The 230,686-nt window shown below is 43.0% G+C and carries 212 protein-coding genes and 1 riboswitch (2 of these 213 running past the window's edge); of the genes, 104 read left to right on the top strand and 108 right to left on the bottom strand.

What is annotated here, in order from left to right; genetic code table 11:
- From KXQ82_RS11680 to KXQ82_RS11665, 4 genes are all read right to left on the bottom strand, one after another.
- Positions 1 to 833, bottom strand: partial view of a tetratricopeptide repeat protein gene (locus tag KXQ82_RS11680; protein WP_219488557.1) — the 5' portion only. 655 nt of this gene lie to the left of the window's left edge; only the first 833 of its 1,488 coding nucleotides appear in the window; its start codon is at positions 831 to 833; the stop codon falls past the left edge of the window.
- 61 nt (positions 834 to 894) lie between these two features.
- On the bottom strand, positions 895 to 1,638 hold the full coding sequence (locus KXQ82_RS11675) for a zinc ribbon domain-containing protein (protein WP_219488556.1): 744 nt from the start codon (positions 1,636 to 1,638) through the stop codon (positions 895 to 897).
- Entirely contained in the window at positions 1,638 to 2,735 is a 1,098-nt protein-coding gene (locus KXQ82_RS11670; RefSeq protein WP_219488555.1) for a Nif3-like dinuclear metal center hexameric protein, read from the bottom strand. The genes KXQ82_RS11675 and KXQ82_RS11670 overlap by 1 nt, the downstream gene beginning before the upstream one ends.
- Positions 2,736 to 2,792: 57 nt before the next feature.
- Positions 2,793 to 4,082: a DUF2268 domain-containing putative Zn-dependent protease gene (locus KXQ82_RS11665; RefSeq protein ID WP_219488554.1), complete on the bottom strand. Its 1,290-nt coding sequence runs from the start codon at positions 4,080 to 4,082 to the stop codon at positions 2,793 to 2,795.
- A gap of 426 nt (positions 4,083 to 4,508) precedes the next feature.
- On the opposite strand from KXQ82_RS11665, the gene KXQ82_RS11660 reads away from it, so the two are divergent.
- Positions 4,509 to 4,943, top strand: coding sequence for a MarR family winged helix-turn-helix transcriptional regulator (locus KXQ82_RS11660; protein WP_219488553.1), 435 nt, complete (start codon positions 4,509 to 4,511; stop codon positions 4,941 to 4,943).
- A gap of 37 nt (positions 4,944 to 4,980) precedes the next feature.
- Positions 4,981 to 6,246: an MFS transporter gene (locus KXQ82_RS11655; RefSeq protein ID WP_219488552.1), complete on the top strand. Its 1,266-nt coding sequence runs from the start codon at positions 4,981 to 4,983 to the stop codon at positions 6,244 to 6,246.
- A gap of 42 nt (positions 6,247 to 6,288) precedes the next feature.
- On the opposite strand, the gene KXQ82_RS11650 is transcribed toward KXQ82_RS11655, so the two are convergent.
- Together KXQ82_RS11650 and KXQ82_RS11645 are read right to left on the bottom strand one after the other, a co-directional pair.
- A complete protein-coding gene (locus KXQ82_RS11650; RefSeq protein ID WP_219488551.1) occupies positions 6,289 to 7,182 on the bottom strand; it encodes a DUF4349 domain-containing protein in 894 nt (297 codons plus the stop codon).
- Between the two features lie 62 nt (positions 7,183 to 7,244).
- Positions 7,245 to 8,150, bottom strand: a complete 906-nt coding sequence (locus tag KXQ82_RS11645; protein WP_219488550.1) for a hypothetical protein — start codon at positions 8,148 to 8,150, stop codon at positions 7,245 to 7,247.
- 126 nt (positions 8,151 to 8,276) lie between these two features.
- On the opposite strand from KXQ82_RS11645, the gene KXQ82_RS11640 reads away from it, so the two are divergent.
- Together KXQ82_RS11640 and KXQ82_RS11635 are read left to right on the top strand one after the other, a co-directional pair.
- Positions 8,277 to 9,050 (top strand): ABC transporter ATP-binding protein, encoded by a 774-nt coding sequence (locus KXQ82_RS11640; protein ID WP_219488549.1) that lies wholly within the window; start codon positions 8,277 to 8,279, stop codon positions 9,048 to 9,050.
- Positions 9,051 to 9,058: 8 nt separating this feature from the next.
- Positions 9,059 to 10,750, top strand: a complete 1,692-nt coding sequence (locus tag KXQ82_RS11635) for a hypothetical protein (RefSeq protein WP_219488548.1) — start codon at positions 9,059 to 9,061, stop codon at positions 10,748 to 10,750.
- Positions 10,751 to 10,806: 56 nt separating this feature from the next.
- On the opposite strand, the gene KXQ82_RS11630 is transcribed toward KXQ82_RS11635, so the two are convergent.
- Complete coding sequence (locus KXQ82_RS11630; RefSeq protein ID WP_219488547.1) at positions 10,807 to 11,436, bottom strand: nitroreductase family protein; 630 nt, start codon at positions 11,434 to 11,436, stop codon at positions 10,807 to 10,809.
- Positions 11,437 to 11,500: 64 nt separating this feature from the next.
- Complete coding sequence (locus tag KXQ82_RS11625) at positions 11,501 to 13,666, bottom strand: transglycosylase domain-containing protein (protein WP_219488546.1); 2,166 nt, start codon at positions 13,664 to 13,666, stop codon at positions 11,501 to 11,503.
- A gap of 112 nt (positions 13,667 to 13,778) precedes the next feature.
- On the opposite strand from KXQ82_RS11625, the gene KXQ82_RS11620 reads away from it, so the two are divergent.
- The 3 genes from KXQ82_RS11620 (at position 13,779) to KXQ82_RS11610 (ending at position 15,947) form a co-directional block, all read left to right on the top strand.
- The gene (locus tag KXQ82_RS11620; protein ID WP_219488545.1) at positions 13,779 to 14,861 is read left to right on the top strand and encodes an Mrp/NBP35 family ATP-binding protein; all 1,083 of its coding nucleotides are present in this window, start codon (positions 13,779 to 13,781) and stop codon (positions 14,859 to 14,861) included.
- A gap of 30 nt (positions 14,862 to 14,891) precedes the next feature.
- Positions 14,892 to 15,170 (top strand): NifU family protein, encoded by a 279-nt coding sequence (locus tag KXQ82_RS11615; protein ID WP_219488544.1) that lies wholly within the window; start codon positions 14,892 to 14,894, stop codon positions 15,168 to 15,170.
- Positions 15,171 to 15,305: 135 nt separating this feature from the next.
- Complete coding sequence (locus KXQ82_RS11610; RefSeq protein ID WP_219488543.1) at positions 15,306 to 15,947, top strand: peptidase associated/transthyretin-like domain-containing protein; 642 nt, start codon at positions 15,306 to 15,308, stop codon at positions 15,945 to 15,947.
- Here KXQ82_RS11610 and def read toward each other — a convergent pair.
- Both def and KXQ82_RS11600 read right to left on the bottom strand, forming a co-directional pair.
- Positions 15,944 to 16,516: a peptide deformylase gene (gene def / locus KXQ82_RS11605; RefSeq protein ID WP_219488542.1), complete on the bottom strand. Its 573-nt coding sequence runs from the start codon at positions 16,514 to 16,516 to the stop codon at positions 15,944 to 15,946. The genes KXQ82_RS11610 and def overlap by 4 nt on opposite strands.
- 18 nt (positions 16,517 to 16,534) lie before the next feature.
- Positions 16,535 to 17,764 carry a M16 family metallopeptidase gene (locus tag KXQ82_RS11600; RefSeq protein WP_219488541.1) on the bottom strand — a complete coding sequence of 410 codons (1,230 nt, stop codon included), beginning with the start codon at positions 17,762 to 17,764 and terminating at the stop codon, positions 16,535 to 16,537.
- A gap of 203 nt (positions 17,765 to 17,967) precedes the next feature.
- On the opposite strand from KXQ82_RS11600, the gene hpt reads away from it, so the two are divergent.
- The 3 genes from hpt to KXQ82_RS11585 all read left to right on the top strand — a co-directional run bounded on the left by hpt (position 17,968) and on the right by KXQ82_RS11585 (position 20,808).
- Positions 17,968 to 18,507, top strand: a complete 540-nt coding sequence (hpt, locus tag KXQ82_RS11595) for a hypoxanthine phosphoribosyltransferase (RefSeq protein ID WP_219488540.1) — start codon at positions 17,968 to 17,970, stop codon at positions 18,505 to 18,507.
- The gene (locus tag KXQ82_RS11590) at positions 18,507 to 19,499 is read left to right on the top strand and encodes an arabinan endo-1,5-alpha-L-arabinosidase (RefSeq protein WP_219488539.1); all 993 of its coding nucleotides are present in this window, start codon (positions 18,507 to 18,509) and stop codon (positions 19,497 to 19,499) included. Before hpt ends, KXQ82_RS11590 begins: the two co-directional genes overlap by 1 nt.
- Before the next feature lie 70 nt (positions 19,500 to 19,569).
- Positions 19,570 to 20,808, top strand: coding sequence for a glycoside hydrolase family 88/105 protein (locus KXQ82_RS11585; RefSeq protein ID WP_219488538.1), 1,239 nt, complete (start codon positions 19,570 to 19,572; stop codon positions 20,806 to 20,808).
- A gap of 7 nt (positions 20,809 to 20,815) precedes the next feature.
- Here the strand turns inward: KXQ82_RS11585 and KXQ82_RS11580 are convergent, their stop codons facing one another.
- Both KXQ82_RS11580 and mfd read right to left on the bottom strand, forming a co-directional pair.
- Entirely contained in the window at positions 20,816 to 21,154 is a 339-nt protein-coding gene (locus KXQ82_RS11580; RefSeq protein WP_219488537.1) for a hypothetical protein, read from the bottom strand.
- Positions 21,155 to 21,253: 99 nt separating this feature from the next.
- On the bottom strand, positions 21,254 to 24,607 hold the full coding sequence (mfd, locus tag KXQ82_RS11575; RefSeq protein WP_219488536.1) for a transcription-repair coupling factor: 3,354 nt from the start codon (positions 24,605 to 24,607) through the stop codon (positions 21,254 to 21,256).
- 171 nt (positions 24,608 to 24,778) lie between these two features.
- Here mfd and KXQ82_RS11570 point away from each other — a divergent pair, with 171 nt between their 5' ends.
- The 5 genes from KXQ82_RS11570 to KXQ82_RS11550 are packed head-to-tail and all read left to right on the top strand — an operon-like array spanning position 24,779 to position 26,695.
- Entirely contained in the window at positions 24,779 to 25,183 is a 405-nt protein-coding gene (locus KXQ82_RS11570) for a DUF4199 domain-containing protein (RefSeq protein WP_219488535.1), read from the top strand.
- Positions 25,180 to 25,473, top strand: a complete 294-nt coding sequence (locus KXQ82_RS11565) for a DUF2752 domain-containing protein (RefSeq protein ID WP_255563630.1) — start codon at positions 25,180 to 25,182, stop codon at positions 25,471 to 25,473. Before KXQ82_RS11570 ends, KXQ82_RS11565 begins: the two co-directional genes overlap by 4 nt.
- 13 nt (positions 25,474 to 25,486) lie before the next feature.
- On the top strand, positions 25,487 to 25,843 hold the full coding sequence (locus tag KXQ82_RS11560) for a TM2 domain-containing protein (protein WP_219488534.1): 357 nt from the start codon (positions 25,487 to 25,489) through the stop codon (positions 25,841 to 25,843).
- Between the two features lie 6 nt (positions 25,844 to 25,849).
- Positions 25,850 to 26,176, top strand: coding sequence for a nucleotide pyrophosphohydrolase (locus KXQ82_RS11555; protein WP_219488533.1), 327 nt, complete (start codon positions 25,850 to 25,852; stop codon positions 26,174 to 26,176).
- Positions 26,177 to 26,206: 30 nt separating this feature from the next.
- Complete coding sequence (locus tag KXQ82_RS11550; protein WP_219488532.1) at positions 26,207 to 26,695, top strand: hypothetical protein; 489 nt, start codon at positions 26,207 to 26,209, stop codon at positions 26,693 to 26,695.
- A 1-nt stretch (position 26,696) separates the two neighbouring features.
- On the opposite strand, the gene KXQ82_RS11545 is transcribed toward KXQ82_RS11550, so the two are convergent.
- The 6 genes from KXQ82_RS11545 to KXQ82_RS11520 form a co-directional block, all read right to left on the bottom strand.
- Positions 26,697 to 27,413: a 2-phosphosulfolactate phosphatase gene (locus KXQ82_RS11545; RefSeq protein WP_219488531.1), complete on the bottom strand. Its 717-nt coding sequence runs from the start codon at positions 27,411 to 27,413 to the stop codon at positions 26,697 to 26,699.
- Between the two features lie 47 nt (positions 27,414 to 27,460).
- Positions 27,461 to 28,540: a glycine cleavage system aminomethyltransferase GcvT gene (gcvT, locus tag KXQ82_RS11540; RefSeq protein WP_219488530.1), complete on the bottom strand. Its 1,080-nt coding sequence runs from the start codon at positions 28,538 to 28,540 to the stop codon at positions 27,461 to 27,463.
- 46 nt (positions 28,541 to 28,586) lie between these two features.
- On the bottom strand, positions 28,587 to 29,789 hold the full coding sequence (locus KXQ82_RS19970; protein ID WP_219488529.1) for a glycosyltransferase family 4 protein: 1,203 nt from the start codon (positions 29,787 to 29,789) through the stop codon (positions 28,587 to 28,589).
- Between the two features lie 59 nt (positions 29,790 to 29,848).
- Complete coding sequence (gene rnhB / locus KXQ82_RS11530; RefSeq protein ID WP_219488528.1) at positions 29,849 to 30,445, bottom strand: ribonuclease HII; 597 nt, start codon at positions 30,443 to 30,445, stop codon at positions 29,849 to 29,851.
- A gap of 26 nt (positions 30,446 to 30,471) precedes the next feature.
- The gene (locus tag KXQ82_RS11525) at positions 30,472 to 31,710 is read right to left on the bottom strand and encodes a PP2C family protein-serine/threonine phosphatase (RefSeq protein ID WP_219488527.1); all 1,239 of its coding nucleotides are present in this window, start codon (positions 31,708 to 31,710) and stop codon (positions 30,472 to 30,474) included.
- 330 nt (positions 31,711 to 32,040) lie between these two features.
- On the bottom strand, positions 32,041 to 32,721 hold the full coding sequence (locus KXQ82_RS11520; RefSeq protein WP_219488526.1) for a YiaD family glycine zipper/OmpA-like lipoprotein: 681 nt from the start codon (positions 32,719 to 32,721) through the stop codon (positions 32,041 to 32,043).
- A 91-nt stretch (positions 32,722 to 32,812) separates the two neighbouring features.
- Between KXQ82_RS11520 and KXQ82_RS11515 the strand changes: the two genes are divergently transcribed.
- Positions 32,813 to 33,631 carry an SDR family oxidoreductase gene (locus KXQ82_RS11515; RefSeq protein WP_219488525.1) on the top strand — a complete coding sequence of 273 codons (819 nt, stop codon included), beginning with the start codon at positions 32,813 to 32,815 and terminating at the stop codon, positions 33,629 to 33,631.
- Here KXQ82_RS11515 and pfkA read toward each other — a convergent pair.
- From pfkA to KXQ82_RS11495, 4 genes are read right to left on the bottom strand one after another with little or no spacing between them, the layout of a single operon-like run.
- Complete coding sequence (gene pfkA, locus KXQ82_RS11510) at positions 33,620 to 34,597, bottom strand: 6-phosphofructokinase (RefSeq protein ID WP_219488743.1); 978 nt, start codon at positions 34,595 to 34,597, stop codon at positions 33,620 to 33,622. The genes KXQ82_RS11515 and pfkA overlap by 12 nt on opposite strands.
- Positions 34,584 to 36,284 (bottom strand): protein-disulfide reductase DsbD family protein, encoded by a 1,701-nt coding sequence (locus KXQ82_RS11505; RefSeq protein ID WP_219488524.1) that lies wholly within the window; start codon positions 36,282 to 36,284, stop codon positions 34,584 to 34,586. The genes pfkA and KXQ82_RS11505 overlap by 14 nt, the downstream gene beginning before the upstream one ends.
- Before the next feature lie 35 nt (positions 36,285 to 36,319).
- Complete coding sequence (locus KXQ82_RS11500) at positions 36,320 to 36,766, bottom strand: protein-disulfide reductase DsbD N-terminal domain-containing protein (RefSeq protein ID WP_219488523.1); 447 nt, start codon at positions 36,764 to 36,766, stop codon at positions 36,320 to 36,322.
- On the bottom strand, positions 36,763 to 37,539 hold the full coding sequence (locus KXQ82_RS11495) for a biotin--[acetyl-CoA-carboxylase] ligase (RefSeq protein WP_219488522.1): 777 nt from the start codon (positions 37,537 to 37,539) through the stop codon (positions 36,763 to 36,765). The genes KXQ82_RS11500 and KXQ82_RS11495 overlap by 4 nt, the downstream gene beginning before the upstream one ends.
- Before the next feature lie 48 nt (positions 37,540 to 37,587).
- On the opposite strand from KXQ82_RS11495, the gene rsfS reads away from it, so the two are divergent.
- The 3 genes from rsfS to KXQ82_RS11480 all read left to right on the top strand — a co-directional run bounded on the left by rsfS (position 37,588) and on the right by KXQ82_RS11480 (position 40,880).
- Positions 37,588 to 37,962, top strand: a complete 375-nt coding sequence (gene rsfS / locus KXQ82_RS11490; protein WP_219488521.1) for a ribosome silencing factor — start codon at positions 37,588 to 37,590, stop codon at positions 37,960 to 37,962.
- Between the two features lie 50 nt (positions 37,963 to 38,012).
- Positions 38,013 to 40,106: an ATP-dependent zinc metalloprotease FtsH gene (gene ftsH / locus KXQ82_RS11485; RefSeq protein ID WP_219488520.1), complete on the top strand. Its 2,094-nt coding sequence runs from the start codon at positions 38,013 to 38,015 to the stop codon at positions 40,104 to 40,106.
- Between the two features lie 135 nt (positions 40,107 to 40,241).
- The gene (locus KXQ82_RS11480) at positions 40,242 to 40,880 is read left to right on the top strand and encodes a LutC/YkgG family protein (protein ID WP_219488519.1); all 639 of its coding nucleotides are present in this window, start codon (positions 40,242 to 40,244) and stop codon (positions 40,878 to 40,880) included.
- Here the strand turns inward: KXQ82_RS11480 and KXQ82_RS11475 are convergent, their stop codons facing one another.
- On the bottom strand, positions 40,881 to 41,048 hold the full coding sequence (locus tag KXQ82_RS11475; RefSeq protein WP_219488518.1) for a hypothetical protein: 168 nt from the start codon (positions 41,046 to 41,048) through the stop codon (positions 40,881 to 40,883). It abuts the gene before it with no gap.
- A gap of 631 nt (positions 41,049 to 41,679) precedes the next feature.
- Positions 41,680 to 41,790, top strand: a riboswitch (SAM riboswitch).
- 127 nt (positions 41,791 to 41,917) lie between these two features.
- Between KXQ82_RS11475 and metH the strand changes: the two genes are divergently transcribed.
- The 3 genes from metH to KXQ82_RS11460 are packed head-to-tail and all read left to right on the top strand — an operon-like array spanning position 41,918 to position 47,034.
- A complete protein-coding gene (gene metH, locus KXQ82_RS11470; RefSeq protein WP_219488517.1) occupies positions 41,918 to 45,637 on the top strand; it encodes a methionine synthase in 3,720 nt (1,239 codons plus the stop codon).
- Between the two features lie 50 nt (positions 45,638 to 45,687).
- Positions 45,688 to 46,038, top strand: coding sequence for a four helix bundle protein (locus KXQ82_RS11465; protein WP_219488516.1), 351 nt, complete (start codon positions 45,688 to 45,690; stop codon positions 46,036 to 46,038).
- A 39-nt stretch (positions 46,039 to 46,077) separates the two neighbouring features.
- Positions 46,078 to 47,034: a methylenetetrahydrofolate reductase gene (locus tag KXQ82_RS11460; RefSeq protein WP_219488515.1), complete on the top strand. Its 957-nt coding sequence runs from the start codon at positions 46,078 to 46,080 to the stop codon at positions 47,032 to 47,034.
- 128 nt (positions 47,035 to 47,162) lie between these two features.
- Here KXQ82_RS11460 and KXQ82_RS11455 read toward each other — a convergent pair whose 3' ends face one another.
- From KXQ82_RS11455 to KXQ82_RS11430, 6 genes are all read right to left on the bottom strand, one after another.
- A complete protein-coding gene (locus KXQ82_RS11455; RefSeq protein ID WP_219488514.1) occupies positions 47,163 to 47,765 on the bottom strand; it encodes an HAD family hydrolase in 603 nt (200 codons plus the stop codon).
- Positions 47,766 to 47,901: 136 nt separating this feature from the next.
- On the bottom strand, positions 47,902 to 49,212 hold the full coding sequence (gene thrC / locus KXQ82_RS11450; protein ID WP_219488513.1) for a threonine synthase: 1,311 nt from the start codon (positions 49,210 to 49,212) through the stop codon (positions 47,902 to 47,904).
- Positions 49,212 to 50,144: a homoserine kinase gene (locus KXQ82_RS11445; protein WP_219488512.1), complete on the bottom strand. Its 933-nt coding sequence runs from the start codon at positions 50,142 to 50,144 to the stop codon at positions 49,212 to 49,214. The genes thrC and KXQ82_RS11445 overlap by 1 nt, the downstream gene beginning before the upstream one ends.
- 166 nt (positions 50,145 to 50,310) lie before the next feature.
- The gene (gene thrA, locus KXQ82_RS11440; RefSeq protein ID WP_219488511.1) at positions 50,311 to 52,758 is read right to left on the bottom strand and encodes a bifunctional aspartate kinase/homoserine dehydrogenase I; all 2,448 of its coding nucleotides are present in this window, start codon (positions 52,756 to 52,758) and stop codon (positions 50,311 to 50,313) included.
- 485 nt (positions 52,759 to 53,243) lie between these two features.
- On the bottom strand, positions 53,244 to 53,552 hold the full coding sequence (locus KXQ82_RS11435) for an OmpA family protein (RefSeq protein WP_369412444.1): 309 nt from the start codon (positions 53,550 to 53,552) through the stop codon (positions 53,244 to 53,246).
- A gap of 269 nt (positions 53,553 to 53,821) precedes the next feature.
- Complete coding sequence (locus KXQ82_RS11430) at positions 53,822 to 54,499, bottom strand: hypothetical protein (protein ID WP_219488510.1); 678 nt, start codon at positions 54,497 to 54,499, stop codon at positions 53,822 to 53,824.
- A 362-nt stretch (positions 54,500 to 54,861) separates the two neighbouring features.
- Here KXQ82_RS11430 and KXQ82_RS11425 point away from each other — a divergent pair, with 362 nt between their 5' ends.
- From KXQ82_RS11425 to KXQ82_RS11415, 3 genes are all read left to right on the top strand, one after another.
- Entirely contained in the window at positions 54,862 to 55,518 is a 657-nt protein-coding gene (locus KXQ82_RS11425) for a hypothetical protein (protein WP_219488509.1), read from the top strand.
- 361 nt (positions 55,519 to 55,879) lie between these two features.
- Positions 55,880 to 56,935 (top strand): sensor histidine kinase, encoded by a 1,056-nt coding sequence (locus tag KXQ82_RS11420; RefSeq protein WP_219488508.1) that lies wholly within the window; start codon positions 55,880 to 55,882, stop codon positions 56,933 to 56,935.
- A 52-nt stretch (positions 56,936 to 56,987) separates the two neighbouring features.
- The gene (locus KXQ82_RS11415) at positions 56,988 to 57,638 is read left to right on the top strand and encodes a DUF47 domain-containing protein (RefSeq protein ID WP_219488507.1); all 651 of its coding nucleotides are present in this window, start codon (positions 56,988 to 56,990) and stop codon (positions 57,636 to 57,638) included.
- Between the two features lie 9 nt (positions 57,639 to 57,647).
- Here the strand turns inward: KXQ82_RS11415 and KXQ82_RS11410 are convergent, their stop codons facing one another.
- The 3 genes from KXQ82_RS11410 to KXQ82_RS11400 are packed head-to-tail and all read right to left on the bottom strand — an operon-like array spanning position 57,648 to position 59,989.
- Entirely contained in the window at positions 57,648 to 58,301 is a 654-nt protein-coding gene (locus KXQ82_RS11410) for an HD domain-containing protein (protein WP_219488506.1), read from the bottom strand.
- Positions 58,302 to 58,313: 12 nt separating this feature from the next.
- Positions 58,314 to 58,814 carry a hypothetical protein gene (locus KXQ82_RS11405; protein ID WP_219488505.1) on the bottom strand — a complete coding sequence of 167 codons (501 nt, stop codon included), beginning with the start codon at positions 58,812 to 58,814 and terminating at the stop codon, positions 58,314 to 58,316.
- A 2-nt stretch (positions 58,815 to 58,816) separates the two neighbouring features.
- Entirely contained in the window at positions 58,817 to 59,989 is a 1,173-nt protein-coding gene (locus KXQ82_RS11400; RefSeq protein ID WP_219488504.1) for a THUMP domain-containing class I SAM-dependent RNA methyltransferase, read from the bottom strand.
- Between the two features lie 80 nt (positions 59,990 to 60,069).
- Between KXQ82_RS11400 and KXQ82_RS11395 the strand changes: the two genes are divergently transcribed.
- Positions 60,070 to 60,435 (top strand): DUF3127 domain-containing protein, encoded by a 366-nt coding sequence (locus KXQ82_RS11395; RefSeq protein ID WP_219488503.1) that lies wholly within the window; start codon positions 60,070 to 60,072, stop codon positions 60,433 to 60,435.
- Between the two features lie 195 nt (positions 60,436 to 60,630).
- Here KXQ82_RS11395 and KXQ82_RS11390 read toward each other — a convergent pair whose 3' ends face one another.
- Complete coding sequence (locus KXQ82_RS11390) at positions 60,631 to 61,887, bottom strand: pyridoxal phosphate-dependent aminotransferase (RefSeq protein WP_219488502.1); 1,257 nt, start codon at positions 61,885 to 61,887, stop codon at positions 60,631 to 60,633.
- A gap of 255 nt (positions 61,888 to 62,142) precedes the next feature.
- Here KXQ82_RS11390 and KXQ82_RS11385 point away from each other — a divergent pair, with 255 nt between their 5' ends.
- Positions 62,143 to 63,084 carry a GLPGLI family protein gene (locus KXQ82_RS11385; protein ID WP_219488501.1) on the top strand — a complete coding sequence of 314 codons (942 nt, stop codon included), beginning with the start codon at positions 62,143 to 62,145 and terminating at the stop codon, positions 63,082 to 63,084.
- On the top strand, positions 63,081 to 65,747 hold the full coding sequence (locus KXQ82_RS11380) for a TonB-dependent receptor (RefSeq protein ID WP_219488500.1): 2,667 nt from the start codon (positions 63,081 to 63,083) through the stop codon (positions 65,745 to 65,747). The genes KXQ82_RS11385 and KXQ82_RS11380 overlap by 4 nt, the downstream gene beginning before the upstream one ends.
- A gap of 88 nt (positions 65,748 to 65,835) precedes the next feature.
- Here the strand turns inward: KXQ82_RS11380 and KXQ82_RS11375 are convergent, their stop codons facing one another.
- Together KXQ82_RS11375 and KXQ82_RS11370 are read right to left on the bottom strand one after the other, a co-directional pair.
- Positions 65,836 to 67,161: an eCIS core domain-containing protein gene (locus KXQ82_RS11375; protein ID WP_219488499.1), complete on the bottom strand. Its 1,326-nt coding sequence runs from the start codon at positions 67,159 to 67,161 to the stop codon at positions 65,836 to 65,838.
- A 146-nt stretch (positions 67,162 to 67,307) separates the two neighbouring features.
- The gene (locus tag KXQ82_RS11370; RefSeq protein WP_255563628.1) at positions 67,308 to 68,096 is read right to left on the bottom strand and encodes a sialate O-acetylesterase; all 789 of its coding nucleotides are present in this window, start codon (positions 68,094 to 68,096) and stop codon (positions 67,308 to 67,310) included.
- Between the two features lie 156 nt (positions 68,097 to 68,252).
- Here KXQ82_RS11370 and ettA point away from each other — a divergent pair, with 156 nt between their 5' ends.
- Positions 68,253 to 69,935, top strand: a complete 1,683-nt coding sequence (ettA, locus tag KXQ82_RS11365) for an energy-dependent translational throttle protein EttA (RefSeq protein WP_219488497.1) — start codon at positions 68,253 to 68,255, stop codon at positions 69,933 to 69,935.
- Between the two features lie 69 nt (positions 69,936 to 70,004).
- On the opposite strand, the gene KXQ82_RS11360 is transcribed toward ettA, so the two are convergent.
- Positions 70,005 to 70,859 carry a ferritin-like domain-containing protein gene (locus KXQ82_RS11360; protein ID WP_219488496.1) on the bottom strand — a complete coding sequence of 285 codons (855 nt, stop codon included), beginning with the start codon at positions 70,857 to 70,859 and terminating at the stop codon, positions 70,005 to 70,007.
- 11 nt (positions 70,860 to 70,870) lie between these two features.
- Entirely contained in the window at positions 70,871 to 71,572 is a 702-nt protein-coding gene (locus KXQ82_RS11355; RefSeq protein ID WP_219488495.1) for a ferritin-like domain-containing protein, read from the bottom strand.
- A gap of 249 nt (positions 71,573 to 71,821) precedes the next feature.
- Between KXQ82_RS11355 and KXQ82_RS11350 the strand changes: the two genes are divergently transcribed.
- The 3 genes from KXQ82_RS11350 to KXQ82_RS11340 all read left to right on the top strand — a co-directional run bounded on the left by KXQ82_RS11350 (position 71,822) and on the right by KXQ82_RS11340 (position 73,672).
- Entirely contained in the window at positions 71,822 to 72,373 is a 552-nt protein-coding gene (locus KXQ82_RS11350) for an RNA polymerase sigma factor (protein WP_219488494.1), read from the top strand.
- A gap of 24 nt (positions 72,374 to 72,397) precedes the next feature.
- Positions 72,398 to 72,736, top strand: a complete 339-nt coding sequence (locus KXQ82_RS11345) for a hypothetical protein (protein WP_219488493.1) — start codon at positions 72,398 to 72,400, stop codon at positions 72,734 to 72,736.
- Positions 72,737 to 73,231: 495 nt separating this feature from the next.
- Positions 73,232 to 73,672 (top strand): Hsp20/alpha crystallin family protein, encoded by a 441-nt coding sequence (locus tag KXQ82_RS11340; protein ID WP_219488492.1) that lies wholly within the window; start codon positions 73,232 to 73,234, stop codon positions 73,670 to 73,672.
- Positions 73,673 to 73,729: 57 nt separating this feature from the next.
- On the opposite strand, the gene KXQ82_RS11335 is transcribed toward KXQ82_RS11340, so the two are convergent.
- A complete protein-coding gene (locus KXQ82_RS11335) occupies positions 73,730 to 74,614 on the bottom strand; it encodes a PIN domain-containing protein (RefSeq protein WP_219488491.1) in 885 nt (294 codons plus the stop codon).
- 195 nt (positions 74,615 to 74,809) lie between these two features.
- Here KXQ82_RS11335 and rplM point away from each other — a divergent pair, with 195 nt between their 5' ends.
- The 9 genes from rplM (at position 74,810) to KXQ82_RS11290 (ending at position 81,648) form a co-directional block, all read left to right on the top strand.
- Positions 74,810 to 75,253, top strand: coding sequence for a 50S ribosomal protein L13 (rplM, locus tag KXQ82_RS11330; protein ID WP_219488490.1), 444 nt, complete (start codon positions 74,810 to 74,812; stop codon positions 75,251 to 75,253).
- 12 nt (positions 75,254 to 75,265) lie between these two features.
- On the top strand, positions 75,266 to 75,652 hold the full coding sequence (rpsI, locus tag KXQ82_RS11325; RefSeq protein ID WP_219488489.1) for a 30S ribosomal protein S9: 387 nt from the start codon (positions 75,266 to 75,268) through the stop codon (positions 75,650 to 75,652).
- 18 nt (positions 75,653 to 75,670) lie between these two features.
- Positions 75,671 to 76,510, top strand: a complete 840-nt coding sequence (gene rpsB, locus KXQ82_RS11320) for a 30S ribosomal protein S2 (protein ID WP_219488488.1) — start codon at positions 75,671 to 75,673, stop codon at positions 76,508 to 76,510.
- A 97-nt stretch (positions 76,511 to 76,607) separates the two neighbouring features.
- Positions 76,608 to 77,447 carry a translation elongation factor Ts gene (tsf, locus tag KXQ82_RS11315; RefSeq protein ID WP_219488487.1) on the top strand — a complete coding sequence of 280 codons (840 nt, stop codon included), beginning with the start codon at positions 76,608 to 76,610 and terminating at the stop codon, positions 77,445 to 77,447.
- 121 nt (positions 77,448 to 77,568) lie between these two features.
- Positions 77,569 to 78,273, top strand: a complete 705-nt coding sequence (gene pyrH / locus KXQ82_RS11310) for a UMP kinase (RefSeq protein ID WP_219488486.1) — start codon at positions 77,569 to 77,571, stop codon at positions 78,271 to 78,273.
- Between the two features lie 59 nt (positions 78,274 to 78,332).
- Positions 78,333 to 78,860 carry a lipocalin family protein gene (locus KXQ82_RS11305; RefSeq protein ID WP_219488485.1) on the top strand — a complete coding sequence of 176 codons (528 nt, stop codon included), beginning with the start codon at positions 78,333 to 78,335 and terminating at the stop codon, positions 78,858 to 78,860.
- A gap of 89 nt (positions 78,861 to 78,949) precedes the next feature.
- Entirely contained in the window at positions 78,950 to 79,513 is a 564-nt protein-coding gene (frr, locus tag KXQ82_RS11300) for a ribosome recycling factor (RefSeq protein WP_219488484.1), read from the top strand.
- A gap of 74 nt (positions 79,514 to 79,587) precedes the next feature.
- On the top strand, positions 79,588 to 81,369 hold the full coding sequence (locus KXQ82_RS11295) for an ABC transporter ATP-binding protein (RefSeq protein WP_219488483.1): 1,782 nt from the start codon (positions 79,588 to 79,590) through the stop codon (positions 81,367 to 81,369).
- 66 nt (positions 81,370 to 81,435) lie between these two features.
- Positions 81,436 to 81,648, top strand: a complete 213-nt coding sequence (locus tag KXQ82_RS11290) for a PLDc N-terminal domain-containing protein (protein WP_219488482.1) — start codon at positions 81,436 to 81,438, stop codon at positions 81,646 to 81,648.
- A gap of 264 nt (positions 81,649 to 81,912) precedes the next feature.
- Here the strand turns inward: KXQ82_RS11290 and KXQ82_RS11285 are convergent, their stop codons facing one another.
- The 5 genes from KXQ82_RS11285 to KXQ82_RS19965 all read right to left on the bottom strand — a co-directional run bounded on the left by KXQ82_RS11285 (position 81,913) and on the right by KXQ82_RS19965 (position 87,649).
- A complete protein-coding gene (locus KXQ82_RS11285) occupies positions 81,913 to 83,220 on the bottom strand; it encodes an MFS transporter (RefSeq protein WP_219488481.1) in 1,308 nt (435 codons plus the stop codon).
- 31 nt (positions 83,221 to 83,251) lie between these two features.
- Entirely contained in the window at positions 83,252 to 84,637 is a 1,386-nt protein-coding gene (locus KXQ82_RS11280; RefSeq protein WP_219488480.1) for a M20/M25/M40 family metallo-hydrolase, read from the bottom strand.
- A gap of 321 nt (positions 84,638 to 84,958) precedes the next feature.
- Positions 84,959 to 87,067 (bottom strand): ATP-dependent DNA helicase RecG, encoded by a 2,109-nt coding sequence (gene recG, locus KXQ82_RS11275; RefSeq protein WP_219488479.1) that lies wholly within the window; start codon positions 87,065 to 87,067, stop codon positions 84,959 to 84,961.
- A gap of 118 nt (positions 87,068 to 87,185) precedes the next feature.
- Positions 87,186 to 87,566: a RidA family protein gene (locus tag KXQ82_RS11270; RefSeq protein WP_219488478.1), complete on the bottom strand. Its 381-nt coding sequence runs from the start codon at positions 87,564 to 87,566 to the stop codon at positions 87,186 to 87,188.
- On the bottom strand, positions 87,563 to 87,649 hold the full coding sequence (locus KXQ82_RS19965) for a hypothetical protein (RefSeq protein ID WP_369412443.1): 87 nt from the start codon (positions 87,647 to 87,649) through the stop codon (positions 87,563 to 87,565). The genes KXQ82_RS11270 and KXQ82_RS19965 overlap by 4 nt, the downstream gene beginning before the upstream one ends.
- A gap of 159 nt (positions 87,650 to 87,808) precedes the next feature.
- Here KXQ82_RS19965 and KXQ82_RS11260 point away from each other — a divergent pair, with 159 nt between their 5' ends.
- The 3 genes from KXQ82_RS11260 to KXQ82_RS11250 all read left to right on the top strand — a co-directional run bounded on the left by KXQ82_RS11260 (position 87,809) and on the right by KXQ82_RS11250 (position 90,077).
- Positions 87,809 to 88,267: a DUF1569 domain-containing protein gene (locus KXQ82_RS11260; RefSeq protein WP_255563627.1), complete on the top strand. Its 459-nt coding sequence runs from the start codon at positions 87,809 to 87,811 to the stop codon at positions 88,265 to 88,267.
- Between the two features lie 5 nt (positions 88,268 to 88,272).
- Positions 88,273 to 88,728: an NUDIX hydrolase gene (locus tag KXQ82_RS11255; protein WP_219488476.1), complete on the top strand. Its 456-nt coding sequence runs from the start codon at positions 88,273 to 88,275 to the stop codon at positions 88,726 to 88,728.
- An 872-nt stretch (positions 88,729 to 89,600) separates the two neighbouring features.
- Entirely contained in the window at positions 89,601 to 90,077 is a 477-nt protein-coding gene (locus KXQ82_RS11250) for an Lrp/AsnC ligand binding domain-containing protein (RefSeq protein WP_219488475.1), read from the top strand.
- A gap of 4 nt (positions 90,078 to 90,081) precedes the next feature.
- Here the strand turns inward: KXQ82_RS11250 and KXQ82_RS11245 are convergent, their stop codons facing one another.
- On the bottom strand, positions 90,082 to 92,337 hold the full coding sequence (locus tag KXQ82_RS11245; RefSeq protein WP_219488474.1) for a Tex family protein: 2,256 nt from the start codon (positions 92,335 to 92,337) through the stop codon (positions 90,082 to 90,084).
- Between the two features lie 154 nt (positions 92,338 to 92,491).
- Here KXQ82_RS11245 and KXQ82_RS11240 point away from each other — a divergent pair, with 154 nt between their 5' ends.
- Positions 92,492 to 93,226: a hypothetical protein gene (locus tag KXQ82_RS11240; protein WP_219488473.1), complete on the top strand. Its 735-nt coding sequence runs from the start codon at positions 92,492 to 92,494 to the stop codon at positions 93,224 to 93,226.
- A gap of 3 nt (positions 93,227 to 93,229) precedes the next feature.
- Here KXQ82_RS11240 and KXQ82_RS11235 read toward each other — a convergent pair whose 3' ends face one another.
- From KXQ82_RS11235 to KXQ82_RS11215, 5 genes are all read right to left on the bottom strand, one after another.
- Positions 93,230 to 94,963 (bottom strand): OmpA family protein, encoded by a 1,734-nt coding sequence (locus KXQ82_RS11235; protein WP_255563626.1) that lies wholly within the window; start codon positions 94,961 to 94,963, stop codon positions 93,230 to 93,232.
- Between the two features lie 12 nt (positions 94,964 to 94,975).
- On the bottom strand, positions 94,976 to 95,959 hold the full coding sequence (locus tag KXQ82_RS11230) for a PorP/SprF family type IX secretion system membrane protein (RefSeq protein ID WP_219488471.1): 984 nt from the start codon (positions 95,957 to 95,959) through the stop codon (positions 94,976 to 94,978).
- Positions 95,956 to 98,430 (bottom strand): T9SS type B sorting domain-containing protein, encoded by a 2,475-nt coding sequence (locus KXQ82_RS11225; RefSeq protein ID WP_219488470.1) that lies wholly within the window; start codon positions 98,428 to 98,430, stop codon positions 95,956 to 95,958. The genes KXQ82_RS11230 and KXQ82_RS11225 overlap by 4 nt, the downstream gene beginning before the upstream one ends.
- A gap of 151 nt (positions 98,431 to 98,581) precedes the next feature.
- On the bottom strand, positions 98,582 to 98,980 hold the full coding sequence (locus KXQ82_RS11220; RefSeq protein WP_219488469.1) for a nuclear transport factor 2 family protein: 399 nt from the start codon (positions 98,978 to 98,980) through the stop codon (positions 98,582 to 98,584).
- Positions 98,981 to 99,462: 482 nt separating this feature from the next.
- Positions 99,463 to 100,446, bottom strand: coding sequence for a pyruvate dehydrogenase complex E1 component subunit beta (locus KXQ82_RS11215; RefSeq protein WP_219488468.1), 984 nt, complete (start codon positions 100,444 to 100,446; stop codon positions 99,463 to 99,465).
- Positions 100,447 to 100,684: 238 nt separating this feature from the next.
- Here KXQ82_RS11215 and KXQ82_RS11210 point away from each other — a divergent pair, with 238 nt between their 5' ends.
- The 21 genes from KXQ82_RS11210 (at position 100,685) to KXQ82_RS11110 (ending at position 121,444) form a co-directional block, all read left to right on the top strand.
- Entirely contained in the window at positions 100,685 to 101,665 is a 981-nt protein-coding gene (locus tag KXQ82_RS11210; RefSeq protein WP_219488467.1) for a deoxyhypusine synthase family protein, read from the top strand.
- Positions 101,666 to 101,918: 253 nt separating this feature from the next.
- A complete protein-coding gene (locus tag KXQ82_RS11205) occupies positions 101,919 to 103,199 on the top strand; it encodes a cytochrome c3 family protein (RefSeq protein ID WP_219488466.1) in 1,281 nt (426 codons plus the stop codon).
- A 40-nt stretch (positions 103,200 to 103,239) separates the two neighbouring features.
- Positions 103,240 to 106,338, top strand: a complete 3,099-nt coding sequence (locus KXQ82_RS11200; protein ID WP_219488465.1) for a TAT-variant-translocated molybdopterin oxidoreductase — start codon at positions 103,240 to 103,242, stop codon at positions 106,336 to 106,338.
- Between the two features lie 32 nt (positions 106,339 to 106,370).
- Positions 106,371 to 107,843 carry an NrfD/PsrC family molybdoenzyme membrane anchor subunit gene (gene nrfD, locus KXQ82_RS11195; RefSeq protein WP_219488464.1) on the top strand — a complete coding sequence of 491 codons (1,473 nt, stop codon included), beginning with the start codon at positions 106,371 to 106,373 and terminating at the stop codon, positions 107,841 to 107,843.
- 2 nt (positions 107,844 to 107,845) lie between these two features.
- A complete protein-coding gene (locus tag KXQ82_RS11190) occupies positions 107,846 to 108,382 on the top strand; it encodes a DUF3341 domain-containing protein (RefSeq protein WP_219488463.1) in 537 nt (178 codons plus the stop codon).
- Positions 108,366 to 108,950, top strand: a complete 585-nt coding sequence (locus tag KXQ82_RS11185; RefSeq protein ID WP_219488462.1) for a c-type cytochrome — start codon at positions 108,366 to 108,368, stop codon at positions 108,948 to 108,950. The genes KXQ82_RS11190 and KXQ82_RS11185 overlap by 17 nt, the downstream gene beginning before the upstream one ends.
- A gap of 14 nt (positions 108,951 to 108,964) precedes the next feature.
- Positions 108,965 to 110,230 (top strand): quinol:cytochrome C oxidoreductase, encoded by a 1,266-nt coding sequence (locus KXQ82_RS11180; RefSeq protein WP_219488461.1) that lies wholly within the window; start codon positions 108,965 to 108,967, stop codon positions 110,228 to 110,230.
- Positions 110,231 to 110,274: 44 nt separating this feature from the next.
- A complete protein-coding gene (locus KXQ82_RS11175) occupies positions 110,275 to 111,459 on the top strand; it encodes a cytochrome c oxidase subunit II (protein ID WP_219488460.1) in 1,185 nt (394 codons plus the stop codon).
- A gap of 16 nt (positions 111,460 to 111,475) precedes the next feature.
- Positions 111,476 to 113,359 carry a cytochrome c oxidase subunit I gene (locus tag KXQ82_RS11170; RefSeq protein WP_219488459.1) on the top strand — a complete coding sequence of 628 codons (1,884 nt, stop codon included), beginning with the start codon at positions 111,476 to 111,478 and terminating at the stop codon, positions 113,357 to 113,359.
- Positions 113,360 to 113,443: 84 nt separating this feature from the next.
- Positions 113,444 to 114,508, top strand: coding sequence for a COX15/CtaA family protein (locus KXQ82_RS11165; protein ID WP_219488458.1), 1,065 nt, complete (start codon positions 113,444 to 113,446; stop codon positions 114,506 to 114,508).
- Complete coding sequence (cyoE, locus tag KXQ82_RS11160; protein ID WP_219488457.1) at positions 114,505 to 115,368, top strand: heme o synthase; 864 nt, start codon at positions 114,505 to 114,507, stop codon at positions 115,366 to 115,368. The genes KXQ82_RS11165 and cyoE overlap by 4 nt, the downstream gene beginning before the upstream one ends.
- The gene (locus tag KXQ82_RS11155) at positions 115,368 to 115,949 is read left to right on the top strand and encodes a cytochrome c oxidase subunit 3 (protein ID WP_255563624.1); all 582 of its coding nucleotides are present in this window, start codon (positions 115,368 to 115,370) and stop codon (positions 115,947 to 115,949) included. The genes cyoE and KXQ82_RS11155 overlap by 1 nt, the downstream gene beginning before the upstream one ends.
- A 19-nt stretch (positions 115,950 to 115,968) precedes the next feature.
- Complete coding sequence (locus KXQ82_RS11150; RefSeq protein WP_219488456.1) at positions 115,969 to 116,688, top strand: cytochrome c oxidase subunit 3; 720 nt, start codon at positions 115,969 to 115,971, stop codon at positions 116,686 to 116,688.
- Between the two features lie 19 nt (positions 116,689 to 116,707).
- Positions 116,708 to 117,058: a cytochrome C oxidase subunit IV family protein gene (locus KXQ82_RS11145; RefSeq protein WP_219488455.1), complete on the top strand. Its 351-nt coding sequence runs from the start codon at positions 116,708 to 116,710 to the stop codon at positions 117,056 to 117,058.
- A 35-nt stretch (positions 117,059 to 117,093) separates the two neighbouring features.
- On the top strand, positions 117,094 to 117,774 hold the full coding sequence (locus KXQ82_RS11140) for an SCO family protein (RefSeq protein ID WP_219488454.1): 681 nt from the start codon (positions 117,094 to 117,096) through the stop codon (positions 117,772 to 117,774).
- Positions 117,775 to 117,797: 23 nt separating this feature from the next.
- Positions 117,798 to 118,370 (top strand): DUF420 domain-containing protein, encoded by a 573-nt coding sequence (locus KXQ82_RS11135; protein ID WP_219488453.1) that lies wholly within the window; start codon positions 117,798 to 117,800, stop codon positions 118,368 to 118,370.
- Positions 118,371 to 118,384: 14 nt separating this feature from the next.
- The gene (locus KXQ82_RS11130; protein ID WP_219488452.1) at positions 118,385 to 118,660 is read left to right on the top strand and encodes a hypothetical protein; all 276 of its coding nucleotides are present in this window, start codon (positions 118,385 to 118,387) and stop codon (positions 118,658 to 118,660) included.
- 36 nt (positions 118,661 to 118,696) lie between these two features.
- Positions 118,697 to 119,104 carry a DUF983 domain-containing protein gene (locus KXQ82_RS11125; RefSeq protein ID WP_219488451.1) on the top strand — a complete coding sequence of 136 codons (408 nt, stop codon included), beginning with the start codon at positions 118,697 to 118,699 and terminating at the stop codon, positions 119,102 to 119,104.
- Positions 119,082 to 119,744: a DUF2461 domain-containing protein gene (locus tag KXQ82_RS11120; protein ID WP_219488450.1), complete on the top strand. Its 663-nt coding sequence runs from the start codon at positions 119,082 to 119,084 to the stop codon at positions 119,742 to 119,744. Before KXQ82_RS11125 ends, KXQ82_RS11120 begins: the two co-directional genes overlap by 23 nt.
- Before the next feature lie 29 nt (positions 119,745 to 119,773).
- Positions 119,774 to 120,622: an OmpA family protein gene (locus tag KXQ82_RS11115; protein ID WP_219488449.1), complete on the top strand. Its 849-nt coding sequence runs from the start codon at positions 119,774 to 119,776 to the stop codon at positions 120,620 to 120,622.
- Between the two features lie 60 nt (positions 120,623 to 120,682).
- Positions 120,683 to 121,444: a metallophosphoesterase family protein gene (locus KXQ82_RS11110; protein ID WP_219488448.1), complete on the top strand. Its 762-nt coding sequence runs from the start codon at positions 120,683 to 120,685 to the stop codon at positions 121,442 to 121,444.
- Here the strand turns inward: KXQ82_RS11110 and rfbC are convergent.
- From rfbC to KXQ82_RS11095, 3 genes are read right to left on the bottom strand one after another with little or no spacing between them, the layout of a single operon-like run.
- Positions 121,441 to 121,989 (bottom strand): dTDP-4-dehydrorhamnose 3,5-epimerase, encoded by a 549-nt coding sequence (gene rfbC, locus KXQ82_RS11105; RefSeq protein ID WP_219488447.1) that lies wholly within the window; start codon positions 121,987 to 121,989, stop codon positions 121,441 to 121,443. The two genes, KXQ82_RS11110 and rfbC, sit on opposite strands and share 4 nt — an antisense overlap.
- 1 nt (position 121,990) lies before the next feature.
- The gene (locus KXQ82_RS11100; protein WP_219488446.1) at positions 121,991 to 122,293 is read right to left on the bottom strand and encodes a DUF4286 family protein; all 303 of its coding nucleotides are present in this window, start codon (positions 122,291 to 122,293) and stop codon (positions 121,991 to 121,993) included.
- 19 nt (positions 122,294 to 122,312) lie between these two features.
- Positions 122,313 to 124,118, bottom strand: coding sequence for a tetratricopeptide repeat protein (locus tag KXQ82_RS11095; RefSeq protein WP_219488445.1), 1,806 nt, complete (start codon positions 124,116 to 124,118; stop codon positions 122,313 to 122,315).
- A 335-nt stretch (positions 124,119 to 124,453) separates the two neighbouring features.
- Here KXQ82_RS11095 and KXQ82_RS11090 point away from each other — a divergent pair, with 335 nt between their 5' ends.
- Genes KXQ82_RS11090 through KXQ82_RS11080 form a run of 3 tightly spaced genes read left to right on the top strand, consistent with a single transcriptional unit; the run spans position 124,454 to position 128,537 of the window.
- Positions 124,454 to 126,175, top strand: coding sequence for an alpha/beta hydrolase family protein (locus KXQ82_RS11090; protein ID WP_219488444.1), 1,722 nt, complete (start codon positions 124,454 to 124,456; stop codon positions 126,173 to 126,175).
- 13 nt (positions 126,176 to 126,188) lie between these two features.
- Entirely contained in the window at positions 126,189 to 127,835 is a 1,647-nt protein-coding gene (locus tag KXQ82_RS11085; RefSeq protein WP_219488443.1) for a sensor histidine kinase, read from the top strand.
- Between the two features lie 12 nt (positions 127,836 to 127,847).
- Positions 127,848 to 128,537, top strand: coding sequence for a response regulator transcription factor (locus KXQ82_RS11080; protein ID WP_219488442.1), 690 nt, complete (start codon positions 127,848 to 127,850; stop codon positions 128,535 to 128,537).
- 18 nt (positions 128,538 to 128,555) lie between these two features.
- Here KXQ82_RS11080 and KXQ82_RS11075 read toward each other — a convergent pair whose 3' ends face one another.
- The 6 genes from KXQ82_RS11075 to KXQ82_RS11050 form a co-directional block, all read right to left on the bottom strand.
- Positions 128,556 to 129,176, bottom strand: coding sequence for a class I SAM-dependent methyltransferase (locus KXQ82_RS11075; protein WP_219488441.1), 621 nt, complete (start codon positions 129,174 to 129,176; stop codon positions 128,556 to 128,558).
- Positions 129,177 to 129,181: 5 nt separating this feature from the next.
- Entirely contained in the window at positions 129,182 to 130,057 is an 876-nt protein-coding gene (locus KXQ82_RS11070; RefSeq protein WP_255563623.1) for a UbiA prenyltransferase family protein, read from the bottom strand.
- A 22-nt stretch (positions 130,058 to 130,079) separates the two neighbouring features.
- On the bottom strand, positions 130,080 to 131,360 hold the full coding sequence (locus KXQ82_RS11065) for a metallophosphoesterase (protein WP_219488440.1): 1,281 nt from the start codon (positions 131,358 to 131,360) through the stop codon (positions 130,080 to 130,082).
- A 14-nt stretch (positions 131,361 to 131,374) separates the two neighbouring features.
- The gene (locus KXQ82_RS11060) at positions 131,375 to 132,868 is read right to left on the bottom strand and encodes an AAA family ATPase (protein WP_219488439.1); all 1,494 of its coding nucleotides are present in this window, start codon (positions 132,866 to 132,868) and stop codon (positions 131,375 to 131,377) included.
- 156 nt (positions 132,869 to 133,024) lie between these two features.
- Positions 133,025 to 134,122, bottom strand: a complete 1,098-nt coding sequence (locus KXQ82_RS11055; RefSeq protein ID WP_219488438.1) for a vWA domain-containing protein — start codon at positions 134,120 to 134,122, stop codon at positions 133,025 to 133,027.
- Positions 134,123 to 134,418: 296 nt separating this feature from the next.
- Positions 134,419 to 135,309: a carbohydrate kinase family protein gene (locus KXQ82_RS11050; RefSeq protein WP_219488437.1), complete on the bottom strand. Its 891-nt coding sequence runs from the start codon at positions 135,307 to 135,309 to the stop codon at positions 134,419 to 134,421.
- 179 nt (positions 135,310 to 135,488) lie between these two features.
- On the opposite strand from KXQ82_RS11050, the gene KXQ82_RS11045 reads away from it, so the two are divergent.
- A complete protein-coding gene (locus KXQ82_RS11045; protein ID WP_219488436.1) occupies positions 135,489 to 135,908 on the top strand; it encodes a YybH family protein in 420 nt (139 codons plus the stop codon).
- On the opposite strand, the gene KXQ82_RS11040 is transcribed toward KXQ82_RS11045, so the two are convergent.
- The 3 genes from KXQ82_RS11040 to hemW form a co-directional block, all read right to left on the bottom strand.
- On the bottom strand, positions 135,905 to 136,786 hold the full coding sequence (locus KXQ82_RS11040; RefSeq protein ID WP_219488435.1) for a cupin-like domain-containing protein: 882 nt from the start codon (positions 136,784 to 136,786) through the stop codon (positions 135,905 to 135,907). The genes KXQ82_RS11045 and KXQ82_RS11040 overlap by 4 nt on opposite strands.
- Positions 136,787 to 136,888: 102 nt before the next feature.
- Positions 136,889 to 137,437, bottom strand: a complete 549-nt coding sequence (locus KXQ82_RS11035) for a fasciclin domain-containing protein (protein ID WP_219488434.1) — start codon at positions 137,435 to 137,437, stop codon at positions 136,889 to 136,891.
- Between the two features lie 215 nt (positions 137,438 to 137,652).
- Positions 137,653 to 138,774 (bottom strand): radical SAM family heme chaperone HemW, encoded by a 1,122-nt coding sequence (gene hemW, locus KXQ82_RS11030; protein WP_219488433.1) that lies wholly within the window; start codon positions 138,772 to 138,774, stop codon positions 137,653 to 137,655.
- A gap of 232 nt (positions 138,775 to 139,006) precedes the next feature.
- On the opposite strand from hemW, the gene KXQ82_RS11025 reads away from it, so the two are divergent.
- The 11 genes from KXQ82_RS11025 (at position 139,007) to porN (ending at position 152,640) form a co-directional block, all read left to right on the top strand.
- The gene (locus KXQ82_RS11025) at positions 139,007 to 139,972 is read left to right on the top strand and encodes an alpha/beta hydrolase (RefSeq protein WP_255563622.1); all 966 of its coding nucleotides are present in this window, start codon (positions 139,007 to 139,009) and stop codon (positions 139,970 to 139,972) included.
- Between the two features lie 4 nt (positions 139,973 to 139,976).
- Positions 139,977 to 141,233 carry a glycoside hydrolase family 28 protein gene (locus tag KXQ82_RS11020; RefSeq protein WP_219488432.1) on the top strand — a complete coding sequence of 419 codons (1,257 nt, stop codon included), beginning with the start codon at positions 139,977 to 139,979 and terminating at the stop codon, positions 141,231 to 141,233.
- Positions 141,234 to 141,238: 5 nt separating this feature from the next.
- Entirely contained in the window at positions 141,239 to 142,033 is a 795-nt protein-coding gene (locus tag KXQ82_RS11015) for a rhamnogalacturonan acetylesterase (RefSeq protein ID WP_219488431.1), read from the top strand.
- A gap of 56 nt (positions 142,034 to 142,089) precedes the next feature.
- Positions 142,090 to 144,366 carry a DUF5703 domain-containing protein gene (locus tag KXQ82_RS11010; RefSeq protein WP_219488430.1) on the top strand — a complete coding sequence of 759 codons (2,277 nt, stop codon included), beginning with the start codon at positions 142,090 to 142,092 and terminating at the stop codon, positions 144,364 to 144,366.
- Positions 144,367 to 144,504: 138 nt separating this feature from the next.
- Positions 144,505 to 145,731 carry a glycoside hydrolase gene (locus KXQ82_RS11005; protein WP_219488429.1) on the top strand — a complete coding sequence of 409 codons (1,227 nt, stop codon included), beginning with the start codon at positions 144,505 to 144,507 and terminating at the stop codon, positions 145,729 to 145,731.
- A gap of 105 nt (positions 145,732 to 145,836) precedes the next feature.
- The gene (locus KXQ82_RS11000) at positions 145,837 to 146,790 is read left to right on the top strand and encodes a DUF4271 domain-containing protein (RefSeq protein ID WP_219488428.1); all 954 of its coding nucleotides are present in this window, start codon (positions 145,837 to 145,839) and stop codon (positions 146,788 to 146,790) included.
- A gap of 28 nt (positions 146,791 to 146,818) precedes the next feature.
- Positions 146,819 to 147,577, top strand: a complete 759-nt coding sequence (locus tag KXQ82_RS10995; protein WP_219488427.1) for a uroporphyrinogen-III synthase — start codon at positions 146,819 to 146,821, stop codon at positions 147,575 to 147,577.
- 254 nt (positions 147,578 to 147,831) lie between these two features.
- Entirely contained in the window at positions 147,832 to 149,148 is a 1,317-nt protein-coding gene (gene porK, locus KXQ82_RS10990; protein ID WP_219488426.1) for a T9SS ring complex lipoprotein PorK/GldK, read from the top strand.
- A 70-nt stretch (positions 149,149 to 149,218) separates the two neighbouring features.
- A complete protein-coding gene (gene porL / locus KXQ82_RS10985; RefSeq protein ID WP_219488425.1) occupies positions 149,219 to 150,013 on the top strand; it encodes a type IX secretion system motor protein PorL/GldL in 795 nt (264 codons plus the stop codon).
- A 51-nt stretch (positions 150,014 to 150,064) separates the two neighbouring features.
- Positions 150,065 to 151,600, top strand: coding sequence for a type IX secretion system motor protein PorM/GldM (gene porM, locus KXQ82_RS10980; RefSeq protein ID WP_219488424.1), 1,536 nt, complete (start codon positions 150,065 to 150,067; stop codon positions 151,598 to 151,600).
- Positions 151,601 to 151,626: 26 nt separating this feature from the next.
- Positions 151,627 to 152,640, top strand: a complete 1,014-nt coding sequence (gene porN, locus KXQ82_RS10975) for a type IX secretion system ring subunit PorN/GldN (RefSeq protein ID WP_219488423.1) — start codon at positions 151,627 to 151,629, stop codon at positions 152,638 to 152,640.
- Positions 152,641 to 152,696: 56 nt separating this feature from the next.
- On the opposite strand, the gene uvrC is transcribed toward porN, so the two are convergent.
- Positions 152,697 to 154,502: an excinuclease ABC subunit UvrC gene (gene uvrC / locus KXQ82_RS10970; protein ID WP_219488737.1), complete on the bottom strand. Its 1,806-nt coding sequence runs from the start codon at positions 154,500 to 154,502 to the stop codon at positions 152,697 to 152,699.
- A gap of 136 nt (positions 154,503 to 154,638) precedes the next feature.
- On the opposite strand from uvrC, the gene KXQ82_RS10965 reads away from it, so the two are divergent.
- Both KXQ82_RS10965 and KXQ82_RS10960 read left to right on the top strand, forming a co-directional pair.
- On the top strand, positions 154,639 to 155,769 hold the full coding sequence (locus KXQ82_RS10965; protein ID WP_219488422.1) for an AI-2E family transporter: 1,131 nt from the start codon (positions 154,639 to 154,641) through the stop codon (positions 155,767 to 155,769).
- Positions 155,756 to 156,784 (top strand): aldo/keto reductase, encoded by a 1,029-nt coding sequence (locus tag KXQ82_RS10960; protein WP_219488421.1) that lies wholly within the window; start codon positions 155,756 to 155,758, stop codon positions 156,782 to 156,784. The genes KXQ82_RS10965 and KXQ82_RS10960 overlap by 14 nt, the downstream gene beginning before the upstream one ends.
- Before the next feature lie 62 nt (positions 156,785 to 156,846).
- Here the strand turns inward: KXQ82_RS10960 and KXQ82_RS10955 are convergent, their stop codons facing one another.
- Complete coding sequence (locus tag KXQ82_RS10955; protein ID WP_219488419.1) at positions 156,847 to 158,481, bottom strand: SUMF1/EgtB/PvdO family nonheme iron enzyme; 1,635 nt, start codon at positions 158,479 to 158,481, stop codon at positions 156,847 to 156,849.
- 251 nt (positions 158,482 to 158,732) lie between these two features.
- On the opposite strand from KXQ82_RS10955, the gene porV reads away from it, so the two are divergent.
- Together porV and ispF are read left to right on the top strand one after the other, a co-directional pair.
- The gene (gene porV, locus KXQ82_RS10950; RefSeq protein ID WP_219488417.1) at positions 158,733 to 159,908 is read left to right on the top strand and encodes a type IX secretion system outer membrane channel protein PorV; all 1,176 of its coding nucleotides are present in this window, start codon (positions 158,733 to 158,735) and stop codon (positions 159,906 to 159,908) included.
- 5 nt (positions 159,909 to 159,913) lie between these two features.
- Positions 159,914 to 160,393 (top strand): 2-C-methyl-D-erythritol 2,4-cyclodiphosphate synthase, encoded by a 480-nt coding sequence (ispF, locus tag KXQ82_RS10945; RefSeq protein ID WP_219488415.1) that lies wholly within the window; start codon positions 159,914 to 159,916, stop codon positions 160,391 to 160,393.
- 18 nt (positions 160,394 to 160,411) lie between these two features.
- Here the strand turns inward: ispF and KXQ82_RS10940 are convergent, their stop codons facing one another.
- From KXQ82_RS10940 to KXQ82_RS10915, 6 genes are all read right to left on the bottom strand, one after another.
- On the bottom strand, positions 160,412 to 160,867 hold the full coding sequence (locus tag KXQ82_RS10940) for an FKBP-type peptidyl-prolyl cis-trans isomerase (RefSeq protein ID WP_219488413.1): 456 nt from the start codon (positions 160,865 to 160,867) through the stop codon (positions 160,412 to 160,414).
- Positions 160,868 to 160,888: 21 nt separating this feature from the next.
- Positions 160,889 to 161,350, bottom strand: coding sequence for an FKBP-type peptidyl-prolyl cis-trans isomerase (locus KXQ82_RS10935; RefSeq protein ID WP_219488411.1), 462 nt, complete (start codon positions 161,348 to 161,350; stop codon positions 160,889 to 160,891).
- 3 nt (positions 161,351 to 161,353) lie between these two features.
- Complete coding sequence (gene aspS, locus KXQ82_RS10930) at positions 161,354 to 163,099, bottom strand: aspartate--tRNA ligase (RefSeq protein ID WP_219488409.1); 1,746 nt, start codon at positions 163,097 to 163,099, stop codon at positions 161,354 to 161,356.
- A 243-nt stretch (positions 163,100 to 163,342) separates the two neighbouring features.
- Positions 163,343 to 165,289, bottom strand: a complete 1,947-nt coding sequence (locus KXQ82_RS10925) for an OmpA family protein (RefSeq protein WP_219488408.1) — start codon at positions 165,287 to 165,289, stop codon at positions 163,343 to 163,345.
- Positions 165,290 to 165,312: 23 nt separating this feature from the next.
- Positions 165,313 to 166,278: a PorP/SprF family type IX secretion system membrane protein gene (locus tag KXQ82_RS10920; RefSeq protein ID WP_219488406.1), complete on the bottom strand. Its 966-nt coding sequence runs from the start codon at positions 166,276 to 166,278 to the stop codon at positions 165,313 to 165,315.
- Between the two features lie 36 nt (positions 166,279 to 166,314).
- On the bottom strand, positions 166,315 to 167,295 hold the full coding sequence (locus tag KXQ82_RS10915; RefSeq protein WP_219488404.1) for a T9SS type B sorting domain-containing protein: 981 nt from the start codon (positions 167,293 to 167,295) through the stop codon (positions 166,315 to 166,317).
- 555 nt (positions 167,296 to 167,850) lie between these two features.
- Between KXQ82_RS10915 and KXQ82_RS10910 the strand changes: the two genes are divergently transcribed.
- From KXQ82_RS10910 to pafA, 4 genes are all read left to right on the top strand, one after another.
- Positions 167,851 to 170,280: a TonB-dependent receptor gene (locus KXQ82_RS10910; protein ID WP_219488402.1), complete on the top strand. Its 2,430-nt coding sequence runs from the start codon at positions 167,851 to 167,853 to the stop codon at positions 170,278 to 170,280.
- Positions 170,281 to 170,322: 42 nt separating this feature from the next.
- The gene (gene pnuC, locus KXQ82_RS10905) at positions 170,323 to 170,940 is read left to right on the top strand and encodes a nicotinamide riboside transporter PnuC (RefSeq protein WP_255563619.1); all 618 of its coding nucleotides are present in this window, start codon (positions 170,323 to 170,325) and stop codon (positions 170,938 to 170,940) included.
- Positions 170,940 to 172,028 carry an acyl-CoA dehydrogenase family protein gene (locus tag KXQ82_RS10900; protein WP_219488398.1) on the top strand — a complete coding sequence of 363 codons (1,089 nt, stop codon included), beginning with the start codon at positions 170,940 to 170,942 and terminating at the stop codon, positions 172,026 to 172,028. The genes pnuC and KXQ82_RS10900 overlap by 1 nt, the downstream gene beginning before the upstream one ends.
- A 74-nt stretch (positions 172,029 to 172,102) precedes the next feature.
- On the top strand, positions 172,103 to 173,755 hold the full coding sequence (gene pafA, locus KXQ82_RS10895; protein ID WP_219488396.1) for an alkaline phosphatase PafA: 1,653 nt from the start codon (positions 172,103 to 172,105) through the stop codon (positions 173,753 to 173,755).
- Positions 173,756 to 173,817: 62 nt separating this feature from the next.
- Here pafA and KXQ82_RS10890 read toward each other — a convergent pair whose 3' ends face one another.
- Together KXQ82_RS10890 and KXQ82_RS10885 are read right to left on the bottom strand one after the other, a co-directional pair.
- Complete coding sequence (locus KXQ82_RS10890; RefSeq protein WP_219488394.1) at positions 173,818 to 174,192, bottom strand: VOC family protein; 375 nt, start codon at positions 174,190 to 174,192, stop codon at positions 173,818 to 173,820.
- Between the two features lie 9 nt (positions 174,193 to 174,201).
- A complete protein-coding gene (locus tag KXQ82_RS10885; RefSeq protein WP_219488736.1) occupies positions 174,202 to 175,080 on the bottom strand; it encodes a transglutaminase-like domain-containing protein in 879 nt (292 codons plus the stop codon).
- A gap of 69 nt (positions 175,081 to 175,149) precedes the next feature.
- Between KXQ82_RS10885 and KXQ82_RS10880 the strand changes: the two genes are divergently transcribed.
- Positions 175,150 to 175,719 carry a hypothetical protein gene (locus KXQ82_RS10880; RefSeq protein ID WP_219488392.1) on the top strand — a complete coding sequence of 190 codons (570 nt, stop codon included), beginning with the start codon at positions 175,150 to 175,152 and terminating at the stop codon, positions 175,717 to 175,719.
- 302 nt (positions 175,720 to 176,021) lie between these two features.
- Here the strand turns inward: KXQ82_RS10880 and KXQ82_RS10875 are convergent, their stop codons facing one another.
- The 10 genes from KXQ82_RS10875 to KXQ82_RS10835 form a co-directional block, all read right to left on the bottom strand.
- Positions 176,022 to 177,023: a hypothetical protein gene (locus KXQ82_RS10875; protein WP_219488391.1), complete on the bottom strand. Its 1,002-nt coding sequence runs from the start codon at positions 177,021 to 177,023 to the stop codon at positions 176,022 to 176,024.
- Between the two features lie 481 nt (positions 177,024 to 177,504).
- Entirely contained in the window at positions 177,505 to 179,289 is a 1,785-nt protein-coding gene (locus KXQ82_RS10870; protein WP_219488389.1) for a DUF2326 domain-containing protein, read from the bottom strand.
- A 5-nt stretch (positions 179,290 to 179,294) separates the two neighbouring features.
- Positions 179,295 to 179,528 carry an ABC-three component system middle component 6 gene (locus KXQ82_RS19960; protein ID WP_369412438.1) on the bottom strand — a complete coding sequence of 78 codons (234 nt, stop codon included), beginning with the start codon at positions 179,526 to 179,528 and terminating at the stop codon, positions 179,295 to 179,297.
- A complete protein-coding gene (locus KXQ82_RS10865; protein ID WP_219488388.1) occupies positions 179,529 to 180,080 on the bottom strand; it encodes a hypothetical protein in 552 nt (183 codons plus the stop codon).
- Positions 180,073 to 180,270: a hypothetical protein gene (locus KXQ82_RS10860; protein WP_219488386.1), complete on the bottom strand. Its 198-nt coding sequence runs from the start codon at positions 180,268 to 180,270 to the stop codon at positions 180,073 to 180,075. Before KXQ82_RS10860 ends, KXQ82_RS10865 begins: the two co-directional genes overlap by 8 nt.
- A 192-nt stretch (positions 180,271 to 180,462) precedes the next feature.
- Positions 180,463 to 181,602: a BamA/TamA family outer membrane protein gene (locus tag KXQ82_RS10855; RefSeq protein WP_219488384.1), complete on the bottom strand. Its 1,140-nt coding sequence runs from the start codon at positions 181,600 to 181,602 to the stop codon at positions 180,463 to 180,465.
- A 511-nt stretch (positions 181,603 to 182,113) separates the two neighbouring features.
- Positions 182,114 to 185,476, bottom strand: a complete 3,363-nt coding sequence (locus KXQ82_RS10850) for a trifunctional glycoside hydrolase family 18/polysaccharide deacetylase/glycosyltransferase family 2 protein (RefSeq protein WP_219488382.1) — start codon at positions 185,474 to 185,476, stop codon at positions 182,114 to 182,116.
- A 43-nt stretch (positions 185,477 to 185,519) separates the two neighbouring features.
- A complete protein-coding gene (locus KXQ82_RS20025; RefSeq protein WP_219488380.1) occupies positions 185,520 to 185,675 on the bottom strand; it encodes a FeoB-associated Cys-rich membrane protein in 156 nt (51 codons plus the stop codon).
- Positions 185,676 to 185,753: 78 nt separating this feature from the next.
- Positions 185,754 to 186,560 (bottom strand): glutamine amidotransferase-related protein, encoded by an 807-nt coding sequence (locus KXQ82_RS10840; protein WP_255563618.1) that lies wholly within the window; start codon positions 186,558 to 186,560, stop codon positions 185,754 to 185,756.
- A 33-nt stretch (positions 186,561 to 186,593) separates the two neighbouring features.
- Complete coding sequence (locus KXQ82_RS10835) at positions 186,594 to 187,913, bottom strand: carbohydrate porin (RefSeq protein WP_219488377.1); 1,320 nt, start codon at positions 187,911 to 187,913, stop codon at positions 186,594 to 186,596.
- A 169-nt stretch (positions 187,914 to 188,082) separates the two neighbouring features.
- On the opposite strand from KXQ82_RS10835, the gene KXQ82_RS10830 reads away from it, so the two are divergent.
- Positions 188,083 to 188,271 (top strand): hypothetical protein, encoded by a 189-nt coding sequence (locus KXQ82_RS10830; protein WP_219488375.1) that lies wholly within the window; start codon positions 188,083 to 188,085, stop codon positions 188,269 to 188,271.
- A gap of 319 nt (positions 188,272 to 188,590) precedes the next feature.
- On the opposite strand, the gene KXQ82_RS10825 is transcribed toward KXQ82_RS10830, so the two are convergent.
- A complete protein-coding gene (locus KXQ82_RS10825; RefSeq protein WP_219488374.1) occupies positions 188,591 to 189,091 on the bottom strand; it encodes a hypothetical protein in 501 nt (166 codons plus the stop codon).
- Positions 189,088 to 189,669: an RNA polymerase sigma factor gene (locus KXQ82_RS10820; RefSeq protein WP_219488372.1), complete on the bottom strand. Its 582-nt coding sequence runs from the start codon at positions 189,667 to 189,669 to the stop codon at positions 189,088 to 189,090. Before KXQ82_RS10820 ends, KXQ82_RS10825 begins: the two co-directional genes overlap by 4 nt.
- A gap of 202 nt (positions 189,670 to 189,871) precedes the next feature.
- Between KXQ82_RS10820 and KXQ82_RS10815 the strand changes: the two genes are divergently transcribed.
- Positions 189,872 to 190,258, top strand: a complete 387-nt coding sequence (locus KXQ82_RS10815; protein WP_255563616.1) for a DUF6249 domain-containing protein — start codon at positions 189,872 to 189,874, stop codon at positions 190,256 to 190,258.
- Between the two features lie 81 nt (positions 190,259 to 190,339).
- Here KXQ82_RS10815 and KXQ82_RS10810 read toward each other — a convergent pair whose 3' ends face one another.
- From KXQ82_RS10810 to KXQ82_RS10800, 3 genes are read right to left on the bottom strand one after another with little or no spacing between them, the layout of a single operon-like run.
- Positions 190,340 to 190,768: a hotdog fold thioesterase gene (locus KXQ82_RS10810; RefSeq protein ID WP_219488371.1), complete on the bottom strand. Its 429-nt coding sequence runs from the start codon at positions 190,766 to 190,768 to the stop codon at positions 190,340 to 190,342.
- Positions 190,765 to 191,274 carry a DinB family protein gene (locus KXQ82_RS10805; protein WP_219488369.1) on the bottom strand — a complete coding sequence of 170 codons (510 nt, stop codon included), beginning with the start codon at positions 191,272 to 191,274 and terminating at the stop codon, positions 190,765 to 190,767. Before KXQ82_RS10805 ends, KXQ82_RS10810 begins: the two co-directional genes overlap by 4 nt.
- Positions 191,267 to 192,487 carry a sensor histidine kinase gene (locus KXQ82_RS10800; RefSeq protein ID WP_219488367.1) on the bottom strand — a complete coding sequence of 407 codons (1,221 nt, stop codon included), beginning with the start codon at positions 192,485 to 192,487 and terminating at the stop codon, positions 191,267 to 191,269. Before KXQ82_RS10800 ends, KXQ82_RS10805 begins: the two co-directional genes overlap by 8 nt.
- Positions 192,488 to 192,654: 167 nt before the next feature.
- Between KXQ82_RS10800 and gltX the strand changes: the two genes are divergently transcribed.
- Complete coding sequence (gene gltX, locus KXQ82_RS10795) at positions 192,655 to 194,175, top strand: glutamate--tRNA ligase (RefSeq protein WP_219488365.1); 1,521 nt, start codon at positions 192,655 to 192,657, stop codon at positions 194,173 to 194,175.
- A 52-nt stretch (positions 194,176 to 194,227) separates the two neighbouring features.
- Positions 194,228 to 195,082, top strand: a complete 855-nt coding sequence (gene ypfJ / locus KXQ82_RS10790) for a KPN_02809 family neutral zinc metallopeptidase (protein WP_219488363.1) — start codon at positions 194,228 to 194,230, stop codon at positions 195,080 to 195,082.
- Here the strand turns inward: ypfJ and KXQ82_RS10785 are convergent.
- The 5 genes from KXQ82_RS10785 to KXQ82_RS10765 all read right to left on the bottom strand — a co-directional run bounded on the left by KXQ82_RS10785 (position 195,079) and on the right by KXQ82_RS10765 (position 198,836).
- Positions 195,079 to 195,801: a DUF2490 domain-containing protein gene (locus tag KXQ82_RS10785; protein ID WP_219488361.1), complete on the bottom strand. Its 723-nt coding sequence runs from the start codon at positions 195,799 to 195,801 to the stop codon at positions 195,079 to 195,081. The two genes, ypfJ and KXQ82_RS10785, sit on opposite strands and share 4 nt — an antisense overlap.
- Before the next feature lie 107 nt (positions 195,802 to 195,908).
- The gene (locus KXQ82_RS10780; RefSeq protein WP_219488359.1) at positions 195,909 to 197,606 is read right to left on the bottom strand and encodes a carboxypeptidase-like regulatory domain-containing protein; all 1,698 of its coding nucleotides are present in this window, start codon (positions 197,604 to 197,606) and stop codon (positions 195,909 to 195,911) included.
- Positions 197,606 to 197,932: a type II toxin-antitoxin system RelE/ParE family toxin gene (locus tag KXQ82_RS10775; protein WP_219488358.1), complete on the bottom strand. Its 327-nt coding sequence runs from the start codon at positions 197,930 to 197,932 to the stop codon at positions 197,606 to 197,608. Before KXQ82_RS10775 ends, KXQ82_RS10780 begins: the two co-directional genes overlap by 1 nt.
- A complete protein-coding gene (locus KXQ82_RS10770; protein WP_219488357.1) occupies positions 197,922 to 198,128 on the bottom strand; it encodes a hypothetical protein in 207 nt (68 codons plus the stop codon). Before KXQ82_RS10770 ends, KXQ82_RS10775 begins: the two co-directional genes overlap by 11 nt.
- Before the next feature lie 84 nt (positions 198,129 to 198,212).
- On the bottom strand, positions 198,213 to 198,836 hold the full coding sequence (locus KXQ82_RS10765; RefSeq protein ID WP_219488355.1) for a class I SAM-dependent methyltransferase: 624 nt from the start codon (positions 198,834 to 198,836) through the stop codon (positions 198,213 to 198,215).
- A gap of 107 nt (positions 198,837 to 198,943) precedes the next feature.
- Between KXQ82_RS10765 and KXQ82_RS10760 the strand changes: the two genes are divergently transcribed.
- The gene (locus KXQ82_RS10760; protein ID WP_219488354.1) at positions 198,944 to 201,721 is read left to right on the top strand and encodes a glycosyl hydrolase; all 2,778 of its coding nucleotides are present in this window, start codon (positions 198,944 to 198,946) and stop codon (positions 201,719 to 201,721) included.
- Between the two features lie 55 nt (positions 201,722 to 201,776).
- Here the strand turns inward: KXQ82_RS10760 and rbp are convergent, their stop codons facing one another.
- The 3 genes from rbp to KXQ82_RS10745 form a co-directional block, all read right to left on the bottom strand.
- On the bottom strand, positions 201,777 to 202,067 hold the full coding sequence (gene rbp, locus KXQ82_RS10755; RefSeq protein ID WP_219488352.1) for an RNA-binding regulator: 291 nt from the start codon (positions 202,065 to 202,067) through the stop codon (positions 201,777 to 201,779).
- Positions 202,068 to 202,137: 70 nt separating this feature from the next.
- On the bottom strand, positions 202,138 to 204,954 hold the full coding sequence (locus KXQ82_RS10750; RefSeq protein WP_219488350.1) for a DNA gyrase/topoisomerase IV subunit A: 2,817 nt from the start codon (positions 204,952 to 204,954) through the stop codon (positions 202,138 to 202,140).
- A 117-nt stretch (positions 204,955 to 205,071) separates the two neighbouring features.
- A complete protein-coding gene (locus tag KXQ82_RS10745; RefSeq protein WP_219488348.1) occupies positions 205,072 to 205,668 on the bottom strand; it encodes a TMEM175 family protein in 597 nt (198 codons plus the stop codon).
- A 159-nt stretch (positions 205,669 to 205,827) separates the two neighbouring features.
- On the opposite strand from KXQ82_RS10745, the gene KXQ82_RS10740 reads away from it, so the two are divergent.
- Positions 205,828 to 207,405: a DUF3943 domain-containing protein gene (locus tag KXQ82_RS10740; protein ID WP_219488347.1), complete on the top strand. Its 1,578-nt coding sequence runs from the start codon at positions 205,828 to 205,830 to the stop codon at positions 207,403 to 207,405.
- A 20-nt stretch (positions 207,406 to 207,425) separates the two neighbouring features.
- Here KXQ82_RS10740 and prfB read toward each other — a convergent pair.
- A protein-coding gene (gene prfB, locus KXQ82_RS10735; protein ID WP_219488346.1) for a peptide chain release factor 2 occupies positions 207,426 to 208,518 on the bottom strand; the annotation gives its coding sequence in 2 pieces (ribosomal slippage) (positions 207,426 to 208,457 and positions 208,459 to 208,518; 1,092 coding nt in all).
- Between the two features lie 190 nt (positions 208,519 to 208,708).
- Positions 208,709 to 209,140 carry a hypothetical protein gene (locus KXQ82_RS10730; RefSeq protein WP_219488344.1) on the bottom strand — a complete coding sequence of 144 codons (432 nt, stop codon included), beginning with the start codon at positions 209,138 to 209,140 and terminating at the stop codon, positions 208,709 to 208,711.
- A gap of 261 nt (positions 209,141 to 209,401) precedes the next feature.
- Between KXQ82_RS10730 and pgi the strand changes: the two genes are divergently transcribed.
- Complete coding sequence (gene pgi / locus KXQ82_RS10725; RefSeq protein ID WP_219488343.1) at positions 209,402 to 211,051, top strand: glucose-6-phosphate isomerase; 1,650 nt, start codon at positions 209,402 to 209,404, stop codon at positions 211,049 to 211,051.
- A gap of 57 nt (positions 211,052 to 211,108) precedes the next feature.
- Here pgi and KXQ82_RS10720 read toward each other — a convergent pair whose 3' ends face one another.
- The 4 genes from KXQ82_RS10720 to KXQ82_RS10705 all read right to left on the bottom strand — a co-directional run bounded on the left by KXQ82_RS10720 (position 211,109) and on the right by KXQ82_RS10705 (position 216,686).
- A complete protein-coding gene (locus KXQ82_RS10720) occupies positions 211,109 to 212,764 on the bottom strand; it encodes a glutamine--tRNA ligase/YqeY domain fusion protein (RefSeq protein WP_219488341.1) in 1,656 nt (551 codons plus the stop codon).
- Positions 212,765 to 213,459: 695 nt separating this feature from the next.
- Entirely contained in the window at positions 213,460 to 214,581 is a 1,122-nt protein-coding gene (locus KXQ82_RS10715; protein WP_219488340.1) for an RES domain-containing protein, read from the bottom strand.
- A gap of 77 nt (positions 214,582 to 214,658) precedes the next feature.
- Positions 214,659 to 216,401, bottom strand: coding sequence for a S41 family peptidase (locus KXQ82_RS10710; protein ID WP_219488338.1), 1,743 nt, complete (start codon positions 216,399 to 216,401; stop codon positions 214,659 to 214,661).
- A gap of 69 nt (positions 216,402 to 216,470) precedes the next feature.
- A complete protein-coding gene (locus KXQ82_RS10705; RefSeq protein ID WP_219488337.1) occupies positions 216,471 to 216,686 on the bottom strand; it encodes a hypothetical protein in 216 nt (71 codons plus the stop codon).
- A gap of 118 nt (positions 216,687 to 216,804) precedes the next feature.
- Here KXQ82_RS10705 and KXQ82_RS10700 point away from each other — a divergent pair, with 118 nt between their 5' ends.
- Positions 216,805 to 217,392, top strand: coding sequence for a porin family protein (locus KXQ82_RS10700; RefSeq protein ID WP_219488336.1), 588 nt, complete (start codon positions 216,805 to 216,807; stop codon positions 217,390 to 217,392).
- Between the two features lie 135 nt (positions 217,393 to 217,527).
- Here KXQ82_RS10700 and KXQ82_RS10695 read toward each other — a convergent pair whose 3' ends face one another.
- Positions 217,528 to 218,058, bottom strand: a complete 531-nt coding sequence (locus KXQ82_RS10695) for an ExbD/TolR family protein (RefSeq protein ID WP_219488334.1) — start codon at positions 218,056 to 218,058, stop codon at positions 217,528 to 217,530.
- A gap of 180 nt (positions 218,059 to 218,238) precedes the next feature.
- Here KXQ82_RS10695 and KXQ82_RS10690 point away from each other — a divergent pair, with 180 nt between their 5' ends.
- From KXQ82_RS10690 to KXQ82_RS10675, 4 genes are all read left to right on the top strand, one after another.
- Positions 218,239 to 218,448 carry a DUF2683 family protein gene (locus tag KXQ82_RS10690; RefSeq protein ID WP_219488333.1) on the top strand — a complete coding sequence of 70 codons (210 nt, stop codon included), beginning with the start codon at positions 218,239 to 218,241 and terminating at the stop codon, positions 218,446 to 218,448.
- Positions 218,449 to 218,869: 421 nt separating this feature from the next.
- Positions 218,870 to 221,158 carry a glycoside hydrolase family 65 protein gene (locus KXQ82_RS10685; RefSeq protein WP_219488329.1) on the top strand — a complete coding sequence of 763 codons (2,289 nt, stop codon included), beginning with the start codon at positions 218,870 to 218,872 and terminating at the stop codon, positions 221,156 to 221,158.
- A gap of 1 nt (position 221,159) precedes the next feature.
- Positions 221,160 to 221,717 (top strand): DUF1543 domain-containing protein, encoded by a 558-nt coding sequence (locus KXQ82_RS10680; protein WP_219488328.1) that lies wholly within the window; start codon positions 221,160 to 221,162, stop codon positions 221,715 to 221,717.
- 55 nt (positions 221,718 to 221,772) lie between these two features.
- A complete protein-coding gene (locus tag KXQ82_RS10675) occupies positions 221,773 to 222,498 on the top strand; it encodes a hypothetical protein (protein WP_219488326.1) in 726 nt (241 codons plus the stop codon).
- A 32-nt stretch (positions 222,499 to 222,530) separates the two neighbouring features.
- On the opposite strand, the gene KXQ82_RS10670 is transcribed toward KXQ82_RS10675, so the two are convergent.
- The 7 genes from KXQ82_RS10670 to fucP form a co-directional block, all read right to left on the bottom strand.
- The gene (locus tag KXQ82_RS10670; RefSeq protein WP_219488324.1) at positions 222,531 to 223,544 is read right to left on the bottom strand and encodes a zinc-binding alcohol dehydrogenase family protein; all 1,014 of its coding nucleotides are present in this window, start codon (positions 223,542 to 223,544) and stop codon (positions 222,531 to 222,533) included.
- Between the two features lie 271 nt (positions 223,545 to 223,815).
- Positions 223,816 to 224,604 (bottom strand): SDR family oxidoreductase, encoded by a 789-nt coding sequence (locus KXQ82_RS10665; protein ID WP_219488321.1) that lies wholly within the window; start codon positions 224,602 to 224,604, stop codon positions 223,816 to 223,818.
- 12 nt (positions 224,605 to 224,616) lie between these two features.
- The gene (locus KXQ82_RS10660; RefSeq protein WP_219488320.1) at positions 224,617 to 225,447 is read right to left on the bottom strand and encodes an amidohydrolase family protein; all 831 of its coding nucleotides are present in this window, start codon (positions 225,445 to 225,447) and stop codon (positions 224,617 to 224,619) included.
- Positions 225,434 to 226,294, bottom strand: coding sequence for a fumarylacetoacetate hydrolase family protein (locus KXQ82_RS10655; protein WP_219488318.1), 861 nt, complete (start codon positions 226,292 to 226,294; stop codon positions 225,434 to 225,436). The genes KXQ82_RS10660 and KXQ82_RS10655 overlap by 14 nt, the downstream gene beginning before the upstream one ends.
- A 29-nt stretch (positions 226,295 to 226,323) precedes the next feature.
- On the bottom strand, positions 226,324 to 227,088 hold the full coding sequence (locus KXQ82_RS10650) for an SDR family NAD(P)-dependent oxidoreductase (protein ID WP_219488316.1): 765 nt from the start codon (positions 227,086 to 227,088) through the stop codon (positions 226,324 to 226,326).
- Positions 227,089 to 227,091: 3 nt separating this feature from the next.
- A complete protein-coding gene (locus KXQ82_RS10645; RefSeq protein WP_219488314.1) occupies positions 227,092 to 227,427 on the bottom strand; it encodes an L-rhamnose mutarotase in 336 nt (111 codons plus the stop codon).
- A gap of 6 nt (positions 227,428 to 227,433) precedes the next feature.
- Entirely contained in the window at positions 227,434 to 228,747 is a 1,314-nt protein-coding gene (gene fucP / locus KXQ82_RS10640) for an L-fucose:H+ symporter permease (RefSeq protein WP_219488312.1), read from the bottom strand.
- Positions 228,748 to 228,884: 137 nt separating this feature from the next.
- Between fucP and KXQ82_RS10635 the strand changes: the two genes are divergently transcribed.
- Both KXQ82_RS10635 and uvrB read left to right on the top strand, forming a co-directional pair.
- Positions 228,885 to 229,754, top strand: a complete 870-nt coding sequence (locus KXQ82_RS10635; RefSeq protein ID WP_219488310.1) for an AraC family transcriptional regulator — start codon at positions 228,885 to 228,887, stop codon at positions 229,752 to 229,754.
- 126 nt (positions 229,755 to 229,880) lie between these two features.
- On the top strand, positions 229,881 to 230,686 hold the 5' end (the start) of the coding sequence (gene uvrB, locus KXQ82_RS10630) for an excinuclease ABC subunit UvrB (protein WP_219488309.1). It continues 1,225 nt past the right edge of the window; the window shows 806 of its 2,031 coding nt (coding positions 1-806); the start codon lies at positions 229,881 to 229,883; the stop codon falls past the right edge of the window.

Raw genomic sequence — 230,686 nt, 5'->3', positions numbered from 1 at the left:
TGGGAGTCGGTATCCTGAACACGTTTATCCAACAAACTGATCACTTCGTTACTGTGCCCGGTTTTCATGCCAACATAGGCTATAATGTAAGCTTTAAACTCGCTTTGATTGTCTTGTGCAGCAGTTAGGTTTACGGTTTTAGAAAAAGCATTCGGATCGTTGGTTACGTTGGTGAGGATATAGGTATAATAGAAAACCAGCTCATCATAATGATAACTATAGGGTGTATCTTTTATGGTGTTCGATAGTGACTCGAGCATGGAAATGCCTGTTTGTGTATTGCCTTTTATCCCAAAAAATCCCAATACGCTTTTTAAGGCACCGCCCGGCAGCGAACCTAACAATACATTAATAACGCCAAGCGGAATGTTGTTAGGAGTAAAGGAGGGAAACTTTTTAGCATTTTCCTGCAGTAAACGGTATGCTTTATTTATGCCAAAGCCTGCCGAAGTGAACTCGCCGTAGCGGCTTTGCATAAAGGCCCACTGCAGGTATACCTGTGCCATAGCAAAGTTATGATATGGCGAACGCTCGTCGTCTTTATCCAGCAGGTCTATCCGTGCTGATTTATTTTGGATCAGTTTATCAAATTCGACCTTGTTTTCGGTAGTTAGCAGGTAATAGAAATCGTAATAGTTATCTAAGAGCGCGGTGATTGAATTTTGCGGGTGGATGGCCTTTTCGCGATTGATAATCCGGCGGGCCTCGGTTAAACGCAAGCTAACAATGGCTTTATAAGCCTGCACGCAGTTCGGGTTAAAATCAAAGTTGGCATAGGTATCAACCTTTAAGCAACAGATCAGAACGGTTAGAAAAATAAGTTTACGAAACATCAGTCAAAAAAAAAGCGCCTCAATTACTTTGAGGCGCCAATATACATTAATAAACTAAACCTTATGCAGGTTCAGCTTCAAGTGCCATCTGTTCATCAACCAAGATACGGCCACAATGTTCGCACACGATGATCTTTTTTCTTTGGCGGATGTCCGACTGGCGCTGAGGAGGGATCTGGTTAAAGCATCCTGAGCAAGAATCACGTTGGATAGTTACTACAGCTAAACCGTTTTTTGCATTACCGCGAAGACGGGTGTAAGCGGTTAACAAACGCTCTTCGATGTTTGCTTTTGCTTTTTCTGCTTCAGCAGTTAACTCTTGCTCATCTTTTTCAGTTTCGCCGGTAATGGTATCCAGTTCAGCTTTCTTTGCGTCAAGATCATGCTGGCGGCCTTCAAGGTCGGCAACAGCTTTTTCATATATCTGGGTTTTGGTGGTGATCTCAAAACCAAATTCTTTGATCTTTTTCTCGCTTACTTGTATATCAAGGCCCTGTATCTCAACTTCTTTCGAAATCGCATCGTATTCCCTGTTATTTTTTACTTCGTTAAGCTGGCCTTCGTATTTTTTAATATTGGCTTGCGCATCGCGGATTACGTTTTTGCGGGTTACTATCGCATCTTCCAAATCATCTAATTCGCTTTTTATTTTTTGTATACGGGTTTCCAATCCTTCAACTTCATCTTCAAGGTCAGCAACCTCCATCGGAAGTTCGCCACGAACCTGACGTATTCTGTCGATCTTGGTATGGATGGTTTGCAGGTCGTATAAGGCTTTTAGCTTTTGTTCTACGGTTTGTTCCATTAAATCAAATATTTGATGGGGTTTGTATTTACTTCTGTTAAACGGACGGCAAAGTTAACAAATTTTTTCTTAATAATTTCAACTATTAAATTCTGTGTAAATTGCTCACTTTCAAAATGTCCGATGTCGGCAATAACCAACTTTTCTTCGGCATCAAAAAACTCATGATACTTAAAGTCGGCGGTCACAAAAACATCGGCGCCGGCGCCAATGGCGTTCTTTAATAAAAAGCTGCCCGAGCCGCCGCAAACCGCCACACGCTTAACGCTTTTGTTGCGTAATTTAGTGTAGCGTATGGCCCCCGCGTTCATTTTATATTTTACCATTTGCAAAAAATCAAGTTCGCTCATTGGCTCAGCCAACTCCCCTATCATACCCGAACCTACAGTTGGGTATTGATTGGTAAGAGGGTAAAGGTCATAAGCCACCTCTTCGTATGGGTGCTCCATAAACAGGGCCACTAATATTTTGCTTTCCAGGCTGGCCGGGTAAACAGTTTCAATTTTTACTTCGGGCTCGTTTTGGGTAATGCCTTTTTGGCCAATGAATGGGTCAGTATTTTCTCCGGCTTTAAAAGTTCCGATTCCTTCGGTATTAAAACTGCACTCACTGTAATTACCTATTTGCCCGGCCCCGGCAGCAAATAAAGCGGCGCGCACTTTATCGGCATAGTTTACCGGCACATAGGTAACCAGCTTTTTAAGTATGCCATGTTTGGGGGCAAGGATACGGCAATCTGTTATACCCAAAGTTTCGCAAATGCGGGCGTTTACTCCATGCGCTACCGCATCAAGATTAGTATGGATGGCATAAATAGCGATATTGTTTTTGATGGCTTTTTCTATCACCCGCTCCACATAGGTTTTTCCATTCAGTTTTTTAAGGCCTTTAAATACGATAGGGTGATGGGATATGATCACCTGGCAGTCTTTGGCAATGGCATCATCAACCACTGCTTCTGTACAATCCAGTGAAACGAGTGCCTGGTTAATTTCCTTATCGGGGTGCCCAACGATGAGGCCGGAGTTATCGTAATCTTCCTGGTAAGCTAAGGGTGCGAGGCTTTCGAGGTAGTTGGTAAGTTCGTGGAGTTTCATGGTATTAATAATCCTTGGTTAAAGATAGGGTTTCCATTTAAAATGACCACAGGAACGCTATTGCACTGCTGTTGTAAAATCCATCAGGTAGGGTTTTAAAGAAATGCCATTTATGCTCCTGAAGTTTTCGCCTAAGAGTAATTGATAATGGAAGCCGGGCTTTAAGGGCATAATTTCAAATGTCGCAAACTTACCGTCGTCCGAAAAGCCAATAAAACGCTTAAGGGTCATTAAGTTGTTTTTACCAAGCGGGCCCATGTCAAAATTACGATAATGTTTATCCATCGGTTCTGAAAACTCAACCGTTATCTGTGCTGTTGCCGGATCAACAGCGGTTGTGTTATTTTTAAACTGTTTAATTGAGAGGATAGTTGGCCGGCTTTCTTCAAACTTGTTTTTAAGTAATTGAAGTGATGCGTTAAAGTAGCCCGACTGTTCCACAAAGGCATTTAATGCAACCGGGTTGTTATAATCCAGTGCTATCATTTCTTTTATTGCTTGTTTTTTGTTGATTGCTTTTGCGTAATATTTTTCGCAGATCACATAACCTACGTAATAGCCAAGATCTCGGGCTTTAAATTCATTTTCATCATCATTATACAACCAAAAACCAGTGAAAGGGTTAAACATTTGCGTGGCAAACTTTTGCTTAATGCGTTCGTCGTTAGCCCTGGCATAACCCATAGCCGCCAGTGCAGATGGCTGCCCGGTGGCCTTTACAGCCATAAATTCGGCAACACCTTCTAAAACGCTTTGGCCAAGTAGCGAGTTAGCATCAGTTGTTTTTTCCTGTGTGTGCACATATTCGTGGATGTTTGTAAAAACAATGGTACTACCACTCGCATTGCTATCAAAATAGGGCCTTAAATATGCAAAACTTTTAGGAAACTCGGATGTGACGGTGCTTTTATCACCCAAGGCTATTTCGGTGCCTATTAAAACCATATTGTTAAGGGTAGTGCCGCCGGTTCGTAACGCGCCAATGGTAAAATAAACGTTTGCTGGTTTTAATTCGGGGTAGAGCGCTTTTAGTTTGAGCACATTGGCTTCGATATCCTTTGCATAGCTTTTTGCTTTCAAAGTATTTGGCCTGATGGATGCCCAATATAGCGGGTAGTTGTTTATGGCGTTGATATACGATTTAGCAGTATAGTTGCGCACTTCCATAATTGCCTTTAAGCCGGGCGTGCCTTTTTCAAGGAAGAGTTTGTTAAGGTAATTGTATTGAAGGGAGCTGTCTTTGGTCGAGGTGATTTGATCATAAGCTTGCCAGAAATTGTCGATATCTGTAGTGACAACGCTGTAGCTTTTGTTTTGAGCCGTAGTTGTGTTAAAAGTTAAAGTCACTAAAAATACAAGGATAATTATTTTACGCATAGTATGGTAGCCACTTGACAGTCTTTTGCTAAGATAAGCGTTTGGTTTAAAATGTGTGGTAAAAACCAAAAGGTGTAAATAATATTCCCCAAATCGGCTATAATTTCCCCGACTGTTTTTTAAGTTAAATTATAAAATGTTGCCCCATTGGATAAAATGGGCCTTTTTATATTTTGGTACCTTAATTGAATAACACTTATCACGTTTATAAAAATCTCTTTCCCCTAATAGATTTTAAAGAAATAAGTTGTTAAGTTGGTTTAATGGTCGGTAGTGCTTAAAGCACTATCGGCCATTTTTTATTTGGTCCCATTTCTTATCTCTCAAAAATGACTTTCTCCTGATCTTACCAAACCCGATATTTGTAAGGTAAACTTACAAGTTTACTTTCGTAAAATGGAACAAAGTAACCTACAGTTAGCATCAGATCTGCGTAGTGCAGTGACCCTGCTGTTTAAAAAGCTGCGAAAGAAGTCGGCGACAGGGCAAGGCCTTTCGCTCACCGAGCGATCAACCCTGGGTTTATTATCTGTACATAAACAATTGCTACCCAACGAGCTTGCCGCCATGGAGCATATCACCACGCAAAGCATGAGCCAGGTGTTAAATTATCTTTTGGAATTAGGTTATATCACCCGCACCATGTCGCAGGAAGATAAAAGAAAGGCCATCATTGCCTTGTCGCCGGAAGGAGAAGCCATGATAGAAAAAATGCGCAGCGAACGTGATGAATGGCTCAACAAGGCCATCAGGGAAAGCTGCACCCCCGAAGAGCAGGAGGCATTAATTAAATTAATAAAACCCTTAACAAAACTGATCGATTTTGATTGAGGCATGATAACACAATAAAAGGGAAGGATAGAGAGAAATGACAACAGCAACCACATTCAGTGCATTTAAGAGCCGCAATTTCAGGTTATATTTCAGCGGACAGTCAGTATCATTATTGGGTACATGGATGCAACGCACGGCGGCGAGCTGGATCATTTACACGCTTACCCATTCCACCTTTATATTGGGCTTGGCGGCCTTCGCTTTTTTGTTTCCGTCGTTTGTATTGTCGGTAGCGGGTGGTGTGGTGTCTGATAGGTATAACCGTTATAAGGTGTTGTTGTGGACACAGGTAGCATCAATGGTGCAGGCCATTGTACTTGCCGCTATGATACTGCTCAACTATTATTCTGTTTGGGGTATCATTGTGCTCGGTATCATTTTGGGCATCATTAACGCTTTTGATGTACCGGCCCGGCAATCGCTGGTTTACGAAATGGTTGACGATAAGAACGATCTGGCAAACGCGCTGGCGTTAAACTCATCTATGGTTACGTTAACACGCATTATTGGTCCGGCAATAGCTGGATTTGTACTGGTTAAATTTGGCGATGGAATTTGCTTTGCGCTGAATGCGTTAAGTTTTGTGGCCGTTATCATATCGCTGCTGCAAATGCGTATGCCCGATTATCTTTCTAAACCCCACCCTAAAAAAGCTTCCGAAGAATTGAAGGAGGGTTTGGCCTATTTAAAGCAAACACCATCCATCCGGTACGTGTTGCTCATGCTTACGCTCATCAGCTTGTTTTCGCTGCCATTTGCCAACCTGATACCCATATATGCCGACCAGGTATTTCATGGCAATGCCAAAACCTTCGGCGTGATAGAGGGTGTTATCGGTTTGGGATCTTTTGGGGCGGCTATTTTTTTAGCATCGCAAAAGCCGGGTACTAATCTTAAAAAAATACTGGCTATCAACACACTGGTATTGGGTGCGGGGCTGATATTGCTATCGCACGAGGCGAATTACCTGTTGTTTTTGGTGTTTTGTACAATGGCCGGTTACGGCTGGATGTCGCAAATTACTATCAGTAATACCATTGTGCAAACTACGGTAATACCATCCATGCGCGGGCGGGTGGTAAGTTTTTATGCCATGGCGGTTTTTGGTATGATGCCTTTAGGTGGCTTACTCATAGGCACGGTATCGCATCTTATTGGTACACAAAATACTATTTTAGCTGAAGGTATTGTGGCGCTCATCATCGGTTTGTTCCATGTTCGATTTTTGAGGTTGAACAAAAAGAAAATGCAATCGTTAAGGCAACAGGTAGAAATGGCGCATGCGATGGAAATAGCATAGCCCTTAACCCTCTAAAGGGGGAACCAAAACCAATTGCTATTATTAAGCCAAGCGTTTTTTGCGCCTTACCACAAACCAATAAAAAGCAAAGCATAAAATTAACACAGGCCAAATATCTATCAGGAAAAAGAAAGTGGTTTGCACAATGCTCCAACCCTCGCCGAGTGCGGTTTTTAGTTCGTAGGTAAAACCTGTTCCGGAATCAGCTATTGTACTTTTGCTGTAAAATGTAATATCGAGCGAGCTGTAGGCAACCTGTTTCGTCATATAATTCAATCGGCCCTGTGTTGATTCAATATCGCCCTGTATTTCGCTGATCTTATCTTCTATCTGCAATACATCAGCCATTTTACCAGCTTTGCCAAGCAGCCCAATATAAGTTTGCTCCAGCTTTTTTTTGTTTTCTATCTGGGTTTTGGTGTCAATGTATTCGGTAGTTATGTCTTTCACCCTGATGTTCCGTGAATCTATTTTATCCGCGTTAGTGGCAACGGTATCTATCAAAAAATCAAAGTTTTTACTCGGAATCCGCACCTTTAGAACATAGGTTTTATCGCCTGATCCTTCTTCTTTCGATTGCGTATCTTCGGCAATATAGCCACCCGCGTTTTGTACTGAATGCAGTATGTTTTTCCTGGTTTTCACAACATCAGGTGTTTCAAAACGAAGTTCGCCTTCTTTGGTAATTTTCTTTGATGTGTCTGCAGTAAAGTTTTTGTCTGGGGGTGCTTGTAAAGCAACGTCCATTATTTTAACCTTCTCGTTGGCATTGCCGGGCATGATTATGTGCTGTTCGCTCGGCGCGGCTATTTGCACTTCGGCATCCGCGCTTACTGTTGGCAATGGAGAATTAGCTATTGCATCTCCTTTAAAATGATTGTGACCGCAAGAAATAAGAGTTGAAGCGAACAGGAGGACATAAGTTATCTTTTTCATAGCTATCTGGTTTAGCTGATAGTATGATGCAGAGATAATTAAAAATCCATAACTGCTACGGGCTATTTTTTCCCCGTCATATTCAGCAAGATCATACTGGCGTGTGGCATACCGAGTGTTTTGCCGGGTGTAATATCAAGATAATGTTTAAGATAGCCAGCTATAATAGCGCGGATGGTTTTTTTGGTCCGCTCGGCAAACTCGGGCATTAAAACCGTGGTGGAGCGGTAAAATTGCATTTCGCCTTTGGCATCAATAATCACCGAAAAGGAATAGTAAAAATCATCGTAAGCTTTACTGATGCTAATATTGTATTCGGGTAACATGTAAGTTGGCAACGGTTCTTCCATACTCCCCGGGTCAACATCGGGTTTAACCTGCTCTAAGATAAGCGTAGCACTTTTACTTTTCAATATGGCCTGTTCTGTTGCAGAAAAAGCACTGTCGGTAATATTGGTTACTTCGGCAATGCGTTTTTTTATGTAAAGGGTATCCTTGCGGGATGGGTGCTGCAATTGCTGTGCTGTAGTATGCAGCTTGTTTTTGATATAATCATCCGCATAAAGCGTCATAAACATGTTCGATTTGGTGTCTGATATTACCTGGTTCTCTACATGTAATACCTGGAAAACCATGCTGTCTTTACTTAACTTACGGAGTTTTATCCATGCCCAGGCAACGTTAAAAACAGAATCATGATCAAACGCTACGGGGCAGTTTAAAAATATCTTTTTCCCCGGGCTGTAAATATTCACCGAATCAGTTGATACGAAGGTGAGCTGCCAGTCGGGCCTCATCTGGTAGCCATTTTGCGCGAATGATAGGCCATTATCAAATACCCGTTTTACCTCGGTAAACTTGATGCCAAAAACACTTTTAAAAGAGGGATGTTCAGGGGCGGCTTTCTGTTTGCACGATAAGCTGATGAACGGGATAAGAATAACGAATAAATAATACTTGTTGCGCATTAGGGGCTAAAATACATTTTAAGCCCGAAATACAGGAATGGCAATCAAATATTTTACAGAAGTAGCCACAATCAGTAACAAACTAATAAAAAGTGTATCTTATCGGCATAATTAAACCTTAAAAAAATGAGTACCGCCCCATTAATACAAATCAAAAACCTTACAAAATCGTACGGTTCAAAACAGGTTTTAAAAGGCCTTACACTGGATATTCTACCCGGCCAGGTAATTGGCTACATCGGGCCTAACGGGGCGGGAAAATCAACCACAGTAAAAATACTCACCGGCTTGATACCCGATTTTGAGGGAGAACTGATTGTTGATGGATACAACATGAATACTAATCCGCTCGAGATAAAGCGCCTGATAGGCTATGTGCCCGAGAATGCCGAAATATACGAAGTACTTACCCCTATGGAATACCTGGATTTTGTGGGTAAGCTGTATGAGCTGGAAGAAGACGTTTTAACCGAACGCTCACAGAAATTACTTACTGCCTTTGGCCTTGGCGCTAACCTGAACGACAGGATGGACACCTTTAGCAAAGGGATGAAACAAAAGGTATTGCTGATATCGGGCATTATACATAACCCACGCATTATTGTTCTGGATGAGCCACTATCTGGATTGGATGCCAACGCGGTTATTATGGTGAAGGAATTGATCATACGCTTATCTGCCGAAGGCAAGACCATATTTTACTGCTCACACATGATGGATGTGGTGGAAAAGGTATCTGACAGGATATTGCTTATTAACAAAGGTGAGATTGTAGCTGATGGTACTTTCGAGTCGCTGAAGCAAAATCATAGCGATACGCTGGAACAGATATTTGCCAAGCTAACCGGGCGCGATGAATCGAACCACGAGACAGACGATATTATGAACGCCTTTGACTAACCACGCAGATGGATAACCTACTTTTAAAAATAATAACCTGGTTTTACCCTTTTCTGGAACGTACAGGTGTTGATACCTATCAGCTTAACCATATTTTGCGTGTAAAACTGATGATAGATAACCGCAGGCCCAAGGCTATGTTGGGTAATAAAAAGGGTGCGGCAACCGCCAGTACAAAAACCGGCGGAACATCATGGGCTGTAATATTTGTTACGTTGTTAATGGGCTCGTTTTACGGTATTGTGCTGTTTATTTTTGATAGCCCAATGGTTGGCCAGGCCGTTTACTTTATGCTGTTTATGTTGCTGATGTCGCTGGTGCTTATCACAGATTTTACCAGCGTATTGATAGATGTACGCGACCAATATATTATTTTGCCCCGACCCGTGAGCGATCGCACTGCATCTATGGCACGGATACTACACATTACCATTTACGTAATGAAACTGGCATTTATGCAAGGCCTGCCCGCCATGGTGATGATCGGGTTTATTGATGGCATTGCCGCTGTACCTTTGTTTTTCTTCCAGATCATTGAAGCAACGCTGTTTAGTATATTTTTAGTGAATATAGTTTACCTGCTACTGATGCGTTCTGTTAGCCCGCAACGTGTAAAAGACATCATCAGCTATTTCCAGATAGGCTTTTCTATTATCATCTTTTCTATCTTCAGGATGCCGAGGTTGTTTGATTTTGTAACAAATATGCATTTTGACCTGCTAAGCCATAAATGGACTTACCTGGTACCTTCCGTATGGATTGCCTGTTTGAATGAAACACTCATACATGCATCACGGGCAAGCTACCTTACCGCAATTTTAGCTTTTGCAGGTATTATGCTGCCTGTTGTAAGCACCTGGTTTGTAGTTACGGTATTGGCACCAGGCTTTAACCGCAGCCTGGCCATTATTGCCATGAGCGACGGCGCATCATTGCCATCATCAAAAGCTAAAGAGGTTAAAAAGCCCGGTATATTAAGCCGAATAGCCAATATTGTAGCCCGCGACCCGGTAGAGAACGCCGGTTTTCGTATTACCTGGAAACTGGCCGCCCGCACCCGCGAGTTTAAAATGAAAGTATATCCTTCATTTGCTTACTGGCCTGTGTATGTAGTTTACATGGCTTTTACAACCAAGGGCGATAACTTTTTTGAGGGTTTGCAGAATAGCAGAATGTATATTTTTTTGTTGTACATCAGCGTGTTTATTATCTCTACAGTTTTACAACATGTAACTTACAGCGAAAAGTATAAAGCATCGTGGATATATTATACCACGCCGGTAAATGAGCCTGGAAAAATATTAAGCGGGATGTTTAAGGCCGCCATTACGTTCTATTTTGTACCCTATTTTATTATTATTAGCATACTACTGTTGACGGTTTGGGGGCCGGGTGTTATTAACGATATGATTTTGGCCTTCTTTTTAAACCAGATATTCGGGATGCTGCAAGCCTTGTTTATGATAAAAGGCCTGCCTTTTTCAAAACCATTGCTTACTAAAAAAGCCGGAGGCAAGGGCTTACTTTCGCTGTTTATTTTAGGACTGGCAGGTGGCGTTGGCTACGCCCACTATGTATTGGCCCGTTGGGAAATTGTAATATGGGTGCTTGCAGCAATGGCATTCGCCTTAAACTGGGTTATGTACCGTTATTACCGGAGGCAGGGTTGGGATAGTATGGACTCTGCCGAGATAGATTAAATAAAAAGCCCTCTGATAATTCAGAGGGCTTTTTGCTTCGGGGAAAACAACAGTTATTAAATGTGGATGAAAAGCTCAGATTTTGGTTTGCGCACCTTAACTAATTTGCTGTAAGCATCATCTTCGGCACGGTAACCTATGGTTGCGATAACAGATGCGGTCAAGCCTTTTTCTCTGAGCCCTAATATCTCGTCAAACTTTTCAGGAGCAAAGCCTTCCATCGGGCAGGCATCTATACCCATATCGGCGGCAGCAGAAACTAAAACACCCAAGGCTATATAGGCTTGTTTTTGTGCCCAGATAACGCGGTCATCAGGATTGCGTGAATTGATGGTGCCTAAAACAGCTTGTTCAAATTGTGCCAGGTTGGCACGGTCAATACCACGGGTTTCTGCAATGCGGTCAATATATTTTTTACCGTAAGCGTCGTCGATATTCGTTTCAGCAGCGAAAACAATGAGTTGCGAAGCCTGTGTGATCTGCTGTTGGTTGTAAGCGGCTCCACGTAGCTTTTCGCGGGTGGCCTGATCTTCAATAACCAATATTCGGTATTGCTGTAAGCCCAGGCAGGATGGGGATAGCTGTACTGCAGTAAGCAGGTCATCCAGTTGTTGAGCACTTAATTTTTTTGTGTCGTCAAATTTTTTGACGGCGTATCTTTTGTTTAGTTTTTCTATGAAGGACATGTTATTAACAATTAATGTTCAAACATACATGTCTAAACATTAATAATCGTCACAAACCTGCCATCTAAAAAAGACCCTTGTCTGACAATGCTTTTTTAGCCTCTTTTTCTTTGCGTTTTTGTTCTCTGCGTTCTTGTCTGAGCTGTTTTGGAGTTTTTATGGTATCGGGGCGCTTGGTCACAATGGTGTCTTTTTTGCCGCCACCAAATAAACGCTGAATGAAATTCGCTTTTTTATCGGGTACGATAACGGTAACCGGTAGGGCATCGGCGTTTTCATCTCCGCCTTCATCCTGTTTCAAAAGTTGGTTAATAGTGGCAGAATCTGTTTGCGCAACTTTTTGGCGCAGGCTTTCTTTTAACCGTACACTGTAAAAACCATAGCCGCTGCTATCCCTTTCGGTATAACCCTTGCCGGCCATTAATCCCCCTATCAGGTTAAAATAATTGGTGATGTAAGGCTTAAGCGAGCCATCGGGCTGAAACGAGTATAGCCCCGATTTTGGTTTAGGTACAATGCTGGCTAAATAAATGCTTTCGCCAAGCGTAAGTTCGGATGGTTTTTTATCGAAGTAATAACGAGATGCCTCACCTATGCCATATACATTATGCCCCCATTCAATGATATTGAAATATACCTCAAGCATGCGGCTTTTGGCCATAATGTGGGTATTCTCTATCATCCATACAATAAGTGTTTCCTCAATTTTGCGGGCAAGGGTTTTATGCCGGTTTAAAAAGGCGTTCTTAACCAACTGCATAGATATGGTGCTGCCGCCGCGTTTAAATTTCTTTTCCTTGAAATTAATAGCGATCGATTTTTTGATAGACTGTATCACAAAGCCATGGTGCACATAAAATGACGGGTCTTCGGCCGTCATCACGGCGTGCTGCAGGTATGGCGAAATATCAGACAGTGGCGTATAATATGGATTTGCCGGACCTACTGTGCGTGGCGGCATGGGTTTATCTTTCTCGTAAGGGGTGTACACAAACTCGTCGTTCAGTTTGGTGAGTTTGGTACGGCCGTATTTTAAAACCTTAAAATTATCCTGCTGCAGATCGGAAATAAAAGTAAGCGAATCGGGTTTGGTGCTATCCAGGTGAAAATTGAGGTTGTACGCCAGTTTACCCGAAACCTGTATGCCTTCTAACGCGTCAAACATACCTTGCGGAAAGGAGTTGAAGAGTTGTTGGGCATCGGTAAAAGGCATGGCTACCTTCATCTCGTAAATTTTGGCTGGCTTTAACGTGTATTTGATGTAAGGGTTTGCGGTAATGTTTTTGATGTGGATAACCGACGAACTATCAACCGATACGTATTGTGGGCCGATAAAGAGGTTGGCATCCATTGAACCCGATGGTACAATAATATCGTTTGATGCCAGTTTAGGATGATTGATGAGCAAGTTGTTTACAGACAGGGAACTGTATATGCGGGTTTCGCCATCACTGCGGTCAACTTTGTTCAAGGCCGTTCGGAGTGTATCAAAACTTAACTTAAGCCCGAATTTTTTTTGGATAAAGGGTAATTCAACCTTTTTATTATCCGCGTAAAGCAACACATCGATATACTTGTCTGATGGGCGCATTTTACCCGTAAAATGCAAGGTTGATTCGCCATTATTAATAATGATGGCCGAACTGAGATCGCTGTTTTTTATTAACGCATATTTGGTGAGCATGTTAACACTTGTACTGTCATCGCGGTAACGCACATTAAACCCTTTAATATCCAGGTCGTCCGGAATTTTGTAAAGTACCTGTTTGATAAGGCTGTTGGCCACAACCGAAAGATCGGTTTGCACGTTCTGTGTGGTATCTTTTTTCTTTTTGAAAAGGAAATCGAAGTTTTTTACACCATGGGTGTTGGTAAGGTTGAGCAACCCATTTTCCAGTTTAACTGATGAGAGTTTGATATCGCCAAAAATGAGCGGCAGTATCTTTACCCCTACTTCAAAATTGTTAATATGCAGCAAGCTGTCGCGATTTTCGGGCACAATGGTGATTTCTGAAAAAGAAACCGTACTAAGGCCCGTAAAGTGCGCCAAACCTATTTTTACATCTAAATTATAATCTCTTTTGGCTTTTGCAGTAGCTTTGTTGATGGCATTGTGCAGCAATTGCTCGCGCTTAAACCAGGCAATAGCGCCGCCTGTTAGTACCAATACAAATAACACAAGAAAAACTATTCCGGCTATGCGGATATATTTATTTTGAATACGCTGCATCTTAGAATTTTGACCAAAACTAATAATCTTATCTTTACAACACAGAATCGCAAAGATTATTACCCTAACAAACTCCCATACAGGGTGTTTTATATTTTTGATTATTTAAATAATGTTAATTACAAAAGAACAAGTACTTGCCGCCCTGAGCAATGTTGAAGAACCTGATCTGAAAAAGGACCTGGTTACCCTCAACATGATAGAAGATATAAAAATTGATGGCCTGAATATCAGCTTCTCGGTGATACTGACTACACCGGCATGCCCGTTAAAAGCCATGATAGAGAACGCCTGCCGCAATGCTATTTCGCACTTTATCAGTAAAGACGCTGTATCAATTATTAATATGACATCGCGTGTTACAACGCAAGCAAACCACAGCCTGCCGGGGATAAAAAACATTATAGTTGTTGCATCGGGCAAAGGTGGAGTGGGTAAATCAACGGTGTCGGCCAACCTGGCTTTAGGTTTGGCTAAAACCGGCGCTAAAGTTGGTTTGATAGATGCCGATGTTTATGGCCCATCGGTACCCATTATGTTTGGTTTGGAAGGTGCCAGGCCACGCTCTGCCCAGGTTGATGGCAAAACCCGTATTGAGCCTATAGAGAAATACGGTATAAAACTGTTATCGATAGGTTTTTTTACCGACCCTAATCAACCTGTGCCATGGCGGGGGCCAATGGTATCAACAGCGGTAAAGCAGCTGTTTAACGATGGCGATTGGGGCGAACTGGATTACCTGGTTGTTGACCTGCCGCCAGGTACAGGCGATATCCACATCACCATTACGCAGGGCTTCCCTATTGCGGGAGCATTAATTGTTACTACCCCGCAAAATGTAGCTTTGGCCGATGCCCGCAAAGGTGTTGGCATGTTTTTAATGCCTGCCATTAATGTACCTGTACTGGGTGTGGTTGAAAACATGAGTTACTTTACCCCTGCCGAGTTGCCGGATAACAAATACTATATTTTTGGCGAGGGCGGCGGTAAAAAGCTGGCTGATGAAACAGGCGTTCCGTTTTTGGGGCAGATACCTTTGGTGAAAAGCATTGCCGACTCGGGCGATGCCGGAACACCACTAATTTTGGATGAGAACAACCCAATGGCGCATGCTTTTGTTGATTTTGCAAAGCGCGTTGCCCAGCAGGTAGCTATAGTAAATGCAAAAGCGGCCCAAACCGCGGTTGTACAATAATTTGTATATTTGTACTAAATATAATTGGATATGAGTTTGTTAGAAAGGGTTGAAGCAGCGTTAGATACCATCAGGCCGTACCTGGAAACAGATGGCGGTAATGTATCGATAGCAGAAATTACGCCCGATAATGTAGTGAAACTGCAATTGTTAGGTGCGTGCGGATCGTGCCCGATGAGCATTATGACCTTGAAAGCCGGTATTGAACAGGCCATTAAAAAGGCTGTGCCGGAAATTACTGCTGTTGAGGCGTTGAATTTAACAGATATTGACGACCCTAACGCCGTGTTGCCTGAAAACCTGCGTTAACGTTAAAGAGTGTTAAATTGCTGTTACGTATAAAATTTTTGATATAAAATTCGTTTGTTTTGTAATATCATCCCCTGTCAGCTTAGGCTTTTGGTACAATGTTTGGGATGATAGAAATAGATAAAAGCTTTTAAAATGAGACGCCTGCTTTTCATATTGATGATGTTGACCACAGCCTCGGTTTTTGCACAACAAAAGGCCGAAAGGCCATTGGTGCAGTTTTCGGGTGTGGTTATCAATGCAGATAGCAGCGGTGTTGTGCCTTATGTTACCATTACTAATTTGTCATACGGTAAACAGATCAACCTGGCTAATTACAAAGGCTATTTCTCTTTTGTAGCGCATGAGCAGGATACCATACGTTTTACCTCTATTGGCTATGCATCGGCAACGGTTGTTATCCCTGCCAGGCTCACTGAAAAAAGCTATACCGTACAAATAAAACTAAGCGCCGCAATTACCCACCTGCCGCAGGTTAGGATATTCCCGTGGGCAACTACAGATGAGTTCCACAAAGACCTGCTATCTATGAAAATTGCCGATGATGATCTGGAGATTGCCCGTAAAAATCTGAGTGGCGCGTCAATAGCGGCATTGAACAAAACACTGCCTTATGACGGACAAGATAAGCAAGGCTTGAATTTCCAGGATCAGCATAACAATGTGCTCAATTCGCACTCTATTACCAATCCATTGCTAAATCCGTTTGCATGGGGCGCATTGATAAAGGAAATCATGGCCGGGGATAAGAGCCGCGGCGTATCATCAAATTACTAACGGCCTTTTTTAGCCGCCGGGAACTTCATCCGGTAATCAACAGAAATATTTCCTTTCGATATATCGTTCAGCTTTTTCTCTATCAATCGTCTGCGGAGCGGGCTCAGTTTATCGGTAAATAACTTGCCTTCAATATGATCGTACTCATGCTGAATGATGCGGGCTGCTAAACCGTTAAAATCTGCCTGGTGATGTTTCCAATCTTCATCATAATATGATATGGTAAGATCCGACTTGCGGTAAACGTCCTCACGTATTTCAGGAATGCTCAGGCAGCCTTCGTTAAATGGCCACTCTTCGCCGGTTTCGCTTAATATACGGGCATTAATAAAAACCTTTTTAAAGCCTTCTAATTGAGGCTCGTCATCGCTGAAAGGCGTTGCATCAATAACAAATAAACGCATTGACATGCCAACCTGCGGAGCTGCAAGGCCAACACCTTTAGCGCCATACATGGTCTCGAACATATCTGCAACCAAATGTTTAATGTTTGGATATTCATCGGGCGCAATATCTGTAGCCACTTTTTTTAAAACCGGGTCGCCGTATGCTATGATAGGTAGTTTCATTGCTGCAAAAATACAGGTTTAATCGTTAGGCTCAAACAGCAATGTTATTAAGCGGTTATTATCGAATATTTCGTTGCTGATGTCTGACAATTCATCCGCCGTTACGGCTTCTATTTTAGCGAACACTTCTTCTAAACTATCTACCCGGTTATAGTCGAGCAGGCTTTTTGCCATGGCGATAATAAGACCAATCCGGTTCTCTTCGCCCAGGGCAATTTGCCCTATAAACTTCTGCTTGGCCTGGCTTAGCTGTAATGTGCCCAGTTTTTGCTCACGTAGCTTTTTAAGCTCTTTGTGAATGAGTTTGATAGCGCGTTCGGCTTTTTCGGTATCGGTACCAAAATAGATGGAGAAGATGCCTGTATCAGAAAACGCTGAATAGTTCGATTCGATACTGTATGCGATGCCGTATTTCTCACGGATCTGCAGGTTAAGGCGAGATGTCATACCCATCCCGCCAAGGATATTATTGAGTAACAGTAAACCGTTCTTTCTGGCATGCGAAAAAGCATAGGCTTGTGTGCCAATAACGCCGTGCGTTTGCGATATGGGCTTAGCGAAACGTAAAGTTTCGGCCAAAGTAATATCCGGTTTAACGCGATTTTTATCCGAAGCGTTGGCGGGTATCGCACCAAAGTATTTCTCGGCCAGCTTTATCAATCTTTTAAAATCGTATTCGCCCAAAACGGCAAAAACCATTTGGTGTGTATTGTAGTTTTGGCTGATGAACTGCGCGATATCTGCTTTGCCCAATTTGGTCACACTATCTGTGGTGCCTAATATATTGCGGCCAAGGGCATGATCTTTAAACAGCAGATCTTCAAAATCGTCCTGGATGGCTTCGTCGGGCTGGTCCAGGTATGATGCTATTTCATCCAGTATGACGCTCTTCTCTTTTACCAATTCCTCCTCGGGAAAAGTGGAATGAAATACGATGTCTTCGGTAAGGTCGATAGCCCGCTCTAAATGCTGCTTTAAAAACGAAGCGTGGATACAGGTATATTCTTTAGTGGTATAAGCGTTCAGATCGGCACCCACAATTTCCAGGTGGTTGAGTATCTGTTCGGTGTTGCGGCGTTTGGTAGCTTTGAACAGCAGATGTTCAATAAAATGCGCAAGGCCGTCTTTGCCATTCGCTTCATCCCTTGCGCCCGCGTTTACTAAAAAACAGCAATGCGCTATTGATGATACTGCCGGCTTATGCAGGAGTCTGATGCCGTTTTGTAATGTGTGTACCTGGTAATCCATTGGGCGGCAAAGATATGCAATTACTGTTAACTCACCCGATATAGCTTCGCTTCTCAACACTCACTTTACCATTGCCGAAAGAGTAAAGTTCCATTTATTTTTTCACCCTCTTTACCGCTTGCGGTAGAGAGGGTCAGCGCACGAAGTGCCGCTGGGGTGAGTCTTTTTGGATATTGCTGACTGAATTTAACTATTTTAGCCTGATGAAAGTTAAAGTTGACGACCTGGAGTTCGAAAAGATGATCAGCTTCGAAGCCATTGAAAAGCGTACTGCGGAATTAGGAGCAATACTCACTGAGCAATATCAAGACAGTCTCCCTGTATTTTTGGGCGTACTGAATGGTTGTTTTGTATTTATGGCCGACCTGGTAAAGCAGGTGCCCGTCCCCTGCCAGATCGCTTTCATGAAACTGTCATCGTACCGTGGTGGCCTGGAAAGTACACGCGAAATTATTGAAGAACTTGATCTGAAGATCGATATAGCCGGGCGTGATGTGATATTGGTAGAAGATATTGTTGATACCGGCAATACCCTGCGCTACCTGGTAGATAAGCTGAGGGCATTAAAACCCAAATCGATAAAGGTATGCGCACTGCTTTATAAGCCTGATGCTATGGAGCATGAGATACCCGAAATGCAATACATTGGATTTGAAATTGAGAATAAATTTGTAGTAGGGTACGGCCTGGATTATAAAGAACAAGGACGTAACTTGAAGGATATTTACCAGTTGGTGAAGTAATGAAACAAACACTATTCCTGTTGCTTTTGATGATCGGTTTATCCGTAAGTGCGCAGGATATTAAGCCCCGAATATCCGTACATGATCCGGTGATGATCAAACAGGATAGCATGTACTACATCTTTTGTACAGGGCGGGGAATTGCGGTTTGGTCATCTAAAAACAGGGTGGATTGGGTACGTGAAAAACCGGTATTTACCCAAACACCTGCATGGGCATCGCAAGCCATACCCAAAGCAAAACCTAATGATTTTTGGGCGCCGGATATATCATACTATAAAGGCACTTATTACCTGTTTTATGCCGTTTCTGTTTTTGGTAAGAACACGTCTGTTATTGGTTTGGCTACTAACAAAACTTTGAATATCAACTCTCCGGATTTTAAGTGGGAAGACCAGGGTATGGTGATACAATCCTTTCCCGGGCAAGACAGGTTCAACGCTATCGATGCAAATTTGATCCGCGATGAAAAGGGTACGCCATGGTTGTCATTCGGTTCCTTTTGGGATGGGATAAAACTGGTAAAGCTCAGCGCTGATCTGAAAACTACGGCAGAGCCGCGCCCATGGCCAACTATTGCAGGCAGGCCGCGTAATAAAACCCTTCCCGATAGCGTAGCCGGGAACGGAGCTATTGAGGCCCCGTTCATTTTTAAAAAGGATGAATATTACTACCTGTTTACCAGTTGGGATTATTGCTGCCGCGGGCCAAAAAGTACCTATAAAATGATGGTAGGGCGATCAAAAAACATCAAAGGCCCTTACCTTGACCGTATCGGAAGCGACCTTGCCAAAGGCGGCGGGACCTTGGTTTTAGCAGGTGATAAAGAATGGTACGGCGTAGGGCATAATGCCGTATGTACTTTTGATGGTATAGATTATATCATTTTCCATGCCTATGATGCGGCGGATAACGGGCGGTCGAAATTGCGGGTGGAGCAATTGGGTTGGGATAGTGATGGCTGGCCGGTGGTGGAGTTAAAACACAACTGATATATTTCTTCCTGAAAAACCATTAAAATTGGTAGATTGCCAAACCAATTGTAAACCTAATCTAACCAAAGTGAAACTAAGGCTTGTTGTTTTATTGTGCTTGTGCTATGTACAGGCTAATGCCCAGGTAGACTATGCCAAAAGCATGGCGAAAACCATTATGCTGCAATACCCCGATTCGATGGTGGTAAAGAAATATGCCAGCCATTTGGAGCAGGATAACCTGGTAAAACCCGGGCAAACGGTTGAACAGGCGCAGGCAAGCCGCCCGGCAAACTGGAACTATGAGATAGGCGTGGTTTTAGCGGGCTTTGAAAGCCTGTGGAAAGCAACCGGCGATAAAACGTATGTGGATTATAGTAAACATATTATCGACCATTTTATAGCACCTGATGGTACGATACGCACCTATGTACAGGATGAGTACAATAGTGATAACATTCCCAGCGGCCGTGTGCTGCTTTTTTTGAATGACCTGCATAAAGAGCAACGCTACAAAACAGCCATTAAAACACTGCGCGACCAGATAGCCTGGCAGCCACGGAACCAGGCGGGAGGGTTTTGGCATAAGCTCAAATATCCATCACAAATGTGGCTGGATGGTTTGTATATGGTAGAACCATTTTACGCGGGCTACGCTAAACGCAATAACGAGCCACAGGATTACAATGATATTATTAACCAATTCGTAACCATGGAAAAATACAGCCGCGATGCAAAGACCGGCTTACTTTACCATGGATGGGATGAAAGCCGTCTGCAAAAATGGGCCAACCCAAAAACAGGCCTTTCGCCCGAGTTTTGGAGCCGCTCAATGGGTTGGTATATTATGGCACTGGTTGATGTGCTGGATGACCTGCCTGCCAATCATCCGCGCAGGCATGAGCTGATCAGCATATTGAACCGCCTGAGCGCGGCTATTATAAAATTCCAGGATAAACCATCAGGCGTATGGTGGCAAGTGACAAATAAAGCCGGGCAGCCGGGTAACTACCTCGAATCATCAGCTACGGCCATGTTTGTTTATGGTTTGGCTAAAGCCGAAAATAAGGGTTACATTAATGCAGGCTATGTACCCGTCATCAGGAAAGCCTACAAGGGTATGATAAAAGAGTTTGTTGAACAGGATAAACAAGGTAATTACCATTACATGCGTGCCGTTGCGGGTGCAGGTTTAGGCGGTACGCCTTACCGGGATGGAACGTACGATTATTATGTGAAAGAACCTAAGCGCGATGATGATTTGAAAGCCATTGGTCCGTTTATACAGGCTTGTATTGAGGTGGACAAGTTGAATATGAGGAAGTAAGCTCTTATTAAAAGAATGGTTCGTAGCGTTCTGTTCCCCAATCAGTGTGACCGTATCCTTCCTGGAACTTTATACTGTACCTTATCTCCAATACTTTCCATAAATGGTTTTGGTTTATTGCAGTCATCAATATTTTTTCACCGGCTAATTCATCGTCATCGTGAACATCCCTGGCAGCTTCTATTTTATAGATATTGTTATTTTGTGTGGCCGTGATTTCGCCGCGTTCGGCTAAAATTGAATCGTATGCTGCTATCAAGTCTCTGGGAGTTTCAATATGCTTAGCAAACCTGATTGTTTTATTGAGTTTAGCAGGGTCAACATTTCTATATGACTTTCCGGTCAATAAAATATCAGCTACGAAAATCAATAAAATCAACAGAAGGGAATATAGTATTATCTTTTTTCGCATGATACGTAATATCTAAAGATAACACATTAAGATTTACACCCCAACCGGCTCCAAAATATCCGTCAACAACTCTACCGCCTCATCAATACTTTGTACATTTTCTATGCTTAAACGCAAGGTACTCTTCACTTCCTTTAAATTACAACGTCTCGGGTTGGCTTGTAAAAAGACAAGCACTTTTTTAAACTGGTCCGTTTCAAAATAGGCCGATTGCTGGTTGGTGATAAAGTACCCGCGCAGTACATTCTTTTTAAGGGATATCTTTTCAAAGCCTATGGCTTTACCCAACCATTGCAGGCGCATGGTGTTAAGCAGGTCGTTTACCTGTGGAGGCACTGGGCCAAACCTGTCGTGCATTTGGTGCGCGAAGGCATCTAATTGTGTTTCGTTCTCTATTTTGCTGACTTCAGTGTACAGGTTATAGCGCTCGGATATATTGGTTACATACTCATCAGGTATCAAAATCTCCAGATCGGTATCTACCTGCGTGAAGGAGATGAACGGACGTGGTTTTTCGTCTTTGAACAAACCTTTAAACTCATCGTCTTTCAGTTCCTGGATGGCTTCGTCCAGTATTTTATGGTACATCTCAAAACCTATTTCGGCAATAAAACCGCTTTGCTCGGCACCCAGCAGGTTTCCGCTTCCGCGGATATCTAAGTCGCGCATGGCTACGTTAAAACCGCTGCCCAGGTCGCTAAACTCTTCTATCGCGCTCAGGCGCTTGCGCGCTTCGGATGTCAGGGTAGATAGCGGCGGGCTCAGCAAATAACAAAATGCCTTTTTATTGCTACGCCCTACACGGCCACGCATCTGGTGCAGATCGCTCAGGCCGAACATGTGTGCGTGATTGATGATGATGGTATTGGCGTTGGGTATATCCAAACCGGCCTCAATGATGGTGGTAGCTACCAGCACATCGTACTCGCCGCTTACAAATTTTAGCATTACATCTTCCAAATCATCACCCTCTAATTGCCCGTGGGCTATGCCTATGCGTGCTTTAGGTACCAACTTATTTATCATCCCACCTAATTGCATCAGGTCGGCAACGCGGTTATGGATAAAGAAGATCTGGCCGCCACGTTCAATTTCGTACTCAACAGCCTCCTTTATCAGCTTATCGTTAAACACGTGTAATTCGGTAACTACCGGCTGGCGGTTTGGTGGTGGTGTTGATATGATGGATAAGTCGCGCGCACCCATAAGCGAGAAGTGGAGTGTGCGTGGTATCGGTGTTGCGGTAAGTGTGAGCGTATCCACATTCACGCGCATGGCCTTTAGTTTCTCTTTGGTGCTTACGCCGAATTTCTGCTCTTCGTCGATGATCATCAGGCCAAGGTCCTTAAACTTCACATCTTTACTCACCAGGCGGTGAGTCCCGATAATGATATCTACTTTGCCCGCTGCAAGTTTCTCCAAAGTTTCTTTGATCTGCTTTGTCGATTTGAAACGGTTTACGTAATCGATATTGCAGGGGAAACCTTTTAACCTGTCGCTAAACGTTTTGTAATGTTGGGCAGCAAGGATAGTAGTAGGTACCAATATGGCCACCTGCTTGCTATCGGCAACAGCCTTAAATGCAGCCCGTACAGCAATTTCCGTTTTACCAAAACCCACGTCGCCGCATATCAGGCGGTCCATAGGGTGTGGCGATTCCATATCTTTTTTAAAGTCGATGGTAGCTTTTTCCTGGTCAGGGGTATCTTCATAAATAAAAGAAGCCTCAAGCTCTGTCTGCAGGTAGCTATCTGGAGAGAAGGCATTGCCATCCTGCGCCTTGCGTACAGCGTAAAGCTGTATCAGGTCGCGGGCTATGTCTTTAACTTTTTTTTTAGTGTTTTTTTTTAGCTTGTCCCAGGCATCTGTTCCCAATTTATTCATTTTGGGTACGGTGCCCTCTTTCCCGCTATATTTTGAGATGCGGTTAAGCGAGTTGATGTTTACATACAGCAGGTCGTTATCCGCATAAAGCAAACGGATCATCTCCTGCATTTTGCCACCAACTTCAACCTTTTCCAAGCCGGCATATTTGCCTATGCCGTGGTCTATGTGGGTAATGTAATCGCCGGGTTTTAGTTCGCGGAGCTCCTTTAACGTAATAGCCTGCGACCGCTGGTAACCTTTCTTCAGCTTATATTTATAGTAGCGGTCAAATATCTGGTGATCGGTGTAGCAGGCCAATTTTTGCTGTAAGTCAACAAAGCCTTCGCGCATGGATACGTTTACCGGGGTAAATTTGATGGTTTTATCCAGGTCATCAAAAATGGCATAGAGGCGCTCCATTTGGCGGGTGCTGTCAGTAAAAATGCAGTTCTCTATTTTATCAGCCTCGTTATTTTTTATGTTGTGGATAAGCAGGCTAAAATCCTTATTAAATGATGGCTGTGGCCTGATATCAAACTGAATGCTATCTGTTGGGGTATAAAAAAACTGTTTGCCAAACTCTACTATTCCAAAATCATGCAGCTGGTCGGCTATCATTTTTTCGTCCGTAAAAGCAAATTTGGGGTCTATCCAGTCGGGGTTCTGGTTTTTATCCTCAGCAGATAGGGCTTTCCACAAAGCCGTTGCTTTTTTATAGCCGCTTTGAATGATATCCAGTGTAAACTGCACATCTTTTATCCAGATCTGGGTAGATGGGTCTATGTATTCAAGGATGGAGATGTTATTCTCAGTTAAAAATTTCGACTGTACGTTGGGTACAATGGTAATACTTTTTACCTGCTCAACCGATAACTGGCTCTCAATTTCGAAGGTGCGGATGGATTCGATCAGGTCGCCAAAAAACTCAACGCGGTAAGGCAGATCGTGCGAGAAAGAGAAAATATCTACAATACCGCCGCGAATAGAGAACTGCCCCGGCGAGTATACAAAATCAACACGCTCAAAATCATATTCTATTAAAAACTCATTGATGAAATCGAGGCCTAATTTATTGTTGACAGCTATTTCGAGCGTATTCTTTTCAAGCGATGCACGGTCGATCACCTTTTCGGCGATGGCCTCGGGATAGGTTACAATGAGTTTGCCGTATTCTGATGAGTGGTTCAGTTCGTTCAGTACTTCGGCGCGGGCCAAAACATTGCTGCTATCGGGCTGCGTAAACTCAAATGCTTTACGGAATGATGAGGGGAAAACCAATACTTCTTTATCCAGCATGTTCTCCAGGTCGGCCTGGAAATAGCTGGCTTCTTCCCTATCCGGCAATACGAACAGCATGTGGCTGTGCTTCAAAAAATACAAAGCTATCGCCATGGCCGCATCGCTCGATCCGACAAGACCCCTAAGCTGAACCCTTGGGTTTTTGGTGGCATTCAGCGCTTTAGCCAATGCCTGTATACGGCCGTCGGCTTTGTATCGCTCTAATATTTCACGGATATTCAAATCGCTGCAAATATAGTAAAAGCCATATTAACAGACATAGGTATTTAAGGTTTAGCAAAATTGATGCAAACAAAATGGAGGTTTAAATACTTCTAAATAATAAATGTTTAAACAAAAGCATATCACAAGTATATTTATACAACCATTATTTCAAACTAACCTAAAAAGATCATGAAGACTACATTAATTTCCGGAGCATTTATTGGTGTTTTGAGCGCGATATGGATCTTCGCCATGCATGCATCAGGCATTACCACACAACCCGCACACGATTTTACAGCCGTTGAACTTACGGCCGCGTTAATACCGCTTTTGGGCCTGTATTTTGGCGTGCGCGCTTATCGCGATACAGTAAATGGCGGCATAATCAGTTTTTTGGAAGCCCTTATCGAAAGCTTCAAAATATTGCTGGTAGGCGGTATAATTGCCGTAGCGGCTGCTATTGTATATATTGATTATGTATCGGCCGGCAGCATTATTGATTTCTCGGGGCAAATATTTGGCGCTTTATTATTAGGATTGCTATTTTCGCTTGCAGTATCACTTGTTGTGATGAACAAGCATAAGGCTATTTGAAATTAAAAAAGCTTTTTACCGATAATTTTGAACTGATATTCTGGGTATCGGCTATGATAGCCCTTGCCTTTAGCGACCCTGCAAAACCGCATTTTACCCTATGCCCTTTAAAATTGATGGGCATAACGTGGTGCCCCGGCTGTGGACTGGGGCATTCCATTTCTTATCTTTTCAGGGGCGAGTTCCGCTCATCGTTCCATGCGCATTGGCTGGGTGTGCCCGCGCTTATTATAATATTTTACAGGATGTTGGTTTTGTTTTGGCAAACAGCTATATTTAAAAAAACTTAACCTTATTATTATAATGATGGACAACAACAACTTTGCTTTCTCGGGAGTTACTTTTGAGGAAATGACCTTTTTACAGCAGGCGGTTACGGGCTTAACCGAAAACCAAATGAAAATGTTCCAGATGATGTATTCGGGAAAGCGGAAAAAGGAATCGGATGTGCAGCTTTACAGTATTCTCGGTATGTTTTTTTGCCCCGGCTTACAGCGCTTTATTTTAGGGCAGGTGGGCATGGGTATCCTTTACCTGTTTACCGGAGGCTTGTGTATTATAGGTTCGATAATGGATATTGTGAACCACAAAAAACTAACCTTTGAATACAATAAGGAAAAAGCTTTTGAGTGCTATCAAATGGCTAAAATGTCGGCATAATAGCAAATGACCATAGAAGAAGCCCAACAGCTTGTTGACGACTGGATAAACACCACCGGAATACGCTATTTTAACGAACTGACCAATACTGCCATATTAATGGAAGAGGTTGGTGAAGTTGCCCGGATAATGGCGCGCAAATACGGCGAGCAATCATTCAAAAAAAGCGACGAAGAAGTTAACCTGGCCGATGAGATGGCCGATGTGCTTTTTGTGCTGATATGCCTTGCCAACCAAACCGGGATCAACCTTACCGATGCGCTGCTAAAGAATATTGATAAAAAGAACATCCGCGATAAGGACAGGCACCGCAATAACGAAAAACTGAAATAATAAATAACCTACCACTAACCAAACAAAAACATGGACGAAATTATTGAAGAACCTATCCCGGCAGCACTCCCGGCACCGGAAGAAGGCGGAATACATTTATCACACTTTGCTGTTTACGATTTGCAACGGGCCGCCAAATGGGCTAAATTTTTAGCTATAATAGGTTTTATATGCACCGGATTTATAGTGATAGTGGCGCTTTTTTTCGGCACAATTATGTCAACATTATCTGCGCTAAGCCCCAATGCCGGAGTAGCATCGGCAGCTGTGGGAGGTTTTGTTTCTGTTATTTACCTCATTTTAGCAGCCGTATTATTTACAATTAACCTTTTTTTGTACCAATTTGCTACCCGCACACTTAATGGAGTAGCCTTGAAGGATAAAGAAACGATAGAAAAGGGTATTCACAGGTTACAATCGTTTTTTAAAGCCTACGGTATAGTGATGATCGTATACCTGTCTTTTCTCGCCCTGGGGTTAATTTTCGCTATCGGGATGGGCGCTATGTTACATCACTAATTCAGAGTTTAACTAATTTATCACCATCCAGAACAGGTATAGCCTTTGTGGTATCCACATTTAAACAAAAGGCTATATCTGCTTCTATACCTAATTGTTTCAGGCGGTCGCTATGCGATGTTTTTTTAAGGTAGCCGTCAAGGTCATCTTTAGCTAAATTGTACAGGTCGAGTGCGGCGATGGTTGCATCATCGTGCTTGTGTTCTGCTGTTCCCAATTGATGCGCTACCGCACCGGCAAACAGGGTGTCTTCCAGGTTAAAGTTATTTTTCCAGCCTGCACAAACCAGTAAGATATCTTCAGGCTGTTTTTTGAGCCAATTGCACAGCGATGTGATATTTAAAAAAGAACCGATAACAATGCGCTTTGCTTTGATGGATAAATGGAGGGCCTGTGTGCCGTTAGTAGTGGTAAGCACAATGGTTTTGCCATCCACTTTGTCTTTGGTATATGAGAACGGCGAATTGCCAAAATCAAAACCATCAACCACTTTTCCATCGCGTTCGGCGGCAAGCAAATAGTCAAACCCTTTTTCACGGTAGGCGGTGCATTCTTCTACTTTGGCTACGGGGATAATGGCCTCGGCCCCGTTGTCTATCCCATAGCAAATGGATGTTGTAGCGCGGAAAATATCTATTATTACCACAATGCAGCCTTCAATATTAAACAAGGGCAATAAAGCGGGTGTTAAACAAACTTCTAATTTCTTTTTTATCATCTTGGGTTTTTCAGCATCACGCAAGTCAGTTCGTGATGACTATATTATTATTTATAAAACGGAGGTTTAACCACCTGTGCTTTAACTTTTGTGTCGCGAATGCTGATGTAAATTTCTGTTCCTTCTTTTGCAAAAGCAGTATCCACATATCCCATACCAATGGGTTTTTGCAACGATGGCGATTGTGTGCCCGATGTTACTTTGCCTATTACGTTACCATCAATATCCACTATCGGGTAATCATGGCGGGGGATGCCACGGTCTATCATCTCGATACCCACCAGCTTGCGGCTAACGCCCTCTGTTTTTTGTTGCTGCAATGCTGCGGAGTTGGTAAACTCTTTGTTGAATTTGGTTACCCAGCCTAAACCGGCTTCCAATGGCGATGTTGTGTCATCAATATCATTACCATATAGGCAAAAACCCATTTCTAAACGGAGTGTATCGCGGGCGCCTAAGCCAATAGGCTTTATGCCGAATGGTTCGCCGGCTTTAAAAATGGCAGCCCAAATTTCTTCGGCGTATTCGTTATTAAAATAAATTTCAAAACCTCCAGCGCCGGTATAGCCCGTTGCCGATACTAATACATTACCTACCCCGGCAAAAACACCTTTTTGAAAAGTATAATATTCCATCGAACCCAAATCGATATTGGTTAAGCTTTGTAATGCTTCGGCAGCTTTTGGGCCTTGAATAGCAAGTAACGAGGTCTGGTCGGATATGTTTTTCATATCAACACCCAAATCGTTGTATTTAACTATCCAATTCCAATCCTTTTCAATATTGGATGCGTTAACTACCAGCATATAGGTTTTGGCATCAATGCGGTAAACCAGCAGATCGTCAACAATGCCGCCGGTTTCATTTGGCAGGCAGGTATATTGAATTTTGCCATCATATAGTTTAGCGGCATCATTGCTGGTTACTTTCTGGATAAGGGCAAGGGCATTATCGCCTTTTAAAATAAACTCGCCCATGTGGCTCACATCAAATACACCAACGGTTTTGCGTACGGTTTGATGCTCGGCATTAATACCCTCATATTGAACGGGCATATTGTATCCGGCAAAAGGAACCATTTTTGCACCACGGTTTATGTGCGTTTGTGTTAGGGCGGTATTCTTCATTGTATGTGCTGTTAATGTTGCGCAAAAGTAGTAAAAAAGGGCAATATTAAGCTTTTAGCAACTCGTTATAAAAACTGATAAAACGGGCGGTAACCACATTGGTATCATGGTCCTGTTGAATGAGTTGGCGGGCGTTAATGCCGATCTGCCTGCAAAAGCTTTCATCGGATATGCATCGTTTTATGGCATCAAAAAACTCGTTGCGATTATCAGCTATTACTATATTTTTTCCGCTCTCATACCTGATGCCTTCAGCGCCGAGCGATGTGGTAATAATGCATTTTTCCATCGCCATAGCTTCAACAATTTTAACCCGCATACCGCCACCCGAAAGTAAGGGAACTACCATAATGGCCTTACTGTTCACAAACTCGAGTGCATCATCAACCTCGCCCTGGATAAATATTTTTCCCATTACTTCGTAATCATCAAAAGCATCGGGGATGTTATGGCCCGCTACGTAGAATTTTACGCGGAGGTCGCCATCGGTAATATCTGCCGAAAAATTATCCAGGAACCATTCCATGCCTTCGCGGTTGGGCATCCAATCTAAAGCGCCTAAGAAGAACAGGCTCGGAAATTCTGTTTTATGATGATCGGGCTCATAGCGCGTAAGATCTATACCTACAGGCAAAACACGGATAGGTACATCAACCCCAAATTGCAACATTTGCTGCTTATCTTGCAGGGTAAGCGCGGCAATGGCATCAAAGCTGTGCAGGTATTTTAGTTCGAAACCTTTTATACGGCGGGCTAAAAGGCTGAGGTAGGTTTTTTTTATCGGGTCGTTCTTTTGTTCAGAAAGGCGCTTCCATATCAAATGTTCAATGTTGTGGGCCCGGTATATCAGTTTGGCATCGCTGTTTTTACGGATAGCACCGATGTACGATGACATGAACAAACCTTCGAATTGGATAATATCATATTTGGTGCGTTTAAGCTCGGTAATGAGCAGGCGCTCAAAACCAACATCGTAAAAACGATCAATGCTGTATGTTTTTTTGCGGAACAGGTTGATGAAAATATCCCAGATAGAAATACTGATATCCACATCATAACTCTGGTAATAAATACGCTTAATAAGCGAGTCATCATTCTGGATATCGGTGCGTTGTTTTTTGTTGTTAAGTGTAAAAACAGAAACCTCGTGCCCCTCGTTCACCAGGCCAAGTATGGTGTTGCGTACCACAATTGGGTAGCCACCATTTTGGGGAAAGGGAACACGGTTACTAAGTATTAATATCTTCACGTTTAATATCGGGATTCTCCCAAAAATACCAAGACCCTTTGCTTAATCAAAGGGTTCCGTCAAAAAAATGACAATTGTGGGTCGGTAACCCTGAAGGTGCGGCGGTGGTATGGCGAAAAGCCGTGTGCCAGCACGGCGTTGCGGTGTTTTATGGTTGGATAACCTTTGTTGCTGTGCCAATCATACTCGGGATGTTCCAATGCGATCTGCAACATGTAATCATCGCGGTAGGTTTTGGCCAGTATAGATGCTGCAGCGATGCTGAAATACAGCGAATCGCCTTTTACGATGCACTTATGTGGTGTTTGCTGATATTTGTTGAACCTGTTGCCATCAATAATTAAAAAACCGGGTGTTTGCTGCAACTGATCAATGGCGCGGTGCATGGCTAAAAAGGAGGCGTTGAGAATATTGATCTCGTCGATCTCGGCATGGTCAACTGATGCTACTGCCCAGGCAATGGCTTTTTCTTTGATCTCTTCGCGCAGTTCATACCGAACAGTTTCTGAGAGTTGCTTGGAGTCGTTAAGTAAAGCGTGTTGAAAGTTATCCGGCAAAATTACGGCAGCGGCAAATACGGGCCCGGCAAGGCAACCGCGACCGGCTTCATCACATCCGGCCTCTACAAAATCATGCTGAAATCTTTTTGATAACATTGAATTGCAAATATAAAAGCCGTGGCCTATAAAATGCGTAATGTTAATAAAGTAATATCGTCGATAGCTTTTGATTTTACTACCATGCTCGATTCGTTAAGGAGCTTTTGGTTAAATTTATCGGGATGCAGATCGCCGTTCTGGATAATAAAATCCATCAAAATATCTTCGTTCCAAACTTTGGCATCTTCGGGCTCGTAATCCAGTAAGCCATCGGTATAATTGAATATCAGTGTGCCGGGGTCAATATCTATCTGGCCCTGGTTTAAAAACGGCAGTTCATCAAAAACCCCTATCATAGTGGTTCCCAGTTTTAAGGGAACAATTTCGCCGTTAAGGTAAAGTATAGATGGGTTATGGCCGGCATTGATATAATCGAGCTTACGCGTTTCTTCGTTGTATTTGGCTAAAAATAAGGTAATAAACTTTTCGCCCTTGGTTATTTTTAGTACAATCTGGTTCAGGCGCTCTATCAGGGCCGTCAAATCAGCCTCAACCGTTGCCCATGCACGCAGGCTTGCCTGGAAATTGGCCATTAATAAAGCGGCAGATATTCCCTTGCCCGATACATCGGCAATACACCACAGGAACTCTTTTTCATTCAGGCGCATAAAATCAAAGTAATCGCCGCCAATGTTTTGGTGAGGTAAATACCTTGAGCCTATTTCAACCCCGGTTTCCATGTGCAGCCTTTGCGGGATAAGCATGTTTTGCACTTCAACGGCAAGTTCCATTTCGCGTTGGAAACGCTCGGCCTCGATACGTTCACGAAAGAGTTTCTTATTTTCCAGCGCCACCACGATCACGTTCATCAGTGTTTGAATGAACGCGAGATCATTATCCACCATCTCTTCGGTGGTATTAAAATCACCTACCAGGGCAAATGCCAGCAATTTACTTTTATGGTAAATGGGAATAAAGTAATCGTAAGTAGATAATATTGGGTCGGCGTGATCTGCGATCCTTGTGGGTAATTTGAACTTATTGAGCTTTTTGCAGGATTTATAAAGTGGCAGGTTACCCTCAAAACCACCACCGTATTTGGATACGGCGGTGTAGCTACCAAACTTTTCGATCAAAAAGCGGAGGCTACCAACAGCAAGATAGTTTTTTAAAATAACTTCGAGCATCTCAACCAATACCTGCGTGGAAGTATTTTTGTTGATAGCCCTGGTTACTTCAAGCAGTGAGTTTAATTCGGATTGCCGTTTTAGCAGCAACCTGATCAATTCATCCTCGCTATTGTTCGGGTTGAAACTCTCCATTAAAGGTTAAAGATATATGTCCGAAAATATGGAATTTTTTTTTATTCAGGTATTTTTCTGCCTGGATTTATGAGATTATTTAACAATAGCATCATATATAGCCCTGCGGTGTCAATTATACAATTATTAAATTGAACATTGCAGATGCAGGCCATAAAAAAGAAATGAATTTTTTAAAAAAGCACCATCATATTATGATGCTTGTCAGCTTTTACCCGGTTCAGGTATTGCACTCCGGGAATAACAAATACCTTTGCTTAAAGCATGGCACAAAAAAGGCCTCTTTATCCAGGGAGGATGAAGAGGCCTTTTATAATCAACAGTAATATTTTAGTTTGAACTTTGAGCAGCTTGTTGTTTCATCTGATCGTTAGCTACGATAACAATTTCTACACGGCGATTTTGGCTGCGGCCATCAACGGTAGTATTATCAGCAATGGGCTCGGTATCACCCTTGCCTTGTGTAGTTAAACGCGATGCAGCAACGCCAGCGGCGGCAGCATAATTCCGTACTGATTGTGCACGGCGAATAGAGAGATCCATATTGTGTGCAGCCGAGCCGGTATTATCAGTATGCCCAACGATAAGGATATTGGTTTGCGGGTTGTTTTTTAGCGAAGCAGCTAATTGATCGATATTGGTTTTGGCGGCTGCTTTCATATCGGCTTTATCAATATCAAACAGAATACCCGAATCGAACTTTACAATGATACCCTCGCCTTCGCGTTGTACCTGCGCGCCCGGAACGCTGTTTTTAATTTCGGCGGCCTGCCTGTCCATATTACGACCTATAAATGCTCCGGCTGTGCCACCTAATGCACCACCTATAATAGCACCTAATGCCGTGTTGCCGGCCCGTTTGCCTATTAATGCACCAATAGTACCACCCGCGCCTGCGCCAATAGCTGCACCTTTTTGTGTTTTTGTTAACGAGTTACAGCTTGTACCCAGCATTGCCGCGGTGGCCAATGCTATACTGAATGTTGCAAATTTTACTTTTAGAGTCTTCATGTATAAATAATGTGATGGTTGTGTTTAGTAATCAAATGTACAAAGTAAGTGCCAAATACAAATTATGATACCTTTGTAATTTGCTAATAACGTGAATAAAACCATAACTGTGTTAGGATGTGGCTGGTTAGGGCTGCCTATAGCCATTAAACTTGTTGAAGCCGGCTGGAAAGTGAAGGGATCAACCACTACACCCGAAAAACTTGACTTGCTTTCGGCAAAGGGAATTGACCCATATTTAGTACAGCTTAACAAAATAAGCGCAATAAAACCGGGTTTTTTTGACAGCGATACGCTGCTTATTAACATACCACCTGCATTACGTAAGCAAACCGGGGGGGCGTACCTTGCACAAATGAGCCAATTGCAACAGGTGGTAAAAGCCAGCCCGGTAAGGCAGGTTCTGTTTATCAGCTCAACATCGGTTTACCCGGAATTAAATAAGGAAATTGAAGATACAACCGAAGTGGATACAGATAGCCCTCTGTATCAATCGGAACTGCTATTTACAAACCAAGCCGGGTTTAGCACAACAGTTATCCGTTTTGCAGGGTTGATAGGGCCGGGCCGCCACCCATCAAGGTTTTTTGCCGGGAAACAAGATATCCCAAACGGAAAAGCACCGGTTAATTTGATACACCTTTATGATTGTATCGGCTTAATTGAAGCGGTGCTGACACAACAAAAATTTGGTTATACCTACAATGCTGCGGCGGGTACACACCCTAAGAGGAGCGAATTTTATACAGCTGCCGCAAAACAAGCCGGTTTACCGCTCCCTGGTTTTATTGACGAACTGAAAGAATGGAAAATAATAAACGCCAATAAAATCATTGCCGACCTGGCCTATACTTTTGTTTATAATGACCTGACGGGCTGGGTAAATAAGCCCGATGCTTTACAGGGATAGTATTTCAACAATTTTTAAAAAGTTTGGGTTAATATCAACGTGGTGTTTTACAGCGTGCTCAAAGGGGGTGTAGGTTATTTCGTTATGCGTTATCCCTATCATTTCGCCTTTGCGGCCAGCTAATAAGGCCTCAACAGCGGCAACACCAACACGGCTTGCCAATACCCTATCCATACAGCTTGGGCGCCCGCCACGCTGTATGTGGCCCAGTATAGATACGCGGGTATCATAGTTTGGATATTTTTCCTTTACCTGGCGGCCTATTTCAAATGCGCCACCGGCTTCTTCACCTTCGGCAACCATCACTATTTTTGATGCCTTATCTTTACGGCCACGTTCAAGCCTGTCAAACAGGGCGGTAATATTGTTTTTTGTTTCGGGTATTAAAATAGCTTCGGCTCCGGCTGCTATACCTGTGCGGAGTGCTATCAGGCCAGAGTCGCGTCCCATTACTTCAATAATGAACAAACGTTCATGAGATTCTGCCGTGTCGCGTATTTTATCAACCGCGTCAATTACTGTATTTATTGCAGTATCATACCCAATTGTAAAATCGGTTCCCTGTAAATCATTATCAATTGTGCCGGGCAGGCCAATAAACGGGATATTATATTCCTGTCCAAAAATACGGGCGCCGGTAAAAGTACCATCGCCGCCAATGCCTACCAAAGCATCAACACCATTTTTTACCAATTGATTGTAAGCCATTTTACGGCCTCCAACAGTTTTAAACCCATCGCTGCGCGCTGTTTTTAAAATAGTACCACCGCGCTGAATAATGTTTGATACCGATTTACGGTCCATTGGTCCCATTTCGCCATGTATCATACCTTCGTAACCGCGGCGTATGCCTGTTACTTGAATATTATGATATAATGCGGTACGTACAACTGCCCTTATGGCAGCATTCATACCCGGGGCATCACCACCCGATGTAAAAACACCTATATTTTTAATTTGAGCCATCATTTTTTTTGTATGCGGCAATACCCGCGTCTAAAAATTTAATATAGTTATCTACGTCATAATTTGCTCCTTGTGGTTCAACGAGCACTTTTCCAATAGAATTTATAATAACGTAATACGGCTGCGAATTTACTTTAAATTTTGAAGCTTCATAATCGCTCCACTTTGCTCCGAGTGTAGTGATTTTTTTTAGACTGTATGTTGAGGTGTATTGTTCTGATGCATCGAGCGTGGTTTTATCATCAACATATAGTTCTAACATAATGAAATTATTTTTCAAACGTTTCATCACTTCCGGGCTTGGCCAAACATTTGTTTCCATCTTTCGGCAGTTTACGCAATTCCATCCCGTAAAGTCGATTAAAATTGGCTTTCCTGTTATTTTTGATACTTTTAAAGCTTGGTCGTAATCGTACCAGCCTTCTAAGCCTAACACTTTACCACGCTTAAATATCTCTTCATATTTTTTTACAGGAATTTTTTCGTTTGATTGTGATGCCGTTGAGGTTTCCGGAACTGAAGAAAATTGAAGATTATACAAGTTGAAATCCTGAGTCGCAGGTGGTGGTAAAAATGCACTTATCGATTTTAAAGGCGCCCCCCACAAACCTGGTATCATATACATGGTAAACGATAGCACTATCATAGCTATAAACACACGAGGAACCGAAAGATATTTAAGATCGCTGTCATGAGAAAACTTGAGTTTTCCCAATAAGTAAAGTACAAGTAAAATGCCAATGGCTATCCACAACGATAAAAACACTTCTCTGTCGAACCAATTCCAATGGTAGGCAAGATCAACATTAGATAAGAACTTAAGTGCGAACGCAATTTCAATAAAACCAAGGAAAACCTTGATGCTATTTAACCATCCACCAGATTTTGGAAGGCTTTGCAGGGCAGATGGAAATAACGAAAAAATAACAAATGGTAAAGCTAAAGCACTCGAGAAACCGAGCATACTTATTGCCGGACTGAGCTTTTCTCCGTTGGTAAAGGCAGCAGCAAGATCGCTTGCGACAACACCACCTGTGCATGAAAACGAAACTACTACCAATGTTAAGGCCATAAAGAAGATACCGATTAAGCCCCCCTTGTCCGACATGGTATCGACTTTATTTGCAAGCGATGAGGGCAATGATATCTCAAATGCTCCCAAAAACGAAATGCCGAAAATAACCAGCATTAGGAATATCAATAAATTAAATATGCCGTTGGTCGCAATGGCATTAAGCGTATCAGGGCCATAAAATGCACTCAAAACAAGACCTAAAGAAACATAGATGGCGATAATGGATAGGCCATATAACAAAGCCAGGCCAAAAGCTTTTTGCCGCGTTTTACCAAGTTTTGTAAAAAAACTTACAGTTAATGGTAAAAGCGGGTAAATGCAAGGCATTAATACGGCTAAAAGGCCGGAAGCAAATCCTGCCAAAAATATCTGCCACAAGGTTTTTTGAGCTTCATCTTTAACTATGGAAACTGTTGTTGCAGTCTTGTTTGCAGCAATCGTAGTCCCGTTAGCCGCTTTTTCTTTTCGCATAGCTATGCTATCAGCAGCGGTAGGTATGCTGGTAAATTGCAGATCGGTAGTATCAGCAGGCTTGCTTTGTGCCATGCTTATAACAGGGGCAAAGCAAATTAGGGCCATTAAAATTAATAACCGGTTGATATTTTTTTTCATGATGATGATAAGGGCGTTCCTTTTAAAGCCTGTTTTTATTTTACAGCGATGCTGAAATCAAGTTCTTCCGGAGGTAAGCATTTCTGGTCGTTACATGTCATGTATTCCAGTTTGCCCTTAACGGTAGCCTGGTTGGCATTGAGCTTAATTTTTTGCTGAAAGATAACGGCGTTCTCAAAATAAGTAACGTTCATGTTAAATGCTTTTTCGAATTTTTTTACCGGGGTTGGCTCCATAACCTTGCCAACAAGCGTAAACTGTTTTGATGGCGCAAAGGTAAAGCTGGTTTTTATAGGGCCGCCATCGCCAACGTTAAGCGAGTAGATATGCCAGTCGGGCTCTATAGTAGCTTTAAAATATACGGTAGCTTCGTTTTTGCCTGTTTTTTTTGCGGCGTAGCTCCACTTTACCGGTGTAAGTATTTGCGCGTAAAGCGATGACATAAATAGCAATGTTACTATTGATAAGCCTATTTTTTTCATTTGTGTTTATTTAAAAATTCTATTTCTTTAAAATTATATAGTCGTATACCGGTTGCGGTACTTACAATTAATTGTCCGTTTTTTTCAAACCCGGTAATCGTACCTTCAAAAACGCCATCCTTATCTTTAAACTGATGTGCCTCATTATACCAGTACAGCTGATTGATGTATAACGCTTTTAGCTGTTCAAAATTTCCGGCCCTGAGCATTAAATAAGCAGCCTCAATATTGGCACAAAGGTCTGACAATAAAGCTTTCAATTCATAATCTCTTTGTAATATCTGCTTTACTGATACCGGGTTTGGCACCCAGTCCGGAAAAACCTCCTGGTTTACATTCAAACCAATCCCAATAATAGCGTTTTTTATCCGTTCGCCTTGCACCATATTCTCAATTAATACCCCGCCAAGCTTGTTTTCACCAAAATAAATGTCATTTGGCCACTTTATTTTAGCAGACGGGCCTAAAACATTTTGCAAACATTTAATAATACCAACGCTTATCGCTACGTTTATATTAAATTGCTCGCTTAACGCAATAAAAGAGGGTTTAAGAAGGATACTGATGGTTAGGTTTTTTCCGGGTTCGCTGTTCCACTTGTTGTTTTGCTGGCCCCTGCCCGCATATTGGGCTTCTGCCATAATGACTGTACCTTCGGGTAATGGCGTGGAATTTGCCAAGCTTTCTTTAAGGAAGTTATTGGTTGAGTCAAGTTCGGTAATTGTCACCAAATTTTGTCCAACAAATAATCCCGAAAATGTGTTATTTTGCAATGTTTAATATTTAATTTTACGCAATACGCCCAAAACTAAATCTTTTTGATGGTAAAAAATAAAGTAATCAACGAATCAGCCGCTATTTCAGAATTAGCCGTTCACGGCATCCAGGAAAAAAAGGGAAATGATATCATCAGGCTCGACCTAAGAAACATCCACAGTTCAGTAGCTGATTATTTTGTGATATGCCACGCCGACTCGGCAACGCAGGTACGGGCAATAGCAAACAGTGTTGAAGACGAAATATATAAAGCACTCAAGGTAGACCCGCGCCATAAAGAAGGCCTGGAAAGCAGCGAGTGGATCATATTAGATTATTTTGATGTAGTGGTGCATATTTTCAGAACGGATAAACGCGAGTTTTATGGAGTTGAAGACCTGTGGGGGGATGCTGAAATTAAATTTTATAAGAGTGCTTAATAACCAAAAAAGGTTTAAAAATTACATGCACTAAGTTGAGCTTATACGAAATGAAAGACATTAAAACAGATACAAAAAAAACCGTTCGAAGAAACCCCAACAGAAAAATAGCCCCCAAGGCGCCAAAATTTAACTTTATGTGGTTTTATGCCGTAGTAATACTGGCATTATTGGTTGGAACCATTTTTATGAGCCAGCCCACCAGTAAAGAAATTGACCAGCAACGGTTTTTAAGCCAAATGCTGAAAAACCATGATGTTGACCATTTACAAGCTTACAAAAGCGGTGACCTGGTTTACGTAGAAGTGTTTTTGAAAGACGGGAGTAAAAATAAAACCGAATACGCCGACTCGAAAGTTAAAACAGGTTTAAACGTACCGCCGGCAGACGGCAGCCCGCAATATTATTTTTCGGCAGGATCATTCGATAGCTTACAAGCCGCTATCAACCTGGTTACAAAAGATTTCCCGGAAGGTGCCCCACCGCTTAAATTTGTTAACCACGAAAGCATTTGGAGCAACTGGTTGGTACAACTGGTGGTTTGCGGAGCGTTGTTAGCTGTATTCTGGATATTTATTATGCGCCGCATGTCGGGTGGTGCTGGTGGTGGCCCTGGTGGGCAGATCTTTAATATCGGCAAATCAAAAGCCACTTTATTTGATAAAGAGGCACAGGTAACCGTTACCTTTAATGATGTTGCCGGTTTAGAAGAAGCCAAATATGAGGTAATGGAAATTGTTGATTTCCTTAAAAATCCTAAAAAATACACTAACCTGGGTGGTAAAATACCCAAGGGTGCTCTACTGGTAGGTTCGCCGGGTACGGGTAAAACCTTATTAGCTAAAGCCGTTGCAGGCGAGGCCCATGTGCCTTTCTTCTCCTTGTCGGGATCTGATTTTGTGGAGATGTTTGTAGGTGTGGGAGCATCACGTGTTCGTGATCTGTTCCGCCAGGCAAAAGATAAAGCCCCATGTATCATATTTATTGATGAGATTGACGCTATTGGACGTGCCCGTGGTAAAAACAACATGATAGGCGGTAACGATGAGCGCGAAAATACATTGAACCAGTTGCTGGTGGAGATGGACGGTTTCGGTACCGATTCGGGTATCATTATCCTTGCTGCTACCAACCGCCCCGATGTATTGGACTCGGCATTATTGCGCCCGGGACGTTTTGACAGGCAAATATCAATTGATAAACCCGATCTGAACGGCCGCGAGCAAATATTTAAAGTACACTTAGGACCGGTTAAAACCGCCGCCGATGTGGATGCTAAAAAATTATCCGCACAAACACCGGGTTTTGCCGGGGCAGAAATTGCCAACGTTTGTAACGAAGCCGCCTTGATAGCTGCCCGTAAGGATAAGGAAGCTGTTGATATGCAGGATTTCCAGGATGCTATTGACCGTGTAATTGGCGGTTTAGAAAAAAAGAATACCCTGATAACCCCGGAAGAGAAACGTGTAGTTGCTTATCACGAAGCGGGCCACGCTATTGCAGGCTGGTTTTTGGAGCATACCGATCCGTTAGTTAAGGTATCAATAGTGCCACGTGGTGTAGCCGCTTTAGGTTATGCGCAGTATCTGCCTAACGAAAGATTTTTGGTAGCCAAAGAAGAGCTGATGGATGATATGATATTATCTATGGGTGGCCGCGTTGCAGAGGATATTGTATTTGGTAAAATTACTACCGGCGCCTTGAGCGACTTAGAGCGTATTACCCGCCTTGCTTACGGTATGGTGAAAATATACGGTATGAACGACAAGATAGGTAACCTGTCTTTCTATGATCCGCAAGGCGAAAATCAATTCAGCAAACCATACTCAGATACAACCGCCGAACTGATTGATTCGGAAGTGCGTAAATTGGTTGAATTGGTATATGCCAAAACTAAAGACCTGATCAATCTGCACCGCGATGGATTGGAATTGGTTGCTACTAAATTGTTGGAAAAAGAAGTACTGTTCCAAAGCGACCTGGAAGATCTTTTAGGCAAACGCCCGTTTGAAGGCCGTACTGCGTATGATAAATTTGTTAACGGAGAGCCTGTGGTTGTTGCTGAAGTTACCAGCGACACTAACGCGATACCGGATAGCTTACTTGATCCATCTAAAGATAATATGGCAGGTGATATAGTTTAATACTGCCTGGAATAAAGCAAGCCACCATGAAAAAACATGGTGGCTTTTTTATAATCGCATTTTTTAACGCAATTGAACCCGATAAAGCATTTTTTTATTCATATTTGCTTGCACGAGGCTGTACCGATTTTATAGATGAAGGATAATACCACAAGCAAAGAGCGGCTGTTAAAGAAAATACGCAAAGCATTATTAGAAAGGCGGGATAATCCTTACCCGAACCTGGAGGAGATGCCTTTGTACGCCCCTGCCGCCGAATTACCCGAAGTTATCTTTGCCGAGCAATTTACCGCGGTAGCGGGACAATTTGTTTTTTGCGAAGATGAGATACAGTTTATAGAAATACTGCTAAACCTTGCCGAAGAGCGTGAGTGGCGTAAAATATACTGCTGGGAGCCTGCCTTGCAAGAAATATTTAAAAAATACGAATACCCTTTTTTTGAGACCGACCGCGACTTTGAGCAAGCTGAGGTTGGCTTTACTTTATGTGAGGCGCTTATAGCCCGTAATGGCAGCATATTGGTATCAAACGCTAATGCCGCCGGGCGCAGGTTAGGTATTTATCCAAATGTACATGTTGTTGTGGCCTATACATCGCAATTGGTAATGGATTTGAAAGATGGGTTTAAACTGTTGAAAAAAAAATACGGGCATAATACACCTTCTCTTATATCCACCATAACAGGGCCAAGCCGTACAGCTGATATTGAAAAAACTTTGGTATTGGGAGCGCACGGCCCAAAAGAGTTATTTGTTTTTTTATTAGATGGCTAACTAACTGGCCTTGCGTACCTTTTTGTACGATTTGTGCAAGGTGTTTTGGTGCGGCTGCAGTTTAATAACATTTGGTTTTTCTGTTGGTAAAACCCTAACAGCTAATAATACTATGGCAAAACTAACTCCCAGTATTTCAAGTACACCGATAATTGTTGTAGGTATCATAGCTTAATCTCCCCGTCATTTAGTAATTAATAGCATTGCTTAAGGTTTATACGTAAACCGCATTGAACCCTTACATTCAATACGTTTTATACTAAGTATAACGATTTTGAGTTGATTTTGTTATGCAAGCATAGTAAAATAACTAAGATATTTTCTTAATTATTTAATTATGGGCATGAGCACGTTGTTGCCTGTGCCCAAAAACATAATGTTGATGGAGGCAATTGGTACATAGGTAGCGTTTAACGGGTAGCCAAAAAAGAAAGGTTCTAATCAAATAGCCCCTTCTAACCCGCATCTGGTAACCTTTATTGCAATGTTCGCATGTTTCTTTCCTGTATTTTTTATCGGCTTCCATAAAACATATCGTTATTGTACTTATAACGGAATTGGAAAGAAAAAAGTTTCAGGTATTTAATAAAATTTTTCCGTTAATTTTTAAAATTGCCACAAAGGAAAGTTTGTGAGACATTTGGGTTAATAAAATTAACAATTGTGAATAAAGTGCTATCGTGCCGGTTTTTACGAAGAAATGCAAAATTTGTGTATTTGCTGTCTTTTTCAAGCGTATTTCTAAGTGCTGCCTGGTGCTAATATTTGCACTTTACAACTTTATTGCGCAACTTTGCGATGCTTATAGAGAAAGACGGAGGGATTAGACCCTGCGATGTCTTAGCAACCTGTACTTACAAGGTGCTACATTCTACTAAGATCACACTTCGGGATCTTGGAAAGATAAGCGAAGGTCAATCTAACACCCGACTTTTCGAAATAAGCTTTTTTTGTTATCAGTTTCTGTTATATCTTTTCAGTTAGTTTCTGAAACCATATTGAACGGACAACTCGTAACCCGCAACAGACAACTCAATATGAGCATCAGACAAGAACTAAAAAAACGTATTCTCATTATCGACGGCGCGATGGGCACCATGATACAGCGGTATCAGCTCGCCGAAGCCGATTTTCGTGGCGAACGTTTTAAAGACCACCATAGTGACCTGCAGGGTAATAACGACCTGCTGAATATTACGCGCCCGGATGTGATAAAAGCCATCCATGCCGAATATTTGGAAGCAGGTGCAGACATTATCGAAACCAATACTTTCAGTACGCAGGTAATTTCGCTCGCGGATTATCATTTGGAGCCGCTGGCGTATGAATTAAGTTACGAAGGCGCACGCCTTGCCCGTGAGGTTGCGGATGAGTACACAGCTAAAAACCCGGATAAACCGAGGTTTGTAGCAGGTGCCATTGGTCCGACGAACCGTACCGCCTCTTTATCACCCGATGTGAATGACCCGGGCTACCGGGCCGTAACGTTTGATAACCTGGTGGATGCTTATTATGACCAGGTGCGTGGTTTAGTTGATGGTGGTAGTGATGTGTTGTTGATAGAAACCATTTTTGATACGCTGAACTCCAAGGCGGCTATCTTCGCCATTAAAAAATACGAAGAGGAATGTTTGGCGGCCGGTAAAACCTATCCTGCCTTTACTGCCGATGGGGGCATTATGATATCGGGTACCATTACCGATGCTTCGGGACGTACCTTATCAGGACAAACCGTTGAAGCTTTCTGGAACTCTGTGAAACATGCCAACCTGCTTTCTGTGGGTTTGAACTGCGCTTTGGGAGCCAAAGAAATGCGGCCCCACCTGGAAGAACTTTCCAATATTTCAGACGTGTTTATTTCGGCCTACCCAAATGCGGGTTTGCCAAATGAGTTTGGCGCATATGATGAAACCCCGCACGAAACCGCGCACCTGGTAGAAGATTTTATGGAAAGCGGCCTGGTAAATATTGCCGGTGGCTGTTGTGGTACCACTCCCGATCACATCCGATGTATCGCCGAAAAGGCTGCAAAAAATAAACCAAGGCCAATACCCGGTATTGAAGATCACATGCGCTTAAGCGGACTGGAAGCAGTTACCATAACCCCTGCCACCAACTTTGTGAATGTGGGCGAACGTACCAATATTACCGGTTCGCCAAAATTCTCGAAACTGATATTGTCTGAAGATTATGAGGCCGCTTTGGTTGTTGCGCGCCAGCAGGTGGATGGCGGCGCGCAGGTGATAGATGTGAACATGGACGAGGGTATGATAGACTCGGAAGCAGCGATGGTGAAATTCCTGAACCTGATCGCCAGCGAGCCGGATATTGCCAAGTTGCCTATCATGGTTGATTCATCAAAATGGACAGTGATCGAAGCGGGCTTAAAATGCTTGCAGGGGAAAGGTATCGTAAACTCCATCTCGCTAAAAGAAGGCGAAGAAAAGTTTAAGGAATACGCCAATAAAATATTGCAGTACGGTGCCGCCACTGTAGTGATGGCATTTGATGAGAATGGGCAGGCCGATAACTACGAGCGACGCATTGAAATATGTAAACGCAGCTATGATATTTTGGTGAACGAGGTAGGTTTCCCCCCGCAGGATATCATTTTTGACCCGAACATACTTACCGTTGCCACTGGTTTAGAGGAACATAACAACTACGCTGTTGATTTTATAAACGCAACGCGTTGGATAAAACAAAACCTGCCAGGCGCAAAAGTAAGCGGTGGTGTGAGCAATATTTCGTTCTCGTTCCGTGGTAATAACGTGGTGCGCGAGGCTATGCACTCCGCCTTTTTATACCACGCCATACAAGCCGGTATGGATATGGGCATCGTTAACGCCGGTATGCTTGAAGTATACGAAGAGATACCAAAACCGTTACTGGAAATGGTGGAAGACGTATTGCTGAACCGCAGAGCGGATGCTACCGAGCGCCTGGTTGAATTTGCCGATACTGTAAAAAGTAAGGGCAAGGAGATTGTTAAAGACGAAGAATGGCGTAAAGAACCTGTTGAAAAACGTTTATCGCACGCATTGGTAAAAGGTATTATTGAGTACCTGGATGATGATGTGGAAGAAGCACGCCAGAAATATGCCAAACCATTAGAGGTAATTGAAGGCCCGCTGATGGACGGTATGAACATTGTAGGCGACTTGTTTGGCGCCGGCAAGATGTTTTTGCCGCAGGTAGTAAAATCGGCAAGGGTAATGAAAAAGGCCGTGGCTTACCTTTTGCCATTTATTGAGCTTGAAAAACAACGTGTAATTGATGCTGGCGAAACCACCGGGCACGAACGCGCCAATGCAGGCAAGGTATTAATGGCCACTGTAAAAGGCGATGTACACGATATTGGTAAAAACATTGTTGGCGTGGTATTGGCCTGTAACAACTTTGAGGTGATTGACCTTGGTGTGATGGTGCCCGCGCAAAAGATAATAGACGAAGCCAAAGCGCAGAATGTTGACATCATTGGCTTGAGCGGTTTGATCACCCCGTCGTTGGATGAGATGGTGCATTTTGCCAAGGAGATGGAGCGCAATAACTTTACAATACCACTGATAGTTGGCGGAGCTACTACATCACGCATACATGCTGCTGTTAAGATAGCGCCGAACTACTCGGGCGCTGCCATACACGTGCTTGATGCATCGCGCAGTGTGACGGTTTGCAGCAGCCTGATGAATAAAGATAACCGCCATGGTTATATCCAGGGCATTAAAGATGAATACGAAAAAGCACGCGAAGCGCATTTGAATAAAAAGTCGGACAAGCGTTTTGTGAGTATTGAAGATGCCCGTAAACAACGCTGCGAGATCAACATGAACGGTGCTATCCCGCCAAGGCCAACCTTTACAGGCACTAAAGTATTTGAAGCTTTCCCGCTGGAAGAATTGGTGCCTTATATTGACTGGACACCGTTTTTTCATACCTGGGAGCTGCGCGGCAGTTTCCCTAAGATATTTGAAGATAAATACGTTGGCGTTGAAGCCAAAAAACTATATGATGATGCGCAGGCTTTATTAAAAGAAGTAGTTGATAACAAACTGCTGCAGGCAAATGGCGTTATCGGTTTTTGGCCGGCTAACAGTGTTGGCGATGATATTGAATTGTATACTGATGAGAGCCGCACAACTGTGCTCAAGCGCATTCACACGCTTCGCCAGCAGGCCGAAAAAGCAAAGGGTGAGCCATACTATGCCTTATCGGATTTTATAGCGCCTAAAGCCAGCGGAGTGCCCGATTACTGGGGCGGGTTTGCCGTTACGGCAGGTATTGGCTGCGATGAACTGGTAGCCAAATACGAGGCCGATCATGACGATTACAACAGCATTATGGCCAAAGCCATTGCCGACCGCTTAGCCGAAGCCTTCGCCGAAAAAATGCATGAACTGGTACGCCGCGACTATTGGGGCTATGCCAAAGAAGAACATTTGGAAGCCGAAGACCTGATCAAAGAAAAGTACCAGGGCATACGCCCGGCACCGGGTTACCCGGCTTGCCCGGACCATACCGAAAAGACTACGCTTTTTGAATTGCTGAAAGCCGAAGACAATGCCAATATGCACCTGACCGAGAGCTTAGCAATGACACCGGCTGCATCAGTAAGCGGATTTTACTTCGCGCACCCACAGGCCAGGTATTTTGGACTTGGTAAAATCAGTAAGGACCAAGTTGAAGAGTACGCGGTACGGAAAGGAATGGAGTTGGAGGAAGTTGAACGCTGGTTGAGTCCGAATTTGGCGTATTAGATTTGGTATCAAGTAGCAAGTATCAGGTATCAAGACGGAAGAAAAACATAATGCATAATTTTAAAGAGTTAAAGGTTTGGAGAGCAGGTATCGATTTATCGAAGTCGATATTTATCCTGACAAAAAAATTCCCGACAGAGGAGCGTTTTGGTTTAATATCGCAAATGACGCGGGCTGCTGTATCAATACCCTCAAATATTGCCGAAGGCTGTGGAAGAAAATCGAACAAAGAGTTATATCAATTTTTAAATATAGCTTTAGGTTCTGCATTTGAATTGGAGACGCAGTTGATTATAGCCAGGGAATTTGCCTATATCACAGATGAAAGTCTAAATACAAACGTAGGTTTAGTTACGGATATTCAAAAAATGATTATTGGTTTACAAAAAAGCCTTAACTAAATACTTGATACCTGATACTTGCTACTTGATACTACAATAATGAAAATAACAGAACACATTGCCAACGCTTACGGCAAAACTCTTTTCTCTTTCGAATTACTACCTCCTATAAAAGGGCAGAGCATACAGGGTATTTATAACGCTATCGACCCTTTAATGGAACTAAGGCCGCCTTTTATTGATGTAACATCTCTGCGTGAAGATCATATTTATAAGGAGCATGATAATGGCTTACTTGAAAAGGTAATTACCCGTAAACGCCCGGGTACAGTAGCGGTTTGTGCTGCTATTATGAATAAGTATAAGGTTGATGCCGTTCCGCATTTGATTTGTGGTGGCTTTACTAAGGATGAAACGGAGTACGCACTGATAGACTTGCAGTTTTTAGGCATCGATAACGTATTGGTATTGCGTGGTGATGCACGTAAAGCCGAATCGGGCTTTGTGCCTACGCCGGGCGGGCACGCTTTTGCTACAGACTTACTACAACAGGTAGTGAATATGAATAATGGCAAATACCTACATGATGATGTGACAGGTGGCGGCCAGGCTGATTTTTGCATTGGTGTAGCCGGTTACCCCGAGAAGCATTTTGAAGCACCAAATATGCAAACCGACTTTAAATATCTGAAGCAAAAGGTAGATATGGGTGCCAATTTTATTGTGACCCAAATGTTTTTTGATGTGCCTAAATACAAAGAGTTTGTAAACAACTGCCGTGCAAATGGCATTAATGTACCTATCATTCCGGGATTGAAACCAATCACAACTTCGAAACAATTAGTGGCTTTGTCTAAAATATTCCATATCGATATCCCTGTTGAACTGAGTGATGCTATTACATCATGCAGTAATGAGAAGGATGTGAAAGAAGTGGGTATACAATGGATGATACAACAATGTAAAGAGCTGATAGATTTTGGCGTTCCTGTACTACACTTTTATACCATGGGTAACCCCGAGCCTACTAAGCGTATTGCGCAGGCGGTGTTTTAATCTTCTTTAAATGTCATTTCGACCAGAGGGAGAAATCTTTACAAACCTGGCATTCATGCTTTGCATTGGCGCTACACTCGCTTGATAAAGATTTCTCCCTCGTGCCTCGTTTCGAAATGACAGGGTTTTTATTTGAGGGACTTCTCCAACTCTTCCCGTAATTTTTCGGCCGTGGTAAAATGTATCGACTCAATACCCAATGCTTCTGCAGCCAAAACATTACGCAGGTTATCATCAATAAACAAAGCTTCCGCAGGATTGATATTGTACCTATCTAATAACAATTGGTAAAATTCAGGGGCGGGTTTGCGAATACCTTCGTGGCCCGAAACTACGATACCGTCAAACCAATTCAAAAAATCGTATTTCGCTAAAGCTATCGGCCATGTTTCGACGGACCAGTTGGTGAGGGCGTAAAGCTTGTATTTGCCGCTTTGTTTAAGTTGGGTGAATATTTGGAGTGTACCTTCAATTGGTCCGTTAAGCATTTCATACCAACGGCCATAAAAAGCACGAATATTATCCTCGTACTCGGGGAACTGTTTAATTAATGCTTCGGTGCCATCCTTTACAGATCGGCCTGCATCCTGTTCCTCGTTCCAGTGCGGGGTGCAGATGTTGGTGAGAAAGTACTTCATTTCGGCCTCATCGTTGAATATCTTTTTGTAGAGATGTTCGGGGTGCCAGTCGATAAGGACAGCGCCGAGGTCGAAGATGAGAGTAGTGATCATGGTTAAATGTAGTTAGATTTGACAACTTTTTAGTTGTCAAATCTTTACAGGTTGATAAGCATGCCGCAAATTAGCATAACGGCAATATCTTGTTTAGGATTGCTTCGTGCCTCGCAATGACGCGTCGGTTATTGGATTACGCGTTTTTCAATAGCCACCTCTTAAATCCATCAAAATCTTTACTCAAAGGCACTGACAGGCTTTCCTTGCCTTCCATTTCTTTTACAGATTCCGGCACTACAATTTTAGCGCTAACCTCTTCATTAAATACTTCAGGGAATTTGCATGGGTGAGCTGTGGATAAGAAAACACCTGTTGCTTTGGTATCGAGATGTTTTAATTGCCATTCCTGTAAGGCGCGCCATGCGATGGCGGTGTGCGGGCACATCACATAATCATAAGCTACAAATGCCGCATTGATAGATTCGACGGTTTGCTCATCGTTATAGGTATAGCCGGTGATGAGTTGTTTTAGATCATCAAGCTTATCTTCGAACAGGTGCGATATGCGGACCCAGTTGCTTGGCGCACCAACATCCATAGCGTTTGATAACGTAGCTACAGACGGTTTTGGTTGATAAACGCCACTGTTCAAATACTCAGGTACAGTATCGTTAGCGTTGGTTGCAGCTAAAAACTGTTTAACAGGGAGCCCCATTTTCCAGGCTAATAGGCCCGCGCCAATATTGCCAAAGTTACCGCTTGGTACCGAGAATACGATATCGTTTTTACCCTGGCGCAATAGCTGGGCATAGGCGTTAAAGTAGTAGAATGTTTGTGGGATGAGTCGCGCTATGTTGATAGAGTTGGCTGATGTGAGGCGGAACTTCGCGTTCAATTCATCGTCAACAAAGGCGGCTTTAACCAGGGCCTGGCAATCATCAAAGGTGCCGTCCACCTCAATAGCACGTATGTTTTGACCGTTGGTGGTGAGTTGCTGCTCCTGTATGGGGCTAACTTTGCCTTTGGGGTATAATATGGTTACACGGGTATTAGGTACGCCTAAAAAGCCGAGGGCTACCGCGCCGCCCGTATCGCCGGAGGTGGCTACCAATACATCCAGCATTTTTTCGCCATCGCGTAAAAAGTAGCTCATTACCCGGCTCATAAAGCGGGCGCCGAAATCTTTAAAGGCTAATGATGGCCCGTGGAAGAGTTCGAGTACGTATACATCCTCCTCCAGCTTTACTACGGGTGCATCAAAATTGATCGCATCGTCGATAATAGCTTTCAGGTCTGCTTCGGGAATTGATCCCGCAAGGATATTTTTAGCTACTTCGAAAGCTATCTCCGGAAGGGTGTAGCTGCCTAAGTTATTGATAAACTCATCGCTAAGCTTAGGTATGGTAAGCGGCATGTACAAGCCACGATCTTGCGGTAGGCTGTTAAATACGGCCTCTTTAAAAGGCACTTCAACCTGCGGACTGTTGGTACTGTAAAAATTCATTATCCTATAATTTTAGGTCCCTGCTCGTTAACGGCAGATACGTAAGCATTGCTGTTAATATGCAGGCCTGTTAAATGTTGTTGTATTTTGTTGGTGATGTTGTGCGCGGTTTGCTCATCCTTCGCGAAAGCGAAAACCGACGGGCCGGAACCCGATATCCCAAAGCTGATAGCACCCTGCTCATGAGCCATTTCGCGGAGTTTGTAAAAATCGGGTATGAGGATAGAGCGGGTAGGTTCCACCAGAACATCCTGCATGCTGCGGCCTATCAGGTCGAGGTCGTTCATGAACAGGCCGCTTACTAAACCAGCTATGTTACCCCATTGGATAACGGCATCTTTTAACAAAACCTTACTGCGGATCATCTGGCGGGCGTCTCTTGTGGGTACATCCACATCTGGGAATACGATGGCGCAATATAAACCCTTTGGTACGGGTAGTTTGATGATGTCGAGCGGCTCGTAACTTCTTATCAAAACAAAGCCGCCTAATACGGCGGGAGCTACGTTATCGGCATGGCCAAAACCGCAGGCCAGTTCCTCGCCTTTCATAGCGAAGGGAACAAGGTCCATCGGGGTCAAATAATTATCAAGCAGGCTATTGATGGCGAACAATCCTGCCACGGTACTTGCCGAACTTGAACCAAGTCCGCTGCCGATGGGCATTTTTTTGTAGAGTTCTATCTCCACACCAAAATGGTTACAGCCTATATGGTTTAAATAGTGTTGTACACTTGCACTCACGGTGTTTTTTTCGGCAGCCAGGGGCAGTTTACCACCATCGCCTTCAATTTTGGTGATCACAACGCCGGGTTTTTCGGTCAGGCGCATGATCACTTCATCGCCGGGTGCATCTACCGCGAAACCGAGTACATCAAAACCACATACTACGTTAGCTACTGTTGCCGGGGCGAATACTTTTATACTTTTCATTATTTTATACTATCCGTCATTTCGCCCAACGGGAGAAATCTTTACAAACTTTGCATTCCTAAGATGCATTGGCGCTTAAACCGCTTTGTAAAGTTTTCTCACTCGTACCTCGTTTCGAAATGACAAGGTTTTATTTTTTGTCTTGACTCTTGATTATTGCCTCTCTCTAATTCCCTACATTCACAATATCCGCAAACACTCCTGCGGCGGTAACTTCGGCGCCTGCGCCCGGGCCTTTTACTACCAGTGGCCTTTCGATATACCGTTCAGTGGTGAAGGATATGATGTTATCGCTTCCCGAAAGGGTATAAAAAGGATGATCTTCGCCAACCATTTGCAAGGTGATGGATACTTTGCCATCTTCCAGCTTACCAATGTAGCGCAATACTTTGCCCTGGCTTTCGGCTTTGGCGTTCATATCAGCAAAGAATTTAGTTTCGTTATTCAGTTCAGTGTAGAAGTCGGCAACAGTACCCGCATCAAGGCAAGATTGCGGCAACATGCTTTCTATCTCTACGTCGCCCGGTTCTAAAACATAACCTGCATCGCGGGCCAGGATTAGCATTTTGCGCATAAAGTCGGTGCCGCGCAGGTCATCGCGCGGATCGGGTTCGGTGTAGCCTTTGTCCTGCGCGGTTTTTACCACATCATGGAAAGTTACGCCGCCTTTAAAGTTGTTAAAGATATATGATATGGTTCCCGAAAGGATAGCTTCGATGCGGATAACACGGTCGCCGCTCATCATCAGGTCTTTCAAAGTACGTACTATTGGCAAGCCTGCGCCAACGTTGGTTTCGTAATAAAAATCAACACCGTGTTTGCGGGCGGTATCTTTAAAGGTTTTGTATTGGGTATACGATGCTGAGTTGCCTATTTTGTTGCAGGTTACTACCGATATATTGGCCTCAAATACGCTTTGGTAAAAGCTTATTGGCGTAGGGCTGGCGGTATTATCTACAAACACACAGTTAGGCAGGTTCATCTGTTTCATTTGCTCGATAAACGCAGGAAGATCGGCAGCGGTGGCTGATGCCTCTAATTTATCTTTCCAGTTATCCAGGTTGATGCCATCACTGTCAAACATCATTTTACGGGTATTGCTAATGCCCGCTATTTTTATCTGGATGCCATTATGTTGTTTTAAAAACTCGGTATGGTTGTTTAACTGACGGAACAAAGTTGTACCAATATTGCCTGTACCCAAACAAAATACATGCAGGGTTTTGTTAAGCTCAACAAAGAAAGCATCGTGAACGGCATTCAGAGCCTTGGCCAGATCGCCGCGGGAAATGATAACCGAGATATTGTATTCGGATGAGCCTTGTGCTATGGCACGAACGTTGATACCGTTGCGGCCCAGTGCATGGAACAGCTTGCCGGATACGCCGGGTGTATGTTTCATGTTTTCGCCTACGATAGCTAAAACCGAAAGGCCATCCTCAACATCGGGGCTTTCTAATTTTTTAGCCAGTACTTCCAGTTCAAACTCGTGCTCAATGAGTGCTTTAGCTTTAAGCGCATCTGCCGGGTTAACGGCAAAAGTAATGCTATGCTCTGATGATGATTGGGTGATAAGTATCACGCTGATCTGCTCGCGGGCAAGCATGCTGAATAAGCGGCCGCTAAAGCCTGCTTTGCCAACCATACCACTACCCTGAACATTTAGAATGCTGACCTCGTTAATAGACGAGATGCCTTTGATAGGCAGGTTTGATAAACCACAATCATGCTTAATGTATGTGCCGCCAAAAGAGGTATCGAAAGTGTTGAGGATAACAATAGGGATCTTTTTCAGGAAGGCCGGTATCATGGTTGGCGGGTAAATTACCTTCGCACCAAAAAATGAAAGCTCCATGGCCTCAGTGTACGATAGCTCGGGCAGCGAGAACGCTTTTTTTACCATGCGAGGGTCGGCGGTCATCATGCCGTTCACGTCGGTCCAGATCTGTATCTCTTCGGCATTTAATGCCGAGCCAAATATGGCCGCTGTATAATCGCTTCCGCCACGGCCCAGGGTGGTAACACGGCCGGCATCGTTACTTGCTATAAAACCTGTCACGAACAATAACTTGTCTTTATTCTCACCATAAAAATTACGGATGAGCATTTCGGTAAGCTCCATATTCACCTTGGCATAACCAAAAGCACTGTCGGTTTTTATCAGATCGGCAGCGTTAACAAATACCGCGTTGCTAAAATGCTGGGCAGCAATTTTACTGATCATGAAAGCAGAGCAACGCTCGCCGTAGCTTAGTATCAGGTCGCGGGTTTGGGCGGTTAGTTCGCGCAGGCTGTAAACACCCTGCAACAGGTCTTCCAGCTCATTGAAGTAAATTTTAAGGCGGGTAAATACGGGGTTTTGGGCCTGTACTTCCATCAGCTCTTTTATCACATCAAAGTGTTTGCGTTCCAGTTCGGCAAGCTGGGCGGTAAAACTTTCGCCCACGGCAGCGCTTTCGGCCATTTTTACCAGCAGATTAGTTACGCCGCTCATGGCAGAAAGTACCGTTACCGGGTTGCCGCCGTTTGTACCTTGCTGCTTTAAGATGCTGAGTACTGTTTTGATACTACCTGCCGAGCCTACCGATGTGCCCCCGAATTTTAGAACTTTCATTTTTTTAAAGTGAGTGGTTGATTAGGTTGATTTGGTGGGTAGTTGGCAGAACAAGAGTTAGTTTTTTCACCTAACTGCTCACTCAATCAACTATTCACTTAATCAACCTTTTCACCAATGTAATAAATACAAAAAGCCTTTCTCTTGTGGAGGAAGGCTTCTTTATGGTTTTGTCATTTACTATTCCAATAGTTACCCTTCTCCGTGCGTGTTGCCGGTGGTTGTTGTAATTGTTGTTGTAGTAATTGATGTGTTAAATAGCATGTTAATTTGTAACCCTTTGGTTTACGGGTGTAAAGAAAGCAGTATTTTTTTAAAATAGCAAACCGAAAATAATTTTTTTATATAATGTATATGGGATTGGTGGGGAATGGTTTTGTTTCTTTAGTATGGAGTGGCAAAAACAGTGGCAGTTGTTGGCACACGCGTCACGCGTGCGCCAACGATGGAGTCTGTTGAAACCTTGCGAGTGCATGAAAAAGGGTTTACTTCTTAAATTCAACACGACGATTTAGCATGCGACCTTCTTCTGTAGAGTTATCTGCAATGGGGTTGGTTTCTCCATATCCTTTAATTCGTAAGTATTTAGCATCAACTCCTGAATTAACCAGATATGTTTTTACTGAGTTTGCCCTATCTTTCGATAACATTAAATTATGGGCCGCTGTTCCTTCAGACGAGGCATACCCTGCTATGGTTACAGTTTTATTAGAGCCTCGTAAATCAGCTGCGATTGCATCTAACAATGGATACGCGTTGGTATGCAACACCGATGAGTCAAAATCGAATTGAATATTTGAATATGCTGCTGCAGCGAGAGGTGGAATTGGACCTGGGGTGCAATCACAGGCTTTATTTAAAATAACCTCATTTGCCTTTATCTTAAACCTGGGTGTGACAGGCCCATAACAAGGATAATAATCATTGGTGGCGGGGAAATAAACTATTTATTTTCCTGTCCGTCAGCATCCCGCAAATAACGGTATTGTGCATGGGGCGGTTGAGCATACACTTTGGCCAAACAAAACACAAAAATAAATAGCAGTATCTTTTTCATAGTTCATTATTTAGTAATCTTCGCTAATTCAATGGTTTCTTTCTTTACAATATATATAATAGGAACATAATGGGCATAACTCTTTTCAGTAAGACCAGTTTTTGGCAGCAAAACAAAATATTCTTCTTTACTCAAGGCCACCAGTCTTAGATTTTCATTTTCATTTTGCTTTAACATGAAAAATTTGCAGCTGGTAGAGTCAACAGGCCTCGCTTCGTTACTTGTTTTCGAATTGCGGTCATCTTTAAACATGAACTGAATGCTCTTTAAATAATGCGCGGGGTCTATCAGCGCATTCTTGCAATCATGTTGGGCCGCTTTTTGTGATACGTAAAATATTAAAGGAAAGAGCAATATTACGCCCAAAGGGATCAGTTTTTTTATAGTTGTGGAAATATGTTTAAAAAACGATACTGCAGTTACAACAATAAGGAATAGAATCAAATAAACCTTACCTGTATTAAATCCGAAAATAAAAACGTTAGCCGCATATATCAGAATATTATAAATGTCAAGATCAACAGCCTTTAATGGTATCCCAAAGCCACCCAAATAAAAATAGATATAAAGCCACCCGGCGAAATATAAAAATACAGCCATTACAAATGCTATATCACGTGCGTTTTTTAAATAGTCTACAGATGGTTTTTCTTGTGGTTCAGCCTTGTTTTTTATTCCGGTCATGTTGATAATTGAAAAAAACCTTAGTGAAATCGCACTCAGGTTTTTGATATATATAAATGAATTTTATTATAACAAGCACAACTATTTATGCGGACAGAATAACTTCTATGATCAACCGGGGAGAATGATACATAAAAATACATAAATAAAACAAACAATACAATTATTTTTTATACGCGCAAAGGTCCTGATAAATCAGCCTCAGCATATAAGTAGAGTGTGGGTATATGGGATTGGTGGGAAATGTTTCATTAGTGTGGAGAGGCGGGAGCAGTGGCAGTTGTTTTACTCATGCGGCACGCGTGGGCCAGTGGTTGTTAGTGTGTTGTTGTAAATCAGATCAATTATTTACATTCGTAACTATGTTAAAGAACATAAGAACTATCGTTCCAATATTGGCTTCTCAATTTATTGATGTTGACGATGACATTGAACTCGAAACAGATTATAATAAGTTTGTAATTGACAAAAAGGGTCTACTTGGCGGTTTCTACAAATACATAGATAAGCTTCATGATAGTTGGATAATAAATACAAATATTAGTGCCGATACTTATTCTATTACTTTAAACGATTTTACCACACATGTTTTTGCTGATGCTCTGGTTGAAAGTAAAGGGTTACGACTTAATAGTGACAAGCTTGTGTTCCCAATTCGACTTGATTTTCAAACCACAGATATTTCCTATAATACAGTTGACGATGATGGGAATATCAGCCAGATGGAATTAACCCTAATCGATGAATATTTAGCAGAGCAAGTGATAAAAATAACTGATGGGATAATAGAGATTGGATTAGTTGCCTGGAAGAACGGCGCGCCGGGTAAAAGGATTTTAATATTAATTAATGCTAAATCAATTTCGGTAAGAGATGATAGAGACGAAGCGTGGACAAAAATATTTACGTCGAAATATGATCAATATTACAAGTACTTTATATCGCAACTTGAAAAAGGAATATTTTTATCTGACGTTACGAAATGTAAAAAATTGATAGACGAGTTTGATAAAAATTAATAATTGTATTTGGGCATTTCCCCGATGAAGGATTGGGACTGGTAAAAGCGCTTCCGAGGTTTCCACAGCGATCCCTAACGCGGGGTTCGTTTTTAACCTACCCTTTTTGCAAATGCGGGCAATTTTTTGTACCTTGTATAGTTTGCAATAAACAGATTGATGCTAAAGGAACGGGAATGATCAAACTTTTTAAAAATCTTACTTTTACCCCCCCTTGAAGAAGATGCAAGATATTAGAATCAAGAGGCAAGATTAGAGAAGCATATATAAATCCTACTTTATCCCCCCTGCCAACGTTGGGTGTTTTAACAAATTGTTAACTGTGCTCATTTACAAATACTAAACTTATATTTGTTTTATAATGAAACTACGTGTACTTGTATTGATCTGCGCTTTGGCTGTTGCCATTACCATTTCGGTGGTTAATTTTTATTTCAGGCATAGCTGGTATGATGTTGCGGTTACTTTTTCGGCAACCATCGTTACCAGTTTTTTGTTCTTTTATTACGTGATAGAGAAATATATCGTAGCCAAGATCAAGATCATCTACAAACTGATACATAACCTTAAACTGGGTAAGGACCTGAAAGACGCTATTGGCGACCATGTAACGTCCGATCCGATAAACGATGTGGAAAAGGATGTGAAGGATTGGGCCCGCCAAAAGAAAACCGAGATTGAGGACCTGAAAAAGCAGGAGCAGTTTAGGCGCGATTTTTTATCGAATGTATCGCACGAGTTTAAAACACCCTTATTTGCCATACAAGGCTATATTGAGGCTTTGCAGGATGATATGGACGACCCGGTTATGGCGCGCCAGTTTTTAGATAAAGCCGCCCGGAATGTTGACCGCCTGAGTTACCTGGTAAAGGACCTTGATGAGATATCGAAACTGGAATCGGGCGAGATACCGATCAATTACACCAAATTCAAAATAACCGACCTGATCAAAGAGGTGATCGACTCATCGGAAATGAAAGCCAATCAGCATAAAATTAAGCTGGTATTTAAAGATAAGTACGACGATAATACCCAGGTGAATGCCGACAGGCAAAAAATACAGCAGGTATTGGTTAACCTGATAGACAACTCGTTTAAATATGGTAAGGAAGGCGGCACTACGGCCATCAGGCTGTATGACCTGCACGACCAGGTTTTGGTAGAGGTTACCGATGATGGTATTGGTATTGAAGAGAAGAACCTGCCGCGCCTGTTCGAGCGTTTCTTCCGTACCGATTCAAGCCGCTCGCGGCAAATTGGCGGCTCGGGTTTGGGGCTGGCCATTGTAAAGCATATTATTGAGAGCCACCAGCAAACAATAAACGTGCGCAGCACCGAGGGACTGGGTTCAACCTTTGGTTTTACATTACAAAAAGTAAGGCAGCCTTTCCCGGTGTTACCGGTGTTAAAAGGTTAACATTAATTTAACAACGGGGCATTAACTTTGCTTCACACACACATAAAACACTATGTCATTAAACAGCATCTTCCAATATTTTGTCCCGAAAGACAAAAAAGTATTTTTCCCGCTATTTGAGCAGGCTGCTACCAACGTGGTTGCCATGGCAAATAAATTGGTTGAAGCTGTTAACACGGTAAACCCAGAGGCGAGGGAAGAGATGTACGCGCAGATAGATAAGCTGGAGAATATTGGAGATGAGATAACCCACCAGATATACCTTGAGCTTAGCAAGAACTTTATTACTCCGTTTGACAGGGAAGATATTGCGCAACTGGCCAGCGCTATTGATGATGTTGCCGATTATATTAATGGTTCGGCAGGCCGGATGCTGCTTTACAAGGTTGATAATATAACCGATTCGATAAAGAAACTTTCGGATATGGTACTGGATGGCAGTATAGTGATGGAAAAGGCTATTAAAGAGCTGAGCGACATGAATAATGTGCGCAGCATTGCCGATTCATGTGTGCGTATCAACAGTATTGAAAACCAGGCCGACGATGTGTTTGACCGCGCTGTGGCTGACCTGTTCCTTTACGAAAAAGACGCTATTAAACTCATTAAATATAAAGAGGTGCTGGCTAACCTGGAAACCGCTACCGATAAGTGCGAAGATGTTGCCAATGTGTTGGAAACCATTTTGGTAAAAAACGCTTAAACCCGAAACCTATCTTTCGCCGTTCCACTCGCCGTAAAATTGATCGAGGTACTGTAGCATAAAATCATGCCGCTGTTGCGCGATGTGTTTGCCTGTGGCAGTATTCATTTTATCCTTCAGCAATAAAAGCTTTTCGTAAAAGTGATTGATGGTTGGGGCAGTGGTATTTTTGTACTCCTCTTTGCTCATGTTGAGGTTTGGAGGAATATCCGGATTATACAGCTCCCGGTTTTTAAAGCCGCCATAAGTAAAGGCCCGGGCAATACCAATGGCGCCAATAGCATCTAAACGGTCGGCATCCTGCACTACATCCATCTCTGCTGATTGGAATGACTTTGCATCAAACCCGGCCTTGAACGACATGTGGCGAATGATGTTTTGAATGTGTGTGATCACTTCGTCATCAACCGAAAGGGTCTTTAAAAAATCACCCGCGGTGCGCGGCCCTATTTCTTCATCACCATTGTGGAACTTGCTATCGGCAATATCATGCAACAGGGCGGCCAGTTCAACAACCAGCATATCTACCCGTTCGGTTTTGCCTATCAGTTTTGCATTGTTCCACACTCGGTTAATGTGCCACCAGTCATGCCCGGCCTCTGCACCTTGTAATGTGGTGCGGACGTAATTTGCCGTTTGGGATATGAGGTGCGGGTTGTTCAATGTAGGGTAAGTTTAGTAGTTGATAATTACAGTTGGCAACAAAGTAGCGGCATTAAGCGGAACTTGGTCGGCAGCTACAATAGGCTTTTTGCTTTGGGCAAAATCCAACACCGCCTTTAGAGCAGCCGGTTTGGGTGTTGCACCGGGTTTGTAATTGATAGAAAAAGGGATGATGAAATCGTAAAACTTATGGTCTACGGGAATCACCCATTTGCCGCTCGTTCTTTTTAAAGCATCTATCACCGGTTCGGTAAGTACAATGTCATCGGCATAATAAACTACCATTTTGCTCAGGTTGCCTTTGGCATCGGCCGTGAATTTGAATATCACCATACCTGATGCTTTGGCTTTTTGGATGGACGGCGTTACCTGCAGGCTATCCCGAAAGAAAACCTTCATGGCAGCATTGCCACCTTTAAACGGTGCAGGCAACTCGTTAGCCATGGGTATCATTTGAGCCATAGCAGCACCTGAGATGAGTATGGCAGTAAACAGGACGAGTAGTTTTTTCATGCTTATTCTGGTTTAGGCTCGCGCTTGCTGCCGTCGTACAATTCGTACTCGAACAGGCGGCAATCAAGCTTACCGTTATAAAATTCAATTTTGCGCGAAGCCTTCAGCCCTATCTTTTTTGCCAGATCGGGGTTGCCTGTAAATACATAACCTTTATAACCTTTGCAATTGGTTTTCATAAAATCGCCAACACGTTTGTAGGTCATTTCGAGCTTGGTATGAACGCCCAAACGCTCGCCATACTCGGGGTTGAACATTACTACTCCCGGTCCTTCTGGTACTTCGGTCTCCGCAAAATCACAAACAGCAAAGTCGATCAAATGTTCTACACCTGCCGTTTTAGCGTTTTTACGCGATATATCAACAGCATCTTCAGAAAGGTCGGTAGCGATGATACGGAAGCCAAGTTCTTTGATTGATTTGTCTTTGAGGGCACGGCGCTCAGTAAAGAAAATCTGCTCATCGTAACCCATGATATGCATAAAGGCATAGTTCATGCGGAACAGGCCGGGTGTTTTATCCGTCGCGATAAGCGCTGCTTCTATAGCCAATGTTCCCGAACCGCACATGGGGTTAACGAAGGGGCTTTTTTTATCCCATCCGGTAGCTATAATGGTCGATGCCGCGAGCGCCTCCAACATAGGTGCCTTACCGGGGATTTTACGATAGCCGTGTTTGGCCAGAGTTTCGCCCGAGGTGTCGAGGAATATTTCAGCCTCGTCATCCTGCCAGTATAGGTGTACTACGGTTTTGTTTTGGTCGGGGCCAGAGTTTGGGCGGATGCCTTTAACCTGTTTGATACGGTCAACAATGGCGTCCTTTACCTTCACATTTGCGAAAAGCGGGGTGAGGATATGCTCGTTATTCACATTGCTGGTTACGGTAAAGTAGCCTGCAAAATCAATGAGCTTTTCCCATTCTATCTGTACCAGGTTATCATACAGTTCTTTCGGGTCGGCGGCTTTAAAGCTGCCTAAAGAGTACAATATCTGGCTTGCGCAACGCAGGTTAAGGTTTAAGGGGATACAATCGTTTACGGTGCCAAACAGCTCAATGCCGGTTTGGAAGGTTCGTTTGATATCAAAGCCCAGCGCTTCAACTTCATCAGCTAAATAAGATGATAACCTTTTGTTACAGGTTAGGATGATTTTACTTTCGGTGTGGAAAACTTGCATATAATTGTGCGAATTTAAGGATTAAAAACTGCCGATTTTATTTTCTAACTCTTAACTTTACTTTTTAATTTTTTAGACACATGGAGATCAAAGGTAAAATACACGAAATAACACCAACCGCGCAGGTTACAGAATCATTGAAGAAGAGAGAAATGATTTTGGAATATATAGAGAACCCTCAATACCCTGAGTACCTGAAGTTTGAAGCCATACAAGACCGTTGCGCTATTTTAGACAACGTTAAGGTTGGCGATGATGTGGAAGTTTTCTTTAACCTGAGAGGCCGCCCCTGGACAGATAAAACCGGTAAAAAATCATATTTTAACTCGATGGCATTATGGAAAATTAATGTATTGAGTGGTGGCAGCGCAGCTGCGGCACCCGAGTATGCAGCACCAGCAAACCTGAGCGCAGCGCCGGGCGAGGATGATGATTTGCCGTTTTAAGGAGTAATCATTACGACATGAAAAGGGCGATGAGTATTAAATTCATCGCCCTTTTTTTGCCCAAATTGTCATTTCGAAACGAGGCACGAGTGAGAAATCTTCGCTAAGCGAGCGTAGCGCTAATGTATAGTTCGGACTACATAATTCGTGAAGGCCTCTCCCGTTGGTCGAAATGGCATGGTTTGTTATCTGCTCTTACTTCAATTTTTCTAAAGCTAATTTTATCCTTGGCACCATAGCGGCAATTTCTTCCGTTGTACAAGCCCCAACCGAAGCGCGGAACCAGTTCAAACTTTCGGCTGTGCCAAAAGCGGAGAAAGGCACTAAGGCGCAACCTGCTTCTTTTATCAGGTAAAAGTTCACATCGGCAGAGTCTTTTATAAGGTCACCATCAGGTGTGGTTTTTCCGGTGTAATCAATTTTTACGGTGAGGTATATAGCACCCATAGGTTCTATCGCGTCAACGTTAAAGCCTCCGGCTTTAAGTTCAACAAAGCCTTGATATAATGTTTGTAAGCTCGATTGAATACGTTCTTTTAATGAGTCCAGAAAGCGGGATACACTGCTGCTGTCTTTTAAATAAGCGGCCATTGCCACCTGCTCCGCCTTTGGCGACCAGGCACCCATGTGGCCAACAATGGCTTTCATGTTATTGATAATATCGGCCGGGCCAAAACCCCAACCAACGCGCACTCCCGTAGCCGCAAAACATTTCGATCCACCATCAACAAATACAGTGTAGTCTTTCAATTCAGGGCGCAGGTTAACCGGGTCAACATGTTTATGGTTTCCAAAGGTTAATTGCGAATAGATCTGATCGTATAATATATACAGCGGTTTTTCACCTGCTTTTCGGGTTTTGTTTTCGGCTATCACCAGGTCGCATATTTCCTCAAGGTTTTGCTTGGAGAACATAGTTCCTGTAGGGTTTAACGGCGAGCATAAGGCCAGCAACGTAGCTCCTTTTAAATGCGGACGCAGTTCATCTGCTGTAGGCATAAAGTTATTTTCGGGTTGGGTATCTACCATTACTCCATTTGCTTTCAGCAGGTCGCAGTAGTGGTTGTTATTCCATGATGGTGCGGGGAAAACCACGGTATCACCCGGATCAACAAGTGCTAAGTAGATAGAATAGATCAGCGGCCTTGAGCCGCCCGAAATTAATATTTGGTTGGCTTTATAATCCAGATCGCAACGCTCTTTAATAAACGCCGATACACTTTCGCGTAAAGCTAAAACGCCATCAGCTGGTGGGTAATTGGTTTGGTTATGATCGTAAGCATCAATAATACCGGCTTTCAGTTCGGTAGGGATGGGGTAAATATTCGAATCAAAATCGCCTATGGTAAGGTTGGCAATATTTTGTCCCTGGCGTTTAAGCTCGTTTATCTCGCCGGCTATCTTAATAATTTCAGATCCGCGAAGATTTTGAGCCAGTAATGATGCAGTCATGCTTATTGGTATTTTAGATAGGCAAATATAAAGGTTTTAGCCGAACTGCATGATATGCATATAATGGGTTATACTAACGGAGCAAATGCATTCAATTGTTAAACTATGTTAAAATATGGTTAAACAAGCTTGTAAAATGTTAAAAACCAACTATTGATATAGTTTGGCTGTAACACATTGATTAAGTTTACATCAGATTAAAAAAAGAACACTGACCTAACAAAGCTTATCACTAATTAACAAATTGATTTAGACATGAAAAAACAACTACTCACCTTATTAATGCTTGTGCTTACTATACTCACAGTTAGCGCGCAAAAGCCGGATTCGGCGCAAGCAATGGTTCACTATAAGTTTACACACTTGCGTGATACTACCGACAAAACAAAACCCTATACAGAAAACATGATACTGTTTATTGGCCAGAATGCAAGCGCTTATAAAAGTTACGACCTCAAATTACAGAACGACCTGATAAAAAAACAGATACAAGAGCAAATGGCAGCGGCCAGCAGCGGCGGACCAATGAACATTAATATTAAAGGAGGCGGTCCGCGCGGTGGTACCAGAACCGAGTTTTACCAGTTTCCGAACGAGAATAAGTTAGTGAGGAAAGAACAACTGATCACTCCTTATTTAATAGAAGAAGCTTTGCCGGTTATTAAATGGAAGATAAGCAGCGATACCGGCACAATTAATAACCTGCATTGCCAAAAAGCAACCGCGCATTTTAAAGGACGTGATTATACCGCGTGGTTTTGTCCGGATCTGCCTTACCATAGCGGCCCGTGGAAGCTAAACGGTTTACCCGGCTTAATTGTGGAAGCGCACGATACTAAAAACGAAGTGATATTTAAGTTTGACGGTATTGAGCAGGTGGTAAAAAGCAACGCACCTAAAGAAGCACCTGTAGCACAGGCAACGGGCGGTATGCGTATCATGACCTTTGGTATGGATGGGAACGATGACCCAACCCTTATAGCTGTACCTGCGAACGGTGTTAAAACCACCGAGAAAGAATTTGCCAACCTTCAGGATGCTATGCGTAAAGATCCGCAGGCCTTCGCGCAATCGGCAATGGCCGGTTCGGGTATGGTAATGAGGCCCGGAGCAGGTGGCGACGGCATGAAAATGAATATCGTTGCAGGCCCGCCAACTGCTATAAACAATCCTCTGGAACTTCCTGAAAAGAAATGAGAGCGCACATAAAGATAGTGCTATGCTGGCTATTGGTTGTAGTCTCGGCAGGCAGTTTCGCGCAAACCATTAAGGGTACTGTTACCGATAGTTTAGGTAAACCGCTTTCTCTGGTGAATGTTACTTTAAAAGGGAGCGGGAATGTGATCATTGCGTTTACGAGCACCAAACCAACCGGTGTTTATACTTTGGAAATACCCGATGATGCACCAAAAAACGGTTTAACCTTAGAGGTAAGCTGTGTTGGATTCAAAAAAGAAAGCAAGGCGGTTAACGATCCGGCGGCTCCAATTAATTTTAAATTATCCGCGACAAGCAAAAAGCTGAACGAGGTAACCATAAAAAACAGCCGTCCGCATATCAGAACCGCAGGCGATACCACGAGCTATAAGGTAAGTGATTTTTCCACCCCACAGGATCGTGTGATAGGTGATGTGATTAAGAAACTGCCCGGAATTACGGTTGCCGATGATGGTAAGATAAGTTATAACGGCAAAGGGGTATCAACCGTTTATATGGGTGGCGATAATTTGCTGGATGATAAGTATAACGTAGCTACCAACAGCATCCCCAATAAATCGGTTGATCAGGTACAGGTATTGGAGAATAATCAGCCTATAAAAGCCCTGCAAGGCAAAGTGGTAAGCGATGATGTGGCTCTTAACCTTACCTTTAAACCCGATGCTAAAGTAAAAATAGTTGGCCAGGAAATGTTGGGCGGTGGCTTACCCGGAAGGTACGAGGAAGACCTGAATGCTATGGCCTTTAAAGACCGGTACAAAGCCATCAATAACGTAAAAGGTAATAATACCGGTGTTGATCTGGCTAATGATGTGATATCGCATAACCTGGGCGATTATTTGGGCAGGCTGGATAATGATAAGCCAACCACGGTATTATCCTTAGGTACAGCCGGCGACCCTGATTTGCCAAGGAGTCGTTATTTATTCAATCAATCCGGTATGATCAATTTGAATAACCTGGTGAATTTGACCAAAGAGATACAGGTAAAGGCCAATATGTATTACCTGCATGATACCCAGACGCAGAATTATAGTAAATACTCAAAATTAACACTAAACGGTAGCGATATTGTATATACCGAGCAGCAGCAAAACCGCCGCCAACCGGATATTTTGCATGGGCAGTTTACGCTAAATGTTAACAAAGCAAAATACTATTTAAACAATACGCTGCTGGTTGATTATAACCACAATACTAATTATAGCGACCTGTATACCAACGGCGTGTATGCCGGGCAAACGTTTAAAGACAATGCTTTTGATCTTTCGAACGAGTTTAGGCTGATCAATACCACAAAAGGTAATAAAATCTACGAGCTGTACTCGTACATTGATCGCATTGGCGAACCGGAGAACCGGGCTATTACACCTGGAATTAACCAGGCGGATTATAATGGAGGCAACCCTTACGCGCAATTGGTGCAAGGAATAAATATCCCCACATGGTTTACCAATAACTACGTATCATACAAAATACCAATGGATGCAGTTACTCAGAGCTATAAGCTTGGCGCGAGTTTACAATCGCAACAGGTACAGTCGGATTTGAACGTGGTGCAAAATAACGGGGCGATAAATCGCATAAGCAACGATTTTAATAGCCTGAATTGGACTAAAAGCAAATTATATGGAGAGGCTGCTTTCGATTTTCCCGGCAAGGTATTGAAACTAAACATTACACTGCCTTTTGTTTTACAGCAGATAGACTATAAAGACAGCAACTTCGCGTTAGACCAATCGCTTACCCGTTTTTATTTAAACCCTAAACTGAACGGTAGTTACCAGGTAAGCGTAGAGAATAAACTATCATTTGGCTATGGTTATACTAACCGGATAGGTAGCATACAAGATGTTTACCGTGGTTATGTGTTGAAAAACTACCGAAGCCTGTACGCCAACAGCGCCGACCTGACCGAAAGCCAAACGCAAAACGTTAGCATTGGTTTTAATTACCGCAAAGCAATCACCTTATTCTTTTTCGGGATAAACGCAGCTTATATTCATACGGCAGCCAACAATATCTCGTCCAGTGTGGTAACGGCAACGCAAACAAGCCGGGTGGTTGTTCCGTTGGCTAATACTTTTAACGTTTACCAGTTAGGCGCCAGCACCAGTAAATATTTGTTTGATATACGCAGTACAGTTAGCGCGGGTATCAGTTGGCAATCGGTTAACTCAAACCAGTTGCTTAACGCTACGCTGTATCCATTTAATACCATTGCTACTACATATAACGCAGGTATTGATACCAAGGTGAGCAGCAAGATCAATTTTAGTTATAAGGCTTATTATACCGAGACGACCAGTAAATCGTCGGCTATATCTACCACAACATCCATACAACAGTTACAGCAAACCGGCTCCATCAATTATGCTCCCGTTACCGACCTTAACTTCAGGCTTTCGGGAGATAACTATTATACCCACCAGGCCCCGGGTACCGACCTGAAATACACCTTCGCTGATTTTGCAATAAAGTATAAGTTCAACAAAATAAAAACCGATGTGGAGCTGAGCGCGGTAAACCTGTTTGATACCAAAACATATAGTGCATTGTACCTGTCGGCAAATAACTTTACAAGCAATACCTATACTATACCCGGGCGATATATTTTGATGAAGTTGTTTTTTAATATATAATCAGGATCAAAAGTTAAGGACCCGATGTCTGGAAAGTATTAAGCTGCAAAGTCAAAAAAGGCTTTGCAGCTTGTTTATTATATGCGGTTTATGCTGGTCGTTGGGCATGGTAAATAAAATCGATACCACCTTGGCGACGATGGAATCCGATACCACCACTAAAACTTGGCGCTACATTGTATCCACCAGCCCTTGCCAACGCTGTAATTCCGGGCAGTGCTGCAGGTGGAATGTCAATTGCTCCCCTAACATCTCCAGGCGCTGCAGATCCCCACCATGCGCCCCGGTTTCTAAGGGTACCATCCCAGGCTGTGAATTGTGCTTGTATGTTGGCCCAAACCAAGGCTACCGTTGGATTAACAGCGGGTGCTCTAATATCATCGCGCCTGTCTTCCAAACTTTCATAAGCAAGCTGAACTTCCCTAAAAGAAGCCAAAGTAACCGCAAAATCAATTGGATTAGCTTTTATCAGGCCTTTAAAGTTATCGTATGCTGTTTCATATCGTTTAAAACGAGGGAACCACGCTCTGCTCTCTACGGCTGTTGCCGGGGCCATACGCTCTTCGTAAGCTACAAAATATAAATCCATCAGGCGTTCCATCATCTCTGCGCTACCCAAGTAGCGTTTGGCAAGCCTGGTTTGATCGGCGGGACTTTGGCGTGTAATGTATTCTTCATCAAAACCCGCCGGGTCGGCTAATACAAATTGCATTGCCGCCTCGTAAGATGCAGGTTGTAATTGGGTAGTGTTTATGCTTTGTCCGGCACTAATATTTTTTGCTTTTTCCCCCATTACATCGGCCTCGGTTTCAAGTGCCGGGTCATTATTTACAGGTGCCCCTTTCATTTGCATTGTAGGTTTAACCCTCCCCTGGGCCTGTTGCACAACATGCCATGCTTCATGTGGTAAATGCTTTTCCTGGCCCGATGCAACGTGAATATCGCTGCCTTGCGCAAATGCGTGAGCTTGGAGTTGGGTGGGTTTGGCCGAGTTGTAGTGTACCTTAACATGGTCCATATTCATCCCCGAAAGGGACTCGATCTCTGTTTTAAGCTGATCGGGTAAACCTGTTTTGTTTGGTTTTTCTTCTGCCTTTTGTATGGGTGCAGGTTTGCCTTGCGGGGACTTTTCATCTGCTATACGTTGGGCTGTAGCAAATTTACCTTGCACAGGTTCTTCATCTGCATTTTCTTTACGCTGAGTTATCTCACTCGCCATCGGATGACTATCCCTTGGCCTGTCATCTGCCATTTGCTGATAATCTCTTAGCTGTTTAACCTGCGGGCTGTTCATAATAGCCTGCTGTTGCAGTTTGGCCTGCGTGGTTACAGGTCTGCTTTTGGGCGTATACCCTGCCTGCTGCACTACATTTGCATTGTCGCTATTTTTAGGTTTGTTATGATAAGTTTTCATACTGCTTTAGGTTAGCATTAGTACATAACAGGAAATATTGACAATAATAGTGTTTTATACTAAACTTAGTACAAGCATAAGCCGTTATGTGTTTAAATATCAGAAAACTTTCTTTGAATATATAATTATATAAATTATATATATGTTTATTTGATACCCTTTAGTTTTTTTTGCACTGATAGCATCTTCACGGCATATCGTTTACCTAAAATGTCAGCAGACGCGCCATCAAAATGAGTGGTATCACCTTTGTGTACCAGGCCCTCAGAGCTAACAACCGCTGTGTAGGCTACAGAATCGGGTAGTTTTGCCAGTTGTGTATTAATATTGGCATATACAGGCCTATATCTGCCCAACTCGCCGGCAATAAAAGGCAGTGTGGGGTTGCCCACAAGGGTTCGTACACGGGTAATCAGTTCGTTTAGTTTAGCAATGTATTGTTTTGACCTTTGGCCGCCGCTGTTCGATTCGCCCTGATGCCATATTACACCTGCTATTACACCATATTGCATGGCTGCTTTTATCCGCAAAACGGCATCGTCATAAGGGTGTGTGTTGGTAGGTGCATGGAAAGCACCCGGTAACCATTGTTCAATAGATGTGCCACCAACCGCGCAGGGGATCAATCCTATTTTTATCTCCGGGTCCGCTTCAGCCATTGCAACGCCAAAAGCGAGGCCGGGGCCAGCGGCTGCGGCCCGGGGTTTATCAAAATGTACAGGGTGCTTTGCGGGCACAAACTGAAAATCTTTATTGAGCATGAAAACGCGGGAATTACCCTCATTCTCCATTTCGGCCGTTATGGGCCCACGGCCTGCCATGTTAGATTGTCCCATTAAAATGTATAATTGAAATTTAGGGTCGGGCTGCTGAGCAAGTGCGCATGCAGTAAAAAGTGAACATAAAAGAATAGTAGTAAGCGTTTTTTTAGGCATGGCTTATATTTAGGCAGGTAAGTATGGCGAACTTTAAGTCGAAATAAATCGCTCTTTTTTTGAAAGACTAATTATGTGCGTTATGGTTTAAGCCGACAAGTTAAACTTTTTATTTCTCCCACTTTGGAGGTCGGGGGGCTTTTATATATTTGCCTTATGGCAGATGAAAAAATAATCTTCTCGATGGCGGGTGTAAATAAAATTTACCCCCCACAAAAACAGGTTTTAAAAAATATATATCTCAGCTTTTTTTACGGCGCTAAAATTGGCGTTATCGGTTTAAACGGCTCGGGTAAATCATCGGTATTGAAAATCATCGCCGGGCTGGATAAATCCTACCAGGGCGAGGTTGTTTTTTCGCCGGGATATACCGTTGGCTATTTGGCGCAGGAACCGGATCTGGATCCCGACAAAACCGTGCGTGAGGTAGTTGAAGAAGGTGTATCCGAAGTAACCGCCATCCTGAAAGAATACGAAGAGATCAACGAAAAGTTTGGCCTCCCTGAATATTACGAGGATGGCGATGCCATGGATAAGCTAATGGCCCGCCAGGGCGAACTGCAAGATCAGATAGACGCTGTAAATGCATGGGAACTGGATACCAAACTGGAGCGTGCTATGGATGCCTTGCGTTGCCCCGAGCCTGATGCTAAAATATCGGTCCTATCAGGAGGTGAGCGCCGCCGTGTGGCTTTATGCCGTTTGTTATTGAAAGAACCGGATGTATTATTACTGGATGAGCCTACCAACCACTTAGATGCAGAATCTATCGATTGGCTGGAGCAGCACTTAAAACAATATAAAGGAACAGTTATCGCGGTAACGCACGACAGGTATTTCCTGGATAACGTTGCCGGATGGATATTGGAACTTGACCGTGGCGAGGGTATCCCATGGAAAGGTAATTACTCCTCATGGCTTGATCAGAAAGCTAAACGTTTGGCACAGGAAGAGAAAACTGAAAGCAAGCGCCAAAAAACTTTGGAGCGCGAGCTGGAGTGGGTGCGCATGGCGCCAAAGGCCCGCCAGGCAAAAGGCAAGGCACGTTTATCAAACTATGAAAAACTGGCTGCCGAAGATGGTAAGGAAAGAGAAGACAAGTTGGAGCTTTTCATTCCGCCCGGCCCGCGTTTGGGTAATGTGGTAATTGAGGCTACCAATGTATCTAAAGCCTATGGCGAGAAAGTATTATTCGATAACCTGAGCTTCTCATTACCGCCTGCGGGTATAGTAGGTATTATTGGTCCGAATGGTGCAGGTAAAACTACGCTGTTCCGCTTAATAACCGGGCAGGAAACACCGGATGCAGGTACCTTCCGTGTTGGCGAAACAGTAGCTTTAGGTTATGTAGATCAAAACCATAACGACCTTGAACCCGAAAAATCAGTATGGGAAAACATTACAGGTGGTAACGAAAACATTTTGTTAGGTAACCGCCCGTTAAACTCAAGGGCATATGTATCCAAGTTTAACTTTAATGGTGCCGATCAGCAAAAGAAAGTTAGCGTACTTTCGGGTGGTGAGCGTAACCGTGTTCACCTTGCCATCACACTAAAAAAAGGCTCGAACGTTTTATTACTTGATGAGCCTACAAATGATATCGACGTAAATACACTGCGTGCTTTAGAAGAAGCTTTGGAAAATTTTGCAGGCTGCGCCGTAGTTATCAGTCACGACAGGTGGTTTTTGGACAGGATCTGTACACATATTTTAGCCTTTGAGGGCGATTCGCAGGTTTACTTCTTCGAAGGTAATTACTCAGATTACGAAGAGAACCGCAAAAAGCGCCTGGGCGATATCGCACCAAAACGTATCAGGTATAAAAAGCTGGCGGGGTAATTAATAAAAAAGTCATGCCGTCCCAACGATCGTCGTTGGGACGGCATGACATATAGATAAAAACCCCTTTTACTTAACCCCAAAAGGAGTTACCAAAGGCAATATTTGGTTATAAGTTAAAGGCTCATCAAAAGCTTCGGTAACTATGCTACTGCTAAATTTAGCACCGGTTAAGGGGTTTGTTAAAGTAGTCAGATCAATGCCGGCTTGTATCAGGTTGTCTTCTCCTGCAAAGTTTGCATTTATAGCGGTGCTACCTGTATCATTAGCTCCCGTGATCCACGATTTTGGTAATGCGGTGCCATTAATTTTCCTACGGATGGTACGGATATGCGCTGCATGGCGTGCCTCAACCGAGTGTATGTTTAACGCTGCTGTTAGTACTATCTGGTTGCCAATAATATTGGGCGCCTGGCCTTTATAAGCACGAACGCCGGTATCCTCAAATGCGTTGGCCACTACCAAAAATGTGTTATAATCTTTAGTTACAAAATAATTTGGTAATGTGTTGCCGGCTGTCCAATCATACACCCCGGCTGTGCCCTGACTGGTTTGTGCAACAGCGTTAGCTCCTAATACACCTTTTAAAAAGGTAACGTGAGCATTTTCATGTGCTGCAATGGTTTGAAAAGCTGCCAAATCTGCTGCCGGTATTAAGCCGGGAGTGTTCAAAGCGGTATTGTAAAACGCTGCTTCAAGGTATTCTAATTTTAAGGCGAAGTTTAATGTGCCTGTTACATCGCCAACGGTTGTTTGGCCGTAAGCTTTGTTAAATAATGAGCCCAAAGCAAATGGTAAAGCGGCAAGCGCTACTTTCGAACCATAGCTGGTCAAGCTTTTTATGGCATCCCTGCGCGGACTGAACCTGTCATTCAATTCAGGATCAACTTTTTCTAATTCTTCTATTATGCTGAAAATATTCATGATGGTTAGTTTTAAGGTAATTGATTTGCTGAAATTGATGTATTCAGGTATACAGCCACAATTGGCAGCACTTCTGATGGCTTGCGCGACAAGTCGAGCGCGGTAGTATTATTAACCACTGTCGAATCGGCAAAGCTGTTATAGCTGATCAGGTCGCGAATAAAAGCCGCATGTCGGGCCTCAACAGAAACAATTTTACCTGCAAGCGTTAAGTATGTCGGATTGGTTAATAAATAACCGGCGCCATTGTATGCAGATACACCTGTATCTTCAAAAGCTTTGGCAGCCCCGGTTACGCTTGCCCTGTCAGCAAAATTGATGGAACTGAAATTAACTGAAAGTGCGGGAATAGCACTTGTACCTAATGCGGCTTTGAAAAGCTCCCTGTGTAAAATCTCATGATCGCGTATCTCGGTAAAGGCAGTTAGTTCTGCAGATGTAATTCCGGTAAAAGGAGTAGCTACTACTTGCGTATAAAAGGCAGCTTCCAATTGCTCTAAAGCATAAGCGTAATTTAAAACGCCGATGTCGCCGCTGCCAACATCTATTGTAGCAGAAACATCGTCGTTATGTTTTTTACATGATGCCGCAGCAAGCAAGCCAATTCCGGCAGCACCCGCGCCCGCATAACGTAAAAACGACCTCCTTTGCATCCTTACATCTAATGTGCTTTTATCCTCGATGAGCACATCATCGTTTTGTAAATCTTCCATAAGTTTTTAATTTATTTAGCTAGTTTATTTCCAGTACGTACGCTTGTAAATATCATTTAGTTTTCATTTTAGTTAATAAATATTTATTTTTAATTAATAAAACTGTATTCAAGGAAAGTCCGTATGTAATGCTTCTTAATACTGGATTACTCCATCTTCCGCTGTATAAAAATTATTTTTTCCGGATTTAAAGTAATTTTAAACTCCATACGTCATCTTACCTAAAAAGCAGGCGTGTCCGGATATTTAATGGCAGATAAACCCAAACAAAGCATCGTTAAAACAATAACAGACTATAGCAAGGGCCTGTTCAGTTTTATCCGTGGGCGGGTTAGAACCGAAGAAGATGCCGAAGATATTTTGCAGGATGTTTGGTACCAGCTAAGCAACGTGGTTGATATTGATGATATTGAACAAATGAGCGGCTGGCTTTACCGTGTGGCCAGGAACAAGATAATTGATAACTACCGCAAAAAAACGCCCGAAGCTTTAGAGGATATGGGGTATGAAGACGAAGACAGTGAATTTAACTTCAACGATATCCTTCTTGCTGATGACGATGATCCCGAAAGTGTTTACCTGAAGGAACTATTTTGGCAGGAGCTTTTTGTAGCCCTGGATGAACTGCCCGAAGCCCAGCGTAATGTATTTGTTTGGAACGAACTGGAAGACAAAACCCTGCAGCAAATTGCCAATGAAACCGGCGACAACCTAAAAACAATTATATCCCGCAAAGGCTACGCTGTTAAATATTTGCGTTTGCGATTAGAAACCTTTTACAACGATTTTTTAAACTCTTAAATATTCAAAATTATGTTTAACGATATGCGATCTCCCGTAAGGCGAAAAATGGCAGTGCCATTCAAGTTAATATTCATTGTAGCATTTTTTGCACTAAGCGCCATAGTGATGTGGCTGTGGAACGAATTAATGCCGGCCATAACACATGTAACCACTATTAGTTACTGGCAGGCAGCAGGCTTATTAATACTAAGTCGTATTTTGTTTGGTGGGATGCCTTTCGGCAGAGGCGGCCGCGACCGTTTCCGGAATGGCCCGCCGGCACACATCCGCGAAAAGCTGATGAACATGACTGACGAAGAACGCGCTCAATTTAAAGAACAGTGGAAAGAACGTTGCCGGGACATGCGTGGGCGGAGGTAAGTTTATTTATTACCTGTGCTGTTTTTTATCTGTTTTAAATTCTCATTCATTAAATGATCTGCGAACCATGAATTGCTATCCTTTTTGTATAAAAAGTAAAGAGCCATCGCGTTTAACAACAATAGTATTAAGCTTAAAATCCCCACATAGTCTGATATGCCAATGATTGTCCGGAATCCATTCATAATAGTTAACGCCAAAAAAATTGACCGCACCCAAAACCTGCCTTTTGAAAGCAAGTAGATCATATAGAGCCAACCTATAATAGGTATCGCAAAAACCACAGTAAGCGGCGAAGCAAAACCACCGAAATCATTATTAAAAATTAAAGCTCCTATTACAACTGTTAATGCTATCGCGGAAGCATAAAGTAATCTAATACCGTAAATAGTATTCTTCGGTTTCTGCATTTGGTATCATTTGTCGAATAAAAGTACCACTTCTTAAAGTAAAAACCCTGCTCCCCCGTCTTCTTAATTAAATAAGATAAATATTATGTTTGGAAGACACCATAGAGCAAGAGGCGCACAAGGTTGCGGACCCGCTCAGGCAGAATTTACCCGCGGCCGGTTTGGCCATCACATGGGTGGGCAACATTTAAGACGCCCAAAATACAATGTACCCTTAAACATTGAGGATGCTAAAACCGAATTTATACTGCATGTATACGCCACCGGTTTCAGTAAAGAGAATATCAAGCTATCCGTTCAGGATGATGTGCTGTTCATCAGCGGTACCCGTACCCTAAGCGAAGGCTACGACCCGGATTTTAGCCGCCAGGAGTTCCCCATCAAAACATTCGAAAGGGTATTGAATTTGAACGGCCAGGTTGATACCGCCAATATCAGCGCAAAACAGGAAGATGGGGTGTTAATTGTAACGCTGCCAAAAACTGTTGAGGCGAGCAAGCCTGCGCAGGAGATCCCAGTGAACTAAAAACTGTATGTTGTTGATTGTTGTAGCGATGGGTTTCAAACCCATCGCTATTTGTGTTTAAGATGCCGTTTCTTCTAAATCATCAGTATCGACAAAATTCAACATTGCGGTTTGTGCTTTGTTTTGCAAATTCAGGTCTGAAGTTATTAAAACAACCTGATCGGTTGGGTTTCGTACCTGTACATCTAAGGTGCTTGCAATAATTCTATCATCTTGATTTTCGGTATCAAGCCACTGTAGTGTTTTTTCAAAGTTTGGTTCAGTTGCTACCATTTTCACATTAATCGAACCTGCAACAGTTACGCCCTGTAATACATCCCCTTGATTTCGAAACCCTTTCAAGCGTTTTATGACAGATTTTACCTTGTGTCTGAAGTCTTCAGATCTATGTCCTACCTTGAGTTTATCTAACTCAGAAAGCACGGTTGGTAAGATTAGAAAAGTAAAGGTCCGCCCGAATAATTTTTGATACGAAGATGGGTCTGGAAATTGTATTAGCGCGTTTGTATCTGGAACCAAAATAAGTGTTGCACTCTCTGTTTTGAAAAGATTTAAAAAGTTTGTGAAAATTTCAAATTGCTTGCGAAACAAAGATTTTCCTGAATCGGTAGAGGATGGTACACCATGTGAACTTTGACTAATAAAATTTAGTAATTTTTTTTCAACCCCCTTTATTTTTTCTACAGTTTGTGGGTTAGCATGAGTTAGCAATAACTCTACTTGTTCAATAAATTTTTTGAACAACTCACGAGCAATCAGTTGGGAACGTTCATCACGCTTTCTATAATGATTTACTGGGGAACCAAGAACAATAAAGTTACGACGCGCACCATTGCTATCATGGTAATAAATTTCCGAATTATCCATCATTGTATCAATCACCTGATATATATCCGATAAAAGTTGCTCAAGGCGCGTAATAAAAGTATTGTTTGTTGACATTTAGTAAATATACGCAGAACTTGATTAATCAAAATACCGCCTCAAGCTAATGCACCTTTTAACCATTTAAAAATCAATTAAAACCGTCTTTCAACTTTTCCCCAAAAACCATTTGACAGTAACACAATTTGTTCTATCTTTGCAGTCCCGAATTTCGGGGTAAATAAATAGTTTATATCATTTAAAATTAAGCAAGTGAATACGTTAAGTTACAAAACTGTCTCTGCCAATGCTAAAACCGTTAACAAACAATGGGTTGTTGTTGACGCTGAGGGCGAGATTTTGGGGCGCTTGTCTTCTAAGATCGCTATGATCATCAGAGGAAAAAACAAGCCGGGTTACACCCCACACGTAGACTGCGGTGATAACGTTATCGTTATTAATGCAGACAAGGTAAAGTTGACCGGAAACAAATTCGAACAAAAAGAATATGTTTCGTACACTGGTTATCCAGGTGGTCAGCGTTTCATTTCTCCTAAGGAGTTAATGGCAAAACACCCTGAGCGCGTTATTGAAAAAGCCGTTCGTGGTATGTTACCTAAAAATCGTCTGGGCAGAGCAATCTACGGAAACCTACATGTTTATGCAGGAACAAAACACCCACACGAGGCACAACAACCAACAGCCATTAAACTTTAATCAGGAAAAGAAATGTCAACTACAAACACTTCAGGAAGAAGAAAAACAGCAGTTGCCCGTATCTACTTAAAAGAGGGCAGCGGCGCCATTATCGTTAATGGTAAAGATTACAAAGAGTATTTCCCAACATTGCCTTTGCAATACATCGCTACACAATCTGTAGAAGTTTCTGGCTCGGCCGGAAAATTTGATGTAACTGTAAATGTAGCAGGTGGTGGTGTTAAAGGACAGGCAGAAGCTGTTCGTTTAGCTATCGCTAAAGCTATTGTTGAACTTGATGCTGAAAAGAAACCAGCTTTAAGGGCTAAAGGTATTATGACCCGCGATGACCGTATGGTTGAGCGTAAGAAACCAGGTCGTAAGAAAGCCCGTAAGAAATTCCAATTCAGTAAACGTTAATCAAGGAGGACACACACAATGGCAAGAACAACATATCAGGATTTATTGGATGCAGGTGTACACTTTGGTCACCTTACCCGCAAATGGGATCCAAAAATGGCTCAGTACATATTTATGGAGCGTAATGGCATTCATATTATCGATCTGAACAAAACTTTAACAAAAACAGAAGAAGCTGCTGCGGCAATCAAACAGATCGTAAAATCTGGTCGTAAGGTATTATTTGTTGCTACTAAAAAACAAGCAAAAGATATCGTAGCTGATTATGCAAAAGCAGTGAACATGCCTTTCGTAACCGAGCGTTGGTTAGGTGGTATGTTAACTAACTTCGCTACTGTACGTAAGTCGATCAAAAAGATGTCTAACATCGATAAATTGACTAAAGATGGTACTTATAACAACCTTTCTAAAAAAGAAAGACTGATGATACAGCGTGAGCGTATCAAATTAGAAAGCCTTTTAGGTGGTATTGCTGATTTGAACCGTTTACCTGCAGCATTATTTCTGATCGACGTTAAGAAAGAACATATCGCTGTAGCTGAGGCTATGAAATTGAACATCCCGACTTTCGCGATGGTTGATACTAACTCAGATCCTTCGAACATTGATTTCCCTATCCCGGCTAACGATGACGCTACCAAATCAATTTCATTGATCACTGGTGTAATCATCAAAGCTATAGAAGAAGGTTTAGATGAGCGTAAACGCGAGAAAGAAGACGAAACAGAGAAAGAAGCAGCGGCCGTTAAAGCTAAAGCTGATACTGCAGAGTCGGCAGCTCCGGGTGCAAAAGACGAAGCCGGCAAAAGAAGCAGAAAAGTAACAGCCGAAGTTGAAGCTGAGAAATCTGAAGAATAAGCTCAATAAACGCGTTTAACGCGATAATAAAATAATAAATTAACTAATTCCGGGCCCCCTTTATTCAAGGGGGTTTGGTTTAAAAAAGAAAACTAAAATGTCTACAGTACAAATTTCTGCGGCCGATGTAAACAAACTACGTCAGCAAACAGGTGCAGGTATGATGGATTGCAAAAAAGCTTTAACCGAAACTAACGGTGATTTTGAAGCAGCGATCGATTTTTTACGTAAAAAAGGTGCTAAAGTAGCTGCCAGCCGTCAAGACAGAGAATCAAATGAAGGTGTAGTTATTGCACGTTCATCTGCCGATGGTAAAACTGGTGTTATTGTTGAGTTGAACTGCGAAACTGATTTCGTAGCTAAAAATGCTGATTTCGTAGCTTTTGCTAATGCCATTGCTGACGCTGCAGTAGCTAACACCCCTGCGAGTGTTGAAGAGCTTTATGCTTTGGAAGTTGGCGGCCAGAAAATTGGTGATGCCGTTATCGAAAAAACAGGTACCATTGGCGAAAAGATCGGTGTTTCTAAATTAGAAGTAGTTACAGGTGCTAAAGTTATCTCTTACATCCACGGTAATTTCCGTTTAGGTGTATTGGTTGCTTTAAGTGCTGATGTTGCCGGTGCTGATGAAGCGGGTAAAGATGTATCAATGCAAATTGCTGCCATGAACCCTATCGCTATTGATAAAGATGGTGTTGATGCAACTACCATCCAACGCGAAATGGATATCGCTGCTGATCAGATCCGTGCTGAAGGTAAACCGGAAGCAATGATCGAAAAGATCGCTGCAGGTAAACTAAATAAATTCTACAAGGACAATACCCTGTTAAACCAGGAGTTTGTTAAGGATTCATCAAAAAGCATCGCCCAGTTCCTGAACGATGTTTCAAAAGGACTCACTGTTACAGCCTTTAAGCGAGTAGCTTTAGGAGCTTAAATATTTGATCCCCCGATTTAATAATCGGGGGATTTTTTTTGACCTTTTTTTCGTAAGCATAAAAAGCTTAATAAAATTTTAACACTGCAGATATTTCAATAATTTTGACAAACCCTCAAACATGAAATACAAAAGAATATTACTGAAGCTAAGCGGCGAATCGTTAATGGGCGATAGCCAGTACGGTATTGATAACGAGCGTGTTTTACAATACGCACATGATATTAAAGGTGTTTTTGATGCCGGTATAGAAATAGCGATAGTAGTAGGTGGTGGTAACATATTCAGGGGTTTAAGTGCCGAAAAATCAGGAATGGACCGTGCCCAGGCTGATTATATGGGTATGTTGGCTACTGTGATCAACTGTATGGCATTGCAAAATGCATTAGAAACCATAGGTGCGCCAACACGTTTACAATCGGCCATAAAAATGGAGCAGATATGCGAGCCTTACATTCGCCGCCGAGCTATGGGCCATCTTGAGCATGGCCGGATTGTTATTTTTGGTGCAGGTACAGGTAACCCTTATTTTACCACTGACACTGCCGCATCCTTACGTGCTATCGAGATCAAAGCAGATGTGGTTTTAAAAGGCACACGTGTGGATGGTATCTACACCGCTGATCCTGAAAAAGACCCCGCTGCTGTAAGATACGATGAAATATCTTACCAGGAAGTGTATGATAAGGGCCTTAAAGTAATGGACATGACGGCCATAACACTTTGTCAGGAAAACAAACTACCCATTATTGTATTCGATATGAACAAGCCGGGCAATTTTATGAAAATTGCACAAGGTGAACCTGTTGGTACACTGGTTAAATAAAATCATTAATCGCAAAACCTTTTATCTTTATATCCCGTAATTTTAAAAAACTACAGGATATGAAGATTTTTTGCATTATAGCCTTTATACTACTTTCGGCATTTACGCCAATACCGCATAAAACGGTTGCAAAAGTCGATTTGGCCAGGTTTGCAGGCAAATGGTATTCGTTATATTCTATCCCCACCGCTTTTGATAAAAACAGTTGCCAAACCACTACGGTATATACCCTCAATAAAGACGGTTATTACAATGTATACACCTACGGCAAAAAAACCACGGATAACGAACTGCATAACTACCATTCAAAACTATTCCCTGTTGAGGGGACAGGCAACGGACAATTTAAAGCGCAGTTTTTATGGCCTTTTAAAGTAGATTACTGGGTGATCGATCTGGCTGATGATTACTCATATGTAGTAGTAGGGCATCCCGATAAAAAATTCCTCTTCATAATGGCGCGAAAGCCAACTATTGATAAAAAGCTGTATGCAGAACTTGTTACTAAGTGTAAGGATATGGGCTATGATGTAAGTAAACTGACCTGCCAAAATCATACTGAAACACCATTGCCTGGAACAAAATAGCCAACAATTTATCCTTGTTTGGGTTTACCTTCAGTTAGGCTGCAATAAATAATACTTTTTATTATTTTTGGGCAAAAATTTATACCAAAATGAGCGAACTCATTAAAAAGCTAATAGCCGATGCCAAAGGCATGATGGATAAAGCCGTTGAGCATACTGATAACGAATTTACTAAAATACGTGCTGGCAAGGCAGCGCCTGCCATGCTGGATGTAGTTATGGTGGAATACTATGGCAACCCAACTCCCTTGAGCCAGGTAGCCAGTGTAAATTCGCCTGATGCCCGTACTTTGGTTATACAACCTTGGGAAAAGCCATTGCTAAGCGCCATTGAGCGTGCTATAATGGAAGCAAATTTGGGTTTCAATCCACAAAATGATGGGACCATCATTCGTATTAACGTACCTCCTTTAACCGAAGAGCGCCGCCGCGATTTGGTTAAACGTGCAAAAGGTGAAGCAGAAAATGGTAAAGTATCAGTTCGTAACATCCGTAAGGATACAAACGAAAAGATTAAAAAGTTAAAATCAGAAAGCGTATCTGATGATGAAATAAAAACCGGTGAAGCAGAGGTTCAAAAACTAACCGATAGCTATATGGTTAAGATAGACCAACTGGTTGAGCTAAAAGAAAAAGATATTATGACGGTGTAATTGCACATACAGCGCAATGTCAAATTACAAGGGAATGAGCTAATTAGCTGTTCCCTTTTTTATTTTTGTGAAACATGAAAACACTTTTATCTTATCTCAAACAACACCGCTGGATAGTAGCGCTCGCTTTAGTGCTTGCAGCTTTTAATATAGGTTTTTCATTGCTGGACCCAATGATCACCAAAAACATTATCGATAAGTACGTTAACCCTATTGATAAACTACCACATTCTTTCAATGAACGCCTTTATGGTTCGTTATACCTGGTAGGTTTAGGTGTTGGCGCGGCCATGGTATCGCGTATAGCTAAAAACTTTCAGGATTACTTTACTAATATCATTGTGCTTAAAACCGGCGCCCAAATGTATAGCGATGGATTAAAGCATTCCCTTGAGTTACCCTACCAGGTATTTGAAGACCAGCGCAGCGGCGAAACCTTGGGCATATTGCAAAAGGTTAGGCAGGATAGTGAAAAGTTTATCACCTCCTTCATCAGCGTACTGTTTGTTAGCCTTGTCGGGATGATATTCGTTATCGTTTATTCGTTAACCGTTAGTTATAAGGTAACGCTGGTTTATTTTGTAGCAGTACCTATTATCGCTTTTGTAAGCTCTGCGTTAAGCAAGCGTATTAAAGTTATCCAAAAGAACATTGTTGGCGAAACTACTGCGCTGGCAGGTTCAACCACCGAGTCGCTCCGTAATATCGAGCTGGTAAAAAGCCTTGGCCTGGCTAAACAAGAGATAGAACGCCTCAACAAAACCACATATAAAATACTCGACCTGGAATTAAAAAAGGTGAAGTTTGTACGCAGCATGAGCTTTATACAGGGTACTGTTGTAAACTTTGTACGCAGCTGTATGGTAGTTATCTTGCTGATGCTGATATTCCAGGATACATTGACAACAGGTAGTTACCTTCAATTTTTGTTCTATTCATTCTTCTTATTTAACCCGTTGCAGGAGTTAGGTAATGTGATACAATCATGGCGCGAGGCTCAGGTTTCATTAGGTAATTTTGAGCGGATATTAAGCACGCCAATTGATGTTAAACCTGAGAAACCGGTACTGATAGAAAAAGTAAAAGACCTTACTTTTGAAAATGTAAGCTTTAAACACCTAACCGCAAATCGTAATGCGTTAAATGGAATTGGCTTTAAGGTAAATACGGGCGAAACCATCGCTTTTGTGGGCCCCTCAGGTTCGGGTAAAACTACATTGGTTAAATTGCTTGTGGGCCTTTATCAACCCCTGTCCGGCGAGGTGCTTTACAATGGGATTCCGGGGAACGAGATCGATCTGGATCAACTACGCGAGAAGATAGGTTTTGTAACTCAGGATACGCAGCTTTTCTCGGGCTCCATCCGCGAAAATCTCCTCTTCGTTCGCCCGGATGCTACGGATGAGCAGTGTTATGATGTACTGCAAAAATCTGCCTGCCAAACCCTTATGGCGCGTGCCAGCAATGGCCTGGATACCGTAATTGGCGAGGGTGGTGTAAAGGTTTCGGGTGGCGAAAAACAACGCCTGTCAATTGCCCGTGCCCTGCTGCGCAACCCGGATATCCTCGTTTTTGATGAAGCTACGTCATCGCTCGATTCCATCACCGAAGAAGAGATCACCGAAACCATTCGCGATGTATCTACTTTGGACGAACACCATATTACTATCCTGATAGCGCACCGCTTATCAACCATTATGCATGCCGACAGGATATATGTGTTAGAGAAAGGCCATATCATTGAATCCGGAAGGCATTTGGAACTGTTGGAACAAAAAGGCTTATACTATGCCATGTGGCGCCAGCAAATAGGCGAAAAGTATACTGATAATATTCCGCAGGTAGCTATGAATTAAACTTATTGAGGTTTTGATTGTCTTTAATTTATAAACTACAAATCTTAACCTTTTAATAGCATAAACATGGAATTAGTTACCTCTGTAGTTAGCGGCGTTTTTGGCCTGATATTCTTTATTGTCGAATTTGTCCTCATTGTTTACGCGCTGATGGACATCTTTAAAAACCCTAACTTTAACCTCAATACAAAATTGTTATGGGTAATTATTATTGTGCTGATACCCATTCTGGGCTCATTACTCTATATTTTTTGGGGGCGTAACCAGAGTTTCCTGTAAAAGAACTAATGCTGCAATACAATTGTACTGCAAAAGATCAGTGGTTTTTAATGGCGTAAATCAACTATGGTTTTATTTGCCGGGCATGATATAAGCAGAACATACCAATGCAAATAACAATAGCTGATATTACTTCGGTTATCATTCGAAATAACATCGTTTATTAGTTTTAAATTAAAGGGACTGCAATATAACAATTATTTTACAATTGTACATCAGCCCGTTTTATCTAAAGCGTGGTAATTAATTGCCTGTTCAGCAATATCATAAAGTTTCGGGCGTGTGTATTTCTTCGAGTTTTAACGGAACCAGTTTTTTTGTTTTTAACCAGGTTGTTGTTACGATGATCAGCGTCATGGTGCCGCCAAACAATACCGATGGTATAGCACCCAGTAGCTTAGCCGCAACACCCGATTCAAACTTGCCTATCTCGTTAGATGAGCCAATGAACATTGAATTTACAGCCGAAACCCGGCCCCTCATTTTATCAGGTGTAAGTACCTGCATAATGGTTGAACGTATCAGTACGCTGATGCTATCAAACGCACCCAGCATAAACAAAAAGAACAATGATAGGTAAAAGTTGCGCGACAGGCCAAAGCAAATAATAGAAACGCCAAAGCCTACCACCGCGATAAGAAGGTTACGCCACGGTTTGCCCATAGGCGAAAAGCGTGTCATGGCCAGCATGGTTAACACAGCGCCGATCGAATCAATAGACGTCATGATACCTAATCCTTTGGGGCCAACTTTTAAAACATCATCAGCAAAAATTGGCAGTACTGCAACCACCCCGCCAAACAATACCGAAAAAAGATCGAGGCTTAGGGCGCCTAACATCATCTTTGATTTAAAAACGAAACTTACACCCTCTTTTAAACTATCGTAAATACTTTCTTTGGGTATATATTCTGCCTGGTGGCGATTTAAAAATGTGATGGATATTAACGCGATGCTTACAAATACTACTACTACTACAAATGTTACCGTAATACCAGCGTAGGCATATAACAATCCACCTATCATGGGGCCAATAACAGCCGCTGTTTGATAGGCTGAGCTATTCCATGTTGATGAGTTGGGGTACAGGTCGCGCGGGATGATATGTGTCATCACAGAAAAAGCGCTTGGCCCGTAAAAGCCTCGTGCCAGGCCGATACAAAATATCATCACATACATCACAATAAGTTCGGCCGAACTGCTAACGTATTGATGCGCGGCGGGAAGGGTAACTAAAAGTAAAATTACCGAGCAGATCCACATTACACCGAATATGCGCAGTAAAAGCTTTTTCTTTTCCGATTTATCGGCTACGTAGCCACCATATAAAGCAATACCTATTGATGGTATAGCCTCAACTAAGCCTATCATGGCCAAAGCCAGCGGTTCGTGTGTTTGCTGATAAATGTAATATCCTACTATCAGGCCCTGCATAGTATAGCCAAGCGTTAAAAAAAAGCGCATGCTCATATACCACCTAAACTCCGGGAAGCGTAATGCCGCGTATGGGTCTGGTTTTATTATCGGGGCCGGTTCTCCTTCTTCCATAGTAATAAAGTATAGCGCAAACATAGTTAACGCTATGTTGATACAGGGTAAAAAATTAAAACTTCAGGCCGTACTTGTCTATCAGGTATATCAGCGATGCCATTGCACCGGCACCCAATTCCAGTTCACGTTTATTCACATTCTCAAACACATCATTAGGCGTATGGTGGATATCAAAATACCGTTGCGAGTCGCCCCTGAAACCTATCAGTACAATACCGGGCACATTACCTTGTAAAGGCTCAATGTCTGTTCCGCCACCACCGGCAGTCAGTTTGTCGGCATCATAAGGACTCAATAATGCTTTCCAGGTCTGGTTAATAGCTTTAAGGGAACCACCTTGCAAGCCGGTAAACCCAAAACCACGGGGGGTAAAGCCGCCACCATCGGTTTCAATAGCCGCTATATGTTCTTCTTTATTTTGGGCTGCGAGTTCAGCGTATTTCTCACCACCCCTGTCGCCATTTTCTTCGTTCATAAAAAACACGGCACGTATGCTGTTTTTGGGTTTATAGCCTAAAGCCTTTAAAATACGCACAGCCTCTAACGCGCCGGTTACCCCTGTTCCATCGTCATGCGCGCCTTCGGCCAGGTCCCACGAATCAAGGTGACCGCCAACACTGATAAATTTATTGGGATTTTCGGTACCTGTCATTTCGCCCACTACGTTGTACGATTTTACATCGGGCAGTAACTGGCAGCTTTGCTTAAAGAAGAATTTTGCCGACGGCGATCTTTTTAATACTGCGCTCAGCTCATTAGCAGCTATGGTTGATATAGCCGCTGCGGGGATTTGCTTTTCGCCCGGTGCAGAGCGTGTTGTACCCGTATGGGGGTAATTGTCCAGTGCTTCAGTTAACGAACGTACAATAACGCCTGCCGCACCATATTTGGCCGCTGCGGCGGGCCCTGCAAAACGCTGATCGCCCGCTGCACCGTATGCGTTACCCGTACTAATAAAACGCGGATCGAAGGGCCGGTTAAAAAATACGATCTTACCTTTTATGCCTGCTTCGCCCAGGGTTTTCAATTCATCCAGGCTGTGTAACTCAATAACGTTGGCAGTAAGCCCTGTTGTCGGTGTAGCTACCGACATGCCCAGCGCGCATATTGCAACTGGTGTTTTTTTGCTGCCCTCAATAATATAACCCTGTTCTTTAGCACCGCGCACCCAATGCGGCACCATACATTCCTGCAAAAACACCTTATCAAAACCATAGCTTTTCATCAGCTTTTCACTCCATTCCACAGCCTTTTGCGCGTTAGCCGAGCCACTTAACCGCTGACCGATATTCTTACACAAGTAATGCAAATTCTGATAGCACTGGCCGTTAACCAAAGCCTCATCATAAATTTTGCGCAACATTATCGAGTCGGCATTCTGCGCGAATGCCCCGGTTGAAAAAGCTAATAAGGTTAATAAGGTCAGTTTTAATTTCATAAGGGGGGGTAAAGTAGGATTTTTGACCGCTGATTTATTGTGATTTGATGATTACGTTGATTCTAATTTATTAACTATGTCATTGCGAGCGATAGCGTGGCAATCTCCGGGACAGGTAGCCGCCATGCATAATGCGCCAACCTTTCTCAGTGATTGCTTCGTGCCTCGCAATGACATATTTGAAAAAAGGGGGGATAAAGTAAGATGTTTTTTATCGCACTACCTTTCTTTCATCCGCCGTAGCCATTAGGCGAAGGAGGAACCACAATATAAGAAAATTTCCGCAGATATTCAAATTCCCCCTTTAGGGGGTTAGGGGGCTCAACTTATCTTATCCCAACTCAAACCACCATTCGCACCATCACTCACCTGCCTCAACACGGCATGTTCGGGCAACTCCAGCATAGGGTCTGCTTCAAAAATTTCTTCTACACAACGGCGGGCAACCAACAGCATTTGCTGGTCGGTAGCCAGGTTGGCCAGTTTCAGATCAAGCACGCCACTCTGTTGTGTGCCCTCAATATTGCCGGGTCCGCGCAGTTGCAGGTCTATTTCCGATATTTCAAAACCATTATTCGTTTTCACCATGGTATCCAGGCGTATCTTACCATCATTGCTCAGTTTCTGGCTGCTCATCAAAATACAGAATGATTGCTCCGCCCCGCGCCCCACCCGCCCCCGCAACTGGTGCAATTGCGACAAGCCAAACCGCTCCGCGTTCTCAATGATCATCACCGAGGCGTTGGGCACATTAACGCCGACCTCTATCACCGTAGTGGCCACCATAATATGCGCGTGCCCGCTGATAAAGCGTTCCATTTCCACCTGCTTTTCGGGAGGTTTCATTTTGCCATGTACAATACAAATGCGGTATTGCGGCAGCGGGAACTCGCGTGCCATCACTTCGATGCCATCGGTCAGGTTTTTCAGGTCGAGCTTTTCGCTCTCTTTTATCAGCGGGTACACCACATAGATCTGCCTGCCCTTGGCTATTTCCTGTTTCATAAAGCCAAACATGCGCAGGCGGCTGCTCTCGTAAAAATGCAGCGTTTCTATTGGTTTGCGTCCGGCAGGCAGTTCATCTATTACCGAAACATCCAGATCGCCGTACAGGGTCATGGCCAAAGTGCGGGGTATAGGTGTGGCCGTCATCACCAGCACATGTGGCGGTATGACATTTTTGCGCCACAGGCGAGCGCGCTGCTCTACACCAAAACGGTGCTGCTCATCAATTACTACAAAGCCCAGATTTTTGAATTGTACCTTATCCTCTATCAGCGCATGGGTGCCGATGATGATCTTCATCTCGCCGCTTTCCAGTTTGGAATGTAATACTTTCCGCACCTTCTGACTGGTAGAACCCGTCAGCAAACCCACCTCTAAAAAGTCATCATCAATCAGGCTTTTAATACTGGCATAATGCTGCGTGGCTAATATTTCGGTCGGCGCCATTATGCATGTTTGGAAACCGTTATCTATTGCCAGCAGCATGCTCATCAGCGCTACTACGGTTTTACCGCTGCCCACATCGCCCTGCAGCAGGCGGTTCATTTGCACGCCGCGCTGGGTATCTAAACGGATTTCTTTCAATACCCGCTTTTGCGCGTTGGTCAGATCGAACGGTAGTTTGTTTTTATAGAAATTGTTAAAGTAATCGCCTACAACCGAAAAAATGTTTCCCTTAAATTTAAGGTTACGGTGCACCTTGTTCTTCAGCATTTTGAACTGGATGAAGAACAATTCTTCAAACTTGAGTCGGTTAGTAGCTGCGTTCAGTGTCGCCGCATCCGCAGGAAAATGTATATTCCAGTAAGCCTCCCGCCGGTTCATCAGCTTAAATTTTGTGGCGACAGTAGCTGGCAGATCCTCGCGGATCTCGTTGGCACATTGCTCCAATAAATTAGCCACCAGGCGTTGTATCCCTTTACTATCCAGCGAAAATGCTTTGAGTTTTTCGGTAGAGCTATAAGCAGGCTGTAAAGTCATATTGCCTTTTTCCTTTGCTGCCGTGGGCGAGTAAAGTTCTATCTCCGGGTGCGCCATCTGCCGCTTGCCGTTAAACTCGCCCGGCTTACCAAAAATAATATACGCCTTACCGGGGATGAGCATCTTCTCCACCCATTTTACCCCCTGGAACCAGGCCAGCTCCATTACACCGGTATCATCATATACCTGCGCTACTAAACGCTTGGTATGCTTTTCGCCCAATATCTCTTTACTCCGTAAACGTACAATAACCTGCACATTGGGCAAATCAGGGTTAAGCTCGCTTACTTTATAAAAGCGGGTACGGTCAATATATTTAAATGGGAAATGCCGCAGCAGGTCGGCATAATTGGTTATTCCCAACTCCTTTTGCAGCACTTCGGCACGGGCCGTGCCCACACCTTTTAAATACGCTATCGGGGTTTGGAATATCTGCTGATTCATTTCTCAACGCGTCATTGCGAGGCACGAAGCAATCCTAAACTATGCATTAACGCCAGTGTATACTGCTTACATGCCTATCGAAGATTGCTTCGTGCCTCGCAATGACGATTTTTAATAATTAAGGTTTATACGCTGTAACCGATATCTCCACGTTCACATTCTTTGGCAATACCGATACCTGTACCGTTTCCCTTGCCGGGAAATCGGCTGTAAAGTATGAACCATAAACCGCGTTCACTTTGGCAAAAGTGCCCATATCCGATAGGAAAATGCTCGTTTTAACAATATGCCCAAAATCAACACCGGCCTCGGTTAAAATAGCCTCAATGTTTTTCATTACCTGGTGGGTTTCTGTTTCAATATCGTCCATCACCAGCTCACCGGTTGATGGCTCAATAGCTACCTGGCCCGATACAAATAACATATTACCCGCCCAAACGGCTTGGTTATACGGCCCGATAGGTGCCGGTGCTTTATCAGTTTTTACAATGCTTTTCATTTATGAAGTATAAAGTGCTTGATCAAAGTGTAAATTATCCCAACCACAAACATAATAATGGCCGTTGCATTTATGGCATGCATTACCCTGAGGTTAAAGCTGGTGGGCCTGTTGGGGTCTTTTTTCCTGAAAAAATACATTATTCAAATATATTAAAATGCGCTCAATACAAATCTACACAAGTAGGCTTGTTTTATGTTGCTTTGCAACGGAAAATATTAACTTTACTATAAAACTAAACCATGATGAGTAAAAATATATTTGACCCTGAAGTAGTTGCAGAATTAACCGACCGTATCAACAAACTTAGCCCGGATTCACAGCCGCAATGGGGCAAAATGAGCGTATCACAAATGCTGGCGCACGTAAATGTAAGCTACGAGTTGGTTTTTACCGATAAGCACCCCAAACCCAATGGCTTTATGAAGTTTATTTTAAAGATGATGGTAAAGGATGCTGTTGTTGGCCCCAAGCCTTATAAAAAGAATGGCCCAACCGCCCCTGCTTTCATTATAAAAGACAAGCGCGATTTTGAGACCGAAAAGAAACAGCTTACCGATTACCTCAACAAGACCCAACAATTAGGCGAAGCGCATTTTGATGGCAAAGAGTCGCACTCTTTTGGTAAACTCAGTATTGGAGAGTGGAACACCATGTTTTACAAACATATCGACCATCACCTTACTCAATTTGGCGTTTAACCATCATGCCCAAACAAAGCGCCGGGATATTATTGTATAAAAAGGTAAAAGGGCAAGCGCTTTTTTTACTGGTGCACCCCGGCGGCCCTTTCTTTAAAAATAAGGACCTCGGCAGTTGGACCATCCCGAAAGGCGAGTTTGACAGCGACGAAGAGGCGCTAACCGCTGCCAAACGCGAGTTTAAAGAAGAAACAGGCTTTGATATTAATGGTGATTTTACCCAGCTTAAACCCATAACCCAAAAAAGTGGTAAAACGGTATATTGCTGGGCTGTTGAAGGTGATATTGATGCCAGCCAAATACAAAGCAATACCTTCGAAATAGAATGGCCACCCAAAACAGGCAAAATGCTAACCTTTCCCGAAGTTGACCGCGCTGAGTGGTTTGATTATGATACCGCTGAACAAAAGATAAACCCGGCACAGGTAGGGTTGTTGGAGGAGGCTCTGCAATTAATTTAACCTCAATACCGCATTAGCGATAGTAACGGAAAGCCCGTCCCCACGCCTGTGGGGAAGGACTTGCAGTGGATAGCGCGGGCCGCAGGCAATGCCCAAATAGTTTTACCTTAATTATTTACAGTATTGATATGGACTATTTACCCAAACCACAGTCTTTTCTGAATTTCTATACAGTCAATATTGGAATCATAATTATTTATAATACCATTTTATGGTGCGTAATCCTGCATTATTTTGATGCGGGAGGTGCAAGTTTGGGTCCCGGGTTAATGCTTATTGCAGCAACCATGCTTCATCTGCTTTTATTAGTTATTTATTGGGTTGTAGTAACGTTAATTAAATTGGTTCGAAAAAATGAGATATAGCGCCCCAACAAAAACCCTATAAAACAGCAAAGCCTCCTGATGGGCAGGAGGCTTTTACTAACCAATTATAAACCTAAATTATGAGAAGAGCTGTAGGAGAAGGAGTCGAACCTTCACAGAGTGGTTATTCTTATTGCTAAGAGTTTCCCATGATCTCCGCCACCGCGACGAGGAGGTGTGTCTGCCAAAGTTTCACCATCCTACAGTATGTTTCATTTTAATCTGATCATCGCGATCAAATTGCTGTTGGGGAAGGAGTCGAACCTTCAAGGAGTGGTTAGCCCGCTTCGGGTTTCCCATGATCTCCGCCACCGCGACGAGGAGGTGTGTCTGCCAAAGTTTCACCACCCAACAATATATTTTTATAAGAACAGGTTTAAGCTTTAGGTTGATTGCTTAGTACAAATTTAGTAGCATTACCCATTCATTGCAAATATTTTAACAAAATATTTGTATTTTTATACAATTTTTAATTAAACTTGTATTTATATAGATATTTAAAAATTTATGTCACACAAGAAAGCCCAAAATTTAGAAATTGATAATTTAGACATACAAATTTTATCGATTTTAATGAAAAATGCTACCACTCCATATACGGAGATAGCCAAAGACCTGATCGTATCAGGCGGAACCATCCACGTTCGTATGAAAAAGCTGGAAGAGATGGGCGTGATAAAAGGAGCTAATCTTGAGGTTGACCCCCAAAAGCTGGGCTATGATATTTGCGCTTTCTTAGGCATTTACCTCGAAAAAGGCTCGCAGTACAACGAGGCTGTAAAACAGTTAAAGGCTATTAAAGAGATAGTTGAACTGCATTATACCACAGGTAGCTGGAGTATCTTCGCAAAAATTGTTTGCCATGATACCAACCACCTGCGCGAAGTATTGAACGAGCAGATACAAAGCGTAAAAGGTATTCAGCGTACCGAAACCTTTATATCGCTAGAAGAAAGCATTAAACGCCAGATAACGCTTGATTAAAAGCTTACTTAAATTTATGCTTTAGCGCGTTCAGTTTTGCAGCCATATCCGTTTCGGGTTCGGGCTGGCGTTCGCGTTGCTTTTGTACCGGTTTAACGGCCTGCTGTTGTTGCTTTGCCGTTTGTTTGGGGCTTTCGCTTTCTTTCATCGATAAGGCAATGCGCTTGCGGTTAATATCCACATCGGTTACGGTAACTTTTACCTGCTGACTAACTTTAAGCACTTCATTAGGGTCTTTAATAAAGCGGTTGGTAATCTGGCTTAGGTGTACCAAGCCATCCTGGTGAACGCCTATATCAACAAAAGCGCCAAAGGCGGTAATGTTAGTTACAATACCGGGCAGTTTCATACCTATCTTCAGGTCTTCAATTTTATTTACGCCATCGGTAAAGCTAAAGGCTTCAAATTGCTCACGCGGGTCGCGGCCGGGCTTGGCCAACTCCGTCATAATATCATTCAGGGTAGGCAAGCCAATTTCTGCACTTACATATTTTTGTAGTTGTATCAGCTTACGCGATTGACCATCTTTCATCAGCTGCTCCACAGTGCAGCCTGCATCTTTCGCCATTTGCTCCACCAGTTCGTACCTTTCGGGATGTACCGCGCTGGCATCCAACGGGTTTTTAGCATTATGAATGCGCAGGAAACCCGCCGCCTGCTCAAACGCCTTATCACCCAAGCGGGCAACCTTCCGCAATTCCGACCTTTTTTTGAAGGCGCCGTTGGTATTGCGATAGTCTACAATGTTCTGTGCCAGTTGAGGGCCAAGGCCCGATACATAGGCCAGTATTTGTTTCGATGCCGTATTCAGCTCCACGCCTACCGCGTTAACGCAACTGATCACCGTATCATCCAATGATGTTTGCAGTTTGGTTTGGTCCACATCGTGCTGGTACTGGCCCACGCCAATGGATTTTGGGTCTATTTTTACCAGTTCGGCCAATGGGTCCATCAACCTGCGGCCAATAGATACCGCGCCGCGCACGGTAATATCCTTGTCGGGAAATTCCTCGCGTGCCACTTCGGATGCCGAATAGATGGATGCACCGCTTTCGTTCACCATAACCACGGCAACGCCGGGCATATTCAGTCCGCGTACAAAGGTCTCGGTTTCGCGACCTGCGGTTCCGTTACCTATCGCGATAGCTTCAATATTAAACTTATCGCATAAATGCTTCACCGTTTTTTCCGATTCAGCTAAACCGCCTGCACCGGTATGCGGGAATATCGCGGTATAGTCTAACAACTTGCCCTGCTCATCCAAACACACCACCTTACATCCCGTACGGAAACCCGGGTCTATAGCCATTACACGCTTTTGACCAAGGGGGGCACCCAATAATAACTGGCGTGCGTTCTCAGCAAACACTTTTATGGCATCTTCATCCGCTTTCTTTTTGGTGATGAGGCGCACCTCGGTTTCCATTGATGGTTTAAGCAGTCTTTTATAACCATCGCCAATGGCCAGCTTTACCTGGTCGGCACAAGTATTATAGCCTTTCAGGAATTTTTTCTGCAATACGTTTATTGCCTCCTCTTCGGGTGGTTGTACGTCTAAATACAATATCTCTTCCTTTTCGCCACGGCGCATGGCCAGTACCCGGTGCGATGGCGCGTTTTTCAGCGGTTCGTTCCAATCAAAATAATCACGGTATTTAATACCGGCTTCTTCTTTCCCCTCAATCACTTTCGATTGAAAAGTGCCTTTCTCCACAAACAACGTCCGTACCTGCGTGCGCACCTCGGCATTTTCGCACATCTCTTCGGCAAGTATATCACGTGCGCCTGCCAAAGCTTCCTCTAAAGAAGCTACACCTTTTTCTTCACTCAGGTATTTATGTGCTTCGGCATCCAAATCAATTTTATTTTGCGATAGGATGATATCAGCCAGTGGTTGCAAACCTTTTTCGCGGGCAGCGCTTGCGCGTGTTTTGCGTTTGGGGCGATAGGGCAAATATATATCCTCCAATAAGGTCATGCTCTCGGCCGCGTTCACCGCTTTTTCCAATTCCGGCGTAAGCTTGCCCAGTTCGGTCAGCGATTTCAGGATAGCCTCACGGCGTTTATCCAGGTCGCGCAGTTGCTGAACACGGTCGCGGATGGCTGCTACCTGCACCTCATCCAAACTGCCGGTGGCTTCTTTACGGTAACGGGAGATAAATGGCACGGTTGCACCTTCGTCTAATAAATCAACGGTGGCTTTTACCTGTTTTTCGGAAATGGAAAGTTCGAGGGCTATTTTATGGTTATGAGAGGTCATTATCAGTATCAAATATCAGGTAGCGAATTTGGTGTTCTTTAGGCAAATATTCAAGTATGGGCCGCTGATTTGTTTTGATTTGCATGATTGCGCTGATTTTGTGGCTGTTGATTTTTTCATTCCAAACATTAACTTTACAGATACAACTACGTAAATGGAAACAAACGGCCAACCTGAAGAAGAATCAGGAATAAAGAAAAAATTTAAGGAATACTTCAAGGAATTTGTGATGATGTTCCTGGCCGTATTCATGGGTTTTGTTGCCGAAAATATCCGCGAGCATTTATCGGATAATGAAAAAGGGCAGGAATACGTTGAGAGTTTGGTACAAAACCTTCAAAGCGATACCGCCCAGTTAAAAGTTGTTATTAAATATAGTAAGCAACAGGTAAGCGGACTCGACAGCCTTATTAAGGTTTCCAAAAATAAACTGGAGCAACCCATTGTGCAGGATTCCCTTTATATTTTAACAAGAAAATACCTGTATAATACCACCGAGTTTAAAAACAACGATGTTACCTTAAGTCAGTTAAGGAACGCGGGCGGCTTTGGCTTTATAAAAAGCGCAACAGCTTTGGATAGCATTGCCGTGTTTGAATCGTACCTGGAAACAACAAAAGAGCAGTACGCCGCTACAACCGCAATATTTGTAAGGGCACGTGAGCGTTCCCTGGAGCTGCTCGACCTCAATTGTGGCCTGAAGCTAACAGGATACACATCGTGTACACGGGCAATGATCAGCACCGATAAAGAAAAAGTTGCTGCCTATTTTAATGGCTGCTGGATGGCCCGCGGCGCTTTAAGGGCTTACAATGGGATGTTGCAGGATGGCTTAGATTATATAGAACGCCTCATCGCTTTCCTGAAAAAGGAATACAAGATAAAATAGCCATTACAAACTCAATACCTTCACCTCCGTCCGTCTGTTCAGTTGATGTTCTGCCTCTGTACATTGTACACCATTAGCGCATTTATTTATCAGTTGCGTTTCGCCATAGCCTTTCGCTGTCATCCGGCTGCGGTCAATCCCCTTAATTACTAAATAAGCTACTGCCGAAGCCGCCCTGCGTTGCGATAACGCCATGTTATAATCATCAGATGCCCGCGAATCGGTATGCGATGATAGTTCGATCTTCAGCGTAGGGTTATCGCGCAGTATCACATACAGCTTATCCAGTTCAATGGCCGCGTCGGGGCGGATGTTGGATTTATCCAGATCATAATAAATGTTATTGAACACATAGCTTTTACCGATTACGAAAGGTGGTTTAAACTGCTTGCCCGGCAAGCGCTCGGCGATATTGTCATTACCCATCGGGATATGTACCGGCACTTCGGGCTCATGGTTAGTAAACATATAAATATCATCGTTCCCTTTACCTACCTGTCGGTCTGAAGACAGATACCCCGTAACTCCGTCATGCGTGATCAGCGAAAAATCATCGCTGGTGCTGTTAATAGGATATTGCATGTTTATAGGCTTAACCCATGTCGCTTTTTTGCCAATGGCTTTGTATATATCAAAACCACCCATGCCCGGCCAGCCTTTTGATGCGAAGTACAGCGTATCGCTCCCGCTGATGGTTGGGAAGGCTTCTTCATCTTTGGTGTTAATGTCGGTGCCACAGTTAACAGGTTTGCCCCAAGCACCATCGGCTTGTTTCTGGCAATACCATATATCTGTTTCGCCAATGCTGCCCGGCATATCCGATGTAAAGTACAGCACCATGCCATTGGCCGATAGTGCCGCATGGCCCACAGAATACGTGTTTACGTTATTGTATGCAAAGCTTTTAAAGTTACCCCATTGGCCATTGGTTTTGGTCGCGATGATGAGTTGCAGGCGGCGGGTATACAGCCGCTGCTTTAGGTTAGCATTATTATCTGTATTTATCTTTCGTGCCGGGGCGCGGGTAGTAATGGTAATATAAGCCGTATCGCCGCTGGCATTTACTACCATGGGGCCGGTATGATAATCGGTATTAAACAGCGGGTTCCCTTTAGTAATGAGCGGCAATTCGCCAATATTCCCATCTACAGATTGATACAACCTGAAATAACCATTTCCGCTACGCTTATCTAAACTCGTCATATTCCTGTCGGATGTAAAAACGAAACCGTTTTTGCCATTATAAGCCAGCCCCCAATCAGATGAGCCCGTATTGAATTTTTCGGCATTTTGTACATTATAGCGGGGTTCAAGGCCCATCCATTCCATTGCCGAATCGCATGCGGCTATTTTGGCGGCATACTCAGCAGCTTTGCCAACTTTATCATAGTAAAGTTTGTATTCGGCCTTGGCTTGGTCAAACTTTTGGTTGCGTAACAGTATTTCGGCATACCAGTACGCGCTTTTGGCGGCAGCGTGTTCATCATCAGCAACACGGGCATACCATTCTTCGGCATTTTCGTAGCTGTTCATCAGGCGGTAACAATCTGCTACGCGCTCCAGTATTTTTATATCAGGGTTCTTCTTCCCGGCAAGGTCAAGGTATAAATTCAGACTTTTAAAGTATTCATAACGCTCAAAAAAATCATCGGCCATTTGTTTTTTTGATAGCTGCTCCTGCGCCCACAATCGCGTTAAGCTGAAAATAAAAACGATGAGTAATAGTGCTTTTTTCATATCCCCCATCATTTAAAAATACCTTGGACTAATTATCCTTGGCTTTTTAGGCCTGAAGCTGTATGTTAGCGACAGCTCATGCGAGCCGCTTTGTTTGCTGATCAATGCACTCGTGCTAAAATCATAAGCGTAACCAATCCTGAAACTATCACCCGCGTAAAACTCTGCCATCGCTGCAAAGGCGTCGGTTTTATCGAGCCCGGTTTGCAGGTTGCTTGTTTTAAGTAATGGCACTCCTGTGCGATAGGATGCCCCGAGCCATAATGCTTTGTTCATTAACAGGAAGGTAGTCAGATCAACATTCGTCGGTCCGCGAAAATCTTCCTTTATCATAATGGATGGTTTTAATGACAGCGATGCTGATAGCGGTACTATGCCCCCCGCGGTTAAATATACATGCCTTATTTGTGTAACAATGGCCGCATTGCTGCTGTTATTTGGCGAGCCGGGTATAAGGCTTAGTACCGAGGCGCCGATATATATGGATGATGAATAGTAATATACGCCCACACGAAAATCGGGTGTAAGCTTGCTTTGGTCCCCGGTAGGCAGCAGGCCATCACTTACATCGGTAGCGTTAAACTTTGAAGCATCAATGCTGTATTGCAACAACCCGGCAGCTATGCCAAAGCACAGGCGTTTGGTATCATTGGCATCAAAGCGGATGCGATAAGCGTAATTGGCATAAACCGAGGTTGTGCTTTGCGGGCCAAGCTGGTCTGTTGATGCCAGCAAGCCCAGACCCACATTTTTGGTTTCGCTATTGGTTAAGCCATCTATTGATATGGTATTGGTTCGGGGCGCGCCATTAATGCCCACCCATTGCATGCGGCTGCTTAAATTAAGGGTAACATTATCCTTATACCCGGCATAGGCAGGGTTTACCGCCATGCCGTTAAAAATATACTGGCTAAATTGTATGGTTTGCTGCCCGTAGCCTTTGGTGGTGCCAAAAACAAACAGTAACAATGCAATATATTTAATTAAGCCCTTCATCGTTTTAAATATACCCAGCCCTTAAACGTTGTTGTGCCGCCCGATGCTTCCTTGCGGTTAAAAATATAGTAATACGTGCCTTCGGCCAGGCCGCTGCCATTCCAGGTGTTCAAATAATTTTCGGAGCGGTAAACCTCGGCGCCCCATCGGTTAAATATCAGCAGTTCGCTGTTAGGGTATGATGATATGCCCGCTATTTCCAGCACATCATTTTTACCATCGCCGTTAGGGGTAATAATGTTGGGGATATTAATATCATTCAGCACACGTATCACAACCGTATCGGTACAGCTAAGCGGGTTGGTAAATACAAATTTATAATTACCCGCAAGGCTTAAGCCGGTAACCGTTGTTGTTGTACTTGCCGGACTGGCAATATTAGCTACAGCAGGTGTAATACCAGCCTGCGACCATACACCAGTGCCCGTACCTGTTAACGTAGCCATTGTATTTTTAACAATAGTTTGGCCGGTACCCGCGGCAGGCTTAACAAGTATACTGATCACTGTATTTTGAATGTTGTTACAACCCGTGCCCGATGGTGGCGAATCGCATTCGGCGTTGGCATCCGTTGGTGGGCTGGCATCAGGGTTGGTGGCATCCGGGTCGGTCAAATCAGCCGGGCGTAAAATACTTGCCGATATGGTATTATTGCCTGCCGATGTTACGTTTACCGTGGTACCCGCTATGGTAAAAGTAATAACAGCGCCATTGGCAATGCTTAAGGTTGCATTATAGGCTGTAGCGGATGTTGTAACTGCCGACAGGCTGCTTGTACCCGATGTTGCCGCGCTGCTGATATTTACATTACCGATAACACCTGGAAAAGCCAGGTTTACCTTAGCCCCGGTAACATCACTCGGGCCATTGTTTTTTATGGTAACTGTTGCTGTAAATGATTGGCCAATGCACACCGGCGCTGTCGAAATGCCGGCTACCTGCAGGTCGGCTTCCTGTAATTTAAAACCGGTTGTTGCCAGCAAAGGTGCTGCGGCTACGTATGCCCAGGTATCAATGCTTTTTTCGTTGCCATACTCAGAGTCGCCCGCGCCGGGTGTACCCCATTTATGACCATTAATTAAACTGCTAATGCCGATAAGGTTGGTAACCGGTACCGATGGCGTGCCCGCGCCAACAACAGTAATAGGCGCATCGTTCCAATAAACAGTATAATCGGGCGAGCCAAAACCATTTAAGCGGGTAAGCTTAATGCCGTTTACATTACGCTCCACATCAAAACATGGAAAATGTACTTCGCCCGCGTAAACATTAACGTAAATATTTATATTATAAATGCTGATGCCTGCAGGTGCTTTATTCCCCAGGCCATCGCGGCCATCCCAATAAATGGTATTTCCGCCGGCAGTCACCGTTCCGGTAATGGTGCGGTCTATCGGGTCGTTAAAAACACCGTTCTTATTGATGTCGATGCTGATGGTGTATGCCCCATTACCTGTTGATGTAAAAGTAATATTGCCACCCAAAGGGCTTGTGCCTGCAAGGTTAGGTGTACCCTCCATCCCGGTAAAAGTAGCGTTGGTGATGGATGGTATAAAAGGGGTGTTTGCCAGCCAGGTTGTGCCGGTTGGCGTGGCAGCCGTTGCCGGGAGATCAGCTGCGGGGGTATTAAAAAATATTTTATGCGTAACATCCGATTGTGTGTCTTCCGCACGTGGGTCCTGTACATCAAAAGTAGTTACGTTATCAACACTTTTATAAGATGGTGTCCCGTTGGTATTTCTGAAACCTTTGTTATTGGAAAAGAACGAAAAGCCATTACCCGCCTGCCCGTTATTATCTAAGTTGTACAGGTAGCCATCTTTGGTCAGTATTTTTACTACAGCATTAAAGCCAACATCAAAAGCGCCTAAATAACCCATAAAAATATTGGTGTAAACCCGCCCCGTTAGAAATGAATTTCCGGCATCGCGAACGGTAATATCAAAGGCCGTTATACATTGACTGGCCGGCTGTACCCAATTGGCCGCAGAAGCAATAGGTGTAACAGTAAGCGAAGTGTTGACCGGGATAAAATCGATCTCCCATACCCCATCTTGTCCGGCTAAAACGGGTTGTATAAAAGGGGTGTATCCATTAGTATTTGGCAAAGGCCCGGCAAACTCCTGGGTAATATTGGCAATTAACCCAACCGTGGCCGATGTTCCGCTGGTATATGTCTTTCCGTCGGGCGAGCGGATGATCATGGTGCCCCCGCCTATGCCCTGCGCGCTCGACCCCATGTATATGGATTCGCCAACTTTGGCGTAAACTTTCAAGGTGCCTTTGTTGGGAAATGGGAACGAGGCACTCGCCCCGGTGCCCGAATACAGGTATGCCCTATTGCCACCGTTGGCATTAAGGTCTTTACTGCCCTCGGCAAATACAAATGCAGGTATGGCAATAAGCCATACAAAACAGCAAAATAACCGTTTTATAAAGCCTAACCAATAGAAGGGTATCCTGATCAACATTTGTGTAAAACCGCAATAAACATTGAAGTTACAAAAAAACGCTGATGATAGGTATTTATGATATTATGAGTCAGATAATACCTGCTTTTTCCATAAACTTTTTCAAATTGCGTAATGCGGTTTCCCTCACCCGCTTTTTGAAGGTGATGGTTCAGCCCAGCAACACCGCTGTAAGGCCAAAGGCTTGCCTGGCCCATGTATAAAAGCTAAAGTGGTCGGCATGTTGCACAATTTTACCATCCTCAATTACAAAGCTCGCTTTAATACGGTTTACCACTTTGCGGCTGGTAGCGCTAAAGGTGTACCATGCCGTCCATTGCGCGGTGGCGGTATCATCATCGCTTTTTATGTTTTTAAACTCCAGCTTAAAATCCGCCGCGCTGCTTTTGCACAACATTTCCCACATGGCTTTTACCTGGGTTGCGTTTAAGCCTATAAAGATCGAATCGCTAAAGGTGGCATTATCCGCATAGCAGGCCTGCATGGTTGCATAGTCCTTTTGCTGGAAGGCGGTATAGAATTTGGTGATAAGGTCTTCGTTGGTATTCATTGGGTTGATGATTGGTAGGATGAAGTTAGTGAAATTTTGCGAGCGTATAATCACTAAGCCACACTAATTACGTCTTTGCGAGGTACGAAGCAATCTCTGCGCGATAGGTAGCAAATAAGCACGTAGCTTACTCCTCATAGCCGGAGGGGCTTAGTTACTTTTCCTTGATGAAAAGTAACCAAAAATCAAGACAGAACGAACCTTCAGCCGCACAGGCCATACACCCGGCCCGGCGTTCTGTCGGGCCAGTGCTTCGTTTGGTTTCTTTTGATCATAGCTCCCTCATCGCTGCCGCAAGTCTGCGACTTGTGGTAAAGCTGTCCGAAGTTTCTAACTTCGGGCTAAAGTCAGAGACTTTAGCTAAATATTGCCACAAGTCGCAGACTTGCGGCAGCAAAAGAGGTAGCGAAGTAAGGACGTGTCGATAAACAAAAAAAGCCCGCTATTTTCATAACGGGCTTTCAATATCATAAAGCAATTTCTTACTTCGCTACATACAAAACTTCCTTAACCGCTTTAACAACGCGCTCTGGGTTTGGCAGGTATTCCTGTATCAAAGTTGGGGCGTAAGGCAATGGAACATCACCACCCATAATGCGCAGGATAGGCGCGTCTAAATAATCGAACGCGTCTTTTTGTACTTTAAAGGCAACCTCGGTAGCTATCGAGCCTAAAGGCCAGCTTTCTTCTACAATTACCAAACGATTGGTTTTTTTAACCGATTCGATAACGGTCGCGTAATCAATAGGGCGCACGGTACGTAAGTCTATCACTTCAGCGCTGATGCCTTCTTTTGCCAATTCGGCAGCGGCAGCAATCACAACTTTCATTATCTTACCAAAGCCAACTAAGGTAACATCGGTACCTTCGCTTACTACTTTGGCTTTACCTATTTCTATATAATAGGTTTCTTCAGGCACTTCGCCTTTATCCCCATACATTAATTCCGACTCCATAAAGATAACCGGATCCGGATCTAAAATTGCTGATTTTAATAAGCCCTTCGCATCGTAAGGGTTTGATGGTACTACCACCTTTAAGCCCGGGCAGTTGGCATACCAGTTTTCAAAACACTGGCTGTGTTGTGAACTTAACATACCCGCGTTACCTGTTGGGCCACGGAATACGATTGGCACCGAAAACTGGCCACCGCTCATGCTCATTATTTTGGCTGCGCCGTTTATCACCTGGTCGATAGCAACCAACGAGAAGTTGAACGTCATAAACTCAACAATAGGTTTTAAACCATTCATGGCCGAACCAACGGCTATACCGGCAAAACCCAATTCAGATATTGGCGTGTCTATCACACGTTTAGCGCCAAATTCATCTAACATACCCTGGCTAACTTTGTAAGCGCCATTGTATTCAGCAACTTCTTCGCCCATCAGGTAAATTGTCTCGTCTTTGCGCATTTCTTCGTTCATTGCTTCGCGAAGTGCTTCTCTGAATTGTATTTCTCTCATTATACTGTTAAATCAAGTGTTTTTTCTCGACCGCAAATATAATGAGTAATGTTTATAATGCAACTGCTGTTCATGTAGCTTTATGTAAAAAATATACGCTTTATTTTATGGGTTTTACTGCTATTATATATAGGTATAGTAATGGATGTGTTAACCCTGAATTAAGCCTTATAAATGTGGCGTTAAAAATTGCACATTTTATATACTTTTGCACCCGGCAATAATCAACAATAATATTATGAGCACTACACGCGGACCAATATCCCAATTTATAGAAAAAAATTACCTGCACTTTAATGCCGCGGCATTAATGGATGCGGCAAAAGGTTATGAAACTCACCTGCTTGAAGGTGGTAAAATGATGGTTACCCTTGGCGGCGCCATGAGTACTGCCGAGTTGGGTATTTCTTTGGCCGAGATGATACGCCAGGACAAGATCCAGATCATCAGCTGTACAGGCGCTAACCTGGAAGAAGATATTATGAACCTGGTTGCGCACTCACACTATAAGCGTGTACCTAATTACCGTGACCTGAGTCCGCAGGATGAGTGGGACCTGTTAGAAAACCACTATAACCGTGTAACCGATACCTGTATCCCCGAAGAAGAAGCTTTCCGCCGTTTGCAAAAACACATCCATAAAATATGGAAGGATGCCGATACTGCCGGCGAACGTTATTTCCCGCATGAATACATGTACAAAATGTTGCTGAGTGGCGTGTTGGAGCAATACTATGAGATAGACCCTAAAAACTCATGGATGCTGGCTGCTGCCGAAAAGAACCTGCCTATTGTGGTACCGGGTTGGGAAGATAGCACCATGGGTAACATTTTCGCATCATACGTTATTAAAGGTGAGATAAAAGCATCCACCATGAAAAGCGGTATAGAATATATGGCATGGCTGGCCGGCTGGTACCCTGAAAACTCAGGTGGTAAGGGCATAGGCTTTTTCCAGATAGGTGGCGGTATAGCCGGCGATTTCCCGATATGCGTTGTTCCGATGCTTTATCAGGATATGGAAATGCAGGATATTCCTTTCTGGAGCTATTTTTGCCAGATAAGCGATTCAACAACATCTTACGGTTCATACTCGGGCGCAGTGCCTAACGAGAAGATAACCTGGGGGAAACTGGACGTGAATACTCCTAAGTTTATTGTAGAATCTGATGCAACTATTGTTGCACCGCTGATATTTGCATGGTTACTAAAACAATAGATCATCTGCAAATGATCGAAATTACATTAAAAACAGGTGATTTAAACACTATGATAAAAAGTTGCTTTCTTGCAAACCAAAGCTGATTTTTTCATTTGTTTAGAATGATTATAAATTATATATAAGTGTCATTTATTTGTCAGCGGTTGTCTAATAAATTATACTTTTGTGGTCTGTAAAGGTGGGATTGTTATCAATTTCGCAATTTTTTAAATATCTGTTAACTAAACATTATTCAGCATACATATACTTTATGAGTAATATCTCATTGATTCTTAAACAATTTTCCAGGTCTGTACTACTTATTGCGGGTTTTGCAATACTTGGGTTTTCGGCACGTGCGCAGGGAGATGCAGCAAAAGGCGAAGGTATTTTTAAAGCCAACTGTACTGCTTGCCACAAGTTAGATCAAAAAATGACAGGCCCGGCCCTGGGTCCGGTTATCACTGCCGATACTGATGACAAATGGTTAACCAAATGGATTCAGAACAACAAGGCGCTGATAGCGGCAGGTGATGCTAAAGCCGTTAAGGTTTATAACGACAACCAGCAAGGTAACATGACAGTGTTTGCCACCTTATCTGATGGTGATGTTGCAAACGTGCTGGCTTACGTGCGTACAGAGTACAAAGCAATGCAGGAGAAAGCGAAAGCAGCGCCTGCTACTGCCGCCGCCGCTGATTCTGGTCCGAGCAATCTTGTTATTTTCGGCTTGATCGCTGTTATCGTTATCGCGTTCATCGTTATACTGCTTTTAAACAAGGTAATTGGTACATTAGAGCGCCTGTTGCTAAACAAAAAAGGTTTAGCTGTTGAAGAAGTTGAGGTTGACGATAAAGCTGCAGCCCGTAAAGCTGAATTTAAAAAGCTGCTTAAAAACAAAAAATTAGTAGGTTTCTTCATTGTTTGCGCTGTGATATGCGGAGGTTCATGGCAATGGGTTACCTTGTGGAATACTAACGTACACACAGGTTACCAACCCGTACAACCTATCAAATTCCCGCATGATCTGCATGCAGGTGTAATGAAAATTGAATGTCAGTATTGCCACGCAGGTGCATTCAAATCTAAAAATGCTACCATACCATCTTTAAACGTATGTATGAACTGCCACAAATCTGTTGACAGGCGCATGGATGCTTCGGCACCATCAACCGAGATCGCTAAGATTTATACTGCACTAGGTTATGATCCGGCTACAACTAAATACGATAGTACTAAAGCTAAACCGGTGCAGTGGATACGTATCCACAACCTGCCCGATCTGGCTTACTTTAACCACTCACAGCATACTAAGGTTGGCGGCTTAAAATGTCAAACCTGCCACGGCCCGGTTGAAACCATGCAAGAGGTTTACCAATACAGCCCGCTTACCATGAAATGGTGTATCCAGTGCCACAAACGTACCGAAGTTAACTACAAAGGCAACGCGTATTATGATAACATGATACAGGTTCACGATAAAATAAAACGCGGAGAGAAAGTTACTGCAGCAGCATTAGGTGGTATCGAGTGCGGTAAATGTCACTATTAATAATAAGAATTTAAAACACGATCACAGTTATATAGCTTAAATGGAAAGCAACAAAAAATACTGGAAAGGTTTAGAAGAGCTGAACAATAGCCCCGAATTTGTCGAGTTGAACAAGCACGAATTTGCTGAGCCTATACCTATTGAAGAGATATTGAGCGGAACAGGTTTGATGAACAAAACCCCGCGCCGTAACTTCTTAAAAGCATTAGGTTTTGGCGTGGGCGCGGTTTCACTTGCGGCTTGCGAAAAAGTTCCGGTTCATAAATCTATCCCATACTTAATAAAACCTGAAGAAGTTACTCCGGGTATAGCTAACTACTATACTTCGAGCTACGATGGTCATGCTATTTTGGTTAAAACCCGCGAAGGCCGCCCTATTAAAATAGAAGGTAACCCTAATGATGTTTTATCTAAAGGTGGTGTAAGCGCATCGGCACAAGCTTCGGTATTGGATCTGTACGATGCAAATCGTTTACAAAACCCAATGTTAAAAGGTAGCTCTTCAAGCTGGGATGCTGTAGATAGCTTTGTAAAATCAGAACTGGCAGCTATTAAAGCGGGTGGCAAAAAAATACGCCTGGTAACATCAACCGTAAACAGCCCATCTACTTTAGCGGTTATTGCCGATTTTGTTGCTGCATATCCAACTGCTAAACATATCAACTACGATGCGGTATCATATACAGGTATCATCCAGGCTAACCAAAACAGCTTTGGTAAAGCCGTGTTGCCTCACTACCGTTTTGATAATGCCGATGTTATTGTAAGCTTCGGTGCCGATTTCTTAGGTTCATGGATATCAGGCGAAGAGTTTACACGTCAATACGTTTCAAACCGTAACGCCAAATCTTTGGAAGCAAAGAAAATGTCGCGTCACATCCAGTTTGAATCCGGCATGAGCCTTACCGGCTCAAACGCCGATGTTCGTATCCCGGTAAAACCGTCAGAAGAAGGTATTGCCATCATCAGCTTATACAATGCTATTACCGGTACTACATTACCGGGCAGCCAAAAACTGAGCAACAACGCATCTGCCGAGAAATCGATCATGATCGCTGCGCAAGAGTTAAAGGCAGCTAAAGGTAAAGCCCTGGTTGTTGCAGGCTCAAACGATATCGCTACCCAAACTTTGGTGAATGCTATCAACGTTGAGTTAGCCAGCTACGGTTCAACTATCGATCTGGATAATCCATCTAAAAAATACGCAGGTAACGATTCTGAAATTAAGGAATTGGTTGCCGATATGAAAGCCGGTTCGGTTGACGCGGTTTTCTTTTTGGATGCCAACCCTGCTTACGATTATTTTGGCGCGAAAGAGTTTACTGATGCTTTAGCTAAGGTTCGTTTGAAAGTTTCTTTCTCTGATCGTGGCGCTAACGGCGAAGTAACTACAATTGGCGATGAAACTTCATCACTGTGTACAGTTATCGCGCCTAACCACAACTACTTAGAGCAATGGGGCGATTCGAACATCATAGAAGGTTACTACACTGTAATACAACCGGCCATTAACCCGGTATACAATACACGCCAGGCAGAGCAGAGCTTATTGATATGGATAGACGCTCCTGTTAAAGAATACTATACCTACGTTAAAAATAATTGGGAAAAAACTTTATTGGCAAAAGGTGGCTTAGCCGGCCAGGCTGGCTGGGAAACTTTATTACAAACAGGTTTTGTTAAAGTTGCCGATAAAGCTGCCGTTTCTTATTCTTTAATTGCTAAAGATCTGGCTGCCGTTGCTAACACAATAAACACTCAGGCTGCTAAATTAGTTACCAAAGGTGATGACCAGGTAGAGTTACAGGTTTACGCAAACTCTGTAATAGGTGATGGTAAAAAAGCAAACAACCCCTGGTTGCAGGAGTTACCCGAGCCGGTATCTAAAGTTACCTGGGAAAACTTCGCGGCTATCGCGCCAAAATTTGGTGAGAAATTGGGCTACAAAGAAGGTGATGTAATTAAAATTACCTCCCCTAACGGTTACTCGGTATCATTGCCTGTATTGTTCCAACCGGGGCAGGCCCAGGGCACTGTATCAGTAGCTGTAGGTTACGGCCGTACATTAGCGGGCCCGGTAGGTAATGGCGTAGGCCAAAATGCTTTCCCGTTCTTAACGGCAAGCAACGGCACTCTGCAATCATCATCGGTGGCAACTATTGCTAAAACGGGCGAAATTTCTATCCTTGCCCAAACACAAACACACCACTCTTACGAAGGCCGTACTGTTATACAGGAAACCACTTTCGAGAAATACAAAAAAGACGCTTCATCGGGTAACCGCAGCGAGCGCGAGCACAAAGTTTACTCATTGTGGGATGAGTACGAACGCCCGCAATACAACTGGGTAATGGCTATCGATTTGAACGCCTGTACCGGTTGCGGTGCCTGTGTGGTAGCTTGTAATGCTGAGAATAACGTGCCGGTTGTAGGTAAAGACGAGGTTCGCCGCCGTCGCGAAATGCACTGGATCCGTATCGATCGTTACTATAGCTTTAACGAAGATGGCGGTGCGGTAACAAAAGAAAAAGAAATAGGCGCGTTACAGAAAGATACAGCACACATGGATAACATGGATAATGTATCAGTTGTGTACCAACCTATGCTCTGCCAGCATTGTGACCACGCTCCTTGCGAAACTGTTTGTCCTGTATTGGCAACCGTTCACTCGAGCGAAGGTTTAAACCATATGGCTTATAACCGTTGTATAGGTACACGTTACTGCGCTAACAACTGCCCGTACAAAGTGCGCCGCTTTAACTGGTTTAACTATTGGAACGACAGCCGTTTTGATAACTACCTGAACAATGAGCATACACAATTAGTATTAAACCCGGATGTGGTAACACGTTTCCGCGGGGTAATGGAAAAATGCTCAATGTGTATCCAACGTATACAAGCCGGTAAACTGAAAGCTAAGATCGAAAAACGCCCGTTGAAAGATGGCGATGTTAAGGTTGCTTGTCAGCAAACCTGCTCGGCTAACGCTATCGTGTTTGGTAATATGAACGATCCGGAATCGGAAGTGGCAAAAGCATTGAAGAGCGAACGTACTTACTACGTGTTGGAAGAACTGAACGTACAACCAGGTATTGGTTACCAGGTTAAGGTAAGAAACACTAAAGAAGTACAAGCTTAATTTATATCAATATAATAAGAGATTAATATCATATGGCATCTCATAGCGAATCAATAATCAGGGAACCGTTAATTACAGGCGAGAACATAACCTACGCCCAAATAACTGACGACGTTTTACGCCCTGTTGAAAATACACCTACCAAAGCATGGTGGATAGGTTTCACCGTAGCATCACTGGGCGCATTGCTTTGGGTGGTTGCGGTAAGCTATACCTTCTGGTTTGGTATAGGCGCCTGGGGTTTAAATAAAACCGTAGGATGGGCCTGGGATATCACCGGTTTCGTATGGTGGGTAGGTATCGGTCACGCCGGAACGCTTATTTCGGCGGTATTGTTACTCTTCCGTCAAAACTGGCGTAACTCCATCAATCGTTCTGCCGAGGCGATGACCATCTTCGCGGTAATTTGCGCTGCTACATACATTGTAGCGCACATGGGCCGCCCATGGATGGCTGTTTACTCATTACCGTTACCTAACCAGTATGGCTCACTTTGGGTTAACTTTAACTCACCGCTTATCTGGGACGTATTCGCTATCTCAACTTACTTCTCGGTATCATTGGTATTCTGGTACACAGGTTTATTACCTGATATCGCTACCATCCGTGATCGTGCAAAAGGCGTTAAACAAAAAATTTACTCTGTACTTTCTTTTGGCTGGACAGGTTCAGTTAAAACATGGCAACGTTTTGAAACCGTGTCATTGATTTTGGCCGGTATATCTACACCACTGGTACTTTCGGTACACACCATCGTATCAATGGACTTTGCAACATCGTTAGAGCCGGGATGGCACACCACCATCTTCCCTCCATACTTCGTTGCGGGTGCTATCTTCTCAGGTTTCGCTATGGTGCAAACCCTGTTATTAGTTGCACGTAAGGTATTAGGTTTAGAAAACTACATCACCATGTTCCACATCGAGTCGATGAACAAGATCATCATCTTAACCGGTTCCATCGTAGGTGTGGCTTACTTAACCGAGTTCTTCATCGCATGGTACTCTGGTGTTGAGTATGAGCAATACGCGTTCATTAACCGCGCTACTGGTCCGTACTGGTGGGCATACTGGAGCATGATGAGCTGTAACGTTATTTCGCCACAGTTGTTCTGGGTTAAAAAATGGCGTACAAGCATCCCATTCTCTTGGGTGCTGTCTATCGTGGTAAACATCGGTATGTGGTTTGAGCGTTTCGTAATTATCGTTACCTCACTTCACCGCGATTATATCCCTTCAAGCTGGGCAATGTTCTACCCAACATGGGTTGAGGTAAGTATCTTCATCGGTTCTATCGGTGTGTTCTTCACCTTGTTCCTGTTGTTTATCCGCGTATTGCCATCAGTGGCAATGGCCGAGGTTAAATTATTGCTGAAAGGCTCGAGCGAGCAAGCCAAGAAAAAAGTTTTAGCCGGTGGGCACGTTGATGCTGAGCAAGCGCAGTTCTACAAAGAATCCCTTGAGAAGTTTGATAGTGTTGAAATGGCAGATTACGCAAAAATATAAACATGAGTACTACAAAATTTATATTAGGCCTTTTTGAAGATCCCGATGAAATGATGGATGGGATCCATAAGTTGCAACAAAGCAGCGTACCCATCTATGATGTTTATACCCCTATGCCTATCCACGGTATCGAGGCTAAATTAGGCGTTAAAGATTCACGCCTGGGTTATGCGGCCTTTATGTTTGGCTGTACAGGTGGTACGGTAGCTTTCAGTATGTTGTATTACATGATGGTTGCGGATTGGTCGCACAACATTGGTGGTAAGCCACACTTTGCCATCCCTGATTTTGTTCCGATCACTTTTGAGTGGACCGTATTGTTTACCGCGTTTGGTATGGTAGCTACATTTTTGTTCGCTACGCATCTTTTCCCGGGACGTACGCCAAGGGTAATGGACCTTAGGGCAACTAACGACAGGTTCATCATCGCTATCGATGCCAAAGGGAACACTCCGCATGAGGATATTACTAAAATTTTAAAAGAAGCAGGTGCTGTAGAAATTAAGCATAACGACAGAAAATATGTTAGCTATGAATAAATTTAAAATATTGGGTGCAGCGGTTATTACTGTTACCGTTTCGTTGTTCGTTACATCATGTAAAGATAAACGCAGCACGGGATGGGAATATGCCCCTAATATGTATGAACATATTGCATACGATCCGGATCAGAAAAATCCAAACTTTAAAGACGGTAAAACAGCACAATTGCCACCAAAAGGTACAACTCCTGTAGGTTTTGTAAGGTTTGACTATCCTAACGGTAACGAAGGATACGAAAAGGCAAGTGCCGAAGTAAAAAACATGATGGCCATAACCGACAAAAATCTTGCTGATGGTAAGGCTTTGTTCATCACGTTTTGCGCGCCATGCCATGGTGCCGAAGGTCAGGGCGATGGTGAAGTGACCAAACATGGTTTCCCGCCGCCGCCGTCATATTCAAAAGGTAATTCATCACGCGGTGGTGCTATGAAAGACTTAACCGATGGAAAAATTTATCATACCATTACCTATGGTGTAAACGCAATGGGTTCATATGCTTCGCAATTAAATCCTGATGAGCGTTGGAAAGTGGTAATGTATGTTCATCATTTACAAACTTTATAAGATCAGATATATTAATGGGAACTCATAATAGTTTTAATTTAGACGAGAAGTTCGAGTTTAGCGGCAAAGCTAAAACCTGGAGCTTGATCGCTATTGTTATCGGTATTGTTGCAATAGCATACGGCTTTGGAATAGGCCACATCGAGCGTACGTTTTCAAACCTTTTGCTGATGGGTTATTACTTCGCTTGCGTATGTATGGCCGGTGTATTCTTTTGCGCTGTACAATATGTAGCACAGGCAGGCTGGTCGGCCGCGTTAATACGTGTACCACAGGCATTTGCTAAAGTATTACCGGTAGCAGCATTGATACTGATAGTTATTGCAGGCGCAGGTTTGTATTTTACGCATACCGTGGTTGATGAAGAAGGAAGATCTGTAGTAGTACCTTACTTATACAAAATTTGGGCGGCTCACGGTGTTACCGATCCCAAAAGCGAAGCTTACGATGCTATAATAGCCGGCAAATCATCTTTCTTAAACATCCCTTTCTTTTTTGGAAGGTTGATCGTTTTCCTGGGTGTTTACAGCATATTTGGTTATCTGTTAGCTAAATACTCAAATAACGAAGATCAATTGGGCGGTATGTTCAATTATAACAAAAGCTTTAAAATGGCTTGTATCTTCCTGGTAATATTTGGTTTTACTACTCCAATATTCGCTTTCGATACCATCATGAGTTTAGAGGCACGTTGGTTTTCAACCATGTTTGGCTGGTATAACTTTGCTGCCATGTGGGTAAGTGGTTTGGCTATTATTACTTTGGTATTGATTCTGCTACGTCAAAAAGGGTACTTTACTTTCATAACAGAAAATCACATCCACAGCTTAGCTCAATTAATATTCGGTTTCTCTGTATTCTGGACGTATGTATGGTTCGCACAATTCTTGCTGATCTACTACGCTAACTTACCCGAAGAAGCTGTATATTTTTACCGCCGCTGGGAGCCTGAGTTTAAACCATGGTTCTGGTTAAATATCATCATCAACTTTGCCTGTCCTATATTATTGCTGATGGCACGCGATTACAAACGTATGATACCCCGTGTAAAATATGTATGTATCCTGTTAATATGCGGTCACTGGTTAGATTATTATATGATGATCATGCCGGGTACTGTTGGTGGCGAAGGCCGTTCTTTCGGAGTTGAAGAAATTGGTATAGCACTTGGTTTTGCCGGATTATTTACTTTCCTGATGCTAACAGCATTAAGCAAGTTTAAATCTACCATTCCTAAAAACCACCCTTTTATAGAGGAAAGTTTGCACCACCATATTTAATTAACCTTGTTTATAACTAATCAGAATACCAAAAAAACGATATAATGGCATTCAAAAATATATTTAAATTCAAAACATTATCAACGGCTGTTGCGGCAATGCTTTTATTTGCAACAACTACTGTAATGGCCGAGGCGCCTGCTGCTGCAGCTGCCACCGCTGATGATGCAAGTACAACCATGTGGACGGGCGTTGGTTATTATGTGCTTTTATTTGTGCTATTGGCAACAATAGTTGGCATAGTAGGTAAAATACTACGTGTTTATGATCTTACAGCTCAAATACAAGGTAAAAAGGCCATCAACTGGAACAACATTATGGGTGTGCTTTGTATTGTATTCCTGTTAGCGGGTTTATATGGCTCTTATTGGGAGTTTACAGAGCAAGGTACAATGAGCTTACCGGCAGCAGCATCAATACATGGTGTTGATCTGGATAATATGTTTAGCGTGACATTCATTATCACGGTGATCGTATTTTTCTTAACGCAGATATGCCTGTTCTGGTTCTTGTTTAAATACCGTGGTTCTGATAAACGCAAAGCATACTTTTACCCGCATAACAATACCATCGAAAAAATATGGACCGTTATCCCGGCTATCGTATTAACGGTATTGGTTATCACTGGTTTCTTTACCTGGAAAAAGATCACCAACACTACCGAAGTTAAAGGGGATATCAACATCGATGTTACCGGCCACCAGTTTGCGTGGGAGCTTCGTTACCCTGGCAAGGATGGAAAATTGGGTACAAAGGATTATAAATTAACCACAGGCACTAACAAAGTAGGTGTTGATTTTAAAGACAAAAATAGTCTTGACGATCAGATAGCTGATACTTTGGTAGTACCGGTTCATAAATCTATACGTTTAAACATCATCGCACAGGATGTTATCCATAGTGTTTATATGCCACATTTCCGTGTGCAAATAAATGCTGTACCGGGTTTACCAACCTATTTTAAATTTACTCCTACCCTTACTACAAATGAAATGCGTGCAAAGGTTGAAGACCCTAAGTTTGAATACTTGTTGTATTGCAACAAAATTTGCGGTGGCGGCCACTACAACATGCAAAAGGTTGTACGTGTAGTTAGCCAGGCCGAATATGATGGCTGGGTTGCTGCTCAAAAACCTTATTTTAATGACGCGTTGAAGAAGGAATTGAAAATGGCTGATGCAAAACAGCCAAAGGCGTTGGGTCAAAACAGATTAGCACTAAATAATTAATACCAAAATAGCGATTATGTCAACATTAGCAGTTCACGACCATGGCGTTGAAAGCCATGATCACGATCACGAGCATCATCACGATACATTTATAAGCAAATATATATTTAGCATGGATCACAAGATGATCGCTAAGCAATTCCTGATAACAGGTATTACTATGGCGGTTATTGCGATGGTTCTGTCTATCCTGTTTCGTATCCAATTAGCATACCCTGAAAAAACTTTCCCTTTGTTGGAAACTTTGTTGGGCCACTTTGCACCTGGCGGAAGGTTAGCTCCCGAGTTTTACCTGTCATTGGTTACCATTCACGGTACCATCATGGTATTCTTCGTGTTAACTGCAGGCTTGAGCGGTACATTCAGTAACTTGTTGATACCATTGCAGGTTGGTGCACGCGATATGGCGTCTCCGTTCTTAAACATGCTTTCATACTGGTTCTTCTTTTTAGCCAGCGTTATCATGCTTAGCTCGTTTATGGTACAAAAAGGCCCCGCAAGTGCCGGTTGGACAATCTACCCGCCGCTATCTGCATTGCCTAAAGCTATGCCTGGTTCTGGTGAGGGTATGACCTTATGGCTGATCAGTATGGTACTGTTCGTAGCATCATCACTAATGGGGGGTATCAACTACGTAAGTACAGTATTAAACATGCGTACAAAAGGTATGGACCTTTGGAAAATGCCATTGACCATCTGGGCATTCTTCTTAACTGCAATTTTAGGTGTATTGGCATTCCCGGTATTAGTTGCCGGTGTGGTGTTGTTGATATTTGACCGTAGCTTTGGTACCAGCTTCTACCTTTCGGAGATTGTTGTACAAGGCCAGGTTATGCCTTATGAAGGTGGTAGCCCTATACTGTTCCAGCACTTGTTCTGGTTCCTGGGTCACCCTGAGGTGTACATCGTAATTATGCCTGCACTGGGTATCTCGTCAGAAATTATCTCAACCAATTCACGTAAACCGATCTTCGGTTACCACGCGATGGTTTATTCACTTATTGGTATATCGGTGTTATCGTTCATCGTATGGGGACACCACATGTTTGTTACGGGTATGAATCCGTTCCTTGGCGGCGTGTTCATGATCACGACTTTGATCATCGCGGTACCATCGGCAGTAAAAACATTCAACTACTTAGCTACATTGTGGCGCGGTAACATCAGGTTTACACCTGCAATGTTGTTCGCCATCGGTTTGGTATCATTCTTTATCTCGGGTGGTTTAACAGGCTTGTTCCTGGGTAATGCCGCTTTGGATATTAACCTGCACGATACTTACTTTGTTGTTGCCCACTTCCACCTGGTAATGGGTTCGGCAGCTATATTTGGTATGTTGGCGGGTGTTTACCACTGGTTCCCTAAAATGTTCGGCCGTTTAATGGACGAGAAATTAGGTTACCTGCACTTTTGGTTAACTTTCATCGGTGCATACCTGGTATTCTTCCCGATGCACTTTATGGGTTTGGATGGCGTGCCACGTAGGTACTATGCCTTCACCGAGTTTCCGTCAATGGCGCGTTGGTTATCAGTTAACGTATTCATCACGTGGGCAGCTATCTTGTCAGCATTAGCGCAGGTAGCCTTCCTGTTCAACTTTATCTATTCTATTTTCTGGGGTAAGAAAACAACTCAAAACCCATGGAACTCAAATACATTAGAGTGGACTGCTCCTATCGAGCACATACACGGTAACTGGCCGGGCGAAATACCAACTGTTTACCGTTGGCCGTATGATTACAGCAAGCCGGGTGCAGCGGAAGATTTTATCCCGCAAACTGTACCTCACTCGCAAACCATGAGCTCAAATTTAGTGCATGACTTTGAAGATAACGAGGCAGGTTTAGCCGCTTTCCACGAATGGGTTAAAGCAAATCCGCCCCGCGAAGAAGTAAAATAATAAGATTATAATGATCTGATTTTTTGGGGTATCTGTAGGGTTTTATTCCTAAACAGATACCCCAAATTGTTAGAAACGATTTGAATGAATATATCGCCTGAGAAAAAACGGTTTCAAAACATCAATCTGCTTACCATACTTACACTGTTTGTTTTAATACTGGCAGGCGGCGTGGTAAGAAGCACAGGTTCGGGAATGGGTTGCCCTGATTGGCCAAAATGTTTTGACCAGTACGTGCCGCCAACCGATGCATCGCAGATACCGGCAGGCTATAAAGAAAAGTATGTTAAGAAGCGCGAAGACAGGAATTTGAAATTCGCGCATACGCTTGATGTATTTGGTTATACTGATCTGGCGCTGCGTATCCGTAACGATAAATCGATACTGGTACCCGAAGAGTTTAACGCTGCCAAAACATGGACGGAATACGTTAACCGTTTAATAGGTGTATTATCAGGCTTTATGCTGTTGCTAACGGCCTTTTTTTCATTCACATACATTAAACAGAAAAAAAGAATAGTTTTTTTAAGCCTGTTCAATGTAATATTGGTTGGTTTCCAGGGATGGTTAGGGGCTATTGTGGTATCCACAAACCTTGTACCCTGGATAGTGACAACGCACATGTTGCTTGCATTGGCAATTGTGGCTATAAGTATTTACACATATCACCAGGCAAAAGTAGCCGATGGCGGTATAAATATTAAGGCCAGGGGCTTTGTTGTACTGATGTCGGTAGCAACGTTAGTGTTAAGCATATTACAAATAACTTTTGGCACCGAAGTACGGGAAAAGGTTGACGACATAGCCGGACGTTTACAAGGCCAGGGCCGCGGCACATGGTTAATAAAGGCAGGTACTATATTTTATAATCACCGCGATATGGCAATAGCTGTATTGGCGGCTAACTTAGTTTTATACGCGTTGATCCGTAAAGGGTTTAACAGGCATTCAATACAACAGCAGGTAATGAGTTTTAGCTTTTTGATGATCATGTTGCAAATTGTGTCGGGCATTATCCTTTCCTATTTTAGTTTGCCGCCTTATGCGCAAACCATACATATTGTGTTGGCCACTTTACTGTTTGGCGCGCAATTTTACCTGTTGCTTAATTTACAACGCAGCGCAAAAGTTTGGGGGGCCACGGCATGAAGTTCAGCGATTTTTCAAAACTGATAAAATTCAGGTTAACATTCCTCGTAGTGTTCTCGGCTTCTATTTCGTTTTTGATAGGTAGCAAAGTAAATGGCATTATTGAGTGGAGAAGCTGGCTGATGCTGATAGGCGGCGGTTTTCTAGTTACAGGCGCTGCAAACTGCTTTAACGAGATGATAGAGGTTGACCTGGACAAGCTGATGAAACGCACTGCCGACAGGCCACTCCCATCGGGCCGTATGATGACCGGACAGGCATTGGTATTAGGTTTAGTAATGGGTATTGCAGGTACGGTAATGTTGTTCAACCTGAATGCAACGGCAGGTTACCTGGCCATATTTTCGATATTTTTATATGCCTTTGCTTATACACCGTTAAAGCAAAAATCGCCCATAGCGGTATTTGTAGGTGCAATACCCGGCGCGTTGCCACCGCTAATTGGCTATGTTGCCGCGCACCCGCAGATAGACGAAATAGCTTTGGTTTTATTCGGGATACAATTTGTATGGCAGTTTCCGCATTTTTGGGCCATTGCCTGGGTGCTGGATGACGATTACAAACTTGCGGGTTTCCGCCTGCTGCCTACCGGAAAAAGAGATAGGATCAGCGCTGTAATAACCTTTATACTTACCTTGATTTTGGTGCCTGTTAGTGTGCTGCCAACTTTTATGGGTTTTGGTGGTTATGTAATAGGCGCGGTATCCATGGTAAGCAGTTTAATATTTTTATACCTCGCGTTTAATTTAATGCGCACATTGGAAATTCAATCGGCAAAAAAACTAATGTATGGCTCGTTCTTTTACCTGCCGCTGGTACAATTGGTTTTATTGTTTGATTTTGTAGGGAAAATTAAATAATGATGATGGCTCAGTTACAACAAGAAGATAAGCTTAACCTGGCTCCCAAAAAATTCAACATGTGGATATTCATATTCACATCGTTTATGTTTTTTGCAGCATTAACAAGTGGCTTTATTGTTTATTCAGGCGGCTCGGGCAAAGGTATCAAGATCATTTTGCCGAGTGCTTTTATGTATAGCACTGCAGTGATCATACTCAGCAGTGTTACGTTTTTAATCGCGTCGCGTGCGGCAAAGCAGTTGCAGTTTGCAAAGCAGCGTATGTTTTTATGGATAACCGCCTTTTTAGGTATCCTGTTTTTTTGTATCCAGGTTTACGCATGGAAAATCCTGATCGATATGGGGGTATATTTCATTAACCCTAACGCATCGCAAAGCTTTATCTATGTGTTTACATCAATGCACCTGCTGCACATTTTAGCTGGCCTTGGTTTGTTATTTAATGCCCTTTCAGGCAGTTACAAAAACATCCCGCAGGTTAAAAATTTGTTCCGCATGGAGTTTGCCGGTATATTTTGGCATTTTGTTGATATTATATGGATTTATCTCTATGTTTTTTTACTTTTGAACCAATATTAAAAATTACACTTTAATTGCAATGGCTAATACAGCAGTTTCACAACTTGATGAAGTTAAAACAACCCCTTGGGCGGGTGGCAAGTCTCCGTTTAACGTAGAGTACGGAAAACTGATGATGTGGTTTTTCCTGTTATCAGATGCCTTTACCTTTTCGTCGTTATTGATATCCTATGGCGCTTTGCGCTTCAGTTCAAACGCTTGGCCTGCGGCCGATAAAATATTCCAGTCGGTACCCGGCGTTGTTGATGCAGGTTATCCTTTGGTATTCGTAGGTATCATGACGTTTATCCTCATCATGAGCTCGGTTACCATGGTACTGGCTGTTGAGGCCGGTCACCGTGATTCTAAAAAGGAAGTAGCATGGTGGATGGTAGCAACCGTTATTGGCGGCTTTATGTTTTTAGGGTGCCAGGCTTTAGAGTGGAACCACTTACACCACGAAGGTTTTTGGTGGGGAAGTATACCTGATGCTGAGAAACTGAAAGAGTTTTTTACAGAAGGCGGCATTGTATCGGGTGCGTACACACAACAATTTGCAAACTTATTCTTTACCATAACAGGTTTCCACGGTTTCCACGTATTTAGCGGGGTGATCATCAACATCGTTATCCTGATCAATACTTTGGCAGGAACTTATCAAAAACGTGGTAGTTACCTCATGGTTGAAAAAGTAGGCCTTTACTGGCACTTTGTAGATTTGGTTTGGGTATTTGTATTTACATTCTTCTATTTAGTTTAATTATTTAATCTGGTTTATCATGTCATCAGAAACATCACATACACACGCCGAAGGCGAAGCACACGAAGAAACAATGACCAGGTCCAAAATCTGGATCGTATTTTTCGTATTGCTTGGCATTACCGTAATTGAGTTCATCATCGCATTATATATGGTGCCAAAAGGTATGTTAACTTACCACTCGGCAAACCCGATATACATCATATTAACATTGGCCAAGGCGTTTTTTATTGTAGCATATTTTATGCACTTAAAATTCGAAAAGGTAGCTATGATCTATACATTGGTAGTTCCTATTCTGTTCATCATCGGTTTAATACTGGTATTAACCAACGAAAGCCACCACTGGTTCAGCGTTTGGGGGAGATAGGGGTATAAATGAAACCAACATCGGCTGCAGCCGGAATGAAAAAATTAACGATCCTGGTACTCATTTTAGCGGTACCGGGATTTTTATATTATTTACTTACCGTTAAAGGCAAAAACCGCTACAAACCATTGCCGGTTTACGGGCCAAAAGTTGTAGCTAAAACATTCCACAAATTTCACGGTAAAGTTATTTTTGATACCATTTACCATAAGCTTCCTGATTTTGAACTGACAGACCAGGATGGTAAAAAGATTAACTTTGACACCTTGGCCGGTAAGGTATTGGTAGTAAGCTTTTTTTACACCCGCAATCCGCAAATGAGCGAAAAGGTGAATGTAAATATTGATTCGGTTGCGCGGGATTATACCCGCAACAAAATAACAAGGTTCATATCCATCACCATCGATCCGGAACATGATAATGCCGCGGTATTAAAAAATTACTCGGCACACTTAAAGGCAAACACAAACTGGAAGTTTTTAACCGGTGATACAGCCGTTATTTACAACCTTGCCCGTAAAGGTTTATTGGTGAATGAATTTAAGGCCGCTGAAGGCAATTTTGTTTATGATGATAAGGTAATGCTGGTAGATGCTGAAAGGCGTATACGCGGCTATTATTCGGGCACCTCGTTAACCGATATGATGCGCCTGAACGATGAGCTAAAAGTTCAGATCTCCGAAGAGTTGCGCAAGATCAAATCACCGGAGATGTAATACATCCACTTTAAGTTTTTTTTATGACAGATAAGTTTATTTTTCGTTTTGTAGCGGGCGTATCCGTTTTCGTTTTTGCCGTAGTGGTGATATTAAGTATGAAGATCATCCCAAAACCTGCCGTAGTGCCATCGGTATTGTATTTTTTGCCAAAGCTCAATGCAATTTTAAATGGCACATGCAGTGTGTTGCTTATTACTTCGCTTTATTTTATCAAACAAGGTAACATAACAGTGCACAAGCGTTTGAATATTTTGACGTTCGTGTTATCATCGTTGTTCCTGGTATCATATATTGGTTTCCACTACCTTGCCCCCGAAACCCGTTTTGGCGATCTTGATGGTAATGGTGTTATCTCTGTAACGGAGGCCCAGGCAGCGGGTGCGGTCAGGTATGTATATTTCGTAATTCTTATCACGCACATCGTATTAGCAGCAACAGTTTTGCCGCTTATATTATTAAGCTTTTATCGCGGGCTGCAAATGCAGGTTGAAAAGCACCGCAAGCTGGTACGCTGGACATTCCCGATATGGTTATACGTTACGGTAACAGGCGTAATTGTATACCTCATGATTTCGCCTTATTATAATTTTTAACTTAAATTTGTAGTATGAAAAACTTACGGGTGATGGTGTTTTTAGTGGTGTTGTTTGTTTCGTTTTCGGGTGCTGTACCGGCGTTTGCACAATGCTCTGTATGTTCAACCAATGTAGAAACCAATGCCAAAAGTGGTGGCACTACCACCAAAGGTTTAAATAATGGTATTGTTTACCTGCTTGCCGCACCATATATTGCTGTAGCCGCTATAGGGTTTTTATGGTATAAAAAATACCGCCGTAAAAACGTTGAACTTAATATGCGTGCCAGTAAGATCCATTTAAATTAAACCTGCTCCGGCTTTTACCGGATATAAAACACAATAATGCCCGAAACTCCAAAATCATGGGCTATGCTCCATTGTAAATGCCCGCGTTGCCGTCGTGGCAATATGTTTAAGGGCGGGTTTTATAGTTTTGCCACCAATAAAATAAACGACAACTGCGCCCACTGCGGAATGAAATTTGAAATTGAGCCGGGCTACTTTTACGCGGCCATGTATGTAAGCTATGCGTTGAACGTAATGTACGGTGGTATACTGTGGACTGCTACTTACCAGATCACGCATAATTCAGATTCGCCGTGGATGTATATTGGCATTATTTTGGGTGGTTGCTTCCTCATGTCGCCCATAACCTTTCGTTATTCGCGCGTGTTTTTGTTATATTGGTTATCCCCTAAGGTACATTATCAACCCCATTTAGATACCGATGATAAAATCAGCCACAATTGAGTTTTTAAAAGACCTGGCGGCAAACAATAACCGCGAGTGGTTTGCTGATAATAAGCCCGCCTTTGAGGCTGCAAAGGAAAACGTTATCGAGTTTACCGGGGCAATACTGGCGGAGTTAAAAGCCATTAACCCTTTGCTGGCAAAAGATACTGACCCCAAAAAATGTGTGATGCGCATTTACCGGGATATTCGTTTCCGATTGGATAAAACGCCTTACAAAAATAATTTTGGGATAAGTAAGTTGTTGGGAGATACCAACAATGACAGCATAGAATTTTACGTACAGATACAACCAGGCCGTTGTTTAGCCGGTGGCGGGTACTGGATGCCCGAAGCCGCTCACCTGAAAGCCATTCGCCAGGAAATAGATTATAATGCCGATGAGTTGAAGGCTATTATTGATAAGCCGGAATTTAAAAAACTGTTCGGTGAGTTTCGCGACCAGGAGCAGTTAAAGAGCCTGCCCCGTGATTATGCTGCTGATAATGAAAACATCAGCTTATTAAAACTAAAAAGTTTTGCCGCCCTGCACCAGTTTACCGATGCCGAAATACTTCAGAAAGACTCGCCCAAAAAAGTGGCTGAAGTGTTGGCTAATATTTATCCTTTAACGGTGTTTTTAAATAACGCAATTGTTTAAATTAGTGCCAATAAACCCTATCCAATAATATGAAATTTAAATACCTGTTCCTGTTAGCTGTTGTGTGTGCAACGTTGCATTCATGCCAGATCCTGTCTACAAAAAAATATAAAGCACTGCTTGCCACACAAGATTCGTTAAAGAACCGTACCGTAAGTTTAGAAGAACAGGTAGCTGCGCTACAGGGCGATACCGCTCGCCTGCACCGCCAGATAGCCGATTTAAAAGGAAACATCACCACGCTGAATGGGCAGGTTGCTGACTTGAATACCAAATACAACGACCTCAATAACACCTACACCGCAACTACGAGTAAGGTAAATCAATTATCAGGCGATCTGAAAAAACGCGAGGCTCGTTTAAAAGAGGTAGAAGAGATTTTGCGTAAACGCGACGAAGCCACCAATGCGTTAAAGGATAAATTACAAAAAGCACTGCTGGGTTTCCAACAAAGCGGTTTAAGTGTTGATATCCGTAACGGTAAAGTGTATGTATCGTTAACAGATAAGTTGTTGTTCCCTTCCGGTAGTATTGTTATTGATGAGAAAGGCAAGGCAGCCTTAAAACAATTAGCCGTTGTGCTTAATAAAGAGGCCGACATCAACCTTTCGGTTGAGGGTCATACAGATAAGCAAAAAGTAGCAAACCTGGGCCAGATAAAAGATAACTGGGACCTGAGCGTATTGCGCGCTACATCTGTATCGCGTTATCTAACCGAAGTGGAGAAGATTTCACCCGAACGGGTTACCGCCACAGGCAAGGGCGAGTTTCAGCCGATAGACCCGGGAACAACGGCAGATGCTTACGCGAAAAACCGCCGGATAGAAATTGTGCTCACACCAAAGCTGGATGAGCTGTATAACCTTATCTCTAAATAAAATCTAAAAAGCTCCTGCACAAAACAGGAGCTTTTTTGTTGTCTCTTAAATTTAATTGGGATGAAAAGCTACGCCATTATTTCGGATATACATGGTAATCTCCGTGCGTTAAAAGCAGTGCTAAACGATATTCGGTCAAGGGGTATTGAAACCATTATCAATTTGGGTGATCACTGTTTTGGTGCTCTTGAAGCCGAAGAGACTTCAGTATTAATACGCCAAATACCTATGCAATGTATCAGTGGCAATACTGATCGTGAGATATTGGAAAGTTTAAATACGCCATACCAAAAGGAAAACATGGAACGGGTTAAGGCAGAGCTGTCTGCTGAAACGATAAACTGGCTTAAACACCTGCCGAAAACCATTAGCGTTGACGGGCTACTTTTTGTTTGCCACGGCACACCCGAAAGCGACAACGAATACCTTTTGGAGAAAGTGACTGAACACGGCGTATTTGTTTATAATGATGAAGATTTGGTAAGTAAAGTAAGCGGCATCAAAGAACGCGTTATCCTGTGTGGCCACTCGCATGTAAACCGGGTGATCTACCTGTCGAACGGGAAAATTATTTTAAACCCGGGCAGTGTAGGCTTGCCTGCATATTTAGGTAAAGGCGAATACCGCTTTGCTATGGAATCAAATACGCCGCATGCTAAATACGCTATTGTACATGCAGATGGGGATAATATTAATATTGAGCAAATACATTGCAGTTACGATTGGGAAGCAGCATCAGCCACAGCCAAACGTAACGGCAATGATAATTGGGCGCAATTCCTGTTAAAGGGGCGTATGCCGAAAGATTTGCGAGTTAATTAGTAAGGGCTAACGAATGATTTAAAATCAGGCAGCACTTCGTCTTTTGGCGATAAGATAATGTCTTTAGCAAAATCGGGCCATTTAAAACCAAGCGACTCATCGGTGATCTTAACCCCTATTTCTGAATCCTTATCATAAAAGTTGGTCACTTTATAAGCGAAAACGGTATCGTCTTCTAATGTAAAAAAGCCGTGTAAAAAGCCTTCGGGTATCCAAAACTGTAAGTGGTTTGCGGCGCTAAGTTCAACAGCAAAGTGCTGTCCATAAGTAGGTGATGCTTTACGGATATCAACCGCCACATCAATTACGCTGCCTTGTGTTACCCTTACCAACTTACCCTGGCCAAATGGTGGCGCCTGGGCATGTAAACCCCTCATGGTGCCTTTTGATGAGCACGACATGTTATCCTGCACAAAAGTAACATCAATGCCTGCATCACGATACTTTTTCTCGTTGTAGCTTTCGTAAAAATAGCCGCGGTCATCGTTAAAAATACGTGGTTCTATCAATAATAATCCTTCAATTGGGGTAGTAGTTACTTTCATATTAGTCTATAAGTTGCATAATGCTTTCAAACTGTACAAATTTGTTTTCAAACTGTTTGAAATGTTTGTTTTTTAGGTTGGTTGAATGCTTTTCGTTATAAGCATTATATTGGTCAATGCCGTCTGCTGTATACTGCACACAATAAGTTATCCCCTCGTTGGGCGAACTTAAAACCGTCAGTATTTTATAAGAGTTAAAATGCCCGGTGGCCATTACGGCGGGGATATGCACCGTTTTCATCCAGTTTAACCATTCAGCGTTTATGGTTTCATCAATGATGATGGTTTCGTTTAAAATGATCATGCGGCAAAAGTACCAATAATTATGAAGCCGGGGGCAGATCGCCCCTTAAAGTTCTGAAACGCTTACGCGCTTCGTTTAACCATAGGCTCGATGCATAATCGGTAATTATTTTCTGGTAATATGCCTGGGCCTGTTTTTTATCATCCAGGTGTTTCTCATAAATATCACCCAACATAAAAACAGCGTCATCGGCCCAAAGGTCGGTTTTGTGCTCTTCTGCTATTTTTTTTAAGGCGATAGCTGCCCCGGTATAATCATTTTTTTGTATCAGTATACGGGCTTTGGCCATTAAAATATCATTGGTCAATGTATTTTGCGGGAATGCTTTATCAATGCTGTCTAATGTAATAACGGCTTTATCAGGGTCTTCTTTAAATATCATCAGGTCGGCACGGGCATACATTTTAAGCGCGTTGCCTGTACTGTCAAAAGCGGTATGGTCACTTATCAATAACGAAAGGTTCAGGGCATCATTAGCAATCAGTTGTGATGTAGCGGCTTTTAACACATCCAACTGGCCTTTTGCCCAAACAAAATCGCCGGTATAATAAGCCAGCTTTGCATTACGGTAAGTGGCATCCTGGCCAATATTTGTTCCCGGGAAATCCTTTTCAACCTGGCTATAAATTAGGGTAGCTTCCCAAGGTTTGCCATTCAGCAGGTAAACGTCTCCTAAGTCAAGTTTACAATCCGCCAATAAATTAGGGCGTAGGCCGGCAATATTAACGGTTTGCTCCAGTAGTTTCTGTGCATCTAAAGTTTTATGCAGTTTAAATGCTTGTAATTTTGCCAGCTTTTGCATGGCAAATGCAGTATTGGTTGTGCGGCCAAATTCGGTAAGCAGGTCCAGGTAGTTTTTTTCCAGGTCGAGCAGATCAGGCTGTGCATATTTTCCCGATGTGATCTTCAGGTTTTTTGTATTGATCATCTCGATCTTAGCCGGAATGTACAGATCTTGCGCTGTACCTTTACTTATAATGTATTCATAGCCGCGTATAGCTTCATCATAAGCCTGGTTAGCTGTTAAGGTTTGGCAAAGTTCGTAAATGCTGTTGCCGCCATCATTCAGCCTGCGGCTTAATGCCAAGGCCTGGTTCATGGCCATATCAAACTGTTTTTGCTGTAAAAACTGCCAGGTAAGCAAATCGGCAAATATGGTTAATTGGGGCTTCTGTTGCATTATTTTCAGCAAGGCAGTTTTCAGCATATCATAATCGCGCCCGTTCTCAAATGTTGTTGATAAGGCAGATTTTGCCTGGAAAATATATTCCGGGTTGGTTTGCAATAAGTTAACATATTCATTAACCATGCTTACCTTATCGTGCTTATAGCGGTATAAGCTAATCAACTCCGAGCTAAACACTTGCTCGTTATGTAATACCTTGCGGCCCTGCTCAAAAACCTTTATGGCCTGGTCAAGGTTTTCCGATTGGTAAAACTGCGTTGCTATGCTGCTTATTTCTCCCTGGTCGGCAGGGAGGTTTTTGAGCAGATCGTTATAAATACTTTCTGCCTTATCCTGGTTACCCCGCTCATGGTAAACACGGGCCAGATTTATAGGATATTGATAATCTTTCGGGTGCTGCTTAACCATTTTTTTGGTGATGCTCTCGGCTTCATCAAACTTTTTAAGGCTCAGCAGGCTTCTTAAATAAAAACTGTAAAAGGCTTCGTTGTTTTGCTTGTATAGTTTCAGATAAATGTCCGAAGCTTTTTGCAGCTCTCCATTGGTAGTAAATTGCTGGGCTAATTGGAGATCTTCGGTTTGGGCACTTGCACCTAACACGCAGATCAATAATGCAATTAAAACAAAAACCCTCTTCATATTCAAAAATAAGTATTTAATGCTATTTATTTGTATGCTTGTATTAGTATAATTCATTAATTTATACCGGGTAAAATTATAGTGACATTAGTTTAAATTAATTCCGATTTTATACCTTGACCTAATCTATGAAAATTGGGGGGTGCTGATAGCAAATGATAAACTGGCTGAAAAAACTTTTATTTGTATTTGTTCTTGTTTTAGTGCTGTCGTGCAATAAAAAACAAGCACAACTTATTCCTGTCAAAGCTTTTTTTGATTCGCAGGTTAGCGGGTTCCATATTTCGCCGGATGGCAAGTACATATCGTACCTTAAAAAAAACAAGGACAAGTCAATGCAAACTATTTATTTGCAAAGCCTTGAGGATAGTACCAAAAAACCCGATGTGCTTTTTTCTGATGGCGGTATCCGCGATCACTTCTGGACGTATGATAACCATGTCATCGTTCCAAAATACGACAGGAAGAAAAGTACCTTTCAGTTATTTGCTATTGATGCGGCTACAATGGAAAAACGTACCCTGCTATCAATAGGCCGTGTAAACTGGCGTGTTTTAAACCGCAGCATGAAGCACCCTGATGTGCTTACCTTTTCAATGAACCTGCGCGACTCTACCATATTTGATATTTACCGGATCAATACAAAAAGTGGCGAACTCAAAATGTATTTGCAAAACCCCGGTAACATTACGCAGTATTATACTGATGTAGATGGTGTTATCCGGCTCGAAAAGGCATCTGATGGAGTAAATGAAACCATATTGTACCGCGAAAATGAAAACAGCGCTTTTAAGCCCATTTTGCGTAATAACTTTAAGAACCAGGTTGAACCCATTGCTTTTACCGGAACTAAAAACTATTTCTACGCACGCTCAAATGTAAACCGCGATAAAATAGCCCTGGTAGAAATCAACGCCGAAAACGGGAAAGAAGAAAGAGTAGTTTATAGCAGCGATAAGGCTGATATTGATGAGGTAGCATACTCTAAAAGTAAACACCGGCTTGAGATGGTGGCCTGGCAGGAAGCTAAGCCACGTAGGCATATTTTAAACGATAGTATAAAAGCTATTTATACCGATCTTGAAAAACAGTTACCTGGGAACGAGATCAGGATTTTTGACCGTGATACCAGCGAGAAGCATTTTCTGATCAATACATCGAACGACCGTAACCCCGGCTCTACCTATCTTTATAGTATGGCTACAAAAAAGCTGGTTAAACTTGCTGATATGAACCCGGGAATAAACCAGGGCGACCTCTGCGAAATGAAGCCGATACAGTTTAAAGCAGGTGATGGTACCTTAATAAACGGTTACCTTACGCTTCCAAAAGTTTCATCGCCCCAAAATTTGCCGGTAGTAGTTATACCGCACAGCGATTTTTGGAAACGCAACAATTGGGGATATAACGATGAGGTTCAGTTTTTAGCTAATCGTGGTTACGCTGTTTTCCAGGTAAATTACCGTGGCTCAACAGGGTATGGCAAGGCATTTTACAGTGCGGGCTTTCAGCAAATGGGTGGCAAAATGCAACAGGATATTACCGATGGCGTTAACTGGCTGATTAATCAAAAAATAGCTAACCCTAAAAAAATAGCCATTTTTGGCACCGGTTTTGGTGGCTTTTCGGCTTTATATGGTGTTTCGTTTCATCCGGGCTTATACAATTGTGTAGCTGTTCAGGGGCCGCTGATAAATTTTTTCACCTTTTTTAAAGATGTACAGCCCTTTTTAAAACCCAAGCTGAGCATGCTTTATGAGATGGTAGGCAGCCCCGAAACCGATGCAGATCGTTTCAGGGCAATATCGCCGGTATTTAATGCAGCTAAGATAAAAGCTCCTTTAATGATATTTCAGGGAGGGCGAGACCCGGATGCGGGTAACCCCGAATTAATACGTTTTGCAAGTGAGGTAAAGAAAAATGGCACACCTGTAACCTATGTTGCTAAAGAAAATAAGGATAAAGAAAAAAAACCAAAAGATGCGCCGGGCGGCAACAGGTTAAATATGTATGTACAGCTCGAAAAGTTTCTTGAATTAAACCTGGGCAAAAAGTGAGGTACTTGCTTTAATGACCAAGCAAAAACAGCTATACCGCAAAAATCTGTTACTGATCATCGCCTTTGTTGTGTTGATATCGGGCATATTGATTGCTGCTTTATTGATAACCTACGGCCTTACACGCAAATATGTTGTAAGCGAGTTTTCTGCCCGCACAATTGGTGTGCTTGAGCGTACCATGCGCCCATATAATGATCTGTTCCAGAAAAAAATACCCGAAATTAATGCCTACCAGGGATTTTTAAATAAAAAATCGGCCTCAGAATATGCCGACTCTGTGTTTAGTAACTACAGGTTTGTTAAAGATATTGATTTTTATCACTTCACTATCAGCAACCGTAAACAAGCTATTGGCAGCAGCAATAAAAACATACAGATAGCGCTTACCGGTGTTTATAATTTTAAACCCGGCAAAAGTGATACGGTTAAAAACAGTGTTAACGTAGCTAAGGATAACGACGATTTTAAAATGATGTCGGCAAAGGTAAACAGCTATATCCTCTCGGCCGATACAGGCAGAGTATATACATCAGAGGATACCTATAACACATCGTACGATGTTAAGCCCGGTAAAATAAGCTATATAAATATACCGCGGCCCGAAGAGTTGAAGGTTTATAAACAATCATTAAAAGGTAATGCGCCTTTGTCTGTTTATCAGCATGATATGATGACGTTTCATTTGGAGAAACGCCGCCTGCTGATAAAAAATACCCGCCCTGAGCTTTATCAGCGCATTAGCATTAAACAAATTATTTACGATCCGCTTGAAAATGACGAAGGCGAAAACCTATACACAGAAATAGCTTTGCCCGGCGCTTTTTCGGGATATAAGCTGTATTTTGAATCGTCAAAATCTTTCATTACTAACGAGGTAGTACGCCGCTTTTTACCTATAGCGGCTGCGGTAATTGTTATTTACCTGTTTGTAATACTTATTGGATGGCTCATTTTTCGCAATTTAAATGTTAACCAAAAGTTGTTTAAACTGCAGTACGATTTCATTAACAACTTTACACACGAGTTTAAAACACCCGTAAGTGTAATAAAAATTGCAGGCTCAAACCTGCGCACAGCCGAAACCGCCCTGAGCGAACGACAGCAAAAACATTATGGTAAGATATTGGATGAAGAAGCCGATAAACTTAACAACCTGATGAATAGGCTGCTCTCTTTCACGCAACTCGAAAATAAATCGATACAGGTAAAAAAAGAAGAAATTAAGCTGGATGATTTCGTTCAGAAATATATCAATACCTTTAAAATTAAATACCCCCATTTTACCCTGACCTATCAAGTACATAACGAATGCTATTTTGAGTCGGACCCGGTGTTGTTAGGCAGTATCTTTCAGAACATGATAGAGAATGCTTATAAATACTCACCACCCGACCGCAAGGAATTAAATATTGATGTTGACTGCCAGAGAAAGGATGTGGTTTTTTTGTTTGCCGATAAAGGCATAGGCATACCTAAAGCTGAAATAGATAATGTATTTAAAAAGTTTTACCGTATACAAAGCCAGTATAACCAAAATGGCAGCGTTGGTTTAGGTTTGGCTTTTTGCAAAGAACTGGTTAATTTTATGAACGGCGAGATTAGTGTGAAAAGTAAAGTAGACCAGGGATCGGAATTTAAGATAGTGTTACCATATTAATATAAACGGACGATGAACAAGGAAATTAAGATCGCTTTAGTTGAGGATGACGAGAACCTGAGGTTTTTAGTTGCTGAAAGGTTAGAGCTTGAAGGCTATAAAGTTTTAGAAGCCGCCGATGGCGAAAATGCCGAAAAAATGATATTGGATGAAAAGCCTGATATTGTTTTGTTGGATTGGATGCTTCCGGGCAAGCAAGGATCTGAAGTTTGCAGCGCTATCCGCGATAAGGGTTTTGATAAACTGGTGATCATGATGACGGCCAAAGCGCAGGATATTGATAAGATAGAAGCCTACCAGTTTGGCGTATCCGATTATATTACCAAGCCATTTAATATGGATGTGCTGGTGGCTATGATAGACAATAAGATCAAGTTTACGCTGAACAGTGAGAAACCCGAGGCTTATAAATTTGCCAATATGGAGCACCATCCAAACACGCATACGCTGTTAAAGGATGGCAAACGCATTGAGCTCACCATTTTGGAGAACCGCATTTTGCTATACTTTTTAAAGAACGAGAACAAGGTTATTAACCGCGATGAACTGATGATGGAGGTTTGGGGCTATAATGCCGATGTAAATACCCGTACACTGGATATGCATATTGTTCGCTTGCGTAAAAAGATTGAGAACAATCCCGACTCGCCACTTTACCTGCAAACCGTTAGAGGAGTGGGTTATAAATTTAGCAGCGAGTAAAGATGCAAGAATAAAGAGTTAAGACTTTTGGTGTTGCGTAGAGATAATAAAGTCAGCGAAGAAAGTTTTCGCTGACTTTTTTTTGTAATTGTGTTTTGTGAATTGGGCCTCGATATCTGGTAATGTTGTAGTATCTATCCCGCAAAGGAGTTTGAAAAAGAAATACATTGATTTAAGTAGGGCCTTTTGCCACAATTTTCCTGTTATCTGAAAATCGGCGCAGAGCCATAACCCTTGTGATTTTAATGATCGGTGGATATGATAGAAAACGCCGGGTAAAGTTTCATCAGTAAAGTTATCGAACAAAAATGGCGTGAAGATCACGTCATAATCTGTACTCAATGCTACTTCTTCAATAGGGTTATTTACAAAGCTCACTGAATTATTGCCTGCATTCCGTTTCTGTGACAGCGCGGCCATCTTCGCCGATATTTCCACGTAAGTAATATCCAAACCTGTCGGGTGTACTTTGGCAATCTCCTCTAATATCCAACCTGTGCCGCCTCCAACTATCAACACTTTTGCCTTTTCGGGAATAAACGGTAACAGGTATACCTGCGATCTGATTAAAGTCTTGCCAAATGTCAGCCTTGATAACGCATCGTAAAAAGAAGCCGAATTATCATAATTGGATGCCATGCTTTCTACAGCAATTTAAAAGCCAGCAGGAATACGTATTGCAGAATCAACACGCCATCCATATAAAAAAAGTAGTAGTACTCATCCTTTTCCCATTCGGATTTAAAAATGAGCCATCCCATTAAAACAGCGGTTAGGCCAAGGGCAAAAAAATCATGACTAAAGCCATTTCCCCTGAAAATGAAAAGCAGCACCATGTAGCCGCCCAATAAGAGCTGGCAAAATAAATAGGCTTTCTTTTCACCAAAAATAACCGGGATGGTTTTGGTGCCGGCAATCGAATCCTGGAAAAGGTCGCGGATATCAAAAGGAATGGTCAACGCGAAAATGAACAGGAAACGTTTGGCAATAAGTATAGCCTCATCGGTAAATGTAATGTTTAATTGCTGAAACTGCTCACTTTCAAAAATTGGCAATACCACGCAACTCATTACCCAAACGCTGGTGATCATGAGCGATTTTATGCCGGGTACATTACGGAGGCCAAAGCGTTTACCGCCCGATTTAAAAAGAGGCAGGCTATAACCCACAGATAATACCGAAAGCAAAATAAGCAGCACGCGCGATTTTACCGATATTAAAAAGAACAATGGCACTAAAGAAACACCACAGGCCACGGTAATAATTACCATCAGTTTATAGTAAGCAAAAAACCAGCGAACGCGTCGGAACGGTGATTTTTCGGGCTTTTTAGGCTTGCTTAAAAAGATACAGATATTGTAAATGAAAAGTGTTGATGTAAACAACAATGTGAGCAGCGGATAGGTTGGTTGCGCGCCAATAAGCTGTAGCGTAACCAAAGCCTGCGTAACCGCACAGGCCGACATAAAAATGTTGCTGAACAAAAGAGGATCAATAACAGATCGAAAAAGCTTTCTCATTGGCAATTAAGCCGCATCGGGATCAGGATAGTTTGCTTTTCAGCGAAGGATCGGGCGAGGCTTTGAGTGTAAATATCGTTATTTCGGGTAATATTCCAATTCGGCCCGGGTAACCTAAAAAGCCGTAACCTGTATTTACATATAATTGCTGGTTGCCTTCGCGGTATAAACCGGCCCATTCTTTATATACGTATTGTATAGGGCTCCACTGAAAGTGCCTGTTCTGTACACCAAATTGCATACCATGGGTATGGCCCGCAAACATTACATCTATATCCTTATAATCTAATACCTGCGCGCGCCAGTGAGATGGGTCATGTGATAGCAAAAGTTTTACAGGCAGGTCCTGCGTATCTTTAACAGCCAGGTCAACCCGGCCATATTTAGGGAAACGGCTCAGGCTGCCCCAATTCTCAACACCTAAAATACCTATTTCTTCGCCATCTACCTTTAAACGGCGGTTGCTGTTCAGTATCAGGTCCCAACCCATGTTTTTATGAGTAGCTTTCAGGTCATCAAGGTTACGTTTCTTGTCTGCTTCTGTAGGCCAGTGCGCATAATCTCCATAATCATGGTTGCCTAACGATGAGTATACACCTAAGGGCGCTTTTACTTTCGCGAAGATGTCCTGATAATCACGCATTTCGCTGGCTATATTATTCACCAGATCGCCAGTAAAAAAAATAAAGTCGGGCTTTTCTTTAAGCAACATTTCTACCCCACCTAAAACCGCTTTTTTGTTATAAAAGCTACCGGAGTGTATGTCTGATAATTGTCCTAATTTAATGCCGTCAAAGGCTTTTGGCAGGTTGGGGAGGTAAAGGGTTCGGTGCTTAACGCGATAGTCGTACGCGCCCGATACAATACCGTAGCCAAGCGATACCATTGGCAACGAGCCTGCCAATAAGCCAGCCTTCATTAAAAACTCAGACCGTGGGATATGATTTGGTGCCGGCTCGCTTGCCGGAAACTCCGGTTCAGGTTTGTTTTTTTTTCTGGCTTTGAAAAGTATGAGCCTGCGTATATCATCAACAAAAATAAATGGCAAAAACAGGATCTTGGCAGCAAGTACGATAAAGAATATCATAAGCAATGCACCCTTGATTCCGATACTCATTTTGAGGTAAATACTGGCAAATAATCCCGCCAGTAAAAACAATGAAACACCCCAATACCAGCGTGTAAATGACTTTTTAAAGGGGAACTTCCATTTTTTTGATGCCCCGCGTATACCGCTGATGATATAAAGATCGGCCGCGATGATGGCGGCGGAAATGAGTATAATGGTGATGACCTGCTGCATTAATAAAGTTTTAATTAATAACGCTCATCGTCCATATCTTCATCGGGTTCCATGTTAAACAAACTGTTAAACATATCCGAAAAGGCGAAGCCGTTATCTAAAAATCCTTTATTTAACTGCGAAAACTCTGCCAAACCGTGTAACACAAACTCCATCAGCAATAATTGCTGGTTTTCTGCCAGTTTGGGGTGGAAGGTTTTTACAAAGTCCTTCAGCCCGGTTATCGAATTGAGCAGCTTTTTGTATTCCTGTAAAGGCAAACCGTCTATCACTGCAAGGGTGTTTCCATTTTCAAACCACTCGATGATCTCTTTATATGGATTTGCCTTTTTAGATTTTTTTGCCTTTTCGGGATCAGGGAAGTATTGCAGCATCAATGTTTTGATGGCTTTACCCACCAAAATATTAGCCACCTTAGCCGGGCCTTCAAGCTCACCCTCGTAAACCAATTCTATTTTGCCGGTAATGGCCGGGATAACACCCAAAAAGTCGGAGATGCGCACGAAGGTGTTTTTCTCCCGGTTAATGATCATCCTGCGCTCGGCATTGCTGATCAGGTTCTCGTAAGCTGATATGGTTAACCTTGCCGATACACCCGATTTTTTATCGATATACTCGGAGTTGCGTGCCTCAAAAGCGATCTGCTCAACCAGGTTCTTCACCAAACCATCGGCCTCAACATTGGTCCGTTGCGATGGCGACAAGGTAGCTTCCTGTTGGGTGATCTTCCTCGAAATCTCAACCGAGCGCGGGTAGTGCGTTAATATCTGGCTCTCAATACGGTCTTTCAATGGTGTAACTATCGAGCCGCGATTGGTATAATCTTCGGGGTTGGCGGTAAACACAAATTGAATATCCAGTGGTAGGCGCAATTTAAAACCGCGGATCTGGATATCTTTTTCCTGTAAAATATTGAACAACGATACCTGGATACGTGCCTGCAGATCGGGCAGTTCGTTTATCACAAAGATGCCACGGTGTGCTCTCGGTATTAAACCAAAGTGCAATACGCGCTCATCCGAGTAAGTGAGTTTTAAGGTAGCCGCTTTTATCGGGTCAACATCACCGATCAGATCGGCAACGGTAACATCGGGGGTAGCTAATTTTTCGGTATAGCGGTCGTTGCGGTGCAGCCATGCTATCGGGGTAGCATCGCCCTTACTTTCCACCTCGTTATGCCCGAACCATGATATCGGCGCTAATGGATCGTCATATAATTCCGACCCTTCAATATAGGGCACATATTCGTCCAGCAGGTTTACCAATAAACGCGCGATACGGGTTTTTGCCTGTCCGCGTAAGCCTAACAGTAAAATGTTGTGGCGTGATAAGATAGCGGTTTGCAGATCAGGGATAACTGTATCCTCATAACCTATAATGCCCTCAAAACCGCCTTCTTGTTTTTGTAACTGCTCAATTAAATTGTCGCGCAATTCATCCTTAACCGACCGGCTAACGTACCCGCTCTTTTTTAACTCGCCTAATGTTTTTATTGTTGGTATGCTCATGTATCTGTTTAATTCTTTTATCCTTATTATTAAAACCGTCCTTGCGAGGGACGAAGCAACCTCTGCGCGACAGGTCTCTAATAGGCTTCATCGACATGCATATGTAGAGGTTGCTTCGCTATCGCTCGCAATGACGTGTTGGGTGAGGGCTGCTAATTACCTCACCGTCCTTCTTCTGTTCTTAATATAATCCTCAAAAATATATTCACCTAACCCGTTCAGCGAACTGTAAAATGCCTTGCCACCATTGGTCTGTGTAAAATCACGAACGAACTGTTGCAGGTAGGGGTCCTTCGCTATCATAAACGTGGTGATGGGTATTTTTAAACGCTTGCATTGCGCAGCCATATTCAGGGTTTTGTTCACCACCTTGCGGTCTAGCCCAATGCTGTTTTTATAATATTTGGTGCCTTCCTTCAGGCAAGTTGGCTTGCCATCAGTTATCATAAAGATCTGCTTGTTGTGTGTTTTGCGGCGGCGCAGAATATCCGTTGCCAGCTCCAAACCAGCGTAAGTATTGGTATGATATGGGCCAACCTGCAAATAAGGCAGATCTTTCAAACTTATAGGCCAGGCATCGTTGCCAAAAACTACAATATCCAGGGTGTCTTTAGGGTACTTGGTTTTGATGAGCTCGGCCAACGCCATTGCTACTTTTTTGGCAGGTGTGATGCGGTCTTCGCCGTATAGGATCATCGAGTGCGATATATCGATCATCAGGACGGTAGAAGTGAGGGTTTTAAAATCCATCTCCTCTACTTCCAGGTCGCGCTCGGTTAAGTGGAAATCATCAATACCATGATTTATCTGCGCGTTGTGCACGCTCTGCGTCATGTCTATCTGGTCCAGGCTATCTCCAAACTGGAACTCGCGGCGCTCAGCGTTCTTCTCATCACCCTGCCCGCTTTGCGGTGTGCGGTGGTTGCCCTTACCCGATTTTTTCAGCTTGCCAAATATCTCCTCCAGCGCGCTTTGGCGAATGCTTTGCTCCGCCTTGGCGGTTATGTTAAACTCGCCGCTTTGCTCATCTTCTTTTAGGTATCCCTTTTGTTTCAGTTCATCTACAAAATCGCCAATGCCGTATTCATTGTTGGTTAATTTGTATTGTTTATCTAATTCGTTAAGCCATTGCAGCGCCTCATCGGCATCGCCGGCGGTATAGTTCAGCAACTCCATAAACAGTTTCAACAATTCATCGAAACCGCCTTTTTGAAACTGCTGTGGTATAAATTTAGAAAATCCGTAACCGCGCATAATATCCTTTCAAGTCTAATTAACGACTAATTTAAGCTAATAGTTTTATAGTAGGGAGGGATAGCCTTAGTCTGAAGGTTTTTATGACGTAAGCGTTACAGCACATCGTTTTTGCAGATTAGAAAACCGTTATGGAATATATCTGTTCACATATTTGAGGACAGATAACCACAAGAACGATCGCCCCCCATACTTATTCACTGTAATTGCCACGCCGGCCTGATAGGAGGCGTCTTATCAGCAAGGTTAATCCGATATCAAAATAAATCTGGAACCTAACATTCGAAATTAAAAAATCAAATCGCCAATTCCCCGTTCGCAATGATCTCATTGATCTTCGCCTGGTCGTAAACCGGATTGGCCCCACGTTGCGATGCTACAAAAGCGCCAATGGCACAAGCTTTTTCTAAAACCTCGTCCATCGGTTGTTTGTTAAGCAGGCCGGCAATAAAGGTAGCTAAAAAGGAGTCGCCCGCGCCAACGGTATCTACCACCTCAACCATAAAGCCGGGGTGTTCGTAAAATTTATCATCGTGGTAAACAATAGCTCCGTTTTCGCCGCGGGTTACGCAAATAGTTTTGCTATGGTACTTTTTACGGAACTCGGTTATTTTGTCCTTTAGCGGCTCATCGTAGTTGCCAATAAGCAGATTGGCCTCTTCCTCGTTCATTTTTATCACATCAGCCATAGCGGCCAATGTTTCGATGGTCGATTTTTCGTAATGCGGGTGGCGCAGGTTTACATCAAACACCTTCAGCATCTTATTCTCGAAAAGGTTAAGCAGCGTGTTCCGGCTTGCTGCAGTACGACAAGCCAAACTGCCAAACACAATTACCGATATAGTTTTAATGCGAGCCTGAAGTGTTTCGTTGTGTTGGATATTATCCCATGATACCGGTTTGGGTATGGTGTAAGTAGCCTGTTGCTGCTTATCCAACTGAACAGCTACTTTACAGGTAGGGAGCTTTTCATCAACCTGCAACAAGTCCGAGTAAAGGTTGTTGGTCTTTAAAAACTGGCCAAGCTCACGGCCGGGTTTATCGTTACCTATCCGGCTCAGCAATGATGCATTTATGCCCTGCTTTACTAAATGCAAAGCCACATTCATTGGCGCGCCGCCGGGTTTTTGCTCATCGCCAAAAGTATCCCATAACACTTCGCCAAAACACAACACCTGTTTCTTCATAACAATACAATGGTAAGGTATATCGCAAAGCTAAAAGGTTTAACCTGTGCAATTGTTTCATAATCGTCATATCGGCATAAATAGTTTTATACAATTGTTTATTTGTTTTGTAAATATCGCGATGCGTTAATAATGCCCTTGTTTGCGTTTATAAGCCGTTTTTTATTTATTTTTATGAAATGAAGAAAGCTTTATTCACATTTTTGTTTGTTATAGCTGTTGGTTTTAGCTTCGCGCAAAGCAAACAGGCTATTATAAAAGTACTCAGCACCCAGCAAGCCGCCTGGAACCGCGGCGATATTGATGGTTTTATGCAGGGCTACTGGAAATCCGATTCGCTGGTATTTGTAGGGAGTAAAGCCCCAACCTATGGCTGGCAAACCACTATGGATCATTATAAAAAATCATACCCCGATAAGGCCACCATGGGTAAGCTCGATTTCACCATCACGAAGGTTGATGTATTGGACGCAACAAATGCGTTCGTATTAGGCGGCTGGCACCTCACCCGCGCCAAAGGCGATGTTGGCGGGTATTTTACACTGTGGTTTAAAAGGATTGACGGGGTATGGGTGATTGTTTGTGATCATACAAGTTAATGCAGTTTCCCGGTCCCCAACTCCCGCTCCGCCCGTTTCACCGCCAGTTTTTCCCTCCAGGTTGCATACTTGCCTTTAAACAGCATTTTCAAAACACTATCTACCCCACCTTTAACCGCCAAGTTATATAAACTTGCAGCTTTGCGCGATAGGGATGCATCCCAGGCACGCAGGCTTAGCGAGTACGAGCCATCCAGGTATTTCATCCAATGCCAGTAACCGGTAGGCATAAATAAGGTATCGCCATGCTCTAAAAAAACTTCGTAGCCCTCTACGCCGTCCAGCGCCGGGAACTTTTTAATATCCGGATTGGCCACGTCATAATCCTCAAGCGCGTAGGTAGCGTTAGGGATACAATATAAACGGCGTTTCCATTTATTCTCAAAAAGTATTACCTGCTTGCGCCCGCCAAAGTGGGTATGGAACAGGTGCGGCAAATCAATATCGTAATGCAAAAAAGTAACCGAGTTTGAGCCGCCGAAGAACATAGCGGGCATACTCTCTAAAAAACCACCCATCAAATCTTTGGGCATTACTATATCCTGTAAAAGCTGCGGTGCCTGTTTAAATATATTGAAGAAGAAAATGCGGAGCTCGGTTGGCTTACTTCGTATCAGATCAATGTACGTATCAAAAGGCATTTCGGCAGCGGGGGCATTTATTGGTTTTGATGGGTCGGCTTTGGAGTTATCATATAGCGGAACCACCTTGTTGCCAACTACCTGCTTTAAATATTCGGGTGTCCATTTATCGCGTGCCGGCCAGTTTTTGGTAAGGCCCTTTATTACTACAGGTTTGCGCGGGTTAAGATATTTTGCTTTAAAGTCCGCCTCGCTTATGGTATCAACAACATCAACAGGAGAAAGTATAAAACCCATGCTTATCCTTTTTTTGCTAAGATAAAGTATTGCTGCTAAAACAAAAAAACCCGGGAGCTTGCGCAGCCCGGGTTTCTATTAATAGGTAGTTAAATGTTCTGATTACTTAGGCATCAACACCGTGTTTACCACGTGTATCACACCATTGCTTTGGTTAACATCGGCAATGGTTACCCATGATTTTCCTCCTTTTTCGTCAACCAGGTAAATCTTTTTACCTTCGGCCATGGCAGTTAAAGTACCACCGCTAACGGTTTTCAATTCTGCTTTGCCACCGCCTGCTTTAATTTTGGCAGCAATCTCGGCAGCGCTCCATTTACCGGCAACAACGTGGTAAGTTAATACCTTGGTGAGGGTTGCTTTATTTTCAGGTTTTAATAAAGTTGGTACGGTACCTGCAGGCAATTTATCAAATGCCTCGTTAGTTGGAGCGAATACGGTAAACGGACCGGCACCTTTTAAAGTTTCAACCAAACCGGCTGCTTTTACTGCGGCAACAAGTGTGGTATGATCTTTGGAATTTACTGCATTGTCAATAATGTCTTTAGTTGGATACATGGCCGCGCCACCTACCATTTTGGTTTGAGCATAAGCTTGTTGGCCTGCTGCAAGAGCTACAGTTGCAATAACTGTAAAAAATAATTTTTTCATTTTTTTTAATTTTAAATTGTTTTCAATCGGTAAAAAATGAATTTGCCTGCAGGACTCCCCGGTTGTTTTTGCGTTTATTTTAAAACCGCCGAAGCATTCATCGTTGTTTGATGAGAGTTACGGCAATACCCTGGTGGTTGGATTTTAGGAATATTGATTTATTTTATAATTAATTGAAAATCAATTATTTTAATATAAATCCTGTTCGCCATATCTCAGAAAAACAGATCGGAAGCTATCTTGTCGGCGTATAATTTCCCTTCTTGGGTAAGGGTTATGATGTTGTCTTTTTGGCTTATCCAGCCTTTTTCAAAAAATGGTTCGGATGCCTTTATCAGTTCCGATGATGACCCTTTGCTGATGCTATCGATTTTGTCTATATCCATTCCCCACATGGTACGCAGTGATGTCATGATGTATTCGTTCAGGCGGTTTTGTTCGGTCAGTTCTTCACGTTCTGCAGGGATACTGTTGCCGGAAAGTGCTTGGGTATATTTTGCATTATTAGCCACATTCCATTGTCTTGCCTCGCCGTTAAACGAGTGTGCCGATGGGCCTATTCCCAGGTATTTTACACCTTTCCAATAGTTGGAGTTATGGCGCGAGTAATTGCCCGGTGTGCAAAAATTCGATATTTCATACTGCTCATAGCCCTGTGCTTCCATCGCGTTAAGCATCACTAAAAATTGTTCCGAACTTTGAGCCTCGTCCATAGGTGCATATACCTTTTTTTTGATGAACGATGCCAGCGCCGTTTGGGGTTCAACCGTCATGCTGTAGGCGGATATATGGGGAATATGCAAGTTAAATACCTGCTCAAGGTTGTGCTTCCACTTGTTATCGGTTAACAAGGGGTAGCCGTATATTAAGTCGATGGTAATGTTTTCAAAACCGCTATCCTGTACCCGCTTTACCGATGCTTCAGCCTCGTTGGCGCGGTGTGCGCGGTTCATCCAAAAAAGGTCTTCATCAAAAAAGGACTGAATGCCAATACTAAAACGGTTTACCGGGGTTTGTCTTAAGGCCAATACTTTTTCGTAGTCCAGATCGTCCGGATTAGCTTCCAACGTAATTTCGGCGTTTGATGATACGGTATTGTGCTGTGTTACAGTATCCAGCAGCCTGTTTATCTCATCGCCTTTTAGCAGCGAGGGTGTACCCCCGCCAAAATAAATGGTTTCGATGGTTTCGCCATTAAGGTAATCCTTTTGCAGGCGTATTTCGTTCTGTATCGCGCCAAGTAACTCATCCTTATATTTTAATGATGTGCTGAAGTGAAAATCGCAATAATAGCATGCCTGTTTGCAAAAAGGGATATGGATGTAAATGCCGGCCATGCGGCAAAGATAGGTGTTTAATATTTACGCCAATACAGCACGCCATTTGCGTTAAACACATCGGCCATTTCTTTAACAGGGCTTTATTGCAGTTTGAATTTTTCAGCATTCGGGTATCTGTTGCCAGCCGTTAACTTTCCATTTCAATTAAAATTGGCAACATCAAAAAAACTTCTGTATGTTCGTTTATGCAATCGGTTTAAATCGATTATAAACACTAAAACAAATACGCTTGAAATTTACATATGACGATATGAAAATACGTGCTTTATTTACTTTGCTAATAATGGGGTTGCTATTTGGCGGCACTGGTCATGCTTTCGGGCAAGAGTTTATTGAGTTATGGCCCAAAAACAACATCCCCAACTCCAAACACCTCAACCTTAGCGATAGCATTGCCAACGAGCGCATATACCGCGTAATGATCCCAGGGATGTATGCATTCTTTCCGGGCAAGCAGGAAAATAAGGGTGCCGCGGTAGTAATATGCCCCGGCGGAGGTTATGAAAGGCTGGCCTATGTTATCAGCGGGTTACAACTGGCCAAATGGTACAATACCATGGGCATTACAGCTTTTGTACTCAATTACCGCCTGCCTAACTCGCCCGATTTAAAACAACGCGAAATAGGCCCTTTAATGGATGCGCAACGGGCCATCAGGTATATTCGCGCAAACGCTGTAAAATGGGGTATCAAGCCCGATAAAATAGGCATTATGGGCTCGTCTTCGGGAGGGCACCTGGCATCGTCTGCGGGTACAATTACCGATGATGTTTCGGCTATTGCCGATTCGCTCGACAAGGTTTCTTTTAGGCCTGATTTTATGGTGCTTGTATCTCCGGTAATTGATTTGAGTACCCTCCTGGCGCATGCCGGTAGCGTTAAAAACCTGCTTGGGCCAAATCCATCTGACGAGCTGAAGAAAAAGTTCTCTCCCCAACTCAGGGTAACTGCCGCTACCCCGCCATGTTTTATTGTTGATGCAATTAATGATAAAACCGTTAACCCCATGAATAGCCTGATGTTTTACCAGGCTTTGCTGCAAAATAAGGTTCCGGTAAGCTTTCATGCTTTTCCACAGGGGGCGCATGCTATAGCGCTGAGAAATAATCCCGGATCGACAGAGTTATGGACAAAGCTGTGCGAAGCCTGGCTGATAGAAATGGATATTATACCCGAAAGATTGGTTAGCAAATAAATCTATGTATAAAAAGTTAATAGGATTAACCGCTTTTGTTTTGATAATTAAAGTGGCCCAGGCTCAGTTTACCCAATTACCGGTAATACCGGCAACAGTTTACAATGTAAACGATTACGGTGCTGTAGCCGATAATAAAACAGTGAACACACGGGCAATACAAAAGGCGCTGGACGCCGCTAAAGCCACCGGAGGAACAGTGCTGATACCCGCCGGAGATTACCTGTGCGGCCCACTCAATTTATACAGTAAAACCAACCTGCAAATTGCAAAAGGCGCAACACTCAGGTTACGTAATGATATGGATGGGTTCCCGGCAGCCAACGGGCGCTATCTCAATTTTATTAATGTAGCAAAGGCAACTGATATCAAAATATCGGGCGGTGGCACCATAGACGGGCAAGGCGAAGTTTGGTGGAAAGCAACAGAAGCAAAATCGCTAACTTTAAGAAGGCCGCAAATGCTTTACATGGAAGGTGCACAACGCGTCGAGATAAGCGGGGTTACATTTTTAAACCCACCAAATACACATATATCATTAAAAAATGCCCTCGACGTATATATTCATGATATTGTGATACAGGCCCCAACCACCTCTCATAATACCGATGGAATTAATATATCAGCCAAAAATTGCACTATCGAGCATTGCACGATCAATACAGGTGATGATAACATAGCCATTAATTTTGGAAACAAGGAGCAGGCCGAAAACGATCCCGAAGTAAAAAACATAGTAGTTAAGGATTGCGCTTTTGGATACGGGCATGGCCTGTCGATAGGTAGTTTTACATCAGGGCATTTAAATAACCTTTTAGTAAGCAATTGCACATTTGATGGTACTACCTCTGCCATCAGGATAAAAACAGCGAGAGGCCGTGGCGGCGTGTTAAGTAACGTAACTTATGAGGGCATCACCATTAAAAATTCCCGCTATCCCATCTTTATCTCCGAATATTATCCGCATGAGCCGAAAACACCGCAGGAAGATGTTGCTACCGCTATTGGCGACCATAACCCGGTCTATAAAAACATTTCGTTAAAAAATATCACCGTTACCAATTCGCAGGAGGCATTGATTATCTGGGGCATCCCCGAATCGCCTGTTCAGCACATCCGGTTGGAAAATGTAAAAATATCAGCTAAAAACGGCGCGCAAATTTACAATGTTACAAACGCGGAGTTTATCAACTCGTCCATCGAAGCCGCTTCGGGCGAGAAATTACGGGTATACCGCGCCGGTGTAACCGGTTTAAATTAATGATTATGAAAAATATAAAAGATACGCTTTCTGTAAAGCTCATTACAATACTGGCTTTGGGCTTAATGGCTTTTGTGAACATCAGCCAGGATGAGAAACCGGTACTATATATTATTGGCGATTCGACCGTACAGAATAACGATGGGAACGGAAAAAACGCGTACTGGGGTTGGGGCACACTGCTTAAACCTTATTTGGATAGCACACGTATATCTCTGCAAAATCACGCCAAATCGGGCACAAGCACCCGCACCTTTATTTTAGATGGCAGGTGGAATAAAATATTAAAAACACTAAAAAAAGGTGATTTTGTGATCATGCAGTTTGGTCATAATGACCATGCCGGTGTAGATGATACCTCAAAACAGAAAGGCTCGCTTTTAGGCATAAGTGATTCAACAAAAGAGATCATTAGCATACGTACGCATCAAAAAGAAATTGTACATACATACGGATGGTATATGCAAAAATTTATAACTGAAGCTAAAGCGAAAGGTGCAATCCCAATTGTTTGTTCGTTAGTGCCGCGCAACCGTTGGGAAAAGAATGGCGAGGTAGTTAAAGAAGCTGAATACCCGGAGTGGGCCGAAACAGAGGCCAAAATAAATGGGGCATATTATATCAATCTTAACCGCATTATTGCCGGCCACTGGAAAGAGCTGGGGCAAAGCGAGGTAAAAAAATTCTTCCCCGGTGATGGCACACATACTAATATTGATGGCGCACGGCTGAATGCAAGCTGTGTTGTTGAAGGTTTAATGCAAATTAAAGATTGCCCGCTCAACTTGTATCTTAAATAAAACAGCGATCAGCTCAAAAACACAATAACTATATGATATTCAAAGCATTTAAGCCAATGGTTCCTTTATTAGGAGCGATAATAATGGCGCTACCTGTTCAGGCACAATTAGCTTCGAACCCTTATATTGCAAAAAGCAATGTAACCTGGACTACCCTTGGCGCCAACGAAAATGACTCGATGCCTTTAGGTAACGGCAGCCTTAGTGCCAATGTTTGGACAGAACAAAACGGCGACCTGGTTTTATTGCTATCAAGCCCGGACGCCTGGACCGAAACAGGGAAGATCGTAAAATTGGGCAGAGTTAGGGTTAAGTTAAGCCCTAACCCTTTCACATCTGCCAATGGGTTTACACAAACGCTCAAACCCGAAACAGGAATGATAGAGATAAAGAGCGGCACAAATACTTTGCAGGTTTGGATAGACGCCAATAACCCGGTTTTACATGTAGAAGCACATCTCGATCAAACAGCAACATTACAGGCAGGGCTGGAAATGTGGCGTAAAACACAACCGCTGTCGGCATTTAAAGAAACTGATAATTCGGGTGTAATGGGAGGCGATAATAGCCCCCGCACAGAACCGGATATTATTTTCCCCACCCAGACTAACCGCGTTACCTGGTGCCATTATAACCCAACCAGCTTTTATCCTTACCTGTTAAAACAGGAACACCTGGAATCATTGATCTCTAAAATGAATGACCCGCTTTTGCACCGTGCTTTTGGAGCCGCTTTAACAGGCCCGGAATTAATTAGCGTTGATGAGCGTACTATAAGATCCGGAGCTCCGGCTAAGTATCTTCGTTTAGATGTAATTGCAGCTATTGAAAAACAGGTTAGCTCCCCTGCTGAATGGAAACACGATTTGGATGCCTTGACCATTAAATTAAGTAAGCTCAATATTGACCAGGCCCTACAGGCACATCAAAAATGGTGGCAGAATTTTTGGGCCCGCAGTTGGGTACAAGTGAGCGGTAATGAAGATGCAGAGAATATATCGCAAGGTTATGTAATGCAACGGTATATGTTAGCGTGCTCATCGCGCGGAGAGATGCCTGTTAAATTTAATGGTGGTGTGTTTACTGTTGGGCATGATATGGCATCGGATACTACAAAACAGGTAGCCAATAACCACGATGCGGATTACCGCGCCTGGGGAGAATGGTTCTGGAACCAAAACAACCGCTTGCTGTACTGGCCATTAATTGCAACAGGCGACAATGACCTGGTAAAGCCCTGGTTTGATATGTATTTGAATGGCTTGACTTTAGCCAAAGCAAAAGTTAAAACATATTATGGACACGAGGGCGCGAGTTTCCCGGAAACGATGCACTCATGGGGCTTGCCAAGGTTAGGTGATTTTGGAAAAAACAACCCAACAAATGAAATTCAAAGCCATTGGCAGCGGTACCACGTTCAGGGATCGTTAGAGATAATAGCTCAAATGCTCGATACTTATGATTATAATCCCGATAAGGAATTTGCTGCTAAATCTATAGTACCTTTTGCGGATGAGATCATTACTTTTTATGATCAGCATTGGATCCGCGATGCGAATGGGAAGATACTCATGGCGCCCACCCAGTCGCTCGAAACTTATCAGTTAACAGCAGTAAATCCAACACCTGATATTGCAGGCCTTATGGCCGTAATACCACGCCTTTTGGCTTTACCGGCAAACATGATCACTGTAAAGCAGCGGGCAGCCTGGACAAAAACACTGGCCGATTTGCCACCAATACCTTTAGGTAAAACAGCTAAAGGCAAATTGCCCCCCTTAGGTGTAGGGGATACAGACGGCATAGCAACCATATTGCCTGCCGAAAAATATGACAAGCCGGGTAATTCAGAGAATCCTGAATTATATGTAGCATTCCCATACCGTTTGTTTGGTGTTGGAAAACCAAACCTTGAACTGGCACAGCATACATTTGCCGCAAGGCGATCGCCAGCTAACACCTGCTGGGGGCAAGACGGAACACAGTCGGCTGTGCTGGGTTTGGGTTCGGTAGCTAAAAAAGCAGCCATTGCAGCGTTTACCAACTATGGCGATCAGCGTTTTAAATGGTTTTGGAGACCGGGGCATGATTGGATACCCGACTTAGACAATGGCGGCGATGGTATGATAACACTACAGTTGATGCTGATGCAATGTGATGATAAGCGGATCCAGCTATTGCCGGCCTGGCCAACAGAATGGACTGCCGATTTTAAATTGTACGCCCCTTACCAAACAACGGTAGAAGGCCATGTTCAAGATGGTAAGATCAGCAATTTAAAGGTAACACCGGCCTCACGAAAGAAGGATATCGTGATCCTGAAAGCACAGTAAATCTGAGGCTTGTGTTTTGAACATTTGTTGCTGTTATTTAATTGATATGTATAAGTTTTCATAAAAAACAGGCGGGTAATTTTAGGTCAGCAAGAAATAGGTTCTTGTTGACCAATTAACCAATTATTCAATTTTTTTATGAAAACAAAACTAATTCAATTATTAGTAGTGGCTGCGCTTTTTGCGGGCTGTACTAAAAGTACGATCTCGGAGAATGAAATATCCGGACTATCTAAACACCCCGATGTAACAACATCATTCGCAACTACCGCCACGGCCGCTATTGATGCAGGTAGCCTGCAGCAAAGCATTCAGGGCTTTGGCGGGGCAAGTATTTTGGCCTGGGAGGCTGATTTAACGAGCGACCAGCGAACCAAAGCATTTTCGGCCAGTAGCGGGATAGGCATGAGTATATTGCGCGTAATGGTACCCACCAGCAGCGGTAGTTTTGCTGCTGAGAAACCTACTATTGATGCAGCCAAGGGTTTTGGTGCAAAAGTAGTAGCAACAGCCTGGAACGCGCCATCAAGTATGATGACGGGCATACATTTAAACACCTCTTCATACGCGGCATACGCGGCCCATTTAAGCTCATATAATACCGCTGTTGGTGGCGTTTACGCTATTAGTCCGTTTAACGAGCCCAATTATACAGGTTCGGGATGGATGGAAGCTACAGCAACCGAGGTTGGAAATTTTGTTGCCGCGCAAGGCAGTAATTGCGGTGCCCCAATTATGGCCCCCGAACCATTTAACATGGATCAAACATATATCAATTCTTACCTGAGCAATGCCACAGCCAAATCAAAAACGAGTTTTGTATGTGGCCATATTTATGGTAAAACACCTTATAACCTTGGCAGTATCGGCAAATCGGTATGGATGACAGAGCACTACACCAACTCATCCATAAGCGGTGATGATTGGAACAATGCCATGACTGCCGCCAAAGAGATACACGATTGTATGAACTCTGGCTGGGCGGCATACGTTTGGTGGTACATCCGCAGAAGCTATGGCCCGATAGACGAAAGCAGCAACATCACAAAATTAGGATACGTAATGGCGCAATATGCCAGGTATGTGCGCCCGGGTTATACCAAAGTATCATGCACGGCTAACCCATCAACAGGGGTTTATGTTACAGCATATAAAAGCGGAACGCAATTGGTGGTTGTTATTGTAAACCAAAACAGTGCAACCACGTATCAACCTTTTAGCCTGAGCGGTGTTACGCCTGCCGGGTTTGACAGGTATTATACCAACAGCAGTTCAAATATTGCACATAATAGCTTTACCATTACAGGCAGCAGTTTTGGCATAAATCTTACCCCATCAAGCGTTACTACTTTAGTATCTAATTAATACCATACAGATGTATCGGTTTGTTAACCGGTACATCTTTTTAATATTACACCTTTAAACCAAATTATTACAATAAATTTGCAGCAAGAGAATATATTTTAAGTAATGCGTAAAGTTGTCCGGGTATTCATGCTTTGTTTTTTATGGGGCATTACCTGCTTTGCACAAAAAGGCGATCAGCTTATTGCTCCGTTGGATACCAGCCAGGCAAGCCTGAAGCATTATACCGATTCGGCAGTAATGGCCCGGCAGCACTTTGTTGAAGACTCGCTTACCATGCAATACATCCGGTATCCCGATCCAAACCGGCATAATGTATTTGTTGATAGTATAATAAAGCACCTTAAATTTAATCCCCTCAGTTTTACTGATGGGCAGCCTGTAAAGAAACATTTGCTGCAAAGCGGTAAAGAGCGCGATCTGCGCCCGCAATGGATAATTGCGGTAATAGTGTTCTTGCTGATATATACCGGTGTGTTAAACCTGCTTATCGGTAAAGATATATATGCTATTTTGCAGGCATTTTATAGCAAGCGGGCATTTGCCAGCTTAACTAACGAAGACAGCCGTTTTACATCCTGGGCGTTTATTGCATTGTTCTCACTTTTTGGTTTTACCATAGGCTTATACCTGTACCAGTTAATTAGTTATTACCGGTTTGGTTTTAGTATTACCGGCTTTCAACTGTTCTTTATACTATCGGTTGTTGTAATTGCTTTATTTATTTTGAAGATATTGGTGCTGCAGGTACTCGGTTTTATATTTGATATAGGCCGTGTAATTAAAGAGTATGTATCTATCTTATATCTCACCTATTTTAATATTGCTTTTATATTTTTGCCTATAGTTGTGATTTTCAGCCTGATATCAGCTGTTTTTAAGCCATATTTACTGGCTTTTTCAGTATGTTTAATTATCTTGATATTTGTGGTTCAATACCTGCGAAGCACAATAAACATTATTTCTAAATTTCGTTTTCATAAAATTTATTTATTTATCTATCTTTGTGCCCTCGAAATTTGCCCTATTTTGATATTAATTAAGGCATTGGATTTATAAGATTTACAGGGAGTAACAAACAGGAACGTTGGAAGATAGAAAGAAAAAGGTAAAAAGCATATTAGTAACCTTACCTAAACCGGATACAGACAAGAATCCTTACGCCGAGTTGGCGAAGAAGCATAATCTGAAAATTGATTTCAGGTCGTTTATCCATGTTGAAGGGGTTGCTGCTAAAGATTTTCGTAAAGAGCGCATTAACCTGGCCGATTTTACCGCGGTTATTTTTACCAGCCGTAACTCTGCCGATCATTTTTTCCGCATATGCGAAGAAATGCGCTTTGAAGTATCTGCCGAAATGAAATATTTCTGCTTATCAGAAACGATAGCCCTATACCTCCAAAAATATATCCAATACCGTAAACGTAAAATATTTTTTGGGAAACAAACCGCTGCCGATCTGGCCGAGGTATTAAAAAAGCACTCAGGCGAGAAATTTTTATATCCATGCTCTGATGTTGCTGCCGAAGAAACACAACGCTTTTTGCTGGAGAATGGTTATAACTTTACCCCGGCAGTATTATTCCGCACGGTTTGCAGTGACCTGTCTGACTTAGCGGAGGTGTTTTATGATATCATTGCTTTTTTTAGCCCCTCAAGCGTACAATCACTATATAAAAACTTCCCCGATTTTAAACAGAACAACACCCGCATAGCCGCTTTTGGTGCAACCACAACAAAAGCTGTGTTAGATGCAGGTTTAATTTTGGATATTTCAGCCCCAACGCCCGCCGCGCCTTCCATGACCATGGCAATTGAACAGTACGTTAAACAAGTAAATAAATAGGCACGTATATTAAGTTTAAGTTAATTTCTTAACAAAAATACAACGAAACCTTATTTTATTTTTTTCGTATAATTGCCTGAATAATGATGAATGCTATCGTTATTTTAATTGAACACAATAATTGTTGATAAAAGTTGTTATGTTTAAAAATAATTAACCGATACCGAGACTCAATACTTTCGTAAAGGTTTAATTAAATTTTAAGTATATTCGACAATTGTAATTGTGTTTATTATTAGCACTTAGACTTTAAAATGAAATTTTTTTACTTTTTATTTTTCATAATAGCGGGGGTGGTTCTGGCTGGTTGCCAAAGTAAATTGAGCAGTGATAGGGGCGAGGTTGTAGGTGTGCGTCAGCGTTCATTCAGGCCAACGGTTCCTTACGGCATGGTTTACATCCCATCGGGCAGCTTTTTAATGGGCCCGGTTGATCAGGATATTACCTTTTCTACCATTGGCGATAATAAACAAGTTACTGTTCCATCATTCTTTATGGATGAAACCGAATTATCAAACAGCAAATATCGCCAGTTTGTTAATTGGGTGCGCGATTCTATTGCCATAACCAATTACCTTAAAGATAATAAATACTACGTACAGCCAAAACCTGGAGGCGGAGCTGCAAACCGTGGCAAAAAATATATCAATTGGGATTATGTAGCTAAATACCCGGTTTGGAGTGATAGAAAAGGCCAGCCAAGTAATAACAACAAGCTAAACGATATGTATTACCAGGGCGATGACCGTGTATTCGATCGTAACGAGATTGACGTTAGAATGCTAAAATACGTTTATGCTAAAATGGACCTGAGGGTTGCTGCCAATAATCAAAATGATAAAACAAAACGCCGTTCCGATGCGATACTGCGCGATACGATAGCGATATATCCGGATACATTGGTTTGGTTGAGTAACTTTACTTATGCCGCTAACGAGCCAATGGCGCAAGGCTATTTTTCGCACCCGGCGTATCAAAATTATCCGGTTGTTGGTGTAACCTGGAAACAGGCACGCGCCTTTACCATCTGGCGCACACGCCACTACGCTGCTTACAGCGAGTCGCGCCACCTGGAGCCGCGTTTGCCTTATGATTTGCCAAGCGAAGCCCAATTTGAATATGCTGCCCGTGGTGGCCGTATAGGTACAAATTACCCTTGGGGCGGCCCTTACATTAAAAATGCAAGGGGTTGTTTATTAGCTAACTTTAAACCCGGCCGTGGTAATTATAGCGATGATGGCGGAATATATACTGTAAACGTACATTCGTACTTCCCCAATGATTACGGATTATATAACATGGCAGGCAATGTAGCCGAGTGGACATCATCCGCTTACGATGCCGCCGCATCAACCTTTGTGAACGATTTAAGCCCAACGTTTGCCTACGAAGCAAAAAAGAATGACCCCGAGATCCTGAAACGAAAGGTAATCAGAGGTGGCTCATTTAAAGATGTTGGTTACTTTTTGCAGAACTCAACCCGTTCTTATGAGTATCAGGATACTGCAAAAGCTTATATCGGTTTTAGGTGCATAACCTCATTTGTAGGTCAAAGCATCACCAAACGTTAATTCAACAAAACAACAATAAACAACTTAACTAACAAAACAACTAACACAAAACAACTAAACTATTAAAAGTATGGCTGGCAAAGAAAAATTTAAAGTAAAGATCGGTAACATCGTATCTTGGGGTGCAACAGTAGTAATCGTAGGGTTATTATTTAAAATTCAACACTGGCCTTATTCTGGGGTTTTTATCTCGGTTGGGTTATTAACAGAAGCTGTGTTGTTTTTTATACTCGGATGTCAAAATGAACCAACTGAAGTGGATTGGACAATTGTTTATCCAGAACTGGCTGAAGGCGCTGCTACACCGGCACCGGCTCCAAAACAAAACTTAAATGCAACTACAACTGCTTTATCATTAGATAAAATGATAACGGATGCTAAGATCGGCCCTGAGTTGATAAATAGCTTAGGCGAAGGCTTAAAAACTTTCAGCGATAAAGTAAGCACAATAACTAAAGTAGCTGATGCAGGTACTGCAACACAAGAGTTTACGGCAAAATTAAAATCAGCCGGAGCGAGCTATGACAATATGAATGCTGCGTTTGCTAAAGCATCACAAGGCTTAACCGAGTTTGCAAGCTCAAATGGTGAGTCAAAAGCATACCACGATCAGGTTTCGGCTTTAGCTAAAAATTTATCAGCTTTAAATGCTGTATATGAGTTAGAATTACAGGATTCAAGTACCCACTTAAAATCAATGAACAAATTTTACCAGAATTTAGCGGTTACTATGCAAAACTTCAACGAATCAATGGATGATTCTAAGAAATTTAAAACTGAAGTTTCTGCATTAGCTAAAAACCTTGCTTCTTTAAATTCTGTGTATGGTAACATGTTATCTGCAATGAACCAGAAAATAGGTTAATTGAAAATTGATTTGGTCCAAAATTTTATCACAATATTAAAATATTAATATATGGCTGGAGGTAAACAAACCCCAAGACAGCGGATGATCAACATACTATACCTGGTATTGTTGGGCTTAATTGCCCTAAACGTACCGGAAAGTTTGTTAGATGCATTCAAAAAGATAGGCGATAGCATGTCTACTTCAACAAAAAATGTTCAAAATGGTATTAACAGTTCATATAAGGCTTTTGATCAGCATTTAAAGGATGAGCCTGTAAAAGCTAAGCCAATTTATGAGAAAGCGCAAAAAGCTACTGCTTTAGCTACTAAATTGTACAATGATGTTGAAGCACTGAAAGAACAATTAGTAAAGCAAAGTGGTGGTATAAGCGAGCAGACAGGTGATTATGCCGGTAGGGATAACATGGAAGAGTCTGAACGTATCATGATCAAGGATGGTAAAGGTGTTATACTTCGTAAAGAAATTTTGGACACTCGCGAGCAATTATTGAATTTGCTTGACCCTAAAGACCGTTCAGGAGTTAACCTTTCGCTGGATGCATCGGATCCTATACCTGGAAGAGGGCAGGCTGAAAAACCATGGGAAGAGGCTTATTTTGGTGCTAATATCCCGGTTGCAGCAGTTATGACAACTTTCATCAAGATCCAATCGGATGCGAAAAACGATGAGGCTGCCATCACTAAAAAACTGATGAGTAAATTCGATCAGGCATTAGTAAACCTGGATCAGTTTAACGCGGTTGCAGTAGCGCCAACCAGCTATGTAATAGTTGGCCAGCCTTACACTGCACAGGTGTTTTTAACTGCTTCAGATTCGCACTCTAAACCCGATATCACAGTTGGAGGCAGCTCATTACCTATCGAAAACGGTCAGGGTAAATATGTTGGTAATACTTCGTCAGAAGGTATCAAAACCTGGACAGGTGTGATCAGGGTGAAACAAACAGATGGTACTGTTAAAACTTACACAACACCAACGCAAACTTACCAGGTAGCTAAGCCATCGGCAGTAGTATCACCTGATAAAATGAACGTATTGTATATTGGTGTTGAAAATCCTTTATCAGTATCAGCTCCTGGTATATCGCGTGAGCAATTAAAAGTTTCAATCTCGAGCGGTTCAATATCATCGGTATCTCCTGGCCACTATGTTGCCAAGGTTTCAAGTATAGGCGAGGCTAAAGTTTCAATTTCGGGCGAACTGGAAAAAGGAAAAACCCAGGCATTGGGTAGTACTACATTCCGTATCAAACGTATCCCTGACCCTATTGCCCGTTTTGCAGGCAAAAGCAGTGGCTCAACTCCTGCGGTAAACATCCGTTCGCAAGACCGCGTTTTTGCAATATTGGATAACTTTGAGTTTGATGCCAAGTTTACAGTTACCAGGTTTACTCTGTTTATCCAAAAACCAAGACAAGATTTTATTATTATAAAAGGTACCGGAAACGAGCTTAACGCTCAAATGAAAGCCGCTATGGCAAGCGTTACACCGGGTACTAAAGTATTATTTGATGATATTACTGCGGTTGGCCCCGATGGTGGCGTACGTGGTTTACAACCAATTATACTTACAGCGAACTAATTGCGTTAAGAAAGAAAGGTGGAGTTATGAAAAAGAGGATTTTACTTATTGTTGTATTGGGCTTTTTAAGCACAGCTGTTTTTGCGCAGGCAAAGAAGAAAGCACCTGTTAAAAAGAAACCGGTAACAACTAAAAGCAAAACCACGGCTGCAAAACCAGCGGCCGGTAAAGCTAATACCTCATTAAATGGTAAGGCTAATGATGCTTCAAATAAACCCACTATTGCGGTTACACAAATACCTTTAACGGATACTGTTAAAAAAGACAGGCCGTTAAATGGTTTTTACGTAAAATCAAACATATTAAGTGCCAAACCTACGCCTTACGCTGTTTTGCGCGAGGCTGATGTAGTGTTCGAAAAAACAATTTGGCGCGAGATAGATCTGCGTGAACGTGTTAACCAATATCTTATTTCGCCAAAAAAACGTCTGATAGATGTACTGGTTAATGCCATCAAAAATGATGAATTAACCGTGTATGACCCAACACCAACTAAAATTGATGTGAATGGCGATGAGTTTACTGCCCCTTTAACCAAAGAAAAAGCACTGGCGCGCTTATCTGATAGCACGCTGGTACACCACTTTGATGCCGCAGGTACCGATATTGGTACAACAATGGTTCCTGGTGAGTTTAATCCGGATAGTGTTATAAAGTTCAGGATAAAAGAATTATGGATGTTTGATAAACAACGTTCTGTTTTTGAACCTCGTATTTTAGGTATAGCGCCATTGGTTAAACCCAAAGTTACCGGTGCGGGCGAAGCTGATTATCAGCCGGCTTTTTGGATATACTATCCCGAAGCAAGGAAGATATTAGCTGCTGAGGAAGCGGTTTTAAAACATAATGATGCTACAGGTTTAAGTTTTGACCAGGTATTGTTAAAACGGATATTCACCAGTTACATTGTAAAACAATCCAACGAGAAAGACGAACGTATTAAAGATTACGCCCAAGGGCTTGATAAGCTATACGAGTCGGAACGTATCAAAAAATCGTTGATGGATTGGGAGTTGGAGTTATGGAAGTACGGTAACTAAAACTATCAGTAAATTATAAAAAAAGAGCGATGAGTTGTAAACTCATCGCTCTTTTTTTATACCGCCGGCTGATTAAAGTATTTAATGATGGCCATTGCCTGCTTAGTGTTTACCACTTCCTGTAATTCATCGGCAGTAGCCTCCCTTATGTTTTTTACCGACTTAAAATATTTGAGCAATTTTTCGGCCGATGTTTTGCCTATGCCTTCTATCAGTTCAAGTTCGGTTGCCAAAGTTCCCTTATCACGCTTTTTGCGGTGGGCCGTGATACCGAAACGGTGCGCTTCATCACGCAATTGTTGTATCACCTTTAATGTCTCCGATTTTTTGTCGAGATACAAGGGGTATTGGTCGCCGGGGTAATACAATTCTTCGAGCCTTTTGGCTATGCCAATAACTGTTACTTGTTTATCTATCCCCAGCAGCTTTAAACTTTTAATAGCCGATGATAGCTGTCCCTTGCCGCCATCAATTACTATGAGTTGGGGTAATGGGTTGTCTTCTTCGAGCATGCGCTTATATCGCCTGAAAACAGCCTCCTCCATCGTAGCAAAATCATTAGGCCCTTCAACGGTCTTCACATTAAAATGCCGGTAATCTTTTTTAGATGGTTTGCCATCCCTGAACACCACAATGGCCGAAACCGGGTATTTGCCCTGAAAGTTGGAATTATCAAAACACTCAATATGGTGCGGGAGTTGATTCATCCGCAAATCTTTCATCATTTGCGTAAGCAAGCGTTCCGATCGTACTTCGGGGTTCAGCTTCTCATACTGCTCCATCTTATCTCGTTTAAAGAAGATCACATTCTTTTGTGACAGGTCGAGCAGTTTCTTTTTCTCACCCAACTTGGGTACAGTAAATTTAATATTCGCATCATCCAGGTCGATATCAAACGGAACGATGATCTCTTTAGATTGACTATGGTACCTATCGCGAAACTCCGTAATGGCTATGCTCAGTATCTCTTCATCGCTTTCATCCAACCGCTTTTTAATTTCGATGGTTTGTGTTTGGATGATGGTGCCATTCATCACCTTTAAAAAGTTAACAAAAGCATATTTCTCTTCGGATGCTATGCTGAATACATCCACATCGGTAATTGATGAATTAACTACGGTTGATTTACTTTGGTAATTTTCAAGCACATCATACTTGCGCTTTAAGCGGTGCGCCAGTTCAAAATTCATGTTGGCTGCAGCAGTATCCATATCGGCTTTCAAATTTTTAACCACGGCGCCAATTTTACCGTTCAGTATATCCTTTATCTCTTCAATGCTGTTGGCGTAATCATCTTCGGTCTGGTAGTTTTGGCAAGGGCCTTTGCAATTGCCTAATTGGTACTCCAAACAAACTTTAAACTTACCTGCATCAATATTTTGTTTGCTTAATGGCAGGTTACAGGTGCGCAAAGGATAAGTTTCGCGGATAACGCCCAATATGGCATGCATCATACTTACCGATGCATAAGGCCCAAGGTATTTTGAGCCATCCTTAATGATCTTCCGTGTCCAGAATATACGTGGGAACCGCTCGTTTTTAATGATGATCCAGGGGTATGTTTTATCATCCTTCAGCAAAATGTTATACCGGGGCTGGTGTTTTTTTATCAGGCTGTTTTCCAGCAGCCAGGCATCAATTTCGGTATCAACAATGGTGAAGGTAATGTTGCGTATTTTGCTCACCAAAACCTTTGTTTTGGCATTTATGGTTTGGTCTTTATTAAAATATGATGTTACCCGGTTACGCAGATCTTTTGCTTTGCCAATATATATCAGTTCTTTATCGGCATCCCAATATTGGTACACGCCGGGCTTATGCGGTATGTTTTTTAGAACAGCTTTATAATCGAATGGGTCCATCATCTAACAAACGTAAAATTAGATTTTATTTGTGTATCCATCCTATTTTTGCTTTCCAAAATCGATTTAATATGCCGTATTCATATCTCAATCAAAAAATTACTATATTACCCTAAACAAACCTGTAAACTTGTACATGAAAAAAGCTACCCTTCCCTATTACGCAAAACTTGCCTATGTGCTCATCAGCTTAATATGTATAGTTTATGTTGCCTTTATAGCTAAGGATGTAATGGCCCCGGTGGTGTTCTCATTCCTTTTTGCCATGCTGTTGTTGCCATTCGCACGTTTTTTGGAGTATAAAATAAGGCTGCCACGTGGCGCCGCCTGTATGATCGCGGTGGTTATATTTACAGCCTTTGTTACCCTTATAGCCTACATTATAGTATTACAATTAACCGGTTTAGCTGCCGACTGGCCCAAAATACAAGTACGGTTGCTACAGGTGTATGATGTTATTCACGATTGGGCATACAGGGAGTTTCATATCGGTTTAAATCAACAGATAAACAATATTAAAACAGATGTTAACGCCTCGGCAGGCTCATACCTGGGTACTACAGTACTGTCGGTATCATCAATGATATTGTTTATCGTACTTACTTTTATTTACACCATTTTTGTGCTCTTTTACCGCAAAGTGCTCATCAGTTTTTTAGTAAAGGCCTTTGGCGATGGCAGCGAAGTACTGGTTTTTGATGTTGCCGCGCAGATCCAGTACATTATGCGTAAATACATTTCCGGATTGTTTTTGGAGATGCTTACCGTATGCGCCATTGTTTTTGGCTTATTAGCTTTGTTTGGTGTAAAGTATGCTTTATTGCTTGCGCTGATAACCTGCCTGTTTAATTTAGTGCCTTACGTGGGGATATTCTCGGCCATGATTATAGGCACGCTGCTTACTTTAGGAACAGGTGGCACAACTAAGGCTATCGAGGTTGCAGTGAGTATTATAGGCGTCCACCTTATCGATAGTAATATCATTATGCCGCGCATTGTTGGCTCAAAGGTTCAGCTAAATGCCCTTATTGTTGTTTTGGGTGTAGTAATTGGCGAAATGATATGGGGCATATCCGGCATGTTTTTAGCTATACCGGTATTGGCTATAGTGAAGATAATTTTTGATCGTATTGATGATCTTAAGCCTTGGGGCCTGCTTTTAGGTGCCGAAACGGAGTATAGCGATAAGGTATTTGAAAAGGTTGCCGAGAAAGGTGATACCGAACAAGAAACAAAAAAGAAAGCTGAAGAAAATGATGAAGTATAAATTATTGGGCCGCTCAGGCCTTAAAGTATCCGAGCTATGCTTAGGTACGATGGGCTTTGGCACCGAAAACGGATGGGGTACAGATAAAGCCCTGAGCCAAAAAATTTTTGATACCTACGTGAATGCCGGCGGCAACTTTTTAGATACGGCCAATTTTTATACCAGGGGCACAAGTGAGGTTTTTTTAGGCGAATTTATTGCACCTACGCGCGATAAATATGTGGTGGCAACCAAATACAGCCTGTACGAAAACAGGGATCATGTAAATGCCAGCGGCAACAGCCGTAAAAATATGATGGCTACTGTAGAGGCCAGCCTGAAGCGAATGAAAACAGACTATATAGACCTGCTGTACCTTCACATTTGGGATAATTTAACCCCGGTTGATGAGATATTGCGCGGAATGGAAGACCTGGTAAGTCAGGGTAAGGTATCCTATCTTGGTATATCTGATACACCTGCATGGGTAGTATCCAAAGCCAATACCCTTGCCGAATTATGGGGCTGGAACCAATTTATAGGTTTGCAGGTTGAGTATAGCCTGGTACAACGCACAGTGGAGCGCGAGCTGATACCCATGGCCGAACATTATAATATGACGGTTTTGCCATGGGCGCCATTAGCAGGCGGCGCGCTATCCGGCAAGTATCTGCGTGGTGATAAAGGCCGTATCAAAGAAACCAGTAACCGCCTTAACGAACGTAGTACCAACATTGCCCGCGAAGTTGTGGCTATAGCCGATGAGTTAGGTGTTGATGCATCGCATGTGGCATTAAAATGGTTAATGCAACAAAATGTATCATGCATCCCTATTGTGGGTGCTACAAAGGTTGAGCAGGTGCAGGAGAATTTAAAATGTGTTGATCTGGCATTGAACCCTCAACACATGCAACGCCTTGATAAAGTAAGCGCCTATGATCCCGGTTTTCCTGCTGCTTTTTTTGAAGAAGACGCGGTAAAGAAAAACCTTTTTGGTGGCTTTTACGATAAGATAGAACACCGTAAATTCTTGTAAGATGATGGCATAAAAAAAGCGATGGATCATTTCCATCGCTTTTTTTATGCCGGTGTAATTTATTACCTCGGTTTATATTGTGCCGGGTTTTTAACCGGGATATGCGATTTTCCGTTAGGGTTGATCTCGGCAGCGCCAACATTTGTCATGGCACAACGGAAACCAACTTCGGCACTGGCATCACCCTGATCCATAAACCTGCGGGTTGATGGATTTAACCAATAAGCCATATCATTCCATGAACCACCTTTGTACACTTTGGATCTGTCGTTTATCAAAGTAGTATGTCCATATAAAACGTTATTTACAGTATCATTATAACCACGCTGATCGGGTGAGTATGGTTTGCCTTCTAACGATGCTGCATATTTATTGCCGGTTGTTGTATTACCACCTGTTGCAGGTGTAGTAGCAGGAGCAGCTGCTTTTGCTTGATTTTGCGCTGTCAGCTCTGCCCAGGTTTGTTTTTTGTTACCTTTTGATGGATCTAAAACAGGGCGGCCATATTTATCTTTTGCCAATAAGCCCTTTGCCGGGTCGGCCAAACGTTTATCCGTATATTGGTTACCCCTAAAAGGGTTTAGTCCGTCAAAATCTTCGTAAGTTAATAAACGGTAGGTATCGGCGGTCCACTCGTTAACGTTACCGGCCATATTGTACAGACCAAAATCATTAGGTTCGTATGATCGTACAGGAGCGGTAATATCAGCCTTATCATTCAACGCACCTGCAACACCCATATAATCGCCCATGCTGCGTTTAAAGTTGGCTAATATTAATCCTTGTGTGCCTTTTTTAGGCGAGCGTACACCCATTCCTCTCCAGGGGTAAACTTTGCCTTCCTGGGTGTTTTCATCTTGTGTTCTGCTTATTAAACCCAGTGCGGCATACTCCCATTCTGCCTCAGTAGGTAAACGATAACCTTCGGATGTGATAATACCATCCTCCAAACGTACCGGGCGAACGGCTTTACCATTAGCACTTACTTTTGCTGTAGGGCTAAGATCGGTCATCATGTTTTTACCGTTAACCCCGTTGCCTTTATATTGCCCGTTTAAATAGGGATCTGTATTAAAAGTTTCTCCCTTTTTTATTTGCGGAACTTTTTTACCATCGTTCGACGCAGTTTTCCAATCAACAAGCTTGCCGGTTTCTCTTAAAATATTCTCATTCATACGCTGCGTACGCCAGTAACAATAATCATTGGCTTGTTCCCAGCTCACACCAACAACAGGGTAATCCTGGAATGAGGGATGGCGCAAATAGTTATTTACATAAGGCTCATTGGCCGATAGCGGCTTACGCCATACCAGTGTATCGGGTAATTCAGTGTAGTAATATTCGCGGTCGGTAGGGTAGTTAATTACTATCCAGTGCAGGTAATCAAGCCAGTCAAGGTTGGCAACTTCGGTTTCATCCATATAAAACGATGAAATAGGCACCCGCATTTTATTGAAAGTATAATCGTACTGCACATCCTGGTCTAAACTGCCACCCATAACAAAGGTTCCGCCTTCAATTGGCACTAAACCAGGGCCTGGCGCCGGATGTGTTTTTTTGAACATCTGGTAACCACCGTTGGTTTTATCGTTATAGGTCATGCCTGTTTTTTGCGATCGGGGTGGTGTGCTGCAACTGCAGAGCACAATGCCCAAAACAAAAAAAGCTAAAACAGATCTGGTCAAATTTTTTCTCATTTTCAATACAAAAATAACTATTAGCTATCGGCTATCATTAGTTAGTAAGCACTAAGATACGCCAATCAATTTAATTTTTTAGTTTTTTAGCAAATACGTTTATACCCTCTAACGAAAAAAAAGCGGGTAAGTTATACTAAAGCGTATTTTTTATTTGTTAAAGTGTTTAATATACTAAACGGATAATCCTAAAATATCATAATTAATAAGGTTAATTATTACTATTAAAAAATAACACCTAAATTACGGCGATGAAAATACTGAACCTTTTTATTAAAACCGGTACCTGTGCATTAGCTTTTATAACATACCTAAATGCTAATGGCCAAACGGTAACGCCCGGAACTAATTCAAATGGAAGCAGTACTAATGCCATAACTACAGCTGTTCCTTTTTTAACTATTTCGCCAAACGCGCGCTCGGGCGGTATGGGCGATGCCGGTGTTGCCCTGGCACCCGAAGTAAATGATAGTTACTGGAACCCATCAAAACTGGCTTTTTTAGAAGAGCCTACAAGTTTATCACTATCATACAGCCCATGGTTACGTAATTTAATACCCGATATTAACCTGGCTTATTTAAGCTTTGCCAAACGTACCGATGAACGTACAACCATTGGCGCATCGCTGCGTTATTTTAATTTAGGCACTATTGAGTTATTTGATGCTAACCAAAATCCGCAAGGTACTTATCAGCCAAATGAGTTTTCAATTGACGCCACGCTGGCTCGGAAATTCGGGAATGATTTTTCGTTAGGCATTACCGCTCGCTATATTTACTCGGGTTTAACCAATGGCATTAGCGTAAACAGCCAGCAAACCAATTCGGCAAGTGCCGTTGCTGCCGATGTTTCTTTGTTTTACCGTAAGCCGGTACAGCAATTTGGCAACGATGCGTTATTTGCATTCGGAACCAATATTTCGAATATAGGCACCAAGATCAGTTATGTAGAGGGCGGTAAAAAGTACTTTTTGCCAACTAATTTAAAACTTGGTGTAGCTAATACCATGTTTTTAGACTCTGAAAACCAGCTTACCCTTACACTTGATATCAATAAGTTATTAGTACCCACTCCCCCAATTCGCGATTCGAACGGCAACATCCTCTCAGGATCTGATGATAATAAGTCTATCGTATCAGGTATATTTGGTTCGTTTACTGATGCACCGGGTGGCCTTGGCGAGGAGCTAAAAGAGATAAGCTACGCTGCCGGGGCCGAGTACATGTACGCTAAGCTATTTGCTTTGCGAGCCGGTTATTTTTACGAAAATCCTGATAAGGGGAACCGCCAGTATTTTTCGCTTGGCGCAGGCTTTAAATACAGCGATTTTAGTCTTGATTTCTCATACCTTGTGGCCAGCCAGAAAAGCAGCCCGCTGGCAAATACCCTGCGTTTTACATTAGGGTATAACTTTGGTAAAAAATAATATTTATGAAAATAAAAGTAGGTTTTGGCTTTGATGTTCATCAGCTGAAAGAAAATCACCCGTTTATAATGGGCGGCGTAAAGCTTGAACACCATGCAGGTGCCTTTGGCCACTCTGATGCTGATGTACTGCTTCACGCGATATGCGATGCTTTGCTTGGTGCTGCTAATATGCGCGATATAGGCTACCATTTTTCGAATACCGATAACCGCTGGAAAGGTATCAGCAGCATGATTTTGCTGCAGGAGGTAGTGAAACTGATAGGCGAAAAGGGTTTTAGCATCGGTAATATCGATGCCATGATATGCCTTGAGGCACCCAAAATAAATCCGCATATCCCCGCAATGAAAAAGAACATTGCCGAAGCCATCAGCATTAGCGAAGATGATATTTCGATCAAAGCCACTACTAACGAGCAGATGGGCTTTATTGGCCGCCAGGAAGGTGTTGTTGCCTATGCTGTTTGTTTAATAGAGAAATATTAAGCGGCTCTTTCGGGCTAATTAAATGCCCGTCAGGTCAATAGTGAAAATCAATACTGCATCTGCACGTACCCCGTTTGTTGGTGAGTGCCCATAAGCCAATGCTGATGGTATGTACAATACAATACGCCCGCCTACTTTAATATACGGGATACCAATTCCCCAGCCTTGTATCAGATTTTTTAACGGATACCGGGTTAATGTTCCCTGATCAAGGGTTACACCATCAAGATATTTACCCGAATAGTTTACCGAAATATTTGAATTGATATTAGGTGTGCCCCCCGTGCCTGCATTGATTACCTGGTAATATAAACCCGATGGGTCTTTTACAGCAACAATGCTGTTGGCCTTTAAATAGGTTTGGATATCGCCGTCATCAATGGTAGCCTGTACCGATGGGTCGAAGGTAGCTTCTTTTTTACAAGCCGATATGCTCGCTGTAAGCACAATTAAAATTAAGATTATCTTTTTCATCCGATTCCCAATATAACGGTTTTATTGCACTTTCAGTACATCAATATCAAATACCAGCACGGCGTTTTCTGGTATCGGGCCCGAGCCGCCGGGGCCATAGCCCAAATGCGATGGGATGATAAGCATTATTTTACCTCCTGCTTTAACCAGTGGTATCCCTATTTGCCAGCCTTCTACAACATCCTTCAGCGCAAAGCTAATTGGGGTTACACTATGGTCAAATACCAATCCTGTTGTCAATTTGCCTTCGTAGGTTACATCAACGCTTGAGTTTGAAGCGGCATTAGCGCCCGTACCCTCTTTTATAATTTGATAGTACAGGCCGGATGAATGTTTGGTAGCATTAATGTGGTTTGCCTTGATGTAAACCTGTATCAGCGAATCGTCCACAGCCGCTTGCCTTGACATTTGTGAAGATGAACCGCCGCCGCATGACGCGAGTATTACAGCGCATACCAATAAAAATAATATACTCCTCTTCATCCCTTACACTGTTGTCTTTATCTTCAACTCATTCAACTGCGTATCGGCAATGGTTGATGGCGAATCGATCATCACATCGCGGCCCGAGTTGTTTTTCGGGAATGCGATCACATCGCGGATAGAATCCAGCTCAGCGAATATCGAGCACAACCTGTCAAAACCTAAAGCGATACCGCCATGCGGAGGTGCGCCAAACTCAAAGGCGTCCATCAAAAAACCAAATTGTTTTTGCGCCTCTTCGGGCGAGAAACCCAGGTGTTTGAACATGAGCGATTGCAGGGCCCTGTCATGAATACGGATAGAGCCGCCGCCCACTTCAATACCGTTAACCACCATATCGTAAGCATTGGCTCGCACATTTTTAGGGTCGGTTTCCAGCAATGGTATATCTTCCGGTTTTGGCGAAGTGAACGGGTGGTGCATCGCGTGGAAACGCTCTGTTTCTTCATCCCACTCCAGTAACGGGAAATCTAAAACCCAAAGCGGCGCATAGGCCTTTTTATCGCGCAAGCCTAAACGTGTGCCCATTTCAAGGCGTAACTCGTTCAATTGTTTGCGCACTTTATCGGTCAAGCCGGCTAATACCAATACCAGGTCGCCGGGTTGGGTATTAAATGCTGCCGACCACTTTTTCAGTTCATCTTCATTATAAAATTTATCAACTGATGATTTTAATGTTCCATCGGCATTGTGGCGCATATAGATAAGGCCGGTTGCGCCAATTTGCGGGCGTTTTAACCATTCGGTAAGTTCGTCCAATTGTTTGCGGGTATATTCGGCAGCGCCTGTAGCGTTAATACCTACAACCAATTCAGCGTTATCAAATACGCTAAAGTCTTTACCTTTTACCACATCATTCAGTTCAACAAACTCCATTCCGAAACGGATATCCGGTTTATCAGAACCGTATAAACGCATGGCATCGGCATATTGCATCCGTGGGAAATCGCCAAGCTCAATGCCTTTTACATTTTTAAACAGGTGGCGCGCCATCCCTTCAAAAGTGTTCAATATATCTTCTTGTGTGATGAACGACATTTCACAATCTATCTGTGTAAACTCAGGCTGCCTGTCGGCGCGCAGGTCCTCGTCCCTAAAGCATTTTACGATCTGGAAATAACGATCAAAACCGCTCACCATCAGCAATTGCTTAAACGTTTGCGGCGATTGCGGCAAAGCATAAAATTCGCCCGGGTTCATGCGGCTTGGCACCACAAAATCGCGCGCGCCTTCCGGGGTCGATTTGATGAGTACCGGGGTTTCTACTTCAATAAAGTCTAAACTATCTAAATACCTGCGTACCTCTTGTGCCAGTTTATGGCGCATAACCAGGTTGTTGCGTATGGGGTTACGGCGCAGATCCAGGTAGCGGTATTTGGCACGTAGCTCCTCGCCGCCATCGGTATCATCTTCAATCAAAAACGGAGGTATCTTGGCGCTGTTCAATACTTCGATAGCCGAAACAATGATCTCTATATCGCCTGTAGCCATTTTAGCGTTCTTGTTGGTACGCTCAACCACTTTGCCGGTAACCTTAATTACAAACTCACGACCAAGGTCGCGGCTTTGCTCGCGCAATGTAGCATCGCTATCGGTATTAAACACCAATTGCGTTAAGCCGTAACGGTCGCGCACATCAATAAAGGTAGTACCGCCCAAATCGCGCGATTTTTGCACCCAGCCACATAAAGTAACTGTTTCACCTAAATTACCGGTAGTTAATTCCCCGCAGGTATGAGTTCTAAGCATAGTAGTTTAATAAAAGTCTGCAAAAGTAACATTTTGTATTGATTTCAGAGATGGATGATCAACTCACTCGATTTTAAAACCGGCGTGGTAGTAAAAGTAGGTATTTTTAAAATGTGAATACCGTAAGCCTGGCATCACAAATGAACAAAGACATGGGTGTTTTAATTAATTATTGAGTTATTGAATTGCAGAATGATTGATTTGCATGCATATTTCTTATCCCATCATTACCGAAATTCAGCATCACTCCGCATTCGTTATTTTAAACTCCACCCTGCGGTTTATTTGGTACTCTCTTTCGGTACATTTTATCCCAACTTTACAACCATTTAATAATTGCGTTGCACCATAACCACGCGCCTTGATGCGTTTAGGGTTGATGCCACCTTTATCAACAATATATTTTACAACAACATCGGCACAGGCTTGCGATAACTCTTTATTTGCGGCTGCATTGCCACGGCTATCGGTATGCGCTCCTATTTCTATGGCTACTGCGGGGTTATCTTTAAGCAGCCTGATGAGTTTTTCCATATCACTGCGGGCATCATCAGTAATGTAAGCCTCCGTAATATCAAGATAAAGATGATCGAGCCTCACAGGTTTGTTTAGCACTATTTTATCCAGGTACAGGTTTTTGCGTGTAATATTTCCCGGCTTTAAATTTATGGTACTCAAGGTTTGGTTATCGCTCAGGTAACCTTGCTTTTCGCCCCGCAATGTATAATTGCCTTTTTGCCCGGTGCTAAAAGTAAATTTCCCTGCATTATCAGACCGCGTGGTTAAAACCTTGTTATTACCCGTAAATATTACCTTGCTACCGGCAATAGCTTCGTTACTTTGTTTATCATAAACTACACCTTCAAAAACATAAGCCGGTACAGGGTTTTGCACATAACTGTAAATATCGTCGCTCCCGGCACCGCCAGTCCTGTTTGATGACAGGTAGCCTCTTGTTTCGCTTACGGGGATAAATGCAAAATCGTCTTGCGGCGAGTTAACCGGGTAACCCATATTTTGCGCTTTTGCAAAGCTGCCCCCCCGGGGTACCGCTTTATAAATATCAAGCCCACCCATACCGGTATTGTTATCGCTCGAAAAATAAAGGTTGCCCGCGTATAATACCGCGGTGCGTTCATTGCCTGTAGTATTCACTGATTTTAGGTTAACTGGTTGTTCCCAATTATCAGCCACCCCTTTTTTACAATAGTAAATATCAGTACCGCCTTTACCACCCGGCATATCCGAAACAAAGTACAGCGTTTTCCCATCGGGCGCAATATATGGGTCACCTGCCGAGTATTTAGGGTTGTTATAAGCAAAAGGCAACGGCTTTGACCACCTTGTGCCATCTGCTTTTTTGCTCCAAAATATCTCCGGCTTAATGGTAGTAATAGCGGCGGTATCCTTTTGCTTTGCTGGCAGTCGTGTTAAGGTAAAATACATTTCGTTGCCATCCACGGTGAAGGATGCCGGGCCCATATGGTAATCGTTAGCACCAATGGTAACAGCGAATAATTTTGTATCGGCAGCGCCCCCTGTTTCGCCCTGATACAGGCGCAGGTAATCGTTTCCTGTCCATAAATAACGCTCCCTGTTTACCGGTTTATCTGTATCAAATCTTAAAAAAGCGCCCCGGGCTGCCGCTTTTTTCCTATCGGATGCAAAAACGATAGTGTTGTTGTAGTTAACCGCCCCCCAGTCTGATGCCGGACTGTTCAAAGCCAGCTCATTTGTAAGGGTAAAAGGCCGTGGATTATTCATCCATACAATAGCCGAGTCGCAGGCGGTAAGCCATACATTCAATTGGGTCTGGTCAATTTCCGGACTCAGCGCGTAATATTTAATAAATTGTTTTTTTGCTTCAGCATAATTGGCATTGTTTTGCAGCACCTGTGCATACCGTAAAAAGTTTTCGGCTTTATTGGCATCGCGCATTGTGGTGGTTATTGCATACCAGCTTTCGGCATTTTTATAGTCCTGTACCAGGCGGTAACTATTTGCCAGGTGTTCGGCAATGTAAAAGCTCGAGTCTGTTTTATAAGCCTGCTTGTACAAGGCTATAGCTTTGGAGTAATTGAATAAATTATACTGCTTATCGGCTTGCTCTAAATAATGCTGTGCAGTAGCGTTAGGGCTATGCAGTAATAGGCCTGTTAATAAGCAAAATGCAATTAAACACCTTTTCATTATAGTTTTTGATGTTTTCATACCTAAAAATATCGTGGTGTTAACATCCTGCTTTTTGCGCTTTTAAAATAGTAGCCTATTGATATTTCGTGTGTCCCGCCACTATACCCTTGTAATGAGCCTGTCGAAAAATCGAAAGAGTAGCCAATCCGTAAATTCTCCATCGCGAAAACCTGTACCGCTAATGCGGCCGAATTAACCTGGCTCACATCACTTGGCGCATAACCTTTATTATACAGTTTTACACCTGTTCTGAATGAGCCACCCAACCATAGCTTTTCTCCTATCAATACAAAACTATTAATATCAAGGCTGGTGGGGCCTTTAGTATCATCTTTTAGTAAAAGGCTGGGTTTCAGCTGCAGGTCTTCCGAAAGGCGGAACAATACTCCGCCCGTTAAATAAATATGCAGTTTTGGCTTGGCCAGATAAGGCTGATCGCTAAAATCGAGATATTGCGAAACCAGGTTATCTGCCGATAGGCCCGCGTAAAATTTATTGTTGGAATAGTAAACACCTATCCGGGCATCGGGGATCAGCTTACTTTGCGTTCCCAAAATTTGTTTAGGCTCGGGGTCGTTGGGTTCCAGCAACGATGTGTTCAAGGCCTGCTGCTGTACGCCAATGCCCAGCCCCAAGGCAAGTCTTGATGTGCCATCCACATTCATCCGTAAACGGTAAGCATAATTGGCATATGCCGAAAAGTTACTTTGCGCGCCAAGTTTATCAGACGATAGTTGCAGCGCCAGCCCTACGTTGCCATCATTCGCGCTGGCATCCAAAGCTACCGACATACTTACCGGCGCGCCGGGAATGCCTGTCCACTGGTTGCGGTAATAACTGTGCAGGTTTATCTTTTCCTGGTATCCCGCATAGGCCGGGTTTATATATATTCCGTTAAACATATACTGGCTTTGTTGTGCATCCTGCTGCGCGTACAACAGGCCCGGGCCAAGTAAAAATGTCAACAATATTAATATTCGTTTCATTACAATGTTATTGATGGGTTAACCCCTGTTTTTATACTAACGCGGTCTCGACAGCGTAACATAACCCTTATAGGTTTCAGTTTCGGTTGTTGCCGTCCGCATTACTTTTATCGTATAGAAATAAGTACCCTCGTTAAGCCCGCCCCCGGTCCAGTTATTTTGGTAATGTGTGCTATGATACACCTCATTACCCCACCTGTTTACAATAATAAGCTCGTTAGCATAGTACTGCTCCAGTCCGCGTATCTCAAATACATCATTTATACCATCGCCGTTAGGGGTAAACAGGTTAGGCACCCTAAGCGCCCCGGCAACCAAAGTTTGAGTAATAGTTATGGTAGCCACATTGGTATAATAACCGTAGGCATCCTGTACACGATAGGTAAATTTATCCGGGCCGTTATAATGTGGCTTTGGGGTATAGGTTACAGTGCCGGTAGCATTGGTTATTACAGTACCGTTTTTGGGCTGGCTTACTATGGCTACAGTTGTAGGGTTAAAGGTTGAGTTGCCAGGGTTATCATTGTTCAGCACGGCGATGGTTACCGGCTGATCTATAGTTGTTACACCGGCATCATCTAACGCCAATGGCGATTTTGGGACTGAAATAGCGACAGTTGATACGGATGCCAAAGTGGTTAAAGTATTATCAACACAAATGGCTGTGGCTGTATTGTTTACAATACCGGCATCTTTATCAGCCTGGCTCAAGGTATATTTAGTACTGAAAATAACGGAAGCCCCCGGTAACAGCCCTCCCACCGGAACAGCTACCGGATAATTAACTAAACCTACCTGGGCATCATTAAGCGCAATAGAATTAATAACAGATAGCCCGGCATTTTTAACGGTAAAAATGTAAGTAATATAATTAGCCGAAAATATACCCTGCTTAATTAAGCTAACACTGCCGGGCGGCGGTGGCGGGGTAGCCACACTGGCAATAGCATATTGCGCTACTGCCAGCCAAAGCAAAAAGCACAGCAGCACTATCCTGAATGGGTAATATTTGATCATGGTATCTCTTTATAGTTTTGTTATACAGGTATTTTTAGTGAATAAGTCGGCAATAATTAATGGCTCAAATATAAGGCCTGTTACTATGATAAAAGTAAGGTATTGATAGTTTGTTATTTACTTAACTTACGTGATGTGGTATTGATTTGATTGCGTAAGTTAAAATATTTCTCTGTAATTTATTTAGCTACAGCGTTAAATAAGCCACTTCAATAACAAATCCGAAAACCAAAAATCAGAAATCCGAAATCAATTCATACATTTGCGGCATAATTCTCAAGGGGTGCCTTGCTTTGGATAAGATGGATGTAGTTGCAAATACCTCCAACCAAACTTAAAGACAGGCTGAGATCAAACCCATTGCGTAAGTACAAAGTCCTGAGTCAAAAAGTCAAAAGCCATTAAACAGGCAATGACCTGATGACACACCGACTAAATGACTTAGCAGGAACCTGATCCGGGTAATGCCGGCGTAGGGAGAGGTAAAATAGTTAAGTGTACTGCTTGTTCGCCCTGACGGGCAGATGGTTTAACTCAGTTTAATTTAAAAAAGTATTGAAAAATTTATTTGCAGCGCTATGCGCCCTGCTGGTGCCATTTTTGGCTTCGGCACAGTTTTCCGTATCCGGAAAAATCTCAGACCAGCAAACCGGCCAAACTTTGCCCGGTGCTACCATTACCATCGAAAACACATACAGCAACGCTGTTGCCGATGCTAACGGAGCCTACAACTTTAAAAATTTAAAAGCAGGCAGCTATGCCATTAAGGTAACTTATATTGGTTACAACCCGGCTCAAAAAACAATTACTATTTCGGCGGCAACAACCGTAAACTTTGAATTAACAGCCAATAATGTAATTGGCGACGAGGTAACCGTACGTGCTACCCGCGCCACTGCAAACTCGGCCACTACCTTTACCAACCTCAGCAAAAAGGACCTGGAGAAAAACAACTTCGGCCAGGATATCCCTTATTTGCTGAACCAAACCCCTTCGGCAGTTATCACCAGCGATGGCGGTACAGGTATCGGCTATACCGGTATCCGAATCCGCGGCTCCGATGCGTCGCGTACCAACGTAACCTTAAACGGTATCCCGATGAACGACTCTGAAGACCAAGGTGCTTATTTTATTGATCTGCCCGATCTGGTTTCATCTGTAGATAACATACAGGTGCAGCGCGGTATAGGTACATCAACCAATGGCGCAGGTGCTTTTGGTGCCAGCATCAATATGCAAACCACTACCCGCCATGATGCAGCTTATACCCAACTGGATAACTCTATTGGCTCGTATGGCGCATATAAAAACACCATCAGCGTAGGTACAGGTTTAATTAATGATCACTTCACGTTTGATGGCCGCTTATCGCGCATCGAATCGAGCGGATACATTGACCGTGCCGCATCGCACCTTAAATCCTTCTTTTTAAGCGGCGCTTATTATGGTAAGAAAACACTGGTGCGAGCCAATGTATTTTCGGGTTATGAGCAAACCTACCAAGCCTGGGATGGTATCCCCGAAGATATACTGAAAGCCGGTAACCGCACCTATAACGAGTTAGGTTTAGAGGCCGACGGTAAAACGTATTACCCTAACCAAACCGATAACTACACCCAAAACTACGCGCAGTTATTGGTTGATCATCAGATCAGCAGTACACTGTCGTTTAGTGGTGCGTTGCATTATACCAAAGGCTTTGGCTATTACGAAGAGTATAAAAAAGACCAGACTTTGGCAAACTATGGTATTACGCCGGTGGTAATCGGCGGTGTTACCGTTGGCACATCATCATTAGTGCGCCAGTTGTGGCTGAATACCGATTTTTACGGACTGACCTATGCTTTTCACTACCAGCCGGAGAAAACGCTTAACTTTACCTTGGGTGGTGCTTATAACGAGTACTTAGGCGCACATTATGATAACATCCAGTGGACCCAGCAAAGTACCAACGTTAACCCGGGTTACGAGTACTCGCGTAACAACGCCAAGAAAACCGACTTTAACATTTTTGGAAAAATTGACTATACCATAAGCGATATTACCCTTTTTGTCGACCTGCAATACCGCCACATTGATTATTCGTTTTTAGGTTACGATAGAAATTTGAAAAATGTACAGCAAAGCGCACAGCTGGATTTCTTTAATCCAAAGGGGGGTATTACCTACCAGCTGAACACGCAAAGCAATGTGTACGCGTCCATCGCAATAGCGAACCATGAGCCTAACCGTAACGATTTTACAAACTCAACACCGGATAGCCGCCCTAAGGCTGAGCATATGACGGATTATGAGTTAGGTTACCGTTTAAACACCCCGGTATTTAAAGGAGGTATTAACGGCTATTACATGAAATACAGTAACCAATTGGTGCTTACCGGTAAGTTAAACGATGTTGGCGAGGCCACCCGTGTTAATGTGGACGATAGCTACCGTTTGGGTGTTGAATTTGATGGTAAACTAAAAATATGTGATCAGTTAAACTGGGCGGCAACAGCAGCTTTGAGCACCAATAAAATTGATAAGTACACCGTTTACTATTTTAATTACGATAATAACACCAACGTACCTTCAAACCTGAGCAATACCAATATCGCTTATTCGCCATCATTTGTTGGTTCGAGCGAGATATCGTGGTTGCCGTTTAAAGGTGCCGAGGCTGCTTTTGTCAGCAAGTATGTAGGTATGCAGTATCTGGACAATACATCGAACACTAATCCCGTAGGAGTTGTTGGTTCTGATCCCAATTCAAACCGCACTATCGATTCGTATTTTGTGAATAATGTAAGGTTAAGGTATGGTTTCCAAACCAAGTTGGTTAAAAACATAGCGGTATCGTTACTGGTATATAATATCTTCAGTACAAAATACATTACCAACGGAGCAACTTACCCAGATATTGAAAGCGGGCAATTGGTAAACTACAATTACTATTTCCCGCAGGCACCGCGTAACTTTTTCCTCTCATTAAGTTTAGGATTTTAAGCTATGCATTGGCACGAGTGGTATAACCTTTTTATTGCGCAAATGAAAGAAACAACCCCATTGCAATGGATAGCCGTTGCATTGGGTGTTGCCGAAGTGCTGTTGGCCCGCGTTAACAACGTATGGCTATACCCGGCCGGTATTTTAAGTACATTTTTAGGCATTTGGTTGCTGTTTGATGTAAAGCTTTATGCCGATTGTGCCCTCAATGTATATTATATTGTAATGAGTTTTTACGGGTGGTATTATTGGATCAAAAAATCCGATAAGCCACCCGTTAAAATCAGCTGGAGTACCCGTAACGAATGGTTGGTTACCATAGCCATGTCAACAGTGGGCACAGGCTTTTTGTATTTGTGTTTAACTAAGCTCCTATATGTGTTCCCGCACTATAAAGCCTCCGATGTTCCCTTTTGGGATGCCTGGATCTCGGCAACGGCATGGGCGGGTATGTGGCTGCTGGCAAGGCGCAAAATAGAGAATTGGGCATTGCTTAATTTGAGTAACCTATTTGCCATACCGCTTTTATTCTACAAAAAACTCCCCTTGTTTGGTTGTTTAACGGCCTTCCTGTTCATCATTGCCATATGGGGATTTTTTGACTGGATAAGGATTTACAAACAAGACAAAGCCAGGCGTAACCCGATTACCGCAAGCTGATGAATATATTATCGCACCCCTCGCAACAGTTAACGGCAGAGCAAACGGCTATCATACGCAATGATGCGGCAGCTGCCGAAAGTGATGGCAAATTACAGCCCGCACAGTTGGAATTGGTTTATGAGCAGCAATGGTTTAAAATGCTCACACCCGAAACCTACACCGGCATGGAATTGAGTTTGCCCGATGAAGTGCGCCTGATAGAAGCGCTTAGCTGGGCTGATGGCAGTATGGGCTGGGCAGTGACTTTATGTACAGGGGCAGGATGGTTCGGTGGGTTTTTAGATGCTGAGTTGAGCAAGAGGATATTTGCAGATCGCGAGGTTTGCCTTGCGGGAAGCGGCGCGCCAACAGGTACCGCTATTTTAGCAGATGGTGGTTACATCATATCCGGTACCTGGAAATATGCCAGCGGTGCTTTGCACGCCACGCACCTTACCGCTAACTGTATCATCCATACACCCGATGCAAGGGTAGAAGTGAGGCCTTTTATCTTCGACAGGAAAGATGTAACCGTTTTGCCTGCCTGGAACTATACCGGCATGGTAGCCACAGGCAGCCACAGTTTTGAGGTAAACAACCTGCATGTAAGTGCCGACCGATGTTTTAAAATAGACCCTGATTTCGCGGTTATTCAAAACCCGTTGTACCAATACCCATTCCATCAACTGGCAGAAGCTACGCTGGCGGTCAACCTATCAGGCATGGCCATCCATTTTATGGACCTGTGTGTGGATTTGTTCGCCGAAAAAAAAGTAAACAAAGGCTTGTCTGCAAACCAATCTGCCGAGTTGGATGAAGCTTTGGCAAAATCAGTGTATCGATTGAACGCCATACGCCCTACATTTTATGATACATTGGATGACTCATGGGCCGATTACCTCGGCGACAGCGGCACCAATCCCACTGAAAATCTGAATAAAGTAAGCATGATCAGCCGTAAACTGGCAAAAACATCGCTGCAGATCGTTGATGAATTGTACCCCTATTGCGGCCTCATCGCGGCAAGCACCGGATCAGAGATCAACCGCGTTTGGCGTGATATGCATACGGCCAGCCAACATGCTTTATTAACATTTGCCGAATAATCTGAAATGTTAACATTGACGTTATATGCTTTTCAATTTCATTACGGATATTTGGGCGCTTGACCCTTATCTCAATGAAAATAAAACACCTGTTAACTGCCTTATTACTTGTACCTGCAATCACTTCAGCACAAACTAAAAAAGCTGCTACCGCACCTGCCGCCGCTACTCAAATAGTGCGCCCTAAATTGGTTATAGGTTTAGTTGTCGATCAAATGCGCTGGGATTACCTGTTCCGTTATTATGATCGTTACCAGGCTACAGGTTTTAAACGCTTATTGAATGAGGGTTTCAGTTGCGATAATACCAACCTTGATTATGTTCCTACAGTTACAGCAGTGGGCCATACTTGTGTTTATACAGGTTCGGTGCCTTCAATAACCGGCATTGCCGCTAATGATTTTATTATTCAGGCTACAGGCAAAACTATTTACTGTACTGATGACGCTACGGTTGCTACTGTTGGCAGCACTTCCGCGGCTGGGCAAATGTCGCCACGCAATTTATGGGTGAGCACTGTTACAGATGAGTTGCGCCTGGCTACCAATTTCCGATCGAAAGTTATTGGTATAGCGTTGAAAGATCGTGGTGCTATATTACCTGCAGGCCACACCGCAAACGCAGCTTATTGGTTTGATGATGTATCGGGCAACTGGATAAGCAGTACTTATTATATGACCGACCTGCCTGATTGGGTTAAAAAATTCAACGACAAAAAATTAGTTGCCCAATATTTAAAGCAGGACTGGAACACCCTATATCCCGTTAATACCTACCTGCAAAGTACCGAAGATAACAGCCCCAAATATGAGGGTAAATTTAAAGGTGCCGATGCGCCTACTTTCCCGGTTAAAACTTCGGGCGGTAGCTATGGCACTATCCGTGCCACCCCTTATGGCAACTCGTTTACGCTGGATATGGCCAAAGCAGCCATCGAAAACGAAAAATTGGGCAAAACCACTGTAACCGACTTTTTAGCGGTAAGCCTTTCATCAACAGATTATGTGGGGCATCAGTTTGGCGTTAATGCTGTTGAAACCGAAGATACGTATTTGCGCCTTGACCGCGACCTGGGCAGCTTTTTTACCTATCTCGACAGCACAATAGGTAAAGGTAATTATACCGTATTTTTAACTGCCGATCATGGTGCCGCACATAATACTGCTTTTTTAAACGATCACGGTATCCCGGCAGGAGTATGGCCAATTAGCGATATTACCAAAAGCCTTAATGATTATCTGGCCAATAAATACGAGGTAAAGAACCTGGTGCTTAGCCTGATGAATTACCAGGTTAACTTTAACTATGCCGCCATTGCCGATAAAAAAATAAGCGAATATGCCCTGAAGCAAGATTGCATTGAGTTTTTAAAGAAGCAAGCCGGTGTAGCCTATGCTGTTGATATGCAGGCTGTGCAAACTGCAACAATACCCGAGGCATTACGCATGCGCATTATTAACGGCTACAATGCCGAGCATAGCGGCGCCATCCAGATTATATTAAAATCAGGCTGGTTTGACGGGCACGGCACAACGGGTACCACCCACGGCACCTGGAACCCATATGACACTCACATCCCATTATTGTTTATGGGCTGGGGTATCAAGCACGGGCACACCAATCAATCAACCCACATGACGGATATTGCGCCAACGGTATCTGCCTTGTTGCACATCCAAACTCCTAACGGAAATATTGGCGTGCCTATTGAGCAGGTGATAAAGTAGCAGCAAGTAAGAGGGCAGATATCAGAGGTGCGAATGGGTTGTTTATTGATGGGACATCAGGCTCACCTTATCTTCCATGGCGGATCTATCCTGTTCTCGCCTGCGTAATAAATAATGAGCTGATTGCCGTCGGGATCTTTTAACCTTGCCTCGCGCCACAGCCAGTCCTTGTCAGTAGGCTGTTCTTCGAATATGATGCCTTTTGCAATAAGCTGCCCTACATAATTATCAAGGTCGTCATGCTCAAAATACACCCAGATACCGGCGCCTTCGGGCAATTTATCAGTATAGTGGATAGAGAATGTTGAGCCGCCATCGGGGCATAAAAACCGTGCGTAATGCGGGGCTTTAACAATAAGCTGAAGACCTAAGCTTTGGTAAAAGCTTACCGATCTTTCTATGTCCCTTACCGAAACGGTTACCTGGTTTAAACGCATATCATCACATTAACCATTGCGGTTCACATCCCGCTGCAGCAGCTCCAGCAACTGGTTAAGCTCCTTTACCTTTTCAACCGAACCCAGTTTATCATAACTGCCGATAAGGTTACGCAGTACCCGTTTAATGATTTCGACATTCGAGCATGGCTCATAATATTGAGGCTCGGATGTTAAGTTAAGTGTAGTTAAAAACTGGTCCACATCGCGCTTACCGAATACGAAGCCCTTATTAAAGGTGTTAATGTAAAACAGCACGCCGTTATCTATCTCGCTCTGGCGTGTTTCATCAATATAGGCCAGTATAAAATGCTGCGGCAGGTTAACGCCATATATCGGAATATCCAGCTTTTGCGCTATGATGGAGTAGATAATAGCCAGCGATATCTGGTTGCCCTTCTTCGTTTCTATCACCTGGCTCAGGTAGCTGTTCTGCGGGTCATTATGGTTGGTGGTGTTACCATTAAAGCCATATATGCTGTAAAATACATGGTTTATCAGTTTTACCTGGTCGCTCGGGCTGCCGTCATACATCATCTGTAACCAGATATCCCGCTTTATCGATTCCAGGTAGTTAATAACCTTCTGATCATCCAGATCGGGGTATTGGTATTTGTTGATGATGAGCGCCCCCTGCAACAGATCGAAAGCACCGCCAAGGTACCACAGTTCCAGTTCTTGCTTTACAATGCCAAACTGTATCTCGTGCACTAAATTAGCAATACGCTCCTGCTGTATGGCATCAAAGGCTTCGCCAAAAGCGTTTTCGAGGTATTGTATCACTTCGCTGCCATACGATACCAGTTTATCGTGAACATGCTCATATATTTCCGCATCAGGGTCGTCAAGCAGTTTTATCAGTGATGTTATCTCTTTGTCGTCTATCATATCGCGCTCCACTACTAATTTACCAAGCTTTGCCTGATATTGCAAGCTTTGCCCTATTTTTACACCCGCATGAAACTGTTTTTAGCTATTGATTACCTCCGGCACCGCATATCCGCTAAAAACAGGCATGGCCTGCACTCTCCATATATTTACAAATTGCTCGACGAAATTGTTTACGATTTTACCGATAAACCGGCTTACAACGAGATCGAAAGCGCTACCCGGAATACCCCGCCCAACAATACCCGCCCAAACTCCCAAAAGGTAAACCGCCTGCTGTATCGCCTGCTGCAATATTTTAACCCCGCTACTTTGGCTGTAGCCGATAACGTGAATAATGCTACCCGCCAATACCTGCAACAAGCCATTCCAAATACCCAACAGATCAATTGGGGTCAACTATCAACACAATCAACCGAATGCCTGATATGCGATGCCGGTAACACCATCATCCCCGAAACACTTAAGCCCGGCACCATCATCATCGCCACCAACATTTATGCTGATGCCGCCGCCCGACAATGCTGGGAACAGCTCAAAACCCATCCCAATATCAATGTCACCGCCGATCTCTTTTACCTCGGCCTCGCCTTCAACCGCCCCCAACAAGCGGATGAGCATTTTAAGCTGAAGTTCTAAATTTCCAATGTGCAAATGCGGGAATGTGCATATGTGTAAATTGAACCAATCTTCTTCTCTTGTCAGTAAAGCAGCTTCGGCCAAAAGCATGGAAAACAATGATGGCTTGTGCGGCTGTAGGGCATAGCAATTTTTGCCTGAAGCGCAGGCTATGAGCGCAAACGCGGCAAAAGGTTGCAGCCCAGGTTTTCCGGGCTTTGTGCGGCATGGCCATGTGCGAAAAGAAGCCTTTTTACTGACTTGATTTTTGGTTACTTTTTATCAAGAAAAAGTAACAAGCCCCCGCGCGGGCATAGCGCACCCTACTTATGTTTAAACCCAAAACTCACCCCAGCTGCCACCCCAACACTCAAATACCCATAACTATCCTGGAACGACATATTATAATCATCCTGCCCCCTGTACCCACCACCCAGCATTAGCGCCATATTCTGCATAAAGGGTAGCTGGTAATAGTACATGGCGCTAATGTTCAGCCGCTTTTGCACATTGGTAAGGCTGTAGTTGGCATAGGTATCTAAAATGTACATAAACTCAATGTGCAGGCGCATCCAGTTATCATACACTTTGCTCTTCGGGTCAATATCATCGGGCCGCGCGCGCGATAGGTTGTACATCCAGCTGCCATTCAGCCGCACAAAGCCATACTTGTCTTTTAACGGGGGTGTATAGCCCTGACCTATCAAAGCGGCGTGCAGCTCCAGGCCCAGGGTTTCGTAACGGTCGCTTATCAGTTTATCATGGTATTGCCTGTGGCCGTTGGTATAGGCAATGGTGTAAAAGTTGGTAGTAAACTTGCCGCTATCCGTATTAAAGGTGTCGTTGGCATTCAGCGTTGGCCCCCGCACACCGTTGGAGTGGTGCGAATACGCCAGCGACAAAAACGACGCCCGGTTATAATCCCTGTTCAACCTGTAGTACAGCGTGCCCCCCGGCATATAGCTTGGCGACTTCACCGGCGCCCCCTGCGTACTTAGCAACCTCAGCTTTACCCTTGGGTTGAAGATGAACCCAAAGCGCGACTTAGGCGTACTGAACAGCACAAAATTACCCGTCAGGTCGGCAACCAGCTGGGTGGGTACCGGGTGCCCGTACTCGTTACCAAAAGTGGCCACCCGCGCGTTTTGCAAATAGATCTCATCAAACCGCTGGTTGATCATCCGGGTAGCCCTGGTGCTGTTGCCTATGGTATCCAACCCATCCGTCACAGGCTGCACTACCGACTGCCCCCTAACTCCCTGTCCCACCAAAACCACCAACCCCAAAACCGCCACCAGGCGCGTAAACGTAGCATGTTTAAACATAGTAACACATATACGCTTGGCTGGACTGTTTGGTTTGAAGGGGGATAAAGTAGGATTTATACGAACCTCATTTATTTACCTCTGCCGTCTTGATTCTTGCCTCTTCTTCAAAGCAGGGGGGATAAAGTAAGACTCAAACCGCCAGCCCATAACCACCGCGTCATTGCGAGGCACGAAGCAACCTCTGCGCGACAGGTAACCATCAGGCAGGGGGGATAAAGTAAGATTCAAACCGACCTTTTCAGTCTTGCATCTTGATTCTCGATTCTTGCCTCTCTTCAAAGGGGGGGATAAAGTAAGATTCAAACCGACCTTTTCAGTCTTGCATCTTGATTCTCGATTCTTGCCTCTTCTTCAAAAAGGGGGGATAAAGTAAGAACTATTTCAAAGTACACATGCGCCATTACCCCGCAAGGTTTTGGTTTTTGCATAGCTTACAATATACGGAAAATTGTTGGGAGGGAAGTGCTTTTGCGAAGAATTAATTGTTATCAAAATCCTTCTTAAAGAGTTTATTCTCACTAGATAAAACGAGTACCGCTCTTTTTTCTATTTCGGCTGGATCGTAATTTGAACTTTGCTCTCCAAATTTATCAGTTAATGTACCTTCTTCGTTAATTGTTGTTATGTATTGAATAGGGTATCCTCGATTGGCGAGACTCGTTAAATATTGATCAACTGCTAAGAAATGAGATTTGTCTACCCCGTCAAAAATTCCATCATGAATTAAAAATCGTGGAAAATTAGACTCTTTACTCATGTTTAAGATTAAAATAAATAGATCATATATTAACGTTCTACCTTGATTTTTGCCCTTACCAAACATGTCTGGCGTTGTTACATTTATTTCAACAACTTGTTTTTTCCTGTTGTTGTAAGATATTGAGAATTTAGACTGGTTTTTATTGTTAATGTATATTGTATTGTATATTTCCATAAATAGATTATACAAATCAATTATTGACTTAGATATGTTATTAATATCATTAACTTGATTTATAATTTCCCCTTTTACCTTTACTATCTCAGTTTCAATTTGACTTTTTTCATTATCCAATTCATTAATTACATTTACATTGGATTCCAAATCTGATAATTGTGCTCTCTTAAGATTAACAATTGAATATGCTTCTGTAAAATCTTTTATAGCGTCTTGAGTAGCTAAAAAGCCTAAAATTTTGGCTCTTTGATCTTCTAATAATTTTATTTCAATTTCTCTCTCTTTGATTTTTATATTTATATTGGTTATTTCTTCTAATAAAAAATTTCGCCGAGATTCAGATAGTTTATCTCTGAATTTTATTGCATCATCTAGTGATTTTTTTACCTGAATACCAAAGTTTTCCGAAAGTTGAGAGTATATATTTTTAATTTTAGTAGTACTAATTTTATCAGGCACTTTAAAACTTTCCTCGTATTGGTCAATTTTCTTTCGTTCGGAAAAATTCTGGAGCCATAATTCTTTAATTTTAAAAGTAAGTTCGTTAGCTTCATCTTCAGAATTACGATATTGATCCATCAATTCAAATTTTTGAATTGCCTCATCAAGTCGAACTATTTCAAGCCTTAATTTTGAAATACTTTCATTGGTTTGTTTTATATTAGTTAAATCATACTTTTCTGAAATAAGTTTTCTCACCTGTTGTAATGCCGGTACGATTTTTTTGTACTCACCATAATGACGATAATTATCTATTAATAATTTGTCATTAAGGTCGAGTAAATAAAACTGAAATATATTAATTTCTAGCTCACTAATTTCTTTGATGTATTTTATAGGATCTAAGAATTGCTCTCTTTTAAACTTTTGGATTTTTGTATAAAAATTTATTAAGGGTCTAAACCATTTAGGGTTAAAAAAACCTGAATAAGCTTTTCTTTTAAAGATTAAATCCCCTAAAATAGGCTTAAGATTTTCAAGGTCATATTTTTCCAATTTATCAGGTGAGCCAAAATGTACAATTTGTGGCTCATCAACATTTCTAGTCAATCGATAAACTGTTTCTTCGATAGAAAACTCTAATACGATTTCATAACCACTTAAAATGTCATGTGCAGCTAATAATCTAGGATTATGTATTTTTTTGTAAGACGCTAATAAACAAAAGTCTATTAAATCTAAAAATGTAGATTTACCTATACTATTAAGAGAATGTTTTGGAGTAACTTCATTTTCCTTTTTACCAAATATAAAGTTTACTCCATTGATAAAATCAACAGGGGGGAACAAACCACTTGGTTCAGAAAAAATCTTCTTTAAATACATTATGTTCAGTTGTTTCTATTTAGTATGACAACATTATCTTCTACAATTACAAACTCACATAACCATAAATATAATATGCAATCCAAAATTTTATCTAGTGAAATTTCACTAGCGTATTTTTTGATTGTTTGAAAAAGTTCTTCAATATTGTGATTGCCAGTCCTGAGTATCCTCAGTATATCAGATCCTATAACAAGTAAGTTATACTCTAAATTTTCATGTTTACTTGGTATAAGCATTTACAATAATTTTAATTGAATAACTTCTTCTGGTGTTTTTTCAAAAATGGTGCAATCATCGAAGAAAAATAAAATTATTGATTGAGCAAATGATGTGTATTTGGGATCGGAAGACCTATTGGCTGGTGTGGTTTTTTTGAAAAGCTCTGTTAGGTTTTGTAATGGGGTAAGGCCGTTTGCTTTGTTTTCTAAATACATACCTAAAAAATGTGAATGCAAGCATGCTTGATCATCAGAGTCCATATTACCTATTCTTTCCTCAATTAATGAAATCTTAGAAAAAGCATACGTAAACAATGTTTTTATTCCTGCTTGTTCTTCAGGTTTGAAATTAATAGATATTTTCTTATCAATTTTCACGAATTTTTCATTAATAGATGAAGCATTAGGAATATCCCTTTTAGCATTTTCCTTTATATGTTGTAATAATTCATCGACAATTGTTAATTCTGTTAAATCATCATTTACAAATGAATTATATTGATTAGCAATGTAGTTTTGGGCTTGAACATTCCCATCTCCTTCAATCTTTTGAGTTTTTCTTTCAGTCATTTTGCTTACCTACTTGAAAATTGCCATCACCTTTGATCTTTTGATTAATAGTTCTATCACCGCCGATTGAAGTATTATTGATGGAATTATTTATTTTTTTTAATTTACTAATCGTAGTGCTAGAATAAAAAATTGCGATTATAGAAAATATACTTGCCGAAATGCTTAATATTTTATCAAGATTTTCCATATTTAAGGGGTTGTTTAGAGAAATATAAACTTATAAAAATTAATCTATATATTTTATATAATATTAATTGCATATTTACTAAAATGCCGTCCGCTCCCGCAAGCGTCCCCGCTTGTGGTATTGAACGGATAGGTAACCACAAGACATTCACCTCCAAACCGATTGTCTGGTGTACACGTACCTGCAAGCCCTCTAAAACGCCTCCCCCAACCGAATATAAAACCCACCCTGCCTGTTCTCCCCGGCCCGTTGCTCCCCAACAGCATAATCAAAGCTAATATCCAAACCCTTTTCCACATCAAAAAAGTACCGCAGACCGCCGCCGTAGCTGGGTTTCCAGTCGTCAAAACTAAACTCCTCGCGAAACACCTTGCCGCCGCCGCCAAAAAAGGCCAGGCCAAAGCGTTTGCTAAAGCGGTAGCGCAGTTCGGCCTGGGCAGCCACATAATTGCGGTCGCGAAACCGTCCATTATAATAGCCCCGCATCAGCTCGTCGCTCCCCATAGCAGGCAGCAAATAAAAAGGCGATTCGCCACCCGTTAAATTCGTATCATACAGGTCGAACGCCAGGTTAAGGCGCTTGCTCAGGTGGTTGTATTGCGTGGCCTCAATGGTAAACAGGCCGCCGTTATAGCCATTGCTGCCGTATATGCCCTTGTACAGCACATAGCTGCTCACCACCTCAAAACCTGTATTGGTATAGGTATTATTATCGCGCGTATCATAAACAAAGCTGGGGCCAAACAGCAGGTTGGTGCCGCCCTCGCGGTGCTCAATGGTCGGGTCGGTTTCAAAGATCCCCGTATTGGTGCTTGAGTATTTAGAGCTCAACACCCCCGCCAGCAACCCGGCGTATACGCCTTTGGTCCACAGCTTTTCGCCACCCATAAAAAACTTAAAGCGCTTTTCGGTGATCCGTTCGGCATCAATGGCGCGGGTACTGTTACCCACCCCGTAAAAATTAGCCGGGAAGTTCACATAGCTCAGCGAGGCCGAGTAGTGGTATTTGTTTTGGGCATACCAGTGGCTGGTGCTCAGCCCAAAGCGGTTTTGCCCCTTGGTAGTTACTGTGCCGTAAGTAAAAATATTGCTCACCCGGGTTTCGCGGTGCAGGGTATCGGCATAGAACGAGTACAGCACCGAGCCGCCAAACTCCAAACCAGTTTCGGGCGCCGAGTTAAACACCGGCAAAGGGATCAGGCTGCTGGAACGGCCGCTATCGGTATCCAGCAATATCTTCCGCATAAACTTAGGCAGGTACTTACCCACCTGTCCCACCGCGACATGCATCCCCAAACAACAAACCAACAGGCAAAGTATTTTTTTATTCATAGACGTAGCTAAGATAAGCCGAAATGTGCAAATGAGTTAATGTGCATATATGCAAATGATGTTTTGAAGGAATTGTTTGGTTAAACCACACCCCAACCCCTCTTGAGAGGGGTTGGGGGTGTGTCCTGCAAAGCGACTCGCTTCAAATAACACACCCCGCCATCGCGCCATGCTTACCCGCGCCCCTCTCAAGAGGGGAATTAAAACAAAAGCTTATTTATTATATCCTGTTAGCGGTCAGCAAAAAAGCTTCGGCCAAAAGCGGGGAAAACAATGGTGGCCTTGTGCGGCTGCAGGGCATAGCAATTTTTGCCTGAAGCGTAGGTCAAGAGTGTGCGAAGCGGGGGCAAAAGGTTGCAGCCCAGGTTTTCCCGGCTTGTGCGGATTGGCCTGTGCGAAAGAAGCCTCTTTGCTGGCTTGATTTTTGGTTCTTTTTATCAAGAAAAAGAACAAAGGCCCGCCGCGGCCATAGCGGCTCCAACATGCAGGTCAATTACGCAAAACCCAAACATTACTTCCCCTTCTGCGCCGTCACATTCCCTGTACGCTTCAACACCCCCCAACCACTTAACTCACCCTTAACAGCACGGCGGATAGATTTGAACAGCACATAATACATTAACTGGCGCCACACAAACTTTTGCGGAATAATGTAGATGAGCTTTTTGTAATCCTCTTTCTCCATCCAGAAGGCAATGGCGCCCACGGCAAAGTCGATAAGTACAAAGGCTACGTAATAAATAAAGATCTTTTCGCGGTGGTCGCCCAGCATGCCCAAAAGCATCATCAGATCGGCCAGGGGCGAAAACAGCGGCAGAATGATCTGGAAGATCAGGATATTCGGCATGCCCACCATCCCGAAAAACTTATACTTTTTATTAAACAGCGCGTCCTTATTTTTCCAGAAGCTCTGCATCACGCCAAAGCTCCAGCGGAAACGCTGTTTCAGCAACATCTCTATCGATTCCGGCGCTTCGGTATAGGCAATGGCATCGGCGCAGTTGCGCACAATATAGCCCTGCTTTAATATACGCATGGTCAGGTCGCAATCTTCGGCCAGGGTATCGTAAGTAAAGCCCCCCGCCTTGTTAATAGCCGTTTTGCGGAAGGCCCCGATAGCACCCGGCACCACGGTAATGCTATTGATCAGGTCGAAGGCCCGGCGGTCCATGTTCTGGGCCGTAATGTATTCGATAGACTGCCATTTGGTGATGATATTATTCTCGTTACCTACCTTCACCGTACCCGCTACCGCGCCAATTTCCTCATCGCTAAAATAGGTCATCAGGTGGTACACAGCATCGTCTTTCAGCTGCGTATCGGCATCAATACAGATCACAAAATCGTACGTGGCATGGCCAATACCAAAGTTTAGCGCCGTGGCCTTGCCGCCGTTAGGCTTGGTGAGTATCTTTACTTTAGGGTGCCCCTCATAAGCTTTGCTCACCACCTGGAATGTTTTATCCTTCGATCCATCATCAATGAAAATGATCTCGAAGTTATCATACTTGGTATGCAGCAAGCTTTCGATGGTTTTGATGGCCGTTACCTCCTCGTTATACGCAGGTACGATGATGCTTACCGGGTATAGCACCGCTTCGGCCAAACGGTCGGCAGTTTCCTTTTTATTTTCGTTGTATTGGCGTGATGCTAAAATACCGATGAGCACTATCCGGCCCACCGCCAAAAATATAGCCGAGAAGAAGAGGTACAGCATAAACCAATTGCCATAAAACACGCTCATGATCATCATGCTGTACAGCGTACCCACAATACCGCTGTCGGCATCATCGCTGATGGGCGGCATCAGGTCGGCCTTGGTTTTACCTAATACTTCGGCAATGGTGGTAAACTGGTAGCCGTGGCTCTTAAAAAAATGGATAATGCCTGGTAAAGCTTTTACCGTTTCTTCGCGGGTATCGCCCCCTGCATCATGCAGCAACAACATCGATCCGGCATCTTTTTGCGCAATAACGCGTGCCAATATGGTATCCGCGGTAACGCCAGGCTCCCAATCATGCGGATCTATCGATTCGCCAATATTAATGTATTTTTCTTCGCGGCTCAACGCTACCGGTAATACCTCGGCAACGGTTTGCGGCTCAGCATCGGCGTTAAACGGCGGCCTGAACAGTATAGTGCTACGCCCTGTAATGGATTCTATCAATTTACGCGTGGCATTCAACTCCAGTTTAACCCGCTTCAAACTTATGGCCGATACATCAGGATGGAAAAACGTGTGGTTACCAATTTCGTAGCCTGCCTCAAACTCCCGCCGTAGCAGGGGTATATTCTTTTCAACCATGGCGCCTACTACAAAAAATGAGGCAGGTACATTTTCGCGTTTTAAAATATCAAGTATGCGTGGCGTAAAATCAGGGTCGGGGCCATCATCAAAGGTAAGTACTATCTTTTTTGGGGCGTAACCGTATTTACGTATCTGGTATTTGGTAGGCAGCTTTACGTAAAGCTGATCGAGAAACTTAAAGGTTTTAGGGTCGAGGTTCAGTACGATCTTGCCTGTATCGGGTACAGATACCAGGTCGAGTACCTCGCCATCGCCCGAGTAGTCAATACGGTCGTTAAGCCCTACGGTTTCCAGCTTTCGCTTATCCACCCCTGTTTTGCGTAACGAATCGATGGATAAGCTCTTATCAAAAAAGCTCCACAGGCGCGGGTCTTCGGTACCTATGCGCCAAAGCGCTATTCCGCCTGTTGACCAATCATCGGCCATGCGGATGATGTTGAAATTGGTTATCGCGTCGGTAAAAAACACCGAGTGGGTTATACTATCCTGCGCCAGGTATTTATAGCTCAGGTTACCCGATTGTTTATTATATGATATTTTGCTCGAGTGCTCATGCGCGGTACTGATGGCTTGCTGGTATGACATCGGTTTGCCAATACTATTTTCGGGCCAGTCGTACCCGTAAGCGCCAACTACTAAAATTATCTTTTCGCTGGGCACCTGGCTGCAAACATCATCTAATGTTTGCTCCACCCATCGCTGATCTGATATATCGCCGGCGTTGCTCGATTCGGTGTGCTGGTCTATCGCGAAGATGAACAGGTAATCATTAAATTCCTGTAATGATTCTACATCATAGCCATCATCGGTAGCGTTAACATTTTGCGTTACCAATAGCTTTTTTTCGTGCAGGGTGGCGTAAAGTTCTTTTTCAAAAGCCACATAATTTACATCGTCGCGGTCTTTAATATCTTCTAACTCAAGGTTAAGGCCCTGCAAGTGGTTTTTAACCAGCTTATTGGCAATGTCGTTAATGAAAATGGTACGCTTTTTTTTGTTTTTGATAATCCGGTAAACATCCTTCGAATCAAGGTAGCCAGAAACATTATTTACATTGATATAATTTGAAAGCGAAATGATGATAGGCTTTTTATACTTTTTGTTCAGTTTCATCAGGCCCGTATCAAGGTGGGCCGTGATGGTATCTTTACCGGGCGTCATCACAAAACCCTCGCTCACTATCATATCCAGTTTGCCAATATGGTCTATCAGTGAGTTATAGGCCTGCGTTTCCCAGGGGCGGTAAAAACCGGCGTTGATACGGCTTTTATTGCTGGGGTGCTTTAATTGGTGCAGTTTAAGATCGCGGCGTAACTCCTGTATTTCAGCTTCCTGTAATTTAAAATCCTTAAATTTTTTGGAATGCTTAAGGGCGTCAAGTTCTTCTTTAGATAACTTTTTGGGTGCCGAGTTGAGGTTGGGCAGCGATGGGTATTGCTGCGATGTAATGGTAATTGCAGCGCCAATAAGGCCTGCTATTAATAATACAATGAGTAACCGGCTTAACCACTTAAAACGCGTCCATCTTCCCGGGGTATCGGCCTGAAAAACCTGCTTACCTGACATTAATACTTTTTAATTTTAGGCAAAATTAATGAGTTACGTGCAATTATTTCCCGGCCTGATCGATATTGGAAAAATCGACACCGCATTTACAATTTGATCCGCAGCCTTTTTTTGCAAAAACACTATTGTAAATTACCCTGCCAACATAAAATAAGGCGGCAATAAAAAGTAAAATAACAATGGCTAATTGAAAATTCATGTCACAAATTTAATACTATTCTGATACTATATACAAAAACGTTTATTATTTGATTTTATTTTTGAATTAGCCCGGCACCTAACCAATAGCTGCAGCCAGAAACCGTGGGATAATGGTATTATAGGTAAGCAGTAGTTTATCGGGCTGGTTAAGGTTTCCCAGTATCTCGTTGTATTTTTCAATGCCGTACTCTTCAATCATGTGGTTTTTATAATCATCGGTCAGCATGCGTTCCTTCATATCAACCGGGTCAACTTCGGGGTGGTATTGTGTAGCGATGAAATACGGGTTAAACCTGATGGCCATTAACGCGCGCGGGTTCGTTGGGTTGGTACGTTCCCGTTCAATTGTTAACAGGGTAGCGCCTATTTCTTTAAAGCGTTGCATATCAGGGTTAACTACCTGCCACTCGCGCGAATCGAATATGTAATAATTGTCGGCCAGGCCATTAAAAACATCGTCGGCTTTACCTGCTTCGGTTTTAATAGTCGACATAATACCATACGACTCGCTGGTACGCTGGTTTACATCGCCCAGTTTATACCTGCGGCATAACAGTTGGAAAGAATGGCATACAAAAAACACGTGCTTTTTATTGGATGCTTCCGATTGGTTATGCGCGTCAATATCATCAACCAGTTTCCAGTACTTGGTTTCCCACTCAGAGCCTTCGCTATCTATCGGGCTGCCAGGGCCGCCGCTTGATAGGTATACATCGAAATCTAATCCCGGAGCTTCATTTTTCCCGCGGAGGTCGAATACATCAGCCTTTATATTTATCCCATTGGCATCCCCAAAAGTTTTTAAAATATGTTGGAATGATGATATAGCCTGGTTGGGATAATCATCGTACAGATCAATAATGGCTGCTTTTATCTCACGCATATTGAGCCTAATATAATCATTTAAGCCAAGATGCTAAAATTCAACATGCGCCCTGATAGAAAACACATTAACCGGGCCACGGTCTGTATTATAAGCAGGGTTTTGTACAAACTGGTAATCGCCCGAGAGGAACAGGTTTTTATTGATCTGGGCACTGTAATACGCTTCCACAATTTTTTCGGTAGCATAGTGTGGTAACTTACCGTCGCCAATAATAAAACCGTAGCCCCCTGCATTTAAAAACGCGCGATGATCATCCGATATTCCGTTGATAACGCCTGCCAGGCCAAAAACATCGTTGGGCCTCTTCCATTGCGCACCGGTATAGTTCAAGCCCGCGCTTATGGTTTGATCAATTTCGGTAAAGGCCCAGGTAGCGGTTTTACCATCGTTCCAGCCTATCCTGAAAAATACACCCAGATTATTATTTAACTCCTGCTCTCCGTTTATACCGAAGCCATATTTTACGCCGCCGTAGTTTTTGCCGTTTATTACATCCAGCGTAGGGTCGTTCTGTATTACATCGCGGTATGCGGGCGCTTTGGTCACATTCCTGAAAAGTAACAGCCTGATAGCGCCCTCATGCTTGTTGAACTCCAAATTTTTGGTGATCTCGGCGGTTTGGCTGTAGCTTTTAAAGTAATCATAATCAAATTCGGGGCCGTTGGCATAGCTTGGCTCTAAAGTACCAGCCACCCTGGCCGACCACTTTGGTGTAACATACTCTAACACTATACCATCGGTATAGCCACGGGTATTGGCTGCGTAATCCCAGGCACCGTTGCTCATCAGGCTCCAGTTGATAAACTGGCTGCGCGGATCATGGCTGTAATTGTTATTATCAAAAAAGTCTGACACGGCAAATTTGCCCGCGGTTATCACAATGCGTTTTCTGGGTACGTATTCTTTTAATTGATTTACATCAGATGGTACTAAGTCTTCGTCCTCGCTCAACGGGATATATTGTTTATAATACAGTCTGCCTAAGTACAATGCTGGCGCAGGGCTGCCTATTCTGAAGGTTTCGCCATTAACAAAACCGGCAATACCCCGTGCAGAACTTACCCCGCTGCCACCGGAAACCTCTGGGTTAAAATACAACGATGCACCTTTCCACAATTTGCGGCCAACAAATAAGGTTGTGGTAATGGAGAGCGCTTCTTCGGCTGCCGGGTTCAGGCTGTTATCGCCTGTGTAGGGCGCGGTAAATGCGGTATGGCTTTGGTCTATCACCGTCATCTGGAAATGCATGTTCCATTTCTCTGTCGAGTCGGCCGGGTGCCATGGATGCTCTTGCGCTATAGCTTTTATGCCGCATAGGGCTATTATAATAAAAAGTAGGTGTTTTTTCATTGCAACGATTATGATTTGCGAAATTATGCACAGGTTTTAGATTAAGACAAAAAAATATCTTTTGTTTTATTGGTATGACAGGAATGCTTTAAATGTTTTTTTCAAAACAGGTAAAAATTAATTGCTAAACATCAATTAATCACTATTTTTGCTGCAATATATTTTAGATATGAAACATCAGCACACAGAAGAAAAAAATTACGATTACCTGTATTACGTTATCGGTTTGTTTTTTGGTTTACTAACAGGCGCCGTATTGGAAAAAGGATTTATCTATATCCCTATTGGCGGTGTGGTTGGTTTACTAACTGCAGCTTTCTTTTTAAAAGTGCTGGTTAAAGGCCGCGAAGATAAATAGTACTAACCGTACTTTATAATACACGCCGGTTTATGATACTTTGTATTGTAAACCGGTTTTTTATTTTTAGAACATCCTACTAAAAAACAAAAAGCCCCCCAGACTTGCTCCGGGGGACTTTCAACCTAAACCTTATCACAATTAAGCCGGTAAGTTTACCGACTCGCTGTACTTAATACAATTTCTGTACCAAAGCGTGTTGGGCTGTGCCAAACTTTGTGGTTTTTAATATAAGAATGCTTTTATTGACACCTGTATGATAGTTTATCGCAGTTATCCGTCAGGCATGTACTACAATGATGTTCCGTTTGCCATACAGTTATTGTTGTGGTGTAGCATTTGTCAGCTTTTTGCGCAAATAATTGTCCAGTAAAAACAATCCCAATATCAAATCGACGAATAAAAAAGCGTACACTGTAGTGCTGCTGATCAAACCGGGTAACTGAGGCATGGTAAAATTAATAACAGGCGCGCTGTTACCTCCGGCAGACCAATTAACCTGCGAAAGCGTAAACACCAATAACGCAACAATGGTAAATGCAAAAAACATCCCGATACCGCGTATGATGTTTTTGTTGACAGTAGCTTTCAGCGGCTTCATGGCATTTTCTGTGCGGATGGTTTCCATCACATTATAAGCAAAGGCCATTGATGGCTCATCAAGCTCAATATTGGTAAACTCAGCGTTAAGCAACAATAGTTCTTTGTATTTTTTGCTGTACACCTCATCGGTAGCTATTAAGGTAGCAATACTTTCTCGCTCTTCGGCGGTGCAGGTACCATCAATATAATTCCACAATTTTTCTTCTATCGTATTCATATCAGCTCCTTTGCTTCGTGTTTAAGGGTATGCTCCAACTTTTCTTTTAAACGCTGACGCGCCCTGAATAGTTTAACCTTAACGGTATTAGCCTCCATGCTCATAGCTTCGGCTATTTCTTCTAATGATTGCTCCCCTTTATAAAACATCGTGATGATCATCGCATCATCGGGCAATAATTGCGCGATGGCGCGGTTCACATAATACGACCGCGACTTTTGCTCGGCCAAATTATTCTCCAATCCCGATGATTGATTCTCCAGTTGAATATAGGTGTTCTCATCATCAATAGAGGTAGTATCAACCCTTTTTTTGCGCAAAAATGTCATAGCCGTTGTATAAACAATGGTATACAACCAGGTACTAAATTTTGATTGCCCGCTAAAACCAGCCAGTGCACGGTAGGCTTTAACAAAACAATCCTGCGCAATCTCTTCGGCATCCTCTCTGTTCTTGGCAAAACGCAAGGCAAGCGTAAATACAAACCGCTGGTGGCGCTTTATCAGGATGGCGTATGCCCCCTGGTTACCGGCCAGCGATTGTTCTATCAGTTCTATATCTGTCAGCTTGCTTTGCATTAATGTTATCTCTGACGCGTGTATCCGGTTTGAGGTTACACTTAAATATACATTAATTAATAGCAGCCTTTTATATAGGATGTAAAATCAATTTGAAATTATTTTGTAACCCGGTGTAACCTGTTTAAAAATGAGGTAGTCATAGCTTTCAAATAACACAAAAACAAAACATTATTTATATAAACTTTTTAATTTTAAAACTATGGACTCTCACAATTTAGCACTACTGATACCTATCCTGGTACCCATCAGCCTTTTCGCTATGATATTCGGCATTGTACACTTACACAAAAAAGAAAGAATGGCCATGATAGAGCGCGGCATGGACCCCAGGGCCTATAAATCGCAACCGGCACCATTTCAATATTTAAAATGGGCGTTTCTGTTAATGGGCGCGGGTTTAGGCTTGTTCCTTGCAAACATACTCGATCATACCCTAATGGCAAACCTTAACCACACCGGCGACCCTGACAACCCGGCTATTTATTTTTCATTAATAGCAATATTTGGCGGTTTAGGTTTATACACCTCATACCGCATCGAGAAAAAAGAAACTATCGATAAGAAGGACAACAGGCTGGAAGAATAATATTAGTCCATAGCCCATGGTCGATAGTCCATAGTTTTCCCTGGTATTACCATGGTCTATGGACTATCGACTATCTTCTTTTTATATGCGCCCCACTATCGCCACCGTAAGCCTGCTGATGCAATTCATTTTACCACGGTCGTCATACATCTTAATATCCCAAACATGACTTTTGCCGCCAATATGTATTGGGGTACAAATACCCGTTACCTTGCCTGTTTTTACCGGGCGTAAATGATTAGCGTTTACCTCCTGCCCAACAGCCATATACTTTTCCTGATCAATAACCAGGCTTGATGCAATACTTCCCAGGGTTTCGGCCAGCACTACCGATGCGCCGCCATGTAAAATACCGAAAGGTTGATGTGTCCGTGCATCAACAGGCATGGTAGCTTTAATATAATCATCGCCAATTTCGATAAACTCAATGCCAATTAAAGCGCCAATATGATTTTTAGGCCGATTGTTAATATCGCCTATTGTAGGGTTGCCAAACCATAGCTTGCTCATAAATAACGCTCCTTTACTATTTGTATGTGATGGTGCTCATGCCCGGCAATAATGTATAACAAGGCATTTACCGTAACATAATTGCCATTAGCCAGCCCGCCACGTTGTTTTTCTTCGGCATTCAGGTTTTTCAGCAAGTACATGTTTGCCTGCCTCAAGGTTTTAAACTCTTCGGCAAGGTCATCAAGCGAACGTTCGTTAAAACGGGAGTAGGTCATGTAATCATCCTGGTCAAAACCCTGCAGTTCCAAACTATCGTTCCGCGCAAAACGCAGGGCACGGTAGGCCATAACCCGTTCTGTATCGGCCATATGGCCCCATACTTCTTTAATGGTCCACTTGCCGGGGGCATAGGCATAACCGGCTTTATCGGCAGGCATGTTTTTAGCCAACTGGTAAGTGCTTTCCATTTGTTCTTCCAAAATTTTAATGATATCGCCGTTGCCTACCTTGCTGATGTAAGTGGCATAAAATGGCACGTATTCTTCTGGCCCGGGTTTATTCATGGTAAGTGGTTTGGTTTTCTAATATGATACGGAAGGTGCTGCCTTTGCCTACTTCGCTGTCTTTAACAAAGATCTGCCCGTTGTGGTAATTCTCTATGATGCGTTTAGTGAGCGATAGCCCAAGGCCCCAACCCCGTTTACGTGTAGTATACCCGGGCTGAAATACGGCTAAAAATTTTGAACGGGGTATCCCTTTACCCGTGTCGCTGATATCGATAAAAACCTGCCGCTTTGTAGCATGTGCAGATATTTCAACCCGTATGTTCCCTGTTTCGTCAATAGCGTTAACTGCATTTTTTAGCAGGTTTTCCAACACCCAATCAAACAGCGGGATGTTTAAACCTGCTTCAAAAGTTTCATCCCCAACCAGTTCAAAGTGTATTTTATTGCTTACGCGGACTTTAAAATAATCAACATAATCCTTTACCACGGCATAAACCGGGTGCAGTTCAAGCTTGGGTTTCGAACCTATTTTTGAAAAACGGTCGGCTACTATCTCCAGTCGCTTCACATCGTTCTCCATTTCGGCGATAAGCGGGTCATCCTCGGCATTAAACTTATCCTTCATCAGCTCTATCCATGCCATAAGCGATGATATTGGCGTACCCAACTGGTGCGCGGTCTCTTTGGCTAAACCTACCCAAACCTGGTTCTGTTCTGATTTTCGCGAAGTATTGAAGGCCGTATAAGCCACCAGTAAAAATACCGCGATAACCGATAGCTGGATATAAGGGAATACCTTTAATTGAGTAAGTAATACCGAATCCTGGTAATAAACCAGCCAATACTGGTTGCTAAAAGTATTTATCCTGATCGGTTCGTGCTGGCTTTTCATATAATCGAGCTGCGCTCTGAAATATGATGTATCGGATTTTAGTGGCTTTTTACCCGGACGCTGGTTATCGGCCGATTGCGGCATCCATGTTTTGGTAGAATCCAAACCCTTAGCGGTCACAAAATCTCCTTTTTCATCAACAACAATAGCCGGTACCGATAAACTGTCGCGAACGGATGTTACATAAACATACGAGTCGTTATCATCTATCTGGAACAATTGTTTCATGCTTAGTGCCCATACTTGCGCACGGGTACGTTCGGCGCGGGCAATGCCCTTTACCAAAAAACGGGTATATAATAACGAGCCACAGGCAATTACCACCGCGAATGCAAGCAGTAAATATTTCCAGCGCCGTTTCTGTTCGTATGGATTCATTAGCAGTCCAAATTAGTTATTTATATCTCATTATTTCGAATTTCGGATTTTCAATTTCGAATTTTTAGGACCTTTAATTTTAATTTGTGACATTCTATACAGTCTTTAAGCAAAATAAATTCGAAATCCAACATTCGAAATTCGAAATCCAAAGTATCTTTGCGCCTATGTCCAATTCTAAAGTCCGCGTTCGTTTTGCGCCAAGCCCAACCGGTGGTTTGCACCTTGGTGGTGTACGTACCGCATTGTTTAATTACCTGTTTGCAAAGCAACAAGGTGGCACTTTTGTTTTACGTGTTGAAGATACCGACCAAACCCGCTTTGTTGAAGGCGCCGAACAATACATTTTAGATTGCCTTGCCTGGTGCGGCATTACACCCGACGAAGGCCCGCATACAGGTGGCCAATACGCCCCATACCGCCAAAGCGAGCGTAAAGCCATCTACCGCGAGTATGCCGAAAAGTTAGTAGCACATGGCCATGCCTACTATGCTTTTGATACCCCCGAAGAGCTGGATGCCAAACGCAAAGAAGTGCCAAATTTTCAATATGGTCATTTCCACCGCAGCGAATTGCGCAACTCTATCTCACTAACAACGGGCCAGGTAGAGCATTTATTGGATGCAGGTGTGCCACATGTTATCCGCCTTAAGGTACCCGAAGATGAAAGCGTTCGCTTTAACGATATGATACGCGGCGATGTGGTTTTTGAGACCAACCAGGTTGATGATAAAGTATTACTAAAGGCCGACGGTATGCCAACCTATCACTTAGCCGTGGTGGTTGATGATTACCTGATGAAAATAACCCACGCTTTCCGCGGAGAGGAGTGGCTGCCATCTGCCCCTGTACACATTTTGTTATGGAAATACTTAGGCTGGGCCGCCGATATGCCGCAATGGGCACACTTACCATTGATATTAAAACCCGATGGGCACGGAAAACTCAGCAAGCGCGATGGCGCCAAATTTGGCTTCCCGGTATATGCCATGGATTGGAAAGACCAGGTTACCGGCGAAACCACACCGGGATTCCGCGAAATGGGCTTTTTACCCGAAGCTTTCATTAACTTTTTAGGTATGCTGGGCTGGAACCCCGGCACAGATCAGGAAATATTTTCGCTTACCGAATTGGTGGAGAAATTCTCGATAGAGCGCATCAATAAATCGGGCGCCAAGTTTGATTTTGAGAAAGCCAAATGGTACAATGCCGAGTGGATAAAAAAGCTAAGCGCTGAAAGCTTAAAGCTTAAAGTGAAAGCGGTTTTGGAGGATAAAGGTGTGGCTATAGCCGATGATGAATTGCTTTTGAAAGTCATTGAAACTGTTAAAGACCGTTGCACACTTTTAACCGATTTTTACCAGCAAAGCGTATACTTTTTTGAAACGCCAAAAGAGTACGACCTTAATGCTGTAAAACCAAAATGGACGGATACCAAAACAGATTTCTTCGGCACCTTAATTACCCGCTATGCCGAACTGCCAAACTGGGAAGCCACACAACTGGAGATAGATTTTAAATACCTGTGCGAAGAAACAGGTTTTAAAATTGGCGATGTGATGCTGCCTTTCCGTATTATGCTGGTTGGCGGCAAATTTGGCCCTCATGTTTTTGATATAGTCGCTTTGCTGGGTAAAGAAGAAACTATTATCCGTATTGAAAAGGCTTTGGTAGCTTTTACAGCATAGTTCAAACAAGCAGCCCATAATAACTGTTGCATATTTAACTAAAACGTAAAATATGCAATGGTTTGGCGGACGCGAAAGCAATAATGTAGAACAGGGCAGCAGCAGTGGCGGCCGTGGTTTAGCCCTTGGCGGCGGAATTGTTGGGATAATTGGCTTTGTTATTTACCTGTTTACAGGGGTAAATATTTCGCAATTAGGCTCCGGCGGGCAGGATAGCCAGCAGGTAAATACGCGGGTAACGGAAGACCAAAATATGGAGCAAAAGTTCAGCCGGGTGATCTTTGCATCAACCGAAGATGTTTGGGACAGTATTTTTACCGCCCAAAACCAAACGTATACAAAGCCCACTTTACATTTTTATTCGCAGGGAGTTGATGCTTCGGGCTGTGGTTTTGCCAGTTCGGCAACGGGCCCGTTCTATTGCCCTGCCGATCAGAAAGTATACCTGGACCTTTCCTTTTTTGATGAACTGAACAACAAGTTCCAGGCCCCCGGCGAATCGGCAGAAGCTTACGTTATAGCGCATGAGGTTGGGCACCATGTACAAAACCTGTTAGGGATATCCGCTAAAATGGATCAGGCACGCAGCAGCATGAGCGAAACTGATTTTAATAAACTATCAGTAAAATTAGAGCTGCAGGCAGATTTTTATGCCGGGCTTTGGGCACATTATGTATCCAAAGGCATCAGCAAAGGTGTGATGATAAAGCGTGCCGATATTGATTCGGCATTAGTTGCCGCCCATGCCATTGGCGACGACAGGCTGCAAGCAAAGTATCAAGGCCATGTTTCGCCCGATAGCTTTACACATGGCACATCCGCACAGCGGGCTTACTGGTTCAAAAAAGGTTATGATACCGGCGACATCCGGCAAGGCAATACCTTTGCCGATAGTGACCTGAATTAATCCGTCGTTGTTGGCACGTGTTCGCGTGGTACACCGTGCTTACGGTTTATGCGGTACATTAACATCAGCATCAGGTTGTTTTTGTCGTTACTTTGGTTGGGGATATAGTTGTATTGATTGATCCACCCAGCCTGCACTATCCATGATCTGTCAAACTGGTAACCAGCAGCGGCCGATATGCGGTTACGCTCAAAGTTAGGCTCCACATTGTTTAAAAACACCTCATCAAATAATGATAGGAAATAAGTTTTTGCTTCTATTTTAGTTTTATTGAGTGGAATAAAAACATTTATCCGGTAGCGAAAACGGTTCCTGTAATTACCATTTACCCAACGCTGCTCCACACGGTAACGGTGCTCTAATTTTAAACGGTATAAAAACTGGGTAGTAGTTATTTGTTCCCATAAGCGGGTTTCAGTTGTTAACGGGCCCAGATCAAGGTCGCGGTAATCATAAGTAGTGTAACGACCAGTACCTACCAGTGCGGTAAAATTCTTGTCAATATCATAACTTATGCCTGCCTTTACCTCATCATACATAAAGTTGCTAAACACATTGTTTGCGCGTAACTGCAACTCGGTATAACCGCCCCACTTATGGCTGCTATCACCGGGTAAAACTATAGTGCCTATTCCCCATGTGCCCCATGGCGTACTTTGAGCAATAGCTTTTGACGATAAAAGCAGGAGTAACAAACAGCAGCGTAGATTTTTGCCCATATTAATTTAGTGTTAATTAATGCGGCGAAAATATAAAATTTATAATTACTTAATAATGATGTTTTAAAATACCTTTTTGATATCCAGCACTTTTTTTACTGTTTCGCTCACTTAAAGATCAACCCTATGGTTGGCGCTAATAGTTGCCGCGTAAGCAAAATGCCTTGGTTATGTGAATTTAAAATGCCATAATATTTTGCCTGGATAAAATAGCTTAGGTTATGACTATGTTCAATGGCAATACCAATGCCCGGTATCAGGCTGTGTTGATTATAATAAGAAGTGCCTGCCTTCGACAATGAAATATAAGAATACCCCAAGGAAGGGGAAACCGAAATAGGGCGATGGGCATTGTTGAACTGAAAGTTATATAAAAATGAAGTGGCCAGTTCGGTATTCCAAATACTGCCAATGCCAAAATTGGAACTAAAGCTGACCGAAAAAAATACCTCTTTTTTTAACCTGAATTGCAAGCTGTTTCCTAAAGAATAATTGGCAATATCACCAACGCTATTACCAATAAGTGGCTGGTTTTCTGCAAGGCTAAAAGGCGATCCGTTGATGGTAAGGGTACGGTGAAGGTTTCCATTCCGGAGATAATTGTAAATGCCTCTCATCGTGTTTGTACCGGTAGTTGGTGCACGCTTCGTTGTATCTACAGCAGGTGTAGGTATCTGCGTCATCAACGGGTCGGCGGTGCTACTTTTGAACAGGCCGGCATATTTAGCCTGCGTTTCGGCGGTGCCCGGGTTGTTAACATTCACATCCATGCTCCTGTTTTGTATCACTTCGTGATAAGCCGGATCTTCTATGCGCGTACTATCTATTGCCGTGGTTTTATAATCAACACTTGCCGATTGATCGAACCCATTGTGATTGGCGGCGGCATTCGCTTTTACATGATCGAGGTACCAGCGGCCGTTTATTTTTTTATAGTTAACCGTATAGCTCTTTTTAAACCCAAGCCCGCTCAGGCTTTTTACATTGTAAAGTGTTAACTCTGTTTTTACGATGGCGTAGCTGGCCGTATCAATGTATAGCGTACCCGCCTGGTCGTTTTGCTTCATCGAAAAAAAGTTGACCACATATACCCGGCTGCCATTTACCCAATCTTTCCCGTTAATAACATAAGTGTATTTTTTGGCACTGTTAGCCGCTAATATAAAGGTACGGGTATGCACCATATCTGTACGATGTGGCACCAGGTAGCTGTTTACCCAGCGCAAAGTATCTTTAGCCAGGCTAAGATCAGTGAGGTGTGTGGCATTGTTTTGTAGCAATACTACCTGCGGCTCTTCTTTTGTTGTGTAGGGCGTATAACGCATTTTTATCACCGCGTCGTTTTTGTAGTATTGACGGTAGGCCACCGAGTCTTTCACAATATGGTACATCCTTAAAAAACCCTCCAGCATCACATCCTTAACGGGATAATTTAGCGGGATTTTACGAATAGCTTTTTGAATGATACTCTCGCCGTTAGAGATGGTGACTCCTGATAAAGTATTGACAGCAGGCATTAACGTGAGGTTGTAAATATGATCGGCCTTATAAGCCACCGAGGTTTTTTGGTAGCCAATACAGGTAACCGTAATCCCATGTTGTTCAATAACCGATTTTTCGAGCACGAGATTAAATCCACCGCCTTTATCAGTACTTGTGCCTGTACTGCCAATCTTAAGCGTAGCACCTGCTACCGGCAATCCGGTTTTACTATCGGATACTTTGCCCGATATAGCGATGATCTGCGCTAACGTCGTGCTTGAAAAAAACCAAAACAAAGCAATCAGGGAGTAGATTTTGCGCATTAGGAAATATCTTTTAATAATTCCAAAAGTTCTTTCTGAGATAAGTTTTCTTTTTCAGACTTATCGTAAATGGATAATAGATAAACTATTTCATCCGGAGTAATTACATAAGTTATCACTCGTGCACCACCTGATTTACCTTTTTGTTTAGATGCAATCGACAAACGCACTTTGTAACAGCCACTACCAATATAACTACCCTGATCTGGATTTTCTTTGAGCGACTGAACAAGTTCTTTCAATTCTTTGGTTAAAGAAATGTATTTTTTGATGAGGCGTTTAGCTTGCTTTTCAAAAATGTCGGTAGTTTTAACACTAAAGCTCATTTAAAAAATCATCGGCGTTACGGGCGTGTTTTTTACCGGCTTTAATTAGTTTAATTTCATCTACGGCCTCTTTCATTTCTTTCATCAATAAAGCCTTTGATGCTGTAATGGTTTGAGTTTTTACAAATGGCAGGCTATCCAATAATTCCATTACAAAGGATGCTTTGCTGTCTTTTATATCAACTATTACTTTCATGATTGAAATGATTTACTCAAAAATAAGCATTTGTTAGCTTCCTGCCAAAATCAACGTTAAGCAGTAACGCCTACATCAATTAGGTTAAACTTTCCCGAATAAAAAAGAGATCAAACGCGGGGTATTGCTCCTGTCATCATCATCAAACCACTCCTGCAGGTCATCACAAATAAAGCCGTATTGTTGAGCCGCAGTGGTAAAATCGGATATATGGTGAACAAAATATGCTAACTGGTGCAATTCGCCGTCCTTTTCAAACTTAGCCCGGCTACCTTCTAATTGTTTATACGGGTGAAGTTCGCAGATATAAAATTGCCCGCCGGGATTAAGCGTTTTAGTAGCTTGCGCGAAAATATGATCGAGGTTTTCAATATGCTCTAATATCAGGCTGCAGGTAATAAGGTCGGCTTTGCCAAATCTCCAAGGTTGGGTAATATCCGCTTGTTTAAAGGTCACTTTTACAGAATTTATCTTCTCTTGTGCAACAACCATCATCTCTTCCGAAAAATCGGCAGCTATCAATTGTTCGCATTTCCCGGCAAGGTAAGCAGTGTTTTTGCCTGTACCGCAACCTAACTCTAATATGGATTGATAAGTAGCATCGCCTAAAATGTTTTTGAGCGCCACTGCTTCCAGGTCGCGGGTTTTATTGATAACGGTATCATATGTTTTTGCCCAATCGTTATAGGCATCTTGTGTTTGTAGCATAAGTTTTACTGTTGATACAAAGATATGGGATTGTAATCAGCATCCTGCATGACAGTTGATAGCCACAGTAACCTATATTTGTAATACCAATTATAGAATCTTCACTAATGAAAAAAACCGCTATACTTTTAGTTTTAGGCTATTTTACGCTTAACACCCTGCAAGCGCAAACAACTACCATCTGGCCAAAGCCAACAAAAGAAATGCACCCCTGGACACGCTGGTGGTGGATGGGCAATGCCGTTGATAATAAAAATACCGACAGGTTATTAACCCTGTACAACCAGGCCGGTTTTGGCGGGGTTGAGGTTACCCCGATATACGGTGCCATTGGTTATGAGAGCCGTTACCTGCAATTCCTGTCGCCGCAATGGATGAGCGCTTTGGACTTTACCATTCAGAAAGCAAAAACCTTGAACATGGGTGTTGATATGAATACCGGCACAGGCTGGCCATTTGGCGGCCCGCAAATTAAATCTGAAAACGCGGCCGGAAAACTGATCATCCAATCTTATAAAATATCAGCAGGGCAGGAAAAGTACGACGAAAGCTTTTTAGTGAACGACCCTAAGCAAGCTAAAGCGGGTGCAATGCTGCAAGCTCTTACGGCTTATGGCGATAATGGCGAAGTACTTAACATTACAGATAAAGTAGGTGCCGATGGCAAACTCAACTGGAAACCTGCAAGCGGTACATGGGAACTATACGCGGCTTATGCAGGCAAAACATTACAACAAGTTAAACGCGCCGCCCCGGGTGGCGAAGGCAATGTAATGGACCATTTATCCAAGCAAGCCGTAACTACCTATTTAAACAGGTTTGATGAAGCTTTCGGTAATAAAACACCGGGCATAGGTTCGTATTTTAACGATAGCTACGAGGTTTATGGCGCAAGCTGGTCAACAGTTATGTTCGATGAGTTTTTACGCCGCCGCGGATATGACCTGCGCCTGCACCTGAAAGAACTACAAAGCAACGAAAGCACAGGAGCGATATCGCGTGTAAAGAGCGATTACCGCGAAACCATGAGCCAGATGTTGCTGGATAACTTTACTACTACATGGACAAACTGGGCGCATAAATACGGCAGCCTTACACGTAACCAATCACACGGTTCGCCGGGCAATTTGCTCGACCTGTATGGCGCGGTAGATATTCCCGAGTGTGAAACCTTTGGCTCAAGCCATTTTGATATCCCCGGCCTGCGCCGTGATAGCGCCGATGTGCGTAATGTTGACCCTGACCCCATGATGCTCAAGTTCGCTTCATCAGCCGGGCATGTTAACGGTAAGCCCTATACCACATCCGAAACATTTACCTGGTTAACCGAACATTTCAAAGGCTCACTATCACAATGCAAGCCCGAACTGGAGCAGGTGTTTTTATCGGGGGTTAACCACGTGTATTTTCACGGTACTACCTACTCGCCCGATGATATCAAATTCCCGGGATGGCTGTTTTACGCATCAACCAATTTTGTACCCGATAACAGCTGGTGGAGCCACCTGCCGGGACTTAACAATTACATTACCCGCTGCCAGTCGGTTTTGCAGGCAGGTAAGTCAGACAATGAACTGATAATTTACTGGCCGGTATATGATGTTTGGGCTAATACCAAAGGGTTGGATATGCAACTGGCCATACACGGTATCGACGAATGGCTGCGCCCCACACAATTTTACAAAACATCAATGGCGCTGCAAAAGGCAGGCTACTCGTTCGATTTTATTTCGGATAAGGCCCTCAGTAACGCAAGTGTAGTAAACGGCGAGATCAGCACGGTAGCTGCAGCCCAAAACCGTAAGGTACTGGTGGTTCCGCAATGTAAATACATGCCTGTTGCTACGTTAGCGGATATACTTAAACTGGCTAAAAACGGTGCTACGGTTATCTTTCAAAAACTACCCGAAGATGTACCCGGCTTAAATGATGTTGAAGCACGCCGTAACCAGTTTAAAGCTTTATTGGATGGATTAAGCTTTACCGATGCCGGTAACGACGTTAAAAAATCAATCACCGGCAGCGGCCAGGTATTGCTGAGCGATGATGTACAAAAAGCACTGGCATACAAAAACCTTCAGGGCGAAGCCTTAACTACCACCGGGCTTAAATTTATCCGCAGGGAAATACCGGGTGGCAAATATTATTACCTTGTTAACCATACGTCAAAAACTATTGATAGCAATATCCCTTTAAATGTGCTGGCTAAATCGGTACTGATAATGGACCCGCAAAGCGGTACGTATGGTATGGCGGCATCAACGGCAGCTAATGGTAAAACCAATGTACACGTGCAATTACGATCGGGAGAGGCTTTAATATTGAAAGCGGCTATCGCGCCAACAGCTCAATTAGCCAAATGGAAATATATTGAAAAAACAGGTACGCCAATAGCTGTTGGTAAAGAGTGGGCATTGCACTTTACCAAAGGCGGCCCCGAGTTGCCTTTAGACCGAAAAATGAGCAAGCTGGTATCATGGACAGACGCTGCCGATGCAAAAGCGCAGGCATTTTCGGGCAGTGGTGAGTACACTACCACATTCAATATCCCTGCAAAAAAAGCAACTGATTATGTACTCGACCTGGGTAAGGTTTGCGAAAGCGCGCATGTATATATCAACGGGCAGGATGCAGGTATATTCTGGAGCATACCTTACAGCCGCCGTATAGGCCATTTGTTAAAGCCGGGTAAAAACACCATTAAAATTGAAGTAGATAACCTGATGGCCAACCATGTACGGTACATGGACCAAAACGGCATGAAGTGGAGAAACTACCACGAGATCAACTTTGTGAATATTAACTACCAGCCCTTTGATGCCGCCAAATGGAAAGTAATGCCATCGGGATTGCTGGGGCCGGTAACTTTAACGCCGGTAGAGTAAGAGCACAAAAAAGCCCCCGATAATTATTATCGGGGGCTTTTCTATTTTCAATTGCTTAAAAACTCTTTTGAGTATTACGCTTAAAACCACCTCCTGCAGGGCGGGGCTTATCTTCAGCTTCGGCTACCGATATGCGGCGACCGTAATAATCAGCTCCATCCATGTTCTCAATCGCTTCGCGCGCCTCATCATCATTAGTCATTTCAACAAAGCCAAAGCCTTTGCTTTGTCCTGTTTCGCGGTCTTTGACTATCCGCAATGATTTTACGTGCCCAAAATCATTAAAAACAGCTGTGAGCTCTTCTTCTCCAACCTGGAAAGGTAGCCCTGCAATAAAAATTTTCATATGGTACAAAGGTACACATAAAAGCCCGGTCAATTGCCACGGCAATGTTATATGTAGCTAAATTCTATTGCTAAAACAAGCCCAGTTGGCCTTTGTCATCTATATCAACATCATCAGGATTGGTAATTTCAAAGTCTATCTTTTTTGCAGGTTTAGCTTCGGGTTCCGGTGCTTTTTCAGCCACTGGCTCAGGGGCTTTTGGTAGTATCGGCTTAGTGTCTGTCTTTGGTTTTTCTGCAACCACTTCCACGGCGGCTTCGGCAATAGCTATTTCTTCTTCATCCGCCGTTCCTGGCAGTTCCTGCTCGGCTTGTTCATCCAGTATTTCCGCTTCTACTACTTCGCTTAGCGTGGTCTCTGCAACCGGGTCGGGTACGTCTTCCTCGTCATCATGCTCGGCTATCAGCGCTATCTTTTTCACCTCATGCGGCGATAAGCGGTTGCCCTGCGCTTTCATGCCTTTTACATCAATGGCATCGGCAAGATTTATCTCCGTAGTTTCCGGTGTGAGCGATTTGCCTTTCAGCACTTCAACCTGCGCAACAGGCTGTGCCGCGGCCGATATCAATACCAGTTTAGAGCCGGCTTCATCGCTGATGATGCTGGTGGGTTTACCAATGGCTACAGGCTCAAAAGTAAAGCGTTTTACAAAGTAATTTTTGGCCTTCCCTTCGTAATGGATAACGGTATAAACCTGCTCCGGGTTATACTTCTCTATCCTGATCATTTTATCATCAAAATGGTTGCTCAGGTCAAAGCTGGTCAGTTCGTAAATGCCGGAGCTCATTACGGTGAGTATACGGTCGTCGCCGTCAAACTCGCCCAGGTACTTGCCGCGTGCATCCACGTTCAGGCGTTTTAGTATCTCGTCATACCATATCTTGCGCCCTGCCAAAGTAGATACCCCTTTGGTTTTAAGCACTATTTTTTTAACCGGGTATTTAGTAATAATATTACCCATCGAACCTCGGCCCTTGATAGCTATATCGGCAAAGTTCTCATCAAACTGCAGCTTCTTTAATTTTGAGTGTGGCTTAAGCTGTACATTGATAATTTCGGCCTCGCCGTTAGGGTTGGCGCTAAAGTACAATGTTCTTGATCCTTTGCCCCCCTTGGTCAGGTCGTATTCTTTATCGCGGGTAACGCCCACTACCGAGAACCTTTTGATATACGATGTACCGCTGGCGCCATCCTTGTATATCATGTTGTAAACGGTGCGCTCGTCGTTCTTTTTAAATACACCTACGTGGATGATATCCTTACCTACAAAAACCTTATCCTGCACTTTGGTGATGATACACTTGCCGTCTTCGCGGAAAGCGATGATCTCGTCAAGGTCCGAGCAATCGCAAACAAATTCGTCTTTCTTCAGGCCCGAGCCTATAAAGCCATCCTCGCGGTTAACGTAAAGTTTTACGTTGGCCAATGCCACCTGCGATGCCTCCACTTTATCAAAGGTACGCAGCTCTGTTTTGCGCCCACGGTCTTTACCATATTTGTCCTTCAGTTTTTGGAACCAGGCGATGGTATAGTCGTTCAGGTGTTTCAGGTGATGGTTTACCTCTTTGATCTCGTTCTCCAACGTCTTCATCTGCTCATCCGCTTTCTTCACGTCAAAGCGGGTGATGCTGCTCATCGGTTTATCAATAAGGCGCTTATAGTCTTCCGGCTCAATAGTTCGGTAAAACTGGCTGAAGAAAGGCGAGAACAATGTATTCAATACCTCTACCACGCCCTCAAAATTCTGCGATGTTTCATAGGCAGGGTTTTTATACATTCCTTCCTGTATGAATATTTTGAGCAACGAGCTGAAGAATATCTTTTCTTTTAGTTCGCTAAGCCTGATCTCCAATTCCTTTTTAAGCAATTGCTTGGTATGCTGTGTACTTTCGGTCAGCATATCGTTCACGCTCATAAAGCGCGGCTTATCGTTATGGATAACGCAGGTATTAGGCGATATGGATACCTCGCAATCGGTAAAGGCGTAAAGCGCGTCGATAGTTACATCGGGCGAAATACCGGGCGCTAAGTGGATAACGATCTCCACATCCTTAGCAGTATTATCCTCTATCTTTTTGATCTTGATCTTGCCCTTGTCATTGGCAGAGATCACGCTATCTATCAGGCTACCTGTTGTGGTGCTGAAGGGTATCTCGGTAATGGTAAGCGTTTTCTTATCTTTTTCAATAATGCGGGCACGCACACGTATTTTGCCCCCGCGCTGGCCTTCGTTATAGTTCGACGCGTCAGCGAAGCCACCTGTAGGGAAGTCGGGCAGCAAATTAGGCCGTTCGCCCTTTAGCGATGCAATAGAAGCATCCACCAACTCTACAAAGTTATGCGGCAATATTTTGGTAGCCAAACCTACAGCTATACCTTCGGCACCCTGTGCAAGCAACAGCGGAAACTTAACAGGCAAGGTAATAGGCTCGCGGTTACGCCCATCATAACTTGATTGCCAGATGGTCGTATCCGGGTTAAAGGCAACCTCGAGCGCGAATTTTGATAAACGGGCCTCAATATAACGCGGTGCCGCTGCCGAGTCGCCGGTTACCGGGTCGCCCCAGTTACCCTGGCAATCTATCATCAGGTCTTTTTGTCCAATCTGCACCATGGCATCGCCAATAGAAGCATCGCCATGGGGGTGGTACTTCATGGTGTTACCAATAACGTTGGCGGCTTTGTTAAAGCGCCCGTCGTCCATCTCTTTCAGCGAGTGGAGTATGCGGCGCTGAACAGGTTTCAGCCCATCGTAGAGGTGTGGTACGGCGCGGTCGAGAATTACGTACGAAGCATAGTCTAAAAACCAGTTTTCGTACAAACCATCGAGCGATATGGTATTATGCAGTATATCGTTATTTTCAGTGCTTTCTTGTTCGTCGCTCATTCTCTAAAAACCTCAAAAATATGTGGATGGGTAAAGATAGTGCATAAATGCAAATGCCGTAAACCAAACTTTTGCACATTTGGCCCCAAACGTGAATAAACTGTGCGTAAAAGGCCTTTATTCGGGATGCTCGCCGTGCACTATGGTACGTTCAATGCGGCTATCAGGAACAAACCAGATAACTGCTACTACCGCGTACAGTAATACGCCAAGCCACGGATTCAAGAAAGACAGCATAATAGCGGTAGCGTAAATAGCAATAGATAATTTGCCTTTCCAGTCGGCACCAATAGCTTTGGCTAACAACGATTCGTGCCCATGGTGCCTTATCAGCATAATAACCAAAATACTATAGGCAATAGCATTCATAATGAGCACTAAGCCATAAAGGATAACGGGCCATTTACTAAAATGGTTCTCGCCCATCCAACTGGTAACAAAAGGTATCATGCTGAGCCAGAACAGCAGGTGCATATTAGCCCAAAGTATAGCGCCGTTAACCGATTTAACGGCCTGCATCATGTGGTGGTGATTGTTCCAGTAAATGCCCACATAAACAAAGCTGAGCAGGTAACTCATAAACACTGGCAGCAAGGGTACTATATCCCGTATATCATCCTTGTGCTCCCCCGGAACTTTAAGCTCCAGCACCATAATGGTAATAATGATAGCGATAACGCCATCGCTAAATGCTTCTAAACGGCCTTTGTGCATGAGGATTAGTATCTGCCCTGAAATAAGCAAAAAGATATGATATATTGATGAATGATGAGAAAATAATAGGGATAAGTTAACTTAATGTAAACAAATTTACCCCCAATTGAAACACTTTGAAGTTTTTGTTAGTTGTAACAGCAACCGATCGAAAACAAAATGAAGAATATCTACCTCAAATATAATGTGCAGACATTTTACTTATCATGCTTTTTACTGTTATACGGTAGTAGTGTTTTCGCACAAAAAGCACCGCCCATTGATACCATTATCCCCGGCAAGGGACCGATAAAAGAGCAGATAAAACAAATAAAGCAGATAAAGAAAGTGCTCCTTTCCGATTCGGCAGCCGGTAGCGCCCCGGCTAAAAGCCCGCTTGTTGATACCACCCGCCAAAACAAATACGGCGATTTGCTGAATGATGATAAAGTATACAACAAACGGTACCCTATATGGAAACCTGCCTTAGGTGTATTTGGCGTTAACGCCTTTACCTGGTCAATAGACAGGTTTCTACTGAATGCCGATTTTTCGCGCATTGGGCCCGGCACCTGGAAATATAATTTTGATAAAGGCTGGGAGTGGGATGATGACCGCTTTGGGGTAAATTTTGTAGCGCACCCCTACACAGGCTCAATGTATTTTAACCAGGCGCGCTCGCAAGGCTATAGTTACGCACAGGCTGTTCCGTTTGCCGTTGGCGGCAGCTTAATGTGGGAGTACTTTGGCGAGAATACCCGGCCATCTTATAATGATTTAGTAAACACAACTATTAACGGGGCTTTTTTAGGAGAGGTATTTTACCGCATTAGCTCAAATATCCTCGACGACCGCACAACAGGCGGCAACCGTGTAGTGCGCGAGATATTTGCCGGGCTGATAGATCCGGTACGTGGCTTCAACAGGTTGTTACAAGGCAAAACCTTCAGGCATACCAATAAAGAGGTGTATCAAAAAGAGCCCTTGAACATTACGCTTACCGGCGGTATACATAAAATAAACAGCGACGATAAAACCTTTTTTGGTTACGGACCAACTGATGCCATTGTGAACCTCCAGCTTGATTATGGTAACCCCTTTGAGGAACGCAGGCGTAAACCATTTGATTTTTTCAGGTTCCGTACCGAATTTAGTTTTGGCTCGGGCCGAAAATTATTAGATAACATAACAGGCTACGGGGTTTTGCTCGGTGGTAATGCACACTTTGGCAAACTCTCATTCTTATACGGGGCTTTCCAATATTATGATTACTGGGATAATAAAACCTTTGAGCTGGGCGCGGTTGGTTTTGGCGGTGGTGTCATCAGTAAATATCCCATTAGCAAATCCATCAATTTATACACCAATGTGCACGTCGCTTTAGTTCCACTGGCGGGCAACAGCACCCGTTTTGGGCCTGATACATCGCAGATACGGGATTATACTTATAATGACGGCATAGAAGCTAAATTTGAAAGTACCCTTAACATTGGTAAACACATCAGTGGTTCGCTGGCATATTACTACTACATTATGCATACCATTGTTGGGCCGGCAGGTAATAACTATGTTGGCATTTTAAGGCCGCGCATCAGCGTAGCGTTTTACAAAAACCTAAGCATAGGTTTTGAGCACTTTGTTTATTACGATGACCGTTACCTGAAAAACTTCCCGGGTATATTTTCAGTGCGCACCGAGCAGAAGATATTCCTTACCATGTTTCTCGAAGACCCGCAGCGTAAGGGCAGGTACAATTAAAATGATTGGCGGTACCAGGCTTATTCCTTGGTATTGCCAAATTCCATCAGGTAAGCTTTTAAAAACTCGTCCAGGTCGCCATCTAATACGCCCTGCGCGTTTGATGTTTCGTAATTGGTACGGATGTCTTTAACCAGCTTATAAGGGTGCAACACATAGTTACGTATTTGTGAGCCCCATTCTATCTTTTTCTTATTGCCCTCAATTTCGTTGGTAATCTCCATGCGCTTGCGCATTTCTATCTCATATAACTGAGATTTTAGTAAGCGTATAGCATTCTCTTTATTTTGAAGTTGCGAGCGTGATTCCTGATTTTTGATAATGATGCCCGATGGCTTGTGATGTAAACGTACCGCGGTTTCTACCTTGTTCACGTTTTGGCCGCCTGCCCCGCCCGAGCGGAAGGTATCAAACTCAATATCTGCAGGGTTAACGTATATCTCAATGGTATCATCAACCAATGGGTACACGTATACCGATGCAAATGAGGTATGGCGCTTGGCATTGGCATCAAAAGGCGATATACGCACCAAACGGTGTACGCCATTTTCGCCTTTAAGGTAGCCATAGCTAAAATCGCCCTCAAACTGCAAGGTTACAGTTTTAACCCCGGCAACATCACCTTCCTGAAAATCCTGTTCGGTAATTTTATAACCATGCTTTTGCGCCCACATGATGTACATCCGCATCAGCATACTGCACCAGTCGCAGCTTTCGGTACCACCTGCGCCCGCGGTTATTTGTATAACGGCACTTAGCTGGTCCTCTTCGGCCGATAGCATGTTTTTAAATTCAAGCTCTTCGGTAGTTTTAAGCGCAACATCGTATTGTTCGTCCATTTCATCAGCGCTGGCATCACCGGCCTGGTAAAACTCAAACATTACATCAGTATCTTCCACCACTGTTTCCAGTTTGGCGTAAGCGTCTGTCCATTGTTTTATGCTTTTTATTCCGGCCAAAACCTTTTCGGCGTTTTTGGGCGAATCCCAAAAACCGGGGCTTGTGGTTATCGCCTCCTGGGTGTGTAGTTCATCGAGCTTCCGGTCGATGTCAAAGATGCCTCCTCAGGGAAGCTGTTCTATCCCTTAAATCCTGCAATTGCTCTTTAGTCATACAGCAAACATAATAAAAATGTGTGAGAGCATGTGCAAATGAGGGATAATACAGTAGCAATGTCACCAACTTGTTGAAATCAGCGTAATCCCAAAATCAAATCAAAAGAATAAGCGGTCAAAAAAAGAATGGCCCGCCGGTATTAACCAACGAGCCATTTATATAGTATAGCAATATTCGTTTGTCGCCTTTACGAAGCGGCAAGCATCATTCCGTTAACCATACCGCTCAGGTCGGTACGGTTACCGTTAAGCTGCGAAAACAGGGTGCCCATGTTCTTTTCATTTTTAGTTTGCTGTACCAATTGTACCATAACCGATGGTATCAATTCTTCGGCAACTTTATAAGCCGCATTTGGGGCAATACCATAATAAGTATTAAGCCTGTTGGCAAACTTGTTGATCATGCTATTCACCAAAGCATTGTTGTAAATACCTTTTATCTGGAAAAAGGTAACCAGGTCTTTTAGGCGGCCGCTTTCTATCTGTTTCTTCAGCACATCAATAATTGAGCTAGATGCCTCAGTCATAACAGATTCGTGGTCTTTCTCTTGAATGGTCGGGTTGTTAATAACAGCTTTATCTGCGTTATTTTTAACTAATTGGAACAATTTTTCAAACATTGCTAAATGATTTAATATAAATTTACGAAAATGGTTAATTCTTGTTGTTTTTATTAAAGATACTTCAAAGATACTAAAACATTATTTGAATATTCAAAAAATATTTTACATTTTATTGTCAATTTCTTAATCTTGTTTGTGTAAAAATAACACTAAGCTATCGGTGTATTTTAAACACTATCATTCTTTATTTGTAAACTATTATCCTTTAATTTACAGCGAGGTTTAAACCGGTATAATTGGACCATAACACTATCAAATATGTTGCCTAAAATTAATTTCACACAGACTAAAGCGTATGAATATCTGTCAGACCATTTTGACAAGATTTCTGAAACTCATTTAAAAGACTTGTTTGTATCTGATAATGAGCGGTTTAATAAATTTTCCATCCAGTTTGAAGATATTCTGCTTGATTACTCAAAAAACCGGATTGATGATGAAACCGTTGCTCTTTTAATACAGTGCGCAAAAGAATGTATGTTAAAAGATGCAATAAGCGCCATGTTCTCGGGTGAAGTGATCAACATGACCGAAGGCCGCCCCGTGTTGCATGTAGCATTAAGAAACCAAAGCAATACCCCAATTTTGGTTGAAGGTAAAGATGTGATGCCAGATGTGAACGCCGTGTTGAAACACATGGAAGAGTTTTCGGCAGCGGTTATTGGCGGTGATTGGAAAGGCTATACCGGCAAACAAATTACCGATGTGGTGAATATAGGCATCGGCGGCTCGGATCTGGGACCCGTAATGGTGACCGAAGCGCTCAAATCTTACAAAACACGTTTAAACCTTCACTTTGTATCCAACGTAGATGGTACACATATAGCGGAAGCATTAAAATCGCTTAACCCAGAAACTACACTGTTCCTCATCGCGTCAAAAACCTTTACCACGCAAGAGACCATGGCGAACGCGCACAGCGCCCGCGACTGGTTTTTAAAAGGTGCCGGCGCGAAAGAGACCGATATAGCCAAACACTTTGCAGCGCTATCTACCAATGGCAAGGCCGTTTCGGAGTTTGGTATAGACACCAATAACATGTTTGGTTTTTGGGATTGGGTGGGCGGCCGTTACTCGCTATGGAGCGCCATTGGCTTATCTATATGCTTAAGTGTTGGCTACGATAACTTTAAAGAATTATTGGCCGGTGCCCATGCGATGGACAACCACTTTAAGGATACCGAGTTTGAACAAAACATCCCGGTTACGCTTGCGCTGATGGGTATCTGGTACAACAACTTCTTTGATGCGCAAACCCAGGCTATTTTACCATACGATCAATACCTGCACCGCTTTGCAGCATACTTTCAGCAAGGTGATATGGAAAGCAATGGCAAGCACGTAAACCGCAACGGTAACGAGGTGGACTACTCCACCGGGCCGATCATCTGGGGAGAACCGGGCACCAACGGACAGCATGCCTTTTACCAGCTGATACACCAGGGTACTAAACTCATTCCTTGCGACTTTATAGCGCCCGCACAGAGCCATAACCCGATAGGCGAGCACCATACCCTGCTGCTCTCCAACTTCTTCGCCCAAACCGAAGCGTTGATGAACGGTAAAACCGAAGACGAAGTAATTGCTGAACTAAAAGCCTCCGGCAAAACCGAGCATGAGATAGAAGAGATAGCCCCCTTCAAAGTATTTGAAGGTAATAGGCCAACCAACTCTATCCTGGTAAAAAAGATAACGCCACGCTCATTAGGTTCGCTTATCGCGATGTACGAGCACAAAATATTTGTACAAGGCATCATGTGGAACATTTACAGCTTCGATCAATGGGGTGTTGAACTCGGCAAACAACTGGCCGGAAAGATACTGCCTGAATTACGAAATGATGCCGATGTAACCAGCCACGATAGTTCGACCAATGGATTGATCAACCAGTTTAAGGCCTGGAGGTAGGCGTGATAGCATTAGATTTGACAACTTTTTAAAAGTTGTCAAATCTTTCTGGGATAATTACTTCTTCACCCACCCATCTTTCAAGGTCACCGTCCTGTTAAACACCAACTTATTAGGCGTCGAGGTCTTATCCAAACAAAAATACCCTTTACGGATAAACTGATACCCTTTGCCAACTTCCACAGTCGCCATATCAGGTTCCACGTAGGCTTGTATTACTTTCAGGCTATCAGGGTTCAGGTAATCCTTAAAGTCACCTTCCTCTTCGCTTGGATTTTCCACTTTCAGCAGGCGGTCGTACAGGCGCACCTTGGCGGTTTTGGCGTGGGGTACGCTCACCCAGTGGATGGTACCCTTTACATTGATACCGCTGGTATCATGGCCCGATTTCGACTCTGGGATATAGCTGCAATGAATCTCGGTAATGTTGCCTTCGGCATCTTTCCTGAAATCATCGCATTTTACAATATAGGCATTCTTCAATCTTACCATCAAACCCGGGCCAAGGCGGAAGAACTTCTTCGGGGCCTCTTCCATAAAGTCCTCGCGCTCTATCCAAAGCTCACGGCTGAAAGGGATATCGCGGCCGCCTTCGCCACCTTCAACCTCGGGGTTGTTTTCGCCATGCAGCATTTCTTCCTGTCCGGCAGGATAGTTGGTGATCACCAGCTTTACCGGGTCCAACACGGCCATACGGCGCCAGGCGGTTTTGTTCAAATCCTCGCGGATGCAAAATTCCAGCAGGCTCAGGTCTATCATGTTCTCGCGTTTGGCAATGCCTATGCGCTCGCAAAACTCGCGGATGGAGTGCGGCGTATAACCACGGCGGCGTAAACCGCTAATGGTAGGCATACGCGGGTCGTCCCAATCTTCCACCAAACCCTCGTTCACCAGTTGCAGCAGCTTGCGCTTGCTCATCACGGTGTAGGTCATGTTCAGGCGGGCAAACTCGTATTGTTTTGACGGGAATATGCCCAGGTTGGCTATAAACCACTCATACATATCGCGGTGCGATACAAACTCCAGCGTACACACCGAATGCGTAATTTCCTCTATCGAATCACTCTGCCCGTGCGCGAAATCGTACATCGGGTAAATACACCAGGTATCGCCGGTGCGGTGGTGGTGCGCGTGCTTAATGCGGTACATGATCGGGTCGCGCATAAGCATATTTGGCGATGCCAAATCCACCTTGGCACGCAGTACCTTGGCACCATCCGGGTATTTACCTTCCTTCATTTCGGTAAACAGGGCCAGGTTCTCCTCAACGCTGCGGTTGCGGTAAGCATTGCCAACACCGGGTTCGGTTGGGGTGCCTTTTTGGTGCGCAATTTCCTCGGCGGTGCTGTCGTCAACATAAGCTAATCCTTTCTTGATCAGCTCCACCGCGAAGGCGTATATCTTATCAAAATAGTCCGACGCGTAAAACTCGTTGGCCCAATCAAAGCCCAGCCATTTTACATCCGCCTTAATACTTTCTACGTACTCGGTATCTTCGGTAACGGGGTTGGTATCGTCAAAACGCAGGTTGGTTTTGCCGTTGTATTTTTTGGCTAATCCAAAATTCAAACAAATTGATTTGGCGTGGCCTATATGCAAATATCCGTTAGGCTCCGGCGGAAAACGCGTTAATACCCTGCCGCCATTTTTGCCGTTGCGTATATCTTCTTCAACTATCTCTTCTAAAAAATTTAATGATCGTTCTTCGCTCATACGGCAAAGGTAATGAATTGGGTAATTTCTTTTGTATCAAGTCGCAAGTATCAGGTATCAAGTCCAACTATTTTAAGTCGCGCGACTTGATGCTTACTACCCGATACTCCAAGGGGGATAATTAAGATTCAAACAAGTCATGCTGAACTTGTTTCAGCACCCCACTCGCCAAGTAGCGAACTGTTCATCGCTTGCATACTTTGTTGATGGGTTCTCGAAACAAGTTCGGGATGACCGGGATAAATATAACCACCTTTCTCAATAAACGCCATGCACCAATAAACTGATGAACTGACCAACCAATGAACCAAAGGGGGGGATAAAGTAAGAACTATTTCAATGGACAAACCCAACCGCTACCCACAAGGTTTTGGTTTTTGGTTAATATGCAATATACGGAAAATTGTTGGGATTCTTAAACAAAAGGCATGCAATGTCAAGTAACCAATGCGACGTATTTTCCAGCTGGCGCGAGCGTCACGCTCGTGACCACGTTGACAGGTATGCCGCCAGCCATATCCGTTATCTCATCCAATAACCACAAGCGGGGACGCTTGCGGGAGCGGGGGGTGTCTTTAAAAACCCAAAATGACACATCCCCGCTACTACACTACCCACCGCACCCCTTCTCAAGAAGCGAGTTCTGTTTGTAAACTAATCTTCCGAACACCTGTGGTGATAACACGGACCATAAGTTAATTATTATCATGTTGCTCATTTTCAGCTTGAAAGCCTATCCGCAACAAGGGCATGTGATTTAGCGTTCGTTCCAATTCACCCAATACAGAATCTCCATAGTGACTTGCATGACCTTGTATAATTTCAATCAGAGTAGCCCTTCTATTCAAAGAAAGTATTTCATCAGTATTGTAAAGATAAGTTCCTGCGCCGGTCGAGCATTGACTCAATTGGATGGAAGTGGAATTGGTCATCTCAAACTTTTCTTTCAAACTGTCACAAAGACCACGACTCTTATTATCTTTTACTGGAAGTACGATATTAATAAAGTCGCCTCTTGAAAGAGTTGTTCTGAAATCCATGTGGGTAGTTTGATAAGCTATACCGTCTATGCCGGACATTTCTCTAACCCATTGCAATAACAATTGAGGAATAATATATTCAGGTTTAAAAGTATCATCTTGATTTCGCACTTTAACCGAACAGCACATTACTAAAGGCCAAATCATTAGATAATCATAAAGACCATCAGATCTTACATACATATTCGGTGGAGATAGGTCAAGGATGCGCAAATCACTTGTGTTACGAACCCGTACTGCCTGAAACTCGTTAATGTTGGGCCTGTTTAATTCTTCCCAGCATAGGTAGATAGAAGATCCCAGATAAAGCGACGGAAACCCTGGTATGCTAAAACGCTGTGTTTTCACCAAGCCACGTTTTTCAAAAGGGATATGAAAAAAGTCTTCGATGGCGATAGGGAAATTTTCTTTATAACACCGTATTCTATAGAAATTTTCGCCGGTTAGAAAATCTTTGATGTTCAAAACATCATTGAAATCCTTTAAATTACTAACGAGGCCATCATTAAGATGTTTGAAAGCTTCTGCTGGTTTACCATTGTAATAAGCATTAAGCGTTTCTTTTAATTTTTCTGACAGATGTCGCTGTCTTTCCAATATTCTATGAAGAGGATAATGGCCCAAATCCTCAAAATGTGAGTCTTGTTGTAAAGCTGCTTCAAGTTTGTCGATGAAGTTATCAAGCTGCCGAAAGGTAAACTGTTTAAAATCTTGTCGCGGGGGTTGTATGGTTGGCAGAGAAAATAAAGGGTCTTTTAGAAATTCAGTAATGCGCATAGAAGATTATAATTAAATCATGCAGGTAAAGTTGCTGTACTGGTACTTGTTCATTACCTGCGGTCTGATTCAAACAATTAATTATCGTCCGCCTTATCCGCTTTCATAGCCGCCATAATAGCCCCCGGTTTACCTATCACTTTATATTGCCCTTCGCCTTTTAAAATGGTGGCAACATCGGCTTTGTTGGCCATCAGCTTAACGGCTTGCGCCATTTCTTTATCGTATTTAAAGTTGCACTCGTAGCGGCCTTTTTCGTAGTAATAGCGGGCGGCTATTTCATTTTCGAGTACCTGTTTTATTTCGTCTTTATGCTGTTGCAGGTCGTCGCCTTTGGCGGCGGCCAGTTTGGCTTTCAGGGCATCGTACTCGGGTTTTATGGTGGCAAACTCTTTGTCCTTATCAATTTCAGCTTTCAGGTCGGCCAGTACCTTTTCCGATTTATTGTTGTAGCTATAATCCTTCGTGTCCAGGTATTTTACAAAGTCGGCGTATTCAGCATCAGTCAAGGCAAAACCTTTGGCATCGCTAATTTTAGGGTGCGTGTTGCGGTACTGCGTGGCATAATCAAACACATACAGCTTGCCCACAATAACCTGCGTTACGTTCGAAAACTTTTCCTGCTTCACAAACACATCCGGGTAAATACCGCTGCCATCATAAACAGAGCGGCCATCTTTAGTTTTATATTCATGCATCAGCGAGTCGGCAACCTTATCAACGCTGCCATCATTATTGCGGTGCGTATAATCCAACGCCTGTATACACCTGCCCGATGGCGTATAGTATTTAGCGATGGTGATCTTCACCAAACTGTTATAAGGCAGGTTAAATGTTTGCTGCACCAGCCCCTTGCCATAGCTGCGCGTACCGATGATAACGGCGCGGTCCAGATCCTGCAATGAGCCCGCTACAATTTCGGATGCCGAAGCCGAGTGGCTGTTCATCAAAACTACTAATGGCAGGTTCGGCTCAATAGGGTTGTTATAAGTATGGTACACATAATTCTTATCCCGTACCTTGCCCTTTTGCGATACCACCTCCACATCTTTAGCTACAAACAGGTTCACAATTTTAACGGCCTCTTGTAAAATACCCCCACCGTTTGAGCGGAGGTCGAGAATGATACCATTAGGGTTATTCTTTTTAATAGCGACTAAGGCATCGGTAACTTCCTGGCCGGAGTTCTCTAAAAAGCGATCGAGTTTTATGTAACCCATATTGCCCGCCACCATACCCGAGTAGGATACGTTGGGTTGCTGTATCTCATCGCGCACCAGGCTTTTTTCTATCGGCTCAGCCACGCCATCGCGTTTAAGTTGCAGTTTAATCGGGCCGCCTTTGGCACCTTTTAAAAGAGCGCTCACCTGGTCGCTGTTTTTACCGTAAAGTACAATGTCGTTTATCTTAACCAACTCGTCGCCCACATGGATATCGGCCTTTTGCGCCGGGAAACCTTCGGCAATATCAGATATGATGATTTTTTTGTTTTTTGAGAAGATGCTGGCGCCAATGCCGCCATATTGGGTGCTTACATATTTAAGCTTATAATCTTCAATTTCCGATTCGGGAACAAACTCGGTATACGGGTCAAGACCATCCAGCATGGCATCAACACCGGTTTTTACTAATTTGGCAGGGATGATCTCGTCAACATAATTAATGTTGATCTCTTTATAAACCGAGGCAAATACTTCCAGGTTTTTTGATATCTGGAACAGATCATCATTAAAACTCCATAAAACCAATGCAAGTGATAATACACCAGCCGTTACACCCAGTTTTTTATAGCTTTTACCCATTACAACACGCCTTTCCATTCTGTATTCTTTGTTGAGAATATAAATGTACTAAAAAAACAGAACGGCCTTTAGTATGAGTTAAAAAAATTACAATCTGTTGGTATCCAGGTTTACCAACGCTTTTTTAAAGGTAAAAACAACGTATTCGCGGTCGCGGTTTACCAGTGCCATCACACGGTTTATCAGATCTTCTTCCTGTCCGTCGGCATATTGTAACTGCTCATCGGTTAAATGGTTGTATTTACGCTGAAGCTTGATTTTCATGCGTGCCCATTCTTTAGTACTGAATTTGATCTCGGCCATGGTGTAATTATTTTATGCAAAAGTATAAAAAAGCAAATTAAAGTCGTTTTATAATTTTTGGTTCGCAATTTGTGACTATTGCTAATCAAAATACGTCTACTAATAAAAACCAATAACTATGAAAAAGTATATGCTATGTTTGGCTGCTGTGGTGATATCCGCGGTAAGCGTTAAGGCCCAATTCTCTTTAGGGGTAAAAGGAGGCTTAAATATTTCTAAAATAGATAATGATAATTACTCACAATCAACCGTTGCGGGCTACCAGTTTGGCGCTTTCGCGCGAATAGGCACAGGCTTTTATGTACAGCCCGAACTCTACGTAGGTAGTAAAGGCGGTAAATTTAATTTCGATTCAAACGGAAGTAACGCGGGCGGTTCGGCAAAGGTGCGGTTCACTTCGTTGGATGTGCCGGTATTGATCGGTAAATCTTTCGGTGCCGAGAGTTTGAACTTCCGGATCATGGCAGGCCCTATTTATTCGTACATTTTAAATACCGACGAAAGCTTTTCGGATAATTTAGGCGCCGCTTACCGCGATCTGGGTAATTACAAAAACAGCACCCTTGGCTACCAGGCCGGTGCCGGTATCGATCTGGGAAATATCTCTATCGACGCGCGTTATGAAGGTGGCCTTACCCAGGTAAATGAAAAGTTTGGCCAGCGCCAAAATTTATGGCACATCAGTTTAGGGTTTAAGATATTGTAGGCCCCCTAAAAATAAAAACGTCATGCCGTCCCGACTTTCGTTGGGATCGGCACCTCACTTGCTAAGTAGCAAACCATTATCGCTCGCTTACATTTCTGATGGGGTGCTGAAACAAGTTCAGCATGACTATATTTTTTAATAAACGTTTTTCTGCTTTAAAAAGGCTATTTCTTTAGTTCCAATATCTTCTATCGGGAAAACCTCGATACCTGTAATTTTCATTTCATCTAGCGTATTTACCAAATCAACGTATTGTGATTTATCGCTTGGTTTTATTAATACCATCAGGCTTTTGCCAGTGTTTTTTAATACCAATGCCTGCATATCTAAAATGGCTTTGCGCAAACCTTCCTTATTAAAGGTGCAAAGTTTGGGGTCGGTTAATGGTTTTTCGGTCATGCCCAAATAGTACAAAACCTGGTGGTTGCTGCCAATACACAAGGTCATTGTGCGGCTTTCAGGAATAAACATTGGTGGGTCTGGTCGCTCATCCGTCGGCATATTCAAACCAAACATCCCCGGCTTGTTCATCGAGGTCGTCAGCATAAAAAACGTGATCAACAAAAATGCCAGGTCGACCATTGCGGTCAGGTCAACACGGGCTGCTAACTTTTTACGCGGACTTTTTCCGCCGGTTTTTTCGGGAGAAGAATTGAGCTCTGCCATGGTGGGTTAAGTTTAAAGGTTGAACGTTAGGTTATAATTGCGAGAGATGCAATATTATTCGTTTAACGCTGGGGGGGGTAGTAATGTTGTGGGGTTTGAAGAATATAATTTTACGAGAAATAAGAAGTTAATATTGCCTGAGATTTTGAATAAGAAATCATGAAAGCTTATATTTGTTATATGGAAACCATACTTATTCATCCAGATAACGTAGAGCAATTAAAAACGGTGAAAGCTGTTTTAAAAGCTTTGAAAGTTCCATTCGAATCAAAAATACCCGATTTGCCATTACATGTTTCTCAAAGCATTGAAAAAAGCATAAAACAATTTGAAGCAGGCCAAACCATTTCCCTACAAGAATTTAAAGAAAAACATTTTTCTAAAAAATGAGCTTCGAGATAAGGTTCTCACCAGAATCTGAAGAAACCTATGATGCGGTTATTAGCCAATTAAGAGTTACTTGGGGAGATAGTTTCGTAAACAAGTTCGAATCTAAGGTTGCGAAGAGCATTAATACTATATCCGAAACGCCTTTATTATATCCTGTGGTTGATGAAAATACCGAAGTTCGAAAATGCGTCCTGCATAAAAATTGCTCAATGCTTTACAGGGTTTTTGGAAATGTGGTTTTAATAGTTTGCTTTTGGGATAATCGTCAGGATTCTTTATAACTCACTTTACATTCTCTAATTTTTTCGATTTGGAAAGTACGTTTAAATAAATAATCAACGCAAATTTTGCTGCTGTTTTTTTGATATAGATAGTGCGCTATCCCAAGAAACCATATTTTAGCGAAGCAAACACCCGCAGCATGAAAAATTACATCATCCCACACGAGTGGCATATTATAGAAGAAGGTTTTGATCCGCACCTGAACAAAATATCCGAAAGTATATTCAGCCTTGGTAACGGCCGCATGGGCCAGCGCGCCAATTTTGAGGAAGCATACAGCGGCGAAACCCTGCAAGGTAACTACGTTGCGGGAGTATATTATCCCGATAAAACCCGTGTAGGCTGGTGGAAGAACGGCTATCCCGAATATTTTGCCAAAGTATTGAACGCCGCCAACTGGATTGGCATCGATATAAAAATTGACGATGAGGTTTTAGATATTGCCCAATGTGCCGTAACCAATTTTAAACGCGTGCTCAACATGCACGATGGTTATTTAGAACGAAGTTTTACTGCCCGGTTAAAAAACGGTAAAGAAGTAAGCATTACAGCCACCCGCCTGTGCAGCATTGTTGATAAAGAAGCCGGTGCCATAAAGTACGCCATCACCCCTCTTAATTTTAGTGGTGATATTACAGTAACGCCTTACATTGATGGGGATATCTCCAACGCCGATTCCAACTACGACGAGAAATTTTGGGAACATGTAGCTCATGCCGAAGATGGTAACGATGTGTACTTAACCCTGCGCACCAAAAAAACCGGATTTGAGGTTTGTACAGGCAGCCGTTTCACTATTTCGGGTAGTTCTGCAAAAGTGATAAACACCCTCCGCGAAAAATATGTAGCTTCAACCACCACTGTACAGGTGCAACAGGGGCAACAAACCACCGTTTACAAATACGCCGCCAACGTATCATCGCAAAACTACGCCCCTGCCAATTTACCAGATGCCTGTAAAAAGGTGATAGCAGAAGTATCGGCTAAAGGTTTTGATACCATGCTTGCCGAACAGGCTGCCGCATGGCACAAAAAATGGGAGCATAGCGATATTGTGATCGAGGGCGATGTTAAAGCGCAGCAAGGCATCCGTTTTAATATTTTCCAATTGAGTCAAACCTACACCGGCAGCGATGACCGCCTCAACATTGGCCCCAAAGGTTTTACGGGCGAAAAATACGGAGGCTCAACCTATTGGGATACCGAGGCTTATTGCGTGCCCTTTTACTTAGGCACTGCCCCGCAGCAGGTAACCAAACAACTACTTATTTACCGCTGGAAACAGTTAGATAAAGCCATTGAAAACGCCGCTAAGTTAGGTTTTGATAAAGGAGCTGCACTGTACCCTATGGTTACCATGAATGGCGAAGAATGCCATAACGAGTGGGAAATTACCTTTGAAGAGATACACCGCAATGGTGCTATTGCTTACGCGATATTTAACTACATCCGCTTTACCGGCGATAAAGATTACCTGAACGATTACGGCCTGGAAGTACTTATCGGTATTGCCCGTTTCTGGAAACAGCGTGTAAACTGGAGCGCTGCCAAAAACCAGTATGTAATGCTGGGCGTAACAGGCCCCAACGAGTACGAAAACAACGTGAACAACAACTGGTACACCAGTATGCTGGCCTGTTGGTGTATGGATTACGCCGCCGAGTGTATAGCCTATGTTAAAGCTACCGAACCGGATAAATACATGGACCTAGTGATAAAAACCGCGTTCAACGAAACGGAAGAAACAACATACTGGAAAAAGATAAGTAATAACATGTACCTGGGTGAGGATAAAGCCAAAGGCATCTTTTTACAACAGGATAACTTTTTGGATAAAGAGATCATCCCCGTGCATGACTTGCCCGCTGCCGACCGCCCCCTAAATCAAAAATGGAGCTGGGACCGCATACTGCGCTCATGCTACATTAAACAAGCCGATGTATTACAGGGCCTGTACTTTTTCAGCGATAAATTTGATCTGGATACATTGCGCCGCAACTATGAGTTTTACGAGCCGCTAACCGTACATGAAAGCTCGCTGTCGCCCTGTATACACGCCATATTAGCCGCCAAGCTGGGGATGGAAGAAGATGCCTATAACTTTTACCTCCGCACCTCCCGCCTTGACCTTGACGATTATAACAACGATACCGAAGACGGTTGCCACATCACATCAATGGCTGGCACCTGGATGACTGTGGTAGAAGGATTTGCAGGTATGACGGTGAGCAATGACCAACTACACTTTAAGCCCTTCCTACCCAAGCAGTGGAAAGGCTATTCGTTTAATATCCTGTTCCGTGGAGCACTCATCAATATTAAAGTTGATGCCAACGGCTCGCATTTAACAACGGATAAAGCTTGTGAGGTTTTTGTATCAGGTAAAGCGTACAAGTTAACAACAGGCCAAACCATCTTAGCTGAATAAAATGGGCGAATTGAAACTATACATGCTGCTCTTAGGCTGCCGCCCGCCCGGCAGGCACGTGGAGCAGCATGATTTTTTCTTTGGGATAGCACCTTCATTAAAAGCATTGATCCCCGATATCAAATATTTTTGGCCCGAAAACAAAGGCAACATCCACATTGATGCATGGAGAGAAGTAACGGCTGTAAACGGATATAAGGTAGATGTTGTAAAACAAACACCGGCAAATCAAACCCAAACCTTGTTTTTTATCAACCTTGGCGGCTATCTGCCCGAAAAGTTCGAGGAGCAACATTACACCCTGCTCACTGTTCAGCCCAGCCTGGCTTCAGTAACCAAATACGCCAAAGAAACCGATTTTTATCAGCATAACCATTTCGGCAATGCTGTAAGCCATATTGATGATAAATATGGAATAGATGTTGACGATGTTTTTAAAATACAGGATATTTTACCCGCTTTTCAAAAAACACTATACCATATTCAACTCACACCTGCCGAAAGTTTAGTTGAAGATGAGATACATTTAGGGTATTTGCCGTTGGGAAAGATTGAGTAGCTTCTACAAATCTCGACGTCTATTGACATTCTAATTTTAACATCTATATTTAAATATGGAGATTGAAGAACAAGAAATAACCAAATGGAAGGACATTCGGTTGAAGCTGAATCAACAATACATTTATGATAAAGAATGGGGTAAAGCAATTATCCTATTTAATCAGAGATTTACAAGAAAGTATTTCGATCCCATTCAGCAATTAATTGATGAGGGAAAACTAAAAGGGGAAGGCTTTACAATTCTAACGGTACAATGTGCTTTAATAGAAGCATTCGCAAGTCTACGTTCTGGCGAAATATTTGACCACACGAAAAATACAGGTTCACCTAAATATACTTATAAAAACAGTCAAAAAATATTTACCAAATTCTTGCAATCCGCTGCCATATTTAAAAACATTTTTTGGGTAGATGATTCTGCAAGTTCAGGACAAACTATTCCTGATAAACCATTTAGCGCAGAATCCTTTTATAAGGATGTTAGATGTGGCCTTATGCACGAAGCCAGGACTAAAGGAAAATGGATTATCAACGCGGCCCCGTTAAGATTTAAAACCAAAACAGAAAAGATTTTCATCGAACACGAAAATGGAAAGAATAAGATTTATCGTACCATCTTACATTATCGTTTAAAAAGACATCTTGCAGATTACACCTCTGATCTTAAAAAAACAGGTAGTGAAGGTGAAATATTACGACGTTTTTTTGCTCGAAAAATGGATCATATTTTTGAAGAGGTTGCTGATGGTACCAAATTTGAATGGTGGATTGATAAATAATTTCTTATCAAGCCAGCTTAAACGCAATTTTTTTATAACGATACCATTGCCTTTATCACCCCATTCGCCGGATCTAACCATCCTTTAAACTCATCCTTCACCTCACCAAAATCAACCCGGTGAGTAATATAATTCGTAGGGTCAACCAAACCCTTTTTCATGCTGGCTATCACGTGCTCAAAATCGGCACGGGTGGCGTTGCGGCTGCTCATCAGGGTAGCCTCGCGTTTGTGAAACTCAGGGTGGCTAAATGCTATTTCGCCTTTTTGCAATCCTACCAAAACATAACGTGCACCATGCGCCATGTATGGAAAAGCATTGGTAATAGCACGCAGGCTGCCCGTGGCATCTATTACCACGGTAGGGTAGTCGCCATTTGTAATTGTTTTCAGCGCTTCGTTAACATCCTCTTTAGCGGCGTTAATGGTATGGTGTACCTTGAGCTTATTTTTACAAAAATCAAGGCGGTTTTCGTTAATGTCCATTGCAATCACGTTTGCGCCTGCAATACGCGCAAACTCCATAATACCCAGGCCAATTGGCCCGGCGCCAACCACCAGCACGAACTCGCCGGGTTGCACATCTGCGCGGCGAACGCCATGAGCGCCAATAGCCAATGGTTCAACTAAGGCTAATTCATCCTCGCTCAAACCTTCGCCGTGAATAAGCGAATATGATGGCACCGAAACATATTCGGCCATGCCGCCATCAATATGTACACCAAAAACTTTAATATCAGTACAGCAGTTGGCTTTACCGCTGCGGCAGGCAATACATGTTCCGCAATTAAAATAGGGGATAAAAGTTACCGTTTCACCAACAGTAAAACCGGGGGCATTATCAAATTCCACCAACTCGCCCGCCAGCTCGTGACCTAAAATGCGTGGGTAAGCAAAAAATGGCTGGGTGCCCTCAAAGGCGTGCAGGTCGGTACCGCAAATGCCAATACGTTTTATTTTGATGATAGCGTTACCGGGAGTAAGTGCAGGCATTTGGCCCAGTTGGTATTCAAATTGCCCCGGTGTGGTGCATACTAATGTTTTCATTGTGTGTTGTTAAAAAAAATCAGGTCATGCCGAACTTGTTTCAGCACCTCACTGATAGGTATGCGATGATAGTTCGCCACCTGCATGATGGGGTCCCGATCCCAACGAAAGTCGGGACGGGATGACTAATTATAATTATGCAAAGAGAGTAACTAATATCCGTTCAACTCTACTGATGCATCCTGTAATGTACAATAGCGATGGGTTTTTTCGCCCGCTCAGCCCAGGCACAGCCTGCTCAAGAGAATAGTTGAAACCCATCGCTATATAATTATGCGTTAGCCAGCGCCCTATCTAAATGCACATAGCCACCATCTACATGAACAATTTGCCCTGTAGTATGGCTTGAGCGTTCTGATAACAGGAATGCAGTAGCATTGCCTAATTCTTCAGCTGTGGTCATGCGGTTTTCAAAAGGTATTTTACCGGTAATCTCCTTTAGTTTTTCCTGCGGATTGGCCAGTCCGTTTACCCAGGTATCGTAGGCCGGTGTCCAGCATTCGGCAACTACAATGGCGTTTACACGGATACCGTATTTTAACAACTCCACAGCCCACTCGCGGGTTAAGGCATTACGGCCACCATTGGCAGCAGCATAGGCAGATGTATTACCCTGCCCGGTTTCCGCTGTTTTTGAGGTGATGTTCAGTATCGATCCTTTTGATTTGATCAGCTCGGGCAATGCATAATGTGCCATCAAATAATAATGCACCACGTTTTTATGTAACGATGCCATAAAGGCATCATAATTGCCATTTTCAAGGCCTACGCCATCATTAACCCCTGCATTGTTCACTAAGCCATCAATACGGCCGAATTGTGCTATAACAGCCTCAACAGCCATTTTGCAGGCAGCAGGGTCTGATAACTCTGCCGCTACCTGGAAAGCTTGGCCGCCTGCTGCTTTTATCGCGTCAACGGTTTTGTTGTTATCATTGGAGTTGCGGCCAATAATAACGGGTATAGCGCCTTCGCCGGCCAATACATTGCTAATGCCCTCGCCAATGCCTTTTGCACCGCCGGTTACTATAATTACTTTATCTTTTAATTGCAGATCCATATTTTGTTCCTTTTATAGGTTGTAAAATTTAACGGCATTATCTCCCCAAAACTTATCCTGCTCGGTGGTTGATAAGTTGACGGTATATTGTTCAACTATGCTTTTCATTGCAGTGTAGTTTGCAGCCACCTGGCATACCGGCCAGTCTGACCCAAACATTAATCTTTCCGCGCCAAAAGCTTCAAACACCACATCCAAGTATGGGATAAAATCAGCAGGCTTATGGTTTTTCCAATCAGCCTCGGTTACCATGCCTGATACCTTACAGTACAAGTTTTGATGCTGGGCCACCTTGCGGATATCCGTTGCCCAGTCATCTATTTTTTTGTCTTTGATGTATGGCTTCGCAATATGGTCTATCACAAATTTGGTATCCGGGAAAGCCGAAACAAACTCGCTTACATATTGCAACTGGTCCGGAAAGATGAGGATATCATAAGTAAAACCATATTTGGCCAACTTGCTTATACCATTCATAAAAGCTGGTTTCAGCATCAAAGCCCTATCTTCTTCTCCCTGCAATACATGGCGCAAGCCTTTCATTTTTTCAAAGCCACTGTAATATTCCAGCCGCTCTTCAATATTATCCGCACGCAAATCAACCCAACCAACTACCCCTTTTATAAAAGCATTATCATTAGCCAGCCCCAGCAAAAAATCATTCTGTATTTCCGACTGATCAGCCTGTACAGCCACGCAGCCATTTATACCGTTTGCCTCCAGCACCGGCTCCAGATCGCCGGGTAAAAAATCGCGTTGAATAACCGACATATCATCGTTTATCCAGCTATCCCTTACCGGGTCAAATATCCAGAAATGCTGGTGGGCATCAATTTTTGGCATATGCTTTAAAAGTTTGTTTAGCAGTACCCAAGCCATCAATTCCTAACTCTACCACATCACCGTCTTTCAAATAAACAGGCGGGTTAAAGCCCAGGCCAACGCCTGCAGGTGTACCGGTTGATATTACATCGCCCGGTAGCAAGCTCATAAACTGGCTCAGGTATGATATTACGAACGGGATGTTGAATATAAAGTTTGATGTATTGCCATCCTGCATTTTCTGGCCGTTAACATTAAGCCACAGGCGCAGGTTGTTTACATCGGCAATCTCATCGGCTGTAGCCATAAAAGGCCCCATTGGTGCAAAGGTATCGCAGCCTTTACCTTTATCCCAGGTACCGCCACGCTCTATCTGGAACTCACGTTCCGATACATCGTTATGCAGCACATAACCCGCAATGTAATTATGCGCATCGGCCTCATCAACATAGCTTGCTTTTTTGCTGATAACCACAGCTATCTCCACTTCCCAATCAGTTTTTACTGAATTTTTCGGGATAGTGATATCATCAAAAGGCCCGGCTAAAGCCGAAGTGCTTTTCATAAAGATAACGGGTTCGGTTGGTACTGCCGCGCCTGTTTCGCGGGCATGGTCGGCATAGTTAAGGCCTATGCAAACAATTTTTGACGGCCTCGCAAAAGGGCTGCCCAAACGTGCACCTTCCGGTATCGGTTTCAGGGTTGCTTTGTTAGCATCCACAAAGGCCTTTAAGCGCGCTAAGCCGTCGTTTTCAAAAAAGGCTTCGTTATAATCTTCGCCAAAAGCCGAAGTATCATAGTATTTGCCATCTTCAAGCACTATGCCTGTTTTCTCTTTGTTAAGTTCTCCGTATCGTATAAGTTTCATAATGCTTTTTCTTAGCGCTTTAGCGCGACTTAATTATTCAATTTTATAAATCCGCCATCAATATGGTAATCACAGCCGGTGATGAATGATGCTTCATCCGAGCATAGGTATAATATCAAATTGGCAATTTCTTCAGGGTTGCCCATACGGCCAATGGGTTGTGATTTTGATAGTTTTTCAAACATCTCTTCTTCCTTGCCGGGATAGTTTTTAGCGATAAAGCCATCCACAAAAGGGGTGTGTACCCTTGCCGGGGATATGGAATTACAGCGGATACCATCGGCCAGGTAATCACGCGCGGTTGAAAGTGTCATCCCATGTACGGCACCTTTACTCATGCTGTAAGCAAACCTGTCGGCAATACCCACTACCGCACCTATAGATGATAAGTTAAGTATCGCGCCACCGCCATTAGCTTTCATTATTGGCAAGGCAGCATGCAGGCAGTTGTAAACGCCACGCACATTGATGTTGAACACGCGCATAAAATCTTCTTCGTTAGTAGTATCGGCACGGCCAACGTGGGCTATCCCTGCATTATTTACCAACAAATTCACAATGCCAATATGATCAAAAACAGCGCTAACCTGTTGCTGATTGCTCACATCGCAGGCATGTGTATAGGCAATACCGCCATCTGCTGTAATTTCGTTAACTACTGTTTCGCCCGCGGCCAGGCTCACATCTAAAATGTGTACGCCGGCACCTTGTTTGGCAAACACTTTGGCTACTGCCCGGCCTATCCCGCTCCCGCCGCCGGTAACTACCGCTATTTTCCCTTTTAAACTTAACATATATTATAATTGAAATATCTTATTCATCAGCACCCATTTTTCGCCCGGTTTTGAGCCCGGTATGGCCTGCTGAAACTTCCACATCAGTTGTTCCCATTCCTGTACCTTGGGGTTCACAGCATCAGCCGCGGCTTTACGCTCAAAGTTAAAGCTATTATCGGTTTCCATTATCATAAAAAGGCGTGTGCCAAAGCGGTATATCTCCATATTGGTAATACCGAAATCGGTAATGCTCTTCATTATTTCGGGCCATTTGTTCTCATGCAGGTGCCAATGCTCGTACTCGGCAATCAGGGCCGGATCGTCAACAAGGTCGCAGGCGAGGCAGTATTTTTGCATGTCGGTTTATCCTAAATTTCCAGGGTCAATGGCAATTTCAACATCAGCCTTTGTGGCTATTTTGTATCCTGAAAAGCCAAATATCGCTATTATAACAAAGCAAGCCAACGGAACAATATAACCATTCTGGATGTTGCCCGTACCTTCGCCAATCATGCCAAAAGCCCTCGGCAGTATAGCGCCACCAACTATCGACATGATAATTAAACTGCTACCAAACTCGGTATCTCCTCCAAGGCCTTTTATTCCAAGTGAGAAAATAGTAGGGAACATAATAGACATGAAGAAACAAATGCCTATAACGGTGTAAACAGTTATCATGCCACTTGCAGTAATAGCTACAACACATAATACAATGTTAATTACCGCATACAAGCCCAACAAAATATTAGGTTTGATAAATCGCATTAAAATAGTACCTAAAAACCTGCCTATAAGAAATGCTAAGCCACAAGCGCCCAAATAATCGGCAGCTTTAACTTCGGTTAATCCGGCAGATTTGGTAGCATACAATATAAATAAACTAAATACCGATACCTGTGCACCCACATAAAAAAACTGCGCGGCAACACCCCACGATAAATGCTTATGTTTAAATGCGTGCCAGATATTTTTGCTTGTTGGATGCTCTTCGGTTTGTTGGATCTTAGGGAGTTTGGTTAACGCGAATGCTATGGCTATAACAACTAAAATTGCACCTAAAACAAAATAAGGCATTTTTACCGATGAGGCTTCGGTAGCCAGGGCTAATTTTTTTGCACCTTCTGTCATCACTTTTAACTGGTCATCAGTATAACCTTTGGTTAAAATTATGCGTGCGCCAATAACAGGTGCTAAGGCAGCTGCAAGGCCGTTAAAGGTTTGAGATAGGTTTAGCCTGAAAGTGCCTGTTTCCGGGTCGCCTAAAACTGTTACATATGGATTTGCTGCGGTTTCAAGGGTTGTCAGTCCGCAAGCTATAATGAATAGGGCCACCAGGAAAAAAGCATATGATTGCGCATTTGCCGCCGGAATGAACAAAAAAGCACCACATGCAAAAGACAGTAAGCCTATAATGATGCCTGATTTATAACCATACTTTTTCATGATAAAACCGGCAGGGATAGCCATTACAAAGTAGGCAATGAATACGGCCGAATCTACCAGTGTGGCTTGTACGGTTGAAAGCGTAAACGATTTTTTTAAGTGTGGTATAAGTATCGGGTCGAGGTTATGGGCAAAACCCCATAAAAAAAACAAGGTAGTAACAAGCGCAAAGGCAAACACCTGGCTTTTGTTACCTCCACTTTGCTGTATAGGCTTAGAAGTGTTTGGTTGCATAATTTTTTTTGATAAATAATTGGTATTACAAAGAAAGAAGGTTTTGCCGTAATTCAATTTGTTTGATATGTTTAAATAATAAACTATTTTGGCATATAAATAACAAGTTTATTCATTATTAACGAGTTTTAAGTTTAATGAAGCCACAGCTGCTTAAAGTAACCAACGAGCCTACCCATTCTTTCAGTGTGCGGCAGGATATGTACCCTTATATTAATAACCTATGGCATTATCACCCTGAGGTGGAGCTGGTGCACATCCGCAAAGGGAGCGGGACTGTTTTTATTGGCGATCATATTATGCGCTTTAATGTTGGCGATGTGGTAATGGTAGGCGCCCATTTGCCACACTACTGGCGCTATGATGATGCATACTTTGAGCCCGATACTACATTAAATGCGGATGCGGCGGTAATACACTTTGCCGAAAATTTTTGGGGTGAACACTTTTTGAATCTTCCCGAAAATAAGCCCATTAAGCAATTGCTTGAAAAGGCTAAACGCGGTGTTCATATATCGGGTAGTACGGCCGAAACAGTAGCCGGTTTAATTAAAAGGATGATAGCCGGCGAAGGTATCCATCGTATTATCAGTTTGCTGGATGTTTTATCGGCCATAGCGGCTTGCAATAAACTTGTATTTTTATCGTCGATAGGGTTTCGGCATGATTTTGACGACCAGGAGAATGAACGTATTAATGCCATTTATGAATACTCGCTCGCACATTTTCGCCGTAAGATACAGTTAAGCGAAATTGCCGATATAGCCCGCATCAGCGAGAACTCGTTTTGCAGGTACTTTAAATCGCGCACACGCAAAACGTACTCGCAGTTTTTAATTGAGATACGCGTTGGCGATGCCTGCAAACTGCTGATAGAAGACCGCCTCAACATCAAACAAATATGTTTTGAATGTGGTTTTAATAACCTGGTGGGCTTTCATAAATATTTTAAACTGATTACCGGAAAAAGCCCCTTGAGTTATCAGCGGGAATACAAGAAGGTTTAATGTGCAGATGAGTAAATGTGCAGATATGCAAATTAAGAAAATCAGTGAAATTGATTTATTAACGGTATGTAATCTTAATTCTTGATTCTCGGTTCTTGAGTCTAAAATGTGTATTTTTGATATTCAATGGAATTTAAATTAACCTCGCATTATAAGCCTGATGGCGACCAGCCCGAAGCCATAAAACAATTGGTTCAGGGCGTTAACAATGGCGATAATTACCAAACGCTGCTGGGGGTTACCGGCTCGGGTAAAACGTTTACCGTTGCCAACGTGATACAGCAAACGCAAAAGCCAACGTTGATACTTAGTCACAATAAAACCCTGGCGGCGCAGTTGTATGGCGAGTTTAAGCAGTTCTTCCCAGAAAACGCGGTAAATTACTTTGTATCCTATTACGATTATTACCAGCCCGAAGCTTTCATCCCCTCATCAAATACCTATATTGAAAAAGATCTGCAGATAAATGATGAGATAGAAAAGCTGCGTTTACGTACCACATCGGCATTAATGTCGGGGCGCAGGGACGTGATCGTGGTATCATCTATTTCCTGCATTTATGGTATGGGTAACCCTGAGGATTTTGCCAACTCGGTGTTCCGTTTTTCTGTGGGCACAAGGGTTAGCCGCAATGCTTTTTTACACCGTTTAGTGGAGATATTGTATGCCCGTACCACCGCCGATTTCCGCCGGGGCAACTTTAGGGTAAAGGGCGATGTAGTTGATATTTTCCCGGCCAATATGGATGTGGCTTACCGCGTTTCGTTTTTTGGTGATGATATTGAAGAGCTTTCTACCTTCGATCCCCAAACGGGAAAAACGGTGGAAAAGATGAAGGATATGGTGGTGTATCCTGCCAACCTGTACGTTGCTCCCCGCGAGCGTTTCCAGCAATCCGTTTGGGAGATACAGGAAGAGTTGGAGGGCCGCAA

Source organism: Mucilaginibacter rivuli (assembly GCF_019391655.1).
Taxonomy (GTDB): Bacteria; Bacteroidota; Bacteroidia; order Sphingobacteriales; family Sphingobacteriaceae; genus Mucilaginibacter; species Mucilaginibacter rivuli.
Note: the sequence above shows the minus strand (reverse complement) of the source record. Positions and strands in the feature narration are given on the sequence as shown.

Excerpts from the sequence above, each read along its gene's own strand:
- KXQ82_RS11075 (WP_219488441.1), bottom strand. The coding sequence starts at position 129,176 with ATGGCATCCAATTATGATAATTCGGCTTCTTTTTACGATGCGTTATCA.
- KXQ82_RS11290 (WP_219488482.1), top strand. The coding sequence starts at position 81,436 with ATGGAATTAGTTACCTCTGTAGTTAGCGGCGTTTTTGGCCTGATATTC.
- frr (WP_219488484.1), top strand. The coding sequence starts at position 78,950 with ATGAGCGAACTCATTAAAAAGCTAATAGCCGATGCCAAAGGCATGATG.
- KXQ82_RS11420 (WP_219488508.1), top strand. The coding sequence starts at position 55,880 with ATGAAACTACGTGTACTTGTATTGATCTGCGCTTTGGCTGTTGCCATT.
- gcvT (WP_219488530.1), bottom strand. The coding sequence starts at position 28,540 with ATGAAGAATACCGCCCTAACACAAACGCACATAAACCGTGGTGCAAAA.
- KXQ82_RS11640 (WP_219488549.1), top strand. The coding sequence starts at position 8,277 with ATGAGTACCGCCCCATTAATACAAATCAAAAACCTTACAAAATCGTAC.
- KXQ82_RS10800 (WP_219488367.1), bottom strand. The coding sequence starts at position 192,487 with ATGAATCCATACGAACAGAAACGGCGCTGGAAATATTTACTGCTTGCA.
- KXQ82_RS11165 (WP_219488458.1), top strand. The coding sequence starts at position 113,444 with ATGAATATATCGCCTGAGAAAAAACGGTTTCAAAACATCAATCTGCTT.
- KXQ82_RS11190 (WP_219488463.1), top strand. The coding sequence starts at position 107,846 with ATGAGTACTACAAAATTTATATTAGGCCTTTTTGAAGATCCCGATGAA.
- KXQ82_RS11150 (WP_219488456.1), top strand. The coding sequence starts at position 115,969 with ATGGCTAATACAGCAGTTTCACAACTTGATGAAGTTAAAACAACCCCT.
- KXQ82_RS10815 (WP_255563616.1), top strand. The coding sequence starts at position 189,872 with ATGGACTCTCACAATTTAGCACTACTGATACCTATCCTGGTACCCATC.
- KXQ82_RS10770 (WP_219488357.1), bottom strand. The coding sequence starts at position 198,128 with ATGAAAGTAATAGTTGATATAAAAGACAGCAAAGCATCCTTTGTAATG.
- KXQ82_RS11020 (WP_219488432.1), top strand. The coding sequence starts at position 139,977 with ATGTATAAAAAGTTAATAGGATTAACCGCTTTTGTTTTGATAATTAAA.
- ypfJ (WP_219488363.1), top strand. The coding sequence starts at position 194,228 with ATGCAATGGTTTGGCGGACGCGAAAGCAATAATGTAGAACAGGGCAGC.
- rfbC (WP_219488447.1), bottom strand. The coding sequence starts at position 121,989 with ATGAAAGTAACTACTACCCCAATTGAAGGATTATTATTGATAGAACCA.
- KXQ82_RS11375 (WP_219488499.1), bottom strand. The coding sequence starts at position 67,161 with ATGAAAACTTATCATAACAAACCTAAAAATAGCGACAATGCAAATGTA.
- def (WP_219488542.1), bottom strand. The coding sequence starts at position 16,516 with ATGAAACTACCTATCATAGCATACGGCGACCCGGTTTTAAAAAAAGTG.
- KXQ82_RS11240 (WP_219488473.1), top strand. The coding sequence starts at position 92,492 with ATGGAAACAAACGGCCAACCTGAAGAAGAATCAGGAATAAAGAAAAAA.
- thrC (WP_219488513.1), bottom strand. The coding sequence starts at position 49,212 with ATGAATTTTTACAGTACCAACAGTCCGCAGGTTGAAGTGCCTTTTAAA.
- KXQ82_RS10900 (WP_219488398.1), top strand. The coding sequence starts at position 170,940 with ATGAATATATTATCGCACCCCTCGCAACAGTTAACGGCAGAGCAAACG.
- ispF (WP_219488415.1), top strand. The coding sequence starts at position 159,914 with ATGAAAATAAAAGTAGGTTTTGGCTTTGATGTTCATCAGCTGAAAGAA.
- KXQ82_RS11660 (WP_219488553.1), top strand. The coding sequence starts at position 4,509 with ATGGAACAAAGTAACCTACAGTTAGCATCAGATCTGCGTAGTGCAGTG.
- pyrH (WP_219488486.1), top strand. The coding sequence starts at position 77,569 with ATGAAATACAAAAGAATATTACTGAAGCTAAGCGGCGAATCGTTAATG.
- KXQ82_RS10825 (WP_219488374.1), bottom strand. The coding sequence starts at position 189,091 with ATGAATACGATAGAAGAAAAATTGTGGAATTATATTGATGGTACCTGC.
- KXQ82_RS10670 (WP_219488324.1), bottom strand. The coding sequence starts at position 223,544 with ATGAAAACATTAGTATGCACCACACCGGGGCAATTTGAATACCAACTG.
- KXQ82_RS11180 (WP_219488461.1), top strand. The coding sequence starts at position 108,965 with ATGGGAACTCATAATAGTTTTAATTTAGACGAGAAGTTCGAGTTTAGC.
- KXQ82_RS11235 (WP_255563626.1), bottom strand. The coding sequence starts at position 94,963 with ATGAAAAAAGCACTATTACTCATCGTTTTTATTTTCAGCTTAACGCGA.
- KXQ82_RS11550 (WP_219488532.1), top strand. The coding sequence starts at position 26,207 with ATGGACGAAATTATTGAAGAACCTATCCCGGCAGCACTCCCGGCACCG.
- nrfD (WP_219488464.1), top strand. The coding sequence starts at position 106,371 with ATGGCATCTCATAGCGAATCAATAATCAGGGAACCGTTAATTACAGGC.
- KXQ82_RS10715 (WP_219488340.1), bottom strand. The coding sequence starts at position 214,581 with ATGCGCATTACTGAATTTCTAAAAGACCCTTTATTTTCTCTGCCAACC.
- KXQ82_RS11115 (WP_219488449.1), top strand. The coding sequence starts at position 119,774 with ATGAAATTTAAATACCTGTTCCTGTTAGCTGTTGTGTGTGCAACGTTG.
- gltX (WP_219488365.1), top strand. The coding sequence starts at position 192,655 with ATGTCCAATTCTAAAGTCCGCGTTCGTTTTGCGCCAAGCCCAACCGGT.
- pgi (WP_219488343.1), top strand. The coding sequence starts at position 209,402 with ATGTTGCCTAAAATTAATTTCACACAGACTAAAGCGTATGAATATCTG.
- KXQ82_RS10865 (WP_219488388.1), bottom strand. The coding sequence starts at position 180,080 with ATGACTGAAAGAAAAACTCAAAAGATTGAAGGAGATGGGAATGTTCAA.
- KXQ82_RS10645 (WP_219488314.1), bottom strand. The coding sequence starts at position 227,427 with ATGCAAAAATACTGCCTCGCCTGCGACCTTGTTGACGATCCGGCCCTG.
- KXQ82_RS10925 (WP_219488408.1), bottom strand. The coding sequence starts at position 165,289 with ATGAAAAGGTGTTTAATTGCATTTTGCTTATTAACAGGCCTATTACTG.
- KXQ82_RS11525 (WP_219488527.1), bottom strand. The coding sequence starts at position 31,710 with ATGGAGAGTTTCAACCCGAACAATAGCGAGGATGAATTGATCAGGTTG.
- KXQ82_RS10720 (WP_219488341.1), bottom strand. The coding sequence starts at position 212,764 with ATGAGCGAAGAACGATCATTAAATTTTTTAGAAGAGATAGTTGAAGAA.
- rpsB (WP_219488488.1), top strand. The coding sequence starts at position 75,671 with ATGGCAAGAACAACATATCAGGATTTATTGGATGCAGGTGTACACTTT.
- KXQ82_RS10680 (WP_219488328.1), top strand. The coding sequence starts at position 221,160 with ATGGGCGAATTGAAACTATACATGCTGCTCTTAGGCTGCCGCCCGCCC.
- KXQ82_RS11200 (WP_219488465.1), top strand. The coding sequence starts at position 103,240 with ATGGAAAGCAACAAAAAATACTGGAAAGGTTTAGAAGAGCTGAACAAT.
- KXQ82_RS10880 (WP_219488392.1), top strand. The coding sequence starts at position 175,150 with ATGAAACTGTTTTTAGCTATTGATTACCTCCGGCACCGCATATCCGCT.
- KXQ82_RS11255 (WP_219488476.1), top strand. The coding sequence starts at position 88,273 with ATGCCCAAACAAAGCGCCGGGATATTATTGTATAAAAAGGTAAAAGGG.
- KXQ82_RS11335 (WP_219488491.1), bottom strand. The coding sequence starts at position 74,614 with ATGTCAACAAACAATACTTTTATTACGCGCCTTGAGCAACTTTTATCG.
- pfkA (WP_219488743.1), bottom strand. The coding sequence starts at position 34,597 with ATGGCTCAAATTAAAAATATAGGTGTTTTTACATCGGGTGGTGATGCC.
- KXQ82_RS11455 (WP_219488514.1), bottom strand. The coding sequence starts at position 47,765 with ATGATCACTACTCTCATCTTCGACCTCGGCGCTGTCCTTATCGACTGG.
- KXQ82_RS11625 (WP_219488546.1), bottom strand. The coding sequence starts at position 13,666 with ATGCAGCGTATTCAAAATAAATATATCCGCATAGCCGGAATAGTTTTT.
- KXQ82_RS11630 (WP_219488547.1), bottom strand. The coding sequence starts at position 11,436 with ATGTCCTTCATAGAAAAACTAAACAAAAGATACGCCGTCAAAAAATTT.
- KXQ82_RS11295 (WP_219488483.1), top strand. The coding sequence starts at position 79,588 with ATGAAAACACTTTTATCTTATCTCAAACAACACCGCTGGATAGTAGCG.
- KXQ82_RS10850 (WP_219488382.1), bottom strand. The coding sequence starts at position 185,476 with ATGTCAGGTAAGCAGGTTTTTCAGGCCGATACCCCGGGAAGATGGACG.
- KXQ82_RS10870 (WP_219488389.1), bottom strand. The coding sequence starts at position 179,289 with ATGTATTTAAAGAAGATTTTTTCTGAACCAAGTGGTTTGTTCCCCCCT.
- porL (WP_219488425.1), top strand. The coding sequence starts at position 149,219 with ATGGCTGGCAAAGAAAAATTTAAAGTAAAGATCGGTAACATCGTATCT.
- KXQ82_RS10695 (WP_219488334.1), bottom strand. The coding sequence starts at position 218,058 with ATGGCAGAGCTCAATTCTTCTCCCGAAAAAACCGGCGGAAAAAGTCCG.
- KXQ82_RS11305 (WP_219488485.1), top strand. The coding sequence starts at position 78,333 with ATGAAGATTTTTTGCATTATAGCCTTTATACTACTTTCGGCATTTACG.
- KXQ82_RS11140 (WP_219488454.1), top strand. The coding sequence starts at position 117,094 with ATGAAAAAATTAACGATCCTGGTACTCATTTTAGCGGTACCGGGATTT.
- KXQ82_RS10940 (WP_219488413.1), bottom strand. The coding sequence starts at position 160,867 with ATGAAAAAGATAATCTTAATTTTAATTGTGCTTACAGCGAGCATATCG.
- KXQ82_RS10860 (WP_219488386.1), bottom strand. The coding sequence starts at position 180,270 with ATGGAAAATCTTGATAAAATATTAAGCATTTCGGCAAGTATATTTTCT.
- KXQ82_RS10775 (WP_219488358.1), bottom strand. The coding sequence starts at position 197,932 with ATGAGCTTTAGTGTTAAAACTACCGACATTTTTGAAAAGCAAGCTAAA.
- KXQ82_RS11000 (WP_219488428.1), top strand. The coding sequence starts at position 145,837 with ATGCGTAAAGTTGTCCGGGTATTCATGCTTTGTTTTTTATGGGGCATT.
- ettA (WP_219488497.1), top strand. The coding sequence starts at position 68,253 with ATGGCAGATGAAAAAATAATCTTCTCGATGGCGGGTGTAAATAAAATT.
- KXQ82_RS10750 (WP_219488350.1), bottom strand. The coding sequence starts at position 204,954 with ATGAGCGACGAACAAGAAAGCACTGAAAATAACGATATACTGCATAAT.
- KXQ82_RS11035 (WP_219488434.1), bottom strand. The coding sequence starts at position 137,437 with ATGAAAAAATTATTTTTTACAGTTATTGCAACTGTAGCTCTTGCAGCA.
- KXQ82_RS10650 (WP_219488316.1), bottom strand. The coding sequence starts at position 227,088 with ATGTTAAGTTTAAAAGGGAAAATAGCGGTAGTTACCGGCGGCGGGAGC.
- KXQ82_RS11465 (WP_219488516.1), top strand. The coding sequence starts at position 45,688 with ATGCATAATTTTAAAGAGTTAAAGGTTTGGAGAGCAGGTATCGATTTA.
- KXQ82_RS10740 (WP_219488347.1), top strand. The coding sequence starts at position 205,828 with ATGAAGAATATCTACCTCAAATATAATGTGCAGACATTTTACTTATCA.
- KXQ82_RS11340 (WP_219488492.1), top strand. The coding sequence starts at position 73,232 with ATGTTTGGAAGACACCATAGAGCAAGAGGCGCACAAGGTTGCGGACCC.
- cyoE (WP_219488457.1), top strand. The coding sequence starts at position 114,505 with ATGAAGTTCAGCGATTTTTCAAAACTGATAAAATTCAGGTTAACATTC.
- KXQ82_RS11055 (WP_219488438.1), bottom strand. The coding sequence starts at position 134,122 with ATGCGCGGTTACGGATTTTCTAAATTTATACCACAGCAGTTTCAAAAA.
- KXQ82_RS10915 (WP_219488404.1), bottom strand. The coding sequence starts at position 167,295 with ATGATCAAATATTACCCATTCAGGATAGTGCTGCTGTGCTTTTTGCTT.
- KXQ82_RS11050 (WP_219488437.1), bottom strand. The coding sequence starts at position 135,309 with ATGAAGAAACAGGTGTTGTGTTTTGGCGAAGTGTTATGGGATACTTTT.
- KXQ82_RS10760 (WP_219488354.1), top strand. The coding sequence starts at position 198,944 with ATGAAAAAAACCGCTATACTTTTAGTTTTAGGCTATTTTACGCTTAAC.
- KXQ82_RS11005 (WP_219488429.1), top strand. The coding sequence starts at position 144,505 with ATGAAAACAAAACTAATTCAATTATTAGTAGTGGCTGCGCTTTTTGCG.
- KXQ82_RS11345 (WP_219488493.1), top strand. The coding sequence starts at position 72,398 with ATGCGATCTCCCGTAAGGCGAAAAATGGCAGTGCCATTCAAGTTAATA.
- porK (WP_219488426.1), top strand. The coding sequence starts at position 147,832 with ATGAAATTTTTTTACTTTTTATTTTTCATAATAGCGGGGGTGGTTCTG.
- KXQ82_RS11215 (WP_219488468.1), bottom strand. The coding sequence starts at position 100,446 with ATGAGAGAAATACAATTCAGAGAAGCACTTCGCGAAGCAATGAACGAA.
- hemW (WP_219488433.1), bottom strand. The coding sequence starts at position 138,774 with ATGGCCGGCATTTACATCCATATCCCTTTTTGCAAACAGGCATGCTAT.
- pafA (WP_219488396.1), top strand. The coding sequence starts at position 172,103 with ATGAAAATAAAACACCTGTTAACTGCCTTATTACTTGTACCTGCAATC.
- KXQ82_RS11545 (WP_219488531.1), bottom strand. The coding sequence starts at position 27,413 with ATGATAAAAAAGAAATTAGAAGTTTGTTTAACACCCGCTTTATTGCCC.
- rbp (WP_219488352.1), bottom strand. The coding sequence starts at position 202,067 with ATGAAAATTTTTATTGCAGGGCTACCTTTCCAGGTTGGAGAAGAAGAG.
- KXQ82_RS11040 (WP_219488435.1), bottom strand. The coding sequence starts at position 136,786 with ATGGGTTTTATACTTTCTCCTGTTGATGTTGTTGATACCATAAGCGAG.
- KXQ82_RS10765 (WP_219488355.1), bottom strand. The coding sequence starts at position 198,836 with ATGCTACAAACACAAGATGCCTATAACGATTGGGCAAAAACATATGAT.
- KXQ82_RS11065 (WP_219488440.1), bottom strand. The coding sequence starts at position 131,360 with ATGCAGCAGGTCATCACCATTATACTCATTTCCGCCGCCATCATCGCG.
- KXQ82_RS11210 (WP_219488467.1), top strand. The coding sequence starts at position 100,685 with ATGAGCACTACACGCGGACCAATATCCCAATTTATAGAAAAAAATTAC.
- KXQ82_RS11460 (WP_219488515.1), top strand. The coding sequence starts at position 46,078 with ATGAAAATAACAGAACACATTGCCAACGCTTACGGCAAAACTCTTTTC.
- KXQ82_RS10700 (WP_219488336.1), top strand. The coding sequence starts at position 216,805 with ATGAAAAAGTATATGCTATGTTTGGCTGCTGTGGTGATATCCGCGGTA.
- KXQ82_RS10885 (WP_219488736.1), bottom strand. The coding sequence starts at position 175,080 with ATGATAGACGACAAAGAGATAACATCACTGATAAAACTGCTTGACGAC.
- KXQ82_RS10820 (WP_219488372.1), bottom strand. The coding sequence starts at position 189,669 with ATGCAAAGCAAGCTGACAGATATAGAACTGATAGAACAATCGCTGGCC.
- KXQ82_RS11220 (WP_219488469.1), bottom strand. The coding sequence starts at position 98,980 with ATGAATACCAACGAAGACCTTATCACCAAATTCTATACCGCCTTCCAG.
- KXQ82_RS11480 (WP_219488519.1), top strand. The coding sequence starts at position 40,242 with ATGAAGGATAATACCACAAGCAAAGAGCGGCTGTTAAAGAAAATACGC.
- KXQ82_RS10835 (WP_219488377.1), bottom strand. The coding sequence starts at position 187,913 with ATGAAAAAACACCTACTTTTTATTATAATAGCCCTATGCGGCATAAAA.
- KXQ82_RS11185 (WP_219488462.1), top strand. The coding sequence starts at position 108,366 with ATGTTAGCTATGAATAAATTTAAAATATTGGGTGCAGCGGTTATTACT.
- KXQ82_RS11615 (WP_219488544.1), top strand. The coding sequence starts at position 14,892 with ATGAGTTTGTTAGAAAGGGTTGAAGCAGCGTTAGATACCATCAGGCCG.
- KXQ82_RS11145 (WP_219488455.1), top strand. The coding sequence starts at position 116,708 with ATGTCATCAGAAACATCACATACACACGCCGAAGGCGAAGCACACGAA.
- KXQ82_RS11250 (WP_219488475.1), top strand. The coding sequence starts at position 89,601 with ATGTCACACAAGAAAGCCCAAAATTTAGAAATTGATAATTTAGACATA.
- KXQ82_RS11360 (WP_219488496.1), bottom strand. The coding sequence starts at position 70,859 with ATGAATATTTTCAGCATAATAGAAGAATTAGAAAAAGTTGATCCTGAA.
- KXQ82_RS11425 (WP_219488509.1), top strand. The coding sequence starts at position 54,862 with ATGTTAAAGAACATAAGAACTATCGTTCCAATATTGGCTTCTCAATTT.
- porN (WP_219488423.1), top strand. The coding sequence starts at position 151,627 with ATGAAAAAGAGGATTTTACTTATTGTTGTATTGGGCTTTTTAAGCACA.
- fucP (WP_219488312.1), bottom strand. The coding sequence starts at position 228,747 with ATGCAACCAAACACTTCTAAGCCTATACAGCAAAGTGGAGGTAACAAA.
- KXQ82_RS11260 (WP_255563627.1), top strand. The coding sequence starts at position 87,809 with ATGATGAGTAAAAATATATTTGACCCTGAAGTAGTTGCAGAATTAACC.
- ftsH (WP_219488520.1), top strand. The coding sequence starts at position 38,013 with ATGAAAGACATTAAAACAGATACAAAAAAAACCGTTCGAAGAAACCCC.
- KXQ82_RS11445 (WP_219488512.1), bottom strand. The coding sequence starts at position 50,144 with ATGAAAAGTATAAAAGTATTCGCCCCGGCAACAGTAGCTAACGTAGTA.
- hpt (WP_219488540.1), top strand. The coding sequence starts at position 17,968 with ATGAAAGTTAAAGTTGACGACCTGGAGTTCGAAAAGATGATCAGCTTC.
- KXQ82_RS11125 (WP_219488451.1), top strand. The coding sequence starts at position 118,697 with ATGCCCGAAACTCCAAAATCATGGGCTATGCTCCATTGTAAATGCCCG.
- KXQ82_RS11635 (WP_219488548.1), top strand. The coding sequence starts at position 9,059 with ATGGATAACCTACTTTTAAAAATAATAACCTGGTTTTACCCTTTTCTG.
- KXQ82_RS10890 (WP_219488394.1), bottom strand. The coding sequence starts at position 174,192 with ATGCGTTTAAACCAGGTAACCGTTTCGGTAAGGGACATAGAAAGATCG.
- KXQ82_RS11100 (WP_219488446.1), bottom strand. The coding sequence starts at position 122,293 with ATGATCATTTTAAACGAAACCATCATCATTGATGAAACCATAAACGCT.
- KXQ82_RS11675 (WP_219488556.1), bottom strand. The coding sequence starts at position 1,638 with ATGGAACAAACCGTAGAACAAAAGCTAAAAGCCTTATACGACCTGCAA.
- KXQ82_RS10685 (WP_219488329.1), top strand. The coding sequence starts at position 218,870 with ATGAAAAATTACATCATCCCACACGAGTGGCATATTATAGAAGAAGGT.
- KXQ82_RS11350 (WP_219488494.1), top strand. The coding sequence starts at position 71,822 with ATGGCAGATAAACCCAAACAAAGCATCGTTAAAACAATAACAGACTAT.
- KXQ82_RS11385 (WP_219488501.1), top strand. The coding sequence starts at position 62,143 with ATGAAAAAACAACTACTCACCTTATTAATGCTTGTGCTTACTATACTC.
- KXQ82_RS11400 (WP_219488504.1), bottom strand. The coding sequence starts at position 59,989 with ATGCAAGTTTTCCACACCGAAAGTAAAATCATCCTAACCTGTAACAAA.
- KXQ82_RS11505 (WP_219488524.1), bottom strand. The coding sequence starts at position 36,284 with ATGAAAAAAAATATCAACCGGTTATTAATTTTAATGGCCCTAATTTGC.
- KXQ82_RS10675 (WP_219488326.1), top strand. The coding sequence starts at position 221,773 with ATGGAGATTGAAGAACAAGAAATAACCAAATGGAAGGACATTCGGTTG.
- KXQ82_RS11225 (WP_219488470.1), bottom strand. The coding sequence starts at position 98,430 with ATGTTGATCAGGATACCCTTCTATTGGTTAGGCTTTATAAAACGGTTA.
- KXQ82_RS11120 (WP_219488450.1), top strand. The coding sequence starts at position 119,082 with ATGATAAAATCAGCCACAATTGAGTTTTTAAAAGACCTGGCGGCAAAC.
- KXQ82_RS10935 (WP_219488411.1), bottom strand. The coding sequence starts at position 161,350 with ATGAAGAGGAGTATATTATTTTTATTGGTATGCGCTGTAATACTCGCG.
- KXQ82_RS11175 (WP_219488460.1), top strand. The coding sequence starts at position 110,275 with ATGGCATTCAAAAATATATTTAAATTCAAAACATTATCAACGGCTGTT.
- rnhB (WP_219488528.1), bottom strand. The coding sequence starts at position 30,445 with ATGTTATCAAAAAGATTTCAGCATGATTTTGTAGAGGCCGGATGTGAT.
- KXQ82_RS20025 (WP_219488380.1), bottom strand. The coding sequence starts at position 185,675 with ATGAATTTTCAATTAGCCATTGTTATTTTACTTTTTATTGCCGCCTTA.
- KXQ82_RS10955 (WP_219488419.1), bottom strand. The coding sequence starts at position 158,481 with ATGAGAAAAAATTTGACCAGATCTGTTTTAGCTTTTTTTGTTTTGGGC.
- KXQ82_RS10655 (WP_219488318.1), bottom strand. The coding sequence starts at position 226,294 with ATGAAACTTATACGATACGGAGAACTTAACAAAGAGAAAACAGGCATA.
- rpsI (WP_219488489.1), top strand. The coding sequence starts at position 75,266 with ATGTCAACTACAAACACTTCAGGAAGAAGAAAAACAGCAGTTGCCCGT.
- KXQ82_RS10810 (WP_219488371.1), bottom strand. The coding sequence starts at position 190,768 with ATGAGCAAGCTATGGTTTGGCAACCCTACAATAGGCGATATTAACAAT.
- KXQ82_RS10745 (WP_219488348.1), bottom strand. The coding sequence starts at position 205,668 with ATGCACAAAGGCCGTTTAGAAGCATTTAGCGATGGCGTTATCGCTATC.
- KXQ82_RS11155 (WP_255563624.1), top strand. The coding sequence starts at position 115,368 with ATGATGATGGCTCAGTTACAACAAGAAGATAAGCTTAACCTGGCTCCC.
- tsf (WP_219488487.1), top strand. The coding sequence starts at position 76,608 with ATGTCTACAGTACAAATTTCTGCGGCCGATGTAAACAAACTACGTCAG.
- KXQ82_RS11370 (WP_255563628.1), bottom strand. The coding sequence starts at position 68,096 with ATGCCTAAAAAAACGCTTACTACTATTCTTTTATGTTCACTTTTTACT.
- KXQ82_RS10805 (WP_219488369.1), bottom strand. The coding sequence starts at position 191,274 with ATGAATAAACCCGGGCCAGAAGAATACGTGCCATTTTATGCCACTTAC.
- KXQ82_RS10960 (WP_219488421.1), top strand. The coding sequence starts at position 155,756 with ATGATGAAGTATAAATTATTGGGCCGCTCAGGCCTTAAAGTATCCGAG.
- KXQ82_RS10920 (WP_219488406.1), bottom strand. The coding sequence starts at position 166,278 with ATGAAACGAATATTAATATTGTTGACATTTTTACTTGGCCCGGGCCTG.
- KXQ82_RS11130 (WP_219488452.1), top strand. The coding sequence starts at position 118,385 with ATGAAAAACTTACGGGTGATGGTGTTTTTAGTGGTGTTGTTTGTTTCG.
- KXQ82_RS11095 (WP_219488445.1), bottom strand. The coding sequence starts at position 124,118 with ATGAAGAGGGTTTTTGTTTTAATTGCATTATTGATCTGCGTGTTAGGT.
- porV (WP_219488417.1), top strand. The coding sequence starts at position 158,733 with ATGAAAATACTGAACCTTTTTATTAAAACCGGTACCTGTGCATTAGCT.
- KXQ82_RS11015 (WP_219488431.1), top strand. The coding sequence starts at position 141,239 with ATGAAAAATATAAAAGATACGCTTTCTGTAAAGCTCATTACAATACTG.
- KXQ82_RS11555 (WP_219488533.1), top strand. The coding sequence starts at position 25,850 with ATGACCATAGAAGAAGCCCAACAGCTTGTTGACGACTGGATAAACACC.
- KXQ82_RS11170 (WP_219488459.1), top strand. The coding sequence starts at position 111,476 with ATGTCAACATTAGCAGTTCACGACCATGGCGTTGAAAGCCATGATCAC.
- KXQ82_RS11590 (WP_219488539.1), top strand. The coding sequence starts at position 18,507 with ATGAAACAAACACTATTCCTGTTGCTTTTGATGATCGGTTTATCCGTA.
- KXQ82_RS11270 (WP_219488478.1), bottom strand. The coding sequence starts at position 87,566 with ATGAAAAGCATTGTAAAAACTGATAAAGCACCGGCACCTATCGGGCCG.
- KXQ82_RS11610 (WP_219488543.1), top strand. The coding sequence starts at position 15,306 with ATGAGACGCCTGCTTTTCATATTGATGATGTTGACCACAGCCTCGGTT.
- KXQ82_RS10660 (WP_219488320.1), bottom strand. The coding sequence starts at position 225,447 with ATGCCAAAAATTGATGCCCACCAGCATTTCTGGATATTTGACCCGGTA.
- KXQ82_RS10690 (WP_219488333.1), top strand. The coding sequence starts at position 218,239 with ATGGAAACCATACTTATTCATCCAGATAACGTAGAGCAATTAAAAACG.
- KXQ82_RS11110 (WP_219488448.1), top strand. The coding sequence starts at position 120,683 with ATGAAAAGCTACGCCATTATTTCGGATATACATGGTAATCTCCGTGCG.
- KXQ82_RS11090 (WP_219488444.1), top strand. The coding sequence starts at position 124,454 with ATGCAAACTATTTATTTGCAAAGCCTTGAGGATAGTACCAAAAAACCC.
- KXQ82_RS11670 (WP_219488555.1), bottom strand. The coding sequence starts at position 2,735 with ATGAAACTCCACGAACTTACCAACTACCTCGAAAGCCTCGCACCCTTA.
- KXQ82_RS11560 (WP_219488534.1), top strand. The coding sequence starts at position 25,487 with ATGATGGACAACAACAACTTTGCTTTCTCGGGAGTTACTTTTGAGGAA.
- KXQ82_RS11415 (WP_219488507.1), top strand. The coding sequence starts at position 56,988 with ATGTCATTAAACAGCATCTTCCAATATTTTGTCCCGAAAGACAAAAAA.
- KXQ82_RS11070 (WP_255563623.1), bottom strand. The coding sequence starts at position 130,057 with ATGAGAAAGCTTTTTCGATCTGTTATTGATCCTCTTTTGTTCAGCAAC.
- KXQ82_RS11620 (WP_219488545.1), top strand. The coding sequence starts at position 13,779 with ATGTTAATTACAAAAGAACAAGTACTTGCCGCCCTGAGCAATGTTGAA.
- KXQ82_RS11245 (WP_219488474.1), bottom strand. The coding sequence starts at position 92,337 with ATGACCTCTCATAACCATAAAATAGCCCTCGAACTTTCCATTTCCGAA.
- KXQ82_RS11390 (WP_219488502.1), bottom strand. The coding sequence starts at position 61,887 with ATGACTGCATCATTACTGGCTCAAAATCTTCGCGGATCTGAAATTATT.
- KXQ82_RS11280 (WP_219488480.1), bottom strand. The coding sequence starts at position 84,637 with ATGAAATTAAAACTGACCTTATTAACCTTATTAGCTTTTTCAACCGGG.
- KXQ82_RS11355 (WP_219488495.1), bottom strand. The coding sequence starts at position 71,572 with ATGGAAGATTTACAAAACGATGATGTGCTCATCGAGGATAAAAGCACA.
- KXQ82_RS10840 (WP_255563618.1), bottom strand. The coding sequence starts at position 186,560 with ATGCGTGAGATAAAAGCAGCCATTATTGATCTGTACGATGATTATCCC.
- KXQ82_RS11060 (WP_219488439.1), bottom strand. The coding sequence starts at position 132,868 with ATGAGCATACCAACAATAAAAACATTAGGCGAGTTAAAAAAGAGCGGG.
- KXQ82_RS11045 (WP_219488436.1), top strand. The coding sequence starts at position 135,489 with ATGAAGAAAGCTTTATTCACATTTTTGTTTGTTATAGCTGTTGGTTTT.
- KXQ82_RS11205 (WP_219488466.1), top strand. The coding sequence starts at position 101,919 with ATGAGTAATATCTCATTGATTCTTAAACAATTTTCCAGGTCTGTACTA.
- KXQ82_RS11475 (WP_219488518.1), bottom strand. The coding sequence starts at position 41,048 with ATGATACCTACAACAATTATCGGTGTACTTGAAATACTGGGAGTTAGT.
- recG (WP_219488479.1), bottom strand. The coding sequence starts at position 87,067 with ATGAATCAGCAGATATTCCAAACCCCGATAGCGTATTTAAAAGGTGTG.
- KXQ82_RS10965 (WP_219488422.1), top strand. The coding sequence starts at position 154,639 with ATGAAAAAAGCTACCCTTCCCTATTACGCAAAACTTGCCTATGTGCTC.
- KXQ82_RS11405 (WP_219488505.1), bottom strand. The coding sequence starts at position 58,814 with ATGAAAAAACTACTCGTCCTGTTTACTGCCATACTCATCTCAGGTGCT.
- KXQ82_RS10705 (WP_219488337.1), bottom strand. The coding sequence starts at position 216,686 with ATGGCCGAGATCAAATTCAGTACTAAAGAATGGGCACGCATGAAAATC.
- KXQ82_RS10710 (WP_219488338.1), bottom strand. The coding sequence starts at position 216,401 with ATGGAAAGGCGTGTTGTAATGGGTAAAAGCTATAAAAAACTGGGTGTA.
- KXQ82_RS10855 (WP_219488384.1), bottom strand. The coding sequence starts at position 181,602 with ATGAATAAAAAAATACTTTGCCTGTTGGTTTGTTGTTTGGGGATGCAT.
- KXQ82_RS10830 (WP_219488375.1), top strand. The coding sequence starts at position 188,083 with ATGAAACATCAGCACACAGAAGAAAAAAATTACGATTACCTGTATTAC.
- KXQ82_RS11080 (WP_219488442.1), top strand. The coding sequence starts at position 127,848 with ATGAACAAGGAAATTAAGATCGCTTTAGTTGAGGATGACGAGAACCTG.
- aspS (WP_219488409.1), bottom strand. The coding sequence starts at position 163,099 with ATGCTTAGAACTCATACCTGCGGGGAATTAACTACCGGTAATTTAGGT.
- KXQ82_RS11380 (WP_219488500.1), top strand. The coding sequence starts at position 63,081 with ATGAGAGCGCACATAAAGATAGTGCTATGCTGGCTATTGGTTGTAGTC.
- KXQ82_RS10730 (WP_219488344.1), bottom strand. The coding sequence starts at position 209,140 with ATGTTTGAAAAATTGTTCCAATTAGTTAAAAATAACGCAGATAAAGCT.
- KXQ82_RS11285 (WP_219488481.1), bottom strand. The coding sequence starts at position 83,220 with ATGTTTGCGCTATACTTTATTACTATGGAAGAAGGAGAACCGGCCCCG.
- KXQ82_RS11645 (WP_219488550.1), bottom strand. The coding sequence starts at position 8,150 with ATGCGCAACAAGTATTATTTATTCGTTATTCTTATCCCGTTCATCAGC.
- KXQ82_RS10785 (WP_219488361.1), bottom strand. The coding sequence starts at position 195,801 with ATGGGCAAAAATCTACGCTGCTGTTTGTTACTCCTGCTTTTATCGTCA.
- rsfS (WP_219488521.1), top strand. The coding sequence starts at position 37,588 with ATGGTAAAAAATAAAGTAATCAACGAATCAGCCGCTATTTCAGAATTA.
- KXQ82_RS11085 (WP_219488443.1), top strand. The coding sequence starts at position 126,189 with ATGACCAAGCAAAAACAGCTATACCGCAAAAATCTGTTACTGATCATC.
- metH (WP_219488517.1), top strand. The coding sequence starts at position 41,918 with ATGAGCATCAGACAAGAACTAAAAAAACGTATTCTCATTATCGACGGC.
- KXQ82_RS19960 (WP_369412438.1), bottom strand. The coding sequence starts at position 179,528 with ATGCTTATACCAAGTAAACATGAAAATTTAGAGTATAACTTACTTGTT.
- KXQ82_RS11520 (WP_219488526.1), bottom strand. The coding sequence starts at position 32,721 with ATGAAGACTCTAAAAGTAAAATTTGCAACATTCAGTATAGCATTGGCC.
- KXQ82_RS11135 (WP_219488453.1), top strand. The coding sequence starts at position 117,798 with ATGACAGATAAGTTTATTTTTCGTTTTGTAGCGGGCGTATCCGTTTTC.
- KXQ82_RS11650 (WP_219488551.1), bottom strand. The coding sequence starts at position 7,182 with ATGAAAAAGATAACTTATGTCCTCCTGTTCGCTTCAACTCTTATTTCT.
- KXQ82_RS11010 (WP_219488430.1), top strand. The coding sequence starts at position 142,090 with ATGGTTCCTTTATTAGGAGCGATAATAATGGCGCTACCTGTTCAGGCA.
- KXQ82_RS11655 (WP_219488552.1), top strand. The coding sequence starts at position 4,981 with ATGACAACAGCAACCACATTCAGTGCATTTAAGAGCCGCAATTTCAGG.
- KXQ82_RS11600 (WP_219488541.1), bottom strand. The coding sequence starts at position 17,764 with ATGGATTACCAGGTACACACATTACAAAACGGCATCAGACTCCTGCAT.
- KXQ82_RS10780 (WP_219488359.1), bottom strand. The coding sequence starts at position 197,606 with ATGCGCAAAATCTACTCCCTGATTGCTTTGTTTTGGTTTTTTTCAAGC.
- uvrC (WP_219488737.1), bottom strand. The coding sequence starts at position 154,502 with ATGGACCCATTCGATTATAAAGCTGTTCTAAAAAACATACCGCATAAG.
- thrA (WP_219488511.1), bottom strand. The coding sequence starts at position 52,758 with ATGAAAGTTCTAAAATTCGGGGGCACATCGGTAGGCTCGGCAGGTAGT.
- KXQ82_RS11230 (WP_219488471.1), bottom strand. The coding sequence starts at position 95,959 with ATGAAGGGCTTAATTAAATATATTGCATTGTTACTGTTTGTTTTTGGC.
- KXQ82_RS11395 (WP_219488503.1), top strand. The coding sequence starts at position 60,070 with ATGGAGATCAAAGGTAAAATACACGAAATAACACCAACCGCGCAGGTT.
- KXQ82_RS10635 (WP_219488310.1), top strand. The coding sequence starts at position 228,885 with ATGAAGCCACAGCTGCTTAAAGTAACCAACGAGCCTACCCATTCTTTC.
- KXQ82_RS10665 (WP_219488321.1), bottom strand. The coding sequence starts at position 224,604 with ATGGATCTGCAATTAAAAGATAAAGTAATTATAGTAACCGGCGGTGCA.
- KXQ82_RS11570 (WP_219488535.1), top strand. The coding sequence starts at position 24,779 with ATGAAGACTACATTAATTTCCGGAGCATTTATTGGTGTTTTGAGCGCG.
- KXQ82_RS10875 (WP_219488391.1), bottom strand. The coding sequence starts at position 177,023 with ATGTTTAAACATGCTACGTTTACGCGCCTGGTGGCGGTTTTGGGGTTG.
- KXQ82_RS11430 (WP_219488510.1), bottom strand. The coding sequence starts at position 54,499 with ATGACCGGAATAAAAAACAAGGCTGAACCACAAGAAAAACCATCTGTA.
- KXQ82_RS19965 (WP_369412443.1), bottom strand. The coding sequence starts at position 87,649 with ATGCATGCCATAAATGCAACGGCCATTATTATGTTTGTGGTTGGGATA.
- pnuC (WP_255563619.1), top strand. The coding sequence starts at position 170,323 with ATGAAAGAAACAACCCCATTGCAATGGATAGCCGTTGCATTGGGTGTT.
- porM (WP_219488424.1), top strand. The coding sequence starts at position 150,065 with ATGGCTGGAGGTAAACAAACCCCAAGACAGCGGATGATCAACATACTA.
- KXQ82_RS11500 (WP_219488523.1), bottom strand. The coding sequence starts at position 36,766 with ATGAAAAAAATAGGCTTATCAATAGTAACATTGCTATTTATGTCATCG.